This window comes from Streptomyces sp. NPDC006261 (assembly GCF_040613515.1).
Taxonomy (GTDB): domain Bacteria; phylum Actinomycetota; class Actinomycetes; order Streptomycetales; family Streptomycetaceae; genus Streptomyces.
Genome location: NZ_JBEXSI010000005.1, coordinates 1 through 185,371, shown reverse-complemented (window position 1 = coordinate 185,371; position 185,371 = coordinate 1). Strand labels below are relative to the sequence as shown.

The 185,371-nt window shown below is 71.4% G+C and carries 156 protein-coding genes, 2 tRNA genes, 1 rRNA gene, 1 other RNA gene, 8 pseudogenes and 2 riboswitches; of the genes and pseudogenes, 105 read left to right on the top strand and 63 right to left on the bottom strand.

Annotated features, from left to right (window positions below):
- The first annotated feature begins 152 nt into the window (after nucleotides 1–152).
- Nucleotides 153–269: ribosomal RNA gene (rrf, locus tag ABZ154_RS04970) — 5S ribosomal RNA — on the top strand.
- Nucleotides 270–409: 140 nt separating this feature from the next.
- On the opposite strand, the gene ABZ154_RS04965 is transcribed toward rrf, so the two are convergent.
- The 5 genes from ABZ154_RS04965 to ABZ154_RS04945 are packed head-to-tail and all read right to left on the bottom strand — an operon-like array spanning nucleotide 410 to nucleotide 5,878.
- Nucleotides 410–1,723: a DUF58 domain-containing protein gene (locus ABZ154_RS04965; protein ID WP_356829082.1), complete on the bottom strand. Its 1,314-nt coding sequence runs from the start codon at nucleotides 1,721–1,723 to the stop codon at nucleotides 410–412.
- 10 nt (nucleotides 1,724–1,733) lie between these two features.
- On the bottom strand, nucleotides 1,734–2,753 hold the full coding sequence (locus tag ABZ154_RS04960) for a MoxR family ATPase (RefSeq protein WP_356829080.1): 1,020 nt from the start codon (nucleotides 2,751–2,753) through the stop codon (nucleotides 1,734–1,736).
- Entirely contained in the window at nucleotides 2,750–3,976 is a 1,227-nt protein-coding gene (locus tag ABZ154_RS04955) for a DUF4350 domain-containing protein (protein ID WP_356829078.1), read from the bottom strand. Before ABZ154_RS04955 ends, ABZ154_RS04960 begins: the two co-directional genes overlap by 4 nt.
- Nucleotides 3,973–4,662: a DUF4129 domain-containing protein gene (locus tag ABZ154_RS04950; protein WP_356829076.1), complete on the bottom strand. Its 690-nt coding sequence runs from the start codon at nucleotides 4,660–4,662 to the stop codon at nucleotides 3,973–3,975. Before ABZ154_RS04950 ends, ABZ154_RS04955 begins: the two co-directional genes overlap by 4 nt.
- 4 nt (nucleotides 4,663–4,666) lie before the next feature.
- Nucleotides 4,667–5,878 carry a hypothetical protein gene (locus ABZ154_RS04945; protein ID WP_356829074.1) on the bottom strand — a complete coding sequence of 404 codons (1,212 nt, stop codon included), beginning with the start codon at nucleotides 5,876–5,878 and terminating at the stop codon, nucleotides 4,667–4,669.
- A gap of 140 nt (nucleotides 5,879–6,018) precedes the next feature.
- On the opposite strand from ABZ154_RS04945, the gene mtnA reads away from it, so the two are divergent.
- The 7 genes from mtnA (at nucleotide 6,019) to ABZ154_RS04910 (ending at nucleotide 14,503) form a co-directional block, all read left to right on the top strand.
- Nucleotides 6,019–7,161, top strand: a complete 1,143-nt coding sequence (gene mtnA / locus ABZ154_RS04940) for an S-methyl-5-thioribose-1-phosphate isomerase (protein WP_356829072.1) — start codon at nucleotides 6,019–6,021, stop codon at nucleotides 7,159–7,161.
- Nucleotides 7,162–7,165: 4 nt separating this feature from the next.
- Nucleotides 7,166–7,855 carry a two-component system response regulator MtrA gene (gene mtrA, locus ABZ154_RS04935; RefSeq protein ID WP_007448372.1) on the top strand — a complete coding sequence of 230 codons (690 nt, stop codon included), beginning with the start codon at nucleotides 7,166–7,168 and terminating at the stop codon, nucleotides 7,853–7,855.
- A 1-nt stretch (nucleotide 7,856) separates the two neighbouring features.
- Complete coding sequence (mtrB, locus tag ABZ154_RS04930; protein WP_356829070.1) at nucleotides 7,857–9,896, top strand: MtrAB system histidine kinase MtrB; 2,040 nt, start codon at nucleotides 7,857–7,859, stop codon at nucleotides 9,894–9,896.
- A gap of 34 nt (nucleotides 9,897–9,930) precedes the next feature.
- On the top strand, nucleotides 9,931–11,760 hold the full coding sequence (locus ABZ154_RS04925) for an LpqB family beta-propeller domain-containing protein (RefSeq protein ID WP_356829107.1): 1,830 nt from the start codon (nucleotides 9,931–9,933) through the stop codon (nucleotides 11,758–11,760).
- A gap of 56 nt (nucleotides 11,761–11,816) precedes the next feature.
- Nucleotides 11,817–12,545, top strand: a complete 729-nt coding sequence (locus ABZ154_RS04920; protein ID WP_356829068.1) for a ComF family protein — start codon at nucleotides 11,817–11,819, stop codon at nucleotides 12,543–12,545.
- A 330-nt stretch (nucleotides 12,546–12,875) separates the two neighbouring features.
- Nucleotides 12,876–13,565: a ribosome-associated translation inhibitor RaiA gene (gene raiA / locus ABZ154_RS04915; protein ID WP_018512285.1), complete on the top strand. Its 690-nt coding sequence runs from the start codon at nucleotides 12,876–12,878 to the stop codon at nucleotides 13,563–13,565.
- A gap of 185 nt (nucleotides 13,566–13,750) precedes the next feature.
- Nucleotides 13,751–14,503 carry a response regulator transcription factor gene (locus tag ABZ154_RS04910; protein WP_356829066.1) on the top strand — a complete coding sequence of 251 codons (753 nt, stop codon included), beginning with the start codon at nucleotides 13,751–13,753 and terminating at the stop codon, nucleotides 14,501–14,503.
- 24 nt (nucleotides 14,504–14,527) lie between these two features.
- Here the strand turns inward: ABZ154_RS04910 and ABZ154_RS04905 are convergent, their stop codons facing one another.
- The gene (locus ABZ154_RS04905; protein WP_356829064.1) at nucleotides 14,528–15,715 is read right to left on the bottom strand and encodes a crosslink repair DNA glycosylase YcaQ family protein; all 1,188 of its coding nucleotides are present in this window, start codon (nucleotides 15,713–15,715) and stop codon (nucleotides 14,528–14,530) included.
- Nucleotides 15,716–15,778: 63 nt separating this feature from the next.
- Nucleotides 15,779–16,390 carry a GNAT family N-acetyltransferase gene (locus ABZ154_RS04900; protein ID WP_356829062.1) on the bottom strand — a complete coding sequence of 204 codons (612 nt, stop codon included), beginning with the start codon at nucleotides 16,388–16,390 and terminating at the stop codon, nucleotides 15,779–15,781.
- 240 nt (nucleotides 16,391–16,630) lie between these two features.
- Here ABZ154_RS04900 and secA point away from each other — a divergent pair, with 240 nt between their 5' ends.
- A complete protein-coding gene (secA, locus tag ABZ154_RS04895; protein WP_356829060.1) occupies nucleotides 16,631–19,447 on the top strand; it encodes a preprotein translocase subunit SecA in 2,817 nt (938 codons plus the stop codon).
- Nucleotides 19,448–19,512: 65 nt separating this feature from the next.
- Here the strand turns inward: secA and ABZ154_RS04890 are convergent, their stop codons facing one another.
- Nucleotides 19,513–19,959 carry an Rv3235 family protein gene (locus ABZ154_RS04890; RefSeq protein WP_356829058.1) on the bottom strand — a complete coding sequence of 149 codons (447 nt, stop codon included), beginning with the start codon at nucleotides 19,957–19,959 and terminating at the stop codon, nucleotides 19,513–19,515.
- A gap of 275 nt (nucleotides 19,960–20,234) precedes the next feature.
- Between ABZ154_RS04890 and ABZ154_RS04885 the strand changes: the two genes are divergently transcribed.
- Nucleotides 20,235–20,741 (top strand): hypothetical protein, encoded by a 507-nt coding sequence (locus tag ABZ154_RS04885; protein WP_356829056.1) that lies wholly within the window; start codon nucleotides 20,235–20,237, stop codon nucleotides 20,739–20,741.
- A 57-nt stretch (nucleotides 20,742–20,798) separates the two neighbouring features.
- Nucleotides 20,799–21,476: an HAD family hydrolase gene (locus ABZ154_RS04880; protein ID WP_356829054.1), complete on the top strand. Its 678-nt coding sequence runs from the start codon at nucleotides 20,799–20,801 to the stop codon at nucleotides 21,474–21,476.
- Between the two features lie 84 nt (nucleotides 21,477–21,560).
- On the opposite strand, the gene ABZ154_RS04875 is transcribed toward ABZ154_RS04880, so the two are convergent.
- Entirely contained in the window at nucleotides 21,561–22,148 is a 588-nt protein-coding gene (locus tag ABZ154_RS04875; protein ID WP_356829052.1) for a DJ-1/PfpI family protein, read from the bottom strand.
- Nucleotides 22,149–22,609: 461 nt separating this feature from the next.
- Here ABZ154_RS04875 and ABZ154_RS04870 point away from each other — a divergent pair, with 461 nt between their 5' ends.
- On the top strand, nucleotides 22,610–27,622 hold the full coding sequence (locus ABZ154_RS04870) for an NAD-glutamate dehydrogenase (RefSeq protein WP_356829050.1): 5,013 nt from the start codon (nucleotides 22,610–22,612) through the stop codon (nucleotides 27,620–27,622).
- A 103-nt stretch (nucleotides 27,623–27,725) separates the two neighbouring features.
- Here the strand turns inward: ABZ154_RS04870 and ABZ154_RS04865 are convergent, their stop codons facing one another.
- Together ABZ154_RS04865 and ABZ154_RS04860 are read right to left on the bottom strand one after the other, a co-directional pair.
- On the bottom strand, nucleotides 27,726–28,541 hold the full coding sequence (locus tag ABZ154_RS04865) for an ABC transporter ATP-binding protein (protein WP_356829048.1): 816 nt from the start codon (nucleotides 28,539–28,541) through the stop codon (nucleotides 27,726–27,728).
- The gene (locus ABZ154_RS04860) at nucleotides 28,534–29,439 is read right to left on the bottom strand and encodes an ABC transporter permease (RefSeq protein ID WP_356829105.1); all 906 of its coding nucleotides are present in this window, start codon (nucleotides 29,437–29,439) and stop codon (nucleotides 28,534–28,536) included. The genes ABZ154_RS04865 and ABZ154_RS04860 overlap by 8 nt, the downstream gene beginning before the upstream one ends.
- Before the next feature lie 187 nt (nucleotides 29,440–29,626).
- On the opposite strand from ABZ154_RS04860, the gene ABZ154_RS04855 reads away from it, so the two are divergent.
- Nucleotides 29,627–30,238, top strand: coding sequence for a TetR/AcrR family transcriptional regulator (locus ABZ154_RS04855; RefSeq protein WP_356829046.1), 612 nt, complete (start codon nucleotides 29,627–29,629; stop codon nucleotides 30,236–30,238).
- Nucleotides 30,239–30,274: 36 nt separating this feature from the next.
- Here the strand turns inward: ABZ154_RS04855 and ABZ154_RS04850 are convergent, their stop codons facing one another.
- Complete coding sequence (locus ABZ154_RS04850) at nucleotides 30,275–31,507, bottom strand: hypothetical protein (protein ID WP_356829045.1); 1,233 nt, start codon at nucleotides 31,505–31,507, stop codon at nucleotides 30,275–30,277.
- Nucleotides 31,508–31,622: 115 nt separating this feature from the next.
- The gene (locus ABZ154_RS04845) at nucleotides 31,623–35,156 is read right to left on the bottom strand and encodes a CDP-glycerol glycerophosphotransferase family protein (protein ID WP_356829043.1); all 3,534 of its coding nucleotides are present in this window, start codon (nucleotides 35,154–35,156) and stop codon (nucleotides 31,623–31,625) included.
- A gap of 101 nt (nucleotides 35,157–35,257) precedes the next feature.
- Here ABZ154_RS04845 and ABZ154_RS04840 point away from each other — a divergent pair, with 101 nt between their 5' ends.
- The 6 genes from ABZ154_RS04840 to ABZ154_RS04815 all read left to right on the top strand — a co-directional run bounded on the left by ABZ154_RS04840 (nucleotide 35,258) and on the right by ABZ154_RS04815 (nucleotide 46,084).
- On the top strand, nucleotides 35,258–36,460 hold the full coding sequence (locus tag ABZ154_RS04840) for a CDP-glycerol glycerophosphotransferase family protein (RefSeq protein WP_356829041.1): 1,203 nt from the start codon (nucleotides 35,258–35,260) through the stop codon (nucleotides 36,458–36,460).
- A 106-nt stretch (nucleotides 36,461–36,566) separates the two neighbouring features.
- Nucleotides 36,567–37,355 (top strand): methyltransferase domain-containing protein, encoded by a 789-nt coding sequence (locus ABZ154_RS04835; protein ID WP_356829039.1) that lies wholly within the window; start codon nucleotides 36,567–36,569, stop codon nucleotides 37,353–37,355.
- A gap of 11 nt (nucleotides 37,356–37,366) precedes the next feature.
- Nucleotides 37,367–38,266 (top strand): TylF/MycF/NovP-related O-methyltransferase, encoded by a 900-nt coding sequence (locus tag ABZ154_RS04830; RefSeq protein WP_356829037.1) that lies wholly within the window; start codon nucleotides 37,367–37,369, stop codon nucleotides 38,264–38,266.
- Nucleotides 38,267–38,520: 254 nt separating this feature from the next.
- Nucleotides 38,521–42,042, top strand: a complete 3,522-nt coding sequence (locus ABZ154_RS04825) for a CDP-glycerol glycerophosphotransferase family protein (RefSeq protein WP_356829035.1) — start codon at nucleotides 38,521–38,523, stop codon at nucleotides 42,040–42,042.
- Nucleotides 42,039–44,945, top strand: a complete 2,907-nt coding sequence (locus tag ABZ154_RS04820; RefSeq protein ID WP_356829033.1) for a CDP-glycerol glycerophosphotransferase family protein — start codon at nucleotides 42,039–42,041, stop codon at nucleotides 44,943–44,945. Before ABZ154_RS04825 ends, ABZ154_RS04820 begins: the two co-directional genes overlap by 4 nt.
- Nucleotides 44,942–46,084, top strand: a complete 1,143-nt coding sequence (locus ABZ154_RS04815) for a glycosyltransferase (protein WP_356829031.1) — start codon at nucleotides 44,942–44,944, stop codon at nucleotides 46,082–46,084. Before ABZ154_RS04820 ends, ABZ154_RS04815 begins: the two co-directional genes overlap by 4 nt.
- A 15-nt stretch (nucleotides 46,085–46,099) precedes the next feature.
- Here the strand turns inward: ABZ154_RS04815 and ABZ154_RS04810 are convergent, their stop codons facing one another.
- The 5 genes from ABZ154_RS04810 to ABZ154_RS04790 form a co-directional block, all read right to left on the bottom strand.
- On the bottom strand, nucleotides 46,100–48,346 hold the full coding sequence (locus ABZ154_RS04810) for a bifunctional glycosyltransferase family 2 protein/CDP-glycerol:glycerophosphate glycerophosphotransferase (RefSeq protein WP_356829029.1): 2,247 nt from the start codon (nucleotides 48,344–48,346) through the stop codon (nucleotides 46,100–46,102).
- Between the two features lie 227 nt (nucleotides 48,347–48,573).
- Nucleotides 48,574–49,452, bottom strand: a complete 879-nt coding sequence (locus ABZ154_RS04805; protein ID WP_356829027.1) for a carbohydrate ABC transporter permease — start codon at nucleotides 49,450–49,452, stop codon at nucleotides 48,574–48,576.
- Between the two features lie 100 nt (nucleotides 49,453–49,552).
- A complete protein-coding gene (locus ABZ154_RS04800; protein WP_356829025.1) occupies nucleotides 49,553–50,839 on the bottom strand; it encodes a sugar ABC transporter permease in 1,287 nt (428 codons plus the stop codon).
- Nucleotides 50,840–50,930: 91 nt separating this feature from the next.
- Nucleotides 50,931–52,292, bottom strand: a complete 1,362-nt coding sequence (locus ABZ154_RS04795; RefSeq protein ID WP_356829023.1) for an ABC transporter substrate-binding protein — start codon at nucleotides 52,290–52,292, stop codon at nucleotides 50,931–50,933.
- Nucleotides 52,293–52,612: 320 nt separating this feature from the next.
- Nucleotides 52,613–56,626 carry an FHA domain-containing protein gene (locus tag ABZ154_RS04790; protein ID WP_356829021.1) on the bottom strand — a complete coding sequence of 1,338 codons (4,014 nt, stop codon included), beginning with the start codon at nucleotides 56,624–56,626 and terminating at the stop codon, nucleotides 52,613–52,615.
- 526 nt (nucleotides 56,627–57,152) lie between these two features.
- Here ABZ154_RS04790 and ABZ154_RS04785 point away from each other — a divergent pair.
- The 4 genes from ABZ154_RS04785 to ABZ154_RS04770 all read left to right on the top strand — a co-directional run bounded on the left by ABZ154_RS04785 (nucleotide 57,153) and on the right by ABZ154_RS04770 (nucleotide 62,736).
- A complete protein-coding gene (locus tag ABZ154_RS04785) occupies nucleotides 57,153–58,814 on the top strand; it encodes a serine/threonine-protein kinase (RefSeq protein ID WP_356829019.1) in 1,662 nt (553 codons plus the stop codon).
- Between the two features lie 188 nt (nucleotides 58,815–59,002).
- Nucleotides 59,003–60,253, top strand: coding sequence for a serine/threonine-protein kinase (locus ABZ154_RS04780; protein WP_356829017.1), 1,251 nt, complete (start codon nucleotides 59,003–59,005; stop codon nucleotides 60,251–60,253).
- Between the two features lie 81 nt (nucleotides 60,254–60,334).
- Nucleotides 60,335–61,441, top strand: a complete 1,107-nt coding sequence (prfB, locus tag ABZ154_RS04775; protein ID WP_356829015.1) for a peptide chain release factor 2 — start codon at nucleotides 60,335–60,337, stop codon at nucleotides 61,439–61,441.
- Between the two features lie 350 nt (nucleotides 61,442–61,791).
- Nucleotides 61,792–62,736 (top strand): LPXTG cell wall anchor domain-containing protein, encoded by a 945-nt coding sequence (locus ABZ154_RS04770; RefSeq protein WP_356829013.1) that lies wholly within the window; start codon nucleotides 61,792–61,794, stop codon nucleotides 62,734–62,736.
- A 232-nt stretch (nucleotides 62,737–62,968) separates the two neighbouring features.
- On the opposite strand, the gene ABZ154_RS04765 is transcribed toward ABZ154_RS04770, so the two are convergent.
- Entirely contained in the window at nucleotides 62,969–63,169 is a 201-nt protein-coding gene (locus ABZ154_RS04765) for a hypothetical protein (RefSeq protein WP_018512315.1), read from the bottom strand.
- 271 nt (nucleotides 63,170–63,440) lie between these two features.
- Between ABZ154_RS04765 and ftsE the strand changes: the two genes are divergently transcribed.
- The 5 genes from ftsE (at nucleotide 63,441) to ssrA (ending at nucleotide 67,378) form a co-directional block, all read left to right on the top strand.
- The gene (gene ftsE / locus ABZ154_RS04760) at nucleotides 63,441–64,130 is read left to right on the top strand and encodes a cell division ATP-binding protein FtsE (RefSeq protein WP_018512316.1); all 690 of its coding nucleotides are present in this window, start codon (nucleotides 63,441–63,443) and stop codon (nucleotides 64,128–64,130) included.
- 57 nt (nucleotides 64,131–64,187) lie between these two features.
- Nucleotides 64,188–65,108, top strand: coding sequence for a permease-like cell division protein FtsX (gene ftsX / locus ABZ154_RS04755; RefSeq protein WP_356829010.1), 921 nt, complete (start codon nucleotides 64,188–64,190; stop codon nucleotides 65,106–65,108).
- A 68-nt stretch (nucleotides 65,109–65,176) separates the two neighbouring features.
- Nucleotides 65,177–66,364: a S41 family peptidase gene (locus ABZ154_RS04750; RefSeq protein WP_356829008.1), complete on the top strand. Its 1,188-nt coding sequence runs from the start codon at nucleotides 65,177–65,179 to the stop codon at nucleotides 66,362–66,364.
- An 18-nt stretch (nucleotides 66,365–66,382) separates the two neighbouring features.
- Entirely contained in the window at nucleotides 66,383–66,871 is a 489-nt protein-coding gene (gene smpB / locus ABZ154_RS04745) for an SsrA-binding protein SmpB (RefSeq protein ID WP_356829006.1), read from the top strand.
- Between the two features lie 119 nt (nucleotides 66,872–66,990).
- Nucleotides 66,991–67,378, top strand: a transfer-messenger RNA (tmRNA) gene (gene ssrA, locus ABZ154_RS04740).
- 67 nt (nucleotides 67,379–67,445) lie between these two features.
- Here ssrA and ABZ154_RS04735 read toward each other — a convergent pair.
- Entirely contained in the window at nucleotides 67,446–67,949 is a 504-nt protein-coding gene (locus tag ABZ154_RS04735; RefSeq protein WP_356829004.1) for a GNAT family N-acetyltransferase, read from the bottom strand.
- Nucleotides 67,950–68,089: 140 nt separating this feature from the next.
- Between ABZ154_RS04735 and ABZ154_RS04730 the strand changes: the two genes are divergently transcribed.
- Nucleotides 68,090–68,437, top strand: coding sequence for a VOC family protein (locus ABZ154_RS04730; protein WP_356829002.1), 348 nt, complete (start codon nucleotides 68,090–68,092; stop codon nucleotides 68,435–68,437).
- Here the strand turns inward: ABZ154_RS04730 and ABZ154_RS04725 are convergent.
- Nucleotides 68,415–69,755: an MFS transporter gene (locus ABZ154_RS04725; RefSeq protein WP_356829000.1), complete on the bottom strand. Its 1,341-nt coding sequence runs from the start codon at nucleotides 69,753–69,755 to the stop codon at nucleotides 68,415–68,417. The genes ABZ154_RS04730 and ABZ154_RS04725 overlap by 23 nt on opposite strands.
- A 102-nt stretch (nucleotides 69,756–69,857) precedes the next feature.
- Between ABZ154_RS04725 and ABZ154_RS04720 the strand changes: the two genes are divergently transcribed.
- From ABZ154_RS04720 to ABZ154_RS04705, 4 genes and pseudogenes are all read left to right on the top strand, one after another.
- Nucleotides 69,858–70,829, top strand: a complete 972-nt coding sequence (locus tag ABZ154_RS04720; protein WP_356828998.1) for a LysR family transcriptional regulator — start codon at nucleotides 69,858–69,860, stop codon at nucleotides 70,827–70,829.
- 225 nt (nucleotides 70,830–71,054) lie between these two features.
- The gene (locus ABZ154_RS04715; RefSeq protein ID WP_356828996.1) at nucleotides 71,055–72,386 is read left to right on the top strand and encodes a nitrate/nitrite transporter; all 1,332 of its coding nucleotides are present in this window, start codon (nucleotides 71,055–71,057) and stop codon (nucleotides 72,384–72,386) included.
- A 144-nt stretch (nucleotides 72,387–72,530) separates the two neighbouring features.
- Nucleotides 72,531–73,673, top strand: a complete 1,143-nt coding sequence (locus tag ABZ154_RS04710; RefSeq protein ID WP_356829103.1) for a uroporphyrinogen-III synthase — start codon at nucleotides 72,531–72,533, stop codon at nucleotides 73,671–73,673.
- A 183-nt stretch (nucleotides 73,674–73,856) separates the two neighbouring features.
- A pseudogene (locus ABZ154_RS04705) lies at nucleotides 73,857–73,976 on the top strand (alanine acetyltransferase); the annotation flags it as partial.
- Here ABZ154_RS04705 and ABZ154_RS04700 read toward each other — a convergent pair.
- Nucleotides 73,927–74,511, bottom strand: coding sequence for a GNAT family N-acetyltransferase (locus tag ABZ154_RS04700; protein ID WP_356829101.1), 585 nt, complete (start codon nucleotides 74,509–74,511; stop codon nucleotides 73,927–73,929). The pseudogene ABZ154_RS04705 and the gene ABZ154_RS04700 sit on opposite strands and share 50 nt — an antisense overlap.
- A gap of 164 nt (nucleotides 74,512–74,675) precedes the next feature.
- On the opposite strand from ABZ154_RS04700, the gene ABZ154_RS04695 reads away from it, so the two are divergent.
- From ABZ154_RS04695 to ABZ154_RS04670, 6 genes are all read left to right on the top strand, one after another.
- Nucleotides 74,676–75,320: a CGNR zinc finger domain-containing protein gene (locus tag ABZ154_RS04695; RefSeq protein WP_356828994.1), complete on the top strand. Its 645-nt coding sequence runs from the start codon at nucleotides 74,676–74,678 to the stop codon at nucleotides 75,318–75,320.
- 80 nt (nucleotides 75,321–75,400) lie between these two features.
- A complete protein-coding gene (locus ABZ154_RS04690; RefSeq protein WP_356828992.1) occupies nucleotides 75,401–75,988 on the top strand; it encodes a sigma-70 family RNA polymerase sigma factor in 588 nt (195 codons plus the stop codon).
- On the top strand, nucleotides 75,985–76,932 hold the full coding sequence (locus tag ABZ154_RS04685; RefSeq protein WP_356828990.1) for a zf-HC2 domain-containing protein: 948 nt from the start codon (nucleotides 75,985–75,987) through the stop codon (nucleotides 76,930–76,932). The genes ABZ154_RS04690 and ABZ154_RS04685 overlap by 4 nt, the downstream gene beginning before the upstream one ends.
- A 146-nt stretch (nucleotides 76,933–77,078) precedes the next feature.
- Entirely contained in the window at nucleotides 77,079–79,505 is a 2,427-nt protein-coding gene (locus ABZ154_RS04680) for a UvrD-helicase domain-containing protein (RefSeq protein WP_356828988.1), read from the top strand.
- Nucleotides 79,506–79,946: 441 nt separating this feature from the next.
- The gene (locus ABZ154_RS04675) at nucleotides 79,947–81,383 is read left to right on the top strand and encodes an NAD-dependent malic enzyme (protein ID WP_356828986.1); all 1,437 of its coding nucleotides are present in this window, start codon (nucleotides 79,947–79,949) and stop codon (nucleotides 81,381–81,383) included.
- A gap of 384 nt (nucleotides 81,384–81,767) precedes the next feature.
- Complete coding sequence (locus tag ABZ154_RS04670) at nucleotides 81,768–82,049, top strand: HU family DNA-binding protein (RefSeq protein ID WP_003968811.1); 282 nt, start codon at nucleotides 81,768–81,770, stop codon at nucleotides 82,047–82,049.
- A gap of 114 nt (nucleotides 82,050–82,163) precedes the next feature.
- Here ABZ154_RS04670 and ABZ154_RS04665 read toward each other — a convergent pair whose 3' ends face one another.
- The gene (locus tag ABZ154_RS04665; protein WP_356828984.1) at nucleotides 82,164–82,613 is read right to left on the bottom strand and encodes a DUF2000 domain-containing protein; all 450 of its coding nucleotides are present in this window, start codon (nucleotides 82,611–82,613) and stop codon (nucleotides 82,164–82,166) included.
- Here ABZ154_RS04665 and ABZ154_RS04660 point away from each other — a divergent pair.
- Nucleotides 82,585–83,058 (top strand): annotated as a pseudogene (locus ABZ154_RS04660) (AraC family transcriptional regulator); the annotation flags it as partial. The gene ABZ154_RS04665 and the pseudogene ABZ154_RS04660 overlap by 29 nt on opposite strands.
- Before the next feature lie 94 nt (nucleotides 83,059–83,152).
- Here the strand turns inward: ABZ154_RS04660 and murA are convergent.
- The gene (murA, locus tag ABZ154_RS04655) at nucleotides 83,153–84,493 is read right to left on the bottom strand and encodes a UDP-N-acetylglucosamine 1-carboxyvinyltransferase (RefSeq protein ID WP_015608864.1); all 1,341 of its coding nucleotides are present in this window, start codon (nucleotides 84,491–84,493) and stop codon (nucleotides 83,153–83,155) included.
- A 287-nt stretch (nucleotides 84,494–84,780) separates the two neighbouring features.
- Between murA and ABZ154_RS04650 the strand changes: the two genes are divergently transcribed.
- Both ABZ154_RS04650 and ABZ154_RS04645 read left to right on the top strand, forming a co-directional pair.
- Nucleotides 84,781–85,341: a YqgE/AlgH family protein gene (locus ABZ154_RS04650; protein WP_015608863.1), complete on the top strand. Its 561-nt coding sequence runs from the start codon at nucleotides 84,781–84,783 to the stop codon at nucleotides 85,339–85,341.
- Nucleotides 85,342–85,529: 188 nt separating this feature from the next.
- Nucleotides 85,530–85,832: a DUF3039 domain-containing protein gene (locus tag ABZ154_RS04645; RefSeq protein WP_015608862.1), complete on the top strand. Its 303-nt coding sequence runs from the start codon at nucleotides 85,530–85,532 to the stop codon at nucleotides 85,830–85,832.
- A gap of 278 nt (nucleotides 85,833–86,110) precedes the next feature.
- Here the strand turns inward: ABZ154_RS04645 and ABZ154_RS04640 are convergent.
- Nucleotides 86,111–86,503 (bottom strand): annotated as a pseudogene (locus ABZ154_RS04640) (winged helix-turn-helix domain-containing protein); the annotation flags it as partial.
- A 253-nt stretch (nucleotides 86,504–86,756) separates the two neighbouring features.
- Between ABZ154_RS04640 and ABZ154_RS04635 the strand changes: the two are divergent.
- From ABZ154_RS04635 to ABZ154_RS04590, 10 genes are all read left to right on the top strand, one after another.
- Nucleotides 86,757–88,061, top strand: a complete 1,305-nt coding sequence (locus ABZ154_RS04635; protein ID WP_356828981.1) for an extracellular solute-binding protein — start codon at nucleotides 86,757–86,759, stop codon at nucleotides 88,059–88,061.
- 2 nt (nucleotides 88,062–88,063) lie between these two features.
- Nucleotides 88,064–89,050: a sugar ABC transporter permease gene (locus tag ABZ154_RS04630; RefSeq protein WP_356828979.1), complete on the top strand. Its 987-nt coding sequence runs from the start codon at nucleotides 88,064–88,066 to the stop codon at nucleotides 89,048–89,050.
- Nucleotides 89,047–89,895 (top strand): carbohydrate ABC transporter permease, encoded by an 849-nt coding sequence (locus ABZ154_RS04625; RefSeq protein ID WP_356828977.1) that lies wholly within the window; start codon nucleotides 89,047–89,049, stop codon nucleotides 89,893–89,895. The genes ABZ154_RS04630 and ABZ154_RS04625 overlap by 4 nt, the downstream gene beginning before the upstream one ends.
- A gap of 4 nt (nucleotides 89,896–89,899) precedes the next feature.
- Nucleotides 89,900–91,549 carry a beta-N-acetylhexosaminidase gene (locus ABZ154_RS04620; RefSeq protein ID WP_356828975.1) on the top strand — a complete coding sequence of 550 codons (1,650 nt, stop codon included), beginning with the start codon at nucleotides 89,900–89,902 and terminating at the stop codon, nucleotides 91,547–91,549.
- 283 nt (nucleotides 91,550–91,832) lie between these two features.
- Nucleotides 91,833–92,729: an FAD binding domain-containing protein gene (locus ABZ154_RS04615; RefSeq protein ID WP_356828973.1), complete on the top strand. Its 897-nt coding sequence runs from the start codon at nucleotides 91,833–91,835 to the stop codon at nucleotides 92,727–92,729.
- On the top strand, nucleotides 92,726–94,411 hold the full coding sequence (locus tag ABZ154_RS04610; protein ID WP_356828971.1) for a 2Fe-2S iron-sulfur cluster-binding protein: 1,686 nt from the start codon (nucleotides 92,726–92,728) through the stop codon (nucleotides 94,409–94,411). The genes ABZ154_RS04615 and ABZ154_RS04610 overlap by 4 nt, the downstream gene beginning before the upstream one ends.
- A gap of 97 nt (nucleotides 94,412–94,508) precedes the next feature.
- Nucleotides 94,509–96,860, top strand: coding sequence for a molybdopterin cofactor-binding domain-containing protein (locus tag ABZ154_RS04605; protein WP_356828969.1), 2,352 nt, complete (start codon nucleotides 94,509–94,511; stop codon nucleotides 96,858–96,860).
- Between the two features lie 117 nt (nucleotides 96,861–96,977).
- Nucleotides 96,978–98,651 (top strand): hypothetical protein, encoded by a 1,674-nt coding sequence (locus ABZ154_RS04600; protein WP_356828967.1) that lies wholly within the window; start codon nucleotides 96,978–96,980, stop codon nucleotides 98,649–98,651.
- Nucleotides 98,652–98,751: 100 nt separating this feature from the next.
- Entirely contained in the window at nucleotides 98,752–99,348 is a 597-nt protein-coding gene (locus ABZ154_RS04595; RefSeq protein ID WP_356828965.1) for a hypothetical protein, read from the top strand.
- A 36-nt stretch (nucleotides 99,349–99,384) separates the two neighbouring features.
- Nucleotides 99,385–100,062, top strand: coding sequence for a hypothetical protein (locus tag ABZ154_RS04590; RefSeq protein ID WP_356828964.1), 678 nt, complete (start codon nucleotides 99,385–99,387; stop codon nucleotides 100,060–100,062).
- 62 nt (nucleotides 100,063–100,124) lie between these two features.
- Here the strand turns inward: ABZ154_RS04590 and ABZ154_RS04585 are convergent.
- A tRNA-Cys gene (locus ABZ154_RS04585) sits at nucleotides 100,125–100,199 on the bottom strand.
- Between the two features lie 347 nt (nucleotides 100,200–100,546).
- On the opposite strand from ABZ154_RS04585, the gene ABZ154_RS04580 reads away from it, so the two are divergent.
- The 6 genes from ABZ154_RS04580 (at nucleotide 100,547) to ABZ154_RS04555 (ending at nucleotide 106,597) form a co-directional block, all read left to right on the top strand.
- Nucleotides 100,547–101,998, top strand: coding sequence for an MFS transporter (locus ABZ154_RS04580; RefSeq protein ID WP_356829099.1), 1,452 nt, complete (start codon nucleotides 100,547–100,549; stop codon nucleotides 101,996–101,998).
- 39 nt (nucleotides 101,999–102,037) lie between these two features.
- Nucleotides 102,038–102,238: a ribbon-helix-helix protein, CopG family gene (locus tag ABZ154_RS04575; RefSeq protein ID WP_026290595.1), complete on the top strand. Its 201-nt coding sequence runs from the start codon at nucleotides 102,038–102,040 to the stop codon at nucleotides 102,236–102,238.
- Entirely contained in the window at nucleotides 102,235–102,624 is a 390-nt protein-coding gene (locus ABZ154_RS04570) for a type II toxin-antitoxin system death-on-curing family toxin (protein WP_356828962.1), read from the top strand. The genes ABZ154_RS04575 and ABZ154_RS04570 overlap by 4 nt, the downstream gene beginning before the upstream one ends.
- Nucleotides 102,625–102,780: 156 nt before the next feature.
- On the top strand, nucleotides 102,781–104,565 hold the full coding sequence (locus ABZ154_RS04565) for a DEAD/DEAH box helicase (protein WP_356828960.1): 1,785 nt from the start codon (nucleotides 102,781–102,783) through the stop codon (nucleotides 104,563–104,565).
- Between the two features lie 462 nt (nucleotides 104,566–105,027).
- Complete coding sequence (locus ABZ154_RS04560; protein ID WP_018488589.1) at nucleotides 105,028–105,672, top strand: helix-turn-helix domain-containing protein; 645 nt, start codon at nucleotides 105,028–105,030, stop codon at nucleotides 105,670–105,672.
- 136 nt (nucleotides 105,673–105,808) lie between these two features.
- Nucleotides 105,809–106,597 (top strand): S16 family serine protease, encoded by a 789-nt coding sequence (locus ABZ154_RS04555; protein WP_356828958.1) that lies wholly within the window; start codon nucleotides 105,809–105,811, stop codon nucleotides 106,595–106,597.
- On the opposite strand, the gene ABZ154_RS04550 is transcribed toward ABZ154_RS04555, so the two are convergent.
- The 8 genes from ABZ154_RS04550 to ABZ154_RS04515 all read right to left on the bottom strand — a co-directional run bounded on the left by ABZ154_RS04550 (nucleotide 106,557) and on the right by ABZ154_RS04515 (nucleotide 113,155).
- Nucleotides 106,557–107,891, bottom strand: a complete 1,335-nt coding sequence (locus ABZ154_RS04550; protein ID WP_356828956.1) for an MFS transporter — start codon at nucleotides 107,889–107,891, stop codon at nucleotides 106,557–106,559. The two genes, ABZ154_RS04555 and ABZ154_RS04550, sit on opposite strands and share 41 nt — an antisense overlap.
- Before the next feature lie 28 nt (nucleotides 107,892–107,919).
- Entirely contained in the window at nucleotides 107,920–108,108 is a 189-nt protein-coding gene (locus ABZ154_RS04545) for a hypothetical protein (RefSeq protein ID WP_356829098.1), read from the bottom strand.
- Nucleotides 108,109–108,161: 53 nt separating this feature from the next.
- Nucleotides 108,162–108,800 carry a metalloregulator ArsR/SmtB family transcription factor gene (locus ABZ154_RS04540; RefSeq protein ID WP_356828954.1) on the bottom strand — a complete coding sequence of 213 codons (639 nt, stop codon included), beginning with the start codon at nucleotides 108,798–108,800 and terminating at the stop codon, nucleotides 108,162–108,164.
- A gap of 78 nt (nucleotides 108,801–108,878) precedes the next feature.
- Nucleotides 108,879–109,769 carry a glycine betaine ABC transporter substrate-binding protein gene (locus ABZ154_RS04535; RefSeq protein WP_356829096.1) on the bottom strand — a complete coding sequence of 297 codons (891 nt, stop codon included), beginning with the start codon at nucleotides 109,767–109,769 and terminating at the stop codon, nucleotides 108,879–108,881.
- Nucleotides 109,770–109,870: 101 nt separating this feature from the next.
- Nucleotides 109,871–110,740, bottom strand: coding sequence for an ABC transporter permease (locus tag ABZ154_RS04530; RefSeq protein WP_356828952.1), 870 nt, complete (start codon nucleotides 110,738–110,740; stop codon nucleotides 109,871–109,873).
- A complete protein-coding gene (locus tag ABZ154_RS04525; protein ID WP_356828950.1) occupies nucleotides 110,737–111,999 on the bottom strand; it encodes a betaine/proline/choline family ABC transporter ATP-binding protein in 1,263 nt (420 codons plus the stop codon). Before ABZ154_RS04525 ends, ABZ154_RS04530 begins: the two co-directional genes overlap by 4 nt.
- Nucleotides 111,992–112,639 carry an ABC transporter permease gene (locus ABZ154_RS04520; RefSeq protein WP_356828948.1) on the bottom strand — a complete coding sequence of 216 codons (648 nt, stop codon included), beginning with the start codon at nucleotides 112,637–112,639 and terminating at the stop codon, nucleotides 111,992–111,994. Before ABZ154_RS04520 ends, ABZ154_RS04525 begins: the two co-directional genes overlap by 8 nt.
- A gap of 42 nt (nucleotides 112,640–112,681) precedes the next feature.
- Nucleotides 112,682–113,155: an Lrp/AsnC family transcriptional regulator gene (locus tag ABZ154_RS04515; RefSeq protein ID WP_356828946.1), complete on the bottom strand. Its 474-nt coding sequence runs from the start codon at nucleotides 113,153–113,155 to the stop codon at nucleotides 112,682–112,684.
- A 122-nt stretch (nucleotides 113,156–113,277) separates the two neighbouring features.
- Here ABZ154_RS04515 and hppD point away from each other — a divergent pair, with 122 nt between their 5' ends.
- Entirely contained in the window at nucleotides 113,278–114,423 is a 1,146-nt protein-coding gene (gene hppD / locus ABZ154_RS04510; protein WP_356828944.1) for a 4-hydroxyphenylpyruvate dioxygenase, read from the top strand.
- Nucleotides 114,424–114,494: 71 nt separating this feature from the next.
- Here the strand turns inward: hppD and ABZ154_RS04505 are convergent, their stop codons facing one another.
- Nucleotides 114,495–116,168, bottom strand: coding sequence for a tetratricopeptide repeat protein (locus ABZ154_RS04505; protein ID WP_356828942.1), 1,674 nt, complete (start codon nucleotides 116,166–116,168; stop codon nucleotides 114,495–114,497).
- A 98-nt stretch (nucleotides 116,169–116,266) separates the two neighbouring features.
- On the opposite strand from ABZ154_RS04505, the gene ABZ154_RS04500 reads away from it, so the two are divergent.
- A complete protein-coding gene (locus tag ABZ154_RS04500) occupies nucleotides 116,267–117,634 on the top strand; it encodes an FAD-linked oxidase C-terminal domain-containing protein (RefSeq protein ID WP_356828940.1) in 1,368 nt (455 codons plus the stop codon).
- 22 nt (nucleotides 117,635–117,656) lie between these two features.
- Here ABZ154_RS04500 and ABZ154_RS04495 read toward each other — a convergent pair whose 3' ends face one another.
- The gene (locus tag ABZ154_RS04495; RefSeq protein ID WP_356828938.1) at nucleotides 117,657–118,139 is read right to left on the bottom strand and encodes an SsgA family sporulation/cell division regulator; all 483 of its coding nucleotides are present in this window, start codon (nucleotides 118,137–118,139) and stop codon (nucleotides 117,657–117,659) included.
- A 249-nt stretch (nucleotides 118,140–118,388) separates the two neighbouring features.
- Between ABZ154_RS04495 and ABZ154_RS04490 the strand changes: the two genes are divergently transcribed.
- Both ABZ154_RS04490 and ABZ154_RS04485 read left to right on the top strand, forming a co-directional pair.
- The gene (locus ABZ154_RS04490; RefSeq protein ID WP_356828936.1) at nucleotides 118,389–119,882 is read left to right on the top strand and encodes an RDD family protein; all 1,494 of its coding nucleotides are present in this window, start codon (nucleotides 118,389–118,391) and stop codon (nucleotides 119,880–119,882) included.
- Nucleotides 119,883–120,009: 127 nt separating this feature from the next.
- Entirely contained in the window at nucleotides 120,010–120,684 is a 675-nt protein-coding gene (locus ABZ154_RS04485; RefSeq protein WP_356828934.1) for an RDD family protein, read from the top strand.
- A gap of 60 nt (nucleotides 120,685–120,744) precedes the next feature.
- Here ABZ154_RS04485 and ABZ154_RS04480 read toward each other — a convergent pair whose 3' ends face one another.
- Complete coding sequence (locus tag ABZ154_RS04480) at nucleotides 120,745–121,071, bottom strand: hypothetical protein (RefSeq protein WP_356828932.1); 327 nt, start codon at nucleotides 121,069–121,071, stop codon at nucleotides 120,745–120,747.
- A 369-nt stretch (nucleotides 121,072–121,440) separates the two neighbouring features.
- Between ABZ154_RS04480 and ABZ154_RS04475 the strand changes: the two genes are divergently transcribed.
- Together ABZ154_RS04475 and ABZ154_RS04470 are read left to right on the top strand one after the other, a co-directional pair.
- Complete coding sequence (locus tag ABZ154_RS04475) at nucleotides 121,441–123,852, top strand: immune inhibitor A domain-containing protein (RefSeq protein WP_356828930.1); 2,412 nt, start codon at nucleotides 121,441–121,443, stop codon at nucleotides 123,850–123,852.
- Between the two features lie 124 nt (nucleotides 123,853–123,976).
- Complete coding sequence (locus tag ABZ154_RS04470) at nucleotides 123,977–124,348, top strand: hypothetical protein (RefSeq protein ID WP_356828928.1); 372 nt, start codon at nucleotides 123,977–123,979, stop codon at nucleotides 124,346–124,348.
- A 68-nt stretch (nucleotides 124,349–124,416) separates the two neighbouring features.
- Here ABZ154_RS04470 and ABZ154_RS04465 read toward each other — a convergent pair whose 3' ends face one another.
- Together ABZ154_RS04465 and ABZ154_RS04460 are read right to left on the bottom strand one after the other, a co-directional pair.
- Nucleotides 124,417–125,013 carry an isochorismatase family protein gene (locus ABZ154_RS04465; protein ID WP_151512628.1) on the bottom strand — a complete coding sequence of 199 codons (597 nt, stop codon included), beginning with the start codon at nucleotides 125,011–125,013 and terminating at the stop codon, nucleotides 124,417–124,419.
- Nucleotides 125,014–125,219: 206 nt separating this feature from the next.
- Nucleotides 125,220–126,551, bottom strand: a complete 1,332-nt coding sequence (locus tag ABZ154_RS04460; protein ID WP_356828926.1) for a nicotinate phosphoribosyltransferase — start codon at nucleotides 126,549–126,551, stop codon at nucleotides 125,220–125,222.
- A 79-nt stretch (nucleotides 126,552–126,630) separates the two neighbouring features.
- Between ABZ154_RS04460 and clpS the strand changes: the two genes are divergently transcribed.
- The 9 genes from clpS to ABZ154_RS04415 all read left to right on the top strand — a co-directional run bounded on the left by clpS (nucleotide 126,631) and on the right by ABZ154_RS04415 (nucleotide 132,854).
- On the top strand, nucleotides 126,631–126,948 hold the full coding sequence (clpS, locus tag ABZ154_RS04455; protein WP_030567742.1) for an ATP-dependent Clp protease adapter ClpS: 318 nt from the start codon (nucleotides 126,631–126,633) through the stop codon (nucleotides 126,946–126,948).
- Between the two features lie 56 nt (nucleotides 126,949–127,004).
- On the top strand, nucleotides 127,005–127,616 hold the full coding sequence (locus ABZ154_RS04450; RefSeq protein ID WP_356828924.1) for a DUF2017 domain-containing protein: 612 nt from the start codon (nucleotides 127,005–127,007) through the stop codon (nucleotides 127,614–127,616).
- 157 nt (nucleotides 127,617–127,773) lie between these two features.
- A complete protein-coding gene (locus ABZ154_RS04445; RefSeq protein ID WP_151512624.1) occupies nucleotides 127,774–128,196 on the top strand; it encodes a M67 family metallopeptidase in 423 nt (140 codons plus the stop codon).
- 82 nt (nucleotides 128,197–128,278) lie between these two features.
- A riboswitch (cobalamin riboswitch) is annotated at nucleotides 128,279–128,398 on the top strand.
- Between the two features lie 58 nt (nucleotides 128,399–128,456).
- Nucleotides 128,457–129,455, top strand: a complete 999-nt coding sequence (locus ABZ154_RS04440; protein ID WP_356828922.1) for an ABC transporter substrate-binding protein — start codon at nucleotides 128,457–128,459, stop codon at nucleotides 129,453–129,455.
- Complete coding sequence (locus tag ABZ154_RS04435; RefSeq protein ID WP_356828920.1) at nucleotides 129,452–130,492, top strand: iron ABC transporter permease; 1,041 nt, start codon at nucleotides 129,452–129,454, stop codon at nucleotides 130,490–130,492. Before ABZ154_RS04440 ends, ABZ154_RS04435 begins: the two co-directional genes overlap by 4 nt.
- A gap of 28 nt (nucleotides 130,493–130,520) precedes the next feature.
- The gene (locus ABZ154_RS04430) at nucleotides 130,521–131,318 is read left to right on the top strand and encodes an ABC transporter ATP-binding protein (RefSeq protein WP_356828918.1); all 798 of its coding nucleotides are present in this window, start codon (nucleotides 130,521–130,523) and stop codon (nucleotides 131,316–131,318) included.
- Nucleotides 131,319–131,387: 69 nt separating this feature from the next.
- Nucleotides 131,388–131,504, top strand: coding sequence for a putative leader peptide (locus ABZ154_RS04425; RefSeq protein WP_356828916.1), 117 nt, complete (start codon nucleotides 131,388–131,390; stop codon nucleotides 131,502–131,504).
- 112 nt (nucleotides 131,505–131,616) lie between these two features.
- The gene (locus tag ABZ154_RS04420) at nucleotides 131,617–131,904 is read left to right on the top strand and encodes a MoaD/ThiS family protein (RefSeq protein WP_356828914.1); all 288 of its coding nucleotides are present in this window, start codon (nucleotides 131,617–131,619) and stop codon (nucleotides 131,902–131,904) included.
- The gene (locus ABZ154_RS04415; protein WP_356828912.1) at nucleotides 131,904–132,854 is read left to right on the top strand and encodes a cysteine synthase; all 951 of its coding nucleotides are present in this window, start codon (nucleotides 131,904–131,906) and stop codon (nucleotides 132,852–132,854) included. Before ABZ154_RS04420 ends, ABZ154_RS04415 begins: the two co-directional genes overlap by 1 nt.
- A 118-nt stretch (nucleotides 132,855–132,972) precedes the next feature.
- Here the strand turns inward: ABZ154_RS04415 and ABZ154_RS04410 are convergent, their stop codons facing one another.
- The gene (locus ABZ154_RS04410) at nucleotides 132,973–133,476 is read right to left on the bottom strand and encodes a type II toxin-antitoxin system PemK/MazF family toxin (RefSeq protein ID WP_356828910.1); all 504 of its coding nucleotides are present in this window, start codon (nucleotides 133,474–133,476) and stop codon (nucleotides 132,973–132,975) included.
- A 248-nt stretch (nucleotides 133,477–133,724) separates the two neighbouring features.
- Between ABZ154_RS04410 and ABZ154_RS04405 the strand changes: the two genes are divergently transcribed.
- The gene (locus ABZ154_RS04405) at nucleotides 133,725–134,477 is read left to right on the top strand and encodes an MBL fold metallo-hydrolase (RefSeq protein ID WP_356828908.1); all 753 of its coding nucleotides are present in this window, start codon (nucleotides 133,725–133,727) and stop codon (nucleotides 134,475–134,477) included.
- Between the two features lie 89 nt (nucleotides 134,478–134,566).
- Here ABZ154_RS04405 and ABZ154_RS04400 read toward each other — a convergent pair whose 3' ends face one another.
- Both ABZ154_RS04400 and ABZ154_RS04395 read right to left on the bottom strand, forming a co-directional pair.
- Nucleotides 134,567–135,832, bottom strand: a complete 1,266-nt coding sequence (locus ABZ154_RS04400) for a PTS transporter subunit EIIC (RefSeq protein WP_356828906.1) — start codon at nucleotides 135,830–135,832, stop codon at nucleotides 134,567–134,569.
- Nucleotides 135,833–136,089: 257 nt separating this feature from the next.
- Nucleotides 136,090–137,349 (bottom strand): PTS transporter subunit EIIC, encoded by a 1,260-nt coding sequence (locus tag ABZ154_RS04395; protein WP_356828904.1) that lies wholly within the window; start codon nucleotides 137,347–137,349, stop codon nucleotides 136,090–136,092.
- Nucleotides 137,350–137,570: 221 nt separating this feature from the next.
- Here ABZ154_RS04395 and ABZ154_RS04390 point away from each other — a divergent pair, with 221 nt between their 5' ends.
- From ABZ154_RS04390 to rdgB, 4 genes are all read left to right on the top strand, one after another.
- Nucleotides 137,571–137,804, top strand: coding sequence for a PTS glucose/sucrose transporter subunit IIB (locus tag ABZ154_RS04390; RefSeq protein WP_015608814.1), 234 nt, complete (start codon nucleotides 137,571–137,573; stop codon nucleotides 137,802–137,804).
- Nucleotides 137,805–137,987: 183 nt separating this feature from the next.
- Nucleotides 137,988–138,725, top strand: coding sequence for a ribonuclease PH (gene rph / locus ABZ154_RS04385; RefSeq protein WP_015608813.1), 738 nt, complete (start codon nucleotides 137,988–137,990; stop codon nucleotides 138,723–138,725).
- A 123-nt stretch (nucleotides 138,726–138,848) separates the two neighbouring features.
- Nucleotides 138,849–139,238 (top strand): hypothetical protein, encoded by a 390-nt coding sequence (locus tag ABZ154_RS04380; RefSeq protein WP_356828902.1) that lies wholly within the window; start codon nucleotides 138,849–138,851, stop codon nucleotides 139,236–139,238.
- A 33-nt stretch (nucleotides 139,239–139,271) separates the two neighbouring features.
- Nucleotides 139,272–139,874, top strand: coding sequence for an RdgB/HAM1 family non-canonical purine NTP pyrophosphatase (rdgB, locus tag ABZ154_RS04375; protein ID WP_356828900.1), 603 nt, complete (start codon nucleotides 139,272–139,274; stop codon nucleotides 139,872–139,874).
- A 49-nt stretch (nucleotides 139,875–139,923) separates the two neighbouring features.
- Here the strand turns inward: rdgB and ABZ154_RS04370 are convergent.
- From ABZ154_RS04370 to bcp, 4 genes are all read right to left on the bottom strand, one after another.
- Nucleotides 139,924–140,007: transfer RNA gene (locus ABZ154_RS04370), tRNA-Leu, on the bottom strand.
- 111 nt (nucleotides 140,008–140,118) lie between these two features.
- Complete coding sequence (locus ABZ154_RS04365) at nucleotides 140,119–140,679, bottom strand: HNH endonuclease (RefSeq protein WP_356828898.1); 561 nt, start codon at nucleotides 140,677–140,679, stop codon at nucleotides 140,119–140,121.
- Nucleotides 140,680–140,790: 111 nt separating this feature from the next.
- Nucleotides 140,791–142,287, bottom strand: coding sequence for a glycine betaine/L-proline transporter ProP (gene proP, locus ABZ154_RS04360; RefSeq protein ID WP_356828896.1), 1,497 nt, complete (start codon nucleotides 142,285–142,287; stop codon nucleotides 140,791–140,793).
- A 316-nt stretch (nucleotides 142,288–142,603) separates the two neighbouring features.
- On the bottom strand, nucleotides 142,604–143,071 hold the full coding sequence (bcp, locus tag ABZ154_RS04355) for a thioredoxin-dependent thiol peroxidase (RefSeq protein WP_356828894.1): 468 nt from the start codon (nucleotides 143,069–143,071) through the stop codon (nucleotides 142,604–142,606).
- Between the two features lie 141 nt (nucleotides 143,072–143,212).
- Here bcp and ABZ154_RS04350 point away from each other — a divergent pair, with 141 nt between their 5' ends.
- The 3 genes from ABZ154_RS04350 (at nucleotide 143,213) to ABZ154_RS04340 (ending at nucleotide 144,469) form a co-directional block, all read left to right on the top strand.
- Nucleotides 143,213–143,530, top strand: a complete 318-nt coding sequence (locus ABZ154_RS04350; protein ID WP_356828892.1) for a DUF3618 domain-containing protein — start codon at nucleotides 143,213–143,215, stop codon at nucleotides 143,528–143,530.
- Nucleotides 143,531–143,618: 88 nt separating this feature from the next.
- A complete protein-coding gene (locus ABZ154_RS04345) occupies nucleotides 143,619–143,963 on the top strand; it encodes a co-chaperone GroES (protein ID WP_128847394.1) in 345 nt (114 codons plus the stop codon).
- 56 nt (nucleotides 143,964–144,019) lie between these two features.
- Nucleotides 144,020–144,090: riboswitch (guanidine-III (ykkC-III) riboswitch) on the top strand.
- Between the two features lie 58 nt (nucleotides 144,091–144,148).
- Nucleotides 144,149–144,469, top strand: coding sequence for a multidrug efflux SMR transporter (locus tag ABZ154_RS04340; RefSeq protein WP_018512395.1), 321 nt, complete (start codon nucleotides 144,149–144,151; stop codon nucleotides 144,467–144,469).
- Between the two features lie 3 nt (nucleotides 144,470–144,472).
- Here ABZ154_RS04340 and ABZ154_RS04335 read toward each other — a convergent pair whose 3' ends face one another.
- Nucleotides 144,473–146,884: a transglycosylase domain-containing protein gene (locus ABZ154_RS04335; RefSeq protein WP_356828890.1), complete on the bottom strand. Its 2,412-nt coding sequence runs from the start codon at nucleotides 146,882–146,884 to the stop codon at nucleotides 144,473–144,475.
- A gap of 218 nt (nucleotides 146,885–147,102) precedes the next feature.
- Here ABZ154_RS04335 and ABZ154_RS04330 point away from each other — a divergent pair, with 218 nt between their 5' ends.
- The 4 genes from ABZ154_RS04330 (at nucleotide 147,103) to ABZ154_RS04315 (ending at nucleotide 150,656) form a co-directional block, all read left to right on the top strand.
- Entirely contained in the window at nucleotides 147,103–147,903 is an 801-nt protein-coding gene (locus ABZ154_RS04330) for an ABC-2 family transporter protein (RefSeq protein ID WP_356828888.1), read from the top strand.
- Nucleotides 147,896–148,774, top strand: a complete 879-nt coding sequence (locus ABZ154_RS04325; protein ID WP_356828886.1) for an ABC transporter permease — start codon at nucleotides 147,896–147,898, stop codon at nucleotides 148,772–148,774. Before ABZ154_RS04330 ends, ABZ154_RS04325 begins: the two co-directional genes overlap by 8 nt.
- A 17-nt stretch (nucleotides 148,775–148,791) precedes the next feature.
- A complete protein-coding gene (locus tag ABZ154_RS04320; protein ID WP_356828884.1) occupies nucleotides 148,792–149,835 on the top strand; it encodes an ATP-binding cassette domain-containing protein in 1,044 nt (347 codons plus the stop codon).
- Nucleotides 149,836–149,939: 104 nt separating this feature from the next.
- The gene (locus tag ABZ154_RS04315; protein ID WP_356829094.1) at nucleotides 149,940–150,656 is read left to right on the top strand and encodes a DUF1707 domain-containing protein; all 717 of its coding nucleotides are present in this window, start codon (nucleotides 149,940–149,942) and stop codon (nucleotides 150,654–150,656) included.
- A 41-nt stretch (nucleotides 150,657–150,697) separates the two neighbouring features.
- Here the strand turns inward: ABZ154_RS04315 and ABZ154_RS04310 are convergent, their stop codons facing one another.
- Nucleotides 150,698–151,939 carry an SGNH/GDSL hydrolase family protein gene (locus ABZ154_RS04310; protein ID WP_356828883.1) on the bottom strand — a complete coding sequence of 414 codons (1,242 nt, stop codon included), beginning with the start codon at nucleotides 151,937–151,939 and terminating at the stop codon, nucleotides 150,698–150,700.
- A 97-nt stretch (nucleotides 151,940–152,036) separates the two neighbouring features.
- Between ABZ154_RS04310 and ABZ154_RS04305 the strand changes: the two genes are divergently transcribed.
- Entirely contained in the window at nucleotides 152,037–153,584 is a 1,548-nt protein-coding gene (locus ABZ154_RS04305) for a DUF445 domain-containing protein (protein ID WP_356828881.1), read from the top strand.
- Between the two features lie 152 nt (nucleotides 153,585–153,736).
- Here the strand turns inward: ABZ154_RS04305 and ABZ154_RS04300 are convergent, their stop codons facing one another.
- On the bottom strand, nucleotides 153,737–154,048 hold the full coding sequence (locus tag ABZ154_RS04300; RefSeq protein ID WP_356829092.1) for a hypothetical protein: 312 nt from the start codon (nucleotides 154,046–154,048) through the stop codon (nucleotides 153,737–153,739).
- A gap of 276 nt (nucleotides 154,049–154,324) precedes the next feature.
- On the opposite strand from ABZ154_RS04300, the gene ABZ154_RS04295 reads away from it, so the two are divergent.
- A complete protein-coding gene (locus ABZ154_RS04295) occupies nucleotides 154,325–154,900 on the top strand; it encodes a hypothetical protein (protein ID WP_356828879.1) in 576 nt (191 codons plus the stop codon).
- Nucleotides 154,901–154,965: 65 nt separating this feature from the next.
- Here ABZ154_RS04295 and ABZ154_RS04290 read toward each other — a convergent pair.
- Both ABZ154_RS04290 and ABZ154_RS04285 read right to left on the bottom strand, forming a co-directional pair.
- Nucleotides 154,966–155,167 (bottom strand): annotated as a pseudogene (locus ABZ154_RS04290) (hypothetical protein); the annotation flags it as partial.
- 74 nt (nucleotides 155,168–155,241) lie between these two features.
- Nucleotides 155,242–156,225: pseudogene (locus tag ABZ154_RS04285) on the bottom strand (MFS transporter); the annotation flags it as partial.
- A gap of 255 nt (nucleotides 156,226–156,480) precedes the next feature.
- Here ABZ154_RS04285 and ABZ154_RS04280 point away from each other — a divergent pair.
- Nucleotides 156,481–158,601, top strand: a complete 2,121-nt coding sequence (locus ABZ154_RS04280; protein ID WP_356829090.1) for a discoidin domain-containing protein — start codon at nucleotides 156,481–156,483, stop codon at nucleotides 158,599–158,601.
- A gap of 321 nt (nucleotides 158,602–158,922) precedes the next feature.
- The gene (locus tag ABZ154_RS04275) at nucleotides 158,923–161,073 is read left to right on the top strand and encodes a discoidin domain-containing protein (protein ID WP_356829088.1); all 2,151 of its coding nucleotides are present in this window, start codon (nucleotides 158,923–158,925) and stop codon (nucleotides 161,071–161,073) included.
- Nucleotides 161,074–161,214: 141 nt separating this feature from the next.
- On the opposite strand, the gene ABZ154_RS04270 is transcribed toward ABZ154_RS04275, so the two are convergent.
- Complete coding sequence (locus tag ABZ154_RS04270) at nucleotides 161,215–161,448, bottom strand: hypothetical protein (RefSeq protein WP_356828877.1); 234 nt, start codon at nucleotides 161,446–161,448, stop codon at nucleotides 161,215–161,217.
- A 168-nt stretch (nucleotides 161,449–161,616) separates the two neighbouring features.
- Here ABZ154_RS04270 and ABZ154_RS04265 point away from each other — a divergent pair, with 168 nt between their 5' ends.
- A complete protein-coding gene (locus ABZ154_RS04265) occupies nucleotides 161,617–161,772 on the top strand; it encodes a hypothetical protein (protein WP_356828875.1) in 156 nt (51 codons plus the stop codon).
- A 60-nt stretch (nucleotides 161,773–161,832) separates the two neighbouring features.
- Here the strand turns inward: ABZ154_RS04265 and ABZ154_RS04260 are convergent, their stop codons facing one another.
- Both ABZ154_RS04260 and ABZ154_RS04255 read right to left on the bottom strand, forming a co-directional pair.
- Complete coding sequence (locus tag ABZ154_RS04260; RefSeq protein WP_356828873.1) at nucleotides 161,833–162,096, bottom strand: hypothetical protein; 264 nt, start codon at nucleotides 162,094–162,096, stop codon at nucleotides 161,833–161,835.
- A 132-nt stretch (nucleotides 162,097–162,228) separates the two neighbouring features.
- On the bottom strand, nucleotides 162,229–162,615 hold the full coding sequence (locus ABZ154_RS04255; protein ID WP_356828871.1) for a TipAS antibiotic-recognition domain-containing protein: 387 nt from the start codon (nucleotides 162,613–162,615) through the stop codon (nucleotides 162,229–162,231).
- Between the two features lie 363 nt (nucleotides 162,616–162,978).
- Here ABZ154_RS04255 and ABZ154_RS04250 point away from each other — a divergent pair, with 363 nt between their 5' ends.
- A complete protein-coding gene (locus ABZ154_RS04250) occupies nucleotides 162,979–163,995 on the top strand; it encodes a hypothetical protein (RefSeq protein WP_356828869.1) in 1,017 nt (338 codons plus the stop codon).
- Here ABZ154_RS04250 and ABZ154_RS04245 read toward each other — a convergent pair.
- From ABZ154_RS04245 to ABZ154_RS04235, 3 genes are all read right to left on the bottom strand, one after another.
- Nucleotides 163,975–165,003, bottom strand: coding sequence for an endonuclease/exonuclease/phosphatase family protein (locus ABZ154_RS04245; RefSeq protein ID WP_356828867.1), 1,029 nt, complete (start codon nucleotides 165,001–165,003; stop codon nucleotides 163,975–163,977). The two genes, ABZ154_RS04250 and ABZ154_RS04245, sit on opposite strands and share 21 nt — an antisense overlap.
- A 688-nt stretch (nucleotides 165,004–165,691) precedes the next feature.
- Nucleotides 165,692–166,591, bottom strand: a complete 900-nt coding sequence (locus tag ABZ154_RS04240) for a cupin domain-containing protein (RefSeq protein ID WP_356828865.1) — start codon at nucleotides 166,589–166,591, stop codon at nucleotides 165,692–165,694.
- Nucleotides 166,592–166,634: 43 nt separating this feature from the next.
- A complete protein-coding gene (locus ABZ154_RS04235; RefSeq protein ID WP_356828863.1) occupies nucleotides 166,635–167,084 on the bottom strand; it encodes a hypothetical protein in 450 nt (149 codons plus the stop codon).
- A gap of 69 nt (nucleotides 167,085–167,153) precedes the next feature.
- Between ABZ154_RS04235 and ABZ154_RS04230 the strand changes: the two genes are divergently transcribed.
- Together ABZ154_RS04230 and ABZ154_RS04225 are read left to right on the top strand one after the other, a co-directional pair.
- A complete protein-coding gene (locus ABZ154_RS04230) occupies nucleotides 167,154–168,065 on the top strand; it encodes a helix-turn-helix transcriptional regulator (RefSeq protein ID WP_356828861.1) in 912 nt (303 codons plus the stop codon).
- Nucleotides 168,066–168,075: 10 nt separating this feature from the next.
- Nucleotides 168,076–168,282, top strand: a complete 207-nt coding sequence (locus tag ABZ154_RS04225) for a DUF397 domain-containing protein (RefSeq protein ID WP_356829086.1) — start codon at nucleotides 168,076–168,078, stop codon at nucleotides 168,280–168,282.
- 742 nt (nucleotides 168,283–169,024) lie between these two features.
- Here the strand turns inward: ABZ154_RS04225 and ABZ154_RS04220 are convergent.
- Together ABZ154_RS04220 and ABZ154_RS04215 are read right to left on the bottom strand one after the other, a co-directional pair.
- On the bottom strand, nucleotides 169,025–172,162 hold the full coding sequence (locus tag ABZ154_RS04220; protein WP_356828859.1) for a DUF3427 domain-containing protein: 3,138 nt from the start codon (nucleotides 172,160–172,162) through the stop codon (nucleotides 169,025–169,027).
- A 151-nt stretch (nucleotides 172,163–172,313) separates the two neighbouring features.
- Nucleotides 172,314–173,321 (bottom strand): SEC-C domain-containing protein, encoded by a 1,008-nt coding sequence (locus tag ABZ154_RS04215; RefSeq protein WP_356828858.1) that lies wholly within the window; start codon nucleotides 173,319–173,321, stop codon nucleotides 172,314–172,316.
- Nucleotides 173,322–173,552: 231 nt separating this feature from the next.
- On the opposite strand from ABZ154_RS04215, the gene ABZ154_RS04210 reads away from it, so the two are divergent.
- From ABZ154_RS04210 to ABZ154_RS04195, 4 genes are all read left to right on the top strand, one after another.
- Nucleotides 173,553–174,305 carry a class E sortase gene (locus ABZ154_RS04210; RefSeq protein ID WP_356828856.1) on the top strand — a complete coding sequence of 251 codons (753 nt, stop codon included), beginning with the start codon at nucleotides 173,553–173,555 and terminating at the stop codon, nucleotides 174,303–174,305.
- Nucleotides 174,306–174,401: 96 nt separating this feature from the next.
- Nucleotides 174,402–174,737 (top strand): DUF6412 domain-containing protein, encoded by a 336-nt coding sequence (locus ABZ154_RS04205; protein WP_356828855.1) that lies wholly within the window; start codon nucleotides 174,402–174,404, stop codon nucleotides 174,735–174,737.
- Nucleotides 174,738–174,844: 107 nt separating this feature from the next.
- On the top strand, nucleotides 174,845–175,615 hold the full coding sequence (locus ABZ154_RS04200; protein WP_356828853.1) for a YidC/Oxa1 family membrane protein insertase: 771 nt from the start codon (nucleotides 174,845–174,847) through the stop codon (nucleotides 175,613–175,615).
- A gap of 138 nt (nucleotides 175,616–175,753) precedes the next feature.
- The gene (locus tag ABZ154_RS04195) at nucleotides 175,754–176,614 is read left to right on the top strand and encodes a fumarylacetoacetate hydrolase family protein (RefSeq protein WP_356828851.1); all 861 of its coding nucleotides are present in this window, start codon (nucleotides 175,754–175,756) and stop codon (nucleotides 176,612–176,614) included.
- Nucleotides 176,615–176,682: 68 nt separating this feature from the next.
- Here ABZ154_RS04195 and ABZ154_RS04190 read toward each other — a convergent pair whose 3' ends face one another.
- Entirely contained in the window at nucleotides 176,683–177,162 is a 480-nt protein-coding gene (locus tag ABZ154_RS04190; protein ID WP_356828849.1) for a heme-degrading domain-containing protein, read from the bottom strand.
- Complete coding sequence (locus ABZ154_RS04185; RefSeq protein WP_356828847.1) at nucleotides 177,159–178,283, bottom strand: Gfo/Idh/MocA family oxidoreductase; 1,125 nt, start codon at nucleotides 178,281–178,283, stop codon at nucleotides 177,159–177,161. The genes ABZ154_RS04190 and ABZ154_RS04185 overlap by 4 nt, the downstream gene beginning before the upstream one ends.
- A gap of 74 nt (nucleotides 178,284–178,357) precedes the next feature.
- Here ABZ154_RS04185 and ABZ154_RS04180 point away from each other — a divergent pair, with 74 nt between their 5' ends.
- Both ABZ154_RS04180 and ABZ154_RS04175 read left to right on the top strand, forming a co-directional pair.
- Nucleotides 178,358–179,473: an ROK family transcriptional regulator gene (locus ABZ154_RS04180; protein ID WP_356828845.1), complete on the top strand. Its 1,116-nt coding sequence runs from the start codon at nucleotides 178,358–178,360 to the stop codon at nucleotides 179,471–179,473.
- Nucleotides 179,474–179,556: 83 nt separating this feature from the next.
- Nucleotides 179,557–179,685 (top strand): annotated as a pseudogene (locus tag ABZ154_RS04175) (TetR/AcrR family transcriptional regulator); the annotation flags it as partial.
- 60 nt (nucleotides 179,686–179,745) lie between these two features.
- Here ABZ154_RS04175 and ABZ154_RS04170 read toward each other — a convergent pair.
- Together ABZ154_RS04170 and ABZ154_RS04165 are read right to left on the bottom strand one after the other, a co-directional pair.
- On the bottom strand, nucleotides 179,746–180,468 hold the full coding sequence (locus ABZ154_RS04170; protein WP_356829084.1) for a cation transporter: 723 nt from the start codon (nucleotides 180,466–180,468) through the stop codon (nucleotides 179,746–179,748).
- A 2-nt stretch (nucleotides 180,469–180,470) separates the two neighbouring features.
- Nucleotides 180,471–180,806, bottom strand: coding sequence for a metalloregulator ArsR/SmtB family transcription factor (locus ABZ154_RS04165; protein ID WP_356828843.1), 336 nt, complete (start codon nucleotides 180,804–180,806; stop codon nucleotides 180,471–180,473).
- A gap of 279 nt (nucleotides 180,807–181,085) precedes the next feature.
- Here ABZ154_RS04165 and ABZ154_RS04160 point away from each other — a divergent pair, with 279 nt between their 5' ends.
- From ABZ154_RS04160 to ABZ154_RS04135, 6 genes and pseudogenes are all read left to right on the top strand, one after another.
- Complete coding sequence (locus ABZ154_RS04160) at nucleotides 181,086–182,210, top strand: peptidase (protein WP_356828841.1); 1,125 nt, start codon at nucleotides 181,086–181,088, stop codon at nucleotides 182,208–182,210.
- 41 nt (nucleotides 182,211–182,251) lie between these two features.
- Nucleotides 182,252–182,530 (top strand): annotated as a pseudogene (locus tag ABZ154_RS04155) (GntR family transcriptional regulator); the annotation flags it as partial.
- 76 nt (nucleotides 182,531–182,606) lie between these two features.
- A pseudogene (locus ABZ154_RS04150) lies at nucleotides 182,607–183,041 on the top strand (nucleotide pyrophosphatase); the annotation flags it as partial.
- 74 nt (nucleotides 183,042–183,115) lie between these two features.
- On the top strand, nucleotides 183,116–183,922 hold the full coding sequence (locus tag ABZ154_RS04145; RefSeq protein ID WP_356828839.1) for an HAD-IIA family hydrolase: 807 nt from the start codon (nucleotides 183,116–183,118) through the stop codon (nucleotides 183,920–183,922).
- 135 nt (nucleotides 183,923–184,057) lie between these two features.
- Nucleotides 184,058–184,624 (top strand): hypothetical protein, encoded by a 567-nt coding sequence (locus ABZ154_RS04140; RefSeq protein WP_356828837.1) that lies wholly within the window; start codon nucleotides 184,058–184,060, stop codon nucleotides 184,622–184,624.
- Nucleotide 184,625: 1 nt separating this feature from the next.
- On the top strand, nucleotides 184,626–185,288 hold the full coding sequence (locus ABZ154_RS04135; RefSeq protein WP_356828835.1) for a class F sortase: 663 nt from the start codon (nucleotides 184,626–184,628) through the stop codon (nucleotides 185,286–185,288).
- The last annotated feature ends 83 nt before the right edge of the window (nucleotides 185,289–185,371 follow it).

Below are 185,371 nucleotides of genomic sequence, written 5' to 3'. Positions count from 1 at the left end.
GTTGATAGGCCAGATGTGGAAGCCCTGTAAGGGGTGGAGCTGACTGGTACTAATAGGCCGAGGGCTTGTCCTCAGTTGCTCGCGTCCACTGTGTTAGTTCTGAAATAACGAACGGCCGTGTTGTTGTCCGGTGTTGGTTAATTTCATAGTGTTTCGGTGGTCATTGCGTTAGGGAAACGCCCGGTTACATTCCGAACCCGGAAGCTAAGCCTTTCAGCGCCGATGGTACTGCAGGGGGGACCCTGTGGGAGAGTAGGACGCCGCCGAACAATTTTTCCGGGAAAGCCCCGTGCCATTGGCACGGGGCTTTCCTGCGTTCTGAAGCCATCCGGAACTTGGCCTCTGGTGAGCGGTGTGACAACCACGACTGCCGATCCATCGCTCACCAGGGTGCGGGGCGGGGAGCACCTCAGAGGCGGCCTGCGGCCTTGAGGGCCAAATAGGCGTCGGCGAGTGCGGGAGCGATGGTGTCCGGGGAGGCGTCCACGACGACGACGCCATGGCGCTGGAGTTTCTCTGCCGTGTTACGCCGCTCAGCCTGGGCCTGGTTGCCGGCGGCGGCGTCGTACACCGCATCCACCGTTCCCCGGGCCTTCGCCATCTCCTCGATCCGTGGATCGGACACAGCTGCCAGCAGAACCGTGTGGCGCCGGGTGAGCTGAGGGAGCAGCGGGAGGAGGCCCTCCTCGATGGGGGCCGCCTCCAGAGATGTCAGCAGGACGATCAGCGAGCCGCAGGGGGCGGTGGAGAGCGCTGTGGTGCTGATCCCCCGGGCGTCCGTCTCGACGAGCTCGGGTTCCAGTGAGGCAAGGGTATCGACGACCGCCGCCAGGACGTCGCCCGCGGCGGTCCGGCCCTGTACACGGGCTCGGACGCGGCGGTCGTAGGCCAGGAGGTCCACGCGGTCGCCGGCGCGCGTCGCGAGCGCGGTGAGGAGAAGCGTGGCGTCCATCGCCGCATCGAGGCGGGGAACGTCGCCCACCCGGCCCGCGGAGGTGCGTCCGGTGTCCAGAACGATCAGGATGTGCCGGTCGCGCTCGGGGCGCCATGTCCGGACCGCGACGGCCGACTGGCGTGCCGTTGCCCGCCAGTCGATGGAACGGGTGTCATCTCCTGGCACGTACACCCGCAGGCTGTCGAACTCCGTACCCTCCCCTCGCGTCAGGACGCTGGTGCGGCCGTCGAGTGCACGGAGTCGGGCGAGCCTGGACGGCAGATGCTTCCGGCTGGTGAACGGGGGCAGCACCCGCACGGTCCATGGGACGTGGTGGTTGCCCTGACGCGCGGCGAGGCCGAGCGGGCCGTACGAGCGGACCGTGATGCGCTCGGCCTGGCGGTCGCCGCGGCGGGTGGGGCGCAGAACAGTTCCCAGGCGCCGCTGTTCACCGGGAGGAACCGTCAACGTATGGCGGGACGCGGCCCGTTCGGTGCCGGTGGGCCAGCTGCTCGGCGGCCAGGCATCGCGGATCTGGGCCCGGAGCCGCCTTCGGGAGCTGTTGGTCACGGTGAGTTGTACTTCGGCCTCGTCACCAAGTCGAACGGATGTGTCACCGGATCGAGTGAATCGGAGCGTTCGCACTGGCGCTGCCAGGGCGTAGTCGCACAGAATCGCTAGTGAGAGCGGTGCGTTGACCGCGAGCATTCCGGTCCAGCTCGGAGCGAGGATGCCTACGGGGAGTGATCCCAGCGCAGCCAGCAGTGCGGTACGTCCGGTGAGGGCCATGGTCACCGCCTCATCGGGGTACGGGGACGTGGGCGAGCACCGAGGTGATGACGGAGTCGGGGGTGACTCCCTCCATTTCCGCCTCGGGCCGCAGGTGGATGCGATGACGGAGAGTGGGGAGCGCCAAGGCCTTCACGTCGTCCGGGGTGACGTAGTCGCGGCCGGTGAGCCAGGCCCAGGCGCGTGCGGTCGAGAGCAGTGCGGTGGCGCCTCGGGGAGAGACGCCGAGAGCGAGCGAGGGGGATTCGCGCGTGGCACGACAGATATCCACCACATAGCCGGCGATCTCGGGGGAGACCGTGGTCTTGGCGACGGCCGAGCGGGCCGCCTCCAGATCGGCTGGGCCTGCGACGGGCCGTATACCTGCTGCCTTGAGGTCGCGGGGGTTGAAGCCGTCGGCGTGGCGGGTGAGGACGTTGATCTCGTCCTCCCGGGAGGGCAGAGGAACCGTCAGCTTGAGCAGGAAGCGGTCCAGCTGGGCTTCCGGCAGCGGATAGGTGCCCTCGTATTCGACGGGATTCTGGGTGGCGGCGACGAGGAAGGGGTCCGGCAGCGGGCGGGGGGTGCCGTCGACGGTGACCTGCCGCTCCTCCATCGCTTCGAGGAGGGAGGCCTGGGTCTTGGGAGGGGTGCGGTTGATCTCGTCGGCGAGCAGCACGTTGGTGAAGACCGGGCCGGGCTGGAAGGAGAACTCGGCGGTGCGGGCGTCGTAGACGAGTGAGCCCGTCACGTCGCTCGGCATGAGATCAGGGGTGAACTGGACGCGCTTGGTATCGAGTTCGAGCGAGGCGGCGAGAGCCCGGGCCAGCAGGGTCTTTGCGACGCCGGGGACGCCCTCGAGGAGTACGTGTCCGCGGCAGAGCAGCGCGACGACGAGTCCGGTGACAGCCGGGTCCTGGCCGACCACGGCCTTGGCGATCTCAAAGCGGAGGGCTTCCAGGGACGCGCGGGCGCCGTCGGCTGGCTCCGGAGCCGCAGGGGCCGCGGGGACCGCTGTGGGTTCGGCCGGCTCGGGGGTCGGGGCGCTCATGAAGTGCGTACCTCTCTTTCGAGGGCGTCGATGTGCTCGGCCAACAGGACAAGGGCCGCGTCATCGGCGGGGGCCGGGCCGAAGAGCAGAGTGCTCAGGTCGTCGCCTGTGATGGTGCGGGCGGACACGGCAGGGAGGAGAACGTCGGAGGTGTGCGCCTCGCGGGCGGGTACGCCGACGAGGCGGGCGATGCGGGTTCGGGAGGCGGCTCGAAGGGATTCGGCCGCCCAGTCACGGGCGTTGGCCTTGCGGTAGAGGCCGGCGCGGCCCTCTGCGGATTCCGAGGCGCGGATGGAGACCGGCAGCCGTTCCATGACGAGAGGGCCGAGTCGGCGGGCCCGCCAGATCGCGGCGAGGCATGCGGCGAGGGCGAGTTGGAGTGTTCCCCAGATCCAGCCCGAGGGGATCAGGTCGAGGAAGCTGCTCTCGTCGCCCGAGGTCTCCTCGTCGTTGCCTCCGTTGTCATCGGGGGAGCCGTCATCGCTGATGGCGGATGGATCAGTCAGAGAGGGGAGGTACCAGACGAGATGAGGTCGCGCACCGAGGAGTTGCAGGGCGAGAGAGGCGTTCCCCTGTTGGTCCAGACGCTCGTTGTGGAGGAAGTCGGGGGAGCCGAGAAGGACGGTGTCGCCGTCTCCGCGTTCCTTGAGGATCAGCAGGCTGGGGGCGCCGTCGCTGGGGTAGCAGGCGGTGGCGTCCGGCGCTCTGTAGCGGAGGCCGCCCATGTCCGCCGTGCCGGCGCTGCGGGCGGCGGGGAAGGCGCACGACGGGGGAAGCCCGGCCACCGGGCGGTGGGGCTCGGTGCGTACGCCGGGGGCCAGTCTGGATGCGGCTGCCGGGCCCGGGGCGATCAGGAGGGTGCGGCCGGTGGAGGCGGCGGTCGCCTCGTGGAGCCGGCGCTGTTGCGCGGGGGTGAGGAGATTGGGGCCGGTGACCAGGAGCGAGGTGTCTGGTCCCGCCGCGGTGGTCGCTTCCTCCAGGGTCGTCGCGACGGTCACGGATATCCCGCGCGCCTTGAGGAGCTCGGCCGCGGCGCGGCTGCCCTTGGGGTCGGCGGAGCGGGGGTCGAGGTCTCCGTGGTTGGTGCCGGAGCGGACTGCGGCGAACGTGACGCCTGCGATCACGAGGATGAGCAAGGCGATCAGCAGCCCTCGTGCGCGCTTCCAGACCTGCTGCGGGGTGGGTGCCGTCGAGGTGGGGGCAGGGGCGGTGGCCGTGGTCATCCGGTCGCCCCTCTGGAGTCTCCGGGCAGCAGGGGCTTCGCCTCGTCGAGTTCGGTGTCCAGGGCGCTCAGGGCCAGATATGTGGGTTGGCCCGCGGTGCGGCCCCCGTATGTGACGTCGTCGAAGTCGCGGGCGGCGGAGCGCAGTCGGGTGGCGTGGCCGGGCAGGGCCTGGCCTGCTTGCGTTGCGGCTTCGTCCGCCGTGCGGCCGGGGCGGGGGTCGAGCAGGGCGCGTTCCTCCAGCGACCGGACGATGGCACGCATGCGTTCCTGGACGGCTTCGGTCCAGCGGAGAGCGGCGGCGTGCGCGTCGGCAGCGGCACGGTGCTGGGCGGCACTGCGGGGGCCGTTGCCTTCGAAGAGGGCGTCCGGGGGCCGGGAGGAGCGTTGGGGGGTGCCGAGCCGCCACCAGAGGGCGACGGCGAGGCCGATGACGATGAGGGTCAGGACGGCGAGTCCGGCCGGGCCGCCGGGGGCGGTGCCCGCGGCGGCGTCGAACACGCCGGCGACCCAGTCCCAGAAGTGGTTCAGGCCGCGTTGGAGGACGTTCGGATCGCTCTCGTGGTACATCGGTTCGGACAGCTCGCTCTCGGCCGCCTCCCGGGCGGGAACACGTGGTGTGTCCACGGGTATGTCGCCCGCGCCGGTGGCCTGCCGCGCCGCTGTGGTGCCCCCCGCCCCCGGCACGGAATCAGCTCCGAGGGGTGTCGGCGTCGTGGCCGGGAAGGCCTGCGGCCCGTGCGAGGTCGAGGTCGAGCGCCTCACGGCGGATGCGCTGGTCCACGTAGAGCAGTGCCATCACGCCGGCGACGAAGGGGTAGAGCAGTGTGGAGACGATCACTTCGCCGATGCCCGTGATGATCAGGAAGGGCCAGCCGAGGGAGGGGCCGCCGCTTTCGAAGAACTCGCTGATGTCGGTTCCGTCGGCGATGACCGCGGCCACGCCGAAGGGGATGGAGACGAGGAAGCTCACCAGGAAGACGAGCAGGTAGGTCAGCGCGAGGATGCCGAAGGTGCGCCACCAGGCACCGCGGACCAGCTTCGCCGACCTGCGCAGCGCGGCGATGATGCTCTGTCGTTCGAGCATCAGGGCGGGGGCGGCGAGGGCGAAGCTGACCTGCAGCCAGAGGATGACGACGCAGGCGGCGGTGAAGCCGAGGAGCGCCAGCGCCGCGCCGGCCTCGGAGCCGATCAGGAGCCCGGGACCGACACCGACGGTCATGACCGTGGCGGTGATCAGGGCCACCAGCAGGGTCAGTCCGATGAGGGGGAGGATCCGCGGACGGGCTTCGGCCCAGGCGTCGGAGAGCGTGACGGGGCGGCCCAGTACCGAGCGGCTGATCACCACGGTGACGATGGACGCGGTGAAGAGCGTGGCGATCATCGTGAGGAGGGAGGCCGGGGCGAGGGAGAGCAGTGTCGTCCGGGCGGATTCGGAGGCCTGGCGAAGGGCTTCGGTGCCGGTGGCGTTCGGGTCGACGTTGGTCGGCTTGGGCAGGAGGTGGCGCTGCATGAGGGTGACGGCGACCTGGATGACCACGGAGACCGCGAGGCTGAAGCCGAGTGCGGTGCGCCAGTGGGCGCGCAGGGCCGAGACCGAGCCGTCGAGGATCTCGCCGAGGCCCAGGGGGCGCAGCGGGATGACGCCGGGCTTCGCCGCCGGTGGCTTCATGCCCCAGTCCGGTCGCTGCGGTCCGCCGCCCCAGCCGGGGGCGGGCGGGCGGGTGCCGGGGCCGCTGCCGGGGTTGCTCGGTGGGGACCACTGCCCGGGAGGCGGCTGCCCGGGGGACCACTGTCCTGTCGATGCGCCTCCGTCCTGGGGTGCGGAGGGACGGGGAATGGCCGCCTCCTGGCCGTCCGAGGGGGCAGATCCGGGCGTCGCCCAGCCCGGAGAGTCGTTCATTCTCGCTCCTTCACCGTCCTGTCCGCTCATCGGGGCGGCAGGTTGGCAGCCATCGTGCCACGGGCCGGTGCGGTGCGGGCCGGGAGCCTTCTCTCCTTCGTGCCTTCATTTGTGGGCGACTCACCGGGCAGACTGGGCGGATGGCTGATCAGGACGTGCAAACGCCGGTGGGCGGCGAGCCTCCCGCGCTTTCCGTGCTCCGTTGGGACGAGCTTCCGGAAGGTCCCGTACTGGTGCTCCTCGACCAGACGCGGCTGCCCGCGGAGGAGGTTGAGCTGGTGTGTACGGATGTGCCCGCCCTGGTGCGGGCGATCCGGACGCTCGCGGTTCGGGGGGCGCCGCTGCTCGGGATCGCCGGGGGGTACGGGGTGGCGCTCGCGGCAGCACGGGGCTACGACGTGGCGGAGGCCGCCGGGCTGCTGGTGCGGGCGCGGCCCACCGCGGTGAATCTTGGTTACGGGGTGCGACGGGTGGCCGCGGCTTACGGGGCGGCGGCCGCGAAGGGGGCGGGGACGGCGGAGGCCGCGGCTGTGGCCTTGGCCGAGGCTCAGGCCGTGCACCGGGAGGACGCCCGGGCCAGTGTGCGTATGGCGGAGTACGGGACGGCGCTGCTGGAGGAGCTGCTACCGGGTCGTGGCTATCAGCTGCTGACCCACTGCAACACCGGGGCGCTGGTCTCCGGGGGCGAGGGGACGGCGTTCGCGGTGGCTCTGAGGGTCCACCGGAAGGGGCGGCTGCGCCGGCTGTGGGTGGACGAGACCCGGCCGCTGCTCCAGGGGGCGAGGCTGACGGCGTACGAGGCGGCGCGCAGCGGGATGGCGTACAGCCTGCTGACGGACAGTGCGGCGGGCTCCCTGTTCGCCGCGGGGGAGGTGGATGCCGTACTCATTGGGGCGGACCGCATTGCCGCAGACGGCTCGGTGGCCAACAAAGTGGGGAGCTATCCGTTGGCTGTGCTCGCGAAGTACCACCATGTGCCGTTCATCGTGGTGGCGCCGACGACGACCGTGGACATGGAGACGGCCGAAGGCACATCGATCATCGTCGAGCAGCGTTCCGGGCAAGAAGTGACGGAGGTCACATCGCCGGGAGGCGGGTCGGTGGGCTCCGGGGGTGGGATGGTCGTCGCACCCCTCGGGGCCCCGGTGTACAACCCGGCTTTCGACGTCACGCCGTCCGAATTGATCACGGCGATCGTCACCGAGGAGGGCGTCATTTCCCCGGTCACGGGGGTCGGACTGGCAGAGCTGTGTGCCAGGTCATCGCAGGTAACGATTAGCTAATGGGATGATGTCGATTATGAAGGGACGCGTCCTTGTCGTCGACGACGACACCGCACTGGCCGAGATGCTCGGGATTGTGCTGCGTGGAGAAGGTTTCGAGCCGTCGTTCGTAGCGGACGGCGACAAGGCACTGGCCGCATTTCGTGAGGCCAAGCCGGACCTGGTGCTGCTCGACCTCATGCTGCCCGGAAGGGACGGCATCGAGGTGTGCAGGCTGATCAGGGCCGAGTCCGGTGTGCCGATCGTCATGCTCACTGCCAAGAGCGACACCGTCGATGTGGTGGTCGGCCTGGAATCAGGGGCCGACGACTACATCGTCAAGCCGTTCAAACCTAAGGAGTTGGTCGCCCGGATCAGGGCCCGCCTGCGGCGGTCCGAAGAGCCCGCGCCGGAGCAGTTGACCATCGGTGACCTCGTCATCGACGTGGCCGGTCACTCCGTGAAGCGGGAGGGGCAGTCCATCGCCCTGACGCCGCTGGAGTTCGACCTGCTGGTCGCTCTCGCCCGCAAGCCGTGGCAGGTCTTCACCCGTGAGGTCCTGCTGGAGCAGGTCTGGGGCTACCGGCACGCGGCCGACACCCGGCTGGTGAACGTGCACGTCCAGCGGCTGCGCTCCAAGGTCGAGAAGGACCCGGAGCGGCCGGAGATCGTCGTGACCGTCCGAGGGGTCGGTTACAAGGCCGGACCGAGCTGACATGGCCGAAGGCAGCGCTGCTCCGATCCCCGGGGAGCCGGGAGTCCGTGCGGAGCGGGCTGCCGGTCCGGGACGGAAGGCTTCTCGTATGAGCCGTTTCCCGCAGGGCGGCCGGTTGTTCCAGGACCGGACGCCCGGCGGGCCCGTACCGCGTCTGCTGATGCGGTGGGTCCGTCGTCCGTTGCTGCCCGCCGCGCGGTTGTGGCGGCGCAATCTGCAGCTCCGGGTCGTCGCGGGGACCCTGCTGATGTCGATGGGCGTCGTGCTGCTGCTCGGCTTCGTCGTGATCGGACAGGTCCGCAACGGTCTGCTCGACGCGAAGGGCAAGGCCGCCCAGACCCAGGCCGCCGGTGGTTTCGCCGCGGCGCAGGAGAAGGCGAATGCCTCCCTGGCGCCGGGCGGGCAGGGCACCGAGGGGCCCGACGGCATGACCGCCAACACCTCGTGGCGCACCGAGCTCGTCGACCAGCTGGCCAGTGGCGGCAAGAACGCCTTCAACGTGGTCGCGCTCAGCGCGGACTCGGTGAGCGAGGGCGCGGGCAACCGAGCCCCGCGTGGATCCGGCAGCGTCGAGGCCTCCAGCGTGCCCGAGCGCCTGCGCCAGGACGTGGGCAAGGGGCAGGGAGCGTTCCAGACGTACTCCTTGATCCGGTATTCCAACGGCAACGAGTCCCAGCCGGGCCTCGTCGTGGGCAAGCGGCTCTACGACATCGACCAGCAGGCCTACGAGCTCTACTACCTCTTCCCGCTCACGCAGGAGGAGAAGTCCCTGACGCTGGTCAAGACGACCCTGGCGACCGCCGGGCTGTTCGTGGTCGTGCTGCTCGGAGCCATCGCCTGGTTCGTGGTGCGGCAGGTCGTCACGCCGGTGCGGATGGCGGCCGGTATCGCCGAGCGGCTCTCCGCCGGGAAGCTCCAGGAACGGATGAAGGTCACCGGCGAGGACGACATCGCCCGGCTCGGTGAGGCCTTCAACAAGATGGCGCAGAACCTTCAGCTGAAGATTCAGCAGTTGGAGGAGCTCTCCCGGATGCAGCGGCGTTTCGTCTCCGACGTCTCGCACGAGCTGCGGACCCCGCTCACGACCGTGCGGATGGCCGCCGACGTCATCCATGAGGCGCGTGCCGACTTCGATCCGATCACCGCGCGCTCGGCCGAGCTGCTCGGCGATCAGCTCGACCGCTTCGAGTCGCTGCTGTCGGACCTGCTGGAGATCAGCCGGTTCGACGCGGGCGCCGCGGCGCTGGAGGCGGAGCCGATAGACCTGCGGACCGTGGTGCACCGGGTGATCGGCGGTGCCGAACCGCTCGCCGAGCGCAAGGGCAGCCGGATTCTCGTCATCGGCGACGACCAGCCGGTGATCGCCGAGGCCGATGCCCGGCGCGTCGAGCGGGTGCTGCGCAACCTTGTGGTCAACGCCGTCGAGCACGGTGAGGGCCGGGACGTCGTCGTGCGGATGGGCGTGGCCCAGGGCGCGGTCGCCGTGGCCGTACGGGATTACGGGGTCGGGCTCAAGCCGGGCGAGGCGACCCGCGTCTTCAACCGGTTTTGGCGCGCCGACCCGGCGCGGGCCCGGACGACCGGCGGGACCGGGCTCGGGCTCTCCATCGCCGTCGAGGACGCCCGGCTGCACGGCGGCTGGCTCCAGGCGTGGGGCGAGCCGGGAGGCGGGTCCCAGTTCCGGCTGACCCTGCCCCGTACGGCGGACGAGCCGCTGCGCGGTTCGCCGATACCGCTGGAGCCCGAGGACTCCCGGCGCAACCGGGAGAACCGGGAGCGCGAGGAGGCGCCGACGGGCGACAACCGGCTGGTGTCCGTACCGAACCAGCCCGGCGCGGCGAAGCGCTCGCCGCTGCCCGTGCCGGCCCGCGGCTCCACGGTGCCGCACCCGGCCCCCGCCTCGGTGCACCCGGCGGCGCTTCCCGGCAACGGGGCCCGCGTGGTGGCACGTCCGGCACCGGAGCGTTCCGGCGGTGCCGGTTCCCCGGCGGGTTCCCCAGCGCAGAATTCCGACCAGGAGGACACCACTCGTGGGTACTGACCGCCGTCGTGGTGGCCCCGGACGCGGCGCGCGGATGTCCGCGCTGCTCGGCTGCTCCGTCATCGTGCTCGCCGGCTGCGGGTCGATGCCGGTGACCGGTGACGTCAAGGCGGTCGACGCCTCCCAGCCGGGGGACTCCCAGGTGCAGGTGTACGCGGTGGAGCCCCGGGAGGGCGCGGCGCCCAGCGAGATCGTCGACGGGTTCCTGGAGTCGATGACCAGCGACGATCCCGGCTTCCGGACCACGCGCAAGTACCTGAGCGAGGACGCGGCCGAGACCTGGCAGCCGGGCGAGGGCACGACGGTGCTCACCCAGGCGCCCAACCGCAGCGGCCCCCTGCTCCACGACGAGGAGCGCCGGGACTCCGAGACCTCCTACACGCTGACCGGCGAGAAGGTCGCGGCGGTCGACGCCCAGAGCTCCTATCAGCCGCTCGCCCCCACCGAGTACTCCCAGGTGCTGCACCTGGTGCGGGAGAAGGTGGCGGACGGGAAGCTCGAGTGGCGCATCGACATCGTGCCGGACGGGCTGGTCCTCGGGCAGTCCGACTTCAAGCGGCTCTACCGGTCTGTGAACAAGTACTACTACGCCACCGGGCAGGCGAACGGAGAGCCGACGCTCGTCGCCGACCCCGTCTACGTACGCACCGGCACCGATCCGGTCACGCGGATGAGCACGGCGACACAGACGGTCAGAACACTGCTCGAGGGGCCGACGAACTGGCTGCGGCCCGTGGTCGACTCCCGGTTCCCCACCGGGACCGCCCTGCGGAAGGACGTCGTCGCGCTGGCCCCCGACGACCAGAACGTGCTGAAGGTGCCGCTCAACGGCAAGGCCGACAAGGCGGGCCGGGCGGCCTGCCGGATGATGGCCGCCCAGGTGCTCTTCACCCTGAGGGACCTGACCTCCGCGCGGGTCGAGCAGGTGGAGCTGGAGGGCGGGCGGGGCCGGCTCTGTGCGCTGGACGCGGACGAGGCGGCGAAGTTCTCCTCCGACAGCGGCTCCGACGGGCCTGACAGCCAGTACTTCATCGATGCCAAGGGAAGGGTCCAGCGGATCCCCAGCGCCTCCGAGGGCATCGGCACGCCCGAGGCGGTACAGGGACCCCTCGGTGTCGGCACGGTCGCGATGGGCGCCGTCGGAGTGGCCCGGGACGAACAGCGGGCCGCCGCGGTCTCGGCCACCGGGCAGAACCTCTACGTCGCTTCCCTGGACGTGGAGGATGAGCTGGCCGCTCCCGTGGTGACCAGCGCGGGGAAGAAGGCCGACGACCGGCTGTCGTCGCCGAGCTGGGACGGGCGCGGCGATCTGTGGGTCGCCGACCGCGACAAAGCGCGCCCGAGGCTGCTGCGGCTGGCCGAGGGAGAGGACGAGCCGCAGGAGGTCCGGGTCCCGGGCCTGGGCGGCGGGCGGATCGAGGAGCTGCGGCTGTCGGCGGACGGGGTGCGGATCGCCCTGCTGGTGACGGAGGACGGGCATACGACACTCAAGATCGGCCGGGTCGAGCGGCGCGGCACCGACGAGGCGCCCGAACTCTCGGTCGAGGACCTGCGCCAGGCCGCGCCGCAGCTCACGGATGTGACGGCCATCTCCTGGTCGGGCCGCAGCCGTCTCGTGGTGGTCGGCAAGGAGGCGGGCGGTGTCCAGCAGGTGCGGTACGTGCAGGCGGACGGTTCCACGCCCGCCTCCGGCGCTTCCGGGGTGCTGCCCGGTGTGAACCAGGTCCAGGCGGTCGCCGCGGCGGACGACGAGCTGCTTCCGCTGATGGCGGAGACCGAGGGCGACGGCATAGTGAAGCTCTCGCCGGGGGACAACTGGCAGACGGTGCTGGAGGAAGGCACCTCGCTGGTCTACCCGGGCTGACCCGGGGGTTTTCCACAGGGGTGGTCCGTTGCCCGGAGGCCGGGCACGGTGGATCCATGCTGGATTGGTGGCGGGAGTTGTCCGGACTGGTCCTGCCGGTGGCCTGTGCGGGCTGCGGCAGGCCGCGTACGGAGCTGTGCTCGGTGTGCGGGGCCGCTCTGAACGGCGTGCCGGCCCGCAGGGTGCGACCCTCGCCCCGGCCCCGGGGGCTTCCGGCGGTGCATGCGACGGCACCGTACGAGAACGCCGTACGCGCGGTGCTGCTGGCCCACAAGGAGCGCGGGGCACTCGGGCTCGCCGGACCGCTCGGGCAGGCCTTGGCGGCGGCCGTGCGGGCCGGGGCGGGGCAGGCGGGGCTCACGGGGCCCCTGCTGCTGGTGCCCGTACCCTCCGCGCGCTCCGCGACCGCGGCGCGCGGGCATGATCCGGTGCTCCGGATCGCCCGGGCGGCCGCCCGCGAGCTGCGGCGGACGGGCCGGTCGGCCCGGGTGCTCCCGGTGCTGCGGCAGCGCCGCGCGGTCGCCGACCAGTCGGGTCTCGGGGCGCGCCGGCGGCGGGCGAATCTCGCCGGGGCGCTGGGAGTGGCCGGAGGGGGGGAGCGGCTGCTCGCCCACGGGAGGGTGGTCCTGGTGGACGACCTGTTGACGACGGGATCGACGCTGGCCGAGGCGGCGCGGGCGGTCACCGAGGCGCTCGGGGGCGACGGGAGACGCTCCGGCCGGGGGGTGTGCGCGGCGGCGGTCGTCTCTGCTTCTCCGTCCGCCTTCGAAATAAACCGGAACTGACTGAGAACTTGCATCGTTGCAGGTAATGGCAGGGCAAAACCCCCTGAACGGAGGTAAGTACCGGTAGCGGGTGCCGTTACCCCGGTGTGCAGGCTATGTTCAGTTGTGAGGAACGGTGAAGGCCGAACCTCGATGAATGCACCATGAGGTTTCGGGCAGGTAACTCACCGAGAGACCGGAAGCGATCGAGCCGGTTGGGTAGTGACCTCTCCGACGGGGGAGGAGGAGGCGAAAGTCACCGAGTCCGAGGCTCCTGGGGATCACCGGGGGCTGGTGCAAAAGGGAGATGCCCCGCCGTTGAAGCGGGGCGATCCGGGAACGGAGTTCTGCGTGGACATCGTCGTCAAGGGCCGCAAGACCGAGGTGCCCGAGCGGTTCCGCAAGCACGTGGCCGAGAAGCTGAAGCTGGACAAGATCCAGAAGTTCGACGGCAAGGTGATCAGCCTCGACGTCGAGGTGTCCAAGGAGCCGAATCCCCGTCAGGCCGACCGTTCCGACCGGGTGGAGATCACACTCCGTTCGCGTGGCCCGGTCATCCGGGCGGAAGCGGCGGCGGGCGACCCCTACGCAGCGCTCGACCTGGCCACCGGAAAGCTGGAGGCCCGGCTGCGCAAGCAGCACGACAAGCGCTACAGCCGCCGGGGCAACGGCCGCCTGTCGGCCGCAGAGGTCGGGGACGTGGTGCCGGGTGTCGCCTCGTTCGACGAGGACGGCGAGCTGGTCGGCGAGCAGCCGTCGGAACCCGTACCGACCACGAAGGTCGGATCGATCGAGGTGCAGGGCGAAGGGCCTCTCGTGATGCGCGAGAAGACCCACACCGCCGCACCCATGGCGCTCGACCAAGCGCTCTACGAGATGGAACTGGTCGGGCACGACTTCTACTTGTTCGTCGACTCCGAGACGAAGGAGCCCAGTGTCGTCTACCGGCGACACGCCTACGACTACGGCGTCATCCACCTGAGGACCGACCCGCTCGCCGCTGACGAAGCAGGCGGCGCGGGTGGTGCGCTCGGCGGCTGACGACACTCCGCCACGGTGCCCCTGGAGCGTTTTCACGCCACCGGGGGCACCTGCGTGCGAGGACAGGATCACCGCTTCTGCGTCCCGGCATGGAATCATGGCGTCCCAAGCCAATCGGCGGCCGGTGAAACGCCGTTGGCGGACGACTGATGACTATCAGGCCGTGGCCTTCAGGGGGAGGAACGATGGCGGACACCTTCGGGCCCGTGCGCGACGCGAGTGGTTCCGGCGACGGTGGTGCCCATGCCGGCGGTGAGGCGGACGGCGCCTCGCGTAAGGAGCCCATCCGGGTTCTCGTGGTCGACGACCACGCGCTCTTCCGCAGGGGTCTGGAGATCGTCCTCGCTCAGGAGGAGGACATCCAGGTCGTCGGCGAGGCCGGTGACGGTTCGGAGGCGGTCGACAAGGCCGCCGACCTGCTGCCCGACATCATTCTGATGGATGTGCGGATGCCCAAGCGCGGGGGCATCGAAGCCTGTACCTCCATCAAGGAGGTGGCCCCCAGTGCGAAGATCATCATGCTGACGATCAGCGACGAAGAGGCCGACCTCTACGACGCGATCAAGGCGGGTGCCACCGGATACCTCCTCAAGGAGATCTCCACCGACGAGGTGGCGACGGCCATTCGCGCCGTCGCGGACGGGCAGTCCCAGATCAGCCCGTCCATGGCTTCCAAGTTGCTCACCGAGTTCAAATCGATGATCCAGCGCACCGACGAGCGCCGGCTTGTCCCCGCCCCCCGGCTCACCGAACGGGAACTGGAAGTCCTCAAACTCGTGGCGACCGGCATGAACAACCGGGATATCGCCAAGGAGTTGTTCATTTCTGAGAACACGGTGAAGAACCACGTGCGCAATATCCTGGAGAAGCTGCAGCTGCACTCCCGCATGGAAGCCGTGGTCTATGCCATGCGGGAGAAGATCCTGGAGATCAGGTAGGGGCCGTGGCGTCCGCTCGGCCCCTCAGCGGCAGGCCCGCTGCAGGGCCCGGCCGATCTCATCCCTGAGCGGGTCGCGCAGCTCCGGTGCGTCGGTCCGCTCCAGCCGGATGTCCGTACAGCCCACCCAGGCCGCCGCCTCCACCAGGGCCTCGGCCATCGGGACCACCGCCTTCGGGCCGGCCAAAGAAGCCTGCCGGGCGACCAGCGTGGTGCCCTCGCGCGCCGGGTCGACGCGGCCCTGGAGCTTCCCGCCCGCGAGCAACGGCATCGCGAAGTAGCCGTGGATCCGCTTCGGCTTGGGGACGTACGCCTCCAGCCGGTGCGTGAAACCGAAGATCCGCTCGGTACGCGCCCGCTCCCAGATCAGCGAGTCGAACGGCGACAGCAGCGTCGTACGGTGGCGGCCGCGCGGCTCCGTGGCCAGTGCCTCGGGGTCCGCCCAGGCCGGCTTGGCCCAGCCCTCCACCGCCACCGGGACCAGGCCCGAGTCCGCCACCACCGCGTCGAACTCCTCGCCCCGCAGCCGGTGGTAGTCCGCGATGTCGCTGCGGGTGCCGACCCCCAGGGACTTGCCCGCCAGCGCGACCAGCCGCCGCCGGCACTCGGTGTCGCTCAGGTCGTCGTGGAGCACGGCGTCAGGGATGGCGCGCTCGGCGAGGTCGTAGACCCGCTTCCAGCCGCGCCGCTCGGTGCAGACCACCTCGCCGTACATCAGGGCCCGTTCGACGGCGACCTTGGAGGCCGACCAGTCCCACCACTCCCCGCCGTTCTTCGCGCCACCGAGCTCGGTCGCCGTCAACGGGCCCTCGGTGCTCAGCTGCTTGACCACCGTGTCGTACACGCCGTCGGGCAGATCGTGGTGCCACTGCGGACGGGCGCGGTAGGCGCGGCGGCGGAACGCGAAGTGGGGCCACTCCTCGACGGGCAGGATGCAGGCGGCGTGCGACCAGTACTCGAAGGAGCGGCCGCCCGACCAGTACGCCTCCTCCACCGTGCGCCGGCCGACCGCGCCGAGCCGTGCGTAGGGGATCAGCTCGTGCGAGCGTGCCAGCACCGAGATGGTGTCCAGCTGGACGGCCCCGAGGTGGCGCAGCACCCCCGGCACCCCCGCCCTGCGGTCCGGCGCCCCCAGGAGGCCCTGGGCGCGCAGCGCTATGCGGCGGGCCTGGTCGGCGGAGAGTTCGACTGCGGGAGGAGGCACAGGCGTCATACGTCGAACCCTAGACCGCACCACTGACAGTGAGGTGGGGAATCAGGCCACCGCCTCACCGCCTCACCGTCCGGAGTCGGCGGTTCCGCCGGGCCGTTCGGCGTGCCGCTCGGGGAGATACGGGTGGGCGCCGGGAAGCCCCAGGTCGGACGGGAGCAGCGCCGCCGTCCAGGCGTCGCGCCGCACCCCCTTGTTGAGCAGCCCGGACCGCTGGTCGCCCTCCAGCCGGAATCCCGCCCGCAGGGCGACGGCACGGGAGGCCCGGTTGCCGATCTCGGCCCGCCACTCCAGCCGGTCCGCCCGGAGCGCGGTGAAGGCCCAGTGGGCGGAGCCGAGCACCGCCTCGGTGACGTACCCGTGACCGCGGTGCTCCTTGGTGGACCAGTAGCCCACCTCGTACGTCGCCGGCCGGCTGCGGCGGTCGATGCCGAGCGCCCCGACGAGCGTCCCGTTCTCCCGCAGCACCAGGGCGAAGCTGTACGCGGAGTCGTCCCGCCATCCCGTCGGGGCGAGCTTCGCGGTGAAGAGCTCCGCGTCGGTGAGCCGGTACGGGGAGGGGATCACCGTCCAGCGCTGGATGTCCGGGTCCTGACAGGCGGCGTGCACCCGGTAGGCGTCCTGCGGACCGAACGGCCGCAGAAGAAGTCGTCGCGTGGTGAGAGTGGTCGGCTCCATACGGTGATTCTCGTGAGCGGGCAGCCGCGATGCGAGCACTTTTGGGGCTTCCCGGCACCTTCCGCGCCTCTGGGCCGTTGTCCTTGGAGGGTGCGGCGAGGTCCACGCGGCAGCAGCCCTCCCGACGCGGTGGTGTCCTCGCTTACGATGGCCGTTGCGGTGGGGCCCACCTGCCGTGCCCGCGCCAGAGTCCATTACACGACCCAGTGCCAGGCCCGACCGGCAAGGAGACCAGCCTCAGTGTCCGTCTTCAACAAGCTCATGCGTGCAGGCGAAGGCAAGATCCTGCGCAAACTGCACCGCATCGCGGACCAGGTCAGCTCCATCGAAGAGGACTTCGTCAACCTCTCCGACGCCGAGCTGCGGGCGCTCACCGACGAGTACAAGGAACGGTACGCGGACGGCGAGAGCCTGGACGACCTGCTTCCCGAAGCGTTCGCCACGGTCCGTGAGGCCGCGAAGCGCGTCCTCGGACAGCGCCACTACGACGTACAGATGATGGGCGGAGCCGCGCTGCACCTCGGCTACGTGGCCGAGATGAAGACCGGTGAGGGCAAGACCCTCGTCGGCACCCTGCCCTCGTATCTCAACGCGCTCTCCGGCAAGGGCGTGCACCTGATCACGGTCAACGACTACCTCGCCGAGCGCGACTCCGAGATGATGGGCCGGGTCCACAAGTTCCTCGGCCTGACCGTCGGCTGCATCATCGCCAACATGACGCCGGCCCAGCGTCGCGAGCAGTACGCGTGCGACATCACGTACGGCACGAACAACGAGTTCGGTTTCGACTACCTCCGCGACAACATGGCGTGGTCCAAGGACGAGCTCGTCCAGCGCGGCCACAACTTCGCCGTGGTCGACGAGGTCGACTCGATCCTGGTCGACGAGGCCCGTACGCCGCTGATCATCTCCGGCCCGGCCGACCAGGCCACCAAGTGGTACGGCGACTTCGCCAAGCTGGTCACGCGCCTCACCAAGGGTGAGGCGGGCAACCAGCTCAAGGGCATCGAGGAGACCGGCGACTACGAGGTCGACGAGAAGAAGCGGACCGTGGCCATCCACGAGACCGGTGTCGCCAAGGTCGAGGACTGGCTCGGCATCGACAACCTCTACGAGTCGGTCAACACCCCGCTCGTCGGCTATCTGAACAACGCCATCAAGGCCAAGGAACTGTTCAAGAAGGACAAGGACTACGTCGTCATCGACGGCGAAGTCATGATCGTCGACGAGCACACCGGCCGTATCCTCGCCGGCCGCCGCTACAACGAGGGCATGCACCAGGCGATCGAGGCGAAGGAAGGGGTGGACATCAAGGACGAGAACCAGACCCTCGCCACGATCACCCTGCAGAACTTCTTCCGCCTCTACGACAAGCTCTCCGGCATGACCGGCACGGCGATGACCGAGGCCGCCGAGTTCCAGCAGATCTACAAGCTCGGCGTGGTGCCCATCCCGACGAACCGGCCGATGGTCCGGGCCGACCAGTCGGACCTGATCTACCGCACCGAGGTCGCCAAGTTCGCCGCGGTCGTCGACGACATCGCCGAGAAGCACGAGAAGGGCCAGCCGATCCTGGTCGGCACCACCTCGGTCGAGAAGTCCGAGTACCTCTCGCAGCAGCTCTCCAAGCGCGGTGTCCAGCACGAGGTCCTCAACGCCAAGCAGCACGACCGGGAGGCGACGATCGTCGCCCAGGCCGGCCGCAAGGGTGCCGTCACGGTCGCCACGAACATGGCCGGCCGAGGGACCGACATCAAGCTCGGCGGCAACCCGGACGACCTCGCCGAGGCGGAGCTGCGCCAGCGCGGTCTCGACCCGGTGGAGAACGTCGAGGAGTGGGCGGCCGCGCTGCCCGCCGCGCTGGAGTCGGCCGAGCTGGCCGTGAAGGCGGAGTTCGAAGAGGTCAAGGAGCTCGGCGGGCTGTACGTGCTCGGCACGGAGCGGCACGAGTCGCGCCGTATCGACAACCAGCTGCGCGGTCGTTCCGGCCGTCAGGGCGACCCGGGCGAGTCCCGCTTCTACCTGTCGCTGGGCGACGACCTGATGCGCCTGTTCAAGGCTCAGATGGTCGAGCGCGTCATGTCGATGGCGAACGTCCCGGACGACGTGCCGATCGAGAACAAGATGGTCACCCGTGCCATCGCCTCCGCCCAGTCGCAGGTCGAGCAGCAGAACTTCGAGACGCGTAAGAACGTCCTGAAGTACGACGAGGTGCTCAACCGGCAGCGCGAGGTCATCTATGGTGAGCGCCGCCGTGTTCTGGAGGGCGAGGACCTCCAGGACCAGATCCGGCACTTCATGGACGACACGATCGACGACTACATCGGCCAGGAGACCTCCGAGGGCTTCGCCGAGGAGTGGGATCTGGACCGGCTGTGGGGCGCCTTCAAGCAGCTCTACCCGGTGAAGGTCACCGTGGAGGAGCTGGAGGAGGCGGCCGGGGACCTGGCGGGCGTCACCGCCGAGTTCATCGCCGAGTCGGTCAAGAACGACATCCACGAGCAGTACGAGGAGCGCGAGAAGACCCTCGGCGCCGACATCATGCGTGAGCTTGAGCGGCGCGTGGTCCTCTCCGTGCTGGACCGCAAGTGGCGCGAGCACCTCTACGAGATGGACTATCTCCAGGAGGGCATCGGCCTGCGGGCCATGGCGCAGAAGGACCCGCTGGTCGAGTACCAGCGCGAGGGTTTCGACATGTTCAACGCCATGATGGAGGGCATCAAGGAGGAGTCCGTCGGCTACCTGTTCAACCTGGAGGTCCAGGTCGAGCAGCAGGTCGAAGAGGTTCCCGTGCAGGACGCGGCCGAGCGCACCTCGCTCGCCAAGGAGGGCGCGCCCGCCGCGCGTCCGGAGATCCGGGCCAAGGGCCTGGAGGCCCCGCAGCGTCCGGACCGGCTGCACTTCTCCGCTCCCACGGTGGATGGCGAGGGCGGCGTCGTCGAGGGCGACTTCGCCACCGACGGTGCGCAGTCCGGCTCCTCGGACGGCATGACGCGTGCAGAGCGCCGCAAGGCGCAGAAGAGCGGTGGCGGCGGCGGTCGCCGTCGTAAGAAGTAGCAGCAGCGCCGCATCGGCCGGGGCCGGACACCACAGGGTGTCCGGCCCCGGCCGCGTTGTGAGTGTCACCGCGGGCCCGGGCGGGCGGGGACGAGGCGTTCGCCGCCCAGTTCCACGGCCGCGCAGCGCCAGCGCTGGTCGGCGCCCTGTTCCAGGCGGAAGGCCATGGCCTGCACCCGGTCGCCCGCCGTGATGCTGGCGAAGGCCTCGACCACCCCGGTGGCGGGCTGGGCGCCGTGGCAGTGGCGCAGGACCGGGCGGTGTCCCCGGGTGGCCCCGAGCGGGGTGCTGGGGGCCAGTTCGGCGAGCTGGTCGTAGGCGTCGCCGATGGTGTGGCCGAGCATCCAGTGCACCGGGCGCTGGCCGCTGAGGACCGCGAGCAGCCGTTCGGCGAACCACTGGTGTGGCCGCGGCGGGCGGTGCGGCTGGAGCCGCCGGGACCGCTGGGGAGGTACGCCCCTGGGCCGGCGCTGGTCGCTACGGCCGACGGGCCTCGTGCTGTTCATGCTCATGTTCATCGCCCCCGTGAACCGGGCCCGGCGAATACCGGGCAGTAACTTGTGCTGGGGATCTTCTACGGGGACGGCCGGCAACACCGCAAGGGGCTCCCGCGCCCGGTCAGGGGCTCGGCGGCATTCACCTATCCGGGGCACGGGCCATGTGCCGCAAGGGCCGGAGTGGGGGTGACGGGGCGTCGCGGGTGGACGGGGCCCCCGGTTGCCGAAACCCGAAAGGGGACGGTCCCCACGTATCCTGAAGGCGTCTCCGACTACGAAAGCGGCCTGCCATGCGCGTGTACGTCCCCCTGACCCTCTCCGGTCTCGCAGCGGCACACGCGGCCGGCGAGGTCGGCCCGGGGCCGCTGACGGCCTACGCGGTCACCCCCGGGCTGCGCGAGTGGTACGTCTCCGACGACATCGAGGAGCTGGAGTACGCGGCGCTCAACCGGGCCGCCGCCGCCTCGCTCCGGCTGATCGCCGGGAACCCGGACGAGGCGCGGCGCCGCATCGTCGTCGCCGTCGACGTCCCCGATGGGGCCGCCACCGCAGACCCCGACCAGGGGTTGAGCGCGGTCTCGCTCGGCGAGGTGCGCCTCGCGGCCGCCCTGCCACTGGCCAAGGCGGCCGCGGTGCACGTGGACGCCGACGAGGCCGAGAAGGACGTGGCCGCGGCCGCGGCGGCCCTGGGGGCGGCGGACCTCGGCGACGACGACGCGCAGTTCACGGTGGACGGGGCGGAGGACCACGAGCTGCTCTGGTTCGGTGTCCAGGAGATTCCGCAGCTCATCGGCTGAGGCCCTTCGCGCGACCGGCGCTTCCGCGTTGTCGGACCCGGCAGGTACTTTTTTCTGATGACACCCGGGAAGACACGCACGCATCTGGTCTGGGACTGGAACGGCACGCTGCTCGACGACATCCACGCCGTCATCCACGCGACGAACGCCGCGTTCGCCGAGGTGGAGCTGGCGCCGCTCACGCTGGAGCAGTACCGGGAGATGTACTGCGTGCCCATACCCCGCTTCTACGAGCGGCTGCTGGGCCGGCTGCCCACGGAGGCCGAGTGGGAGCGGATGGACGACATCTTCCACCGGTACTACGCGGAGCGCCGGGTCGTCTGCGGGCTCACCGCCGGGGCGGAGGACCTGCTCGCGCAGTGGCAGCTGGCCGGGCACAGCCAGTCGCTGCTGAGCATGTACGGGCACGAGCACCTCGTGCCCGTCGTGCGCGGTTACGGGATCGAGTCGCACTTCGTCCGCGTGGACGGGCGCACGGGCCCGTCGGGCGGGAGCAAGGCGCTGCATATGGAGCGGCACTTCGAGGCGCTGGCGGGGGTGGGCGGGATATCCCCGGAGAACTCGGTGGTCATCGGGGACGCGGTGGACGACGCGGTGGCCGCGGCGCATGTGGGGGCGCGGGCCGTGCTGTACACCGGGGGGTCGCACAGCCGGAGCAGTCTGCTGGCCGCGGGGGTGCCGGTGGTGGACAGCCTGGGGGAGGCGGTCGCCTTGGCGGAGACGTTCTCCGCCTGACGGGGGCGGGTGCGGGGGGCCGTGCTGCGGGATTCGGGGCGTGCGGGATTCGGGGCGCTGCCCGGACCCCGGTCGGCCCCGGTCTCAAAGGCCCAACGGGCGGGATTCGGCCGGGCTCGACCGCGTTCGCAGCACCTTCAGGAACTCTCGCATCCATGCCGGGTGGTCCGGCCAGGCCCGCGACGAGATCAGCGGGCCGTCCACCACCGCTTCCGTGTCCTGGAAAGTCGCGCCCGCGCTCTGCATGTCGGGTTCCAGAGCGGGGTACGCGGTGACGCGGCGGCCGCTGAGGCTGCCGGTGGCGGCGGTGATCAGAGGGCCATGGCAGATCTGGGCGACCGGGCGGTCGGCGGAGAAGAAGGCGCCGATGATCTTGCGGAGTTCCGCGTTGTTCCGGAGGTACTCGGGGGCGCGGCCACCGGGGATCACCAGAGCGACGTACTCCCCGGGGTCCACCTCGGAGAACGCCAGGTCGGCGGGGAAGGTGTAGCCGGGCTTCTCCGTGTAGGTGTCGTAGCCGGGCTCGAAGTCGTGCACCACGAAGCGCAGCGTCTTGCGCTCGGGGGCCGCGATGTGGACCTCGTACCCCTCCTCCAGCAGCCGTTGGTAGGGGTAGAGCACTTCGAGGGACTCGGCGGCGTCGCCGGTGACGATGAGGATCTTCTCGGGCATGACGCGCTCCACGGGGCTCGGGCGGGGGCCGGGTCCGGCGCTCCCTGGACAGTCGGTCCGGTGCTGCTGGAACAGGTTGCCCCGGCTCCGCCGGTTCGCCAAGGCGAAACGTCAGTTCGGCAGGGCGAGGCGCCGCACTGTCCGAAGTGTCAAAGTTCGGTGTCTTCTTTTGTACACATGCGGCTCATGACGGGGTGGGGTGAAGGGGCGATAGCCTGGTGCCGTGATCAGCGCGATACGCCTCGGGGGCAGCGAAGCCCCCGGCCGCCGCCCGGAGTGCCACCGCACCCGGGCGATCCGCGATCTCCCGACCCCGGACCGGCCGTCACAAACGGCCCATGTGGTCCCGGGTAACTCTCGAAGCGGCATAGCGTCGACCCAGACCGGAAACCCCGTGTCGTGGCGGTACGTCGTTTTTCTCACCTACGTCACGCAACGGCGCGCGACAGGAGCCAGAGGACATGCAGACCAAGCTGGACGAAGCCAAGGCCGAGCTGCTCGCACGGGCTGCCCAGGTAGCTGACAACAGCCCGGGCGGTGGTGTCGGTGGCCCGGGCGGTACCCCCCGGGTGCGGGTCGCCGCCGCCGGGGCCGACGAGGACGCCCGTTCAGGTCAGGACGCGGCGCTCGCCTACCTTCAGCGCTACTACCTGCATACGGCTCCCGAGGACCTCGGCGGCCGGGACCCGGTCGATGTCTACGGCGCCGCCGCCTCGCACTACCGGCTGGCCGAGAACCGCCCGCAGGGCACCGCCAACGTCCGCGTGCACACACCGACCGTCGAGGAGAACGGCTGGACCTGCAGCCACTCCGTCGTCGAGGTCGTCACCGACGACATGCCGTTCCTGGTGGACTCCGTCACCAACGAGCTCTCCCGGCAGGGCCGCGGCATCCACGTCGTGATCCACCCGCAGGTCACCGTCCGCCGCGATGTCACCGGCAAGCTCATCGAGGTCCTCTCCGGCGGCCCCGGCACCCCGAAGACCTCCCAGGGCTCCAAGGACAAGGGCCGCAAGGACGCCACGGCCGAGCTGCCGCACGACGCGCTCGTCGAGTCCTGGATCCACGTCGAGATCGACCGCGAGACCGACCGCGCCGACCTCCAGCAGATCACCGCCGACCTGCTGCGCGTCCTGTCCGACGTACGGGAGACCGTCGAGGACTGGGGGAAGATGCGCGACGCCGCCCTCCGGATCGCCGACGACCTGCCAGGTGAGCCGCTGGACGACCTCGCCGACGAGGAGGTCGAGGAGGCCCGCGAGCTGCTGCGCTGGCTGGCCGCCGACCACTTCACCTTCCTCGGCTACCGCGAGTACGAGCTCAAGGACAGCGACGCGCTCGCCGCCGTACCCGGCACCGGGCTCGGCATCCTGCGCTCCGACCCGCAGCACAGCGAGAGCGAGGACCACCCGGTCAGCCCGTCCTTCGACCGGCTGCCCGCCGACGCCCGCGCCAAGGCCCGCGAGCACAAGCTCCTCGTCCTGACGAAGGCCAACAGCCGGGCCACCGTGCACCGCCCCAGCTACCTCGACTACGTCGGCGTGAAGAAGTTCGACGCCAAGGGCAACGTCGTCGGCGAGCGCCGCTTCCTCGGCCTCTTCTCCTCCGCCGCCTACACCGAGTCCGTGCGCCGGGTGCCCGTCATCCGCCGCAAGGTCGCCGAAGTGGTGGAGGGGGCGGGCTTCTCGTACAACAGCCACGACGGCCGCGACCTGCTCCAGATCCTGGAGACCTACCCGCGCGACGAGCTGTTCCAGACCCCCGTCGACCAGCTCCGCTCCATCGTCACCTCCGTCCTCTACCTCCAGGAGCGCCGCCGGCTGCGGCTCTACCTGCGCCAGGACGAGTACGGGCGCTACTACTCCGCGATCGTCTACCTCCCGCGCGACCGGTACACCACCAGCGTGCGCCTGCGGCTGATCGACATCCTCAAGGAGGAGCTCGGCGGCACCAACGTCGACTTCACCGCCTGGAACACCGAGTCGATCCTCTCCCGGCTGCACTTCGTCATCCGGGTCCCGCCGGGCACCGAGCTGGCGCACCTCACCGACGCCGACGCCGACCGCATCGAGGCCCGCCTCGTCGCGGCCGCCCGCTCCTGGGCCGACGGCTTCGGCGAGGCGCTCAACGCGGAGCTGGGCGAGGAGCGCGCCGCCGAACTCCAGCGCCAGTACGGCCACTCCTTCCCCGAGGGATACAAGGCCGACCACTCGCCGCGCGCCGCTGTCGCCGACCTGGTCCACCTGGAGACCCTCAAGGAGGGTGAGAAGGACTTCGCCCTCAGCCTGTACGAGCCGGTCGGCGCGGCCCTCGGCGAGCGCCGCTTCAAGATCTACCGGACCGGCGAGCAGGTCTCCCTCTCCGCCGTCCTCCCGGCCCTCCAGCAGCTCGGTGTCGAGGTCGTCGACGAGCGTCCGTACGAGCTGCGCTGCGCGGACCGCACGCACGCCTGGATCTACGACTTCGGGCTGCGGATGCCGCAGACCAACGGCCACACCGGCCACCTCGCCGATGACGCCCGCGCCCGCTTCCAGGAGGCGTTCGCCGCGGTCTGGAGGGGTGAGGCGGAGAACGACGGCTTCAACGCGCTGGTGCTGGGCGCCGGGCTGAACTGGCGCCAGGCCATGGTGCTGCGCGCCTACGCGAAGTACCTGCGGCAGGCCAAGTCCACCTTCAGCCAGGACTACATGGAGTCAACGCTCCGCAACAACGTCCACACCACCCGGCTGCTGGTCTCGCTCTTCGAGGCCCGGATGTCGCCAGGCCGCCAGAGCGCGGGCACGGAGCTGACCGACGGGCTCCTGGAGGAGCTGGACGGGGCCCTGGACCAGGTCGCCTCGCTGGACGAGGACCGGATCCTGCGGTCCTTCCTCACCGTCATCAAGGCGACCCTGCGCACCAACTTCTTCCAGAACGCGGACGACGGCACCCCGCACAGTTACGTCTCGATGAAGTTCGACCCGCAGGCCATCCCGGACCTGCCCGCGCCCCGCCCGGCGTACGAGATCTGGGTCTACTCGCCGCGCGTGGAGGGCGTCCACCTGCGCTTCGGCAAAGTCGCCCGCGGCGGTCTGCGCTGGTCGGACCGGCGCGAGGACTTCCGTACGGAGGTGCTCGGCCTGGTCAAGGCGCAGATGGTGAAGAACACCGTCATCGTGCCCGTCGGCGCCAAGGGCGGCTTCGTCGCCAAGCAGCTCCCGGACCCGTCCGTGGACCGGGACGCCTGGTTCGCCGAGGGCATCGCCGCCTACCGCACGTTCATCTCGGCGCTGCTCGACATCACCGACAACATGGTGGCCGGCGAGGTCGTGCCGCCCGCCGACGTCGTCCGACACGACGGGGACGACACCTACCTCGTCGTCGCCGCCGACAAGGGCACCGCGAGCTTCTCCGACATCGCCAACGAGGTCGCCGTCGCGTACGGCTTCTGGCTCGGTGACGCCTTCGCCTCCGGCGGTTCGGCCGGCTACGACCACAAGGGCATGGGCATCACCGCGCGCGGCGCCTGGGAGTCCGTCGAGCGGCACTTCCGGGAGCTGGGCCACGACACCCAGACCGAGGACTTCACCGTCGTCGGCGTCGGGGACATGTCCGGTGACGTGTTCGGCAACGGGATGCTGCTCTCCGAGCACATCCGCCTGGTCGCCGCCTTCGACCACCGGCACATCTTCATCGACCCGACTCCGGACGCTGCGACCTCGTACGCCGAGCGCCGCCGCCTCTTCGAGCTGCCCCGCAGCTCCTGGGCCGACTACGACACGGGCCTGCTCTCCGCGGGCGGCGGCATCCACTCCCGCAGCGCCAAGTCGATCCCGCTCAACACGCACATCCGTGAAGCGCTCGGCATCGACGCCTCGGTGAGCAAGATGACGCCCGCCGACCTGATGCAGACCATCCTCAAGGCCCCCGTCGACCTGGTGTGGAACGGCGGCATCGGCACGTACATCAAGGCCGCCTCGGAGTCGAACGCCGATGTCGGCGACAAGGCCAACGACGCGATCCGCGTCAACGGCGAGGACCTGCGGGCCAAGGTCGTCGGCGAGGGCGGCAACCTCGGCGCCACCCAGCTCGGCCGCATCGAGTTCGCCCGCAACGGCGGCCGGATCAACACCGACGCGATCGACAACAGCGCGGGTGTGGACACCTCCGACCACGAGGTGAACATCAAGATCCTGCTCAACGGTCTGGTCCGGGACGGCGACATGACCGTCAAGCAGCGCAACAAGCTGCTCGCCGACATGACCGACGAGGTCGGCGCGCTCGTCCTGCGCAACAACTACGCGCAGAACGTCGCCCTCTCCAACGCCTCGGCCCAGGCCCCCTCCCTGCTCCACGCCCAGCAGCGCTTCATGCGGCGGCTGGAGCGCGACGGGGCTCTCGACCGGGAGCTGGAGTTCCTCCCCGCCGACCGGCAGATCCGTGAACTGCTCAGCAACGACAAGGGTCTCAGCCAGCCAGAGCTGGCCGTGCTGATCGCCTACACCAAGATCACGTCGGCGGACGAGCTCATCTCCACCGTCCTGCCCGACGACCCGCACCTGCAGAAGCTCGTGCACGCCTACTTCCCGAGCCAGCTGCGCGAGCGGTACCCCGAAGCGATCGACGGGCACGCGCTGCGCCGCGAGATCATCACGACGGTGCTGGTCAACGACACGGTGAACACCGCGGGGTCGACCTTCCTGCACCGGCTGCGCGAGGAGACCGGGGCGTCGATCGAGGAGATCGTGCGGGCCCAGTTCACGGCCCGCGAGATCTTCGGCCTGTCGGGGGTGTGGGACGCGGTCGAGGCGCTCGACAACCAGGTCGCCGCCGACGTCCAGACCCGGATCCGGCTGCACTCGCGGCGCCTCGTCGAGCGCGGTTCGCGGTGGCTGCTGGGCAACCGGCCGCAGCCCGTCGCCATCGCGGAGACCATCGAGGGGTTCCGGGACGGGGTCGAGCAGGTCTGGAACGAGCTGCCCAAGCTGCTGCGGGGCGCGGACCTGGACTGGTACCACTCGATCCTCGACGAGCTGACCGCGGCGGGTGTCCCGAGCGAGCTGGCGGTCCGGGTCGCCGGGTTCTCCTCCGCCTTCCCGGCGCTGGACATCGTCGCCATCGCGGACCGGACGGGCAAGGACCCGCTGGAGGTCGCCGAGGTGTACTACGACCTCGCGGACCGGCTGCGGATCACCCAGCTGATGGACCGGATCATCGACCTGCCGCGGGGCGACCGCTGGCAGTCCATGGCCCGCGCCTCCATCCGCGAGGACCTGTACGCGGCGCACGCGGCGCTCACGTCGGACGTGCTGAGTGTGGGGGACGACACGGCCACTCCGGAGGAGCGGTTCCGGGCGTGGGAGGAGAAGAACGCGGCGATCCTGAGCAGGTCGCGGGCGACGCTGGAGGAGATCCAGGGGTCGGACGCGTTCGACCTGGCGAACCTGTCGGTGGCGATGCGGACGATGCGGACGTTGCTGCGTACGCACGCGTAGGCGTCGCCGTACGGCGGCGAGGGGGCCGGTGCCGTTGCTGGCGCCGGCCCCCTCCGCGTGGGGGTTCCGTCCTCGAACGACGGGCGGGCTGGAGTCGGCCGGGCTACTTGCGCTTCGTGAACGCCTCGTACTCCGCCACCACTTCCTTCGCCGGACCGTCCATCCTCAGCGTGCCCGCCTCCAGCCACAGCGCCCGGTCACAGGTCTCGGTGATGGACTTGTTGCTGTGGCTGACCAGGAAGACCGTGCCCGCCTCGGCCCGGAGTTCCTGGATGCGGTCCTTGCTTCGGCGCTGGAACTTCGCGTCGCCCGTGGACAGCGCCTCGTCGATCAGCAGGACGTCGTGGCTCTTGGCGGCCGCGATGGAGAAGCGGAGCCGGGCGCCCATGCCGGAGGAGTACGTGCGCATCGGCAGCGTGATGAAGTCGCCCTTCTCGTTGATGCCGGAGAAGTCGACGATGTCGTCGTAACGTTCGCGGATCTGCTCGCGCGTCATGCCCATCGCGAGTCCGCCCAGCACCACGTTGCGCTCGCCGGTCAGGTCGCTCATCAGGGCCGCGTTCACCCCGAGCAGCGACGGCTGGCCCTGGGTGTGGACCCGGCCCCGGGACGGCGGGAGCAGGCCCGCGATCGCCTTGAGCAGGGTCGACTTGCCGGAGCCGTTGGAGCCGATCAGGCCGATCGCCTCGCCCTTGTACGCGGCGAAGCTGACGCCCTTCACGGCGTGCACCTGGCGTGCGCCGGGGGTGCGGCGGCGCGAGGTGATCCGGCTGAGCGCCGAGGTCGCGCTGCCCTTGCCGGTACGGGCACCGTTGACCGTGTACGTGATGTGGACGTCGTCGACGACGACGGTCGGGACGCGCTGGTCAGCGGTGCCGGGGGAACCCTCGAGCTCGTCATGGTCCTTGGGATCAGCCACGTCCGTACGTCTCCTCGGCCTTCCAGAAGTACACGAATCCCGCCGCACCGCACAGCAGCGCCCAGCCGGCAGCTGCCGCCCACACGTGCGGCGGCAGCTGTGCAGCGCCGTAGCTGTCGATGAGCGCGTACCGCATGAGGTTGATGTAGATCGCCGCCGGGTTGTACTCCAGTACCACCAGGACCGCGTGCGGCACCCGCTCCCCCTGGAGCAGGTGCTCCAGGCTCCACATCACGCCGGACGAGTACATCCAGGTCCGCAGCACGAACGGCATCAGCTGCGCGATGTCCGGGGTCCTGGCCGTCAGCCGGGCCACGGCCATCGACACGCCGGTGTTGAACAGCGCCTGGAGGGCGAGCGCCGGGATCGCCAGCAGCCAGGACGGGCGGGGGAACTGGCCGAACACCAGCAGGATCAGGGTCAGCGCCCCCAGCGAGAACAGCAGCTGCTGCAACTGCTGGAGCGCCAGTGCCACCGGCAGCGAGGCGCGCGGGAAGTGCAGGGCCCGCACCAGCCCGATGTTGCCGCTGATGGCGCGCGTGCCCGCGGTGATCGAGCTGCTGGTGAAGGTCCAGATGAAGACCCCGGTGACCAGGAACGGAACGAAGTCGTCCACTCCGCGCTTGGTGTCCAGCAGGACGCCGAAGATGAAGTAGTAGACCGCCGCGTTCAGCAGCGGCGTCGCGATCTGCCAGATCTGGCCGAGCTTCGCCTGGCTGTACTGGGCCGTCAGCTTGGCCGTCGCGAACGCCGCGATGAAGTGCCGCCGCCCCCAGAGCTGCCGGAGGTAGGCGGGAAGCGACGGCCGGGCGCCGCTGACCTGCAGGCCGTGCCGGGCGGCGAGGGCGGCCAGCTCGCCGGGTGCGTAGGCGGGGGCGGCCGGGGCGGGGGCGCTCACCGGAGGTGGCGGGGCTGTTGTCTGGCTCACCACGAACGATCACTTTCGACGGATGCGGGAGTGGAGAACGGTACGGTCCCGTAGGGACGCCCTCGTTGGGACGGGACCGTACCGTCGTAACGCCGAGAGTAGGACGCTTGTACGTCGCAACGCAACCGTTCCGTCGTCGCCGACTATCATTCGGGCCATGACCACCGAACGGGGAACCCGCCGACGCGCCCCCGCAGGCGCCGCAGTCCTGCGCGAGGACGTCACCGACGCCATCCGCGCGGCCGTCTTCGAGGAGCTGGCCGCGGTGGGATTCGCCCGGATGTCCATCGAGGGCATCGCGCGGCGCGCCGGGGTCGGCAAGACCGCCGTCTACCGCCGCTGGAAGTCCAAGCTCGCCCTCGTCCTCGACCTGGTCGCGGCCGTCGCCTCGCAGGGGATGCCCGCGCCGGCCACCGGTTCGCTGTACGGGGACGTGCGCGCCGTCCTCGAACTCGCCGCCTACGCCCTGCGCCACCCGGTCGCCTCGCAGGTCATCCCGGACCTGCTGGTGGAGGCGGCCCGCAATCCGGAGATCTCCGAGGCGATCAAGGCCGCCCTCCTCGACCAGCAGCAGGGCGTGGCCGCCGTGGTGGTGCGGGAGGCGGTGGCCCGGGGGGAGCTGCCGGAAGGGAGCGATCCGGACCGGGCCCTCGATCTGATGGTGGGACCGCTGTACTGGCGCCTGGTCGTCGTCCGGGGCGAGCTGCCCGAGGGGTATCTCGACGACCTGGCCGCCTCGGCGGTCGCCGCGCTCCGGGCAGGCGGCTGAGGCGTGCTCCGCGACGGCTGGAGCAGGTAGAGATCCTCACCGCTCCGGTACGCGCGCCAGCACCTCGCCCGTACGCGGGCTGTACGCCAGCACCGACGCGTCCCCCGGCAGCTTCTGGAAGCGGGTCAGCAGCACCCACCGCACCCCGTACCGCTCGATGATCCGGTCCCGTTCCTCCTGCGCGGTCGCCGCGTCCAGGTAGGCGGCGACCGCCCGGCCCCGCTCGCCCCGCTCCGCCGCCGGAAGACCCACGTCCGGCAGCCCCTCCGCGAGGATGTACGCCCCGTGCCCGGCCAGTGCGTACATCGCCGGGCGGCTGTCCGTCAGCACCACCTCGCCGGGCGGGACGTGCGCCGTGGCCCAGGTGTACGGCTCCCCGGTCACCGGGGCCCCGCCGGTCTCCGGGCGGCTCGTGGCCCCGGCGGACGCCGGGGGCTGCGCGGCCGTGAGCCCGTTGTAATACGGCCACACCGCCGCCACGGCCACCGCGCACAGCCCGGCCAGCGCCCACCTCCGCAACGTCGGCCTGATCCGGGTCCGCTGCTTCACCGCGACCAGCGCCACCACGCCCAGCGCCGCACCCAGCGCCGTCGGGGGATGGACCAGCAGGACGAGCCCGAGCAGGGCGCCGATCCCGGCCGTCTCCGCCCACCGGGGTGCCCGGCCCGGCGGCCGCCCGGAGCCCGGGCGGAGGACACGGATGACCGCGTGACCGGTCCACGCCCACAGATGGAGGGTGACCGCGACGGCGAACGTGCTCGGCGCGCTCCACCGCCCCGGGTCCGCCCAGTGGATCAGGGCCGGGGGAACCAAGGCGAGGACCGGCACCCAGCGGTTCGGGGTGAGCAGCCGGGTCAGCCGGCCGATCCCGGTCAGCAGCAGCGCCAGGTTCACGGCGGCCGACAGCGCGAGCACGGTCTGGCCGGAGAGCCCGCTGGCCCGGGCGGCCGTGCCCTGGAGCACTGCGTACGGGGAGTAGTGCGCGCTGGCCACGGCGGGCAGGTCCGTCATCGGGAACGCCGGGTGCAGCAGACTGCTCCGCAGCCGTTCGACGACGGCCGCGTTGAGCCCGGCCTCGCAGCACATGGGAACCCGCCAGGCCGCCGCCGACAGCACGGCCCACAGCAGACCGCCCAGCAGGACGTACGGCGAGGGCAGCCACCGGGGCGCTACGACCAGTTCGTCGTCTTCGGCCGTCGTGGGACGAGAGGCGGAGGTAGCAGAGGCAGGGGTCTCGGACGGGGTGGGTGCGGGAGAGGAGAGGGACACACGTCATGGGTTCCGTGCGCGGGGCCGTTCCTCCCGGCCGCCACTCTTCCGGGGGACGGGCCGCGTTTCTTCCCGGGCCCGGAGGCCGGCTTGCTCCGGGGACGCGCGCAAAGCCCTACCCGAGGTCACCCAGCAGCCGGTCCGCCACCCTCCCAGCCGCGCCACCGTCGTCCAGGTCGCAGTAGTCGCGGCGGAAGCTCTCGTACGCGTCGGCGTGCCGGGCGGTGAGGGCCCCGATGCCGCGCAGCGCCTGCGCCACCTCGTCCGTCGTGACCAGCAGCGGACCGGGTGCCCGGGTCTCGAAGTCCAGGCAGAAGCCGCGCACGGTGTCGCGGTAGTGCTCCAGGTCGTACGTGTGGAAGAGCATCGGGCGGCCCGTCAGCGCGAAGTCGAACATCAGTCCCGCGTAGTCCGTGACCAGGACATCGGCGATGAGGAGCAGCCCGGCCGCGCCCGGGTGGCCCGAGACGTCCAGGACGCCGGGCCCGCTCCGGACCCCGCCCGTGACCCGGGGGTGCCGCCGCACCAGCACCGTGTGGCCGGGGCCCAGCGAGCGGGCGAGGGCGTGCGGGTCGAGCGCCGGATCCCAGCGGTACGGGCCGGGGGCCGTGCGGTCGCGGGGGCCGGGGGATGCGGACGGGGGGTGGGCCAGGTGGTCGCGGTAGGTCGGCGCGTACAGCACCACGCGGTGGTCCTCCGGCACGCCGAGCATGCGTCTGACCTCCTCGGCCGCCTTGTCCCGGCCCGGCGGGAACAGCACGTCGTTGGCCGGCGATCCGGCTTCCAGCACCTCACCCGCGTACGCCAGTGACGTGCGCAGCAACGGGGTGGCGAAGCGGCTCGGGGAGACCAGTACCGACCATTGGGCCGATCGGTGCGCCAGGGTGGCGAGATGCTGGTGGTCGGCGTAGAGGGTGTCCGTCAGGCCGGTGCCGAAGCGGCCGAGCGGGGTGCCGTGCCAGGTCTGGACGACGCTCTGCCCGGGGCGCCGCTCGAACCACGTGGGCAGCTGCTCGTCCGTGACGATCCGCCGGGAGCGGGCCAGCGCCTCGTACCAGGCGGCGCTGTGCACGGGGACGGCCCGCGCCCCGGGCGGGACGTGGGTCGTGCGGCCGGGGCCGGTCCCGGTCCCGGTGACCCACAGGTGCTCGGTCTCCGTGCCCCGGCGCACGAGCTCGGCGTGCACGGCGCGCGGGGAGTCGCCGCCCGCGTAGAGGACGGTGTCCCTGAGGGGGAGGGTGGTGCGCCGGGCGCGGTAGTGCGAGCCGCGCAGGAGCCGTCTGCTGTACGCGCTCCGCTCGGCGACCGGGAGGGCCGGCCCCGCCAGGACGGTCAGCCGGTCGCCGTACCGCCGCTCCAGGGCGAGGGCGAAGTCGCCGCAGGGGAGGCGCCCGGCGAGGGAGGTGAGGACGCGCACGGGGCGGCCGTCCAGGTGGAGACCCCAGCGGCCTTCGGGGAGGGGCGGGGCGATCCGTGCGGAGAAGCGGCCGGTGGGGTGGGCCTCGACGGTGACCTCCGCGACCGGGACTGTTTCGTGCAGGGTCTCGTGGCGGAGGAGGAGACGGGGGCCCGCGCAGGACGCCGTCCCCGTGTCGGAGGCGGCTGGCGGTGGGTACGCCCCCGGCCCCGAGGACGCCTGGGCGTACGCCCCCGCCCCCGAGGACGCCTGGGCGTACGCTCCCGAGATCCGCAGCGCCCCGTCCGCCAACCGCTCCACCCGGTCCACGACCGGCAGCCCTCGCAGGTCCACGACCAGGTTCCCCGCCGCGTCCGCACACGCGGGTGGCGGCAGGTCCGGGGCGGCGGGCAGCGGGGCGCGGGTCCCGTCGGCGAGCAGCAGGCGGGCCCGGCTGCGCGCGCCGGTCTCCGCCCCGACCTCACGGGGGGCCCGGTGCGGGGCGGGCGGTACGGCGGCGAGGCCGTCGAGCGGGACGCGTACCGTGAAGGCCGTCCCACGCCCTCCGCCCGCCCCGCGCTCCACCGGGAACGACAGCTCCTCCTCCCCGTCGCGCATCAGCAGAAGATCCGTAGGCGCAGGGCCTGCGAAGAACCGGCCCGACAGCTCCAGCGGGCCCCCCTCCACACCGCCGCTCGCCTCCACCAGCGCCGCCGGCCGCGTCACCCTCACCCGCAGCCGTCCGCCCCGGTGGTCGAGTACCGCCCGTCGCCCGTCGTCCAGGTCGTGCACCAGGGGCTGGTCCGCGCCCGCGTCCAGGGCGCGCACCGCCACCCGCCGGACCGTCCCGCGGGCCGCGACGACCAGGCCGACCAGCCAGCCGCCGTCGCCGCCATCACCCGTCGCGGGTAGCCGGTCCGGGTCGAGGACCATCTCGAAGCCGGCGTGGTCGTAGCCGTGCAGCTCCTGCCCGGAGTCCACCGTCGCTTCCGGCACCGGAACCGTCCGCACCGGAACCGCCCGCACCCGACGGCCCGCCTCCGCCCGGACCATCCCGACCTTCAGTTGCTGTCGCGCCGATCCGGCCGGAAGGTTGCGCAGATAGGCGTACCCGCGCAGCCGGAGCTTCCCGTCCGCGCCCCACCGCGCCTCCACCAGCCGTGCGACCGCCGGTACGTCGGTGCGCGCGAGCCGGGCGCTCGCGCCGCGCACGCCGGGGTACACCGCCCGCCGCCGCCCCGGCAGCCCCTCCACCGCGAACGTGCCCGCCCCGTTGGTCCGTTCGAAGGTGAGGACGGCCAGCAGCTCCTCCAGCCGCCGCTCCCGCACCAACCGCCACTTGATGCGCAGCTCCACCGGCAGCCCCTCCAGGACCCCGTTCCCCGCCCGCTCGACGAACGCCCCGGCACCCTCCAGGAACGCTGCCCGGTACGCGTCGCCGCCCATCGGCAGGCCGTCCAGGAAGTACCCGAAGTCGTCGCGCAGACAGGACGCGTCGTAGGCCCGCCGCTGCGCCGCGTCCCCGCGCTCGCCAAGGAACGCGCTCACCTGCTCGCACGCGGCGATCCGGTCCCGTACGCCGGTGACGTCCGTACGCCGCCGGGTGATCGAGCCCTCCCGTACCCGCCAGTAGTAGACGTGCTCGTGCAGGACGTCGACGGACGTGGCGAGATAGTGCGCGGGGATCATCACCGGGGTGTCCTCGTACAGCTTCCCCTCGGGGAACGCGAAGGCGTGCCCGTCCCAGAAGGAGCGCCGGAACACCTTGTTCCACGCCACCCGGTCGGCCAGCAGGCGCGGATCCCGGGTGATGTGGGTGCGGGGGCGCGTGGCGGTCAGCCAGCGGTACTGCCACGCCTGCTGCCGCCCCTGCCCGGTCAGCCGCCACACGTTGCCGGTCACCAGATCGGAGCCGGTCGACTCCAGCGAGGCCACCATCCGCTCGTACGCGTCGTGGACGACGAAGTCGTCGCTGTCCGCGAACGCCAGGTAGGGGACGGTCGCAGTGGCGTGCCGGACGCCGGTGTTGCGGGCCGCGCTCAGGCCGGCGTTCTTCTGCCGGATCAGCCGGAACCGGCTGTCCCGGGCGGCGAATTCAGCGGCGATCCGCCCGCTGCCGTCCGTCGAACCGTCGTCGACCATCACCACCTCGATCGCGTCGAGGGTCTGCTCCGCCACCGACCGCAGGCAGTCCTCAAGGTAGTCCTCGACGTTGTGGACGGGGACGATGACGCTGAGGAGGGGTGGCTTCATGTCCTGGTCAACAGAGGGCGGGTCCAGGGGTCACCGGGGCTGCCCCGAACGGGTGAACGCGGGCGGCCCGTCGGGCAGCGCCGCGACTACCCTCGGCTGCCATGCCCTCCAGGCCGACCAGAGCATCCGTGAAGCGGTTCGTCCGCCGGCAGGCCATGCGCGCCGCCTACCGTACCGACCTCCACCGCCCCCTCGACCCGAACCTCGCCGTCTACGGGGCCTACTGGAACAGGGGCGTCGCCTGCAACCCCGCCGCCATCCACGCCAAGGCCCGCGAGCTCGCCCCGCACATCAGGGGCCTGTGGGCCGTCTCCTCCCGGCACCGCCACCGGATGCCCCGGGGTGTGCCGTACGTCATCGAGGGGTCGCGCCCCTACTGGCGGGCGATGGCCACCGCCACGTACCTGGTCAACAACTCCAGCTTCCCCGGCGGCTTCACCAAGCGCCCCGGCCAGCGCTACCTCCAGACCCACCACGGCACCCCGCTCAAGACGATGGGCCTGGACCAGCGCTACTACCCCGCCCTGGCCCGGAAGGCGGACTTCGCCAAGGTCCTCGCCCACGTGGGCCAGTGGGACTTCAGCCTCTCAGCCAACCCGCACAGCACCGAGGTCTGGGACCGCGTCTATCCGGCCCCTTCGGACAGCCCGCCCTACGAACGGCTCGACCTCGGCTACCCCCGTAACGACGTCTACTTCACCGCCACCGCAGAGGACATCGGGAAGGTCCGCGCCGAGCTCGGCATCCGATCGGACCAGACCGCGCTCCTCTACGCCCCGACCCACCGCGACTACCGTGAGGGCTTCGTCCCCGACCTCGACCCCGAGCACCTCGCCCGCCAACTCGGGCCGTCGCACGTTGTGCTGGTGCGCGCCCACTACTTCTACGGCCGGTCCGCCGGAGTCGAGGGCGCATCGGCCGGCACCGGCCGGGTCCTGGACGTCACCACGCATCCCCGGGTCGAGGAACTCTGCCTGGCCGCCGACGCGTTGATCACGGACTACTCGTCCCTGACCTTCGACTACGCCTGCCTGGACCGCCCGATCGTCGTCCACGCCCCCGACTGGGACGCCTACCGGACCACCCGCGGCACCTACTTCGACCTGCTCTCCGGCCGGCCCGGCGACACCCCCGGCACCGTCACCACCACCCCCGGCGAGCTGGTCGAGGCGTTCCGGACGGGGGAGTGGTGCTCGCCCGCGTCGGCCGCTCTGCGCACCGCGTTCCGGGAGCGGTTCTGTCCCTACGACGACGGGCACGCGGCGGAACGGGTCGTACGACGGTTCTTCGGCACCCCGCACTGACGCGCGCCACCCGAATGGCCCAGGCCCGCTCCTCCGAGCGCTCCCTCTGCCCCGCCCGCTCGTTGATTCCAACAGCTCGCGCACACCGCCAGGTTGGGAGACGTCCATGCACCGGTCCGCCTACGAGCAGATGGAACTCTGCATCAAGGAGTATCTGCCCGTCGAAGGGCCAGTCGAAGGGTCCGTCGATGGGCCCGTCGCAGGGCCCGCGTCCGGCACCTACCGGGTCGTCGACCTCGGCTCCCGTGTCTCCGGCAAGCAGACCCGTACCCACCGGGCGCTCCTCGCCGGACACCCCGTCGACTACTTCGGGGTCGATGTGCAGGACGGTCCCAACGTGGACGCGGTCATGAAGAAGCCGTACCGCATCCCCGCCCGCTCCGACAGTGCAGATGTCGTGCTCTCCGGGCAGGCGTTCGAGCACATTCCGTTCTTCTGGGCCTCCATGCTGGAGATCGCACGTGTTCTGAAGCCGGGCGGCCACGCCTTCATCACCGCACCCTCGCGCGGCCATGTCCACGATGCCCAGGACTGCTGGCGCTACTACCCGGACGGGTTCCGCGCCCTTGCCGCTCACAGTCGGCTCGAACTCCGCGAGGCCTACACCGACTTCCCGCCGCGGAAGGGTATCTGGCACGACTACCGGGCCATCGACGGGAAGGCCGCCTACTGGGGCGACTCGGTCGGTGTCTTCCGCAAACCGCGGCGCTACCCCCGGCTGACCATGTTCGCCGTACGGGAGCTGGCGGTGTGGTGGGCGAACCGGGTCGGCGGTGTCGGCTCGGTCCCGCTGCCCCCGCCGCTGGACGGCCGCGAGCAGTGCGGACGCCCGAAGACCGTGCCCGCGCAGGCGCCCGCTCTCGAACAGGATCCGCCCCGATCAATGGCAGGTTGACGAAAGGTGACATGCGCCACAAAGCGCGCGTACTGTCCCGGGGCATGGCTTGGCGCAACGCCGTCAACGGCGTCCTTCAGCAGCTCACCGGGTACCAGCTCAGGCGCGTGACGGTGCCCGCCGCCCGCACGGCCCCGGCCGAATCCCTGGCCGCATCGACCCCGGCCCCGGCGCCCCCGGAGCCGGAGGTGAAGGAGCCCGCGGCGACGAAGTCCCCGGCGAAGAAGGCCTCCCCGGCCTTCCCGGAGGACTACGACGACGAGGCCAGGGACATCATCCGGGCGGTCAAGCCGTACTCGATGACCTCGCCGGAGCGGCTCAACGCCTTCATCCTCGCCACCCGGTACATCGCCCGGCACAGCATCCCGGGTGACATCGTCGAGTGCGGAGTCTGGCGCGGCGGCTCCATGCAGGCCTGCGCCAGGACCCTGCTCTCCGTCGGGGAGACCGAGCGCGAGCTGTACCTCTTCGACACGTACGAGGGCATGACCCCGCCCACCGCCGAGGACCTGCGGCGCGACGGCCGCCCGGCGCAGGAACTGCTGGACGCCCAGGGCAAGGACCGGCCGATCTGGGCGGTCGCCTCGCTGGAGGACGTCCAGGCCGGGTTCGGACACGTGCCGTACCCGAAGGAGCGCGTCCACTACGTGCGGGGGCGCGTCGAGGACACGGTCCCCGAGCAGGCGCCCGAGCAGATCGCCATCCTGCGGCTCGACACCGACTGGTACGCCTCCACCAAGCACGAGTTGGAGCACCTCTACTCCCGGCTGGTCAGCGGCGGAGTGCTGCTGATCGACGACTACGGCTACTGGCAGGGGTCGCGGCAGGCCGTCGACGAGTTTCTCGACAAGACCGGTGAGCGGCTGTTGCTGCTCCGCATGGACGAGGGCCGGATCGCCGTCAAGCCCTGACTCCGTCCCCTGGCACGCCCTCACACCCCCGCACCCCCCTCACACACGGCAGCAGCGAGCCCCGTGCCCTTTCCGGTACGGGGCTCGACCGCGTCGCGGGCGCGCCCCCGGACGCGTGAACCCGCCCCCCCGTCACCCGAATGGCTTCCCTCGGGTGACCGGTCCCCGTGGAGCGGGTTGTACCCCACGGCCCCCTCATCCCCCTTGACGGCCGTCCCCCCGATGTCGTCCGCCCGGAAGGATCGTGCGCTGCGATGGCACCCCGTCTCACCGTCGTCGTACCCCTCTACAACGTCGAGGAGTACCTCGGTGCCTGCTTGACCTCGCTCGCCGAACAGACCATGGCGGACCTGGAGGTGGTCCTCGTCGACGACGGCTCCACGGACAACGGTCCGGCGCTGGCACAGGAGTTCGCCGACCGCGATCCCCGCTTCCGGCTGATCCGGCAGGAGAACGCCGGGCTCGGCGCGGCCCGTAACGCCGGGGTCCGTGAGGCCGCCCCGAAGGGCGAGTTCCTCACCTTCGTCGACAGTGACGACGTCGTACCCCCCGGCGCGTACGAACGGATGCTCGCCGAACTCGACCGCTCCGGCTCCGACTTCGCGACCGGCAACGTGCTGCGGCTGCGGGCGAACGGGGTGCTCGAACAGTCCCCGATGTTCCGCAAACCGATGGAGAAGGCCCGCCCCGCCACCCACGTCACCCGGGACTGGATCCTGTTGGGCGACCGCATCGCCTGCAACAAGGTGTTCCGCCGCACCTTCTGGGACGAGCACGCCTTCACCTTCCCGACGGGCGTGCTGTACGAGGACATCGCCGTCGTCCTGCCCGCCCACTTCCTGGCCCGCTCGGTCGACGTCGTCGAGGAGCCCGTCTACCACTGGCGCGACCGCGACGGCTCGATCACCACCCGGCGGGCCGTCCCCCAGGGCATCCGCGACCGGGTCACCGCCGTCACCGCCGTCAGCAGCTTCCTCGCCGGCCGCCCCGACCTGGCCGAGGCCAGGCGCCGCTACGCCGCACACGCGCTCTCCGGCGACCTGTGGCTGTTCATCGAGGCCCTGCCGGACGGGGACGAGGAGTTCCACACGGCCTTCCTCGACCACGCCGGAGCCTTCGCCGCCACCGTCGAGCCCGCCGTCCTGGCCGGTCTGCCCCTGGACCTGCGCGTCAAGTGGCAGCTCGTCCGGGAGCGCCGGATCGCCGAACTCCTCGCTCTGCTGGCGGAGGAGAGGACGGACCGGGACGCCTTCCACGTACGCGGACTCCTCCGCCCCCGCGCCCACCACCCCGCCGTCCGCGAGCCGCTGCCGCCCGCCACCACCGCGCTCGCTCCCGCCGACCTCCCCGTCCACGCCCACCTCACCGAGGCCGTGTGGCGGGACGGGCTGCTGCGGCTGACCGGGTACGCCTACGTGCGCAACGCGCCGGGCGGGCCTCCGCGGCTCGGCTGGCTGCGGTCCGGGAAGCGGCTGATCCCGCTGCGCCTGCGGCCCACCGGCGGCGACGAGGCCACCGCCCGGTCCGGGCGCTCCCTGCACCGGTACGAGCGCGCCGGATTCGAGGCCTTCGTCGACCCGCGCACGATCGCCGCCAAAGCCAAACCCAAACCCAAAGCCAAGGTCAAGACCACCGCCGAAGCCGGGCGTACGTCCTGGAAGCTGGAGGTAGCCCTGTTCGGCGCGGGCCGCGTCCGCCGGGGCCCGATGCGGCTCACCGGCACCCCCGCCCCGCCCGCCGCCCTGTACACCGATGAGCGGACCCGGGTCGTCCCCGTCCTCTCCGGCAACAAACTGGAGCTGCGCACCGAACGCGTCGCCGCCGTCCTCTCCGGACAGTCGGCCGTCGACGACGACTCCGTGCGCCTCGAAGTCAGGGTCCTCGACGACGACGGGCCCGTCGCGCTGCGGCTGACCGAGTGGCGTACCAAGGAGACCCAGGAGTTCGCCCTGCGCGGTTCGCTGGGCTCCCGGGCCGCGGATATCCCGCTGAGCGCTTTCCGGGGCAGGGACGAGATCTGGGGCGTGCAACTGATCGGCGGGAGAAGCCGGTTGAACGTGGCCGCCCGGACCGACGCCGAGGACGGCCGCTACCCGCTCCCCGGCGGACGTGAGCTGTACGCGGCACCCAACCCGTCCGGCGACCTCGTCCTCACCGACCGGACCGTGCAGCCCGTCGTCACCTCCGTGCAGTGGGCCGAGGACGGGCAGCTGGTCCTCGAAGGCGCCTTCCCGGAGCCGTCCCGCACCATCGGCGAGCTGGTGCTGCGGCACAGCGGGCACCACGAAGAGGCGTCGGCAGAAGTGGAGGTGGCGGAGAGCGGCCACTTCCGGGCCGTGGTCCGCCCCGCCGCCGTCGACGGGCCGGGCGGGCCGCTGCCGCTCGCCGAGGGGCGCTGGTACCTCTTCCTCCGCGAGCCGGGCGAGCGCGACCCCGACGCGTACCGGCCGCTGCGCCTGGCCACGCCGCTCCACGCCACGCTCCCCCTCCGACGGGAGGCGGACGGAAGGTCCCTCACCCTCCAACGGCGCTACCACGACCGGCTCGTCCTGGAGTCGGGCAGCGCCCTGCCGGTCGCCGAGCAGGGGCCGTACGGGCAGCGCATCCAGCGCGAGCGGTACGCCGCACTCCGCGCCGTCGGCCGGGACCAGTTGCGCCGGGCTGTCCTCTACTCCAGCTTCGACGGCCGCCAGTTCTCCGACTCCCCCCGCGCGATCCACCGCGAACTGGCCCGCCGGGGAACGGACATCCAGCACCTCTGGGTCGTCCGTGACCAGCAGGCGGCCGTGCCCGAGGGGGTCCGCGCCATCGCCCTGCACAGCGCCGAGTGGTACGAGGCGCTCGCCCGGAGCCGCTGGGTCGTCACCAACACCCACCTGCCCGGGTGGTTCGAGCGGGCCGAGGGGCAGTGCGTCGTCCAGACCTGGCACGGCACCCCGCTCAAGCGCATCGGCCGCGACCTCGCGGGCACCCCGCACGCGGATGCCGCCTACATGGCCTCCATGGAGCGCCGGTCCGCCCAGTGGAGCGTGCTCGTCTCCCCGAACAGCTTCTCCACCCCCGTCCTGCGCCGCGCCTTCGGCTACCCGGGCGAGGTGCTGGAGTGCGGCTACCCGCGCAACGATCTGCTGTTCGCGCCCGACCGGGCGAAGGTCGCCACCGCCGTACGGGAGCGGCTCGCGATCCCCGAGGGGCGGCGGGTCGTCCTGTACGCCCCCACCTGGCGCGAGGACCGGCCCCGGCAGGGCGGGCGGTACGACCCGGACCTGCGGCTGGGCCTGGACCAGGCCCGCGAGGCCCTCGACGACGACCACGTACTCCTGGTGCGCCGCCACTACCTCGTCGGCGGCAGCGTCCCCGACACCGACTTCGTGCGGGACGTCTCGCGCCACCCGGATGCCGCCGAACTCCTGCTCATCAGCGATGTCCTGGTCACCGACTACTCCTCGATCATGTTCGACTTCGCGCAGACCGGCCGCCCGATGCTCTTCCACACCTACGATCTGGCCCACTACCGGGACACCCTGCGCGGCTTCTGCTTCGACTTCGAGCACCGGGCCCCCGGGCCCCTGATCTCCGACTCCGCGGGCATCGTGGCCGCCCTGCGCGACCCGGAGGCCGCCGTCGCGGGGCACCGGGAGGCGTACGAGCGGTTCCGGGAGGCGTTCTGCGATCTCGACGACGGGACCGCGTCCGCGCAGGTCGCCGACCGGATGCTCCAGGACGGCTCCGGGCCCGAGCGGAACGACTCGGGGCGGCAGGAGGCGCGGGCATGACCGACTTCAGCTGTGTGATCACCAGCGGCGGGGACACCGAAGGGGCCGGCGGAGCCGACGCCCTGCGCGCTTCCGTCGGGTCCGTCCTCGGCCAGTCGCTGCGTGCGGCCGAGGCCGTCGTCGTCCTCGCCGCCGGCGCCGACGCGCCCACCCGTACCGCCGCCCGCGCCCTGGCCGACGGCTCCCCCGACCGGGTCCGCCTGATCCGCGCCGACCCGGCCGCCCGCACCACCGGCGCCCTGCGCAACACGGGCCTGGACGCGGCGACCGGTCGGTACGTCCTGGTGCTCGCCCCCGGCGAGCGCCTCCACCGCCATGCCTGCCGCAACCTCTGGCAGGCGGGCGAGCGCAGCCGCGCCGACCTGGTGGCCGGGCGGTGGAGCCGGACCGTGGGGGAGGGCGGCAAGGAGGAGGAGCCGCCGGGGCAGGACGAGCTGTACGCCCGCTCCCGCACCGTCGCCCGGTTCGCCGACGCGCCCGGGCTCGTCGTCCGGGACACCCTGGTGACCGGCTTCTGCCTGCGCCGGGAAGCGGCCTCGCGCCACGGGCTGCGGTACGAGGAGGACCTGGCGCACGGCGAGATCCTCTTCGGCCCCCTCGCCGCCGCGGCCGTCGGCCGGATCGCCCTGGTGCGGCGGCTGATCGTGACCGGCCGGGCCGTACCCGACCGGGCCCGCGACCTCAGCGCCCTGGTGGAGGCCCACCGCCGGGTCGTGGGCGCCCTGGACGCCCTCGGGTTGCCCGCGCTGTGCGAGGAGCGGGAGCGCGCCTTCGTACGGGACCATCTGGTGCCGCTGGCCCGCTCCTTCCCCCGGCTCCCCGCCGCCCGCCGCGCCCGGGCCGCCGCCACGGCGGCCCGGGTCCTGACCGCCCCGGTACCGGGGGCGCTGCCACCGCTGGAGCGGGTCGCGGCCACCCTGCTGGCCCGGGGCGACGCGGAGGGCGTCCTGACGGCGGCGTACGCGCTGAGCCGGCCCGCCACCGTCTGCGCCCCGGTCGTCACGGGCAAGGGCGGGCGGGCGGAGTGGGACGACCGCTGTCCCGTCGACGTCACGGAACTCGGCCACCAGTACCGGGAGTTCGGCGAGGCCCGGCTGATGAACCGGCTCACCCGCTGCACCGCCGAGGAGGGCCGGCTGCTGCTGGAGGGCCGCCTCGTGGTGCCCCGGCACATGGCTCCCGATGCCGACCTCACCGCCACCCTGGAGTTCCGGGCCCGGGGCGGGGCGCGCGCCGTAGCGTTCCCGGTGGCGGACGTACGCCACGACGGGAACGGGATCACTTGGGGGGCGCGCGCCGACGTCACCCGCCTCCTGCGCCCCCTCGGCGTCCGCGACACCGCCTGGGACGCGCGGCTGATCGTGGAGGCGGACGGGGAGCACGGCCGCGCCCGGTCCGTCAGTGACCTCTTCGGCCCGCAGGACCTGGTGGACGGCGCGGTTCGGTTCACAGCCCGGCCCCGGCTCGGGCAGTTCGCCGGGGACACCTGGGAGCCCTACATCACCCTCAAGGACCACCTCGCCCTCCGCCTCACCGCCTGCCGCCGCCCGGCCCGGACCACCCGCCGCCTGGTGCGGTACGCCACCCACTTCCGCCCCGCCCGGAAGGCGAAGTCCCTCGTCCGCGCCCTGCGCAAGCGGCTGGACCGCTACCGCTCCCGGAGCTTCAAGGCGACCGCCTACAACACCTGGCTCCTCCGCCTCCCCGTGCGCCGGGGCTCCGTTGTCTTCGAGAGCCACATGGGCCGCTGCTACGGCGACAGTCCGCGCGCCCTCCACGAGGAGATCCGCCGCCAGGGGCTGAAGCTCCGCTCCACCTGGTCCTACGACACCTCCCCGGCCGGCTTCCCGGACGACGCCCGCCTCGTACGCCGCTGGTCCTGGCGGTACCTGTGGGCGCTGGCCCGCGCCGAGTTCTGGGTCGACAACCAGGGCTTCCCCCAACACCTGCGCAAGCCCGCCCGCACCACCTACCTCCAGACCTGGCACGGCTCCGCGTACAAGCGCATGGGCTTCGACGAGACCCGCGTACGGCTCCTGGCCGAGCCCCAGCGCGAACGGCTCCAGCAGGCCGTCCACCGCTTCGACCACTTCCTCGTCCGCTCCGAGCACGACGTGGCCACCCTCGCCCGCGCCTACCGCCTCCCCGATGACCGGCTGCTGCGCACCGGCTACCCGCGCAACGACGCCCTGGTCGCGGAGCGCACCCGCACCGAGACCGAGGGCCGGCTGCCGCGCCCGCCGCTGGCCGGGGCGCTGGGGATCGCCGACCACAAGAAGGTGGTCCTCTACGCGCCGACGTTCCGGGGCGGGCCGGCGGCGGGAGGGAAGCAGGCCAGGCGCCGACCGCTCCTGGACGTCAGGGAGTTCGCGATGCGCTTCGGGGACACGTACACCCTCCTCGTCCGGGCGCACTACCTGGAGACTGCCCGGCTTCCCGTCTGCCCGCCCGGCACGGTGATCGACGTCTCGCGCCACCACGACGTCAGCGAGATCCTCGCCCTGGCCGACGTCCTGGTCACCGACTACTCCTCGATCATGTTCGACTTCGCGCTGCTGGACCGGCCGGTCGTGCTGTACGCCCCCGACCTGGACGTATACGCCGCCGAGCGCGGCAGCTACTTCGACCTGCGGGGCAAGGCGCCGGGCCCGGTCACCGCGACCCAGGAGGAACTCTTCGCCGAACTGGCCGAGGTGAAGAAGTCAGACATCCGGTGGGCCCCGCAACGGGCCTCTTTCGCGCGGGAGTTCGGCCCCTACGACCGGGGCGACGCCGCCCGACGGGTCGTCGCCGCGGTGTTCTCCCGCCAAGGCGCCGACCAAGGCGGCCACCAAGCCGCCCACCAGGAAGCCCGTCAGGGAGTCCGCCACACCACCGACCACGACCGGGGGGCCGGCCGATGAGCCGCGACGTCTTCATCGTCTCCAACAGCACCGACGAACTCGGCGGAGTCACCGCCTGGATGCACCAGACCGCCCGCCTCTTCACCGAGCAGGGCCACCGCGTCCACACCATCGGCATCCACGCCTCCGACCGGAAGATGGCCCTTCCCGCACGGCCCGGCCACCCCGTCACCGCCCTCTACCCGGCCCACCCGCCGACTCCCTGGACGCCCCAGGGCATCCGGGACCGCTTCCGTATCCCCGCCCGCCGCCGGGAGGCGGCCCGGGTCGCGGAGAAGCGGCGGGCGGTCGCGCGGCTCTCGGCTCTCTTCGCCGCCGCCCGGCCCGGCGCGGTCGTCGTCGTCACCCAGGTCTGGGCGATGGAGTGGGTCGGGGAGGCCGACACCACCGGGCTGCGGACCATCGGGATGAGTCACGAGTCCTACGACTACTCCCGCGCGAGCCACCGCTACCGCTGGATCAAGAACCACTACAAGGACATCGACCACTGGCTCGTCCTCACCGAGGAGGACGCCGACCGGTGGGCGGGCGACGGCTTCGACAACGTCGGTTTCCTCCCCAACGCCCTCGCCCGCCTGCCCCACCTCCCCTCCCCACGCACCGCGAGGACCGTGGCGAGCATCGGCCGCCTCACCGACCAGAAGGGCATCGACCTCCTCCTCGACACCTGGGCCCTGGTCGCCCCCCAGCGCCCCGACTGGCGGCTGCGCGTGTACGGGACGGGCGAGGACGAGGCCGCGCTGAAGGCTCAGTGCTCGGACCTCGGGCTCGACGGGTCCGTGGAGTGGATGGGCCGTACGGACGACGTGGAGGCGGCCCTCGCGGGCGCCTCCGTCTTCGTCCAGTCCTCCCGGGGCGAGGGCTTCCCGCTGGCGCTCCTGGAGGCGATGGCCAGCGGGGTGCCGTGCGCAGCCTTCGACTGCGCGCCCGGCGTGCGCGAGATCGTCCGGGACGGCGAGGACGGGCTCCTCGCCCCGGCCGGGGACACCACCGCCCTCGCCGACCGGCTGCTCCGGCTGACCGGCAACCCCCGGCTGCGCGACGCGCTGGGAACCCGGGCACGGTCGGGCGCCCAGCGGTTCTCGGAGCCGGAGGTGGGGCGGCGCTGGGAGGAGCTGTTCGCGTTCCTGGAGCGGTGAGCGGGGTCTCCCGGCTCAGCCCCGCGCCACCCGCGCCCCCGCCGGGTGCTGCTGGGCCGGCACCACCGCCCGCCGGGCCGACGGCGGGAGGGGCAGCGGCAGCCCGTCCGTCTCCCCGAGGAAGACCCGCCGCACCACGCGCTCGGCCGCGTTCCCGTCGTCGTACGGACAGAAGCGGGCCCGGAACGCCGCCCGCAGCTGGGCCGAGCGCGAGCCCCGCCAGTGGTCGGTGGCGAAGATGTCGAACAGCTCGTCCTGACTGCGTGCGACGACGCCGGGAGGGAACGAGGTGATGTCGAAGTAGGTTCCCCGGGCCGCCTCGTACGCCTCGATGTCGTCCAGATGCAGGACCACCGGGCGGTCCAGGTTGACGTAGTCGAACATCAGTGACGAGTAGTCCGTGATCAGCGCGTCCGAGGCGAGCGCCAGCGTCTCCAGGGAGGGGTGGCCGGTGACGTCGATGATCCGGGGATGCGTCGCCGTACGCGTACCGCTGCCGCTGCCGTTCCGGGCGTGAGATGTGCGGGGCGCGCGCTCCAGGATCACGAACTGCGGGCCCAGCACCCGGATCAGCTGCTCCAGGTCCAGGGTGGGCCGCTGGACGCGCCGGTAGTCGCGGTGGGTCGGGGCGTGCAGGAGGGCCGTGGCGCCCGCCGGGATGCCGAGCGTCTTGCGCAGCCGGGCCACGTCGGCGGGTCCGGCGCGGTGGTAGACGTCGTTGCGCGGGGAGCCGTACTCCAGCGTCGTGTACGCGGACGGGTAGGCGCGCTCGCGTACGAGGGTGGAGTGCGGGTTGGCGGAGAGGGCGAAGTCCCACTTGTCGACGTCGCGCAGGACCTGCTCGAAGTCGGTGTCCCGGGCGGCGGCGGGCCGGTCCAGGAGATCCGTGCCGACGGTCTTGAGCGGGGTGCCGTGGTGGGTCTGGAGGAGGATCTGGCCGCGGCGCTTCACCAGTCGGCGGTCGAAGGCGACGTTGTTCACGAGGTACGTGGAACGGGCGAGGGCGCGCCAGTAGGCGAAGGTGCCGGGTGTGAGGGTGCGGGTGGCGGGCGGCACGGTGTGGGCGTGGGGCGGGTCGCAGATCCACGTGGTCCGCAGCCCCGGGACCAGGTCGCGCGCCTTCGCCTCGATCGCGGCCGGGCTGCCCGCGTACCCCCCGCCCCCGTAGGCGGCGAACACCGCGTCCCGGGGGCGCAGCGGCAGCCGGAGCTGGACGCGGTAGTGCGCTTGGAGCGCCGCGCCCCGCACCGCCCGGCGCAGGGCGGCCGCGCCCCGCCGCAGCCCGTCGCCGATCCGCCGGCCCGCTGCCAGGGCCCGGTAGGTGCGGCGCGCGCCCAGTCGCACCAGACCGTGGCGGAGCCGGGCGCGGCGGGGGGCCGGGGCGCCGGTGGTGCGGTAGCGCCGGCAGGAGGCGGCGGCCCGGCGGAAGAAGGCGGCACGGCTGAGGTGGGGCAGTCGGTCGCGGGAGGCGTGTACGGCGCAGAAGTGGTCGAGCATCCGGCGGTACAACACCGGCCGCCACACACTGAGTTCGGGGCGCGCGTCGAGGAACGCGAAGACCCGGTCGTACTGGTCGAAGATGTCGAAGTGCTTCTCGCTGGTGGTGGAGAGGATGTTGCCGCGCCGCCGCTGCCGGTAGGAGACGCAGACCGCGTCCAGGACCGCGATCGACCCGGCGGACATCAGCACCGGGTAGGTCCAGGGGGTGTCCTCGTAGTAGCCGGGCGGGAAGGTGAACCCCTCGGCCTCGACGAAGGAACGGCGGTACGCCTTGTTCCAGACCACCATGAGGAGGTGGAGCAGCTCGGGGCGGTCGGCCAGCCGGAAGGAGGCGGGGCCGCGCTCGTCGAGCCGGTCCGCGAGGACGTTGCGTACGCTCCGGCCCGACCAGTACGTCCGCGCGTAGTCGTACATCAGGACATCGGGGTCGCCGGTCGCCCCGATCCGGTCGGCGATGGCCTGGAGGGACTCCGGGAGGAGGGTGTCGTCGCCGTCCAGGAAGATCAGGTAGTCGCCGGTCGCGCGTTCCATACCCGCGTTGCGGGCCGGTCCGAGGCCGGAGTTGCGGGGGAGGTGGAGCGCGGTGACGCGGGGGTCGCGGCGGGCGTACTCGTCGGCGATCGGGCCGCAGGCGTCCGGGGAGCAGTCGTCGACCACGACGATCTCGAAGTCCTTGAAGGACTGGCTCAGCACGGAATCCAGACACGCGTGCAGATACGCCTGGACCCGGAATGCGGGCACGATGACGGTGAACCGGGGCACTACACATCCATGGGTCGTTCGCGGGAACCAGGTGGCCCGCAAACGTCGGATGGAATGACAGGGTTACGCAGGACGGGGCATTCGGGCGAAGTACGCGGCGAAGCGGCCCGGTTCCGGGGAACAGGGCCGCTTCCGGTTGACGTACGGCTGTACGTGCCGTCGTACGAACGGGTAGGTGCACGAGCCGCATGGACCGAGCTACCGGGCTGACGGACGGGGTTGCCTGGCTACTTGACCGCCCCCGCCATGACGCCCGAGACGAACTGCCGCTGGAAGGCGAAGAACACCGCCAGCGGGATCACCATCGACACGAAGGCGCCGGGCGCCAGGACGTCGATGTTGTTGCCGAACTGGCGTACCTGCTGTTGGAGGGCCACGGTGATCGGCGGCGAGTCGGAGCCCGCGAAGATCAGCGCCACCAGCATGTCGTTCCACACCCACAGGAACTGGAAGATCCCGAGCGAGGCGATCGCCGGACCGCCCAGCGGCATCACGACCCGGGTGAAGAGACGGATCTCGCCCGCCCCGTCGAGCCGTGCGGCCTCCAGCAGCTCGCGCGGGATCTCCGCGAAGAAGTTCCGCAGCAGGAAGATCGCGAACGGCAGCCCGAAGGCCGTGTGGAAGAGGACCACTCCGAGCGTCGTCTCGAAGATCCCGATGGTGCCGAAGAGTTCGGAGACCGGGATCAGGGCGACCTGGACCGGGACCACCAGCAACCCGACGACCAGCAGGAACCACCAGTCACGGCCGGGGAAGTCCATCCAGGCGAAGGCGTACCCGGCGAGTGAACCGATCACCACCACCAGGACGGTGGACGGCACGGTGATCATGATGGTGCTGAGAAGGGATCCGGTGATGGTCGAATTGTCCAGCAGGCGCTGGTAGTTGTCGAAGGTCAGCTCGGAGGGGGCGGTGAAGATCTTCCACCAGCCGGTCGCCGCGATGTCCTCGGATCCGCGGAGCGAGGAGAGGAACAGGCCGATCGTCGGCATGATCCAGAACAGGGCGACCAGGATCAGGAAGACCCGCATCACCCCGCCGCCGAGGCGCGCCGCGATCCGGGCGCCGAGGGACTGCTCGGCCTTGAGTCTCGTGGGCGTACTCATCGTCGTCCCTCCTTCCGCATCCGCCGGATGTTGCTGTTTTTTCCCGGGGGGCGACCCCCGGACCCCCGGCCGGAAGGTGCCACGGGGCGGGCCAGGTCCGTCATCGCCGCCCCTCCTTCCGCATCCGCCGGATGTTGAACAGCATCACCGGCAGCACCAGCAGCAGCAGAAGCACCGCGATGGCGCTGCCGATGCCCAGGTCGGCGTCCGTACCGAACGAGGACCGGTACAGCTGGAGGGCCAGGACGTTCGCGTCGTCCTGGCTGGAGCCCGGCGCGATGATGAAGACCAGGTCGAAGACCTTCAGCACGTTGATCATCAGCGTCACCAGCACCACCGCCAGGACCGGGGCCAGCATCGGCACGGTGATCCGGCGGAACACCTGCCACTCGTTGGCGCCGTCCACCCGGGCCGCCTCCAGGAGCTCGCGCGGCAGACCGGCCAGTCCGGCCGCGATCAGCACCATTGCGAACCCGGCCCACATCCACACGTAACTCCCGATGATCCCGGGGGTCACCAGGGACGGGCCGAGCCAGTCCACGCCGTTGTAGGGCTCGCGGAAGTTGTCCGCGGGCAGCCGCAGTTGGGCCCCGTCCGCCGACGCTGGCAGGGTGAACACCCCGTCGGCCCCGGCGGTCGCGGTGGCGACGACCTCGCCGTCCTTGACCGCCTCCACCTTGAGGCCCTTGAGACCGAGCTCCTCGGGGTCGACGACATTGGGTCTCCCGCCGCCTCCCCGGGTGAAGTCCAGCCAGGCCGTGCCGGTGATCTCGTCCCCGTCCGCCGCCGGAGCCGCCTTCGCCGGGCGGGCGTCGCCGGGCATCCTGGCCGGGGCGACGCCGACCAGCGGCACCTGGACGGCCTCCCCGGCCCGAACCGGATCCTTGGAGACGTACGCCCCGCCCTCACCCTTCTCCAGCGGGTGCACCGGCAGCGGGCGCGCCTTGGGGAAGCCGGCCGACTCGTTGAACGTGTCGTGCACGCTCACCGCGACGGCGTTGGCCACCCCGCGCTCGGGTGCCTGGTCGTAGACGAGGCGGAAGATGATGCCCGCCGCCAGCATGGAGATCGCCATCGGCATGAAGACGATCAGCTTGAACGCCGTGCCCCAGCGGATCCGCTCGGTGAGCACCGCGAAGATCAAACCGAGCGCGGTGGCGACGGTCGGGGCGAACACCACCCAGATCGCGTTGTTCTTCACCGCGGTCAGGATCGTGTCGTCGGTGAACAGCGCCTTGTAGTTGTCGGTCCCGGCGAAGCTCGTGCCCGCCTGGTCGAAGAACGACCGGTAGACCGAGTAGCCGATCGGATAGAGCACCAGGGCGCCGAGCAGCACCAGCGCGGGCAGCAGGAACGCCGCCGCGATGGCTTTGCGGGTGCCGGTCACGCTCTTGCTTCCGGGCTTTGATGACGGCCGCGGGTCCGTGTCTGCGGAGGACGCCGCACCGGCGCCCTCCGCGTTCGTGGTCGCCACCGCGTCAGCTCTTGTACGCCTTGGCCGCCTCGGACTCCAGCTTCTGCTGGGCCCCCGCGACATCCTTCGGGTTCTTCAGGAAGTCCTGGAGGATCTTCCACTCGCCCTTCCCGGGCGTCCCGCCGAACGACTGCGGGGCCTGGTCGGACATGTCGAAGCGGACGTCGTCACCGGCCGCGACGAGCGCCTCGGCCATCGTGCGCTGCACGTCGTTGGGGTACGCGGCCACATCCAGGCTCTTGTTCGGCGAGATGAACCCGCCCGCCTCGGCCCAGATCTTCGCCGCGTCCGCCGAGGCCAGCCAGGTCAGCAGGGCCTGGGCTCCCTTGCTGTCCTTCAGCGCCACGGCCGCGTCGCCACCGGTCACCACGGGGGAGTCCGCGCCGACCGCCGGGAACGGGAAGACCTTCGCGTCCGTACCGATCTTCGCTTCGGTCTGCGCGATGTTGATGGAGACGAAGTCGCCCTCGAAGACCATGGCGCCCTTGGGCTGGTCGCCGCCGGTGAACGTCTGGGTCACCGAGGTCGGGAACTCCGTCTGGAGCGCCCCGTCCGCGCCGCCCGCGATCAGATCCGGCTTGCCGAACAGCTCGGCGAGCGTGGTCAGCGCGTCCTTGACGGACGGGTCGGTCCACGGGATCTCGTGCTTCGCGAGCTGGTCGTACTTCTCCGGGCCCGCCTGGGAGAGGTAGACGTTCTCGAACCAGTCGGTGAGCGTCCAGCCGTCGGCGCCCGCGACGGAGACCGGGGTGACGCCGGAGGCGGAGATGGTCTCCGCGGTGGTGATGAAGTCCTTCCAGGTCTTCGGCTCGGCCGCGCCCGCGTTGTCGAAGGCCGCCGCGTTGTACCAGATCAGGGACTTGTTGGCGGCCTTGAAGTACACGCCGTACTGGGTGCCGTCCACCGCGCCGAGGTCCTGCCAGACCTTGGCGTAGTTCTTCGTCAGCTGGGCCTTCGCCTCGTCGCCGGCCGGCTTGGCCCACTTCTTGGCCACCGCCTGCTGGATGGCGCCCACCTGCGGGATCATCGCGACGTCCGGGGGCTGGCCGCCCGCGATCTTCGTACCGAGGAAGTTGACGATCGGGTCCTGGGCCGGGACGAAGGTGACCTTCGCGCCGGTACGCTTCTCGAACTCGCCCAGCACCTTGGTGAAGTTGGCCTGCTCGGGTCCTGTCCAGACCGCGGCGACGGAGATGTTCTCCCCGTCCAGCTTCGGCAGGGTGACGGTGGGGGCGCCGTCCGTGCCCTTGTCGGTCCCGTCGCCCGACCTCTTCGACTCGCCGCCGTCCCCGCAGCCTGCCAGCGCCAGAGCGCCGACCGCCGTGAAGACGAGTGCGGCCCTGCGTATGGAAAGGGTTGTACGCATTCCTGCCCCGTCTCTTCCGTACGCGCCCGACCACGTCGTCGTCGCCCGGGCTGCGTCGTCCGTGCGCACAGTCCTACGCCCGGTGCGCGGGCCCCGCAATACCACCGCCCGGCCCAACGCGCTGATCGTGATGGCCTCGTGACGTCGTATCAGGCGATGCCGGGGAATGCGGCGGAATGAGGTGAGGGACGGGCGGGCAGGGGCAGGAGTGTCAGGTCGGGCGCGTGCCACCGGGGGTGGGCCGGCGCGGTCCAGCGGCACGTCAGGTTCACGGCCTCACGGCGGGAAACGGGCCTCGGGGTCTCGTCAGGCCTGAGCCGTCACGTCGGGAACGGGATCAGCGGGGGCAGGCGCTCGGCGTTCACCGAGCGGGCCGCGCGTTCCAGGGCGCTGGCGAGCAGGGCCAGGTCCGTGGGCCCGTTGCCCAGCTCGCGGACCGGCCGACGGGTCGGCGGATCGCCCATCCGCTCCCACTCCAGCGGGACGACGGTGGGCCGCAGCGTCGCCGTGCGCGGGATGCGGCCCGTGACCCGGCCCCCCTGGAACGGGGTCACCCGGCCGTCCGGATGACCCAGCCGGCCCCGGCCCGGGGCCGGTTCGTCCGGCGAGGGCGGCAGGACCGGGGCGTCCAGCACGATGCGCAGCCTCGCCCCCCGGGCCAGCTCGGTGTCCTCCGTGCGGTCCGGGCGCGCCGAGGTGGCGACCAGGTGCACCCCGAGCCGGCCGCCGTCCCGGGCCACGGCCTCCAGCGCCCGCACCACGGAACCGGCGGCGGGACGGCCGGGGCTGCCGAGCCCCGGAGCGACCAGTGCGTCGAAGTCGTCGGCGAGCACGACCAGGCGCGGCAGGGGCGAGGGGCCCGGGTCCGACGCCCGTGCGGTGACCTGGCGCAGCCGCAGCGTGCCGCTGGCCGGGGAGTCCAGGTCGCCCCGGCGCTCGGCGCTGCTCGGCGGACGCTGGCCCACGATGCGCCGGGACTCCTCCTGCTGGGCCGCTTCCGCGTGCCGGGCGTGCCAGGCGGCGAAGTCCAGCGGACCGAGCAGCTCGGCGCGGCGCTTCAGCTCGCCGCCCAGGGCCTGCGCGAACTCCCGCATCCGGACCGGGTCGGAGGCGACGAGATGGGTGAAGACGTGCGGCAGCTCCGTACAGGGGAGCAGCCCCTCTCCGCGCTCCTCGGGCTTCCCGCCGGCGCCGTCGACCAGCAGGATGCCGAGCCGGTCGGGCCGGGCGGAGGCGGCGAGCGAGGCCGCGATGGCCCGCAGCAGCTCGGTGCGCCCGCTGCCGGCGGGGCCCTCGATGAGGAGGTGGGGGCCCTCGTCGGCGAGATCGACGCTGAGGGCGCCCCGGGGACCGGCCCCGAGCACCAGCACGGGCCGCCCGGCGTGCACGGCCTGCGGTGTCCGGCCCGCCTCGGCCTCGCCGCCCTGCGGGCCGACCCGGGGGGCGGTACGGGAGAGGTGGGGAGTGCGGCCGGAGGCCCTGCTGTCCGCCCCCGGGTAGGACGTGCGGCCGGAGTCGCGGGTGTCCGCGCCCGGGTACGGCGACCGGCCGGAGCCGTGTGCTCCGGCCGGGGGGCAGGGCGTACGGCCGGAGTCCTGGCGGTCCGAGCCGGGGTACGGAGTGCGGCTTGAGCCCCGGCTTTCAGCGGGCGGGTACGGGGTGTGCCGGTACTCCCGGTTCTCCGTGTCCGGGTACAGCGCGCGGCTGGAGTCCCGGCTGTCCGTGGCCGCGTACGGAGCGCGGCCGGGGCCCCCGCTCTCGGCCGAGGGGTACGGCGTACGGCCGGAGTTCCGGGCCTCGGCGCCTGGGTACGGCGTACGGCCGGAGTCCCGGTCGCCCGTCCCCGCGGACGGCGGACGGGCAGCGTCCCCGGCCCCCGGGTACCGCGTAGGGCCCGAGTCCCGGTCGCCCGCCGACGGGTACGGCGTGCGCCCCGAGGCCGGAGTGTCCTGGGAGCGGTGGTCGTCGTCCGCCGAGCGCTGGGGGCCGACGCGGGGGCCCGTGCTCAGCGTGCGGCCCGAGCCGGGGGTCTCCCGGTCCGCCCGGGACGGGGGGACGGCGGCGGCCCGGGGCACCGAGGCGCCCGGCTGGTCCTCCGCCGTGGAGGCCCAGCGGGCCATCAGCGACGCCGGGGTAGCGCGGGCCAGGCCCAGCTCGTCCAGCAGCCGGGCCGAGGGCGGCAGCGCCGCCGTCGTCGGGCGGCCCGCCAGTGCGGCCGAGCCCTCGTCGCGCAGGGGCGCCAGCGCCCGCCCGAGCCGCTCGGCCCAGGCCGCCGACACCGCGTCCACCGCGGCCACCGTGCCGTGGCCCGCCGCCTGACCGCCCGCCGTACGCAGCAGCCGCAGCGCGGTGGCGACATCGCCGCTGAGCATCGCGACCGCCCCGCACTCGCGGAAGGCGATGGAGGCCCGGCAGGCGGCGTCGTACGTCGCGGCCACCGGGGAGGTGGGCGAGGCGGCCGGGGTCTCGGCCAGGCAGATCAGGTGGATGCCCGCCGCCGCCCCCGCGCCGGCCAGCCGGGCCGTCGTCTCGCGCAGCGCCGCCGTGCCCGGGTCGCCGTCCAGGACGACCACCGTGTGCGGACCCGTGTGCGCGCGGGCGGCGTCGGCCACCGCGGTCCGGTCCAGGTTGGGCCAGCCGGGACCGAGCGGGCCCTCGTCCAGACGGCGGACCAGCTCGGCCGTCCGGGCGGCCGCCTGCTCACGGTCGTAGGCGAGGAGGAGCCGGCAGTCCTGGCCGTGCGTCGGGCGCAGATGCGGCAGCCACCCCAGCCAGGACCACTCGCGCCGGCGCTCCTCCAGGGAGCGGGCGCGGTCCGTGGCGATGAGCACGATCTCCAGGTCGAAGGGGGAGTGCAGCGCGGCGAGCTGAGCCACCGTCGCGCGGGCGAGCCCCGCCAGCCGGGCGCGCGGCCCGGCCAGTCCCAGCGAACCGGCCTCCCGCAGCCCCACCGTCACCGGCACCGACGGCACATCGGCCCGGTCGGTCGTCCCGAGCCGCACCACCAGCGCCTCCGGGTGCCCGTCGTGGCGCTCCCACAGCCGGGGTCCGGGGCCCAGCGCCGTCAGCAGCACGGCCGCCGGGTCCGGCCAGGTGCCCTCGGGCGCGGACGGCACGGCGGAGAAGGGGGATTGGGGCGAGGCGGGGGAGGCGAGGTGGCCCCCGGAGTCACCGAAGGAACCGCCGGAGGCGTACGGGTCGGGGCCCGGGGTCTCCGGGAAGTGAGCGTGACCGGACGGGGCGGGGGCGTGGGCGGAGGGGGAGCGAGCGTGGCCGGACGGAGTGGCCCCCGCCTCCGGCCATGTGCCCCGGCCCGGCTGCTCAGCGCCCTGCGTCTGCTCGCCCCTGCCGCCGCCCTTGAGCCGCCGGGCCCAGGCGCCTATGCCCCCGCGTCGGGGCGCCTCACCGGCACCGGACGGCTCCTGGCCGCCGCCACCGAACGACTCCCGGCTGCTCGCACTCGCGCCCGCCGGACCGAGCGGCTCCCCCCCACCCGCGGCGCCTTCCGGGAACTGCTCCCGGCCGCCATGCATGCGCTGCCGTGCGGCAGCCCCGGAGAAGCCGTGACCGGGGCCGGGGCGCCGGCCCTCGTACCCCACCGGCCCCTCGTGCCTCGTCGGCTCCGGGCGGGGGGCGTAGGACGCCGGCCCCCCGTACGCGGCGGCCGGCGCGTGCGGCTCCGTCTCCACGCGGCTCACCCGCAGGTGGCCCTCGCCGTCCGGGGCCGTAGGGAGCGTCACCGTACGCGAGCCGGCCGTGAGCCGGAGGGCCGATTCGCCGAGCCGCAGCAGGGCGCCGGACGGGAAGCGGACGGGCCGGTCGCCGACCTCCGCGCCGTCCAGGGAGGTGCCGTTCGTCGAGCCGAGGTCGGCGACCGAGACCCGGCCGTCCTCGGAGACCGTCACCGCGCAGTGCAGCCGGGACACGTCCGGGTCGTCCAGCGGGACATCGGCCTCGACGGAGCGGCCGATCCGGATCTGCCCGCCGTGCAGCAGGTGGACTCCGCCGGCGTCCGGCCCGGCGACCACGTGGAGCTGGGCCGGAACGCTGTCGTCGGTCGCCTCGTCCTCGCCGGGGACCTGGAGCGAGAGGACCGCCCCGTCCACCAGCGGCGGCTCACCGAGGGCGATGCGCTGGGAGTCCAGCCGCTCCCGCCCGGCGAAGAGCACCACGGCCCCGCCGCCCTGGGAGCCCTCGGGCCCGGAAACGGCCTGGGCCAGGCCGGAGGCGATGGCGGCCAGCGCCGTCCCTGCGGGGGCGGTGACGAGCACGTCGCAGGCGCGCGCCGGGGTCTGGCCGCTGCGCGGCGCGAGGACGGTCAGCCGGATCTGCATCGCCGTCGGCGGTCCCTTCTGCGCGGGGTGCCCGGCAGGGGAAACGCCCTGTGATTCCCCCCACCCGGCACGGACAGGTCGTCCGTACAGGTCGTCACGGACCCCGGGCTCCCGACCCGTCAGATCCGTCCTTGGAGGCATCCTCGCACCTGCCACTGACAACACGCCCGGCGGTCACCTTTAAATGATCTTGAATGGTCGGCTGTGGGCGCAAAAGTGCCGGCTTGCGTCCGGTTCCCGCAGCGCAGGAGGGCGCGACGAGCGCCGTCCGGCGCATTCCGGACGGACATACGGCACTGTTGTGCGAGTCCCGGATTTCCGGGCGTCGACCCCGCGCGGCAACCATCTGTCCGGTCTGCGCGTCTTCCCCCGAAACGCGACCCCCGGACCCCTTGTCCGACGACATCCCGGCCCCTTGTCCAGCGGCATTAGAGTGGGCCGGAACATGGGCCGGAGCGTAGGCCCGGAACACCCGGGCGGGCCGCGGGGGGACCGCAAGCACCACGATCAGCAGGGAGCGCATGACGTGCGGCCGGTAGGCAGCAAGTACCTGCTCGAGGAGCCGCTCGGACGCGGCGCCACGGGCACCGTCTGGCGAGCCCGCCAGCGGGAGACCGCGGGCGCCGAGGCAGCCGTCGCCGGTCAGCCCGGCGAGACCGTGGCGATCAAGGTCCTCAAGGAGGAGCTCGCCAACGACGCCGATGTCGTGATGCGGTTCCTGCGGGAGCGCTCCGTCCTGTTGCGGCTCACGCACCCGAACATCGTGCGCACCCGCGACCTGGTCGTCGAGGGCGATCTCCTCGCCCTGGTGATGGACCTGATCGACGGTCCCGACCTCCACCGCTACCTGCGGGCGAACGGCCCGCTCACCCCGGTCGCCGCCTCCCTGCTCACCGCGCAGATCGCCGACGCGCTCGCCGCCAGCCACGCCGACGGCGTCGTCCACCGCGACCTCAAGCCGGCCAACGTGCTGCTCGACGAGCGGGACGGCGGCATGACCCCGATGCTCACCGACTTCGGCATCGCGCGGCTCGCCGACTCCCCGGGGCTGACCCGGACGCACGAGTTCGTCGGTACCCCCGCCTATGTGGCGCCGGAGTCCGCCGAGGGCCGCCCGCAGACCTCCGCCGTGGACATCTACGGCGCGGGCATCCTGCTGTACGAGCTGGTCACCGGCCGCCCGCCGTTCGCCGGGGGCACCGCCCTCGAAGTCCTGCACCGGCACCTCAGCGAGGAGCCCCGCCGCCCCTCCACCGTCCCCGAACCGCTGTGGACGGTCATGGAGCGGTGCCTGCGCAAGGACCCGGACCAGCGGCCCAGCGCCGAGAACCTGGCCCGTGGTCTGCGTACGGTCGCCGCCGGCATCGGCGTCCACGCGAACTCGGCCCAGATCGCCGCCGCCGAAGGGGTGGGCGCCCTGCTCGCCCCCGACCCGGCGCCCGCGGCCGTCCCGGAGACGCCCGGTGCCGCCGACCCCACGCAGGTGCTGCCGGGCAACGCGGGCTCGTACGATCCCGGCGCCGCCACCAGCGTGCTCCCGCAGACCGGAGTCCCCGGCGGCAACCAGGGCCACGCCGACCCGACCGCCGTCATGCCGCCCGTACCGCAGCACCCCGGCGGGCCGCCGCAGCCGGACGGCCCGCACCCCTGGCAGTCGCAGCTCCAGGCGGCCCGCGACCGCAACGAGCAGACGCAGGTGCAGTACCTGGACCCGAGCCAGGACCCCCTGCGTCGCCGCCCCCAGCGCCAGCAGCCCCCGCAGCCTCCCCAGCGGCAGCAGCAACCTCCGCAGCACCGGCAGCAACCGCTCCAGCAGCAGTACCCCCAGCAACAGCAGCACCAGCCTCAGCGCTACCAGGCCCCGCAGCAGCCCCAGCGCCAGCAGTACGCGCCTCAGCCCCCGCAGCAGCCCGCCCCGCGCCCGCCGCGTGAGCCGCGTCCGCCGAGGCAGCGCAGCTCCAGCCCGATGCGCATCCCCGGTCTCGGCTGCCTCAAGGGGTGCCTGTTCACCGTGGTGCTGCTGGTCATCGCCGGCTGGCTGATCTGGGAGCTGACCCCGCTCCAGGACTGGGTGGCCCAGGGCAAGGGCTACTGGGAAGCGATCGGCGACGCGATCGGAACGGTCACCGACTGGGTCTCCAAGATCGGCGAGGCCACCGGGGAATCCGGGGGCACCGGCGGCGCCTGACGGCGGCGCCGGGCGTACGGTCGGGGGCTGGAGACCGCCAGCACCCCCGACTCTGTCCCTTTGTCGACTTCTCCGGACCGATTCGGTCCGGAGAAGTGCAGGTTGGCGCCATCCCGGGCACGCACCACCCCGAACGCCGCGTAACTTTGTCGACCGGGGGTCCACCGCCAGCCGCTGAGGGAGCAGTCTTGGCACGGAATATCGGCAGCCGGTACACGGCCCACCAGATCCTGGGGCGCGGCAGCGCCGGCACGGTGTGGCTCGGAGAGGGGCCCGAGGGCCCGGTCGCCATCAAGCTGCTCCGTGAGGACCTCGCGTCCGACCAGGAGCTCGTGGGCCGCTTCGTACAGGAGCGCACCGCCCTGCTCGGGCTCGACCACCCGCAGGTGGTCGCGGTCCGGGACCTCGTGGTGGACGGCAACGACCTCGCCCTGGTCATGACCCTCGTACGCGGCACCGACCTGCGCACCCGCCTGGACCGCGAACGCCGCCTCGCCCCCGAAGCGGCCGTCGCGATCATCGCGGACGTCGCCGACGGCCTGGCCGCCGCCCACAAGGCCGGGGTGGTCCACCGGGACGTCAAGCCCGAGAACATCCTGCTCGACATGGAGGGCCCGCTCGGCCCCGGCGGCGCCCACCCGGCCCTGCTCACCGACTTCGGCGTCGCCAAGCTCATCGACACCCCGCGCCGCACCAAGGCCACCAAGATCATCGGTACCCCGGACTACCTGGCCCCCGAGATCGTCGAGGGCCTCCCGCCGCGTGCCGCCGTCGACATCTACGCCCTGGCGACCGTGCTGTACGAGCTCCTCGCCGGGTTCACCCCCTTCGGTGGCGGCCATCCCGGCGCGGTCCTGCGCCGCCATGTCACCGAGACCGTCGTCCCGCTCCCCGGCATCCCCGAGGAGCTCTGGCAGCTCCTGGTGCAGTGCCTGGCCAAGGCCCCGGCCTCCCGCCTGCGCGCCTCCGAGCTGGCCGTACGGCTCCGGGACCTGCTCCCGCTCCTCGTCGGCATCCCGCCCCTGGACGTGGACGAGCCCGGCGGCGACGAGGCGGAGCAGCAGGCACCCGCGTACGACGAGCAGCAGTACACCCCGTCCGCAGAGGAGCCGCGCAGGCGCGGGGCGGTCCCGCTGGTGCCAGGCTCGTCCCCGGACTCCAACCGGGACACCCACACGAGCATGCGCGTCCCCGCCCCCGACGAACTGGCCGGCGGCCCACTCGGTACCGCCCGCGCCCCGCGCTCCCCCGGAAAGCCGCGCCCCGGCTCCGCCCGCAACAAGGCGGCGGCCGTCCGCAAGCGCCGCATCACCCTCGGCGCCCTGGCCCTTCTGTTGTGCGCGGCCGTCGCGGTGGGCGGCTGGTTGGCCGCGGGCGGCGGCGACGGGGAGCCGGCGGGGCCCCAGAACAGCGAGAACTCGGCTCCGGCGACCCCGTAGGCAGCCCTTCGGGCAGCCCGTTCCCCGGACCGGTTCCCGGGGGAGGACAAGCTTCACCCGCCATGCCGTTACGCTGGACCCGTGGCAGTCGTCGATATTTCCGAAGAGCTGAAGTCCCTCTCCTCGACCATGGGGTCGATCGAGGCCGTCCTGGACCTGGATGCGCTGAGGGAGGACATCGCCGCGCTCGAGGAGCAGGCAGCGGCGCCGTCCCTCTGGGACGACCCGGACGCGGCCCAGAAGATCACCAGCAAGCTGTCGCACCTCCAGGCCGAGGTCCGCAAGACCGAGACCCTGCGCGGTCGCATCGACGACCTCGCGGTCCTCTTCGAGCTCGCCGAGGACGAGGGCGACGCCGAGGCGCTCGCCGAGGCCGAGACCGAGCTGGAGTCGGTGCGCAAGGCGCTGGACGAGATGGAGGTCCGCACCCTCCTGTCCGGCGAGTACGACGCCCGCGAGGCGCTGGTGACCGTCCGCGCCGAGGCCGGTGGCGTGGACGCCGCCGACTTCGCGGAGAAGCTCCAGCGCATGTACCTCCGCTGGGCGGAGCGGCACAACTACAAGACCGAGGTCTACGAGACGGCGTACGCCGAAGAGGCCGGCATCAAGTCGACCACCTTCTCCGTCCAGGTCCCGTACGCCTACGGCACTCTCTCCGTCGAGCAGGGCACCCACCGCCTGGTCCGGATCTCGCCCTTCGACAACCAGGGCCGCCGCCAGACGTCCTTCGCGGGCGTCGAGGTGCTCCCGGTCGTCGAGCAGACCGACCACATCGAGATCGACGAGTCCGAGCTGCGCATCGACGTGTACCGCTCCTCGGGCCCCGGCGGACAGGGCGTCAACACCACGGACTCCGCGGTCCGTCTGACCCACCTGCCGACCGGCATCGTCGTCTCCTGCCAGAACGAGCGCTCGCAGATCCAGAACAAGGCGTCCGCGATGAACGTCCTCCAGGCCAAGCTCCTCGAGCGCCGTCGCCAGGAGGAGCAGGCCAAGATGAACGCGCTCAAGGGCGACGGCGGCAACTCCTGGGGCAACCAGATGCGTTCGTACGTCCTCCACCCGTACCAGATGGTCAAGGACCTGCGTACGGAGTTCGAGATGGGCAACCCCGAGGCGGTTTTCAACGGCGAGATCGACGGCTTCGTGGAGGCGGGCATCCGCTGGCGCAAGCAGCGCGAGAAGTAACCTCCGCCGTACGAGGGTTGGGCCCGGACAGGGATCTGTCCGGGCCCGTCTGCGTCGGGGGGCCGCCGTGGCGAGTTGGGGGGAAGCTGTGCCCGATGCGTCACAGTCGTGCTGCTGCATACCCGTCAACAACCCCTATAAGGGTGTGTACTGCACACAACGGCCTTGACGGAATCCTCAACTCTGGCCAGGGTGCTAGAGCAGCATGCGTATGTCTGGGACAGGTGTGAACCGGGGGGCTGGCGGGGTGACCACGACACGACGTGGCCTCGCCGAGGTGCTTCCCCGCAGGGCCGTGGCCCGCATATGGCTGCTCCAATGACGAGATCAGCTACTGGGGGTAGCAACAGATGACGAAGAAGACGCGCATTCGCGTCGCGCGGATAGCCGCTGGTGCGGTTATTGCCGCAGGTGCCTCGCTGACCGCCGCGGGTGCGGCGCAGGCGGTCGGCATCGGTATCGGTGTGGACGGCGGCGGCCTCGGCGCCGACGTGTCGATCCAGAACGAGGACAACCCGATCGGCGGCGCCGACCAGGGTGGTGCGTCCGGCGAGACAACGACCGGTGAGACCACCACGGGCGAGACGTCGACGACCGGTGAGACCACCACGGGTGAAACCACCGGCGAGACGTCGACGACCGGTGAGACCACGGGCGAGACGTCGACGACCGGTGAGACCACGACCGGTGAGACGTCCACCACGGGTGAGACCACCACGGGTGAGACCACCGGCGAGACGTCGACGACCGGTGAGACCACCACGGGCGAGACCACGTCCGGCTCGACGGGCACCACGGGCACGTCCGGCTCCACGGGCACGTCCGGCTCCACGGGGACCACCGGCTCCACGGGGACCACCGGCTCTACGGGGACCACCGGCTCTACGGGGACCACCGGCTCTACGGGGACCACCGGATCCACGGGGACCACCGGATCCACGGGGACCACCGGATCCACCGGATCCACCGGCTCGTCGGGCACCACCACCGGCGGCGACGACGGCGGCACCGGTACCACCGGCTCCGCCACCGCCGGCTCAGGCACCTCCGGTTCCGCGACCGGTGGCGACGACGCCTGCACCGTCGAGTCCGGTGTCGTCGAGTGCGCCGACAACACGGGCCCCAACAGCGTCGGCAACCAGCCGGTCGAGCAGAGCAAGGGCAAGGAAGAGCTTGCCGAGACCGGTGCGGCCGAGACCACCTTCCTGGTCATCGGTGCCGCGACGATGATCGCCGGCGGCATCGGCTTCCGTCTCCTGCCGCGTCTGGTCGGCGGCGGCCGTACGGTCGCCTAGGACCCGCTGAGGGCCGTGTACGGGTGCACCTGAGCCCCGCACACGGCCCGGCACGGTACACAGAAGGGGCCCGGGAGGCCGTACACAGCCTCCCGGGCCCCTCTGCGCGTTTGCGTGCTTCTACGTGCTCTGCGTCTGCCCCCGGCCCGCTCAGGCGGCCGTATGCGGACGTTCAGCGCCACTCGGGCGCGGCCGGACCCGGACAGAGCCCACTCGAAGGCTCCGGCGTGGGTCAGGCCGTTTGGTGGGCCACCAGCGCCAGCGCCGCCAGCAGCACGACCATCAGCGCGATCAGCATGGCCGGATTCATCCCGGCCAGCGGGCCCTGTCCCTGCTCCTCCAGCATCTGCTGCCGGACCGCACGGCAGACACGGCAGCGCCCCTCGCTCACGGGGGACGCGCAGTTCGCGCACACCAGTCGGTCATAGGTCATGCGCATTCCTCCTCCCGCGCGGCGGAGCCGCTGACTGCTTCTCTCTCCGCACAACGCTCCGGGAAACGCAACCGTTCCCCCACCCACTGTGCCAGCTTCCGTCGTTTTCGGCGCGGCCCGCCGGACAAGGGCCGGACAAGGGGTGGTCCGACCCGGTGTGCTCCAGGTGGCGATCCGCCATAAATCGCCCATTGCCGGACGCCGCCTGCGCGCGTGAGCCCGGTTCGCGTATGGTCACGCTCACCTACTCCCGGCCGACCGTGGTGCATCCGTGATCCGATTCGACAACGTCTCCAAGACCTACCCGAAGCAGACCCGACCGGCTCTGCGCGATGTCTCGCTGGACATCGAGAAGGGTGAGTTCGTCTTCCTGGTGGGCTCCTCCGGCTCCGGCAAGTCGACCTTCATGCGGCTGATCCTGCGCGAGGAGCGCGCCAGCACGGGCATGGTCCATGTGCTCGGCAAGGACCTCGCGCGGCTGTCCAACTGGAAGGTGCCGCAGATGCGCCGCCAGTTGGGGACGGTCTTCCAGGACTTCCGCCTGCTGCCCAACAAGACCGTCGCGCAGAACGTGGCCTTCGCCCAGGAGGTCATCGGCAAGCCGCGCGGTGAGATCCGCAAGGCCGTGCCCCAGGTGCTCGACCTCGTCGGCCTCGGCGGCAAGGAGGAGCGGATGCCCGGTGAGCTCTCCGGTGGTGAGCAGCAGCGGGTGGCGATCGCCCGGGCCTTCGTCAACCGCCCGATGCTGCTGATCGCGGACGAGCCGACCGGCAACCTCGACCCGCAGACCTCCGTCGGCATCATGAAGCTCCTGGACCGGATCAACCGGACCGGCACCACCGTGATCATGGCGACCCACGACCAGAACATCGTCGACCAGATGCGCAAGCGCGTCATCGAGCTCGAACAGGGCCGTCTCGTACGCGACCAGGCACGCGGCGTCTACGGCTACCAGCACTGACCGAGGGCGCCCCCGGGCCCCTCGTGCATGTCGAGCATCGAGTACTGAAAGGACGCCATGCGCGCCCAGTTCGTCCTGTCGGAGATCGGCGTCGGTCTCCGTCGCAACCTCACGATGACCTTCGCCGTCGTGGTCTCCGTCGCCCTCTCGCTCGCCCTGTTCGGGGGCGCGCTGCTGATGCGCGAACAGGTCAGCACGATGAAGGACTACTGGTACGACAAGGTCAACGTCTCGATCTTCCTCTGCAACAAGAACGACGCCAAGGACATGCCCAAGTGTGCGAAGGGCGCTGTCACGGCGGAGCAGAAGGACCAGATCAAGGCCGACCTCGAGAAGATGGAGGCGGTTCAGAAGCCGGTCCACTTCGAGACGGTCGACGAGGCGTACAAGCACTACCAGGAGCAGTTCGGCGACTCCCCGATGGCGGGCAACATCACGCCCGACCAGATGCAGGAGTCGTTCCGCGTCAAACTGAAGGACCCGCAGAAGTACAAGGTCGTCGCGACGGCCTTCGCGGGACGGGACGGGGTGCAGTCCGTCCAGGACCAGCGGTCCATCCTGGACAACCTCTTCGAGCTGATGAACGGGATGAACGTCGTCGCGATCTACGTGATGATCCTGATGCTCGTCATCGCGTTGATCCTGATCGTCAACACCGTGCGCGTCTCCGCCTTCAGCCGGAGACGTGAAACGGGCATCATGCGCCTGGTGGGAGCCTCCGGCTTCTACATCCAGGCCCCCTTCATCATGGAGGCGGCAGTCGCCGGCCTGATCGGCGGTCTGCTGGCCTGCGCGATGCTGCTCGGCGGCCGCTACTTCCTCATCGACGGCGGGCTCGCGCTCCAGGAGAAGCTGAACCTGATCAACTTCATCGGCTGGGACGCGGTCCTCACCAAGCTCCCGCTGGTGCTCGCGATCGGCCTCCTAATGCCGGCCGTCGCCGCTCTCTTCGCGCTGCGCAAGTATCTGAAGGTATGACTTATGCCTCCTGGGGCGCGCGGGCAACTGCCCGTGCGCCCCAGGAGGCTTGTCCTAGACTCGGCGCCATGTCGGGTAGTTCGCACCGCTTCCGGCCCCGCGGCCTCTGCCGCGGGGCAGCCCTGACATTGGTCTTCGGGTGTGTCCTGGCCACCGGCGCGGCCACCGGTTCGCTGCCGCAGGACCCCGACCCCCTCCCCGAGCTCCCGGCGCGTGCCGTCGCCTCCACCCTGGGCCCGGTCGACCGCGAGGAGATCGAGGACGCGGCGGCGAAGGCCGAGGCCGACGGGAAGTCCGTGAAGGACGCGGCCGGGGAGGTCGTCAGCCGCAGCGGGGACCGCTGGGGCGCGGTCTACGACGAGCAGGAGTACGAGGAGTTCGCGCAGGCCCTGGACGGCTCGTACCTGGGCGTCGGCCTCTCCGCCCGCCGCACCGCGAACGGGGGCGTCGCCGTCTCCCGGGTCCAGCCCGGGGGCCCCGCCGACCGGGCCGGCATCCGCGAGGGCGACCTGCTCCGCACGATCGACGGCCGCCGTGTCGACAAGCGCCCCGTCCCCGAGGTGGTCGCCTTACTCCGCGGTGACGGTACGGGGGCCGCGGAGGGCACCCGCGTCGTCCTCGGTCTCGTACGGGAGGGGAGGCCCTCCACACAGACACTGGAGCGCGCCCGGCTGACCCCGGACGCGGTCACCGTGAGCCGTCTGGGCACCGGCCGCACCCCGGCGCTCCTCGTCAAGGTCGCCGCCTTCACCAAGGGGGCCGGCCAGGAGGTACGGGACGCGGTCCGCGGAGCGCCCGGGGACGCCGGGATACTCCTCGACCTCCGTGCCAACTCCGGCGGCCTGGTCACCGAGGCCGTCACCGCCGCCTCCGCCTTCCTGAACGGCGGCCTGGTCGCCACGTACGACGTACGCGGGGAGCAGCAGGCGCTGTACGCCGACCCGGGCGGCGACACCGAGCGGCCCGTGGTGGTCCTGGTCGACGGCGGCACGATGAGCGCGGCCGAGCTGCTGACCGGCGCCCTGCAGGACCGAGGCCGTGCGGTGACCGTCGGTTCGCGCACCTTCGGCAAGGGCTCGGTGCAGATGCCCAGCGAGCTGCCGGGCGGTTCGGTGGCCGAGCTGACCGTGGGCCACTACCGGACTCCGGCCGGCCGCAGCGTCGAGGGCCGGGGCATCACGCCCGACCTGGTGGTGCGGGAGAGGGCCCAGCAGAGGGCCGAGACGGTATTGAGTGGCCTCGGGGGTGGGTCGTAGTGCGAAAATGACCGCACTATGGCTAAGGAAAAAGACACCGGGCGCAAGATGGTCGCGCAGAACAAGAAGGCGCGGCACGACTACACGATCCTCGACACCTACGAGTGCGGCCTCGTCCTCATGGGCACCGAGGTGAAGTCGCTGCGCATGGGCCGGGCCTCCCTGGTCGACGGCTTCGTCCAGATCGACGACCACGAGGCGTGGCTGCACAACATCCACGTACCCGAGTACGTCCAGGGCACCTGGACCAACCACGCGGCCAAGCGCAAGCGCAAGCTGCTCCTCCACCGGGCCGAGATCGACAAGCTCGCGTCGAAGTCCCAGGAGACGGGCCACACGATCGTGCCGCTCGCCCTGTACTTCACGAACGGACGGGTCAAGGTCGAGATCGCGCTGGCGAAGGGCAAGAAGGAGTACGACAAGCGCCAGACGCTCCGCGAGAAGCAGGACACGAGGGAGACGAACCGTGCCATCTCGGCGGCCCGCCGACGGCAGCGCAGTGCCTGACCGGGCCTCGCAGGGCCTGCCCGGGGCCCCGGGCAGGAATACGCTGGCATCGGCCCGCGTTGTTCACGTACGATGGGCCGTGCACCTCAGCGAAGGTGTGCGTTTTGAAAAATCAACATGGGGATGATCGGTTTCGACAGCGGATGTCGAAGCAGGGGAAGCGAGTCGAGGAAGCGGCAATGATCTCGTAAACCATATGTCGCAAACAATAATCGCCAATTCCAAGCGCGATTCCTCCGCCTTCGCCCTCGCTGCCTAATTAGCAGCTAAGCGAAGACTCTGCGGAGTGTCAGCCCGGGGGTGATCCCGACCCGGATCCTGGCATCAATTAGGGATCTAAACTTCTCGGCCCGGCCACGGGGCTGAGAAGGAAACCAAACAGTGGCTGGGCCTGTCGGAGGCTTGTTCGCGTGACCTCCGGGGCCGAGAAAAGCGCAGCGAACTGCACTCGGAGAAGCCCTGGTTCCGCACCGTTGGACGCGGGTTCGATTCCCGCCATCTCCACCACCCCATGTAAGCCTCTGCCCCGCGAGTCCGCTCGCGGGGCAGAGGCTTTTTGTTCCCGCAGAGCTTTTCACGGCAACGAACGGGTGAGCCACGCCACTTCTTTGGTGCCTTCCACGGAAACGCGGTTCCGCTCGAACCCGAGCTTCTCCAGGACACGGAGCGACGGCGTGTTCCAGGTGCCGACGGTGGACCAGAGCCTCTTCCGCCCGGTCGCGCCGGCGGCGTCGAGCACCGCGCGGGCCGCCTCGGTGGCGTAGCCGCGCCCGTGCGCGTGCCGGAACAGCTCGTAGGCGATCTCGGGCTCCTCCAGGGTGGAGCGGCCGATGATCAGGCCGCAGTAGCCGATGAAGTCGCCTTCGGCGCGGCGCTGGACGGGCAGCAGGGCGATTCCCGTGGTCTCCGTCGCGGCGAGCAGTTCCCCGATGCCTTTGCGGCCGCGTTCGACGGTGTACGTCTCCTCGCCGCGTTCGGAGAGGAGGGCGCTGAACTCGGCCGCGTCCGGCTCCGCCCACGGCCGCAGTATCAGCCGCTCGGTCTCCAGATGGAACGCCATGGTCTTGTAGGTCGACATGCCCCCACCCTGCCCCACGGGCCCTGCCCCACGGGCCCTGCCCCAACCGGGCCGGCCGGGTCACAGCGGTCACCCGTGAGGCCGGCCGTGCCATCGTAGGCAGCCATGGATCTCCGTCCGCACCCCACCGGGAGTCTTCGATGACTGTTCGTCGTGTCATGCCCCTCGTCCAGTCGGACGCCGTGCAGGAGAGCCGGGAGTTCTACGGCCTGCTCGGCTTCGAGGAGGTCATGAATCACGGCTGGATCATGACGCTCGCCCCTCCGGCCAGCCCGATGGCGCAGATCAGCATCATCACCAGTGACGCGACGGCCCCCGTCACCCCCGATCTGAGCGTGGAGGTCGACGACGTGGACGCGGCCTACGAGGTCGTGCGGGAGAGCGGGGCGGAGATCGTTCATCCCCTGCAGGACGAGGAGTGGGGCGTGCGGCGGTTCATGGTCCGCGACCCCAACGGCCGCGTGGTCAACGTGCTGAGCCACCGCTGACCATCGCCCGGCTCCCGGAGGTCCCCGTGCCCGCGACGACCAGGGCGAGGGCCGCCGCGCCCATCGGAGCGGCGTAGCCGGAGACCGTCCCCGCGTGCTCCACCAGCCAGCCGCCCGTGGCCGCACCGGCCGCCACTCCGCCCAGGAGCGCGGTGACCGACAGCGTCATGCCCTCGTTCAACTGGCCCGGCGGGGTGGCGCGCTGGACCAGCGTCATGCCCGTGACCATGGTGGGCGCGGTCGCCGCGCCCGCGAGCAGCAGGCAGAGTGCCAGGACCGGCAGGGAGGCGGTCGAGGTGGTGGCGAGCAGCGGCAGGGACATCAGCGCGGTCATCGCGGTCAGACAGAGCAGCAGCCTGCGGTGGACGTTCCGGGCGGGCCGCAGTGAGCCGTAGAGCAGCCCCGCCGCACAGGACCCCGCCGCCTGGAGCGCCAGGATCGCGCCTCCGGCATGGGCGATCGAGACGACCTCCAGCGCCCCGAACACCGCCCCCGTGGCGAGGAAGACCGCCAGCAGCGCGGGCATGCCCGGCGTACGGAGGGGGGAGGCGGCGGTCCGGGTGCGGGGGGTCGGCGGTGGTTCCGTCGCGCGCTGGGCGGCGAAGACCAGGACGCCGGTCATCAGCAGGAACGCGCCCACCAGCGTGCCCGCCTCCGGGAACAGCGCCCCGCAGAGCGTCGCCGCGAGGACCGGGCCCAGCATGAAGCAGAGTTCGTCGGCGGCCTGTTCGAAGGAGTTCGCGGTGTGCAGGGTCGCCGGGTCGCCCCGGTGGAGGTGGGCCCAGCGGGCCCGGGACATCCCGCCGGTGTTGGGGGTGGTCGCGGTGGCGGCGTACGCGGCGAAGAGCGTCCAGGCCGGGGCGTCCAGGTGGACGCAGAGCACCAGTGCGAGGGAGCCGAGCACGGCGAGCGCGGTCGCGGGCACCGCGATCCTGGCCTGCCCCGAGCGGTCCACCAGCCGGGCGGTGAAGGGCGCGACGACCGCCGTCGCGGCGAGCCCGGTCGCGGTGACGGCTCCGGCGAGGGCGTACGAGCCGCGGGACCCGGCGATCATGATGACCGCGCTGACGCTGAGCATCCCCATGGGGAGCCGGGCGATCAGATTGCCCGCGGTGAAGGCGCGGGCGCCGGGGGTGGCGAGCAGCCGGAGGTAGGGGTTGGCGGACGGACGTCGCAGCGCTCGCCGGCGTACGTGCTCCGGGGCCGCACGCCCCCCGTGCTCCCGCGTGTTGCGCGGGGTGGCGACCAGCTGGCCGCCGGCGACGGTGAGCAGCGCTGTGGAGGGAGGGGGCGTACGCGTGGCAGGGGATCTCGGCATGGGACCAGCCTCGCCGCGCCCCGCCGCCCGGGTCCAACACCTACTCCCCGCCCATTCACGCACCCCTGTTGTGAATGGTCCGCCGCGTTGTAGATTCGCCGCGTGCCCGCCCCCGACACCGCCCCCCGCCTCCTGCGCGCCTTTCTCGCCGTCGCCGAGGAGCTGCACTTCACCCGGGCCGCCGCCCGGCTCTTCGTCGCCCAGCAGGCGCTGAGCCGGGACATCCGCGGGCTGGAGCGCCAGCTCGGCGCGGAGCTGTTCGTCCGCACCACCCGGCAGGTCGAGCTCACCCCGGACGGCGAGCGTCTGATCCCGTACGCCCGCCGGGTGCTCGACGCGCACGACGGACTCGCCGCGGCCTTCAGCGGCGGGCCCGCCAGGCCCCTGCTGGTCGACCTGAACAGTGAGGGGACGACCGCCGCCCGGGTGCTGGACCGGGCGCGTGAACTCGCCCCGGAGTGCGAGCTGATGGCACGGTTCGAGTCCGGGCTGACCTGGGCCGCCTCCGAGATCCTGGCCGGCCGGCTGGACGTCTCCTTCGGCCGGGCCGCCGGGCTCGCCCCCGGGGTGCGCGCCGGCCTCTCCGTACAGCCGGTGCGGTACGAGCCGATGGCCCTGATGCTGCCGGCCTCCCACCCCCTCGCCGGGCGCGCGGCCATCCCGCTGTCCGAGCTGTCCGGGACGACCGTCTACGCGGGGGCGGGCAACGAGCGGACGAGGGAGTGGACGGAGCTCGCGGCGCTGCTGTTCGCCGCGTGGGGCATCGAACTGGCCCCGCCCGTTCCGCTCGCCGTGGGGGTGGCCGAATTTCAGCGCGTCATCGCCAAGGCAGGGCACCCGGTCCTGGCGGTGGTGGACTTCCCGCCGCTCCCGGGGGCCGTGGTCCGCCCTCTCGTCGATCCCATCCCGCTCTCGCCGCTGATGCTGGTCTGGCGCAAAGGTCTGAACCACCCCGGGGTGGACGCCCTGCGTACGGCATCAGCCCAGCTGGGTACTGCCCAGGGCTGGCTCGCACCCCCGCCAGGCGCCTGGCTGCCGGAAAGGGATCTGACACTGATGCGTAACCGTTCCTGATCAACTCCGTCCAGGCGGACTTCGGGCGTCGCTGCCGTGCGCCACATCCGTCCTCCGGGTGCATGCACCGCCGGTTCCGCATCTCACCGGTCCGCCCCCGGCCCGGTGAGAGCAAGGTTGCCCACCGGTCACCTCGCGGCACGGCACCGAAACGCGCGCTCCCTAGCGTCGGGACGACACCCCGCAGCGACGGGGACCACCCCGACCCCCCTGTGGAGGCGCGTGATGGCAGGCCGTTGGATCGAGACCTGGGAGCCGGAGGACGAGACGTTCTGGCGGGAGCGGGGCGAGCGCGTCGCCCGCCGCAATCTGTGGTTCTCCGTGCTCTCCGAGCACATCGGATTCTCCGTCTGGACCCTGTGGTCGGTGATGGTCCTGTTCATGGGACCGGAGTACGGCGTCGACCCGGCCGGGAAGTTCTTCCTGATCTCCACCGCCACCCTGGTCGGGGCGCTGGTGCGGGTGCCCTACACCTTCGCCGTCGCCCGGTTCGGCGGCCGCAACTGGACCATCTTCACGGCGGTGAGTCTGCTGGCCCCGACGCTCGCCGCCTTCTGGGTGATGGAACCGGGGACCTCGTACGGCACCTTCGTGGCGGTCGCCGCGCTCACCGGGATCGGCGGCGGCAACTTCGCCTCCTCGATGACCAACATCAACGCCTTCTTCCCGCTCCGCGAGAAGGGGTGGGCGCTCGGCCTCAACGCGGGCGGCGGCAACATCGGCGTCCCCGTCGTCCAGCTCATCGGCCTCCTCGTCATCGGCACACTGGGCGCGGCCCACCCCCGGCTCGTGCTCGGCGTCTACATCCCGCTGATCGTGGTGGCCGCCGTCTGCGCCGCCCTGTACATGGACAACCTCCGGCCCGTACGCAACGACACCGGGGCCGCCCGGGCGGCCGTCCGCGACCCGCACACCTGGATCATGTCGACGCTCTACATCGGCACGTTCGGCTCGTTCATCGGCTACAGCTTCGCCTTCGGCCTGGTCCTCCAGACCCAGTTCGGCCGCACCCCGCTCCAGGCCGCCTCGCTCACCTTCATGGGCCCGCTGCTGGGCTCCCTGATCCGTCCCTTCGGCGGCCGGCTCGCCGACCGGCACGGCGGCGCCCGGATCACGCTGGCCGCCTTCGCCGCGATGGGAGCCGCCACCACCGTCGTCATCTACGCCTCCGCCACCGCCTCCCTCCCCGTCTTCCTCGTCGGCTTCACCGCCCTGTTCGTCCTGACCGGGCTGGGCAACGGATCGACGTACAAGATGATCCCCGGCATCTTCCACGCCCAGGCGATCGAGAAGGGGCTCGACGGCGAGGCGGCCGCCGCCCACGGACGGCGGCTCTCCGGCGCCGCCATGGGCTTCATCGGGGCCGTCGGCGCCCTGGGCGGCCTCGCGATCAACCTCGCCTTTCGTCAGTCCTTCCAGGCCTCCGGCACCGGGACCGCGGCCTTCTGGTCCTTCCTCGCCTTCTACGCCGTCTGCTCCGCCCTGACCTGGGTGGTATACCTTCGCCGCACCGCGTCCGTGCCCGCGAAGGCGCAGGTCGGTTACGCGGAGGTGTAGCGACCATCCGGGAGGGCGACGATCCGGCGACCAGCGACGTAACGGCCGGGAAATACGGGGGAACCGAGCCTGTCACGCACCCTTGGCAGTCTCGTGCCTACGCACATCGCGTACCAGCAGGACCACGAGAGCCGGGAACACGCCATGCAGGACGACGAGACCACACACGGCCCCCTCGCGGGCTTCACGGTCGGAGTGACCGCGGCCCGCCGCGCCGAGGAGCTCGCCACCCTCCTCAAGCGGCGCGGCGCCGCCGTCCAGCACGCCCCCGCCCTGCGAATCGTTCCGCTCGCCGACGACAGCGAACTCCTCGACGCGACGAAGGAGTTGATCGACCACGCCCCCGACGTGGTGGTCGCCACCACCGCGATCGGCTTCCGGGGCTGGGTCGAGGCCGCCGACGGCTGGGGCATCGGCGACGCGCTCCTGGAACGGCTGCGCGGGGTCGAACTCCTCACCCGAGGCCCCAAGGTCAAGGGCGCGGTCCGGGCCGCCGGGCTGACCGAGGCCTGGTCACCCGGGTCCGAATCGATGGCCGAAGTCCTCGACCGGCTCCTCGGCGAGGGTGTCGAGGGCCGCCGCATCGCCCTCCAGCTGCACGGTGAACCGCTCCCCGGTTTCATCGAGTCCCTTGAGGAGGCGGGCGCCGAGGTCGTAGGCGTTCCCGTCTACCGCTGGATGCCGCCGCAGGACATCGCCCCGCTCGACCGGATGCTCGACGCCACCGCCGCCCGGGCCCTGGACGCCGTCACCTTCACCAGCGCCCCCGCCGCCGCCTCGTTCCTGGGCCGTGCCGAGGTCCGCGGGCTGCTCCCGGAGATCCTGGGGGCACTGCGCGACGACGTCCTGGCCGCCTGCGTCGGACCGGTCACCGCCCTCCCGCTCCAGGGCCGCGGTATCCCCACCGTCCAGCCCGAACGCTTCCGCCTCGGCCCCCTCGTCCAGCTGGTCTGCGCCCGACTCCCCACCACCGCCCGGGTCCTGCCCATCGCCGGCCACCGCGTCGAGATCCGCGGCCATGCCGTGCTGGTCGACGACGAACTGCGCGCGGTCCCGCCCGCCGGCATGGCCCTCCTGCACGCCCTGGCCCGCCGCCCGGGCTGGGTGGTGGCCCGCGCCGACCTGCTGCGGGTCCTGCCCGGCAGCGGCACCGACGAGCACGCGGTGGAGACGGCGATGGCCCGGCTGCGCTCCGCGCTGGGGGCGCCGAGGCTGATCCAGACCGTCGTCAAACGCGGCTACCGGCTGTCGCTGGACCCGGCGGGGGACACACTGGGCGGGCGGTGAGGACCGTGCGGTGTGCCCCTGCCCGGCGGAAACCCGGTGGTCCGAGGGGCCCGGCCCCGGACAGCTTGAGCGGAAACCCGGTGGTCCGAGGGGCCCGGCCCCGGACAGCTTGAGCGGATGATCGACCAGAGCCACGCCCGTACGCACACTCGCGTACTCGCCCCGGACGTGACCTTCCGGCCCGCCGACCGGGACGCCGGGCGGGCCATGCCCTGGGTGCTCGCCGACGGCGACGACGAGGTGATCGCCGCCTTCACGCTCTCCCAGATCGCGCTGGGTCCCTACCGCAGCGCCCTGCTCGGCCTTCTGCACGACGACCCGCCGCAACTCTGACTTCGGCCGCCGGTGCCTCGCGCACATGCAGGTGGCCGTCCAGCGGGAACTCCGGAGGCAGGGCGCTCAGCAGCTCAGCGAAGGCGTAGCCGGACTTCTCCGCCACCCGGCAGGAAGCCACGTTGTCCACCTGGTGCAGCAGCTCCAGCCGGACCAGTCCCCTTCCGGCGAAGGCCGTGAACGCCCAGTCGGTGAGCGCCTCAAGGGCCCGGGGCGCCACCCCCCGCCCGCGCGCCCGCGCCGCAGTCCAGTACCCGACCTCGGCCCGCTCGGGGCCGGGGCCCGGCCGCTTCAGCGCGAGGTTGCCGACCAGCTCCCCGCCCCGGCCCGTGTCCGTCACGGCGAAGCCGAACCGGGTGCCGGACTCCCACCCCTCGCGCTGCAACTCCAGCCAGCGGGCGGCCTCTTCGGTGGTGGACACGGGCAGCCGGACCCACTGCCGCATCACCGGATCGTCGTACGCCTCCAGCAGCGCCGGTAGGTCCTCCTCGCGCCAGGGGCGCATCAGCAGCGTGCCGGCGGTGAGCGTGCTGCCCGGCCCGTGGGTTCCCCCAGGCATTCCCCCGTGATCGTCCATGCCGTCACGGTAGCGGGGGTTACGGCGGAGCCCCTGCGGGGGCACTCTGGAGCGTGGCATCCGACCGGTGACCCCGAGGCGGTGACAGGCGCATGGCAGCGGACAGGGGCGCGTACGCGTGGCGGTTCGACTCCGGCCGGATCTGTCTCGACCTGGTGGCCACGGGGCCCGCGGGCGGAACACCCCGCGCCCGGGAACAGCTCGACGGGCCGGGGCGGCTCGCCGACTGGATGACCGCCGCCCGGCTCGTCCCGCCGGGCACGGCCCTGAGCGCGCTGGACGCCGGCTGGCTGACCCGGTTCCGCGCGCTGCGGGCGGACGTGGACCGGCTGATGTCGGCACAACTCGCCCTGGCTGACGGCCGCGTTGACCCGACGACAGCCCAACCCGGCCGCCCCGGCGACGGCAACGCCTTGGGCCGGGTCAACTCCCTTGCCGCGGAGGCCCCGCCGGGAGCGCGTGCGGTGCGCGGCGAGGGCGGGGCGCTGGTACGGACCCTGAGCGCCGAACCCGGCTGCGCGGGGCTCCTCGCGATCGTGGCGCGGGACGCGGTGGACCTGCTCACCGACCCGGTGGCGCGGGCCGCGCTGCGCCGCTGCGCGGGCGGGGCGTGCCACCGGCTCTACCTGGACACCTCGCGCGGGGGCCGGCGCCGCTGGTGCTCCGGCGAGGTCTGCGGCAACCGCGAACGGGTCGCCCGGCACCGGCGCCGTACCGCCTCCGCGAAAGAAATGTGAAGCGTCGTTGAATGATCCGGCGCCCGCCCCCGTATCCATGCCCGAAGAGCTCCATTCAGGGTCTCGACCAGGAGGTTCGGGTGCGCAAGGATGCGGCCGTGGCCGATGACCGTCCGCACAGGGCTCGACATCGCAGTGAGCCGCCCACGCCCCCTGCCGGGGTACCGGACGAGGAGCTGATGCGGGCGCTCTACCGCGAACATGCCGGGCCGCTGCTCGCGTATGTCCTCCGGCTCGTGGCGGGCGACCGCCAACGGGCCGAGGACGTGGTGCAGGAGACGCTCATCCGTGCCTGGAAGAACGCCGGCCGGCTCAACCGGGCCACCGGCTCCGTCCGACCCTGGCTGGTGACGGTCGCCCGGCGCATCGTCATCGACAACCACCGCAGCCGGCAGGCCCGGCCGCGCGAGGTCGATCCGTCGCCGCTGGAGGTCATTCCCGCGGAGGACGAGATCGACAAGGCGCTGTGGCTGATGACGCTCTCGGACGCGCTCGACGATTTGACGCCCGCGCACCGGGAAGCATTGGTCGAGACCTACTTCAGGGGACGTACGGTGAACGAGGCGGCCGAGGTACTCGGCATCCCCAGCGGCACCGTGCGGTCCCGGGTCTTCTACGCACTCCGTTCGATGAAGCTCGCACTCGAAGAGAGGGGGATCACGGCATGAGCGACCAGCAGTGGCAGCCGTTCGGGCCCCGGCCTCCGGGACCCCGTATGCCCACCGGTCCCTCGCACCCCCCGCACTCCCCCTGTCCCGCGGGTCCTGCACACCCCTCAGGGCCCGCGTACCTCTCCGCCCCCGGGCACCCCACCGGCCCCCAGCCGCCGTTCCGGGGGGAGCCCGAAGGGCCCGAGCACGACGCGGCCGCCGCCTATGTCCTGGGCATCCTGGACGACGCGCAGGCGAGCGCCTTCGAGGCCCATCTCGCGGGCTGCTCCCGGTGTTCCGCGCACCTGGACGAGTTCGCCGGGATGGAGCCCATGCTCGCGATGCTGGCCGAGGCGCCGGCGGCCTCGCCCGGGGCCCGTCCCGTACCGCACGTTCCCGAGCGGCCCGCGCCCAAGGTGCTCGGCGGGCTGATGGACGAGGTCGCGCACCGCAGGCACCGGCGTACGAAGCGGAGCAGGTATCTGATCGCCGCGGCGGCCGCCCTGATCATCGGCGGGCCGGTCGCGGCCGTCGCCGTCACGGCGGGCGACGAGGGCGGCGGCCGCTCCGTCGCCATCGGGGAACCGCACCCCACCAGCCCGGCCGAGGACGCCTTCTTCCAGCACATGACGGAGAAGGTGACGGCGACCGACCCCACCACCCGGGTCGGCGCGACGGTCGGGATGGAGGAGAAGGCGTGGGGCACCCACACGGTCCTGGAGCTGAAGAACGTCAAAGGGCCGCAGAAGTGCACGCTCGTCGCCGTCTCCAAGACGGGGGAGGAGGAGGTCGTCACCTCCTGGTCCGTCCCCCAGTGGGGGTACGGCATCGAGGACTCGACGCACGAGTCGGCGAAGAACCCGCTGTACGTGCACGGCGGCGCGGCGATGTCCCGCGAGGACATCGACCGCTTCGAGGTGCGCACGTTCGACGGGGAGCGGCTGGTGGAGATCGGCGCCTGAGCGGACCCCGGCCGCTGAGGCGCGTCACCCCTCGCACACGTTCCGACGCGCAATCGCAACACTCGCGAACGCGGACGACAGGTGCGCCCGGGCCCCCCTTCGCATAGGGTTGACGGCTGCCCGATGCACGTCAGAAGGGGGCCTCGGTGGCCGCGCAGGATGCCGCTGTCGATTCGCTGCGGGACCGGGAAATCGGTGTCGAACAGAATCATCTGGACCGCGTTTACCACCGTCTCGAAGAGAAGATCGACGAGGCGGAATTTCTCATGCACGACGCCGTCAAACGCGGGCAGGTCGGCACGCCCGGCGCCCTCGCCGAACGGGACGCCCAGGTCTTCCGGGCGGGCGTCCACCTCAACCGGCTGAACAACGAGTTCGAGGACTTCCTCTTCGGGCGGATCGACCTGCTCCTCGGCAAGGACGGTGAGCGCGGCCCGGACGGCGCGTTCACCTCCGTGGAGCCGGCCGACGACGCCGTACGGGATGACGCCACCGCCGACATCGCCGAGACGCTCCACATCGGCCGGATCGGAGTCCTGGACTCCGACTACGCGCCGCTGGTGATCGACTGGCGGGCCCCGGCCGCCGCCCCGTTCTACCGCTCCACCCCGAAGGAGCCCGGCCGCGTCGTACGCCGCCGGGTCATCCGCTCCAAGGGCCGCAAGGTCCTCGGGGTCGAGGACGACCTGATGCGCCCGGAGCTGACGGCGTACCTGGACGGCGAGAAGCTGCCGGTGATCGGCGACGGCGCCCTCATGGCCGCCCTCGGCCAGGCCCGCAGCCACACCATGCGGGACATCGTCGCCTCCATCCAGGCCGAGCAGGACGTGGTGATCCGGGCCCCCGCCGCCTCCGTCACCGAGGTCACCGGCGGCCCCGGCACCGGCAAGACGGCCGTCGCCCTGCACCGGGCCGCCTACCTCCTCTACCAGGACCGGCGGCGGTACGCGGGCGGCATCCTCGTCGTCTCCCCGACCCCGCTCCTGGTCGCGTACACGGAGGGCGTGCTGCCCTCGCTCGGTGAGGAGGGCCAGGTCGCGATCCGCGCGGTCGGCTCGCTCTCGGACGAGGCGGCGGGCGTCGAGGGCGCGTACGGAGGGGGCGGCCCGAAGGGCCTCGATGAGGGGCGGTGGTCAGGTGACGGGGGGGCGTACGACGAACCGGCCATCGCCCGGATCAAGGGCTCCTCGCGGATGCTCCATGTGCTGCGCAAGGCGGCCCGGGGCGCTCTGGAGGCGCCGAAGCCGCCCAACAGCGGTGGCCAGCTCTCCTTCGGCGAAGAGCCCGTGCAGAGCGCCGCCACCGCCACCCCGACCCGGCTGCGCGTCGTCGCCTTCGGCGCCCGGGTCGAGCTGGAGGCCGACGAGCTCCAGCGCATCCGGCACAACGTGCTCAGCGGCACCGCCCCCGTCAACCTGCTGCGCCCGCGCGCCCGCAAGCTGCTGCTGGACGCCCTGTGGAGCAGGAGTTCGGGGCGCGGCCGCTACACCGACCCGCAGCTGGTGGCGGAGCTCCGCTCGTCCTTCGACGAGGACGTCTCCACCGAGACGCCGTTCCTGGAGTTCCTGAACGCGTGGTGGCCCGAGCTGACCCCGCGCCGGGTGCTGGCCGCGATGGCCGACGAGAAGCGGCTGGCCCGCTGGTCCCGGCGCATCCTCAATCAGGGCGAGGTGCGCCGCCTGGCGCGCTCCCTGAAGCGGCTGGACGCGGACGGCAGCGGTCCGCTCTCCGTCCACGACGTGGCGCTCCTGGACGAGCTCCAGGCCCTGCTGGGGACGGTGGTCCGGCCGAAGCGGAAGCGCGAGAGGGACCCGCTGGACCAGCTCTCCGGCCTGGAGGAGCTGATGCCGCAGCGCGAGGAGACCCAGTGGGAGCGGGCCGAGCGGCTCGCGGCGGAGCGCACGGAGTACGCGCACGTCATCGTCGACGAGGCGCAGGACCTCACGCCCATGCAGTGGCGGATGGTGGGCCGCCGGGGCCGCCACGCCACCTGGACGATCGTCGGCGACCCGGCGCAGTCCTCCTGGTCCGACCCGGACGAGGCGGCCGCGGCCCGGGACGAGGCACTCGGCTCCCGGCCCCGCCGCCGCTTCACCCTCACCGTCAACTACCGCAACCCGGCCGAGATCGCGGAGCTGGCCGCGAAGGTGCTGGCGCTGGCCATGCCCGGCATGGAGTCACCGTCGGCGGTCCGCTCGACCGGGGTGGTGCCGCGCTTCGTGCCGGTCGAGGACGGCGACCTGGCCGCCACGGTCCGCGAGGAGGCGCGCCGGCTGCTGGCGGAGGTGGACGGCACGGTCGGCGTGGTCGTGGCGATGAACCGGCGCGCCCAGGCCCGCGAGTGGCTCGCGGAGCTGGGGGAGCGGGTGGTGGCGCTGGGCAGCCTGGAGGCGAAGGGCCTGGAGTACGACGCCACGGTGGTGGTCTCGCCCGCGGAGATCGCGGACGAGTCCCCGGCCGGGCTGCGGGTGCTGTACGTGGCGCTGACGCGGGCCACGCAGCAGCTCACGGTGGTGTCGGGGAAGCGGGACATGCCGGACGAGGACGGGGTTCCGGACCTGCTGCGGGAGTGACGGCGCGCGGGTCGGTCCGTCGCACGGGAATCACTTCTCCGGGGTCTTTGTTACCGTGGTACTGGCACCGGCTCGATCCAAGCCCCCGGGCCCAACCTTCGTCGCTTCGAGCGACCACTTGCCGCGAGGCGAGCATGGCGGGTCGGTGCCACCTAAGTGAAGAAGACAGACCCGCGTCACCTGATGGTGGCGCGGGTCTGTTCTCGTTTACGGGGCTTCACAGGGCGGTCAGCCGCAGGGCTTCACAGAGCGGTCAGCCGCGGTTCCCGTCCCTTGGGGGTTCCGCCGAACGGGTGACTTCTCGTATGGTGGAAAACAGTTTCCGAAAGAGGGTGCTCATTACCGGCTACCAGTCGGTAGGTGCGACGATCGGGAAGCGTGACCGGAACGAGGGTTCCGGATACGAAGCAATGAAGCTTGAGGAAAGCGAAGGACTCGGCCATGGCAACGGCGCCCAGCGTCTCGTACTCGATGACGGTCAGGCTGGAGGTGCCCGCGAGTGGCACCGCGGTCTCCCAGCTCACCACGGCCGTGGAGTCGTCGGGGGGTTCGGTCACCGGCCTCGACGTGACCGCATCCGGCCACGAGAAGCTCCGGATCGACGTCACGATCGCCGCTTCCTCCACCTCGCACGCGGACGAGATCGTCGAAGGTCTGCGCGACATCGAGGGCGTCGTGCTGGGCAAGGTCTCCGACCGTACGTTCCTCATGCACCTCGGCGGCAAGATCGAGATGGCGTCCAAGCACCCCATCCGCAACCGTGACGACCTCTCCATGATCTACACCCCCGGCGTCGCCCGGGTCTGCATGGCCATCGCCGAGAACCCCGAGGACGCGCGCCGCCTCACCATCAAGCGCAACTCCGTCGCAGTCGTGACCGACGGCTCCGCGGTGCTCGGCCTGGGCAACATCGGCCCGATGGCCGCGCTGCCCGTCATGGAGGGCAAGGCGGCCCTCTTCAAGCGCTTCGCCGGCATCGACGCCTGGCCGATCTGCCTGGACACCCAGGACACCGACGCGATCGTCGAGATCGTCAAGGCGATCGCCCCCGGCTTCGCCGGCATCAACCTGGAGGACATCTCCGCACCCCGCTGCTTCGAGATCGAGGCCCGGCTGCGCGAGGCCCTGGACATCCCCGTCTTCCACGACGACCAGCACGGCACCGCCATCGTCGTCCTGGCCTCGCTGACCAACGCCCTGCGCGTGGTGGGCAAGAGCATCGGAGACGTACGGGTCGTCATGTCCGGTGCCGGAGCCGCCGGTACGGCCATCCTCAAGCTCCTGATCGCCGCGGGCGTCAAGCACGCCGTCGTCGCCGACATCCACGGCGTCGTGCACGCCGGACGCGAGGACCTCGTCGCCGCCTCCCCCGACTCGCCGCTGCGCTGGATCGCCGACAACACCAACCCGGAGGGCGTCACCGGCACCCTCAAGGAGGCCGTCGTCGGCGCCGACGTCTTCATCGGCGTCTCCGCCCCGAACGTCCTGAACGGCGACGACGTCGCGGCGATGGCGGACGGTGCGATCGTGTTCGCGCTCGCGAACCCGGACCCCGAGGTCGACCCGACGATCGCCCGCGAGACGGCCGCCGTCGTCGCCACCGGACGCTCCGACTTCCCCAACCAGATCAACAACGTGCTGGTCTTCCCGGGTGTCTTCCGCGGCCTGCTGGACGCTCAGTCCCGCACCGTCAACACGGAGATGATGCTCGCCGCCGCCGGAGCCCTCGCCGACGTGGTCGCCGAGGACGAGGTCAACGCGAACTACATCATCCCCTCCGTCTTCAACGACAAGGTCGCCGGCGCGGTCGCCGGAGCCGTCCGCGCAGCCGCCAAGGCCGCGGCTGGCGCCGGAACGGAATCCTCCACCTCCGTCTGACCCGCTCACCCCCCTGTTTCGCCGGTCCCTCAAGGGGTAAGCGCGCAAGACCCCGGGCCGCACCCGCCCGTGCCGTACGGCGCGTCGCGGGTCGCGGCGCCCCAAACGCCCCTTTAGGGTGGGCGGGCAGTGGGCCCCGTAGGGCCCGGCATCCGCTGCGGACCGCTAAGGGAAGCCGACGGAACGTCACCACGAGCAGACAGTGGCGCTTTTCGTTGACCCTGAAGGGTTCCGGATTGGCTTTCCCGCCGCAGGTGGGGGCAGGATGCGTAATCGGGCGCGAGGGTCTGACATCAGACCCGGGTCCGGGGACTGTCAGAGGGCCCTGGCAGCATCGGCTTCGATCTCACGCCTCACAGGCAAGAAGAACACGGGAGTAACAACATGAACCGCAGTGAGCTGGTGGCCGCCCTGGCCGACCGCGCCGAGGTGACTCGCAAGGACGCCGACGCCGTGCTGGCCGCGCTCGCCGAGACCGTCGGTGAGATCGTCGCCAAGGGCGACGAGAAGGTCACCATCCCCGGCTTCCTGACCTTCGAGCGCACCCACCGTGCCGCTCGCACCGCTCGCAACCCGCAGACCGGCGACCCGATCAACATCCCCGCCGGCTACAGCGTGAAGGTCTCCGCGGGCTCGAAGCTCAAGGAAGCCGCCAAGGGTAAGTAACCCTCAAAGGCGCAAGGAGGGCGGTCACCCCCGACCAGGGGTGGCCGCCCTCGCGCATGCCACGGGCACATGCGCCCCGCTCAGGCGCTCGTACGCCGAGGGGCTCACCGGAGGTCAGGGATGCATCCGCGCGCCCTTGACGGCCTTGTCCACGGCGTTGCGGGGCCCGTACACGAGCAGCCCCACCAGATCCAGTGCCTCCCGCCCCACCGCCCGTACCGCCGCCCGCTTGTCCCGGTCGTTCCCCGTACCGAACAGGTCCGAGGTGAACACGGCCGTCGTCAGGGACCGGGAGAGCGCCTTGGTGTGGGCGGCGGTCAGCGTCTCCTTCGCCCCCTCGAAGACCAGCACGGGCTGCCGGATCATCGGCAGGTACGGGGTGGAGCCGGCGTCCTCGTAGGGCTCGCCGATCACTTCGGGCGCCACCGTCCCCAGGCCGCTGACCAGGAAGGCGGTCACGTTCAGGCGCTGCCAGGTCTCCAGGTCGTCGCGGAGCGGCACCGCGACCTTCGTGTCGAAGCGGACGGGAGCCTCGCTGCGCAGCCGCGTCGGCCGGCTCCACACGGCCCTGGCGGACCCGGACGGGGCCTTCGAGGCGGAGAGCCGCCTGGCGTTCGTCGGCGAGCGGCTACGGGGCCACCTGCGCCCCCGGACGGCCCCGGCGGGCCCTGTGCCCGGCCCAGGTGTCGCCCAGGACCTGCGCGACCTCCTGGACGAGCGGCTGGGCGGCGGCATCACCCTGGCCGAGGCCGCCCGGCTGGTCCACGCGCACCCCGCCCATCTCGTACGGGCGTTCAGCGCGGCGTACGCCATCGCGCCGCACCAGTACCTGACGTCCCGCCGGGTCGACCGGGCCCGCCGTCTGCTGCTCGACGGCGTGCCGACCGGTGAGGCGGCGGCCGCCGTGGGCTTCCACGACCAGTCCCACCTCATCCGGCACTTCGAGCGGATCGCGGGGACCACCCCGGGGCGGTACGCCCGCTCGCGAGGGGGCCGGGGCCCTTCCTGAAGCCCGCGAAGCCCGCCGCCCCGGTCCCATGAAGGGGCCGGGGCGGCGGGCTTCTCACGCGGTGCGCGGTGCTGTGTGCGGCAGCACTGTGCGGTCAGACCAGTGAACCGCCCGGCAGCTCCACCTTCGCGCCGAGCTTCTCGAGCTTGTCCATGAAGTTCTCGTAGCCACGGTTGATCAGGTCGATGCCGTGCACCCGGGAGGTGCCCTGCGCCGCCAGCGCCGCGATCAGGTACGAGAAGCCGCCGCGCAGGTCGGGGATGACCAGGTCGGCGCCCTGGAGCTTCGTCGGTCCCGAGACGACCGCCGAGTGCAGGAAGTTGCGCTGCCCGAAGCGGCAGTCCGAACCGCCCAGGCACTCCCGGTAGAGCTGGATGTGCGCACCCATCTGGTTGAGCGCGGAGGTGAAGCCGAGCCGCGACTCGTATACCGTCTCGTGGACGATGGACAGCCCCGCGGCCTGCGTCAGCGCCACCACCAGGGGCTGCTGCCAGTCGGTCTGGAAGCCGGGGTGGACGTCCGTCTCCAGCGCGATGGCGTTGAGCGCGCCGCCCGGGTGCCAGAAGCGGATGCCCTCGTCGTCGATCTCGAAGGCGCCGCCGACCCGGCGGAAGGTGTTCAGGAAGGTCATCATCGAACGCTGCTGGGCGCCGCGTACGTAGATGTTGCCCTCGGTCGCCAGCGCCGCCGACGCCCAGGAGGCCGCCTCCAGACGGTCCGGGATCGCCCGGTGGGTGTATCCGTCGAGCTTGTCGACACCGGTGATCCGGATGGTCCGGTCGGTGTCCATGGAGATGATCGCGCCCATCTTCTGCAGTACGCAGATGAGGTCCTCGATCTCCGGCTCGACGGCCGCGTTGGACAGCTCGGTGACGCCCTCGGCGAGGACGGCGGTGAGCAGCACCTGCTCGGTGGAGCCCACCGAGGGGTACGGCAGCCGGATCTTGGTGCCGCGCAGCCGCTGCGGGGCCTCCAGGTACTGGCCGTCGGCCCGCTTCTCGATGGTCGCGCCGAACTGGCGGAGCACCTCGAAGTGGAAGTCGATCGGCCGGCCGCCGATGTCGCAGCCGCCCAGGCCCGGGATGAAGGCGTGGCCGAGGCGGTGCAGCAGGGGACCGCAGAAGAGGATCGGGATGCGCGACGAACCCGCGTGGGCATCGATGTCGGCGACGTTCGCGGACTCGACGTGCGAGGGGTCGAGAATCAGTTCGCCCGGCTCGTCGCCGGGGCGGACGGTGACGCCGTGCAGCTGCAGCAGTCCCCGGACCACCCGTACGTCACGGATGTCGGGAACGTTGCGGAGACGGCTGGGCCCGCTGCCGAGCAGCGCGGCGACCATTGCCTTCGGCACCAGGTTCTTGGCGCCTCGGACGCGGATCTCGCCCTCCAGCGGGGTGCCGCCGTGGACAAGCAGGACATCGTCTGTGCCGGTCATGTATCTCGCGTTCCGGAGTGGTCGGGCGGGGGGCCAACGAAAAGGGTAATGGCCTCCTACCCCCCTTCCGTAAGGCGAAGGGGGGTGTACGAACGTCATGAATCCGCCACAACACCCTCCGCGCACCCGATCTTGCGGAGGGTCACCGTCCGGATGGCCCCCTGAACCCCCGCCGTCCGGTGCGCCTCCCGTGCCTCCGTGCGCCCTGAGCTGCGCTCGCTCTCCTGAGGTGGTCATCACGGTCACCGGGACCCCGCTGAGGGCGAAGATGCGGGATCATTTCTGCCATGACGGAGGTGTCCTCGCTCACAGGGCGACTGCTCGTGGCCACGCCCGCCCTCGCGGACCCGAATTTCGACCGCGCGGTGGTGCTCCTCCTCGACCACGACGAGGAGGGCTCCCTCGGCGTGGTCCTGAACCGCCCGACCCCGGTCGGCGTCGGTGACATCCTCGGCTCCTGGGCCGGCCTGACCGGAGAGCCGGACGTCGTCTTCCAGGGTGGCCCGGTCTCGCTCGACTCGGCGCTGGGCGTGGCGGTGATCCCCGGCGACGAGGGCCCGCTCGGCTGGCGCCGGGTGCACGGGGCGATCGGCCTGGTCGACCTGGAGACCCCGCCGGAGCTGCTCGGACCGGCCCTGGGATCGCTGCGGATCTTCGCCGGGTACGCGGGCTGGGGCCCGGGGCAACTGGAGGGCGAACTGGGCGAGGGCGCCTGGTACGTGGTCGAGTCCGAGCCCGGCGACGTCTCCTCCCCGCGCCCGGAGAACCTCTGGCGCGCGGTGCTCCGCCGCCAGCGCAGCGAGCTGGCGATGATCGCGACGTATCCGGACGACCCTTCGCTCAACTGAAGGCCCGCGTCGAGAGCGACCGGCGCACGGGGGGCGGCGTCGCGGGGGTCCGGCACCCGTATCTGCGGCGTTGTCGTCCATCACCATGGCTCCGCCGTGCCTCGGCCCTCGGCCTTGCGGCTGCACGCACCAGACCCCGCTCCCTGTCCCGCCCCCCATGTGCCGGTCGCTCTGTACCCTTGGCGGTTATGAGCACTCTTGAGCCCGATCGCGGGGCAGGTACGGGGACCCTCGTAGAGCCGACGCCGCAGGTGTCGAGGGGCGACGGCGACCACGAGCGCTACGCCCATTACGTCCAGAAGGACAAGATCATGGCGAGCGCCCTGGAGGGCACTCCCGTGGTGGCGCTGTGCGGCAAGGTCTGGGTGCCGGGGCGGGACCCCAAGAAGTACCCGGTCTGTCCCATGTGCAAGGAGATCTACGAGTCCATGGGCGCCGGCGGCGACAAGGACAAGGGCAAGGGCGGCGGCAAGGACAAGGGCAAGAAGTAGGGCCCCACAGGCCCACCGGGCTCCACGGCCGAGGCCCCCGGCACGCGCGGTGACGCGCGGGCCGGGGGCCTTCCGCGTCCCCGGGAACCGGGCGTCACAGCACCTCGGGGCACCCTCCTGGGCGGGAGCCCTGGATACCGGGTGATCCGGACCGCCGCTCGGGGTGGCGGCGCGCAGCGCCGCTTCGGCCCGGCGGTTGCCGGTCATGGACGCCGTGACGGCCGTCATCGTCAGGAGGAGGGCACCGGCGGCGTGGAGCGGGGTGCGGCTGACTGCGCCTCGGTGAGCCGCAGATGCGCCATCCGCACGTGCCGTTCGCCGTCCGCGGGCGCCGTCTCCAGGTCCGCCACCGCATGCCGCATCAGCACATCCGGCCCTCCCTCGCCCGGGTCCGGCAGCTCGATCGCCCGGGCGGCCATGGCGCAGTACCGCTCGGTGACGCCCCGGACCTTCCGCGTCCGCACCACCTTCACCAGGCCGGCTCGCTCCAGCAGGCGCACGTGGTAGCTGCAACTCCCTTTCGCGAGGCCCACCCGCTCGGCGATCTGCGTGATCGTCGCCGGCTCGAAGCGGAGCACGGCCATGATCCGGTGGCGCGTCGGACTGATGACGGCGCGGAGTTGCTCGTACGTGGTGACGTGAAACGTCTCGGGAAGATCGTCGGTAGGCACACGAGCGATGGTCAACGGTTCTTGACCATCGCGAAGGAGATTCGCGCGGACCCCCGAGGCGGTGTGCCGGGCCCTTCGCGATGCCGGTCACGGAGTGTGGCCGGGTGCTCGCGTTGCACGGGCTGCGTCGGCTGGTCACAGAGTGGTGGAGACCACTTGTCGGGCGCCGGAACCGGACTTACTCTCCTGCAAGTTGTGCAGAACGAAACGCACGTTGCACATGATGCAACGAATGACCGGTAGGGATTCCCGGATGAAGCTTTCTGCCCGAATTGCCGCCCCGGTAGCCGCGCTCGTGCTGGCGGGCCTCACGGCCACCGCCTGTGCGCCGCAGACCTCCGACACCAGTGCGAAGGGTGACGAGAAGAGCGGGACTCTCCGTGTCTGGCTCTTCCAGGAGGTCGGCAACAAGCCCAAGGAGAAGGTCGTCGACACGGCCGTCGCCGCGTTCGAGAAGAGCCACCAGGGCGCGAAGGTCGAGGTCGAGTACATACCCGTCGACACCCGCGCCCAGCGCATCAAGGCGGCCTTCAACGACCCCAAGAGCGCCCCCGACCTCATCGAGTACGGCAACAGCGACACCGCCGGATACGTCAAGGACGGCGGACTCGCGGACGTCACCGAGGAGTTCGGCGCCTGGGAGGAGGCGAAGGACACCGACCCGATCGCCAAGCAGTCCGTCACCGTCGGCGACAAGGTCTACGGCGCCCCGTTCTTCGTCGGCGTCCGGGCCCTCTACTACCGCACCGACGTCTTCGAGGACCTCGGCATCGAGCCCCCCAAGTCCCAGGCCGAGCTGATCTCCACCGCCAAGAAGATCCACAAGGCGAAGCCCGGCCTCTACGGCCTCGCGGTCGGCGGCGCCTACACCTACGGTGCGATGCCCTTCATCTGGTCCCACGGCGGCGAGATCGCGGGCGAGAGCGGGGGAACGTACAGAGCGGCCATCAACAGCGAGAAGGCGCGCAAGGGCATCGAGGCCTACACCTCCCTCTTCGGCGACGACAACTGTCCGGCCGCCAAGTGCGCCTCCATGGGCGGCAACGCCACCGTGACCGCCTTCGCCTCCGGCAAGGCGGCCATGGCGATCGGCGGCGACTTCAGCCACGCGGCCGTCGAGGCCGGCTCGGTCAAGGGCAAGTACTCCGTCGTCCCGCTGCCCGGCATCGCCCCGAACTCCATCGCCCCCGCCTTCGCGGGCGGTAACAACATCGGCGTGCTCAAGAGCAGCTCGCACCGCACCCTCGCCGTCGACCTGATGAAGTCGCTCACCGGCAAGAAGACCCAGGCCGAGATGTTCGACGCGATGGGCTTCCTGCCCACCTACACCGACGTCCTGGACAACGCCGCGAAGAAGCAGCCCTTCGTCGCCCCGTTCGTCCGGACGCTCGGCGCCGGCGCCAAGTTCGTCCCCGCCTCGCCCGCCTGGGGCCAGATCGACGCCTCGCTGGTCCTGCCGAACATGTTCCAGGAGATCGTCTCCGGCCGTAAGGACGTGGCGCAGGCCTCGGACGACGCGGCGAAGAAGATGGACGCGGCCTTCACCGACGCGGGCTGACGATGACCACGCACACCACACCCCTCAAGGCCCCGGCCGCCGCCGCGGCCGGGGCGGGCACCGGCGCTCCCGTCGGCCGCCCGCCCCGGCGCGGCCGCCCCGTGTCGCCCAGGGGGCACTCCGGCTGGACCCCCTGGCTCTATCTGCTGCCCGCCCTCGTCCTGCTCGCCGGGCTGCTCGTCTACCCGATCTACCAGCTCGGCCTGATCTCGTTCCTGGAGTACACCCAGGCCCAGGTCAGCGGCGGCGAACCCACCACCTTCAAGGGCTTCGGCAACTACGCCACCCTCTTCAACGACAGCCAGTTCTGGCAGGTCCTCCTCGCCACGGTCCTGTTCGCCGCGGCCTGCGTGGTCTCCACGCTGTTCGTCGGCTGTGCGCTCGCCGTCCTGCTCACCCGCATCCGCGCCCTGCCCCGGCTGCTGCTGATGATGGCCGCGCTCGGCGCCTGGGCCACCCCGGCGATCACCGGCTCCACGGTCTGGGTCTTCCTCTTCGACCCCGACTTCGGACCCGTGAACAGGGTGCTCGGCCTCGGCGACTTCTCCTGGACGTACGGCCGCTACAGCGCCTTCGCGCTCGTACTCCTCGAAGTCCTGTGGTGCTCGTTCCCGTTCGTCATGGTCACCGTGTACGCGGGCATCCGGGCCATCCCCACCGAAGTGCTGGAGGCCGCCTCACTGGACGGCGCCTCCCACTGGCGGATCTGGCGGACCATCATGGCGCCGATGCTCAAGCCCATCCTGATCGTCGTCACCATCCAGTCGATCATCTGGGACTTCAAGGTCTTCACCCAGATCTACGTCATGACCAACGGCGGCGGTATCGCCGGGCAGAACCTGGTGCTCAACGTGTACGCGTACCAGAAGGCGTTCGCGTCCTCGCAGTACAGCCTCGGCTCCGCGATCGGCGTCGTGATGCTGGTGATCCTGCTGGCCGTCACGCTCGTATATCTGCGCCTGGTGCGGCGCCAGGGGGAGGAACTGTGAGCGTACGAACGGTTCTGCGGGTCAAGCGGCCCGGCAGGCTGGCGGCCGAGGCCGCGGCCCTGCTGATCGCCGTGGCCGTCGCCTTCCCCCTCTACTGGATGGTGCTCTCCGCCTTCAAACCGGCCGGGGAGATCCAGTCGACCGAGCCCCGCCCCTGGACGCTCGCCCCCTCGCTCGACTCGTTCCGCCGGGTCTTCGAACAGCAGGACTTCGGCCGCTACTTCCTCAACAGCCTGCTGGTGGCGGGCACGGTCGTCATCGCCTCCGCGCTGATCGCCTTCCTGGCCGCCACCGCGGTGACCCGCTTCCGCTTCAAGTTCCGCACCACCCTGCTGATCATGTTCCTGGTCGCGCAGATGGTGCCGGTGGAGGCGCTGACCATCCCGCTGTTCTTCCTGATGCGGGACTTCGGCCAGCTCAACACGCTCGGCTCGCTGATCCTGCCGCACCTCGCCTTCTCACTGCCGTTCGCCATCTGGATGCTGCGCGGCTTCGTCAGGGCGGTCCCCGAGGCGCTGGAGGAGGCCGCCTACATCGACGGGGCGAGCCGCACCCGCTTCCTGTGGCAGATCCTCTTCCCGCTGGTCTTCCCGGGCCTCGTGGCGACCAGCGTCTTCTCCTTCATCACCACCTGGAACGACTTCCTGTTCGCGAAGTCGTTCATCATCAGCGACACCTCCCAGTCGACGCTGCCGATGGCGCTGCTGGTCTTCTTCAAGCCGGACGAGAACGACTGGGGCGGGATCATGGCAGCCTCGACGGTGATGACCCTTCCCGTCCTCGTCTTCTTCGTACTCGTACAGCGGCGCCTCGTCTCCGGACTGGGCGGAGCGGTTAAGGACTGACGTCATGACATCCGATGACACGGCGGCTCCGGGTCTGATCCCCGCGCCGCGCGAAGTGAGCTGGGCGGGGCCCGGGCGGGGGCTGTACCCGCTGGACGAGGAGACCGTGCTCAGAGCCGCGCCGGGCGCCGAGGGCGTCGGCCGCTGGCTGCGGGCCACGGTCGGCGCGGCCACCGGACTGCCCCTGACGGAGGGCACCGGCGACAACGGCATCGCCCTCTCGCTCGACGCGGCCCTGGCCCCCGAGGCGTACCGCCTCGTCGTCGAGGGCAACGCGGTCCGCATCCAGGGGGGCAGCGCGGCCGGCCTGTTCTGGGGAGCGCAGACCTTCCGTCAGCTCCTCGGCCCGGACGCCTTCCGCCGCGCACCGATCGCCCCGGGGCGCACCTGGGAGGTGCCGCCGGTGGTCATCGAGGACGCACCCCGCTTCTCCTGGCGCGGCCTGATGCTCGACGTCTCGCGGCACTTCCTGCCAAAGGACGACGTCCTGCGCTACCTGGACCTGCTGGCAGCCCACAAGCTGAACGTCTTCCACTTCCACCTCACCGACGACCAGGGCTGGCGTGTCGAGATCAAGCGCTACCCGCGCCTCACCGACGCCGGCGCCTGGCGCTCCCGTACCAAACACGGCCACCGGGCCTCCGAGCTGTGGGACGAGACCCCGCACGGTGGCTACTACACCCAGGACGACATCCGCGAGATCGTCGCCTACGCCGCCGAGCGGCATATCCGTGTCGTCCCCGAGATCGACATCCCGGGCCACTCGCAGGCCGCCATCAGCGCGTACCCCGAGCTGGGCAACACCGACGTCATCGACACCACCGCCCTCTCCGTCTGGGACACCTGGGGCATCAACCCGAACGTACTCGCCCCCACCGACAGCACCCTCCGCTTCTTCGAGGGCGTCTTCGAGGAGATCCTCGGCCTCTTCCCCGCCGCGACCTCCCCGTTCATCCACGTCGGCGGCGACGAGTGCCTCAAGGACCAGTGGAAGGAGTCCCCGACCGCCCAGGCCCGGATCGCCGAACTCGGCCTCAAGGACGAGGACGAACTCCAGTCGTGGTTCATCCGCCACTTCGACAGCTGGCTCACCGCACGCGGCCGCCGCCTCATCGGCTGGGACGAGATCCTCGAGGGCGGCCTCGCCGAGGGCGCCGCGGTCTCCTCCTGGCGCGGTTACGCGGGCGGCATCGCGGCCGCGGAGGCCGGGCACGACGTGGTGATGTGCCCGGAGCAGCAGGTGTACCTGGACCACCGTCAGGACGGCGGCCCCGACGAGCCGATGCCCATCGGGTATGTCCGCACCCTGGAGGACGTCTACCGCTTCGAACCCGTTCCGCCGGGCCTCTCCGAGGAGGCCGTACGCCACATCCTCGGCACCCAGGCCAACGTGTGGACCGAGGTCATGCAGAACAGCTCACGCGTCGACTACCAGGTCTTCCCCCGCCTCGCCGCCTTCGCCGAGGTCGCCTGGACAGCCCTGCCGGCCCCGGCCGAGCGGGACTTCACCGGCTTCGAGGAGCGCATGACGGACCATTACGCCCGGCTCGACGCCCTCGGCGTCGACTACCGCCGGCCGGGCGGCCCGTTGCCGTGGCAGCGGCGGCCCGGCATCCTCGGTCGCCCGATCGAGGGAGCGCCGCCGGTGGTGTGAGCCCCGGTTCGGCCCGCGCCGGACACGCTCCGGCGCGGGCCGAACCGGCCGCAGAACGAACGGAATAAGTCGTACAAGCATCGCTGAAGAGTGGCAATTCACCCTCCACTCCGAAGAGGTGCGAAACCGGATCATCCCCCAGGTCAGGGACGGATCCACCCTTCGCGGACCCTCGCGCCGGTCCCATCGGAAGATGTGCCAGAGTTGCCACGTCCGGCCTGTGAACACGTACCGTACGGCGCAACAGGCGGACCAGCCGGGAGACCGGGAAGGGGCAGCTGGGTTGACCACGCACGCACCGCAGGCGATGCAGTCGGTGACGCTGCCGGCCTCGCTCGACGAGGCCGTGGCGGCGCTGGAAGCCATGCCTGCCGCCGTACCCGTGGCGGGTGGGACGGACCTGATGGCGGCCGTGAACAGGGGGCTCCTGCGCCCCTCGGGACTGGTCGGCCTCGGCCGGATCAGCGAGCTGCGCGGCTGGCACTACCAGGACGGCCACGCCCTGCTCGGCACCGGCCTCACCCACGCCCGTATGGGACGGCCCGACTTCGCCGCCCTGATCCCCGCCCTCGCCGCCTCGGCGCGCGCCGCCGGCCCGCCCCAGATCCGTAACGCCGGAACCCTCGGCGGCAACATCGCCACCTCCGCGCCCACCGGCGACGCCCTGCCGGTGCTGGCCGCCCTGGAGGCCGAGCTGGTCGTCGCGGGACCAGGCGGCACCCGCCGCGAGATCCCCGTCTCCCACCTCCTGGCGGGCCGCGAGATGCTGGACCCGGCCGAGCTGATCGGCTTCGTCCGCGTACCGCTGCTGCACGCCCCGCAGGTGTTCCTGAAGGCCACCGGCCGCACCGGGCCCGGCCGTGCCACCGCCTCGGTCGCCATCGTGCTCGACCCGGCCCGGCGCGGGGTGCGCTGCGCGGTCGGTGCCATCGCCCCGATGCCGCTGCGCCCGCTGGAGGCGGAGCGCTGGATCGCCTCGCTGATCGACTGGGACGGCGAGCGGGGCCTGGCCGCCGACGCCCTGGCCGCCTTCGGCGAGTACGTCGCCGCCGCCTGCATCCCGGACCACGCGCCGCCGGCCGACGGGTCGGAAGCCCCGCCGCTGTCCCCGGCCGTACTCCACCTGCGGCGCACCGTCGCCGCGCTCGCCCGACGCGCACTGGGGAGGGCACTGTCGTGAGCAATGAGGAAACCTCCGACCGGTACGGGCAGGAGGGACAGCACGGGCACACCGACGGCCCCGACCCCCGGTACGGCGGCTGGGAGCCGACGCCGCAGAGCGGTGAGTACGACGCGGACGCCACCGCGTTCGTCCAGCTCCCGCCGGAGGACCTGGCCAACATCCCGCTGGCCGCGCCCGGCCACGGGTACGTACCGCCGATGATCGTCCCGCTGACCCCGGCCGCCGGTCTCGATCCGTCCGCGACGGGCAGCTGGGTCGTGCAGACGCAGAGCCAGCAGCAGGCGCAGGCCGAGCGGCGAGCCCAGGAGGCGCCCCCGGGCGCGGTGCACTGGCCGGACCCGAACGAGCAGGGCGGCTACGCGCAGCCGTACCAGGAGACCTCGCACTCCACGGCCCAGTGGAACTTCACCGAGGCGATCGGGGAGCAGACCGCGCCGTCGGGCACGGGGGCGGGGCCCGCGGACCACCCGGACCACACAGGCCCCGGCGGCCACAACGATCCGTCCCACTACGCGGACCACGCCGACCACGCGAGCCCCGGCGACCACTCGGGCCACACGGGCCACACCGGCCAGTGGACGATCCCGGTCGCGGACGGGGATCTTCCGGACGAGTCGGGCGAGTTCCTCGCCTCGGCGGCGGCCTCGCAGCAGTGGTACGCGGACGACACGCGCCCGGCCACGCTCCCGGGCGGCGCCCCCGCCCCCTGGGCCACTCAGCCGCAGTCCGAGGAATCCCCGGCGCCCGTGCGCCCCGGCCCGGACGAGGAGCACACGGCTGCGCGCCCCGCGGCCGGCCCCGAGACCGACGGTCATCCGCTTCCCGTTCCCGAAGCGGAGGAGTCGCCGGAGGATCCCCTCGCCGCAGCGGACGCGGAACCGGAAGCGGAGCCCTCGGCCGACCCGGCCCCGGAGGCCGCAGTCGGCCCCCAGCCCTCCGCCCCCGAGGACCTGGGAGCCGCCCCCGCCCCCGAGGAACCGGCAGCGGCCGGACCGGACCCCGCCCCCGAAGCGGAACCCGAGCCGGACCCGGCCCACGACCCCGCGCACGACCCGGCCACCGCCCCCGTCGACGTACCGAGCGAACACCCCTCCGCCTCCTACCTCCTGCACGTGAACGGCGTGGACCGCCCGGTCAGCGACGCCTGGATCGGCGAGTCCCTGCTCTACGTGCTCCGCGAGCGCCTCGGCCTCGCCGGCGCCAAGGACGGCTGCTCGCAGGGCGAGTGCGGGGCGTGCAACGTCCAGGTCGACGGCCGCCTGGTCGCCTCCTGCCTGGTGCCGGCCGCCACCACCGCGGGCAGCGAGGTCCGTACGGTCGAGGGGCTGGCCGTCGACGGCGAACCGTCCGACGTCCAGCGAGCGCTCTCCGACTGCGGAGCCGTCCAGTGCGGCTTCTGCATCCCGGGCATGGCGATGACCGTGCACGACCTCCTGGAGGGCAACCACGCCCCCAGCGAGCTGGAGACCCGCCAGGCCCTCTGCGGCAACCTCTGCCGCTGTTCCGGCTACCGGGGCGTGCTCGACGCGGTCGCGGACGTCGTGGCGGCCCGCGAGGCGAGCGCGGAGGCCTCCGCGGCCGTCCAGGACGAGGCCCGTATCCCGCACCAGGCCGAGCCCGGCGCCGGCGGCGTACAGCAGCAGCACCGGCACCAGCCGCACGAGGGAGGCGCGCAGTGATCGACGCGCGCAGACCCAGGCCATCGGGACAGCACCCCGCGACACCACAGGTCACCCCCCGCCGCCGTAGCGGCGGGGCGAACGACAAGGAGGCGGTGTGAGCGGCGACGCAGCCACCGCGGCCAACGCGACCAGCACCACCCTGCCCAGGATCGACGCGGCCGGCGGACCGGGCGACGGGCCCCGCCAGGAGCCGCCCCTGATGGGCCTGGGCGCCTCGCTGCCGCCCGCCGACGCCCGGGCGAAGACCGAGGGCACCTTCCCGTACGCCGCCGATCTCTGGGCCGAGGGGCTGCTCTGGGCCTCCGTGCTCCGCTCGCCGCACCCGCACGCCCGCATCCTGTCGATCGACACCTCGGCCGCCGCCGCGATGCCCGGGGTGCGCGCGGTCGTCACGCACGAGGACGTCCCCGGGGACAGCAACTACGGCCGCAGCGTCGTCGACCGCCCCGTCTTCGCCTCCGACCTCGTCCGCCACCACGGTGAGCCGATCGCCGCCGTCGCCGCCGACCACCCGGACACCGCACGGCTGGCCGCCGCCGCCGTCGCCGTCGAGTACGAGGTGCTGGAGCCGGTCACGGACCCGGAGAAGGCGTTCGCGGCGGAGCCCCTGCACCCCGACGGCAACCTGATCCGGCACATCCCCCTCCGCTACGGCGACGCCGAGGCGACCGGCGAGGTCATCGTCGAGGGCCTCTACCGCATCGGCCGCCAGGACCCGGCCCCGATCGGCGCGGAGGCCGGGCTCGCCGTGCCCCGCCCGGACGGAGGCGTGGAGATCTACACCGCCTCCACCGACCCGCACACCGACCGCGACCTGGCCGCCGCCTGCTTCGGCCTGGAGCCGGACCGCGTCAAGGTCGTCGTCACCGGCGTCCCCGGCGCGACCGGCGACCGCGAGGACCCGGGCTTCCAGATCCCGCTGGGCCTGCTCGCCCTGCGCACCGGCTGCCCGGTGAAGCTGGCCGCCACCCGCGAGGAGTCCTTCCTCGGCCACGCCCACCGCCACCCGACCCTGCTGCGCTACCGCCACCACGCGGACGCGGACGGCCGACTGGTCAAGGTGGAGGCCCAGATCCTGCTGGACGCCGGCGCGTACGCCGACGCGTCCTCGGAGTCGCTGGCCGCCGCGGTGGCGTTCGCCTGCGGCCCGTACGTCGTCCCGCACGCCTTCATCGAGGGCTGGGCGGTCCGCACGAACAACCCGCCCTCCGGTCACGTACGCGGCGAGGGCGCGATGCAGGTCTGCGCGGCCTACGAGGGCCAGATGGACAAGCTGGCGGCCAGGCTCGGCATCGACCCGGCCGAACTCCGCCTCCGCAACGCGCTGTCGACGGGCGACATCCTGCCCACCGGCCAGACGGTGACCTGCCCGGCCCCGGTGGCCGAGTTGATCCGCGCGGTCCGCGACCACCCCCTGCCCGCCCTCCCCAAGGACACCCCGGAGGACGACTGGCTGCTGCCCGGCGGCCCCGAGGGCGCGGGCGAACCCGGGGCGGTCCGCCGGGGCGTGGGCTACGGGGTCGGCATGGTCCACATGCTCGGCGCCGAGGGCACGGACGAGGTCTCCACGGCCACCGTCCGGGTCCACGACGGCGTGGCCACGGTGATCTGTGCGGCGGTCGAAACAGGCCAGGGCTTCACCACCCTCGCCCGCCAGATCGTCCAGGAGGTCCTGGGCGTGGACGAGGTCCATGTGGCCGCCGTCGACACCGACCAACCCCCGGCGGGCCCGGCGACGCACGGCCGCCACACCTGGGTCTCCGGCGGGGCGGTGGAGCGGGCGGCGAAGATGGTCCGCACCCAGCTCCTCCAGCCGCTGGCCCACAAGTTCGGCATGTCCACGGAGCTGCTCCAGATCGCCGACGGCAAGATCACCTCGTACGACGGTGTCCTGTCCACCACGGTCATGGAGGCGATGGAGGGCAAGGAGCTCTGGGCCACCGCCCAGTGCCGCCCCCACCCCACCGAGCCGCTGGACGGGTCCGGCCAGGGCGACGCCTTCGTCGGCCTCGCGTTCTGCGCCGTACGGGCGGTCGTCGACGTCGACATCGAGCTCGGCTCGATCCGCGTGGTCGAGATGGCGGTGGCCCAGGACGTGGGCCGCGTCCTGAACCCTGCCCAGCTGGCGACCCGGATCGAGGCGGGCATCACCCAGGGCATCGGCGCGGCCCTCACCGAGAACCTCCGCACCGCCCGCGGCCTGATCCGCCACCCCGACCTGACCGGCTACGCGCTCCCGACCTCGCTGGACGCCCCGGACATCCGCATCGTCAAGCTGGTCGAGGAGCGGGACGTCGTCGCCCCCTTCGGCGCCAAGCCGGCCTCCGCCGTCCCCGTCGTGACGGCCCCGGCCGCGGTCGCCTCGGCGGTCCGCTCGGCCACCGGCCGCCCGGTGAACCGCCTGCCGGTGCGCCCGCAGGCGGCCGTGGTGACCCCGAAGGCCTGAGGGGGCGCACGCGTTCGTCGGCCGCCAGGGGCCGCCGCGCTGGCCGTCAAGGGGCGCGACCTCACGCACACTCAACTCCAGTCGCTCAACGAACTGCTGAGGGACAACAGCAAGTCGGTGGAGTTCTCGAAGAACTTCTACGAGAAGCTCGGCCCGGAGAAGTCCCTGTCCTTCTTCGGGCAGCTCGCCACGGACACGTACCGGGGCATGAAGTTCGACAAGGAGCGGCTCAAGGACGTCCAGACGCTCCAGAAGAACCTCGGGCTCAACCTGGCCACCGCCTCGTACGACAAGGCGTTCTCCGCGGAGTGGGGGCCGGAATTGCGCAAGCTCGGGACGCAGCAGATCCCGCTCTCCAAGTACGACACCCCCGGCGACCCGTACGGGTACCAACTGCTCGGCGGCATCATGCGGTACGGCAAATACGACGCCAAGTTCCTCAACCCGATCGCCGAGCATGTCGCGCAACTGCACCAGAAGGATCCGTACAGGTTCGCCGACAACAAGCAGGTGCACAGCTTTCTGGGAAGCCCGTTCAACCCCTCGGGCAAGAACGGCTCCGGCTACGACCCGGTCACGGCCATGCTGGAGGCACTGGGGAACAGCCCGGACGCGGCGAAGCGCTTCTTCACCGACGACCCGACGGCCTACAACGAGGACGGCACGGTCGACAAGGGAGCCACCGCCGATCTCGGCAAGCAGGACGGCGAGGCCATCGGCAACTACCTCGACTTCTTCGGAAACGAGAAGTGGGAGTCGTTCCCGGACATGGGCTCCACCGACCCGAACAAGCTGGAGGCCACCCGGCAGTACATGCCGGACGCGCTCGGGCATGCGCTGGAGGCGGCGACGCTGGGCTATCCGGCGGGTCATCCGGACGCGGGTGTTGTGCGGGACGCCGACAACGCGGCTGTCATGCGCCAGGTCATGGAGAAGTACGGCGAGGACGCCGGGCTGCTCAAAAAGCAGGAGAGCATGGCCGACAGCCTCGGGGGGATGGGGGCCGGATACATCGACGACATCAACTGGTCGCTGGAGAAGAACGACCGGGAGAGCATCTTCGCGCCGAGCGGGAACACGGATGGGCATCTCGATTTCTCCGGTCCCGGCGGCGAGAGCGGGAACGGCCGGGATGTCGTGCGGCAGTTCCTCAGCACCATGGGCCAGCACGCGGACGCGTACGCCACCCTTTCCACGGCGGAGCAGGTCTACACGAGAAGTGTGCTCGAGGCACAGGCGGGACCCGGGGAGATCGACAGGGGCGGGGCCCGGATGGCCGTGCACGTCGGCGCGGAGGTGCAGGGCATGCTCGATCAGTCCCGGGCGGACCAGGTCGAGGCGGACAAGATGAAGAAGCACGAGGACTACGAGAAGGCCGTGGCCGCACGTTCGGGCTGGGTGGAGTTCGGTGCGGCGGCGGGAGTCGCGGCCGGCGTGGCGTTCCTGCCTGCGACGGCCGCCGTAGGTGCTGCCGCTGTGCTGATCCCCTTGGCGACCGATACCGCCAGCGGTGCCGCAGAGCAGTTCATCAGTCAAGTCATCGGGGATATCTCGGATAACTCGGTCGACAAGAGCAAGGAGAAAGCTGAGCAACTCACGCTCAAGGAGTGGAACAGGATCTACCGGTCCGGCGAAGCCATGGCCGAGGCGCCGATGGAGGAATTCCTTCGGCGTCACACGACAGAGGACGACAAGGCATTCCGGCAGGAGATGAAGGAGTCGATGAGGAGCGGCTACTCGACCGGCAACGACCGGGAGAACCAGCAGGGCAGGGCCCCGGAAACCGGCTGACGGCGGAACACGGGAACGGACGGAGAGGTGAGGGGTGTGGGGTCGCGGGCAGGCCGCATGGTTGCCGCTGTCGGGCTAGGGCTGGCCATGGGAGTCGGTGGTGGCGCGTGCGGATCGGACAGCGTCGAAGGAGGATCCGTTCGTCGGGGCGGCGGAGGTCTGCAATGGGCTGTTCGCGGGGCCCTTGGCGAAGAAGGTCGAGTCCGTGACGGGCGACACCGTTTTCTCCAGGTCGGGGTCCCGGAAAATGGAGGGGGTCGTCGACGCACTGAAACGCGGTCACGAGTCCGGACGCAGCTGGGCCACCGGGGCGGAACTCTGCCGATTGAGCCCGAAGGGCGGCGGGACGCGGGACCGGGGCGCGCTGAGTTTCTCCATGTACGCCCCGCAGGACGTGGGTGACCGTCGCCTGCCGGAGGGATGGCAGCTTTACACCATGGGAAAGCAGTCCGAGGTGGGGCCGGGAGGAGCATCGCTCTATTTCGAGTGCGTCAGCCCGCAACTGAAGGGCTCGGAGAATACCCCGCTGCGGATTCGCGGTGGCTTCGGGCGAGGGCGGAGCGATGCACCCGATACGCGTGAACTCCGTGATGCCAACCTGGAGATCCTCCATGCCGCATCGCTGGCCGTGGCAAAGGAACTCGACTGCAAGGGCAACGCCGGCCTCCCCGAGAAGCCGGACCTGCGACCGCGGTAGTGAGGCCGCTCCCCCCGGCGCGAGCAGAGGAAGAAGATGGCGATCAACCAGTGGGTCAGGCGCGGTGGACGCCTCGTTGTGGGGGTGGCGGGGGCACTCGTTCTCGGGGCCACCGGCTGCGGACGCGGGGGTGACGAGGCCGGGAAGCCGAGCGATACGGCAGTGGCGGGGACGCGGCTCTGCGGCGGCAGCGCCGTGACGGCCCACGCGGCCGAGGCACTCCGCGTGATCACGGGGGCGTCGCGGTTCGAGGATGAGAAGTACACGATCGCGCATGCCGGACAGGAACTGAGCGGGGGTTCCGGGGGCCCTGGCACCGTGGACGGGGATGTCTGCCGTATCTACACACCTGTCGGTAGGCCGGAGGTCGAGCTCAGGATCACCTGGCTGCGCTCCGACGGCACCCCGGCGGGCGACCCGGCCCCGAAGTTCACTGTGCTCCCGATGGGGGAACGTGCTCTGACCGCGACGGACGGCGCGGTCATCCGGTTTGCCTGCCGGAGCGGGAAGCTGACCGGTTCCGCGCCGGCCCACGTGGACATCGGCGTGGAGCGCGGAGGCATGCCCACGGAACCCGAGGGTGACCCCGATGAGCTGAAGGACGCCTACGCGACCGTGGCCCACTCCTTCTCCTTGGCCATGGCGAAGGAGCTGGGCTGCGAGACCGACGGAGGGCTGGAGCCTCGACCGTCGTCGGACCCGGCACCCCGGTGAAACAGCACGAAGCGGCGGATGCCCCGCACGATGGGGTGTCCGCCGCTCAGGCGTTGTCCTTCTGGAGGCCGTGACCGGAATCGAACCGGTGTAACTCGAGTTGCAGTCGAGCCCCTGAGCCTCTCGGGCACACGGCCATGCGTTTGCTGTTGTGTCCTCGACGTTAGGGGGCGCGGGGAGCGGACCACAAGGGAAGCGGCCGGTACGCAACGCGACTGCCATACGCCGTTCACGCCCGGCCCTGCGGCCTACGACCAAGGGACGACCCCGGGCGGACCCAGGGACAGGGCTCAAACCGCTCCACGCCCCTTACCCTGGGGCCATGACCGCCCCCGAACAGCGTGACGGCACCGATGCCGCGCGCCCCGCGCCGACCGACCTGCCGCACGACCTGCCGGGTGGCCCCACCGACCCGGCGACCGGGCTGCCGGCGGACCTCCCCACCGATCTGAAGACCGGCATACCCGGGGACCTGCGGCCGGGGATGCCGGACGCGCTGCCGGACGATCTGGCCGGGGCGGTCACCGAGGCGGCCGCCGAGGGGGTGCTCGGGCGCACCTTCCGGGCGCTCAGTATCGGCATCGTCTCCGTGGTGTTCCTCATCGCGTTCGAGGCGACGGCGGTCGGTACGGCGATGCCGGTGGCCGCCCGGGAGCTGCACGGCATCCCGCTCTACGCGTTCGCCTTCTCCGCGTACTTCACCACCAGCCTCTTCGCCATGGTGCTCTCCGGCCAGTGGGCCGACCGGCGCGGACCGCTCCAGCCGCTCGCCACCGGGATCACCGCCTTCGGCGCGGGGCTGCTGCTCTCCGGGGCGGCGGGCTCCATGTGGGTCTTCATCGCGGGCCGGGCGGTCCAGGGGCTCGGCGGCGGGCTGGTGATCGTCGCCCTGTACGTGGTCATCGGGCGGGCCTACCCCGAACGCATCCGGCCCGCCATCATGGCCGCCTTCGCCGCGAGCTGGGTGATCCCGTCCGTGGTCGGACCGCTGGCCGCCGGCACGGTGACGGAGCACCTCGGCTGGCGCTGGGTCTTCGTCGGCATCCCCGCTCTCATCGTGATCCCGCTGGCCCTGGCCCTTCCGCAGATCCGCCGGATGGCCTCGGGGCCCGCGGACCCGGACGCGCCGCCGCCACCGTACGACCGCCGCCGTATCCGCCTCGCGCTGGGGATCTCGGCGGGGGCCGGGCTGCTCCAGTACGCGGGCCAGGAGCTGAACTGGCTCGCCGTCCTGCCCGCCGCCGCGGGCGTCGCCCTGCTGGTGCCCGCCGTACGGGGCCTGCTGCCCACCGGCACCGTACGGGCGGCGCGCGGGCTGCCGTCGGTGATCCTGCTGCGCGGGGTCGCGGCCGGTTCGTTCATCGCCGCGGAGTCCTTCGTCCCGCTGATGCTGGTCACCCAGCGCGGCCTGACCCCGACCATGGCGGGCCTCTCCCTGGCGGTGGGCGGCGCGACCTGGGCGCTCGGTTCGTACGTCCAGTCCCGGCCGCGCCTGGAGCCGTACCGGGAGCGGCTGATGGTGAGCGGGATGGTGCTGGTGGCCGCGTCCATCGCCGTCGCCCCCACCGTGCTGATCCCCTCCGTCCCGGTCTGGATCGTCGCCGTGGCCTGGGCCTTCGGCTGCTTCGGCATGGGCATGGTGATCGCCTCCACCAGCGTGCTCCTGCTGAAGCTGTCGGCCCCCGAGGAGGCGGGCTCCAACTCCGCTGCCCTCCAGATCTCCGACGGCCTCTCCAACGTCCTGCTCCTGGCCCTCGGCGGCGCCGCCTTCGCGGCCCTCGGCGGCGAGGCCCTGGGCGCGGCGGCGCACGGCACGGTGAGCGGTGCGGCGGAGGGCTCGCACCCGATGGCCTTCGCGGCGGTGTTCGTGCCGATGGCGGTGGTGGCCGTGGTGGGGGCTTGGGTGGCTACGCGGGTCGTCGTACGGGAGAAGTAGCGGTACCACTCTAGCCCCACTGGGTGGTACCGTTCTGGTATGGCTATGAACCTGCGTCTTCGTGACGACCAGACCGAGGCTCTCAAGCAGCGTGCCGAGCAGGAGGGCACCAGCATGCACGCCATACTGCTCCAGGCCGTGGACGACTACCTCGCCAGGACGGCGCAGCAGGCCATCGTCCGCAAGACGGCGAAGGAGCAGGCAGCCAAGTGGAGCGAGCTCATGGAGCGGCTCAAGTGAACTGCGTCTACCTGAGCTCTGAGGACGTGCTCGTGATCGCCGAGCACGCCTGCGACGACATGCAGATCGTCGTCCGGGACGCCGGTCTCCTGGAGTCGGCCGTCCATCGCCCTTCGGCCGCCATGTTCGGGGAGGAGGCCTATCCCGACCTCATCGACAAGGCGGCGGCGCTCCTCCAGTCCCTGGCGGTCAACCATCCCTTCTTCGACGGCAACAAGCGGACGGCCTGGCTTTCCTGCGTCACGTTCCTCGCCATGAACGGCGTCGACCTTCGCCCGGACATCGACGCGGCGGAACGGCTGGTCATCGACGTGGCCACGGGTGAGACGGAGGAGATCAAGGTCATCTCCCAGGGGCTGCGGGCCCTGGTCGTCGACGAGCTGTGAGCACGGTCTCGTCGGCCGTCGGCGCGGCTCGTTCGTACCGGGTTTCAACCGGGCCCCCGGTAGGGTGGCCCGGTTGTCGTATCGCGGGCCGGGTCCTTCGGGCCGGGTGCGGTAGCGGCAGCGACCCACGTACCCGAGCGCCCCGAACCGGAGACCGTGACTACTACCACCGCCTCCCACCACCTCTCACCCGCCTTTCCCGGCCGCGCCCCCTGGGGCACCGCCGGCAAGCTGCGAGCCTGGCAGCAGGCGGCCATGGAGAGGTACATCCAGGAGCAGCCGCGCGACTTCCTCGCCGTCGCGACGCCCGGCGCGGGCAAGACCACGTTCGCGCTGACCCTCGCGTCGTGGCTGCTGCACCACCATGTCGTCCAGCAGATCACCGTGGTCGCCCCTACCGAGCACCTCAAGAAGCAGTGGGCGGAGGCGGCCGCCCGGATAGGGATCAAACTCGACCCGGAGTACAGCGCCGGTCCGCTGAGCAAGGAGTACCACGGCGTCGCCGTCACCTACGCGGGTGTCGGCGTCCGCCCGATGCTGCACCGCAACCGCTGCGAGCAGCGCAAGACCCTCGTGATCCTCGACGAGATCCACCACGCCGGTGACTCGAAGTCCTGGGGCGAGGCCTGCCAGGAGGCGTTCGACCCGGCGACCCGGCGGCTCGCGCTCACCGGCACGCCGTTCCGGTCGGACACCAACCCGATCCCCTTCGTCGCGTACGAGGAGGGGAACGACGGCATCCGCCGCTCCTCCGCCGACTACACCTACGGCTACGGCAACGCACTCGCCGACGGCGTCGTCCGCCCCGTGATCTTCCTCAGCTACAGCGGCAACATGCGCTGGCGCACCAAGGCCGGGGACGAGATCGCGGCCCGGCTCGGCGAGCCGATGACCAAGGACGCCATCGGCCAGGCCTGGCGCACCGCGCTCGCCCCCACCGGTGAGTGGATCCCCAACGTGCTGAGCGCCGCCGACAAGCGGCTCACCGAGGTCCGCAAGGGCATCCCCGACGCGGGCGGGCTCGTCATCGCGACGGACCAGGACTCGGCACGCGCGTACGCCAAGATCCTGAAGAAGGTCACCGGCGAGACCCCGACCGTCGTCCTCTCCGACGAGAAGGCGGCCTCGAAGAAGATCGACAAGTTCAGCGCGGACGAGTCGCGCTGGATGGTCGCGGTCCGCATGGTGTCCGAGGGCGTCGACGTGCCGCGGCTCGCCGTCGGCGTGTACGCGACCACCATCTCGACGCCCCTCTTCTTCGCCCAGGCCGTCGGCCGCTTCGTGCGCTCCCGCAGGCGCGGGGAGACGGCCTCCGTCTTCGTGCCGACGATCCCGATGCTCCTCGACTTCGCCAACGAGATGGAGGTCGAGAGGGACCACGTCCTCGACAAGCCGAAGAAGGGCAGCGACGAGGAGAACCCGTTCGCGGAGGAGGACCAGCTCCTCGCCGACGCCGAGAAGCTGGAGGACGAGGAGACCGAGGAGCAACTGCCCTTCGAAGCGCTGGAGTCCGACGCCGTCTTCGACCGGGTGCTGTACGACGGCGCCGAGTTCGGCATGCAGGCGCACCCCGGTTCCGAGGAGGAGCAGGACTACCTCGGCATCCCCGGCCTCCTGGAGCCGGACCAGGTGCAGCTCCTCCTCCAGAAGCGCCAGAGCCGTCAGATCGCTCACAGCCGCCAGAAGCCGGCCGAGGAGGCCGACCTCCTGGAGAAGCCCGCCGAGGCACGGCCCGTCGTCACCCACAAGCAGCTGCTGAGCCTGCGCAAGCAGCTCAACACGATGGTCTCCGCCTACACCCACCAGAGCGGCAAGCCCCACGGCGTGCTCCACAACGAACTGCGCCGCGTCTGCGGCGGCCCCCCGACCGCCGAGGCGACCGCCCACCAGATCCAGCAGCGGATCGCCAAGGTCCAGGAGTGGGCCACCCGCATGACGTGACGGGCGCCGTACCGCGCTCCGTGCGGCTCGTTCCGGACCCACCCGGGACGGGCCGCGCGCCTGTTTCCGGCCACCCTGCACCGCCCGGCCAAAAAGTTGTGCAGGCTTCAATTCACGGTGGGTCAACGCCGGTTCACGCGAGGCGCACGAAGGGTCACGATCACGTCTGTCCTCCTGGACGCGCGTAGATGTTCGCGTTTCGGACGCCACCGCGCTGACCGGCGGTTATGCCGCACGGTCGGGGCCCGCTTCGGCGAAGCGCCCGGATTCTGGACGAGGGCTTCCGCTGAGCGGACTGGCTCGCTACTGTCCCCGCCATATGAACGCCCCGTGGCAGAGCCGCCGCGGAGCGCAGCCGGTGCCTTGGCCAGACCGGCGGCCTCTCCGTGCGTCGCCGCTGGGACCGGCGTCGCAACCCCCGGAGCAGGGCCGTCGTCGCTCACCCGAAGAGGAGAGGGCGTCGTGACAGCGGAGACTTCCCAGACGCTCGACCGAGGACTGCGGGTCCTCAAACTGCTCGCCGATACCGACCACGGTCTGACCGTCACCGAGTTGTCCAACAAACTCGGCGTCAACCGGACCGTCGTCTACCGGCTGCTCGCCACCCTGGAGCAGCACGCCCTGGTCCGTCGCGACCTGGGCGGCCGCGCCCGGGTCGGACTCGGCGTGCTGCGCCTGGGCCGTCAGGTGCATCCCCTCGTCCGGGAGGCCGCGCTGCCCGCGCTGCGTTCCCTGGCCGAGGACATAGGGGCCACCGCCCACCTCACGCTCGTCGACGGCAGCGACGCCCTCGCGGTCGCCGTCGTCGAGCCGACCTGGACCGACTACCACGTGGCCTACCGGGCCGGCTTCCGGCACCCGCTGGACCGCGGTGCCGCCGGGCGGGCCATCCTCTCCGCCCGCCAGCACACCACGGCCGGACACCCCGGCTACACCCTCACCCACGGCGAGCTCGAAGCCGGTGCCAGCGGGGCGGCCGCGCCGCTGGTCGGGGTGTCGGGGGTGGAGGGAAGCGTCGGCGTGGTCATGCTCGCCGACGCCGTACCGGAACGGGTCGGGCCCCGGGTCCTCGACGCCGCCCGGGAAGTGGCGGACGCCCTGCGGTAGCGCGCGGGGCGCGGCGCGGGAGGGTGGCCGGGGGGCCGGGTGCCGGCCGTCGCACCGGCGGCGCCCCGCGGCAGTGGCACGGCGGGGGCGTACGCCTGGCGCGTTCCCGCTCCCGCGCGGCGGTTAGATTGGACGGGTGCTCACTCGTCTCTCGCGTCCCCGCGCACTCGCCCTCTGCGCGCTGCCCGTCCTCGCCCTCTTCGGCACGGCGGCCCTCGCACCGCTGCCGTTCACCCTGGCGCAGCCCGGGGTGACCGCCGACGTGCTCGGCAAGGACCGCGGCAAGCCGGTGATCACCGTCACCGGCGCGGAGACCCGGCCCACCGACGGGCAGCTGCGGATGACCACCATCGTCGCCACCGGGCCCACGGCGGACATCCGGATCGGCAACGTGCTGGACGGCTGGTTCCGTACGGACCGGGCGGTCATGCCCCGGGACTCCGTCTACCCGACGGGCGGCTCCGAGCGGGAGATCGAGCAGCACAACCTGAACGACATGAAGCAGTCCCAGAACGTCGCCGTCGACGCGGCCCTGAACCACCTGGACCGCAAGCCCGGCTCGATGCGGGTGACCGTGGACCTCGGCGACATCGGCGGGCCCAGCGCCGGCCTCTTCCTCTCCCTCGGCATCATCGACAAGCTCGACGGCGACGGCAGGGGCGGCGACCTCACCGGCGGCCGCACCATCGCCGGTACGGGGACGATCAGCGCGGACGGCAAGGTCGGCGCGGTCGGCGGGGTCTCCATGAAGACCCAGGCAGCCCACCGCGACGGGGCCACCGTCTTCCTCGTCCCGAAGGCCGAGTGCCGCGAGGCGGAGGCCGAGCGGCCCGACGGGCTGCGGCTGATCCCCGTCACGACCCTGGGCGGCGCGGTGGACGCGCTCAAGGCGCTGGAGCAGGGCGGGAAGGTGCCGAGCTGCTGATCTCCTGCGACGGTACGGCGGTCTCCTGGCCCGTCTCCGCTTCCTCCCGGATCGCCTCCCCTCCCGCCGCCGGCCCCTCCATCGTCCGCCACGACGGGAACACCAACGGGCTCAACGTCGCCACGAAGTACACCCCGCCCATCGCCAGGAGCGCCCCCGACGCGCCCAGGCCCTCCACCAGCAGCCCGGCGGCCAGCCCGCCCAGCGGCATCGCGAACTCGCAGCCGGCGGTCAGCGCCCCCGAGACGCGGCTGCGCAGCCGGTCCGGCACGCGCTCGTAGATCACCGTTGTCAGGATCGGGTTCAGCACCCCGCCCGCGATCCCGCCCAGCAGCATGGTCACCGCCAGCGGCAGCGTCGTCCCGGTCACCGCCGCGACCAGGAAGCGCGGTGCGCCGCACAGGATCACGCACACCGTGAACACCGCCCGCCGCGAGAAGCGGTGCCCCACCGCCCCGTACAGCAGCGCCCCCGTCAGTCCGCCCGCCCCGAACAGCGCGGTGAGCAGCCCGATGGCCTTCGCTCCGCCCAGCTCGGCCTCGGCGTGCACCGGGAGCAGGGCGGCGTTCCAGCCCTGGTCGGTGCCGTTCATGAACATCACCATCACCACGACGGACAGCAGCAGCCGGTTGCCCAGCAAGTGCGCGTAGCCCTCGCGGAGTTCGGTGCCGTACGTGTGCAGGGAGACGGGCGCCCCTCCCCTGCGCGGCTCGGCCGGGCCCACCCCCCGTACGCCGACGGCGATCAGCAGGGCGGAGAGCCCGAACGTCGCAGCGTCCAGGAGCAGTACGGTCTCCGAGCCGGCGAAGGCGATGAGCACCCCGGCCAGTGCCGCGCCGACCATCCTGGCCCCGCGCGAGACCGCGTCGAAGAGGCTGGCGGCACGGGGGAGCGTGGTGCCCGCGTGTTCCGCGAGGTCGGGGATGAGTACGTACCGGGCGGTGTTGCCCGGGGTGTGGGCGAACCCGTTCAGCGCCATCAGCGCGCAGAGCATCCAGAACTCGAGGGCGCCCACCTGGTGCAGCAGCGGAATCGCGGCGATGGCGAGGCCGCACACCGCGTCCGAGGCGATGGCGACCCGGCGGCGGCCGATGCGGTCGATGAGCGGGCCGCCGATCAGCGCGGCGAGGACGATCGGCAGGGTGGCGCAGAAGGCGACGACGCCCGCGCGGCCCGCGCTTCCGGTGGTCTCCAGGACGAACCAGGGGACACCGATCAGGGTGAGCGAAGTCCCGGCGGTGGAGATGGAGTTGGCCGCGAGCGTGGCGACGAGCGGTGTGCGGTAGTGGCGCATGGCCGTGCTTCCCCCGGGAGGCGGTCGGCTAGGCGGTACGGAACGTGTGGGCGCCGGTCGCCGTCGGTCCGCTCCGGGCCAGTCGGAGGCCGACCTCGACCATCGTCCAGCCGATCCGGGTGCGCAGGCTGGTCCGGGGGAGGGGGAACTGCCGTGCCTCGTGCCGCAGTTCGGCGGCCCGGTCGGCGTGCAGAGCGAGGTGGATGTCGGCGTGCATGTCGGCGTGCATGAGTAATTCCCTTCGGATCGTCGGCTGTCGGGGTGCGCTGATCATTCGGAGGGGCGGGGGAAGGTGTGCAGGTGGGTCCGTACGACCGCCGAGCCCTCGGCGTCCTCCGGGACGCGGTCCCGGTAGCTCTCCACGACGGCGTGGAGCTTCTCGGACAGCTCCTGGGCCAGCTCGGGAGTGAGGCGGATCTTGAAGTCGCTGATATCCCAGCTCCGTTGCCACTCCTGCGGCCACTCGTCCATCGTGCCGAGCCAGGTGTTCATCTCCTGGGCGTGGGTCGTGGCCGTCTCGTGCAGGACGACGTCGATGGCTCCGCGCACCTCCGGGTCGGCGTGCGTCCGGAAGTCGGCGGTCTCGAACATCGTTCCGTCGTGCACCGCCCGCCACCAGCGCTCCCGGCCCTTGCCCAGCTCCGGGGCGTCCTCGACGAGACCGCTCTCCGCCAGTTGGCGCAGGTGGTAGCTGGTCGCGCCACTGGACTCGCCCAGCCGCTCGCCGAGCCCGGAGGCGGTGGCGGGGCCGAACTCCCGCAGGGCGTTGAGCAGTCGGATCCGCAGGGGGTGCGCGAGGGTGCGCAGCGTACGGGCGTTGATGTTGTGGATGTTCCGGTCGCCGACGGGGACGGGGACGGGGGCGGCGGTGGGAGCGTGGGTGGGCCGGGCGGGCTCGTTTTCCGTCATGCTCCGACCGTAGACTTGCAAAGGAAGCTTTGCAAGGGGTTCTTTGCAACGGACTCTTTGTAAGCGGCTCCCGCCTCCTCACCCCTCCTCGATGAACCCCTCAGCCACCAGCCACTCCTTCGCCACCTCGTGCGGGTCCTCCCCGTCCACGTCCACCTTCGCGTTCAGCGTCTGCGCGACCTCGGTCGTCAGCTTCTCGGCGAGCGGGGCCAGCAGCTCCGCGATCACCGGGTACTTCTCGAAGGTCGCCAGGTGGATGACCGGGGACGCGTTGTAGTTGGGGAAGAAGTTCTTGTCGTCCTCCAGCACGTCCAGATCCATCGCCTTGATCCGGCCGTCGGTGGTGAACACCTCGCCCAGCAGGCAGGAGTCGGACGACGAGATCTGGGTGTAGATGATCCCGGCGTCCATCTTCTGGATGCCGGCGGCCGGGATCTTCATCCCGTACCGCTTCTCCATGCCGGGCAGCCCGTCGTCGCGGGAGGCGAACTCGTTCTCGACGCAGATCGTCACCGCGCCCGGGTCCTTCTTCGCGAGGGCGGCCACGTCGGAGAGGGTCTTCAGCTCGTACCGGGCGTTGTTCTTCTTGCTGATGGCCAGCGCGTACGTGTTGTCGAGCGGGGCCGGCGGCAGCCAGACCACCCCGTTGCCCCTGTCCTCGTCGCGGACCGCCTCGTACTGCTCCTGCGGGTCGACGACGGGGTCCGCGTGGCCGAGGAAGGTGATCCAGCCGGTGCCGGTGTAGTCCCACTGCGCGTCGGCGTCGCCGTTGATGATGGCCTCGCGGGCGCTGATCGACCCCGGCAGGTTCGTGCGGTCCAGGACCTCCGCCCCGGCCGCCTTGAAGACCAGGCCGGTCATCTGGCCGAGGATGATGTTCTCGCTGAAGTTCTTCGAGGTCACCGTCAGCGTGGCGCCCTTGAGCGGTTCGCCCTGCCCTACCGACCCCGGCGACACGTCGTCCACCATCGGCGAACCGCTCTTGAGCCCGCAGCCGCCCAGGAGGAGGGCCAGGGACAGGCAACAGGACAGGGCTGCCCGGGCCTTGAAGGACCTGCCGTACGTCACCCTCACCGCTCCTCCAGCCCGCGCGGCGTCAGCACCAGTTCGGCCAGCGAGGCCAGCCAGTCCACCAGCAGCGCCAGCACCACCGTCAGCACCGACCCGATGATCAGCACCGGCATCCGCTGCGTCTGGATCCCCGAGGTGATCAGGTCGCCGAGCCCGCCGCCCCCGCCGAACGTGGCCAGCGTCGCCGTACCGACGTTCAGGACGAGTGCCGTACGCACCCCCGCCAGGATCAGCGGCACCGCGAGCGGCAGCTCCACCTTCATCAGGACACCCCGCCCGGACATCCCCATCCCGCGTGCCGCCTCGATCATGTTCGGCTCGATCGCGCGCAGACCCGCCACCGTGTTGGAGAGCACCGGCAGCACCGCGTAGATCACGATGCCGATGATCGCGGTCCGCGGCCCGATGCCCAGCCAGATCACCAGCAGCGCCAGCAGGCCGATCGCCGGGGTCGCCTGCCCGATGTTGGCCAGCGCCGTGAACGCGGGGGCGGCCTTCCGCAGCCGCCGCCGGGTCAGCGCGATGCCCAGCGGGATCGCGATGATCAGCACCCAGAAGGTGGAGATCGCCGTCAGCCGTACGTGCTGCCACCAGCGCAGCTGCACATTGCCGCCGGAGAGAGAGTTCTCCGCGATCGAGTCCAGGTGGATGCTGGTGATCCACACGTATGTGATGACCAGGATGACCGCCAGCACCACCGGCAGGACCACCAGCTTCCGCCAGGTGATCCGGCGCGCCGGGGCGGCCGGGGCGGGGGAGGGGTCGCTCTCCTCGTCGTGGAACGCGTGACCCTTGACGTCGTGCTCGCCGGGCGGCCGGGTGGGGGTGGCCGGGCCCTTGCCGGAGCCTGACTGGTGGCTGGGGCTCATACTCCGCCGCCACCCCCCTCCAGCTCCTGCTCCGTCTGGTGCACGCGCTGCTCCTCCAGCTCGTGCTGGTGCTCCATCGCGGTCAGCCGGTCGGCCTCCAGCAGCTCCTGCACGTTGTCCATCAGCGTCTTCATGTCGACGACCCCGATGAACTCGCCGCGCCGCCCGGTCACCGCGACCCGCCCCCCGCTGTCGGTCAGCACCGCCTCCAGCGCGTCGTGCAGCGTCGCGTCCCGGGTCACGGTGTCGTGGACCAGCTGCCCGGCCCGCGCCAGCGAACCGCGCGCCCGCATCAGGTCGCCGCGCCGCAGCCACTTGTACGGGCGGTTGCGGCGGTCCAGCATCAGCAGCTCGTTGTGCGGGCCGTTGCGCAGCTTGTTGAAGATCGTCTGGAGCGGGTCCTCGACCGTCACCGTCGGGAAGTCCGCGATGCCCACATCCCGTACGCGGGTGAGGTTGAGCCGCTTCAGGGCCGCGCCCGCGCCGACGAAACCGGAGACGAAGTCGTCCGTCGGGTTGGTCAGGATCGCCTCGGGGGTGTCGAACTGCGCGATGTGCGACCGCTCCCGCAGTACGGCGATCCGGTCGCCGAGCTTGATCGCCTCGTCGAAGTCGTGGGTGACGAACACGATCGTCTTGTGCAGCTCGTGCTGGAGCCGGATCAGCTCGTCCTGGAGGTGGTCGCGGGTGATCGGGTCGACCGCCCCGAACGGCTCGTCCATCAGCAGCACCGGCGGATCGGCGGCCAGCGCCCGCGCCACGCCCACGCGCTGCTGCTGCCCGCCGGAGAGCTGGCGCGGATAGCGGCCGTGGAACTCGCGCGGGTCCAGGCCCACCAGGTCGAGCATCTCCTCCACCCGGTCCCTGACCCGGGACTTGGACCAGCCGATCATCTTCGGGACCAGGGCGATGTTGTCGGCGACCGTCATGTGCGGGAAGAGGCCGGAGGACTGGATCGCGTACCCGATCTTGCGGCGCAGCTTCACCGGGTCGATGTCGGTGACGTCCTCGTCGCCGATCCTGATCCGGCCCGAGGTGGGCTCGATCAGCCGGTTGATCATCTTCAGCGTGGTGGACTTCCCGCAGCCGGACGGGCCGACGAAGATCACGGTCTCGCCGGCCTTGATCTCCATCGAGACGTTCTCGACGGCCGGGTACGGGTTGCCCGGGTACTTCTTGGTCAGGTTCTCCAGCTGGATCGTGGCCCCGGAGGTGGCGGTTCCGTCCGTCGCGACGGCCTCGGTCTCGGTCTCAGGCACGGATCCCCCTCGGGATGGTCAGCCGCCCCAGAAGGACGTACGCGGCGTCGAAGAGCAGGGCGAGCACGACGATGCCGAGCGTGCCCGCGAGGACCTGGTTGATCGCGTTGGCGCTGCCCAGCGAGGCGATGCCCCGGAAGATCTCGTTGCCGAGGCCGGGCCCGGAGGCGTACGCGGCGATGGCGGCGATACCCATCAGCATCTGGGTGGAGACCCGGATCCCGGTCAGGATCGGCGGCCAGGCCAGCGGCAGTTCCACCCGGCACAGCCGCGCCGCCCGCGACATCCCGATGCCCGTCGCCGCGTCGACCAGCGCCGGGTCGACGCCCCGCAGCCCCACGATGGAGTTCCGGACGATGGGCAGCAGCCCGTACAGCGTCAGCGTGATCACGGTCGGCGTGACCCCGAGCCCGACCAGCGGGATCAGCAGACCGATCGCCGCGAGCGAGGGGATGGTGAGGATCGTCGCCGTGGAGGTGATCGCGAGGGAGCCGCCCCAGCCGCTGCGGTAGCTCACCACCCCGATCACCACACCGAGCACGGTGGCGATGACCATGCACTGGAAGACCGCGCTGACGTGCTGGAGCGCGTCCGTGAGGAGCTGCTGGTGGCGGGTGTTCAGGTACTCCCAGAAGCTCACACGGCACTCCCTCAAGCTCAGTGGGCGTTCCGGGCCCTCGGCTCAGTCGGTGTCCTGGGCCGCCTGTTCCACCAGCGGGATGACCCGCAGCGGAACCGGGTTCTCCATGACGATCGCCGTGGAGGCCCGGACGATGCCATCAAATCCGACAACCCGGTCGATCACCCGCTGAAGATCGGCGTTGGAACGGGCCACCAGCCGGCAGAACATGTCGCCGTGCCCGGTGGTGGTGTGCAGCTCCAGCACCTCCGGTACGCCGCCCAAATGGGCCCGCACGTCGGCCCCTTGCCCCTGCTTGATCTCCAGCGTCGCGAACGCGGTGACCGGGTAGCCGAGTGCCGCCGGGTCCACGTCGGGGCCGAACCCCCGGATGACGCCATTCGACTGAAGGCGGTCCAGCCGCGCCTGTACGGTCCCGCGCGCCACGCCGAGCCGCCGGGATGCTTCGAGGACGCCGATGCGCGGCTCCCGCGCGAGCAGCACGATGAGCCGGCCGTCCAGATGATCGATCGCCATGAGCCCTCCTCCGGTGGTCACCCTGTACAGATGGTCCGGCCATCATGGCGAGCGACTGCACACATTGACCAGTGAATGTGCGAACTATTGCGCACCTTGCGATGCGGGGAGAGCCTTCGAACATGACTGAGACTCTGCACACCAGCCCTGACACCGCCGCGCAGGCCGACCGCTTCCCGGTCAAGGGAATGGACGCGGTCGTCTTCGCCGTGGGCAACGCCAAGCAGGCCGCGCACTACTACTCGACCGCTTTCGGGATGAAGCTCGTGGCGTACTCCGGACCGGAGAACGGCAGCCGCGAGACCGCGAGTTACGTCCTGGCCAACGGCGGCGCCCGCTTCGTCTTCACCTCCGTGATCCGGGCGACCACCGAGTGGGGCACCTTCCTCGCCGACCACGTCGCCGAGCACGGCGACGGTGTCGTCGACCTCGCCATCGAGGTCCCGGACGCGCGCGCCGCCTACGCGTACGCCGTCGAGCACGGCGCCCGCGGCCTCACCGAGCCGCACGAGGTCAAGGACGAGCACGGCACCGTCGTCCTCGCCGCCATCGCCACCTACGGCAAGACCCGCCACACCCTGGTGGAGCGCTCCGGCTACGACGGCCCGTACCTCCCCGGCTTCGCCGCCGCCAAGCCGATCGTCGAGCCGCCGGCCAAGCGGACCTTCCAGGCCATCGACCACTGCGTCGGCAACGTCGAGCTCGGCCGGATGAACGAGTGGGTCGGCTTCTACAACGAGGTGATGGGCTTCACCAACATGAAGGAGTTCGTGGGCGACGACATCGCCACCGAGTACTCCGCCCTGATGTCGAAGGTCGTCGCCGACGGCACGCTGAAGGTGAAGTTCCCGATCAACGAGCCGGCGATCGCGAAGAAGAAGTCGCAGATCGACGAGTACCTGGAGTTCTACGGCGGCGCCGGCGTCCAGCACATCGCGCTCGCCACCAACGACATCGTCTCCACGGTCCGCTCGATGCGCGCGGCCGGTGTGCAGTTCCTGGACACGCCCGACTCGTACTACGACACCCTCGGCGAGTGGGCCGGTGAGACCCGGGTGCCGGTCGAGACGCTGCGCGAGCTGAAGATCCTGGTCGACCGCGACGAGGACGGCTACCTGCTGCAGATCTTCACCAAGCCGGTCCAGGACCGCCCGACCGTCTTCTTCGAGATGATCGAGCGCCACGGCTCCATGGGCTTCGGCAAGGGCAACTTCAAGGCCCTCTTCGAGGCGATCGAGCGCGAGCAGGAGAAGCGCGGCAACCTCTGAGCCCTCCACGTACGCCACTGCGGTCCGGGGCAGCACCCCGGACCGCAGTGGCGTACGCCGTTCTCGAGAAGCTACGGAGACTTCGAGGCGTCGGCCTCCACCGCCGCCGGGCTGCTCGGGGCCGGCTTCGACGGGGCAGGGGCCGTCTTCGAGGGGGCCGGGGCCGGGGCCTCCGCCTTGGGGGACTCGCGCGTCGGCTCGGGCTTCGGCTCCGGCTTCGATTCCCGCTTCGGCTCAGGGGCCGGCGGAGGCGGCGGCTGCATGTCCCCCGGCCCGCCCGGCGGCGGCTCACCCAGCGCCTCCAGCGCCTCCCGGGCCTTCGGCGCGTCCAGCGGCGAGAAGGCCGGGTTGGTGCGCAGCGCCTGCTCCAGGTGGCGACGGGCGGGACCGTACTGCGCCAGCTCCCGTTCGATCACGCCCAGGTGGTACGCGTACGAGGCGTTGCGCACGCCCGTGGCCACCGCCTGCCGCGCGTACTCCAGGCCCTCCTTCGACGTGCCCGCCCGGTGCAGCGCCCAGCCCAGCGCGTCCGCCACCGCCGCACTGCGGTGCTGCTTCTTCCACTGGCCGCGCAGCAGCTCCACCGCCACCGCCGGGTCCCCGTGGTCACTCTCGTAGCGGGCCTGGATCAGCGACTCGTCGACCCCGGCCGCCTTGGCCTGGTCCAGCAGCTGGGCCAGCTTCTTGTACTGGCTCTGGGCGTCGCCGTCGAGCCCCAGGGACGCGTACAGCTCGCCCAGTTCGAGGACGTAGGCCGGGCGCGGGAGCTCGGTGACCGCGCTCTGGTACGCGGCCAGCGCCTCGTCCGTCCGGTCCAGCGCCACCAGGGCCCGGGCCTTGCCCGCCAGGGACGCGTGGTGGCCGGATTCCGTGCGCAGCGCCGCGTCGAACTGCGCCACCGCCTCCTCCGGCTCGCCCCGCTCCCAGGCCAGCTCGCCGAGGCGGTGCAGCGCCTCGGCCTTCTCGGCGGGCGCCACCGCCCGGTCCGCGGCCTCCCGGGCGGTGGCCAGGGCGTCCTCGCGCCAGCCCTGGCTCCGGTAGAGGTCGGCGGTGCGGGCCAGCGCCGGGACGCCCTTGCGCAGCTCGCCGAACTTCTCCGTCGCCTCGGTCGCCGCCCTCTGATCGCCGAGACCGGTGTAGGCGTCGATGAGGACCGGGTACACACTCCAGGCCTTCGGGTCCTGCTCGCGTACCGTCTCGCCCCACCGCCTCGCCGCCAGGAAGTCGTGCCGGGCGTTGGCCAGCGCCGCCATCCCCACCCACGCCTCCCCGTTCCCGTCCTCACCCGGCCGGGCCTCCAGCGACCGCTTCAGGGCCTCCTCGGCGCGCCCGAGATACGCCGCGTCCGCCGAGCGCCGCCCCCACTCCACGTACGCCGAACCGAGCGTCGCCCACGACGGCGCGTCGCCCGGGTGGGACTCCACCCACTTCTGCCGGTCCCCGATCAGCGCGGTCAGGTCCGAGAGGGAGGCGGGGGAGCCCGCCGTCGCCGCCGCCTCGGCCCGCTCCACCGGGCCCGGCTCCTTCGGGCGGTCGTCCTTCCCGTCCGGTACGGCCACCAGCGCCCCGGCCAGCAGCACACCCGCCGCCACCGCCCCGAACGCGGCCCGGCGCAGGGTCGTCCGGAGAGTGGGCGGGGGAGGCGGTACGGCCGTGGCGCCTTCGGCGGGCATCGCGTAGGGGCCGTGCGGGGACGGCTCGGGCGGCCGGCGGGACTCGGGATCCTGCTGGGGCATGACATCCATGGCCATCACTGTGCGTCAGTCATACGAGCACACCGCGCCTTGGGATCGCTCCCGCCGACGGGTTCACACCATTGGCCCCCGGGTGCCACGCTGGAACCATGAGCGATCTTCTCGAACGCCTGCGCACCGGGCTCCCCGCCGAGGCCCTGATCACCGATCCGGACGTCACCGCGTCCTACGCCCACGACATGGCGAGCTTCTGCGAGGCCGGCACCCCGGCCGTCGTCGTGCTCCCGCGCACGGTCGAGCAGGTCCAGCACGTGATGCGCGCCGCCACCGACCTGCGCGTCCCGGTCGTCCCGCAGGGCGCCCGTACCGGCCTGTCCGGCGCGGCCAACGCCTCGGACGGCTGCATCGTGCTGTCCCTGGTGAAGATGGACCGGATCCTGGAGGTCAGCCCGGTCGACCGGATCGCCGTCGTCGAGCCGGGCGTCATCAACGCGGTGCTCTCACGCGTGGTGAACGAACACGGCCTCTACTACCCGCCGGACCCCTCCAGCTGGGAGACCTGCACCATCGGCGGCAACATCGGCACGGCCTCCGGCGGCCTGTGCTGCGTGAAGTACGGGGTCACCGCCGAGTACGTCCTCGGTCTGGACGTCGTCCTGGCCGACGGGCGGCTCCTGACCACCGGCCGCCGGACGGCGAAGGGGGTCGCCGGATACGACCTCACCCGGCTCTTCGTCGGCTCCGAGGGCAGCCTCGGGATCGTCGTCAAGGCCGTCCTCGCGCTCAAGCCGCAGCCGCCGCAGCAGCTCGTCCTCGCCGCCGAGTTCCTCTCGGCGGCCGCCGCCTGTGACGCTGTGTGCCGGATCATGGAACGCGGTCACACCCCGTCACTCCTCGAACTGATGGACCGGACGACCGTGCGTGCCGTCAACGAGCTGGCTTCCATGGGGCTGCCGGAGACCACCGAGGCGCTCCTCCTCTGCGCCTTCGACACCCCCGACCCGGCGGCCGACCTCGCCGCCGTCGGAGCGCTCTGCACCGCGGCCGGCGCCACCGACGTGGTCCCGGCGGACGACCCCGCCGAGTCCGAACTCCTCCTCCAGGCCCGCCGGATGTCGCTCACCGCACTGGAGACCGTCAGGTCCGCCACGATGATCGACGATGTCTGCGTACCGCGCTCGCAGCTCGGCGCCATGCTGGAGGGCACCGCCGCCATCGCGGAGCGGTACGACCTGACCATCGGCGTCTGCTCCCATGCGGGCGACGGCAACACCCACCCCGTCGTCTGCTTCGACCACACCGACCCCGACGAGTCCCGCCGGGCCCGCGAGTCCTTCGACGCGATCATGGCGCTCGGTCTGGAGCTGGGCGGAACCATCACCGGCGAACACGGCGTCGGCGTCCTCAAGAAGGAGTGGCTCGCCCGCGAACTGGGCGAGACCGGTATCGAGCTGCAGCGCGGCATCAAGGCCGCCTTCGACCCGCTCGGCCTTCTCAACCCGGGCAAGCTCTTCTGACACCCGCTCCCCACGGGGGCTCTCACATTTCACCTTCCTGGGACGGCGACTCGTCCGCCGACCACGGGTCGCTCAGCCACAGGTCGTCCGCCGGCAGCGGGGCCAGCAGCTCCGCCAGCGCCTCGTCGATCCCGAGCCGGTCGCTCTCCGTGCCCGGCGGCACCACGCGCAGCGTCCGCTCCACCCAGGCGGCCACGGCGGCCGAGGGCACCTCGAGGAGGGCGTTGCCGTCCGGGGAGGTGAGGGCCACGCAGATCACGCTGCAGTGGTCGATCTTCGTCGGCCAGATCCGTACGTCCCCGTGCCCGCACGGCCGGAACACCCCTTCCACCAGCAGTTCCCGGGCGAACGTCCAGTGCACGGGGGACTCGGAGCCGATGTGGAAGGCGATGTGCACGGCGTACGGGTCGTCCGTGCGGTACGTCAGCCGGGCGGGGACCGGGATGGACCGCTCGGGGGACAGGACGAGCTTCAGTTCCAGCTCACGTTCCACGATGTTCATCATGAGAATGCACGACCTTCCGGTGCTCATGGGCCGGTCCCACTGACCGTCCCGCACAAGGAGAGAGCGCCCTCCCCGCCACCTATTACGCGACTTCTCAAAAAAACTTCGATCGGTTGCGAAAGTTGTCCCAAACAGGCGGACCGGCCCGGGGGAACGTGGCGGTCTGATAGATGTGGACCCTTGTATTGAGGCCGTCCGCCCTCCCGGCGCCGAACGGCCTGAGGCCTCGAAGAGATACGGGACCCGCTGATGAGCGCGCCAACTCCGGCACCCGGTGACGACAGCCCCCGTGAGGGCTACTACCCCGACCCCTCCATCCCCGGCTACGTCCGGTACTGGAACGGCGCGTCCTGGGTGCCCGGTACGAGCCGGCCCGCGCCGCAGCAGGCCGCACCGGTGGAGGAGACCGGGCCGATCTTCTTCGACGAGGAGGACGGCCTCCCGGACGGCACGGGCGGTACGGACTCCTCGGGCGGATCCGTCGGCGCCGACCGCTACGAGTCCGACGCCGAGGCAGGGTCCGTCTGGCAGGCGGACTCCGCGCGCCAGACCGGCTTCGGCGGGGAGCGGGACCGCCGGATCTCCTGGGGCGGTCCGGCACCGGAGCCCGCCGCGGCCCCGGCAGACCCGCGCACGCCCCTGGCGCAGGACCCGACCCGCGGCGCGCTGCCGGGGATGCGGCACGAAGCCGGGGCGGCGGAGGGGGCCGGGCCGCGTCCGCCGACGGAGGGCACGGTCACGATCCGCGCGGTGGGCCCGCAGGCCGGTGCCCTACAGCCGAACGCCGTAGGGGGAAGTGCCCCGCGCCCCGACTCCGTACAGCCGAACGCCGTTGCGCCGCAGGGGCCGCAGGGGCCGCAGAACGTCAGCGTGGCACCGAACGTGGGCCCCGTGCGGGCCCCCGGGCCCCAGGCGCTCCCGGCGCCGGCGCCCGCCTCCCAGGAGGCGCGCCAGGGACCGGTCCAGGCCTCCGCCGCCCCCGCCGTACCCACGCCGCTCACGCCGGGCCCCGGCGGCGGTTCGGCGTCCTGGGCACAGCAGGTCCACCGACTGGCCCAGCCCGAGCCGCAGCAACAGACCCCCCAGCCCCAGCCCCAGCAGCAGCAACCGCAGCACCATCAGCAGCCCCACCCCCTGCCCCACCAGCAACAACAGCCCGCCTTCGCGCAGTCCGGGTCCGGGGCGGCGGATCAGCCCGTCGTGCCCTGGAAGCCTCCGGCGGCCGACGACCCCTTCCAGCAGCTCGTCCGCGCCCAGGCGGCGGCCCGGCCCGCCGGGCTCGGCAAGCGGTTCGCCGCCCGGCTGGTCGACAACCTGGTGCTCGGCACGGTCGTCGGCGCGGTGGCCATCCCCCTGGGCACCCAGGCGATGGACCACATCGACCGCAAGATCACCGCGGCGAAGCAGACCGGCGAGACCGTCACCGTCTGGCTGCTGGACTCCACCACCGGGACGCTGCTGGGGGCTCTGGTCGCGGCCTTCCTCGTCCTCGGCTTCCTCCTGGAGGCGCTGCCCACCGCGAAGTGGGGCCGGACGCTCGGCAAGAAGCTCTTCGGCCTCGACGTACGGGACATCGAGTCCCGCGACGCGCCCACCCTGGGAGCGGCCCTGCGCCGCTGGCTCGTCTACGGGGTGCTGGGGCTCCTGGTCATCGGCGTGGTCAACGTGCTCTGGTGCCTGATCGACCGACCCTGGCGCCAGTGCTGGCACGACAAGGCGGCCCGCACGTTCGTGGCGGGCTGAGCGAGGCCGGGGGAACACGGCCGGCGGGCAGGTCCTGGAGGCCCGCCGTAGACTCGTATGCCGCCCCGCGTCCCCCGAACGCACCTGAGCCGTTGCGGGTCCCGGTGGCTCGGGATGCACTGCCCCCATGAGCAACGACCAGCCGACGCCCGGCCAGCCGCCAGAGGACGACGATCCGTTCCTCAAGAAGCCGCAGGAGCCCCCGCCGCCGTCAGACGGTCAGCCGCCGTACGGTCAGCCGCCGTACGGGAGCGCGCCGCCCCCTCCGCCGCCCCCGCCCCCGCCGAACGACCCGTACGGAGGCGGCGGGGGTTTCGGGGCGCCGGACCCGCTGGCCGGGATGCCGCCGCTGGCCGAGCCGGGCAAGCGGATCCTGGCCCGGCTGATCGACTTCCTCGTCATCTCGATCCCGCTGTACCTGATCTCGCTCCCGTGGGGCGGGGCGATCGATGTCGACGGGGACGGCGGCGACGGGTTCGACGGCGCCTACAGCGGCCACCAGTTCCTGTGGTCGTTCATCGGCCTGGTCGTCTACGTCGCGTACGACACGTACTTCACGCACAAGGACGGCCGGACCCTGGGCAAGCGGCTGCTGAAGCTGCGCGTGGCCATGCTCAACGACGGCCGGGTGCCCGACACCGGGGCTGCGCTGATGCGGGCCGTCGTCCTGTGGGCTCCGGCGCTGCTGTGCTGCCCGTGTCTGTGGTGGCTGATCAACATCGTGATGATGTTCACGGACAAGCCCTACCGGCAGGGGCTCCAGGACAAGGCGGCCAAGACCGTGGTGGTGGCGGCCCGGTAGGCGCAGCCCGGCAGCCTGGCGGGTACGTCGTTCCGCCCGGCTGCCGAAGGCGCAGGTCGCTCAGCGGCGCAGCGAGTGCTGCCGGTTCGCCTGCTGGGACGAGCGGGCGGCCGGCACCCGCTCCCGGGCGCCGAGGCCGTCCAGAGCGTGGTGCGTACGGGCGGCGGAGGCGTGGGCGGTCCGCTGCGGTCGCACCGTCCGGCTCGGGGCGGCCTGCCGGGGCTGGGGCAGGCGTACGGCCACCAGCAGGCCGAGCGCGAGCGCGGTGACGGCGGCGAGGGCCACGCCGATGCCCGATTCCGTACCGGAGAGCAGCAGCAGGGCGAGGGTCGTACAGATGACGGTGGCCGAACCGTAGACGAGCTGTGCGGCAGTCGGACGCAGCATGACGGTTTCCGTCCTCGGGACGTCGGATGGGCGGGCGGTAGGCACGTGCACAGGCGCCTTCCGACCCTACGACGGTGGATGCCCGACAAGGACCGATAGTAAGCGTGACCTAACCCACGGTACCGGTGCACAGGGGGCGCACGGAGTCACGGCTCTCACCAACCGGACGGCGTGGCGCGCCCGTTGACGGTGATCCTGTCCGCATACCGGAAGAGCGCTCCTGCATAGTGCACTTGGTCTGTTCAAGTCAAGGTCTGTCTTTTCTCTCGCAACTCCGATCGAATGTCGTCACTTGTGACGCGTTTACGCGCGCGGCCCTCTCCACACCCCCCTGGCCGCTGCGCGGACGCCCGGGGAGGACTGCATCAAGTGACCAATCAGAGACGCGCGCTTCGCGCCGCTGCTGTTGTCGTGGCCATGGCCGCGACCGCGGCGACGGCGTCGACCTTCGCCACCGCCCAGGCGCATGACACCACGTCAGGTTCCGCCGCTTCCGCCGCACCCACCGTCGACCGCCATGACCCGGCGCCCGGCAAGGGACACGTGGAGCACAACCTCGAAGGCCCCTTCAGCGAGCAGCAGGCAGCGCAGCGGGAGGCCGCGCTGGAGCAGGTGCTGTCCGGGGACAAGAAGGTGACCAACCGGAGCGGCTCCAAGGTCGTCAAGCTCGGCGACAAGAAGTACGTGGAGCTCGGCCGGGAGAAGACCGACAAGATCTTCACCATCCTGCTGGAGTTCGGCGACAAGGTCGACGACACCACGATGTTCGACCCGGACGGCGACGGCCCCAAGCCCCCGGTCAAGAAGTACGGCGGCACGCCCGGCCCGGCGCACAACGAGATCGCCAAGCCGGACCCGAAGAAGGACAACAGCACCGCCTGGAAGGCCGACTACAACCAGGCGCACTTCGAGAAGCTGTACTTCGGCGAGGGCAAGAACGTCCACTCGCTCAAGACCTACTACGAGAAGACCTCCTCGGGCCGTTACTCGGTCGAGGGCGCGGTCTCCGACTGGGTGAAGGTCGACTACAACGAGGCCCGTTACGGCTCCAACTACTGCGGCCAGTCCAACTGCGCCAACGTCTGGGACGCGGTCCGCGACGGCGTCAACGCCTGGGTCGCCGACCAGAAGGCCAAGGGCCGTAACGACGCGCAGATCAAGGCGGACCTGGCCGAGTACGACCAGTGGGACCGCTACGACTTCGACGGCGACGGCAACTTCAACGAGCCGGACGGCTACATCGACCACTTCCAGCTGGTCCACGCCGGCGAGGACGAGTCCGCGGGCGGCGGCGCCGAGGGCCCCAACGCCATCTGGGCGCACCGCTGGTACGCGTACGGCACCAACGCGGGCGCGACCGGCCCGGCCGACAACAAGGCCGGCGGCGCGCAGATCGGTGACACGGGCATCTGGGTCGGCGACTACACCGTCCAGCCGGAGAACGGCGGTCTGGGCGTCTTCGCCCACGAGTACGCCCATGACCTCGGCCTCCCGGACCTGTACGACACCTCCGGCGGCGGCGAGAACTCGGTCGGCTTCTGGTCCCTGATGTCGGCGGGCTCCTGGCTCGGCACCGGCAAGGGCGAGATCGGCAACCTGCCGGGCGACATGACCTCGTGGGACAAGCTCCAGCTGGGCTGGCTCGACTACGACACGGCCAAGGCGGGCAAGACCTCGCTGCACAAGCTGGGCGTCTCGGCTTACAACACCAAGGACCCGCAGGCACTCGTCGTCGAGCTGCCGGCCAAGCCCGTCACCACCACCGTCGTCAAGCCCGCCGAGGGCACGAAGCAGTGGTGGAGCGACCGGGGCGACAACCTGTCGAACACCCTGACCCGCTCGGTCGACCTGACCGGCACGTCGTCGGCGAAGCTGGACCTCTCGGGCTGGTACGACATCGAGGCCGACTACGACTACCTCTACACCGAGGTGTCCGACAACGGCGGCACGAGCTGGACCGCGCTCGACGGCACCGCCGACGGCAAGGCCATCCCGCGCGACGCCAGCGACAAGCCGGCCCTGACCGACGTCTCGGGCGCGTACCAGAAGCTCTCCTTCTCCCTCGACGCCTACGCGGGCAAGAAGGTCGACCTCCGCTTCCGCTACCAGACGGACGGCGGCGCGGGCGGCAAGGGCTTCGCGGCCGACGAGATCACCATCACCGCCGACGGCGCCACCCTCTTCTCGGACAACGCCGAGGGCGACGACAGCGGCTGGACGGTGAAGGGCTTCTCGCGGATCGGCGAGTCGTTCACGCAGGACTACCCGCAGTACTACATCGCGGAGAACCGCCAGTACGTGTCGTACGACGAGACCCTCAAGGTCGGCCCGTACAACTTCGGCTTCTCCACCACCCGCCCCGACTGGGTCGAGCACTACGCGTACCAGACGGGTCTGCTCGTCTGGCTCTGGGACACCTCCCAGAAGGACAACAACACCTCCGCCCACCCGGGCGAGGGTCTGATCCTGCCGGTCGACGCGCACGCCAAGCCGCTCAAGTGGAAGGACGGCTCGCTCCTGCGCAACAAGATCCAGCCGTTCGACGCCCCGTTCAGCTGGTACCCGAACAAGGGCTTCACGCTCCACAACGCGGACGTGCCGCTGAGGATCCAGCCCTCGCTGGGCAACCCGGTCTTCGACGACCGCAAGGGCACCTACTGGTACAAGGAGAACCCGACGGGCAGTGTCAGGGTCTCTGACACCAACACCCGCATCTCCGTCCTCCTGGAGCCGCTCAACGGCTCCTCGATGACCGTGATGGTCGGCCCCTCGGGCCGATAGTTCCGTAACGCCGCAGGTAAGAGCATGATCGGCCGTAGCCCTCTAGCGGGCGGCGGCCGATCGTGTTTAGGTGCGTCTTGTTCACATCCTTATTGACACGACGTCTCACGGGGGAGTGCGAAGCATGGCAGGCGGAGGTTTCTGCAGGTTGCCGAACGGCACGGTGGTGGTGGCCCTCACCCTCACCAGACCGACGGAGGGCGCACCGTCGTGCGCCGCCGGTACGGGGGCGGGCCCCGGGGCCCCGGTACGGGTGCTGGTCCACGCCGCGAACCGGGCGCGCGCCCTGACCAGGCTGCGCAACCTCGGGCTGCGGGCGGTGTACCTGCGCGGCAACGACCGGCCGCCCACACCGGACGAGATCACGGCGGTGCTGCACCACCCGGACGGCCTGCTGTGGCGGGCGGCGCCCCAGGCGGGCCAGGAGCTGTGGCACCCGATCAGGGCCCTGCTGGGCCCGGCGGGGTATGCCGGACCCGCCCGCCCAGCGGCATAGGGGCGCCGCTCTCCGAGGGGCTGCGGCGGGGCTGCGGAGCCTCGGGGGGCCTGCAGGGCCTCGGGGACTTACAGGGCCTCGGCCACGACCGGCTTCCCGGAGAGCTTCACGCCCGCCGTCCGGAGCTCGTCCAGGGCCTTCTCGGTGGTCGCCGGCGAGACCCCGGCGGTCAGGTCGAGCAGCACCTGGGTGACGAATCCCTCACGGGCCGCGTCCAGGGCGGTGGCCCGTACGCAGTGGTCGGTGGCGATGCCGACCACGTCGACCTCGGTGACGGACCGCTCGCGCAGCCACTGGGCGAGGCCGGTCCCGTTCTCGTCGGAGCCCTCGAAACCGCTGTACGCGGCCGAGTAGGCGCCCTTGTCGAAGACGGTGTCGATGGCCCCGGAGGCGACGGCGGGCGCGAAGTTCGGGTGGAACCCGACCCCCTCGGTCCCGGCGACGCAGTGCACCGGCCAGGAGTCCACGAAGTCCGGGGTCTCGGAGAAGTGGTCACCGGGGTCGACGTGGTGGTCCCGGGTGGCCACCACGTGCCGGTAGCCGGGCTGGGCCTCACCGATGAGGTCGGTGATGGCGGCGGCGACGTCGGCACCACCCGCCACCGCGAGGCTGCCGCCCTCGCAGAAGTCGTTCTGAACGTCGACGACGATCAATGCGCGGTGCATGGCGGGTGTCCTTTGGTGGGGAGAGGGAGAGCGGTGTATTCCAACGTTCACGGGGATGCCAACGAGCGTAGAGACTAGAAGCCCACAATCAACCCCTACCCACTAGGGCTTCTCCACCCCGCCGACACACCGATCCACCCCGCCGGGTCACCATCCGGTCCGTCCGGCGCTCGAGGGCGAAGCGGCCCAGCCGGACGCCCCCGGCCTCACACGTACTCCGTCCCCAGCACCGGCTCCCCCCGCGACAACTGCATCGCCGACATCGGCAGCCCGGCCCGAGCCGAGACGTGCCGCTCCCGAGGAGCCTCCAACGGCTCCCGGGCCACCACCTGACCGCCCCGCACCAGCTCCACCTGCAGCTCCCGCCCCGCCAGCTCCTCCGGCACCGCCCCGGTGCCGATCACCTCGGCCTCGGCGACCCCGTGCCCGTCGACCCGGCGCGCCGCCCACTTCCTGCCCCCCACCGACGACTTCGCACCCAGCGACTTCTTCGCCACCGGCACCAGCGGAGCACCCGCGTCCCCCGACCCGCCTGCCCGGGCCACCAGCTTGTAGACCATCGAGCACGTGGGGTGCCCGCTCCCGGTCACCAGCTGCGTGCCGACCCCGTACGCGTCCACCGGTGCGGCCGCCAGCGAGGCGATGGCGTACTCGTCCAGGTCCGAGGTCACCACGATCTTCGTGCCCGTCGCCCCCAGCTCGTCCAGCTGCTGCCGCACCCGGTGCGCGACCAGCAGCAGGTCCCCGGAGTCGATCCGTACGGCCCCGAGCTCGGGGCCCGCGATCTCCACCGCCGCCCGCACCGCCTCGGACACGTCGTACGTGTCGACCAGCAGCGTCGTGCCCCGCCCCAGCGAGTCCACCTGCGCCCGGAACGCGTCCCGCTCGGTGTCGTGCAGCAGGGTGAAGGCGTGCGCGCTGGTGCCCACGGTCGGGATCCCGTAGCGGAACCCGGCCGCCAGGTCGGAGGTGGCGTCGAATCCGCCGACGTACGCCGCTCGCGCCGAGGCCACGGCCGACAGCTCGTGCGTCCGCCGCGCCCCCATCTCGATCAGCCGGCGCCCCCCGGCGGCGGCCGACATGCGCGAGGCGGCGGCCGCGATCGCGGAGTCGTGGTTGAGGATGGAGAGGATCACCGTCTCCAGCAGCACGCACTCGGCGAAGGAACTCTCCACCCTCAGGATCGGCGAGCCCGGGAAGTACACCTCGCCCTCCGGGTAGCCCCAGATGTCGCCGCTGAAGCGGTAGCCCGCCAGCCATTCGAGGGTCGGCTCGTCGACGATGTCCTGCTGGCGCAGGAAGCCGATGATCTCGTCGTCGAAGTGGAAGTTCTCCACCGCGTCCAGCACCCGGCCGGTGCCCGCGACGACCCCGTACCGCCGCCCCTCGGGCAGTCTGCGGGTGAACGCCTCGAAGACGGAGTGCCGGCCGGCGGTGCCCGCCTTGAGGGCCGCCTGCACCATGGTCAGCTCGTACTGGTCGGTGAAGAGCGCGGTCGACGGAACGCCGACCCGTCGCCCGAGGTCCGCTGAGTTCATGGCTGGGATGCTACCCCCTATTCGTCAAAGTGACGAGATGTGGGGCCGGTTTGTGCGCCCGGGCCGCTCGGGTGGCAGCATGGGACAGGTGAGCGTTGCTACCCCCGTAGAGATCGAACGTCCTGATTCGGCCGAGGAGACCTTCGCGGTCCCCGAGCCGGACGTCCCGTGGGTGACGCTCGTCCACAACGACCCGGTCAATCTCATGAGTTATGTGACCTATGTCTTCCAGGCCTACTTCGGCTACTCCAAGGACAAGGCGCACAAACTCATGCTCGACGTGCACCAGAAGGGCCGCGCCGTCGTCTCCAGCGGGAGCCGCGAGGAGATGGAGCGCGACGTCCAGGCCATGCACGGCTACGGGCTGTGGGCCACCCTCACCCAGGACCGCAACTAGCGTCCTCGCCGCCGTACGCACCCCCTGCCCCGTTTCGACCCACCATCGGAGAATCCATGGCCGGCCACTTCGAGGCCACCCCGGGCGGCGGCGCGGCCGTCGCGCTCGACGAGGTCGAGATCTCGATCCTGCGCTCCCTCGCCGTGCAGCTGCTCGAACTGATCGGCCCGGGCGACACGCCCGCCGACGGCGAGGACCCGCTCGCCGCGCTCTTCGCCGAGGGGCCCAGCAAGCCGCCCTCGGACCCGGCCCTGGCCCGGCTCTTCCCCGACGCGTACGGGGGTCCCGACGGGCCCACCCCCGAGGGCAGGTCGCAGGAGGAGCTGCGGGAGCTGTCCGCCGAGTTCCGCCGCTTCACCGAGACCGACCTGCGCTCCCGCAAGCGCGAGGACGCCCTCGCCGTCGTCCGGACGCTGGACGCGCTGTCGCCCGCCGGGGGCGGCGGAGCCGTACTCACCCTCACCGCCGAGGAGTGCCGCGCCTGGCTCGGCTCGCTCAACGACCTGCGCCTGACCATCGGCACCCGGCTGGAGGTCTCCGACGAGGGCGAGGGTGAGGAGGCCTCGCTCTACCGGCTCCCCGACAGCGACCCGCGCAAGCCCATGGTGATGGCCTATCTCTGGCTCGGCGCGCTGCAGGAAACGCTCGTCGAGACACTGATGCCGTAGTCGTTCCGCGCCGCCCCCCCGGGCGTACTCCGTTCGCTCGGCGGAGGCTCGGATCCGACCGCCCCGGACCATCCCCCCGTGGCCCCCGGTGTCCACCATGCGGTCCCTCCCGTACCACCCACCGGTACGCGAGGGCCCGCATGCCTATCCTGGCGCCATGCTGACCATCACCCAGGCGCTCCACGACCAGATCGTCGCCCACTCCCGCGCCGACCACCCCGACGAGGCGTGCGGCGTGGTGGCGGGCCCGGCCGGAACGGGGCGCCCCGAGCGCTTCATCCCGATGCTCAACGCCGCCCGCTCGCCCACGTTCTACGAGTTCGACTCCGGCGACCTCCTCAAGCTCTACCGCGACATGGACGACCGCGACGAGGAGCCCGTGGTCATCTACCACTCGCACACGGCGACCGAGGCCTACCCCTCCCGCACCGACGTGACGTACGCCAACGAGCCCGGCGCCCACTACGTCCTGGTCTCCACCGCCGACACCGACGGCGCCGGCCCCTTCCAGTTCCGCTCGTACCGGATCGTGGACGGCGAGATCACCGAGGAGGACGTGCAGGTCGTCGAGGCGTACTGAGGCCTGCCGATTCCCCCGGGCCCGCGTAGCCGCCGCACGGGTCTGGCACACTGCACCCGAGACCCGACCACAGGGCAGCAGGAACCAGGAAGCCGGTGCGAATCCGGCACGGTCCCGCCACTGTGACCGGGCCCCCTCCCGTACGGACGACTCCCCAGCGGACGACTCCGTACCGGAGGGCGCGCCCGGAAGCCAGGAACTGGCCCGCTGCCTTCTCGCATCGACCAGGGGACGCGGAAATCCCCCGGAGAGGCCCCGCCATGTCCTGGCGCACCCCCGCGCTCATAGCCGCCGCCGTGCTGCTCCCGCTCGCCCTCACCGCCTGCTCCACCCCGGACGGCGACAACGCCGGCACCGGGAACGGCGCCACGGCGAAGAGCGACGGCTTCCCGTACACCGTCACCAACTGCGGTGTCACCACCACGTACAAGGCCCCGCCGAAGCGCGTGGTCACCATGAACCAGCACGTCACCGAGATCATGCTGGAACTGGGCCTGACCGAGTCCCTCGCCGGCACCGCCTACCTCGACGACAAGGTCCTGCCGAAGTACGCGAAGGACTACGCGTCCGTCCCGGTCATCGCCAAGGAGTACCCCTCCTACGAGCAGGTCCTCGCCACCGGCCCCGACTTCGTCTACGGCGGCTACAGCAGCGCCTTCACCGCGGGCGACGGCCGCAGCCGCGAGGCGTTCGAGAAGTCCGGCATCGGGACCCGGCTCAACACCGAGAGCTGCGCCAAGACCGACACCCCGATGGAGACCCTCTACGAGGAGATCCGCGAGGTCGGCCGCACCTTCGGCGTCCCCGACCGCGCCGAGGCCTGGATCAAGCAGGCGAAGGCCGACAACGCGGCGACCGCCGAGAAGCTGGCGGACCTGAAGCCGCTCCCCGTCTTCGTCTACGACAGCGGCGACAAGACCGCGTTCACCGCGGGCGGCAAGGGCATCGGCAACGAGCTGATCGAGCGGGCCGGCGGCACCAACATCTTCGCCGACCTCGACAAGTCCTTCGGGGACGCCTCCTGGGAGAACGTCGTCGCCCGCAGGCCCGAGGCGATCGTGATCTACGACTACGGCGCCACCACCGTCGAACAGAAGAAGAAGCGCCTCCTCACCGACCCGGCCCTCGCCGACGTCCCCGCCATCAAGAACAAGCGCTTCGCGGTCATGCCGCTCTCCGACGCGGTCCTCGGCGTCCGCGTCCCCGCCGCCGTCGGGAAACTCGCGGCCCAGCTCCACCCGGCGGCCACCACCTCGTGACCTGCCGCACCCCCGCACCGCGGCGGCTGCTGCGCTACACCCTGGTCGTCGGCGTCCTCGCCGGCCTCCTCGCAGCCGCCGTGGTCGCCGCCCTCGCCCTCGGCTCCGTCCGCATCCCGCCCGGCCAGGTGATCGACATCCTGACCGGCCGGGCGGACGCGAGCCCCTTCCGCACGATCGTCCTGGACGTCCGGCTGCCCCGGGTCCTGCTCGGCATCGTCGTCGGCGCCGGACTCGCCGTCATCGGCACCGTCCTCCAGGCCCTAGTACGCAACCAGCTGGCCGACCCGTTCCTCCTCGGCGTCTCCTCCGGCGCCTCCACCGGCGCGGTCCTGGTGATCGTCCTCGGCATCGGCGCCACCCTCGCCACCACCGTCACGATCCCCGCCGCCGCCTTCGCCGGCGCCCTGCTCTCGCTGCTGCTCGTCTACACCCTGGCGCGCGGCGGGGGAGGCCTCACCACCAACCGGCTCGTCCTCGCCGGGGTCGCCGTCTCCTACATACTCTCCGCCTTCACCAGCCTGATCCTGGTCACCTCCGCCCGCGCCGACCACCTCCAGGAAGTCCTCTACTGGACCCTCGGCGGCCTCGGCGCGGCCCGCTGGGACATGCTCGCGCTCCCCACGGTCACCCTGGTCGCCGGTACGGCCGTACTCCTCACCCTGGCCCGCCCGCTCGACCTGCTCCTGGTGGGGGAGGAGGGCGCGACCGTCCTCGGCCTGGACACCGCCCGCTTCCGGGCCGCCGTCTTCGTCCTCGCCTCGCTGATGACCGGGGCGCTCGTCGCGTACAGCGGGGCGATCGGCTTCGTCGGCCTGATGGTCCCGCACATGGCCCGGATGGCGGTCGGCGCCTCGCACCGCGCGCTGCTCCCGGTCGTGGCGCTCGGCGGGGCGGTGTTCCTGGTACTCGCCGACCTGGCCGCCCGGACGCTCGCGGCCCCGCAGGACATCCCGGTGGGCGTGCTCACGGCGCTGACCGGGGGCCCGTTCTTCCTGTGGATGCTGCGCCGCCGCCCCGAGGGAGCACCCGCATGAGGCTGTCACTTCCCGAGGGAGCCCGCCCGTGACCACCCTGCGCACCGAGGGCCTCTCGTACGGCATCGGCGAAGGCCGCCACCTCGTCGACGCCGTCGACCTCACGGCCGCCGACGGCGAGACCGTCGGCCTGGTCGGCCCCAACGGCAGCGGCAAGACCACGCTCCTGCGCTGCGTCTACGGCACCCTGCGCCCCACCCACGGCCGCGTCCTCCTCGACGGCGACGACCTCGCCGCACTCCCCGTGAAGGCCCGCGCCCAGCGCATCGCCACCGTCCCGCAGGACGGCCACGCCGGGTTCGAGCTCACCGTCGGCCAGGTCGTCGCGATGGGCCGCGCCCCGCACAAGCGGTTCTGGGAGCCGGACAACGCCGCCGACACCGCACTCGTCACCGAGGCACTGGAGCGGGTGGGGGTCGCCGCACTCGGACCCCGTACGTTCGCCTCCCTCTCCGGCGGCGAACGCCAGCGCGCCCTGGTCGCCCGCGCCCTGGTCCAGCAGCCCTCGCTCGTCGTCCTGGACGAGCCGACCAACCACCTGGACATCCGCTACCAGCTGGAGATCCTCTCCCTGGTCCGCGACCTGGGCACCACCAACCTCCTGGCGCTGCACGACCTGAACCTCGCCGCGTACTACTGCGATCGCCTGTACGTCCTCAAGGGCGGCCTGGTCGTCGCCTCCGGCATCCCGGAGGAGGTCCTCACGGCCGAACTGCTGGGCGACGTCTACGGCGTCGCGGCCGAGGTCACCACCCACCCGAAGACGGGCGCCCCCACGGTCGTCTACCTCCCGGAGGACCACACCAGGCGACCCGAGTCCATATAGTGGTCGCTCAGCATCCATCATGTGGGATCACACTCGGGTTTCCGGACCGGGAATCGATACGATGCCCGCATGGTTCCCCATGACGTGAGCAACAGGACGCCGGGCACGCTGCTCGTCGCGCGGCTGCACGTCGACCTGTGCAGGCTCAAGAGCGCGATCTGTCCGCGGCCCGCAGCCTGCCCGTGAGCCGCACGGCCTGAGCCACGATCCGCGCGAGCCCCACCCGTACACACCCCCTGCGCGGGGGAAGAAACGCGCGCCCCACGCCACCTCCCCGCTTTCGACAGGAGCCCACGCCATGGCCATCGAGGTCCGCATCCCGACCATCCTCCGCACCTACACCGACGGCGCCAAGGCCGTCGAAGGCAACGGGGACACCATCGCCGACCTCTTCGCCGACCTGGAGAGCCGCCACACCGGCATCCGTGAGCGACTCGTCGACGGCGCGAACGGCGAACAGCTCCGCCGCTTCGTGAACGTCTACCTCAACGACGAGGACGTCCGCTTCCTCGACGGCATCTCCACCAAGCTCAGCGACGGCGACAACGTCACCATCCTCCCGGCCGTCGCCGGCGGCATGCGCTGATGCGGTACGACTCCCCGCTGGCGGCCGTGGGGAACACCCCCCTCGTCCGCCTCCCGCGGCTGTCCCCCTCCGAGGACGTCCGCATCTGGGCCAAGCTGGAGGACCGCAACCCCACCGGCTCGATCAAGGACCGCCCCGCGCTCCACATGGTCGAACAGGCGGAGAAGGACGGCCGGCTGACACCGGGCTGCACCATCCTGGAGCCCACCAGCGGCAACACCGGCATCTCGCTCGCCATGGCGGCCAAGCTCAAGGGCTACCGCATCGTCTGCGTCATGCCGGAGAACACCTCGCAGGAGCGGCGCGACCTGCTCGCCATGTGGGGCGCCGAGATCATCGCCTCCCCGGCCGCGGGCGGCTCCAACACCGCTGTCCGCGTCGCGAAGGAGCTCAGCGCCGAGCACCCGGACTGGGTGATGCTCTACCAGTACGGCAACCCGGACAACGCGGGCGCCCACTACGCCACCACCGGCCCGGAGATCCTCACCGACCTCCCGTCCATCACGCACTTCGTGGCAGGCCTCGGCACCACCGGCACCCTCATGGGCGTCGGCCGCTACCTCCGCGAGAACCGCCCGGGCATCCAGATCGTCGCCGCCGAACCGCGCTACGACGACCTGGTCTACGGCCTCCGCAACCTCGAAGAGGGCTTCGTCCCCGAGCTCTACGACGCCTCGGTCCTCACCACCCGCTTCTCCGTCGGCTCCGCCGACGCGGTCACCCGCACCCGCGAACTCCTCCAGCAGGAGGGCATCTTCGCGGGCGTCTCCACCGGCGCCGCACTCCACGCGGCGATCGGCGTGGGCAACAAGGCGGTCAAGGCGGGGAAGAGCGCCGACATCGCCTTCGTGGTGGCGGACGGCGGCTGGAAGTACCTGTCGACCGGCGTCTACACGGCAGAGACGACGGAGGCGGCGATCGAGACACTGCAGGGCCAGCTCTGGGCGTAGGCGTCCTTCGTCCCGCCCGGGCACCACTCCAGCCCGCCCGGCGTTCGAGGACGTCTCTGCAGCCCGCCCGGCGATCGAGGGGCGGGGCCCGGGGCAGTGCCCCGAAAGGCCCCGCCCCTCACCCGGTCCCCAACCCCCGCACCCGCTCCCACAGCTCCGCATCCACGGCCCCCACCCGCCGCCGGAACCCCGTCAGCCGGACCTCCCGCAGCTCATCCGTCTCCAGGAAGCTCTGCCGCCCCCGCTGATCCCCCACCGCCCCCGCGGGCAGCGCGATCACCCCGGGCCGCTCCTCGTGGTGCTTGCTGGTGATCTTGGCGACGAGCGCCGTGCGCCCCCGGCCCCGCCCCCGTACGGAGAGGACCAGGCACGGCCGGTCCTTGGACCCGGGCCCGTCCTCGTACGGCACATCGGCCCACCACACCTCACCCGCCCGCGGCGTACGCCCGTCCCCGCGCCCCGCCGGACCCGAAGGCCGCGACGGCGGCCGGGTCGACCCCACCGGCTGCCGCGGCCGCCGCGACCGGGGCCCCCGGTCCGAGCGCCCCCGCCCGTCCACCACCGCGGCGACGAGAGCCAGCAGAACCACGGCGACCAGCGCCACCCACCAGAACGTGTCCATCCCCCGACCGTACCGGCGGCCGACGGGCGCCCCTCCCGCGCCGGACGCCGCGCCCGGGCCCCACCGTGGACGCGCTTCCATCGAACCGGTGACAGAGCAGGTGAGTTCCCCCACAACGGCAGGCGGCAGAGGAGCGACGCGGAGTTTTGCGCCTTACGCTCGACAAACCGCAAAACGTTCCGGCAGGAATTGCACGACCCCTTCCGCACGAACCCTCCCCGTTCCCACGTCTCGGAGGTTCACGCTCCATGAAGCTCACCGTCGTCGGCTGCTCCGGCTCGTTCCCGTCCCCGGGTTCGGCATGCTCGAGCTACCTCGTAGAGGCCGACGGCTTCCGGCTGCTCCTCGACATGGGCAACGGCGCCCTCGGCGAGCTGCAGCGCCACGTCGGTCTCTACGACCTCGACGCGATCTTCCTCAGCCACCTCCACGCCGATCACTGCATCGACATGTGCGCGTACTTCGTCGTGCGCTACTACCGCCACGACGGCGCCCGCCCCATCCCCCTCCCGGTCTACGGACCCGAAGGCACCGAGCAGCGCCTGACCACCGCCCATGCCGACACCCCCTCCGACCGGGCGATGAGCGAGGTCTTCGACTTCCACACGCTCAAGGCGGACTCCTTCGAGATCGGCCCCTTCTCGGTCGTGACGGAGAAGCTCCGCCACCCCGTCGACACCTTCGGCATCCGGATCGAGCACGGCGGCTCCACCCTCGCCTACTCCGGCGACACGGGGACCTGCGACGCCCTGGAGGAGCTGGCCCGGGACGCGGACCTGTTCCTGTGCGAGGCGTCGTTCGTCGACGGCAAGGAAGACATCCCCGACCTGCACCTCAACGGCCGGGAGGCCGGCGAGGCCGCCGCCCGCGCGGGCGCCCGCCGACTCGTCCTCACCCACATCCCGCCGTGGACGGACGCTGACCGCAACCTCGCCGACGCGCAGACGGTCTACCCGGGGCCGGTGGAACTGGCCGCGCCGGGAGCGGTGTACGAGTTCTGAGTACGGGTCCGGTCCCGGATACGACGCAACCCCCGCCTTCCGAGAGGGAAGGCGGGGGTTCCGTGTGTACGGGCTACGGCGGCTGAGGGCTACTTCGCCTCGGCCTTCTGCAGCTCGGCCAGCTCCTCGTCCGACTCCCGGCCCGGGGTCGGGAGGTTGAACTTGGTGATCGCGAAGCGGAAGACCACGTAGTAGACCACCGCGAAGCAGAGGCCGACCAGAACCAGCAGCCAGGGCTTCGACGCGATGCCGAGGTTCAGCAGGAAGTCGACCAGGCCCGCGGAGAAGCCGAAGCCGTCCTTCATGCCGAGCGCCCAGGTCAGGGCCATCGACACACCGGTCAGCACCGCGTGGATCGCGTACAGCACCGGGGCGATGAACATGAACGTGAACTCGATCGGCTCGGTCACACCGGTGACGAACGAGGTCAGCGCGAGGGAGAACATCATGCCGCCGACGACCTTGCGGCGCTCCGGACGGGCACAGTGGACGATCGCGAGGCAGGCCGCGGGCAGCGCGAACATCATGATCGGGAAGAAGCCGGTCATGAACTGTCCGGCGTTCGGGTCACCGGCCAGGAAGCGGGCGATGTCACCGTGGGCGCCGTTGTACTCGCCCGCCTGGAACCACGGGAAGGAGTTGAGCAGGTGGTGCATGCCGACCGGGATCAGCGCACGGTTGGCGACACCGAAGATGCCCGCGCCGACCGCTCCCGAGCCGACGAGCCACTCACCGAAGTTGTGCAGACCGGCGCCGAGCACCGGCCAGATCAGACCGAAGACGATACCGATGAGCAGACCCGCGAAGGCGGAGAGGATCGGGACCAGACGGCGGCCGCTGAAGAAGCCGGCCCAGTCGGGCAGCTTCGTCCGGTAGAACTTCTGGTACAGCAGGGCCACGACTATGCCCATCACGACACCACCGAGGACACCGGCGTTGACGGGGGCGTCGCTCATCACGATCTTGCCGTCGGCCACGCTCGCGACCTGGGGCAGGTTGCCGTCCGTGAAGGTGGCGAGCACCTTCTGGAAGACCAGGTAACCGGTGACGGCGGCCAGGGCGGTCGAGCCGTCCGACTTCTTCGCGAAGCCGATGGCGATACCGACGGCGAACAGCAGCGGCATGTTGTCGAGAATGGCGCCACCGCCCGCGGCCATGTAGCTCGCGAGCTTCGTGATGAAGGTCGGGAACGAATCGCGCCCCAGCATGTCGCCGTTGCCGAGGCGGACCAGGAGCGCGGCGGCCGGCAGCACGGCGACCGGCAGCATGAGGCTGCGGCCGATGCGCTGCATGACGGCCATCGCGCCGGCGCCCTTCTTCTTCTCGGCCGCGGGTGCGGTCTCAGCCGTGGTCATCAACATCCTCCATGGGGCACGGTGCCGCCCGGGTCATTGATGCGGGGAGGCGGCGACTCGACAGACGCGGCAGACAGCCGTGGTCTGGACCACTCAGTGGTGTAGACCAGTTTTAGCACGGTGAGGGTTAGATAAGGAACCTGCAATTCCCTGTTGATTCGCGGTAGCAGACCCAGCACGTTCGGTGACACGCAGAAGGCCCCCGGACCAGGCGGTCCGAGGGCCTTGCGCGACCGGGCTGGAACCCGGGCGGCCTGCTACTTCGTCAGATCCTTCTCGATCTCCTTCTCGATCTCCTCCGGTTCCCGGCCCGGAGTCTTGAGGTCGAACTTGGTGATCGCGAAGCGGAAGACGATGTAGTAGATCACGGCGAAGCACGCGCCGATCGGGATGATCAGCCACGGTCTTGTATCCAGATGCCAGTTGACGACGTAGTCGATCAACCCCGCCGAGAAGCTGAACCCGGCATGCACCCCCAGCAGCCAGGTGATGCCCATCGAGGCCCCGGTGAGCACCGCGTGCACGCCGTACAGCAGCGGCGCGACGAACATGAACGAGAACTCGATCGGCTCGGTCACGCCCGTGACGAACGACGTCAGCGCCACCGACACCATCAGACCGCCCACCTCCTTGCGGCGCTCGGGCCGCGCGGTGTGGGTGATCGCCAGGGCCGCGGCGGGCAGGCCGAACATCATGATCGGGAAGAAGCCCGAGGTGAACTGGCCGGCCGACGGGTCCTCGGCGAAGAACCGGGAGATGTCGCCCTGGACGGTCGCGCCGTCCGCCCCGGTGAACTCGCCCGCCTGGAACCAGAAGAACGTGTTCAGGAACTGGTGCATGCCGATCGGGATCAGCAGCCGGTTCGCGAAGCCGAAGATCGCCGCGCCCCACGAGCCGAGGTCGATGAGCTGCTTGGAGAACCAGGTCAGCCCGTCACCCACCGGCTGCCACAGAAGCCCGAACAGCACGCCCAGAATCACGCAGAGGAACGCCATCAGGATCGGCACCAGGCGCCGGCCGTTGAAGAAGCCGAGCCAGTCCACCAGCTTGGTGCGGTGGTAGCGCTGCCAGACCACGGCGGTCAGCAGGCCGATCAGGATGCCGCCGAGGACGCCGGGGTTCTGCGGCTCGCCGTCGGGCAGCTCGTCCGTCACCGTGCCGTCCATGGGGAAGGCCGCGAGGACGCCCCGGTAGACCAGGAAGCCGACGACGGCCGCGAGCGCGGTGGAGCCGTCCGCCTTCTTGGCGAAGCCGATGGCCACACCGATGCAGAAGAGGAGCGGCAGGCCGACCTGGCCGTCGAGAATCGCGGTCCCGCCGTTGAGCAGGACCTTGGAGGTCTTGTCCCAGAAGGCGCCGTGCAGATAGGAGGCGGACAGGTTGCCGAGGCTGACGAGCAGACCCGCCGCAGGGAGGACGGCCACCGGGAGCTGGAGGCTGCGGCCGACCTTCTGCAAGCCCTGCACCGGCCCGTTCCACCATTTTGGCTGCGGTGCCGCAGCGGCGCTCGAACTCATCGGCATCCTTCCGGAACAGGCCACGTTTGGCGGTCGTCGGAAACTGGTGTAGACCAGTCGCGTCACGGTCCGGGGCCCGCCCCGAAGTCAGGGCACCGGTGATCGTTATCTTTGGCGATAGTCCGGTTACCCGCCCGCGAAGTTGGGCCAACCGTGCGTTACCGTGACGAAACGGACCCGCAGCGGGCGTTCCGTCTGCACGCGAAAACCAGGGAGAAGGCATGGCCACCAAGGCTGAGAAGATCGTCGCCGGGCTCGGCGGCATCGAGAACATCGACGAGATCGAAGGCTGCATCACCCGCCTCCGTACCGAGGTCCACGACGCCAGCAAGGTCGACGAGGCCGCCCTGAAGGCCGCCGGCGCCCACGGCGTCGTCAAGATGGGCACCGCGATCCAGGTCGTCATCGGCACCGACGCCGACCCCATCGCCGCCGACATCGAAGACATGATGTGACCGGCTGACACCCCGCCGGACACCGCGGGCCCCCGGGGCCCGCACCCGCAGGCCCTTGAGGCCCGCACCCACAGGCCTCGCACCTCACCGGTGGCGGGGCCTGTGCCGTACCCGGACCCACGCTCCGCCCGGGTCCACCGCACCCGAACGGACCCACTGCCGCCAACGGATAAAGTCGGCCCCATGTCTCGCATCGACGGCCGAACCCCCGAACAGCTCCGCCCCGTCACCATCGAACGCGGCTGGAGCAAGCACGCCGAGGGCTCAGTCCTCATCTCCTTCGGCGACACCAAAGTCTTCTGCACCGCCTCCGTCACCGAAGGCGTCCCGCGCTGGCGCAAGGGCAGCGGCGAGGGCTGGGTCACCGCCGAGTACTCCATGCTGCCCCGCTCCACCAACACCCGCGGCGACCGCGAAGCCGTACGCGGCAAGATCGGCGGACGCACCCACGAGATCAGCCGCCTGATCGGCCGATCGCTCCGCGCGGTCATCGACTACAAGGCGCTCGGCGAGAACACCATCGTCCTGGACTGCGACGTCCTCCAGGCCGACGGCGGCACCCGCACGGCCGCCATCACCGGCGCGTACGTCGCCCTCGCCGACGCCGTCGCCTGGGCTCAGGGCAAGAAGATCGTCAAGGCCGGCCGCAAGCCGCTCACCGACACCGTCGCCGCCATCAGCGTCGGCATCGTCGACGGCACCCCGCTCCTCGACCTCTGCTACGAGGAGGACGTCCGCGCCGAGACCGACATGAACGTCGTCTGCACCGGCGACGGCCGCTTCGTCGAGGTCCAGGGCACCGCCGAGGGCGCCCCGTTCGACCGCAAGGAACTGGGCTCGCTCCTGGACCTGGCCACCGCGGGCTGCGTCGACCTGGCAGCACTCCAGCGTGACGCACTCGCAACCACGCAGAACGCGTAACGACTCACCCTCCCCGGGTAAAGAAGCAACCAAATAAGCACGCCACAGCGTCGTTACGAGCACGGGCGCACGGGTCGAACCGTGCGCCCGTCCGCGTACCGATCCCCGGGGAGGGACCGCACCATGGCTTCGCGCCGCCACCAACGCCTCGCACTCGCCACCGCCGCCACCTTGCTCACGCTGACCACGGCCGCCGGCTGCGCCGGCCTCGACAAGGCCCTCGACTGCGTCCGCACCGCCGACGCCGTCGCCACCAGTGTCGGCAACCTCCAGAGGGCCGTCTCCAGCGCCTCCGAGGACATCACCCAGGCATCGGAAGCGCTCGACGACATCGACCGCGAGCTCAAGAACCTCGACGACACCACGGACAACGCCGACCTCTCCAAGGCGGTCGACGACCTCCAGGCGGGCGTCAAGAGCGTGCGCCAGTCCATCGAGAGCGGCGACGCCACCCCGGACATCACCCCGGTGACGAACGCGGCGACGGAGATCGGCAAGGTCTGCTCGCCGTAGGGTCCACCGGCGCGGCCCCGCCATAATCGGTGCATGACGCGCCTGATCCTCGCCACCCGCAACGCCGGGAAAATCACCGAACTGCACGCCATCCTCGCCGACGCGGGACTCGACCACGACCTCGTCGGCGCGGACGCGTACCCGGACATCCCCGACGTCAAGGAGACCGGCGTCACCTTCGCCGAGAACGCGCTCCTCAAAGCCCACGCCCTGGCCCGGGCCACCGGTCACCCGGCGATCGCCGACGACTCGGGCCTCTGCGTCGACGTCCTCGGCGGCGCCCCCGGCATCTTCTCGGCCCGCTGGTCCGGCACCCACGGCGACGACAAGGCCAACCTCGACCTGCTCCTGGCCCAGCTCGGCGACATCGCCGACGCCCACCGCGGCGCGTACTTCACCTGCGCCGCCGCGCTGGCCCTCCCCGACGGCACCGAACGCGTCGTCGAGGGCCGCCTGAACGGCACCCTGCGCCACACCCCGTCCGGCGGATACGGCTTCGGCTACGACCCGATCCTCCAGCCCGAGGGCGAGACCCGCACGTGCGCGGAGCTGACCCCGGCGGAGAAGAACGCCATCAGCCACCGCGGCAAGGCGTTCCGGGCGTTGGTGCCGGTGGTGCGGGAGTTGGTGGGGTGAAGCGTGGATAAGGGGCCGTCCCGCTCGGGACGGCCCCTTATCGTGGGCGTGCGGCCGGTGGGATTCGAACCCACACAGGATTTCTCCCAGATGCCCCTAAAACACCCGCCGATACCAGTTTGGCCACGGCCGCGCAGCAGAACTCAGCTTACTGCCCTCTGCGGAGTGAGTGCGGCGGATATCAGGGAGAGGTCCTCAGGGCAGGCCTCGGCCAGCCGCTCCCGTATGTAGCCGTTGCGGGCGCTCACCGGGCCTCACCTTGTGCCGGGGTGCGGAGCCCTCTGCCCCGACCGCGATACGTGTCGGTCGTCGAACGGCAGTTGGGGCAGCGGAGTCGGAGGTTCTCCGGCCGGTTGTTCCGCCAGTCACCGTCGATGTGATCGACCTCAAGTGGCAGAGGCCTTTCCCGCCACGTCAGGCCCGTGCCGCAGAGGGCGCACCTTTCTGCGGCGCCCAGAGCGATCATGGCCCGCTTGAGTCGCTGCGACGTATCGATCCCCAGAGCCTTCACACGGCGGCTGATGTGAGTGTGCTGACCTCCGACCACTTCTAGGCCGAGCCGCCGCAGCACTTCGCACATGGTGGTCGAGGAGACCACCGCCGCCTGAAGCACTTCCTTCGTCCAGCGCACACCTTCGCTCTCGAAGTGGCGGGTGTCCACGCCGGGCTTCCGCATGCGGTCACGGACGTACCGCCGCGTCGGACTCCTCGGATCGACCCCGAGCTTCCTCAACGCCTCCGAAAGCGTCCGCGAGGACGCTGCCGCCTCCGCCAGCCGCTCGCGCGTGTACGGGCTGTTCCCCACGTCCCTGCCCCCTCCGCTTCCGGCCGCACGTTCGCGGCCTCGTACGGAGTAACGAACCGTTTATCGGATGGTTACGTCCGGAATGCGGAGGGGGCACTCAAGGGGAAGGCCTCAGAACTTCGGCTCCGGCGACTGCGCGTGGACCAGTTCCGCCGCTTCCTCGTCCGTCTCCACCGACGGCGGGGAGCCGATCAGGGGCTTCTGGGCCGTCTCCTTCATGCACGCGACGGCGATCACGCCGACGAGGGCCGCCGCCATCGCGTAGTACGCGGGCATCAGGTTGGAGCCGGTCCAGCTGATCAGGGCCGTGATCACCAGCGGGGTCGTGCCGCCGAAGATCGACGCGGAGAGGTTGTAGCCCACGGACAGGGACCCGTAGCGGACGTTCGTCGGGAACAGGGCGGGCAGGGCCGCCGACATCGTGCCGAGCATGCAGACCAGGGAGAGGCCCAGCAGCAGCATGCCGGCCGTGATGGGGAGGATGCCGTCGATCCGGATCAGGAGGAACGCGGGGAGGGAGAGGAAGAGGAAGCCCAGCATGCCGGTCATCAGCAGCGGCTTGCGGCCGAAATGGTCGGAGAGCTTGCCGATCTGGGCGATGAACGTCATCAGGAACAGCATCACCGCCAACAGGATCAGCAGCCCGTGCGTCTCGCTGTAGCCGAGCTCGTCGGAGAGGTACGTCGGCATGTACGACAGCAGCATGTAGTCGGTGATGTTGTACGCGCCCACCAGGCAGATGCAGAGGATCAGCGTCGGCCAGTAATGCCGGAAGATCTTGGCCAGATCCCCCTTGGCCGTGGACTCCACGCCGTCCGCCGCCTCGCTGGCGTGCGCCGTGCCGCCCTCCAGTTTCTGGAAGGCCGGGGTCTCGTCCAGGCGCAGTCGCAGGTAGAGGCCGACCAGGCCCAGCGGGCCCGCGACGAGAAAGGGGATCCTCCATCCCCAGGCCTCCATCTGGGCGTCGTTCAGGAGGGCGTACAGGGCCGTCACGAGGCCTGCCGCGCCGACGTAGCCGGCCAGGGTGCCGAACTCCAGGAAGCTGCCGAAGAAGCCGCGGCGCTTGTCGGGGGCGTACTCGGCGATGAACGTGGACGCGCCCCCGTACTCACCGCCCGTCGAGAAGCCCTGGAGCATCCGGAAGAAGATCAGCAGGACCGCGGCCCAGATCCCGATCGTCTCGTGCGAGGGGATCAGGCCGATGGCGAACGTGCCGATCGCCATCAGGATCATCGTCAGCGCGAGGACCTTCTTGCGGCCGATCTTGTCACCCATCGGGCCGAAGAACATGCCGCCGAGCGGCCGTACGAGGAAGGCCACCGCGAAGGTCGCGAAGGAGGAGAGGAGCTGGGTGGTTTCGTTCCCGGACGGGAAGAACACGTGTCCGATGGTGACGGCCAGATAGGAGTAGATGCCGAAGTCGAACCACTCCATGGCGTTTCCCAGTGACGCCGCTTTCACCGCGCGCTTCACCGCGGCGTCGTCCGTGACGGTGATGTCCGTCCGGCGCAGCCGGGGGTTCTTGCGCTTCCGGGCGGCCCGGAAGAGTGCGGGGTGGCGTTTGACCGCTTGGGGGTCGGCCGCCTGGTGGGGGTCGGGGGCCGCCATGGCCGGGTCCTTTCCTAGCAGGGTGTTCCAGGAAAGGCTTCTGCGCGGTCGTGGCGGTCGCAAACCGACTTCATGGTTCGATGCGATGTCCCTCACATGATCGCGCCATCGTTTCGGGGCAGACGTGAGGGCTGACGCGGTCCGGCACGGGCCGGAAACGGTCGTGGAGGGGCTTGGGAGCGTTCCGGGGGCCGGATCCCCGTTCCTGTCCCGTTCCCGTCCCGGCGCGCAGGGGGCGGCGCCCGGTTCGCCCACCCCGGATGGCCCATCCGGGGTGGGTTGGGTGGGGCGGCGGACCGGGCGGTGGGCCCGGAGGTCAGATGCCCAGGTCCCTGATGATCTTGGCCACGTGGCCGGTGGCCTTGACGTTGTAGAAGGCGTGCTCGACCTTGCCGTCCTCGTCGACGACGACGGTGGAGCGGATCACGCCCGTCACCACTTTGCCGTAGAGCTTCTTCTCGCCGAAGGCGCCGTACGCCTCCAGGGTCTCCTTGGACGGGTCGCCGACCAGCGTGACCTTCAGGTTCTCCTGCTCGCGGAACTTCGCGAGCTTCTCCGGCTTGTCGGGGGAGACGCCGATGACGTCGTATCCGGCGCCCGCCAGGACGTCGAGGTTGTCCGTGAAGTCGCAGGCCTGCTTGGTGCAACCGGGGGTAAGAGCAGCCGGGTAGAAGTAGACGATGACCTTGCGGCCCTTGTGGTCCGCGAGCGAGACCTCGTTGCCGTCGGCGTCGGGAAGGGTGAAGGCGGGAGCGGGGTCGCCGGGCTTGAGTCGCTCGCTCATGTGGTTCTCCTCGGGTGGTGCACGGGTCGGACGGGACCGAGCGTAATAGGGGTGCCGCCGGGTGTGCGGGGGTTCGAGCTGACAGACTGTCGACGAAGGTTCAGACGAAGGTTTACCGGACACGACCACGGAGGCGGCGCAGTGTCGGATGCCAGGACCCCTGCGCAGATCGAGGCGGACATCATCAGCAGGCGCGAGCAGCTCGCTGTGGTGCTCGACGAGATCGGGGTGCGGGTACACCCGAAGACGATCATCGGTGACGCGAAGGCCAGGGCGGCTCAGACCGTGGACCGCACGGCCGGCCGCGCGTTCGTCACGGTGAATCGCTCGGTGTCACAGGTGAAGGCGCAGTTCGTCGCGGCGGACGGCTCGCCGCGGCTGGAGCGGGTGATTCCCGCCGCGCTGCTGGTGGTGGGTGTGGTGGGGCTGCTCACCGTCTCCAAGCGCCGCCGCGGATGACCGGTCTCCTCCGGGAGGCGCACGGGACGCACGGGCCGCACGGCCCCCTCGGGCGTGCGCGCCGGTGCGGTGACGGTAGGTTGCGGGCGTGAGCGAGAAGACCCACGACGATGACAAGCTGCCCATCCGCATGCTGCACGACCGTGTCCTGGTGCGGAACGACACCGCCGAGGGCGAGCGGCGCTCCGGCGGCGGCATCCTGATCCCGGCGACGGCCGCGGTGGGCCGGCGGCTCGCCTGGGCCGTGGTCGTCGCGGTCGGCCAGAACGTGCGGACGGTGGAGCCCGGGGACCGGGTGCTGTACGACCCCGAGGACCGTGCCGAGGTCGAGGTGCGGGGTGTGGCGTACGTGCTGATGCGCGAGCGCGACCTGCACGCGGTGGCGGCGGACCGGTTCGAGGGTTCGGTGGACTCGACCGGGTTGTATCTGTAGGACGAAATCCGCAGGACGAAGGGCGGAGGCCTGGTGACCATGGTCACCAGGCCTCCCTGCCGTTCCTTGCTACGGTGGAACCACCCCGACGAGACGCGCCGTACCGGGCAGGCAAAGACGACGCACCCGTGTTGGTTCGCGTGTTCGCGTTATCACGCGCTCGCGTGTTGTCGTCGGAGGTTCTCGTGGCCTGGGTTCTGTTGATCGTCGCCGGTCTGCTCGAAGTGGGCTGGTCGATCGGGATGAAGTACACCGAGGGGTTCACCCGGCTCTGGCCGAGCGTGTTCACCGGCCTCGGGATCGTGGCGAGCATGGTGCTGCTGTCGCATGCGGCGAAGACGCTGCCGATCGGTACGGCGTACGGGGTGTGGGTCGGCATCGGCGCGGCCGGTGCGGCGATCCTGGGCATGGTCGTGCTGAACGAGCCGGTGACCGCCGCCCGGATCTTCTTCGTCTGTCTGCTGCTGGTCGCGGTGGTGGGGCTGAAGGCGACCTCCGGGCACTGAGGGTCACTCGCCCGGGTCGCGGGCGCCGCGGACCCCTTCGATGAAGCTGCCGCCGAGGGCTCCCGTATCGCCGTCGCCGTTGTCTCCGTCGGTGCCGCCCTCGGTGCCGGTGCCGGTTCCGCCGTCGCCGGTGTCCCCGGTCGTTCCGCCCCCGTCCGTACCTCCTGTCGCGCCGCCGGTGGTTCCGGTGCCGTCGCCGTTGCCCGGCGGGGCGGGCGAGGCGGGGGCCGAGGGGGCGGTGGTGCCGGCCGTGGTGTCGGCCGGGGCGCTGGGGGAGGTGCTGGACGGCTCGCCGTCCGGGGTGTCCGGTCCGGTGATGGTGTCGGTTCCGTCCTCGCCCGGCTCCTGGGGTTCGTCGGAGCCGGGGGCCGTCTGGAGGTCGAACTCCCGGGCCGGGGAGGAGCGCAGGGCCGCTTCCGTGTAGGCGGCCCAGGTCTCGGCGGGGACGCCGCCGCCGTTGACGCGGTTCAGGCCGAGGGCTCCGTACAGGGGGGTCTGGGTGCCGGAGTCGGGGTCCTGGCCCATCACGGCGACGACGGTCGCGAGGTCGGGGGTGTACCCGGCGAACCAGGCGGCCTTGTCCTCCTCGGCGGTGCCCGTCTTGCCGACGGCGGGGCGTCCCGCGGCCTGGGCTGCGGAGCCGGTGCCGCCCTCGACGACGGAGCGGAGGAGGGCGGTGGTGGTGTCGGCGGCCTCGCGGGTGACGGCCTGTTCGGTCTTCCGGTCGGGCAGCTCGATCTCGGTGCCGTCCTTGGTGACCTTGTCGACGAGGGTGTACGGGCCGTGCCGGCCGTGGTTGGCGAGCGTCGCGTAGGCCTCGGTGAGGTCCAGGACGCTGGCGGTGGCGGGGCCGAGCGCGATGGAGGGGGAGGCGGTGAGGTCGGGGGTGGTCTTCGGGATGCCGAGGGCGACCGCGGTCTCCCGGACCTTCTCGGGGCCGACGTCCTGGGCCATCTGCGCGTAGACGGCGTTGACGGACTTGTCGGTGGCGGTGCGGACGGTGATCTGGCCGTAGTCGACGTCGTCCTCGTTGGCGGGGTCGTATCCGGTGGAGCCCTGGGGGCCCTGGACGGTGCGCTTGTTGGTGCCGTCGTAGTACGTCTCCGGGGTGATGCGCCGGCCGTCCTGGGTGGTGGAGTCGTTGGCGATGGCGGAGGTGAAGACGAACGGCTTGAAGGTGGAGCCGACCTGGTAGTCGCGGCGGGTGGCGTTGTTGACGTACTGCTGGGTGTAGTCGATGCCGCCGTACATCGCGACGACCTCGCCGGTCTCCGGGACGATGGAGGCGCCGCCGACGCGCACGTATCTGTCGGCCTCGCGGTCGCCGCTCCGCTTCTTCGTCACGTTGTCCTTGACCGCCGCGACGAAGGCGTCCTGCTTCTTCTTGTCGAGGGTGGTGGTGATGCGGTGGCCGCCGGTCGCGAGGGTCTTCTCGTCGATGATCCCGTTGCCGGTGAGGTACTGCTCGACGGCCTGCACCAGGTAGCCGCGCTGGCCGGAGAGGCTGGTGGGGGGCTTGGCCTCGCCGGGTACGGGGAACTCGGTCGTCGACCGTTCGCCGGAGTCGAGCCAGTCCTCCTTGACCATGCCGTCCAGGACGTAGTTCCAGCGGTTCAGGGCGGCGGGCTTGCTGTCGGGGTGGGCGACGACGTCGTACGCGCTGGGGGCGTTCAGCAGGGAGGCGAGGTAGGCGGCCTCGGCGGTGGTGAGGTCCTCGACGTTCTTGCCGTAGTACGCCTGGGCGGCGGCCTGGATGCCGTAGGCGTTGCGCCCGAAGTAGCTGGTGTTGAGGTAGCCCTCGAAGATCTGGTCCTTGCTCTGCTCGCGGTTGAGCTTGATCGCGATGAAGAACTCCTTGGCCTTGCGGACGACGGTCCGTTCCTGGCCGAGGTAGTAGTTCTTGACGTACTGCTGGGTGATGGTGGAGCCGCCCTGCTTGCCCTTGCCGGTCGCGGTGTTCCAGCCGGCCCGGAACATGGCCCGTACGTCGACGGCGGGCTGGTTGTAGAAGTCGCGGTCCTCGGCGGCGAGTACGGCCCGCTGGACGGTGGCGGGCACCTGGGAGAGCTTGACCTTCTCCCGGTTCACCTCGCCGTCGCGGGCCAGGACGGTGCCGTCCTTGTAGAGGTAGACGTTGGACTGGGCGTCGGCGCCGGCGTTGGCGGCCGGGATGTCGACGAGCTGGTACCCGGCGAAGAACCCGCCGACGAGCAGCAGGCCGGCCACCAGGACCGACCCGAGGACCATCCGCCAGGTCGGGAGGAGGCGGCGCCAGCCGGTCCGTTGGGGGCGCTTTTCGCGCCCCTTCTTTCCTGGGGCGTTCCCCCGCGCTCCCTGCGCGCCCTCGTCGTCCCCGGGGCTCGCGGAGGCGGCTGAGGGGTCCCGGGGGGCCCAGGTCTGGTGCTCGTCGCTCATGTCGGTGCGGGCTCCTCGGGTGCGGTCGGTGCACCCATAGTGCCCGTTTCGCCGGGAAACCCTCGTATCATCCTCCGATCTCCCCCGTTCTTCCGTACCCGTCGCCCCTCGAAAAGCGGTCGCGGTGGTCTCCGCCGGTGCACTATGGTCGGCCGCTTTGGTGTCCGGAGCGGGGGGCGCGGCTTCCGGCACGGCGGCGGCGGGGGAGAGGGGACGGCGTGCGGCTGTACGCAGTGGTGGCGGCGGGCGGGTTCCGGCGCTACGCCACGTACCGGACGGCGACGGCCGCGGGGGTGTTCACCAACACCGTCTTCGGCTTCATCCTGGCGTACACCTACACAGCCCTGTGGGACGCGCGCCCGCAGCTCGGCGGGTACGACATGTCCCAGGCGCTGGCGTACGTCTGGATCGGGCAGGGCCTGCTGGCGGCCTGCGCCATGATGGGCGGCGGTTTCGAGGACGAGCTGATGGAGCGGATCCGTACGGGGGACATCGCCGTGGACCTGTACCGTCCGGCCGACCTCCAGCTCTGGTGGCTGGCCGGGGACCTGGGCCGGGCGGCGTTCCAGCTGATCGGGCGCGGGGTGGTACCGATGCTCGCGGGGGCGCTCGCCTTCGACATCGCGCTCCCCGGCTCGGCGTGGATCTGGCCGGCGTTCCTCCTCTCCGTCCTGCTGGGCATCGTCGTGAGCTTCGCCGTGCGCTACCTGGTCGCGTTGTCGGCGTTCTGGCTGCTGGACGGGGCGGGGGCGACCCAGATGGCCTGGCTGCTGGGGCTGTTCTTCTTCGGGATGCTGCTGCCGCTGCCGCTCTTCCCCGGGCTGCTGGGCGAGGTGGCCCGGATCCTGCCGTGGTCCTCGCTGCTCCAGATCCCGGCCGATGTGTTCCTCGGCACCTACACGGGGTGCGGGCTGGTGGAGGCGTACGCGTTCCAGGGCGGCTGGGCGGTGGCGCTGCTGCTGGCGGGGCGGCTGCTCCAGACCGTGGCGACGAGGAGGGTGGTGGTGCAGGGTGGCTGAGACGGTGGCGGTGCGGCCCGGCGAGAGCCGGGGAGCGGGCGGCTTCGCGTACGAGGACCGGCCCCGGCTGCTCGAGGGGCTGCGCGCCTACGGGCTGATCGTGGCGATGTGGGTGCGCTCGACGATGGCGTACCGGGCCTCGTTCGTCATGACGACGTGCGGGAACCTCGCGGTGACGGCGTTCGACTTCCTCACGATCGTGCTGATGTTCACGCACGTCGACGCGCTGGGCGGCTACACGCTCCCGGAGATCGCCCTGTTGTACGGGGTGTCGGCGACGGCGTTCGGGCTCTGCGACCTGCTGCTGGGGTCGATGGAGCGGCTGGGCCGCCGGGTACGGGACGGGACGCTGGACACCCTGCTGGTACGGCCGGTCCCGGTGCTGGCACAGGTGGCGGCGGACCGGTTCGCGCTGCGCCGCATCGGGCGGATCCTCCAGGGCCTCGCCGTGCTGGTCTATGCGCTGGCCACCCTGGACATCGCGTGGACGCCGCTGAAGGCGGCGATGCTGCCGGTGATGGTGATCAGTGGGGCGGCGGTCTTCGGGGCGGTCTTCGTGGCCGGGGCGGCGTTCCAGTTCGTCGCGCAGGACGCCTCGCAGGTGCAGAGCGCCTTCACGTACGGCGGGGCGACGCTGCTCCAGTACCCGCCGACGATCTTCGCGAAGGACCTGGTGCGCGGGGTGACGTTCGTGGTGCCGCTGGCCTTCGTCAGCTGGCTGCCCACGCTGTACGTGCTGGACCGGGAGTATCCGCTGGATCTCCCGCAGTGGGTGGCGTTCCTGCCGCCGGTGGTGGCCGTGGGGTTCGGGGCGCTGGCCGGGCTCGCGTGGCGGGCGGCGCTGCGGACGTACCGGAGTACGGGCAGCTGAGGGAAGAGGAGTCGAACATGTTGGACACATCGGTCGGAGCCACGGGGGAGGGCAGGGGGCTGCGTGACGACGGCTTCATCACCCTCGACGGCGTCGAGAAGGTCTTCCAGGTCCGCCGGAAGGCCGGTCTGCTGCGCCGGGAGCGGTATGAGGTGCGGGCCGTGGACGGCATCAGCTTCCAGGTCGCGCGCGGCGAGATGGTCGGCTACATCGGGCCCAACGGGGCCGGCAAGTCGACCACGATCAAGATGCTGACGGGCATCCTCACCCCGAGCGGCGGCCGGCTGCGCGTGGCGGGCATCGACCCGTCCCGGGAGCGTACGAGGCTTGCGCACCGCATCGGTGTGGTCTTCGGCCAGCGGACCACCCTCTGGTGGGACCTGCCGCTGCGCGACTCGTACCGGCTGATGCACCGCATGTACCGCATCCCGGACCGCCGTTACCGGGAGAATCTGGACCGGTGCGTCGAACTTCTCGAGCTGGGCGAGCTGTTGGAGGTTCCCGTACGGCAACTGTCCCTGGGGCAGCGGATGCGGGGCGACATCGCGGCGGCGCTGCTGCACGATCCGGAGGTGCTCTACCTGGACGAGCCGACGATCGGACTCGATGTGATCTCGAAGGCCAGAGTGCGGCAGTTCCTCAAGGAGCTGAACGCGGAGCGCGGGACCACGGTGCTGCTGACGACGCACGACCTGACCGACATCGAGCAGCTGTGCCGCCGGGTGATGGTGATCGACCACGGCCGTCTGATGTACGACGGTTCGCTCGCCGGTCTCCACGAGGTGGGGGAGAGCGAGCGGATACTGGTGGTGGACCTGGAGCGTGAACTCCCGCCGATCGAGCTGACGTCCGGCGGGCCAGGGCCGGGTGCGGGGGCCGGGCCGCTTCTGCGGGTGGTCAAGGTGGAGGGCCCGCGCCAGTGGCTGGCCTTCCCCGCCTCGGCCTCGGCCGCCCCGCTGGTGGCGCGGATCGCGGCGGAGTACCCGCTGATGGACCTGTCGGTGCGGGAGCCGGACATCGAAGCCGTGATCGCGAGGATGTACGAGGCGGCGGCGCCGTGAGGCGTTCCGCGTGAGCCGACGCGTGCGGGTCCTGGTCCTGTACGTCTGTGCCGGGACCGGTTGCGTTCAATAGGGTGCGTGGCATGACAAGTGAACGTCCGGACATGCGTGCCTCCGATGCGGAACGTGAGCGGATCGCCGAGCTGCTGAGGGAGGCCGTGGCCGAGGGCCGGCTGGAGATGGACGAGTTCGAGCAGCGCCTCGAAACGGCCTACACGGCCCGTACGCACGGGGAGTTGGAGCCGCTCGTCCGGGACCTTCCGGCACCCGGCACGGTGGTGGCCCCGGTGGGCTACTCCGCGCCCGCTCCGCTGCGGGGCTCCGCCGCGAACTGGCCCGCGCGGATCGGTGGCACGGCCACCTCCAGGGGCGGGTTCGCCCTGTGGGGCGGCTTCAACCGGAAGGGCCGCTGGACGGTGGGCCGGAAGTTCACCGCGTTCGCGATGTGGGGCGGCGGCGAGATCGACCTGCGCGAGGCGGACTTCGAGGACCGCGACGTCGTCATCCGCTGCGTCGCGATCATGGGCGGCATCCATGTGACGGCCCCGCCGGAGCTGAACGTGGACGTCCGGGGCGTCGGCATCATGGGCGGTTTCGGCGAGGGCCCGAACGAGGAAGGCGAGACGGTGCCGGAGGCCCCGCGCGTACGGATCACGGGTCTGGCGCTGATGGGCGGCGTCGGGGTGGAGCGCAAGCGGACGAAGGCGGAGCGCCGCCGCCTGAGGGAGGCGGCGGAGGCCGAGCGGGAGGTCCGCGAACGGCAGGGGCTGGACGGCCCGGAGAAGGGGCCGGGGGGCGGCGGCCGCAAGGGACTGGGCTGAGCTACCGGCCTCCGTACGTCACGCTTCCCGTCCCCCTCCCGCTACAGCTCGTCGGACTCCGGCGTACCGGCCTGCTCCAGGGACAGCAGGTCGATCCGCTCGCCCAGCGCCCGGTACCCGGCGTCGTTGAAGTGCACGCGGTCGCCGGAGTCGTAGGCCGCGAGCAGCCGGTTCGGGGCGGCGGGGTCGCGGACGGTCTCGTCGAAGTCGACGTACGCGTCGAAGACGGTGCCCGTCCGGATCTGCTCGTTGACCGCGAGCCGTACGGCGTTGCGCTCCGGCGTCCAGGTGCGGTAGCCCTCGAACGGGGTGAGGGTCACGCCGACGACCGTGAGACCGCGGGCCCGTGCCTGGTCGGCGAGGGCACGCAGGCCGGCCACGATGCGCCCGGCGTCGGTCTCCTGCGGGGCCTGCTGGATGTCGTTGATGCCGAGGGCCACGATCACGGTGCGCACCCCGGCGACCGAGAGCGCGTCCCGCTCGAACCGGACGATGCCGGCCTGGCCCGACGAGCCCTGGATGAGGAGCCGGTTGCCCGCGATGCCCGCGTTGGCGACCCCGTACCGGCCGCCCAGCCGGTCCGCGAGGACGTCGGGCCAGCGGGCGTTGGCGTCGGTGGTGGAGCCGCTGCCCGCGGTGAGGGAGTCCCCGATGACGACGACGGTGCCGGGTACGGCTTCGTTGCGGACGTCCACGGCGGTCAGGTAGCGCCAGGTGGTGGTGGACCAGGTGCCGCGGCTGTCGGCCCGGTAGGACGTCTGGTGGCTGTTCGGGTGGTGGGTGACCGGGCCGCCCGGGCGCGGGGTGCGGAGGCTGACCTCGAGGTCGGAGTCGGGCGCGACCGGCACGACGACCGGGTCGCTGACGACCTGCCCGCCCGCCGCGACGGTGATGGTGGTGGCGCCGTCGAAGGTCACCGGGCGGGTGTTGACGGTGGCCTGGTCGACGAGGAGCGGGACGGTGCCGAAGAGGTTGGAGAGCGTGATGCGGGCGGCGTCCCCGCCGACGCTGGTGTGAACGACGTTACGGATGGTGCTGCCGGGGAAGCCGTTGTCGGTGTTCGGCTCCGGGCCGACGGGTGCCGTGGTCCAGGTGGCGATCCAGTTCCCGCCGACGTTGGCGGGCGCGACGGGGTTGCGGGCCGCCGCGTGCGTCTCGGCGGGCGGGGGCGGGGCCTGCCGTTGGCCGGAGAGGAGCGTCGTGCCGAACACGGTGGCTGCGGCGAGTACGGCGGTGCCCGCCAGTAGGGCGATGAGCAGGGCGTACCCCTGGCGCCTGGGCATGTGCGGTGGTTCTCCTTGTGATGATCGTGCTGGTCCCATGATGCGACAGGCCGCGGGGAACTCGACGTGCGGCCCGGGAGTAGGGGAAGTAGGGACAATGCGTACGTCGCGGGGGCGAGGCGTCCGCGGACGGCTGGATCGGCTGGAACGGGCTGGACGGGTGGGACGGGTGGAGCGCATGGGACCGACCGGTTCCGGAGAGCAGGACGCGGTGCAGCAGCCAGGGCAGGACCCGGACCCCGGGGGAGGCGGGTCCGGCACGCGGACCGGGGCCCGTAAGGAGCTGGACCCGGGGGCGTCGGGCGGCCCCGGTGCCGGGACGGCGGGCGGCCCCGGACCCAGCACCGGGAAGGGCGCTGCGCCCGGCCCCGGCCCGCTGGCCTCGTTCGCATACACCGCCGCCGACGAGGAGAAACAGCGCGGCGTCCGGCGCATGAAGCTCACGGCCACCGGCCTCCTTCTGCTCGTCGCTCTGGTCTATGTCCTGGCCACCTGGGCGGAACACTCAGGTGTGAAGGGCTGGCCGGGCTACGTCGCGGCGGCTGCCGAGGCGGGGATGGTGGGCGCTCTGGCGGACTGGTTCGCCGTTACGGCGCTGTTCCGGCGCCCGCTCGGCCTGCCCATCCCCCACACGGCCATCATCCCCACCAAGAAGGATCAGCTAGGACAGTCCCTCGGTTCCTTCGTTGGTGAGAACTTTCTCTCCGGAGACGTCATTCGTGACCGAATTCACGCGCTGGGGGTCGGTCGGAGGGCCGGTGCGTGGCTTGCCGAGCCCGCCCACGCCGACCGGGTCACCGCCGAGTTGGCGACGGCGCTGCGCGGCGCGCTGACGGTTCTGCGGGATTCCGACGTCCAGGCGGTCGTCGGCGAGGCCATCACCCGGCGGGCCAACGCGGCGGAGGTCGGCCCCGGCCTCGGCAAGATGCTGGAGCGGATCGTGGAGGACGGCGGCCACCGCAAGGTCGTCGACCTCGTCTGCGTACGGGCGCACGACTGGCTGGTCGAGCACGGCGACTCGGTGATGGACGCGGTGCAGGGCGGGGCGCCGGGCTGGACCCCGCGCTTCGTGGACAAGCGGGTGGGTGAGCGGGTCTACAAGGAACTGCTGCGGTTCGTCACGGAGATGCGGGACATGCCGGGCCACCCGGCACGCGGTTCCATCGACACGTTCCTCGCCGACTTCGCGGCCGACCTCCGGAGCGACTCCGACACCCGGGCCCGGGTGGAGCGGCTGAAGTCGGAGATCCTGGGCCGCGGCGAGGTGCAGGACGTCATCGCGTCGGCCTGGTCCTCCGTCCGTACGATGCTCCTCGCGGCGGCCGAGGACGAGCGCAGCGAACTGCGGCTGCGGGCCCGCGCGTCCCTGATGTCGCTGGGCGCCAAGCTGGCGGGCGACGAGCGGCTCCAGGGCAAGCTGGACGGCTGGCTGGAGGACGCGGCGGTTTACGTGGTCACGACGTACCGGGCCGAGATCACCTCGCTGATCAGCGAGACGGTGTCGAGCTGGGACGCGGACCAGACGTCGAAGAAGATCGAGGCGCACATCGGCCGTGACCTGCAGTTCATCCGCATCAACGGCACGGTGGTGGGCGCGCTGGCGGGCCTGGCGATCCACACGGTGTCGCGGGCGCTGGGCGGCTGATCCCGCCTCCCGGCCGAGGGTTCCGGGTGCGTACCCGTCCTGTCGTACGGGCACGCACCCGGCTTACACGGGGGAGTTGCCCGGTGGTACGGGCGCGGCGCGGCGGGTGTTCAACGCGGCGCGGACTTCTTCCGGGCCCCGGGGGAGAGGGCCTACGCGCGGCGGGTGACGGCCCAGGAGGCGGCGGCCACGCCACCGGCGACGGCGAAGACGGCGGGCCAGGCGCCGACCTTCCTGGCGAGCGGATGCGACCCGGCGAAGGCGGCGACGTACGCGACGGTCAGCGCGGTGGCCGCACGCGGTCCGGCCTGACGGTTCCATTCGTACGCGGCGAGGGACCCGGCGGCGGCGAGCGCCACCCCGCCGAGCGGACGCTTCCTGGTCCACCGGGCGACGCCGTACCCCCCGACGAGCCCGCTCGCCGCCACCGCCGCTGCCGGAACCTTCGCCATCGCCGCCACCATCGCTTCCATGTCTGTGTACGTGTCTGCGTCTGTGTACGTACGTGTCCCTGCCGAGGCTAACCTCTGGTCCGGCCGTGCCGACGGGGGCCGGCGGGACAGCGGTACGAAGGGGCGGGGCGTCCTATGGGGACGATCACGGTGACCGGCGAGGGCGCGCGCCGGGCACGACGTCCACCTGGACGACCCGGCGGCGGTGTACGGGGAGGTGGCGGCGTTCCTCGCGGAGGTGGGCCCGGCGGCGGTATAAGGTCTGGACCCATTACACGAGGGGGCCTCATGACTGTACGTACGACTGCCCGCAGCGGCATACGCGCAACCACCACCACCGCAACCGGGCTACGCGCCACGGCAGTTGCGATCCTCGCGGTGGCCGCCCTGGTCTCCTGCACCCAGGAGAAGACCGACAGCGGCCTCGGCGCCGAACCGTCCGCAGCGTCCGCCACGGCGTCGCCGTCGGCCGACCCGGTGGAGAACGCCGACCAGGCCGAGCAGGCGGCCGGCGAGGCCACGGAGGAGCCGACCGCGCCCGCCGAGCCGGCCCCCGAGCTCGTACGCGACGCCTTCGCGACACTCCAGGCCACACTGAACGACACCTGTACGCCGGGCGCGGGGGACTGCGCCTACTTCCTCGGCCGGGTCACCCAGGAACTCACGGAGCTGGACGAGGCGATGCGGGCGGACCCGAAGGGGCCCGGCCACTTCAGGCAGCCGCTCGCGGACATGAAGGTCCTGTTCGGCAAGCTGGGCGAGGACCGGTCGACGCCGCACCTGGAGAAGCACTTCTCCGAGATCGTCGGCACCCGCGACGGCATCAACACATGGATGCAGGACCACCCGGACGACTACCGCTGAGGCAGCCGCCGAGCGGCTCTCCGGGGTGCCGCACGCGCACGCACCCCGGAGAGAGAGCCCCTCCTTCACCCCTCCCGCAGGCTCGTGGTCAGTTCGCGCGGCAGCCCGTGGGTGTCGTGGAGGTAGTGGAAGTCCGCCGAACCGGTCCTCCTCCTCGCGCAGCATCCGGAGAACGTAGTCCGGGCACATTTCCTGCGTGTCCTGCCGGAAGTGGTCCAGCGTGTGCCGCACCAGCTCCTCCGGCAGGTCTCCGACACTGCGCGAGGGGGACCGAGATGCCCATGACACAGCGTCTGGGCCGCCGGGCGACGCAGACTGAGCCATCGCCTGGTCGGACCCCGTCACGCCTTCGACGGGCGTCGGCGCGAGCCCGGAAGTTCGGCCCTCCGCACCGTCCTGCACGCCAGCGCGACGACCACCCCCACGCTCCCGAACACCCCGCACCCGACGAAGACCGGCGCGGCCCCCCACACCCCGATGGCCGCCCCGACCAGCGGGTAGCTCATCGGCGCCAGGCCCACCGAGGTGAGCATCACGAGCGAGGTGACCCGCCCCAGGTACGCGGGGTCCGCGGCGGTCTGGACGAGGGCGTTGGCCAGTGTGCCGCAGATGCCCATGGCCAGGCCCACCGCGCCGGCCAGCGCCACGGCGGGCGGCAGTGTGGGGAGCAGGGCGATGGCGGCCGCGCCCGCGCACCCGACGGACAGGGTCCCGGCCAGGGGCAGCCCGGCCCGGGGGAGCCGTCCGGCGACGGTGAGCAGGACGGCCCCCACGGTGGCCCCCGTGCCGAACCCGCTGATGATCCAGCCGTACCCCGAAGGGCCCCAGCCGCGCTCGCCGCTGAGCAGGACCATGCCCACGTTGAGGGTCCCGGTCAGCCCGAGCTCGCTGATGGCGATGACCGCGATGAGCGGGCCGATGAGGCGGTGGCGGCGGAGGTGGCGCAGGCCGCCGAGGAGGTCCTGCCAGGCGCTGGCGGGGGCGGGTGCCTCACTCCGCACGTCCGCCCCCTCACCCCGTACATCCGCCGCATCGGCCACTTCGCTTGTATCCGGCACGTCCAACGGCCGCAGCCGCACGGTCAGCAGGAGCGGGAGCGACCCGGCGAACAGCACCCCCGCCACGGCGAACGCGGCCGGCGCGCCGCCGAGCCCCATGGCCAGGCCGCCGAGCGGCGGGCCGCTGATCTGGCTGACCCGCATCGACAACGTACGCATGCCGGTCACGCGCGCCAGCTGGTCCGGGGCGGTGATGCGCGGCGGGAGCGCCCCGACGGCGGGGACGAACAGCGCGTCGACCGCGCCGAACGCGAGGTGGGCGACCGCGCTTGTCCTGACTACGCGTCAGCTCCCGCGTGGGGGCGCCGACTTAATCCAAACCGAAAGAAAAGTCGCGTCGGGATTCTTGACCGCGACCATCGCGACGGGCAAGGTTCCGGGAGAGCGCTCTCCCATCGCAGTTCCATCTCGAGGAGCCCCCGCATGCCCGCAGTCGGCATATCCCCAGCGGCCCCGGTGTCCCACGGCACCGGCCGCCGTACCCCCGGATCGAGACCAGTGACCCGCGGCGTCGTCGCCGCGATGGCCACCGCTCTGGCCGCCACCCTTCTCGCCTTCGTCCCCGCCGCGAAGGCCGAGGCCGCACCCGTACTGCTCTCCCAGGGCAAGCCGGTCACCGCGTCCAGCGAGGAGAACTACGGCACCCCGGCCACCGCGGCCGTCGACGGCAACGCCAACACCCGTTGGTCCAGCGCCGCTTCCGACCCGCAGTGGATCCGCGTCGACCTCGGCGCGAGCACGAGGATCAGTCAGGTCGTCCTGGACTGGGAGGCGGCCTACGGCAAGGGCTACCGCGTCGAACTCTCGGCCAACGGCTCCGACTGGTCGACCGCCTACCGGACCACCGAAGGCGACGGCGGCACGGACACCCTGAGCATCAACGGTGAAGCCCGTTACGTACAGGTGTACGGCACCGCCCGTGGCACCGGATACGGCTTCTCCCTCTGGGAGTTCAAGGTCTACGGCGAGTCCGGCGGCACCGACGGCCCGCAGCTGCCCGGCGGCGGCGACCTCGGTCCGAACGTGCACGTCTTCGACCCCTCCACGCCCAACATCCAGGCCAAGCTGGACCAGGTGTTCGACCAGCAGGAGTCCTCGCACTTCGGCAACGGGCGGCACCAGTTCCTCTTCAAGCCCGGCACCTACAACAACCTCAACGCCGAGATCGGCTTCTACACCTCGATCTCCGGCCTCGGCCTCAAGCCCGACGACACCACCATCAACGGTGACGTGACCGTCGACGCCGGCTGGTTCAACGGCAACGCGACGCAGAACTTCTGGCGTTCGGCCGAGAACCTGGCCATCAACCCGGTCAGCGGCACCAACCGCTGGGCCGTCTCGCAGGCCGCCTCCTTCCGCCGCATGCACGTCAAGGGCGGCCTCAACCTGGCCCCGAGCGGCTACGGCTGGGCCAGCGGCGGCTACATCGCCGACTCCAAGGTGGACGGTGAGGTCGGCAACTACTCGCAGCAGCAGTGGTACACCCGCGACAGCGCGATCGGCGGATGGTCCAACTCCGTCTGGAACCAGACCTTCTCGGGCGTCGAGGGCGCACCCGCCACCTCGTTCCCCGAGCCCCGCTACACCACGCTCCAGACCACCCCGATCTCCCGTGAGAAGCCGTTCCTCTACCTGGACGGCACCACGTACAAGGTCTTCGTGCCCGAAAAGCGCACCAACGCCCGTGGCGTCTCCTGGAACGGCACCCCGCGGGGCGCCTCGATCGGCCTGGACGAGTTCTACGTCGTCAAGGAGGGCGCGACCGCGGCCACCGTCAACCAGGCGCTGGCCCAGGGTCTCAACCTGCTGTTCACGCCCGGCATCTACCACGTCGACCAGACCATCAACGTCAACCGCGCGGACACGGTCGTCCTCGGCCTCGGCCTCGCGACGATCATCCCGGACAACGGGGTCACCGCGATGAAGGTCGCCGACGTCGACGGCGTCAAGCTCGCCGGCTTCCTGATCGACGCCGGTACGGTCAACTCACCGACCCTGCTGGAGGTCGGCCCGCAGAACTCCTCCGCGGACCACGCCGCCAACCCCACCACCGTCCAGGACGTCTACATCCGCATCGGCGGCGCGGGTGCCGGCAAGGCCACCACCTCCATCGCCGTGCACAGCGACGACGTGATCATCGACCACACCTGGGTGTGGCGCGCCGACCACGGTGAGGGCGTCGGCTGGGAGACCAACCGCGCCGACTACGGGGTCCGGGTGTACGGCGACGACGTGCTCGCCACCGGCCTCTTCGTGGAGCACTTCAACAAGTACGACGTCGAGTGGTACGGCGAGCGCGGCCGGACGATCTTCTACCAGAACGAGAAGGCGTACGACGCACCCAACCAGGCCGCCATCCAGAACGGCGACACGAAGGGCTTCGCCGCCTACCGGGTCGACGACTCGGTCGACGTCCACGAGGGCTGGGGGATGGGCAGCTACTGCAACTACAACGTCGATTCCACCATCCGCCAGGACCACGGCTTCAAGGCCCCGGTGAAGCCGGGCGTGAAGTTCCACAGCCTGCTCGTGGTGTCGCTCGGCGGGATGGGCCACTACAACCACGTCATCAACAACACCGGAGCCTCCACGGTCCCGGCCGGCACCACCACTGTGCCGTCCACCCTGGTCTCCTTCCCCTGATCCGCCCCTGCGGCGAACCCCTGCGGCGAACCCTGCGGCAAACCCTCGCGGTGAGCTGACCCACGGGGGAGGGCTCCCCGGGCCGGCCCGACCGTCGGCCCGGGCGACGACTCCCCGGGCCGGGCCTGACCCCGGCCCGGGGCAGCTCCCCGCTCACTCCTCCCGGCTCTCTCCCCACGGACGGCCGCCGTCCTCCCCGACGGCGGCCGCCCGCGTTCCCGCACCCAGCCCACCCCTCTCCCTCTCCGTGTCATCGACCCACCCCCTCACCCCCTTCAGGAGCCGCAAGTGCCTTCCTTGCCCCACCTCCGCAGAGCCTCCTTGCCCTCCCTCCGCCGACCCGCGCTCACCCTGACCCTCGCCGCCCTCCTCGCCTCCTCCCTCACCGTCATCACCACCCCCACCGAGGCACGGGCCGCCGACCCCCTGATCTCCCAGGGCAAGACCGCCACCGCCTCCTCACAGGAGGGCGACGGGCTCTCCGCCGCACAGGCCGTCGACGGCGACCTCACCGGCACCCGCTGGGCCAGCCAGTGGTCCGACCCGCAGTGGATCCGGATCGACCTCGGCAAGAGGTCCGACCTGAGCCGGGCCGTGCTCACCTGGGAGGGTGCCTACGGCAAGGCGTACGAGATCCAGGTCAGCGACGACGGCAATGACTGGACCACCATCCGGAAGGTCACCGACGGCGACGGCGGCACCGACGACCTCGCCCTCACCGGCTCCGGCCGCTACGTCCGGATGCTCGGCACCGCCCGCCCCGGCGGATACGGCTACTCCCTCTGGGAGTTCCAGGTCTACGGCACCCAGGGCGACACCCCGCCCCCGGCCGGCGGCGCCGTCAAGGTCACCGGCAGCCAGGGCGCGTGGCAGCTCACCGTCGGCGGACAGCCGTACACCGTCAAGGGCCTGACCTGGGGCCCGTCGATGGCAGACGCTCCGCGCTACATGCCCGACCTGAAGTCGATGGGCGTCAACACCGTCCGCACCTGGGGTACGGACGCGAGCACCAAGCCGCTCCTCGACGCGGCCGCAGCCAACGGCCTGCGCGTCATGAACGGCTTCTGGCTCCAGCCCGGCGGCGGCCCCGGCAGCGGCGGCTGCGCCAACTACGTCACCGACACCACGTACAAGTCGACGATGCTCACCGAGATCGCCAAGTGGGTCGAGACGTACAGGAACCACCCGGCGACCCTCATGTGGAACGTCGGCAACGAGTCGGTCCTCGGTCTACAGAACTGCTACAGCGGCGCGGAGTTGGAGGCCCAGCGCAACGCCTACACGACCTTCGTCAACGACGCGGCCAAGAGGATCCACTCCATCGACGCCGACCACCCGGTGACCTCCACCGACGCGTGGACGGGCGCCTGGCCGTACTACAAGCGCAACGCCCCGGACCTCGACCTCTACTCGATGAACGCGTACGGCGACATCTGCGGCGTCCGCAAGGACTGGGTGGACGGCGGCTACACCAAGCCCTACATCATCACCGAGGCCGGCCCGGCGGGTGAGTGGGAGGTGCCGGACGACGCCAACGGCGTACCCGACGAGCCCACCGACGTACAGAAGCGCGACGGCTACACCAAGGCATGGGACTGCACCGTGGGCCACCAGGGTGTGGCGCTGGGCGCGACCCTCTTCCACTACGGCCTCGAGCACGACTTCGGCGGGGTGTGGTTCAACCTGCTCCCCAGCGGCCTGAAGCGGCTGTCGTACTACTCGGTGAAGAAGGCGTTCACGGGCTCCAACGCCGGTGACAACCTGCCGCCGGTCATCAGCGGCATGACGGTGACGCCGGCCGGATCGGCTCCGGCGGGCGGGGAGTTCACGGTCCACGCGGACATCCGCGACCCCGAGAACGACCCGCTGACGAACAAGATCTTCCTCAGCGGCAACTACGCCAACGGCGACAAGGGACTGATCCCCGCGCAGTTCCGGTCCACGGGCAACGGTACGTTCGCGGTCACCGCGCCCGAGAAGCTCGGCGTGTGGAAGGTCTACATCCGGTCGGAGGACGGAAAGGGCAACGCGGGCATCGAGACGAAGTCGGTCAAGGTCGTCGCCCCGCCCGTGACCGGCACCAACGTGGCTCTCGGCAAGCGCACCACGGCCTCCAGCTCGCAGGCCTCGTACGGCGACTGTCCCTGCCCGCCGGAGCGCGCCACGGACGGCCGGCCCGACACCCGCTGGGCGAGCGACTGGAGCGACCCGCAGTGGATAGCGGTCGACCTCGGCGCACGGACGCCCGTCCGCTCCCTGCAGCTGGTGTGGGACCCGGCGTACGCCAAGTCGTACGAGGTCCAGGTCTCGGACGACGGCACGTCCTGGCGTACGGTCCACACCACGACGACCGGCAACGGTGACATCGACACCATCGCCCTGACCGAAACGGCCCGACACGTGCGGCTCCACCTGACGGGCCGCGGCACGGGCTGGGGCTACTCACTGCACGAGTTCGGCGTCTACAGCTGATCGGGTCCAGCCCTTGATCAGGCCCACCCTCTGACCAGCCTCATCTCCGGGGGCCGTTCCCTTATGGAGCGGCCCCCGTCCCGTACGCCGGACAGGGCGAGCGCGGACGCGGCCCGCACCGGACGTGGACCGTCGGTGGCGCTACATCGGCAGGGCCCGTACCCGCCCGTCGTCGTCACCGGAGCGGCCGAACGCGGAGAACGCACGCTCCTCCCGCTGGGCGGCAGCGATGCGCACGCTGCTCCAGTCCAGCATCTGCCGCGCCGTGTCCTGGGTCTGGTGGGCGGCGGTGCGGGCCTCGGCCAGGGCGTCCCCGCGCTCCTGGACGAGAAGGTCGTAGATCGGCGTGCTCGTTGATATCGCAGAAGTGCTCACGAGAGGACCTCCTGCCCGTTCTCCACGGTTTCACCGGTTCTCGTGTGCCGACAGGGTCGAAGCGCACGCGCATGCCTCGCGCCCCGGCGTGAGTTTCCTCCGGCCACGAGCGGCGCAACGGGAGGGGGCGCGGCTCAGCTTCACGGAGCCGGCCGCGGGTTCCGCGACATGGGCTACGTGCAGCAGACCGCGGCCTTCACCACGCTCCTCCAGACGTCCGCGACGCTGACCTTCGCCAGTACGACGCCCGGCTACGCGGGCCCCGTCATCGATGACGTCGTGATCCAGAGCTGTCTTCCGGTGCTCTGCCCGCCCACGGGCTGACGCATCCGTGGACGGGGGCGTGGGCGTGGGCGTGGGCGGGGGCGTGGGCAGGGCTTGGCACTACACGTCGTGACCCTGGGCTGCGAGCCATCGGTGTACCGCCGCCTTGTCCGCGACGCTGATGCGTACCGCCCCACCGGTGTCCGGTCCCTCGTCCTCGTTGAACGCGGTGTCGGTGACCCGCGCGGTGACCCAGTCGGTCAGCTCACGGGCGGCCGCGGCGGACAGGCGGCGCTGTTCCCAGTCGCGTCCGGCCTCTTCGGCCGTGGGCGAGCCGTTTCGCGCCGCTTCGTCCAGCCACGCGGGCACGAGACGTTCGGTCACTTCCTCGTCGGAGGGTGACGACGAGGAAGAGGAAGAGGAAGAAGACTGCGGAGAGGACGTCATGGGGAGAGGGTGACCAGCTCCCCGGCTTCCCATGCATGGCTTCGGCCATCCGGTCGCGGTGCCCGCGGTTCACCTCGACCAGACGTCGGCGTAGAGGGCCATCGCATCCCGCTGGTACGCGGCCAGACCGCCCGCGATCCGGTCGCAGGTGCGCAGGAAGCGGGGATCGTCGAGGTAGGCCTGGCCAAGTCGTCTGTACGCGGCCGCGTTGGGGGTCCAGAACCGGCAGATGCTCGCGTAGTGGATGTCCAGTTCGGCCTGGACCTCGGGGGCGTCCACCGGCATACCGGCCGCCATGTACCCCGCAAGGCGGGCCATCCGGGCCGTCGTCTCGCGCTGCCACCACTTCTGGTCCTCGGCGGTCATCGCCTCCGAGGCTTCACGGGAGGCCTCCTCGCACTCGTCGAACAGATTCTCCGCCCTGTCGACCTGCACCATCTCGTTCTCGCTCGTCACCTCTGCCTTCCACCGTTCCGGGAGCCCCTCCGGCAGCCCGGGGCCGTGGCCGCGACCTTAGGGGCTGACGCAGTGACAACCTCAAGTGCGAGTGCGAGCGGGGCGGGGCGGCGCAGGGACGGCGCGGGGGTACCAGGCGAACGCATGTGCGCGTGGTGGTAGAGGGTTAGACCGAGCTAGCGTGACAGCGCCATCACCCTAGGTGCGCACCCGCGCACATAGGGCGGCCCCCGGAGGTGCGACAACACCCACCGAGGGCCTTACACCCCTAGTGGACAGGACCCACCAGAAATGCTGCGTCATGTTATCGCGCCCCCTTCGGGCTGGACCAAGGCTCCGCACACCGTCGTACGCTCGCGGCGGATGAACAGCGACGCCAAGGTGCTCCTCCTGTACGTCCAGGGCCTCCCGCAATCCACCACCGACCGCCCGCTCGGCGAACTGGCCCGGAAGCTCGACATGAAGGGCCGCTCGTACCAGCAGGCCAAGAAGCAGCTGACCGAGCACGGCTACCTCCACGAGTGGCGGTCCCAGGGCGACGGCGGCCGCTGGATGACGGAACAGCTCCTCAGCAGTACGCCGCTGACGCGGGACGAGGCCGGGGCGGTACGCGCCAAGCTGTCGCCGGAGGCGGGGCAGTTGGCGCGGCCCGAGCAGCAGCCCTGCCCACCGCCTCCGAGTGCGCGGTACCCGACGGTCGGTGAACCGACTCCCCCGCCGGTCGGTGGCTATGAACCCGAGGAAGAACACGATGAGGAGAACTCTCCACCCCACCCACCCTCCGAACCGGAGCCGCATCCGGAGCCGCGTCCTGAGCCGGAATCGGCTTCGGTATCGGCGTCGGAGGGCGGTCCGGACCAGGAAGCCACTCCTTCCTCCCCGCAACTGTTCCGGGCGGAGCGGGTGTTGCTCTCCCTGCGCCACTCCCGCCGTGAGCTGCTCCTGGGGGTGGGCGAGGCGCGCGCCCTGGCGGGGAAGGCGGCCATGTGGCTGGAGCGCGGCGTGACGGAGTCGGATCTGCGGCACGCCCTCCTGGCCGGACCCCCGAAGGAGGGCGTGCGCTCGGCGTTCGGCTTTCTGGGCCACCGGCTGACCCACAAGTGCCCGGTGCCTCCCGCCCCCGCAGCGCCCCCGGAGCCGCCGCCCCCGCCGGTCCGCGCCCTGATCGTGTGCACGGGTACGGGTACGGACGCCGAGGAGCACCTCTTCCGGCCGCTGGGCGACGAGACGGAGTGCGCGGAGTGCCGCCGGGCGACGGCGTACGCGAGCTGGGTGGTCGACACGGACGCGGACGCGTACGACTTCCCGGCCGACATGACCTGGCGCCAACGCTTCGTGGCGGTGGCGAAGGCGGACGCGCTACGGGGCAGGACGGCCTGAGGGCTGGAGCGGGTCCAGGGTGACGCGGGCGGCGACGGGCAGGTGGTCGCTGCCGGTGGCGGGCAGCGTACGGATATGGCTGACGCGGGCGGAACGGGCCAGGACCTGGTCGATCCGGGCCAGCGGGAGGGCGGCGGGATAGCTGAAGGCGAACCCGCGCTCGGCCACGTTCAACTGCGAGGTCAGCGGATCGAGTCCGCGATCGTCGACGGTGCTGTTCAGATCCCCCATGAGGATCACGGTCCCGGCCGTATCGCCCCGGATGAGGTCCCCCAGCCTCCGGGCGCTCTCGTCCCGCGGCGAGGAGGTGAGCCCGCCGGCTCCGACCCGTACGGAGGGCAGGTGGGCGACGTAAGCGGCGACGTCCCCGTACGGCGTCCGCACGACGGCGCGCAGCCCGCGACTCCACCCTTCTGCGAACTCCCGAGGCCGGATGTCCGCCAACCGGTCTTCCGCGACCGGGTACTTGGACCAGAGCCCGACGGTGCCATGGACGACATGATGCGGATAGTCGGCCCCGAGGACGTCCTCGTACACGGCCAGCGCGGGCGCCACAACCTCCTCCAGCGCGATGAGATCGCCCCCGGCCGCGACGAGCGCCCGGGCGGTCCCCTTCGGATCCGGGTTCTCATCACTGACGTTGTGCTGCACGACGACCAGCTCCCGCGAACCGGGATCGGCACCGGTCCCGGGCTCGGGCAGGAGCAGCCCCCCAAAGCCCTGCACCCAGACACCCACGGGCAGCAGCAGAGCCACAAGGCCGACACCGGACCGCCGCACGAGGGCGACGACGAACAACAGGACGACAACGATCCCGCCCCACGGCAGAAAGGACTCGACCAGGCTCGCCACCCGCCCTGGATGGTTGGGGATCACCCGATGAAGACCCACCACCCCGGCCACGCCGACGGCGAGCCCGGCCACCACCGCCCCCCGCCGCCCCTCACCACCCGGGAGGTCCCGCTTCGCCGCTCCCGCGGTCACACCACCGTCTGCCCGCTCCACCATGTCTTCCCGTCCACTCGGCCTTGCCTCACAGGACGAGCGGCCGAGGGAATCAGTTTCCGATCTCCGGGAGAGCGGCTGGGGCGGAACCCGGCAAGCTGGTGCGAGCCGTACCCGGCTCAGCAGCGCGCCGACTTCCGGGCGCTGGCGCAGAAGGCCGAGGTGCACCCGAGGGGCACCGGCCATCTCCTCTCCGACGTGCGGTTGCGCCGCCGGATCCAGGGGGACGCACGGGGACGCGACTTCACCGAGGACGAACAGCGCCTGCTGGACGGCATGAGGGCGGCCCACCACTTCCCGGACATGCGCGTCGTACACCGCCTTGCCGATGCCGGCCGTCGCGCAGCCGTCCGCGCGGGATGTCCCTGATCCCGTGGGGCCTGAGGACCACGACCTGCTCCAGGTCTTCTGGTGCCCGTTCGAGGCCATGGGCCCGACCGCACGATCGATGTCGTGCTCAAGTGGCGACGCTCGGCCGATGTCGGGGCCGTACTCACGCCACATCCCGAACCACACCTGTCCGACCGAGCCGTTCCATCCGCACCGGCTGAGCTTCCAGCAGGCGGTCCCCGCCGGGGATGATCTCGGTGGCCACCACGCCATGCCCGGACCTGGCGCCTCGGGCGGGGTGTCGGAGCTGACGATCGCCGGCATCGAGCAGGCGGCGGCCCCGGGCTGCCGACCGGCGGGTTCAGGTGGCGTACTCCTTCTCCGAGACGGCGGCTCGGTGGAGAGCCTGCGCGAAGTCGTCGACGTCGAGACCGGCCAAGTGATCGACAAGGGCCTGTCTGACGTCCCGTACGTGCTGCGAAAGCCGATGTCCTCCGAGGTCACCGGGAACGATGACCCGCCGGAAGGTGTCCTTCTCGATCACTTGGCCGATGAGCTTCTCCGCCACCCAGACCGGCGTACGTTCCCGGATCGCGAACGTCAGGTGGATGCTGCGGACTTCGGAGTCGAGAGCGTGGGGATTGTGTACCCACCCCCTCGGCAGGAGCAGGGACTGACCCGGCCCGAGGTCGACCTCCAGGTCGGGGCCCATGGCTTCCCACCGGGGGATGAAGCCGGGGTCCCAGACCCGGAAGGATTCCTGGTACTCCCGCATCGGGGAGGGGAACATCGGGCGCCAGAGCTGCCACCGCTTGCTGCCCGCGATCTGCACGATGACAGCCATCTGCTGGTCCCAGTGGTGGAGCGGGCCCTGACGGCCGGGTGGGGTCACGAAGGCGTGCAGGTAGTTGCTGTAGCCGGTCTCCTGCTGAATGCCGCGGGAGACGTCCGCCAGGAAGGGGACGACCCGCTGGAGGTTGCCGAGCCGGATCGTGTGGCCGTCCTCGTAGAGGCTCCGTAGCTTCGCCGGGTCGGTGCGGCCCGCCGTTCGGTGGCGGTCCGGGTGCAGCGCGACACCATCGCTCACGACGGCGATCTCGTCGGCGGGTACGCCCCCGGTCTCCAGGTAGTGGTCGATGCTCTCCGGGCTGATCACACGGTCGAGCTCGCCGGCCTCGCGCTCGTACACGCGTGGCTCGTCCGGCCACGAGGTCAGGAGCGCCGTCACGCCTGGGGCGGGCAGTAAGAGGCTGAGGGACATAGGCGTACTTCCTCGCTTCGGTTCGCTTTGCGTTCCCGCTCGGTCAGGAGGGCGGGAGGGGGCACGGAAGGCCCGGATGGTGGTGGTTGAGGCAGCACACCACCGAGAAGGAGATCAGGCTCTGGGACTTCGTGTAGTGCACCCAGCAGACGTCGACGCCTCGGGGAAGGGCGTCCATCGCGTACGCGATCTTGTGTTCGAGGGTGACGTAGGCGCGACCGCCGTCATCCCTCTCGCCAGGGGGATTCGCCTCGTACGTGCTCTTCAGCCAGGTGACGGCGCCCACGACCCGGGTCCAGGTGCGCTCCGCCGCGGTCTGGTTCTGCCGCATGAGCCAGTGCCCGGTCATGAGGGGCGGCAGCGTCGAAGCGACGAACGCGCGGGTCTGTTCGGAGTTCAGTTCTGCACCCGGACGGCGTAGGGCCTCCTGGCCGTACGCGTCCCTGCTGCCGGTCCACGGACCGTATCCATGCCAGTGCCCTGACCAGGTCATCTGCGCCCTTCGATAGGGGAGGCGGGCCGGCCCGGAGGGTGTCCGGTCCGGCCCACTGCGTGGTGCTTCGTGCTCAGGAAGGGGCCCAGGTTAGAGCGTCAGGCCCCTGGTCCTGACCCACCCGGTGGCGAAGTCGTCGAGCTCGGGAAGAGGCTCGGGTCTGAACTACGCCGGCTCCGGGAGGAGTCCGGCATCAGCCTTCAGCAGGCCGGTGAGACCATCGACGGCGACAAGACGAAGATGAGTCGTATCGAGAACGGCCGGCAGGGGCTGCGGCCCCTGGAGCTCAAGACTCTGCTCGACATGTACCAGGTTGATCCGCCCATGAGGGAAGCGTTGCTCGCCCTTCAGCGGCAGAGCAAGCAGAAGGGCTGGTGGTCGCAGCACTCAGACAAGCTCAAGCCAGATTTCCAAGAGCGGCTCACGCTTGAGTCGGACGCCGTCCGGATCTATGCGTACCAAAGTGTGGTGGTTCCAGGCTTGCTTCAGATCGATGCGTATGCCGAGGCAGTCATCCGCGGTACCGGGAGCAAGCGGATGAGCGACGACGAAGTGCGGGCGCTCGTCGACCTTCGCCTCGCCCGACAGGCGATCTTCGATCGAGACGATGCACCTCAGTACCTCTGCATACTGGACGAGTCGGTGCTTCATCGTCAGGTAGGGGGTCCTGCTGTGACCGCTGCGCAACTACGCAACCTCACAGAAGTGTCGGACCGCCCAGGCATCGCAGTACAGGTGATTCCCTACGCGCAGGGCGCCTACGTAGGCATGGACGGTCCGTTCACCGTGTACTCGTATCCGGACCCGATGGAGCTGGACGTGGTCGGCCTCGACAACCTCGATGGCGGCCTGTACCTCGAAGAGACTGGGGCTGTAGAGAACTACCGCAGTGCCTTTGACCAGCTACGTGCAGCCGCTCTATCTTCGCGACAGTCCATGGATGTGATCTCACGCGTTGCGCGGGATCTTGAGAATGAGTAAGAGGCTCACGATGATGCGGCACGATCTTTCGACCGAAGCATGGATCAAGTCGTCCTACAGCGGCGACACCCAGGGCCAGTGTGTCGAGTTCCAGGCAGTATCGGACGGAGCTATCGCAGTTGGTGACTCCAAGGACCGAGACCGTGGAGCCTTCGTTTTCCCGTCTGCTGCGTGGCGGGCGTTTGTGGCCGGAGTGAAAAGCGGCAGCGGCATCTGACACCCGCTTCCCTAGCGGTCGCCGCGAGCGCCAGGGCCCGCACGTAGTCGAGCAAGGCTGCAAGCTTGCTGCCTCAGCTCTCCCTGTGTGGCGCCGCCTAGGTGGATGCGATCCTGTGGAGCTGGGTCGACAGGAGAGCCCTCGGGATCGGTAGCGCGTGAAGCTTGCCGTTCCTGGGCGAGTCCTTTTTCGGTGCCTGATGTGGCGGAGATACGGTCTCCGCACCGTCGTGCTCTTGGCCCCGCCTGGCTGCCGACCGCCCGTGGAGGCAGCCGGGCGGGAGCCTGAAGGGCGGGCCGTCTTAGCCGGACATCGGCCTGAGGTGTGCCCGACGCGACTCCCCTGTCGGTCGCGCCGCTTCACGCCCGAACAGGGAGGCGTCACCGGTCGCTCGGGAAGTGTGGGCGTGCCGAGCCACCGGACTGCGGTCGTCGATCGATCGCGTCGAAGAACCACAAGTCGCCAAGGCCGAAGCGGTGCTGGGCCTGGTGGGGCTCGCTTCGCGGTCCGAAGGGGGCTCGCAGGGGCCGCTGAGCGTGGCCCGGGCGGAGGAGGCTGCCATCGACGTGATCGCCGACCTCCTCCACTGCGGGCCCACGGCTGTGATCCGGACGGTGCTCTTGAGCGTGCGCAGATGCACTTCGAGGCCGAGCTGCCCGAAGTCGTATGACCGTGTGTTCGTGATCAGGGACTGCGCATGCCGTTGCAGAGATCAAGGCGCGTGCCTTCGGGCTTGAGAGGGTCAGCCGGCGGCGATTGCCGAGTAGGTCAGTACATCGGCCGGAATCTGATGGAAGAGCTTCCACTCAATCGCCATAGGGTTGCTGCCCGTGTGCTTGACGTACTCCGCCGGTCCCATGAGCATCCATGGCTGTGGGCCACCGATATCCGTCTGCTTGTATCGGCGCACAAAGAGCAGGACGTGAGTGCCCTTCTCCTTGTGGGTCCGGTAGCGGACGCCTGTGGGTGAGCGCTCCGATGTCTGGTTCTGTGACTCCCAGTGGAACAAGGAGTCATTGAGGGCGTAGTCCCTGTAGCGAGTCTCAGGCGAAAAGTCTTTCTCGTCCTTCTCCAAAGTGACGAACAGAGCATCGGTTTGGATGCTCTCGCACCACCTCACACCCTCGCGGAAGTGCCCCGGCTTTCGACCGTCCACGGAGGCCTGGCGCAACGCGGGAAGAATCTCTTCACGGCTGTACGAAGCGTGGATGGTCAGAGAGATGGCGGCGTGGGTCCCGAGGAGCGGCACTGGCACGTGATCGGCCTGCTGCAGGACGTGGGCGAGCACTTGACGCAGTTCGTCGCGGAAGGCGTGCTGATGGCGGAGTGAGTACAGCCCTGCTTGGTAGCTGGAGAAGCCCTCTGCCAACGGCCAGAGCGAGAAGAAGAGCATGCGGGCGTAGCCCTGTTCCTGCTCGCTGAGTTCGTCGTAGGCGGGGGCATCATCGGCTAGCAGCTTGCTGTATGCCGCAACGCGCAGCGGGTCATCGACATGCAGGAAGGCCGAAACCCGCTTGAGGAGGGGCAACTCGCCCTCAGGGCCGACCGCGTCCAGAAGCTTCGCGCGACGCAGCAGTCCCGTCCACGAGTTTCCGCTGCCGCGGTAGAGCTCCTTGAGCTCTCGACCGCTCTCCTTGAGGAACTGTGCAAGACGCGGGTTCGCGTAGGACGCGACCTCACGGGCCAACTGCGTGACGTTGACCGCGATCTGGGCGCGAATGTTGTCGATGATCAGCTCCTTGGCCTTCGTCTCCAGGATGATCTGGCAGCCAGAGGGAAGTTGCGGGAATTCCTGCTCGATGTTGTCGAGGAGGCGGTTGCGCGTCAGGTTCGTCAGGGCGCGGAACTGCTCCTCGAAGCGGAACTCCTTGCGGTGCTGACCGATGAAGTCCAAGACGGTGAGGACCGCCTTGTCCTCGGTGCGACGCAACCCGCGCCCCAACTGCTGAAGGAAGACCGTGGCGCTGGAGGTGGGGCGCAGCAGGAGCAAGGTGTCGACGTCGGGGATGTCGAGGCCTTCGTTGAACAGGTCGACCGAGAAGATGACTTGGAGCGCCCCGGAGCGCAGATCCTCAAGTGCGGTCTTGCGGTCAAGCGACGGAGTCTCGCCGGACAGCGCTACGGCGTTGAGGCCCGCCTGTCGGAAGTAGTCAGCCATGAAGTGCGCGTGCGCGACTGATACACAGAACCCCAGGGCACGCATGGAGCCAGGGTCGGTGACCTTGTCCTTCACCGCTTGCACGACAAGCCGAGCTCGTGCCTTGTTGCCCGTGAACAGATTGCTCAGCGCTGTCGAGTCGTAGGCTCCACGCTTCCACGTGATAGCGCTCATGTCCGTGTTGTCGGTGACGCCGAAATAGTGGAAGGGGCTCAGGAGCTCGTTCTCCAGTGCCTCCCAGAGCCGCATCTCCGCCGCGATTCGACCATCGAAGAACTCGTCCTGGATGTTCAAGCCGTCCATGCGTTCAGGGGTCGCCGTCAGGCCCAAGAGCTCCCGGGGCTGGAAGTGGTCCACGATTTTGCGGTACGTAAGCGACGTGCCGTGGTGGAACTCGTCGATCACGATGACGTCGAAGTGGTCCGGGGCGATCCGGCCCAGGGCCTGCGCTGTGAGTGACTGGACGCTGGCGAACACGTGGTTCCAGCGGTTGGGGATCTCGCCACTCAGCAGCAGCTCACCGAAGTTCGCATCGATGAGGACGTTCTGGTAGACGCGCAAGGACTGTTCCAGGATCTCCTTTCGATGCGCGACGAAGAGGAGGCGCGGGTCGCGGCCGAGCGTCTGGCGCAGGCGCTTGTAGTCCAGGGCCGCCATGACGGTCTTCCCGGTTCCCGTTGCTGCAACGAGGAGATTCCGGTGCCGGTCATGGACCGTCCGTTCGACTTCGAGGCGCTCCAGCATGTCTCGCTGGTGAGGGTAGGGGCGGACCTCTAGACCGGAAAGAGTGATGCCTGTCGTTCGGGGGCGGCTGCTACCGCCAGCGCGGGACAAGGCTTCGTCCAGTCGCTCCGCGTCCACGTCGGGGTCGTACGACTCGAAAGCGGCCTCACTCCAGTAGGCGTCGAAGGTCGCCTCGAACTTGCGGATCACCGAGGGCGTTGCGACGGAGGAGAGGCGGACGTTCCATTCGAGCCCGTCCAGGAGCGCGGCCTTGGAGAGGTTCGAGCTGCCGACATATGCGGTGTCGAAGCCACTGGCACGTCGGAAGAGCCACGCCTTGGCGTGCAGACGTGTGGAGCGGAGCTCGTAGTTGACCTTGACCTCGGCGCCGAAGTCACGCACCAGGCGGTCCAGGGCGCGGCGTTCGGTGGCACCGATGTAGGTCGTCGTGAGTACACGGATGGGAATACCGCGCTCGCGCGCCGACGACAAGGACTTCTCCAGGACGCGGAGTCCGTGCCACTTCACGAATGCGCAGAGGAGGTCGACTCGGTCGGCGGTGGCCAACTCGGCGCGCAGCTCGAAGCCGAGACTGGGGTCCTCAGGGGAGTTCGTCATGAGCGCCGTCTCGGACAACGGCGTTGCTGGGCGTATGGCGTAGACGCCCGGCGCCTCCTGTTCCGCAACGGACAACAGCTGTCGCGGCCCATCGGTGACGAGATCGACCCACTCGGTCGCACCCTCGATCGTATTAAGCGATTCCAGGATGTGATTGGCCGCAATCACCTGCTCGGCAGGGGAGAGGCCCTGGAGCACCCGCCGCACTGTGGCGCCGATATGGCGGGAGAGCACGTGAGGTGCTGATTCCTTGCCGACCGAAGCGTCGATGGAGTGCCAGCCCGTGGAGTCGAACTGCTTCATCCGCTCGGCGAGCCGATGCGTGATGAGCGATTCGTAGAGCCCAGCAACGGGTGCGTCGTTCGAAATGTCGTTGGGCATGCCCCGAGTCCCCCTCGTTTGGCTGCGTACTGCATGTGCAGTTGTATCAAGGAGGGCTGACAGCCGGGGAGTAGCTGCTGAGACCAGCAGGAGCCGCCACCGCGAAATTTCGCGGCCAGCGGCCCCCGCCATGGTGGACGTGCAGTAGGCGTCACCCGCCCCCGTGGCACCCCCCATAAGCCTCCCCCGACCCGCACCAGCAAGCAGCCGTGCGGGACGGGGGCCACGGGGTGGCGCGGCCTCGGGCGGCGAGGGTGGTGGCGTATTGGGGGAGCAGGCCCGGGTCGGTGGGGGAGGCGGCTTCGGAGGCGGCGAAGGCCTCGTACGAGGGGACCGTGCCCGTGACGATGCCCAGGTTCGGGGTGCCCGTCGCGTGGAGGTCGCGCAGGGACGCCTCCAGGCGGGACAGGTGGGTGGCGCGGTCCACGTACTCCTCGGTCAACTCAGGGTACGTAGCCAGCAGTTCGCGGAGTTCCTGATCGGGCCAGTGCAGCACCGCCACCGGGAACGGGCGTGACAGTGCCGTACGGTACGTGCCCAGCTCCGCGCGCAGGCGGGTGATCTCGGCCTTCAGCTCCACGGGGTCCGAGGAGCCCAGCGACCACACGCGCTTCGGGTCGTGTAGTTCGTCCAGGGGGACCGGGGCCGTGTGCAGCGCGCCGGCCAGCTCATCCCACGTGTCGTGGTCCAGGCCCATCAGGCGGCGTACCCGGTGCCTGCCGGTGAGCAGGGACTGCGTCGCGTACGGGACCTCCTCGCCGGGGGCCAGCAGCAGCGTCAGCGCGGTCGAGAAGAAGTCGTGCGCCGACTCCAGCTCGTCGTGCGCCTCCAGGGTCTCGGCGGCGACCTGCCAGGGCGCCGCGTCCAGCGGGCCCGCGGCGCGGATGCCCTCGATGATCGCGCGGGCCTCGGCCTCGTGCCCGTACTCCCAGAGGTTCGACGCCTTCAGGGCCTTGATCAGGTGCGGGTTCTCGACGGTGGACTCGGGGGCGGTCAGCAGGTCGTCGTAGAGCGTGCTCGCGCGGGCACGGTCACCGGCGAGTTCCAGATGGGCCGCGGCCTGGAGGACCAGCGGTTCCTGGTCCTCGGGGTACTGCGCCGCGGTGCGCAGCAGGCGCTCGGCTTCGGTGGTGTGGTCGGCAGGCGTGTCGGGGCGCATGGATCACACGGTACTGCCGGACAGCGGCCGTCGGGAGGAGAGGCCGGAAGCCGGTCCGGGAGCGGGGTCGGAAGGGGGGCGGAAGGGGGGTCGTCAGCGGGGGCCGTCCGGTGGGGGAGTGGAATCGGGCGGTAGGTATGGAGAGTTCCGGGGGTTCGCCCTATCGTGCCCGCCGTGTGGGGACGGGAGCGCGGTCGCGGGCGGGCGCCGGTACGTGTCCCGGTGCGGCGGGTGCGAAAGCCGTGGCGTGGTGGGCGGGGGTGGGGCCTTCTCGCGCGCGGGCTCTGGGTCTCCGCGGAGCTCGTCGTCACCCTCGGTCTGGTGCTCCTTCTTCTTGTCGTCCATCAGCTGTGGTGGACGAACCGGGAGGCCCGCCAGGAGGCCGGACGTACCGTCCAGGCCCTTCAGCGGGAGTGGGGCCCGCCTCCTCCGGTCGCCCCGAGCGGCGACCCCGTGGTGCCCGACCCCCTGCCCTCCGCCACCGGGTCCGAGGCGCCGACCGCCCCGCCCGCCCCCGCCCCCACCCCCCGCTGGGACCAGGCCTACGCCGTCCTGCGCATCCCCCGCATCGGGCTCACCGCCCCCGTCGCCGAGGGCACCGGCAAGGGCGGGGTGCTGGACCGGGGGCACGTCGGGCACTACACGCGTACGGCACAGGCCGGGCGGGCCGGGAACTTCGCGCTCGCCGGGCACCGCAACACCCACGGTGAGCCCTTCCGGCGCCTCGACCGGCTGCGGCGTGGTGACCGGATCACCGTCGAGACCCGGGACGCCGTCTACACGTACACCGCCGACAGGAGCCTCGCCCGGACCGCGCCCTCCGACAGCGGGGTCATCGCCGCCGTGCCCCGCAGCAACATCACGCCCTCCGCCGGCTACAGCGAGCCCGGGTACTACCTGACCCTCACCACCTGCACCCCCGAGTTCAGCTCCCGCTACCGGCTCGTCGTCTGGGGGAAGCTCACCGCCATGCGTCCCCGGTGATCGGGCCCCCACGGCCGCAACCGGGCCCGTCCGATCACCGTGTATAACGAAAGGAGTGCCAGGACCCACCGGTACGGAGTGCGGAAGGAGACGCCCATGCGTGACGCCAACCGGCTGCGCGGCGCCTTCGCCCGGTTCCTCCGGCCCGTCGGCCTCCTGGTCCTCCTCCTCGCCGAGGTCGTCCTCGCCGAGGGCAGCGGCCTCTCCGCCGCCGTCGCGCTCGCCGCCACCGCCGCGGCCGGCTCCGCTCTCCTCGCCTGTTCCGTCATCAGCGCCCGCTGCGCGCCCCCGGTGCCCCGCACCCGGGTCCGTACGGCGATCAGGGACCGGGAGAAGCGCACCGCCTTCCTGCCCCAGCGCGACCCCGACGCCCGTGGCCGGACCAGGCCCCGAGCGCCCGGGCACGCCCTCCTGACGGCCGCCGCCGCGTAGGGCTCTCCCGCACACCGAACCCGTAGCGCCCTCGCACCGGCCGTCCTGCCGCGTACCGCACGCGTACGTCTTTCCCCGGCACGACGAGACCCCCGGAGGGCTCACCCATGTCCGCCTTCATGTCCGCTTTCGCGAACCTGGTCGGCTCCCTCGCCGATCTGCTCCAGCCGCTGTTCCACGGCGCGTCCACCGCCGCCGCGATCATCCTCTTCACCGCCCTCGTCCGGCTCGCCGTCCACCCCCTCTCGCGGGCCGCCGCGCGCGGGCAGAAGGCCCGTACCCGGCTCCAGCCGCAGATCGCCGAGCTCCGCCGGAAGCACGGGAAGAACCCCGAGCGGATGCAGAAGGCGATCATGGAGCTGCACGCCGCCGAGAAGGTCTCGCCGCTCTCCGGCTGCCTGCCGAGCCTGCTCCAGATGCCCGCGTTCTTCCTGCTCTACCACCTGTTCTCCAGCGGCTCCATCGGCGGCGAGCCCAACGCCCTCCTCAGCCACGACCTCCTCGGCGCCCCGCTCGGCGGGCGCTGGCACGACGCCCTCGCGAACGGGGGGATGTTCGGCGGACACGGGTGGGTCTACCTGGGGCTGTTCGCGCTCGTCGCCGCCGTGGCCACCTTCAGCTACGGACGCACCAAACGGCAGATGGCCGCCAATCCGGTGGTCCCCGCCACCGGGCCCGACGGGCAGGCCGTGCCCGGCATCGGCGCGATGACGAAGATGATGCCGCTGCTCTCGTTCGCCACCCTGATCACCGTCGCCGTCGTCCCGCTCGCCGCCGCCCTGTACGTCGTCACCACGACCACCTGGACCGCCGTCGAGCGGGCCTGGCTCTACCGGGACGTGCCCGTGACCGGCGGCGCCATGGCCAAGGCGGCGTAGTCGGGACCGGCGAGTGCGCCGGTCCAGTGTGTGAACGAGGTCTTGCGGAGTGATCGCAACTCTTGGAGGATCAGCCAAGCCCTTTCGCCGGCCGCAACCCGCCGAGGGGCCCCACCTCGAACAAGAGGAGTTGGACCGTTGAAGCTGCTTCGAGTCGGTACGGCGGGCGCGGAGCGCCCCGCGCTTCTCGACCGCGACGGGACTCTGCGTGATCTGTCGGGAATCGTCCCCGACATCGACGGCGATCTGCTCGCCGACGCCTCCGCCCTCGCCCGGGTACGGGCGGCCGCCGACACGCCCGGCGTGCTGCCCGCCCTCGACCCGGCGGGGCTGCGCGTCGGGCCGCCGCTGGGGCGCATCGGCAAGATCGTGTGCATCGGGCTGAACTACCACGACCACGCCACCGAGACCGGGGCGGCGATCCCGGAGGAGCCGATCCTGTTCTTCAAGGCCCCCGACACCGTCGTCGGGCCCGGGGACACCGTGCTCGTGCCGCGCGGCAGCCGCAAGACGGACTGGGAGGTCGAGCTCGCCGTCGTCATCGGGCGCACCGCCCGGTACCTGGGCTCCGCCGAGGAGGGGCTCGCCCATGTCGCGGGTTACGCGACGGCGCACGACGTCTCGGAGCGCGAGTTCCAGATCGAGCGCGGCGGCACCTGGGACAAGGGCAAGAACTGCGAGACGTTCAACCCGCTGGGCCCCTGGCTCGTGACCGCCGACGAGGTGCCCGACCCGCAGGCCCTGCCCCTGCGCCTCTGGGTCAACGGCGAGCTGAAGCAGAACGGCTCCACCGCCGACCAGATCTTCCCGGTGGGTGAAGTCGTCCGCTACCTCAGCCACTTCATGACGCTCTACCCGGGCGACGTGATCAACACCGGTACGCCCGCCGGCGTCGCGATGGGGCAGCCCGAACCGAAGCCGTATCTGAAGGCGGGGGACGTGGTGGAACTGGAGGTGGAGGGGCTCGGCCGGCAGCGGCAGGAGCTGAAGGGGGCGTAAGCCGGAGCGTACGGGGCCGGGGGCGCTGCGACCGCGTTCCCGGCCTCGTACGCGGTACCTGCGCCCCCTCAGCTCCCCAGCGTCGCCGCGAACTGCTCCAGGGCCTCGACCACCATCGCGTGGTCCTCCGCCTGCGGCAGCCCGGAGACGGTGACCGTGCCGATCACGCCCGCCCCCTCCACCGCGAGGGGGAACGAACCGCCGTGCGCCGCGTACGCGTCCGGGTCCAGGCGGGACGACTCCTCGAAGGTGGTGCCCTTCGAACGGAACCGGGTCCCGACCAGGTACGAACTCTCCCCGTACCGCTCGACCACCGCGCGCTTGCGGTCGATCCACGCGTCGTTGTCCGCACTCGAACCCGGCAGCGCCGCGTGGAACAGCTGCTGCGCCCCGCGCCGGATGTCGATCGCGACGGGCGCGTGCCGCTCCCGGGCCAGTGCGACCAGCAGGCTGCCGAGCGCGAACGCGTCGTCGTAGCTGAAGTGCGGGAGCGTGAGCCGGCGCTCCTGGGCGATCAGCTCGGAGATCGTGGGGGAGGTGGTCGTCATGCGCGGTGCTCCTCTTCTTCGTCGTGGTGGGGGAGGAGGGTGACGGAGACGCCTTCGCGGGCCGAGCGGCGCGCCGCTTCCAGGACGTCGAGGGCCGCCGCGGCCTGGAGCGCGGTGACCGGGTTCTCGCCCGTGCCGCGCACGGCGGCGGTGACGGCGGCGTAGTACGCGGGGTAGTCGCCGGGCAGCGTACGGACCGGGGTACCGCCGCCGGTGAGCGGGGACTCGCCGGAACCGATCCGGCCCCACAGCTCCTCGGCCTCCTCCCCCCACGGCTCTCCACCGGACCCGGGGAGCCTGCCCTCGCGCAGGGCGGCCTCCTGGGGGTCCAGGCCGTACTTCACATAGCCCGCCGTCGAGCCGAGCACGCGGAAGCGCGGTCCGAGCTGGGCCGTGGTGGCGCTGACGTACAGGTGCGAGCGGACCCCGTTCGCGTGCGTGACCGCGATAAACGTGTCGTCGTCGGCGGCCGCGCCCGGACGCCGTACGTCGGACTCGGCGTACACCTGCACCGCTGCTCCGAACAGGACCAGCGCCTGGTCGACGACGTGGCTGCCCAGGTCGTACAGCAGGCCGCCGATCTCCTCCGGGTCGCCCGACTCGCGCCAGCCGCCCTTCGGCTGCGGGCGCCAGCGCTCGAACCGGGACTCGAAGCGCTGGACCTCGCCCAGCTCACCGTCGGCGATCAGCGCGGCGAGCGTGCGGAAGTCGTTGTCCCAGCGGCGGTTCTGGAAGACGGAGAGCAGCAGCCCGCGCGCCTCGGCGAGGGCCGCCAGCTCGCGCGCCTCGGCGGCGGTCCCGGCGATCGGCTTGTCCACGACCACGGGGAGACCGGCCTTGAGGGCGGCCGTCGCGAGGGAGACGTGCGTCTTGTTCGGGGAGGCGATCACGACCAGGTCCAGCTCGTCCGCGCGCTCCCACAGCTCGTCCGGCGAGGCGGCGAACCGGAGGTCCGGGTACGCGGCGCGGGCCTCGGCCCGGCGCTCCTCGTTCGACGTGACGACCGTGTCGAGGACCAGGCCATCGGTCGCGGCGATCAACGGGGCGTGGAAGACGGAGCCGGCCAGGCCGTAGCCGACGAGGGCGACGCGGAGAGGTGCGCCGGAGGCTTTGGGGGTCATGCATTCCACTTAAGCAACGCTGTTGCCAAAGTGCAAGCGACCGGCACAATGGGCGGGTGAAGGGGAGTGGAACCGTGAACGGGAGCCGTACGAAGAGCCAGGCCGGGGTGAACCTGCCGGCCCTGCGCCACCACAACGCGGCGCTGGTCCTGGACCTGCTGCGGGCGGCCGGGGCGGAGGGCATCAGCCGGCTGGAGCTCGCCGAGCGCACCGGCCTCACCCCGCAGGCCGTCAGCAAGATCACCGCCCGGCTGCGGGCGGAGGGCCTGGCGGTCGGCGCGGGCCTGCGCCCCTCCACCGGAGGCAAGCCGCGTACGGTGCTCAGGCTCGTCCCCGACGCCCAGTTCGCCGTCGGCCTCCACCTGGACCGCGACGGGCTCACCGCCGTCCTCGTCGACCTCGCCGGTCGCCCGGTCGCCGTCACCACCGCCCCGCTCGACTTCGGCGCCCCGGCGGAGCGAGTGCTCGCCGACGCGGCCGATGCCGTACGGGACCTGAGCGCGGCCGAGCCGCACAAGCCGGTGCTGGGGCTGGGGGTCGCCGTGCCCGGGCCGCTCGACCACCGGGACGGCGTACTGCACCGGGTCACCGGCTTCCCGCAGTGGGACGGCTTCCCGCTGCGCGACGCGCTCGCCGAGCGGACCGGGCTGCCGGTCACCGTCGACAAGGACACCAACGCCGCCGCCCTCGCCCTGGCGCTTTCGTTGAGGGAGCCGCGCGGTGACTTCGCCTACCTCCACCTCGGTACGGGGCTCGGCGCCGGGCTCGTCCTCGGCGGCGAGGTGCACCGGGGTGCGCGGACGGGGGCGGGCGAGTTCGGCCACCAGACACTCCAGCTGGACGGGCCCCTGTGCGAGTGCGGCGGGCGCGGCTGCATCGAGGCGTTGTGCCTGGCCGCCGAAGCCCGCGGCGACCGGGCGGAGGCTGCCCGGGTCCTGGGCGCGGGCGCGGCGAACCTGGTCGGGCTCCTCGACATCGACCGGGTGGTGCTGGGCGGCCGCACGGTGGCGGCCGACGAGGACGCGTACGTACGGGGCGTCCGGGCCGTGATCGAGGAGCGGGCCGCCCGGGGCGGGGGAGGGGGCACGGTGACCGTCACCGTCGCGGGGGGCGGGGACCGGCCTGTAGCGGAGGGCGCGGCCCAGCTGGTGCTCGCGCCGGTGTTCGGGCGGGTGGGGGAGCCGGCGTAGGGGCCCAGGCCGCGTGGTTACCTGCGGAGGCGGGGGGAGCCCGGGGGCCCGGTCAGGCTGCGGAGGTGTGTCCGCACCGCCGGACCACCGCGCTGAGGGCCGTGCTCATCGGCCTCAGCCAGGGCGTCGTGCTCGGCCTCGCCCCGGGCGCCGACGAGCGATTCTTCGCCGGCACCGCCCGCGCCCTGGTGCCCGGCGCGACCCTCCTCGAAGAAGGAGGGCGCGGGCCACGAGCAAGCCGTCCTTGCCCTCGCGCGGCGCCGCCGAGGCGGTCAGTCGCAGCAGTCGCATCCGGAGCGGCAGCCGCACGCATCGGGCTCGGCGCCGGCTGACGGCACAGGTGCCGCGGCGGGGGCCGCACAGCAGCCCTTGCCCTGCCAGGCGTCGCGGCCTTCCTTGACGGCGACGGCGGCGATGACGAGGGCGGCGATGGGGTCGGCCCAGGACCAGCCGAGGGTGGCGTTGAGGACAAGGCCGAGCAGCAGCACGGCGGACAGATAGGTGCACAGGAGCGTCTGCTTGGAGTCGGCGACCGCGCTGGCGGAGCCGAGTTCGCGGCCGGCCTTGCGCTGGGCGGCGGACAGGAACGGCATGATCGCGAGCGACAGGGCGGCGATGACGATGCCGGGGACCGACCGTTCCGCCTCTCCCGGGCCGGCCAGCGCGCGGACGGCGTCGACGGTCACGTACGCGGCGAGCGCGACGAACGACACGGCGATGATCCGCAGGGTCCGCTGCTCCCGTGCCTCGCGGACGGCGTGGTCCCGGGCGGAGAACTGCCAGGCCACCGCGGCGGCAGAGGAGACCTCGACGATCGAGTCGAGCCCGAAGCCGATCAGCGCGGTGGAGGAGGCGATCGTGCCGGCGGTGATGGCGGCGATCGCCTCGATGACGTTGTAGGCGATGGTCGCGGCGACCAGCAGGCGTACCCGCTGGGCGAGCGCTTCGCGGCGGGCCGGGGAGGGGCCGAGGGGTATGGGTATCTCGGCGGCCATGGTCAGCAGCAGCCCTTCGTCTCGGCGTCGGTGCACGTGCGGTCGGCCTCGACGGCCACCACGGTGGCGCTCAGGTCGTCCAGGGCATGGCCGAGACGTTCGTCAGCGAGCTCGTAGCGCGTGCGGCGACCGTCCGGGACGGTGACGACCAGGCCGCAGTCCCGCAGGCACGCCAGGTGGTTCGACAGCCGGGTCCGCGAGACGCCGAGCGCGTCGGCGAGGTCGGCCGGGTAGGCGGGGGCATCGCGCAGGGCGAGCAGGATGCGGCAGCGGATCGGGTCGGCGAGCGCGCGGCCGAACCGGGCCAGCACCTCGATGTCGGAAGCGATGGTCAGCACACCATGAGAGTACACAGAATCCTGAATTCAGGAAATCGTGGATCGTCTGGCGGATTGGCATCGGGGTGCGGGAGTTGGCCTGCGTCTGCTGTCTGCGCCCGCCGTCGGCGGCACTCTCAGGCGGTCCGACGGTCCGACGGTCCGACGGTCCGACGGTCGGGTGATCCTATGAGCGGTGTCGGCATGTCGACTCTCTGCGTCCGCGCACGCGTGCTTGCGTCGAAGACCACAACCGGTGGCCCCCGCCCCGGTCGTTCGCGAGCAGCGAAGGGTGTCACCATGTCCCCCACCTCCTGCGCGCGGCTGCGTGACGCCCGAGCGCTCGCCGCCCTCGGGCTGGCCGCCGGAATCGCGGTGCCCGCCGCGCTCCTCGGCGGTCCGCAGGCCGTCGCCCACCCGGCCCCCGCCTCCTTAACGGCCGGGACAGCGGCCGAGGCCGCCGAGGAGCAACCCTCCTGCGGTGATCCGGGCGCCAAGGAGTTCCCCATCGAGGCCCGGATCCAGGACGCCCCGAAGACGTACGCCTCCGGCGGGGGCTACGGCACCTGGTTCCTCGACCTCACCAACACCACCGACACCGCCTGTCGCGCCCTGCACCCGGTGCTCGTGCTCAACGACGAGGACCGCAAGCTGACCACCGAGCAGATCCAGCTGAAGTTCTCCGAGCCCGGCCGCCCGGGCACCGAACACCGCGTGACCTGGGAGACCACCGACCGCCACGAACAGATCGGCGTCTTCGACGGCGACCCCGGGTCGGCCTCCGCCGCCGGCTCCGAGGAGTCCGAAGACGGCTTCCTCGGGTTCACCGTGCCCGCCGGCGCCACCATCGGCGTCCGGGTCCGGATGGCCTTCACCTCCGACGCCGCACCCGGCCGGGTCACCGCCCACGCCGCCGTCGTCCAGCGCCGCCACCAGGACAAGGCCAAGGGGGGCGGCCGTGAGGACGGCGAGTGGGTGGGGGAGTCGGAGGCGTACCGGTTCGTGATCGTCGACGGTGCCACGGGCGAGGTGCCCCGGCCGGAGCGCTCCGAGGAGGACGGCGGCGACCGTACGGACGTTCCCGCGGAGCCCCGCCCCCGTACGGACGCGTCCTCCGCCGCGCCCACCCCCACCCCTACTCGCACCCCCACCCCCATTCCCACCCACACCGGCCCCGGCAAGGAGCCCGCTCCGGACCCCAGCTCCCTATCCCGGCCGGACGGGCCCACGGCCCCCCGGGAAGCCGGCGGCGGCAAGGAGCGGCCCACGCGCCCGCCCCACTACGCGACCGGGCGCCCGCTCCCCGAACTCGCCCGCACCGGACCGGAACTGCTGCCCTGGGCCGGAGCGAGTGCCGCGGCGCTCGTCCTCTGCGGCGGCGTCCTCGTGATGAAGGGCCGCCGGATGCGCCGGCCCACCCGCTGACCGCGACCAGGCCGTTCACCTGGATCTGCCAGCATCGGGCGGTGGACTACCCGAACGACCAGGCACCTGGCGCACCCATCCGCTCCGGCATCCCGGAGCACGGCCGCATCCCCAAGTTCTACGCGGTCAAGGCCCAGATCTCGCTGCTCCTCGACGCGTTGGGCGAGGGCGGGCTCCTGCCCACCGAGCGGGATCACGCCCTGCGCCACGAGGTGTCGCGCGAGACCGTCCGGCAGGCGCTGCGCGAGCTCCTGCTGGAGGGGCGGCTGCGCCGGCAGGGGCGCGGGACCGTCGTCGCCGGGCCCAAGCTGGAGCAGCCGTGATCCTGGCGACCGGCGCCCGGCTCGGCGGGCTGGTCCGTGAACTGGCCGGGCCCGAGCTGCCCGTGCGCCGCGTATCCAGGAGCGCTCCACCGACCCCTTCGAGGCCCTGTACCCGGCGCTCGCCGGACGCGTCGACGAGACCGGCATCCCGGCCGGCGTCCTCGGCTGGACCCACACCGCGCCCAGCGGCTGGTCGGTCATCAACTCCGCGATGGGCACCGGGGAGTGGCCGAGTGGCGCGGCTGGTCCTTCGCCACCGACGAGTTCTGGAGCCGCACCCAGCGCGACCAGTCCCGTGAGCTGAACGTGCGCTCGCGCGGGATCTTCGCGGTGGCCGACTCCGACGAGTGGGACGACAAGGCATCCTCCGGCCCGTACGGCTCCACGCTGGTCACCCCGGCGTACGCGGTCGGCGGCAAGTCCACCGCAAGGCTGGACTTCACCCCGCTACACCGGCGCCGACAACTGGTACTGGGTGATCGACGGGGTCAAGATCACGGCGGGCTAATTATGCTGGGGGTGCCGGGACGGCGTGGTCCGGGCGCCCCCAGCGTGCAGTACGTACGGCAGGAGTCCCCGCACATGGCAGACCGCAAGCCGATCACTTCCTGGCTCACCGACATGGACGGCGTCCTCATCCACGAGGGCACCCCCATCCCCGGCGCCGACGCCTTCATCAAGCGGCTGCGGGATTCCGGGCTCCCCTTCCTCGTCCTCACCAACAACTCCATCTACACCGCCCGCGACCTGCACGCCCGCCTCGCCCGCATGGGCCTGGACGTGCCCGTGCAGAACATCTGGACCTCCGCTCTGGCCACCGCCCAGTTCCTGGACGACCAGCGCCCCGGCGGCACGGCGTACGTCATCGGCGAGGCCGGGCTCACCACCGCGCTGCACGACATCGGGTACGTCCTGACCGACCACGCCCCGGACTACGTGGTGCTCGGCGAGACCCGTACGTACAGCTTCGAGGCGCTCACCAAGGCGATCCGGCTGATCAACGCGGGCGCCCGCTTCATCTGCACCAACCCGGACGAGACCGGGCCGTCCGCCGAGGGCCCGCTGCCCGCCACCGGTGCGGTCGCCGCGCTGATCACCAAGGCCACCGGCAAGCAGCCGTACTTCGCGGGCAAGCCCAACCCGCTGATGATGCGGACCGGGCTGAACGCCATCGGTGCCCACTCCGAGACCAGCGCCATGATCGGCGACCGCATGGACACCGACGTCCTGGCGGGTCTGGAGGCGGGGATGCAGACGTTCCTGGTCCTCACCGGCCTGACGGGTGTCGCGGACGTCGACCGCTACCCGTTCCGGCCGTCCCACGTCGTCGACTCCATCGCGGACCTGGTCGACCTCATCGACCTGCCGGACCAGGCGGACCGCCCCTGACCTGGTATCCCCCTGACCCGGCACCTCATCCGACCTGCGTGAACCGCATCCGCGGTCCCTTGCTTATCGCTCGAATGGAGGACTGCGGATGCGGGCCGCGGGCCCAGGCGTGAACCTTTCCCTAGGAGGTTCACGATGCGTTCCACGCCCATCACGTTCTGTGCCGCAGCGGCGGCCGCGCTCATAGCCCTGCCCGTGTCCGCCGCCCAGGCATCGCCGGCCGCCCGGGCCGGCGACGACGACCGGAGAACCGGCACCGTTTCGGTCACCCCGTCCACGATCGCCCCGGGCGGGCAGGTGGAACTCTGGGTCGACGTCTGCGGCAAGGGCCGTCAGGCCAAGGGCAACTCCGACGCCTTCGTCTCGGAAGCCCGCTTCGCCCCCGCCGACGGGAAGGGCCTCTTCGCCGAGGCCACCATCCGCTCCGACGCCGAGCCCCGCTCCTACGACGTCTGGGTGACGTGCAAGGACGGCAAGGGCAAGGCGACCGGCACCCTCACCGTCATCCACCACACCCGCCCCTCGCCCGTGGCCCCCGTCAAGGCGGGCGGCGGAGGCACCGCCACCCTGGCCGAGCGGGCCGCCGAGTCCGAGGGCCCCGGCACCCGGCACGCGGTGATCGGCCTCGTCCTCGCCGCCGTCGCCTCCGTGGCCTTCGCCCTGCGCACCTCGCGCCGCCGCCGCGACCCGGCCGCGGACTGACATGTCCGCCCCGGACCGCCCGGCAGGCACCGGGCGACTGCTCACCGGTGTGGCCTGGGCCGTGCTGCTGCTCGGCCTCTGGCTCTGGGGGCGCGACGCGTCCGGCGGGATGTCGGCCCCGACCACCGGGGACGTCGCCGCGGTCGGCCGCCCGCTCGGGGCCCCGCTGCCCCCGGCGCACGAACCGGTCGAGGGCGCCGCCCCGCGCAGCGTCGAGGTCCCGTCGGTCGGGATCGACGCCCCGGTCGTCCGGCGCGGGCTCGACGAGGACGGGGCCATCGACCCGCCCCCGTACGACCTGCCGCAGACAGCCGGCTGGTACGGCAAGGGCACCCAGCCCGGCGCCGAGGGGGCGGCCCTGCTCGTCGGCCACGTCGACACCGAGACCAAGCCCGCCGTCTTCTACGGGCTCAGCGCTGTGCGGCCCGGCGAGAAGGTCCGGGTGACCCGGGACGACGGCAGCGTCGCCGAGTTCACCGTGGACGACGTCCAGGTCGTCACCCGGGAACGCTTCGACGCCGAGAAGGCGTACGGGCCCCGCGTGGACGGCCGGGCGGAGCTGCGGCTGATCACCTGCGGCGGGACGTACGACCAGAAGTCCCGCTCGTACACGGCGAACGTGGTGGTCTCCGCCTACCTCACGGGTGCGCGGAACGCGTCGTGAGGGAGTGAAGGACACCCGGCCCGGTCGGCGCGCCCCTCGACGCCTGATTGGTTGTCGCACGAATCCCTAGTACTGCACACTTC

Bases quoted from the DNA above. Each gene is read 5' to 3' on its own strand.
- ABZ154_RS04790 (WP_356829021.1), bottom strand. From the start codon at position 56,626: ATGCAGATCCGGCTGACCGTCCTCGCGCCGCGCAGCGGCCAGACCCCG.
- ABZ154_RS04215 (WP_356828858.1), bottom strand. From the start codon at position 173,321: ATGCGCCCCGACACGCCTGCCGACCACACCACCGAAGCCGAGCGCCTG.
- ABZ154_RS04420 (WP_356828914.1), top strand. From the start codon at position 131,617: ATGGCCATCGAGGTCCGCATCCCGACCATCCTCCGCACCTACACCGAC.
- ABZ154_RS04440 (WP_356828922.1), top strand. From the start codon at position 128,457: ATGTCCTGGCGCACCCCCGCGCTCATAGCCGCCGCCGTGCTGCTCCCG.
- ABZ154_RS04335 (WP_356828890.1), bottom strand. From the start codon at position 146,884: ATGAGCGACGAGCACCAGACCTGGGCCCCCCGGGACCCCTCAGCCGCC.
- ABZ154_RS04515 (WP_356828946.1), bottom strand. From the start codon at position 113,155: ATGGCGATCGATCATCTGGACGGCCGGCTCATCGTGCTGCTCGCGCGG.
- clpS (WP_030567742.1), top strand. From the start codon at position 126,631: ATGGGACAGGTGAGCGTTGCTACCCCCGTAGAGATCGAACGTCCTGAT.
- ABZ154_RS04715 (WP_356828996.1), top strand. From the start codon at position 71,055: ATGGCAGGCCGTTGGATCGAGACCTGGGAGCCGGAGGACGAGACGTTC.
- ABZ154_RS04145 (WP_356828839.1), top strand. From the start codon at position 183,116: ATGGCAGACCGCAAGCCGATCACTTCCTGGCTCACCGACATGGACGGC.
- mtrA (WP_007448372.1), top strand. From the start codon at position 7,166: ATGATGTCGATTATGAAGGGACGCGTCCTTGTCGTCGACGACGACACC.
- mtrB (WP_356829070.1), top strand. From the start codon at position 7,857: ATGGCCGAAGGCAGCGCTGCTCCGATCCCCGGGGAGCCGGGAGTCCGT.
- ABZ154_RS04205 (WP_356828855.1), top strand. From the start codon at position 174,402: ATGCGTGACGCCAACCGGCTGCGCGGCGCCTTCGCCCGGTTCCTCCGG.
- ABZ154_RS04645 (WP_015608862.1), top strand. From the start codon at position 85,530: ATGAGCACTCTTGAGCCCGATCGCGGGGCAGGTACGGGGACCCTCGTA.
- ABZ154_RS04465 (WP_151512628.1), bottom strand. From the start codon at position 125,013: ATGCACCGCGCATTGATCGTCGTCGACGTTCAGAACGACTTCTGCGAG.
- ABZ154_RS04485 (WP_356828934.1), top strand. From the start codon at position 120,010: ATGAGCAACGACCAGCCGACGCCCGGCCAGCCGCCAGAGGACGACGAT.
- ABZ154_RS04795 (WP_356829023.1), bottom strand. From the start codon at position 52,292: ATGCGTACAACCCTTTCCATACGCAGGGCCGCACTCGTCTTCACGGCG.
- ABZ154_RS04380 (WP_356828902.1), top strand. From the start codon at position 138,849: ATGGCTTCGCGCCGCCACCAACGCCTCGCACTCGCCACCGCCGCCACC.
- ABZ154_RS04545 (WP_356829098.1), bottom strand. From the start codon at position 108,108: ATGCACGCCGACATCCACCTCGCTCTGCACGCCGACCGGGCCGCCGAA.
- ABZ154_RS04310 (WP_356828883.1), bottom strand. From the start codon at position 151,939: ATGCCCAGGCGCCAGGGGTACGCCCTGCTCATCGCCCTACTGGCGGGC.
- ABZ154_RS04920 (WP_356829068.1), top strand. From the start codon at position 11,817: ATGCTGGATTGGTGGCGGGAGTTGTCCGGACTGGTCCTGCCGGTGGCC.
- ABZ154_RS04805 (WP_356829027.1), bottom strand. From the start codon at position 49,452: ATGAGTACGCCCACGAGACTCAAGGCCGAGCAGTCCCTCGGCGCCCGG.
- ABZ154_RS04315 (WP_356829094.1), top strand. From the start codon at position 149,940: ATGCGTGCCTCCGATGCGGAACGTGAGCGGATCGCCGAGCTGCTGAGG.
- ABZ154_RS04265 (WP_356828875.1), top strand. From the start codon at position 161,617: ATGGGCTACGTGCAGCAGACCGCGGCCTTCACCACGCTCCTCCAGACG.
- ABZ154_RS04960 (WP_356829080.1), bottom strand. From the start codon at position 2,753: ATGAGCGCCCCGACCCCCGAGCCGGCCGAACCCACAGCGGTCCCCGCG.
- ABZ154_RS04725 (WP_356829000.1), bottom strand. From the start codon at position 69,755: ATGCCGAGATCCCCTGCCACGCGTACGCCCCCTCCCTCCACAGCGCTG.
- ABZ154_RS04880 (WP_356829054.1), top strand. From the start codon at position 20,799: ATGACACCCGGGAAGACACGCACGCATCTGGTCTGGGACTGGAACGGC.
- ABZ154_RS04390 (WP_015608814.1), top strand. From the start codon at position 137,571: ATGGCCACCAAGGCTGAGAAGATCGTCGCCGGGCTCGGCGGCATCGAG.
- ABZ154_RS04450 (WP_356828924.1), top strand. From the start codon at position 127,005: ATGGCCGGCCACTTCGAGGCCACCCCGGGCGGCGGCGCGGCCGTCGCG.
- ABZ154_RS04750 (WP_356829008.1), top strand. From the start codon at position 65,177: ATGTCGGGTAGTTCGCACCGCTTCCGGCCCCGCGGCCTCTGCCGCGGG.
- ABZ154_RS04220 (WP_356828859.1), bottom strand. From the start codon at position 172,162: ATGCCCAACGACATTTCGAACGACGCACCCGTTGCTGGGCTCTACGAA.
- ABZ154_RS04765 (WP_018512315.1), bottom strand. From the start codon at position 63,169: ATGACCTATGACCGACTGGTGTGCGCGAACTGCGCGTCCCCCGTGAGC.
- ABZ154_RS04400 (WP_356828906.1), bottom strand. From the start codon at position 135,832: ATGACCACGGCTGAGACCGCACCCGCGGCCGAGAAGAAGAAGGGCGCC.
- ABZ154_RS04250 (WP_356828869.1), top strand. From the start codon at position 162,979: ATGAACAGCGACGCCAAGGTGCTCCTCCTGTACGTCCAGGGCCTCCCG.
- ABZ154_RS04245 (WP_356828867.1), bottom strand. From the start codon at position 165,003: ATGGTGGAGCGGGCAGACGGTGGTGTGACCGCGGGAGCGGCGAAGCGG.
- ABZ154_RS04945 (WP_356829074.1), bottom strand. From the start codon at position 5,878: ATGAACGACTCTCCGGGCTGGGCGACGCCCGGATCTGCCCCCTCGGAC.
- ABZ154_RS04480 (WP_356828932.1), bottom strand. From the start codon at position 121,071: ATGCTGCGTCCGACTGCCGCACAGCTCGTCTACGGTTCGGCCACCGTC.
- mtnA (WP_356829072.1), top strand. From the start codon at position 6,019: ATGGCTGATCAGGACGTGCAAACGCCGGTGGGCGGCGAGCCTCCCGCG.
- ABZ154_RS04320 (WP_356828884.1), top strand. From the start codon at position 148,792: ATGTTGGACACATCGGTCGGAGCCACGGGGGAGGGCAGGGGGCTGCGT.
- ABZ154_RS04910 (WP_356829066.1), top strand. From the start codon at position 13,751: ATGGCGGACACCTTCGGGCCCGTGCGCGACGCGAGTGGTTCCGGCGAC.
- ABZ154_RS04695 (WP_356828994.1), top strand. From the start codon at position 74,676: ATGGCAGCGGACAGGGGCGCGTACGCGTGGCGGTTCGACTCCGGCCGG.
- ABZ154_RS04410 (WP_356828910.1), bottom strand. From the start codon at position 133,476: ATGGACACGTTCTGGTGGGTGGCGCTGGTCGCCGTGGTTCTGCTGGCT.
- ABZ154_RS04835 (WP_356829039.1), top strand. From the start codon at position 36,567: ATGCACCGGTCCGCCTACGAGCAGATGGAACTCTGCATCAAGGAGTAT.
- ABZ154_RS04650 (WP_015608863.1), top strand. From the start codon at position 84,781: ATGACGGAGGTGTCCTCGCTCACAGGGCGACTGCTCGTGGCCACGCCC.
- ABZ154_RS04900 (WP_356829062.1), bottom strand. From the start codon at position 16,390: ATGGAGCCGACCACTCTCACCACGCGACGACTTCTTCTGCGGCCGTTC.
- ABZ154_RS04620 (WP_356828975.1), top strand. From the start codon at position 89,900: ATGACATCCGATGACACGGCGGCTCCGGGTCTGATCCCCGCGCCGCGC.
- ABZ154_RS04855 (WP_356829046.1), top strand. From the start codon at position 29,627: ATGACCACCGAACGGGGAACCCGCCGACGCGCCCCCGCAGGCGCCGCA.
- ABZ154_RS04170 (WP_356829084.1), bottom strand. From the start codon at position 180,468: ATGGCCGCCGAGATACCCATACCCCTCGGCCCCTCCCCGGCCCGCCGC.
- bcp (WP_356828894.1), bottom strand. From the start codon at position 143,071: ATGAGCGAGCGACTCAAGCCCGGCGACCCCGCTCCCGCCTTCACCCTT.
- ABZ154_RS04535 (WP_356829096.1), bottom strand. From the start codon at position 109,769: ATGGTGGACGACGTGTCGCCGGGGTCGGTAGGGCAGGGCGAACCGCTC.
- ABZ154_RS04160 (WP_356828841.1), top strand. From the start codon at position 181,086: ATGTCCCCCACCTCCTGCGCGCGGCTGCGTGACGCCCGAGCGCTCGCC.
- murA (WP_015608864.1), bottom strand. From the start codon at position 84,493: ATGACCGGCACAGACGATGTCCTGCTTGTCCACGGCGGCACCCCGCTG.
- ABZ154_RS04590 (WP_356828964.1), top strand. From the start codon at position 99,385: ATGGCGATCAACCAGTGGGTCAGGCGCGGTGGACGCCTCGTTGTGGGG.
- ABZ154_RS04870 (WP_356829050.1), top strand. From the start codon at position 22,610: ATGCAGACCAAGCTGGACGAAGCCAAGGCCGAGCTGCTCGCACGGGCT.
- ABZ154_RS04925 (WP_356829107.1), top strand. From the start codon at position 9,931: ATGTCCGCGCTGCTCGGCTGCTCCGTCATCGTGCTCGCCGGCTGCGGG.
- ABZ154_RS04280 (WP_356829090.1), top strand. From the start codon at position 156,481: ATGGCCACCGCTCTGGCCGCCACCCTTCTCGCCTTCGTCCCCGCCGCG.
- ABZ154_RS04300 (WP_356829092.1), bottom strand. From the start codon at position 154,048: ATGGTGGCGGCGATGGCGAAGGTTCCGGCAGCGGCGGTGGCGGCGAGC.
- ABZ154_RS04495 (WP_356828938.1), bottom strand. From the start codon at position 118,139: ATGATGAACATCGTGGAACGTGAGCTGGAACTGAAGCTCGTCCTGTCC.
- ABZ154_RS04460 (WP_356828926.1), bottom strand. From the start codon at position 126,551: ATGAACTCAGCGGACCTCGGGCGACGGGTCGGCGTTCCGTCGACCGCG.
- ABZ154_RS04875 (WP_356829052.1), bottom strand. From the start codon at position 22,148: ATGCCCGAGAAGATCCTCATCGTCACCGGCGACGCCGCCGAGTCCCTC.
- ABZ154_RS04185 (WP_356828847.1), bottom strand. From the start codon at position 178,283: ATGACCCCCAAAGCCTCCGGCGCACCTCTCCGCGTCGCCCTCGTCGGC.
- ABZ154_RS04490 (WP_356828936.1), top strand. From the start codon at position 118,389: ATGAGCGCGCCAACTCCGGCACCCGGTGACGACAGCCCCCGTGAGGGC.
- ABZ154_RS04550 (WP_356828956.1), bottom strand. From the start codon at position 107,891: ATGCGCCACTACCGCACACCGCTCGTCGCCACGCTCGCGGCCAACTCC.
- ABZ154_RS04295 (WP_356828879.1), top strand. From the start codon at position 154,325: ATGACTGTACGTACGACTGCCCGCAGCGGCATACGCGCAACCACCACC.
- ABZ154_RS04820 (WP_356829033.1), top strand. From the start codon at position 42,039: ATGACCGACTTCAGCTGTGTGATCACCAGCGGCGGGGACACCGAAGGG.
- ABZ154_RS04500 (WP_356828940.1), top strand. From the start codon at position 116,267: ATGAGCGATCTTCTCGAACGCCTGCGCACCGGGCTCCCCGCCGAGGCC.
- ABZ154_RS04415 (WP_356828912.1), top strand. From the start codon at position 131,904: ATGCGGTACGACTCCCCGCTGGCGGCCGTGGGGAACACCCCCCTCGTC.
- ABZ154_RS04135 (WP_356828835.1), top strand. From the start codon at position 184,626: ATGTCCGCCCCGGACCGCCCGGCAGGCACCGGGCGACTGCTCACCGGT.
- ABZ154_RS04575 (WP_026290595.1), top strand. From the start codon at position 102,038: ATGGCTATGAACCTGCGTCTTCGTGACGACCAGACCGAGGCTCTCAAG.
- ABZ154_RS04225 (WP_356829086.1), top strand. From the start codon at position 168,076: ATGATGCGGCACGATCTTTCGACCGAAGCATGGATCAAGTCGTCCTAC.
- ABZ154_RS04700 (WP_356829101.1), bottom strand. From the start codon at position 74,511: ATGCGCCCCTGGCGCGAGGAGGACCTACCGGCGCTGCTGGAGGCGTAC.
- ABZ154_RS04955 (WP_356829078.1), bottom strand. From the start codon at position 3,976: ATGACCACGGCCACCGCCCCTGCCCCCACCTCGACGGCACCCACCCCG.
- ABZ154_RS04635 (WP_356828981.1), top strand. From the start codon at position 86,757: ATGAAGCTTTCTGCCCGAATTGCCGCCCCGGTAGCCGCGCTCGTGCTG.
- ABZ154_RS04505 (WP_356828942.1), bottom strand. From the start codon at position 116,168: ATGGATGTCATGCCCCAGCAGGATCCCGAGTCCCGCCGGCCGCCCGAG.
- ABZ154_RS04685 (WP_356828990.1), top strand. From the start codon at position 75,985: ATGAGCGACCAGCAGTGGCAGCCGTTCGGGCCCCGGCCTCCGGGACCC.
- ABZ154_RS04670 (WP_003968811.1), top strand. From the start codon at position 81,768: ATGAACCGCAGTGAGCTGGTGGCCGCCCTGGCCGACCGCGCCGAGGTG.
- ABZ154_RS04200 (WP_356828853.1), top strand. From the start codon at position 174,845: ATGTCCGCCTTCATGTCCGCTTTCGCGAACCTGGTCGGCTCCCTCGCC.
- ABZ154_RS04580 (WP_356829099.1), top strand. From the start codon at position 100,547: ATGCCGGACGCGCTGCCGGACGATCTGGCCGGGGCGGTCACCGAGGCG.
- ABZ154_RS04965 (WP_356829082.1), bottom strand. From the start codon at position 1,723: ATGGCCCTCACCGGACGTACCGCACTGCTGGCTGCGCTGGGATCACTC.
- ABZ154_RS04675 (WP_356828986.1), top strand. From the start codon at position 79,947: ATGGCAACGGCGCCCAGCGTCTCGTACTCGATGACGGTCAGGCTGGAG.
- ABZ154_RS04470 (WP_356828928.1), top strand. From the start codon at position 123,977: ATGGCAGGCGGAGGTTTCTGCAGGTTGCCGAACGGCACGGTGGTGGTG.
- ABZ154_RS04445 (WP_151512624.1), top strand. From the start codon at position 127,774: ATGCTGACCATCACCCAGGCGCTCCACGACCAGATCGTCGCCCACTCC.
- rdgB (WP_356828900.1), top strand. From the start codon at position 139,272: ATGACGCGCCTGATCCTCGCCACCCGCAACGCCGGGAAAATCACCGAA.
- ABZ154_RS04840 (WP_356829041.1), top strand. From the start codon at position 35,258: ATGCCCTCCAGGCCGACCAGAGCATCCGTGAAGCGGTTCGTCCGCCGG.
- proP (WP_356828896.1), bottom strand. From the start codon at position 142,287: ATGGCGGCCCCCGACCCCCACCAGGCGGCCGACCCCCAAGCGGTCAAA.
- ABZ154_RS04830 (WP_356829037.1), top strand. From the start codon at position 37,367: ATGCGCCACAAAGCGCGCGTACTGTCCCGGGGCATGGCTTGGCGCAAC.
- ABZ154_RS04190 (WP_356828849.1), bottom strand. From the start codon at position 177,162: ATGACGACCACCTCCCCCACGATCTCCGAGCTGATCGCCCAGGAGCGC.
- ABZ154_RS04905 (WP_356829064.1), bottom strand. From the start codon at position 15,715: ATGACGCCTGTGCCTCCTCCCGCAGTCGAACTCTCCGCCGACCAGGCC.
- ABZ154_RS04405 (WP_356828908.1), top strand. From the start codon at position 133,725: ATGAAGCTCACCGTCGTCGGCTGCTCCGGCTCGTTCCCGTCCCCGGGT.
- hppD (WP_356828944.1), top strand. From the start codon at position 113,278: ATGACTGAGACTCTGCACACCAGCCCTGACACCGCCGCGCAGGCCGAC.
- ABZ154_RS04770 (WP_356829013.1), top strand. From the start codon at position 61,792: ATGACGAAGAAGACGCGCATTCGCGTCGCGCGGATAGCCGCTGGTGCG.
- ABZ154_RS04395 (WP_356828904.1), bottom strand. From the start codon at position 137,349: ATGAGTTCGAGCGCCGCTGCGGCACCGCAGCCAAAATGGTGGAACGGG.
- ABZ154_RS04530 (WP_356828952.1), bottom strand. From the start codon at position 110,740: ATGAGCCCCAGCCACCAGTCAGGCTCCGGCAAGGGCCCGGCCACCCCC.
- ABZ154_RS04630 (WP_356828979.1), top strand. From the start codon at position 88,064: ATGACCACGCACACCACACCCCTCAAGGCCCCGGCCGCCGCCGCGGCC.
- ABZ154_RS04240 (WP_356828865.1), bottom strand. From the start codon at position 166,591: ATGTCCCTCAGCCTCTTACTGCCCGCCCCAGGCGTGACGGCGCTCCTG.
- ABZ154_RS04890 (WP_356829058.1), bottom strand. From the start codon at position 19,959: ATGAGCATGAACAGCACGAGGCCCGTCGGCCGTAGCGACCAGCGCCGG.
- ABZ154_RS04425 (WP_356828916.1), top strand. From the start codon at position 131,388: ATGGTTCCCCATGACGTGAGCAACAGGACGCCGGGCACGCTGCTCGTC.
- ABZ154_RS04235 (WP_356828863.1), bottom strand. From the start codon at position 167,084: ATGACCTGGTCAGGGCACTGGCATGGATACGGTCCGTGGACCGGCAGC.
- ABZ154_RS04140 (WP_356828837.1), top strand. From the start codon at position 184,058: ATGCGTTCCACGCCCATCACGTTCTGTGCCGCAGCGGCGGCCGCGCTC.
- ABZ154_RS04730 (WP_356829002.1), top strand. From the start codon at position 68,090: ATGACTGTTCGTCGTGTCATGCCCCTCGTCCAGTCGGACGCCGTGCAG.
- ftsX (WP_356829010.1), top strand. From the start codon at position 64,188: ATGCGCGCCCAGTTCGTCCTGTCGGAGATCGGCGTCGGTCTCCGTCGC.
- ABZ154_RS04710 (WP_356829103.1), top strand. From the start codon at position 72,531: ATGCAGGACGACGAGACCACACACGGCCCCCTCGCGGGCTTCACGGTC.
- rph (WP_015608813.1), top strand. From the start codon at position 137,988: ATGTCTCGCATCGACGGCCGAACCCCCGAACAGCTCCGCCCCGTCACC.
- ABZ154_RS04735 (WP_356829004.1), bottom strand. From the start codon at position 67,949: ATGTCGACCTACAAGACCATGGCGTTCCATCTGGAGACCGAGCGGCTG.
- ABZ154_RS04845 (WP_356829043.1), bottom strand. From the start codon at position 35,156: ATGAAGCCACCCCTCCTCAGCGTCATCGTCCCCGTCCACAACGTCGAG.
- ABZ154_RS04815 (WP_356829031.1), top strand. From the start codon at position 44,942: ATGAGCCGCGACGTCTTCATCGTCTCCAACAGCACCGACGAACTCGGC.
- ABZ154_RS04305 (WP_356828881.1), top strand. From the start codon at position 152,037: ATGCGTACGTCGCGGGGGCGAGGCGTCCGCGGACGGCTGGATCGGCTG.
- ABZ154_RS04885 (WP_356829056.1), top strand. From the start codon at position 20,235: ATGCGCGTGTACGTCCCCCTGACCCTCTCCGGTCTCGCAGCGGCACAC.
- smpB (WP_356829006.1), top strand. From the start codon at position 66,383: ATGGCTAAGGAAAAAGACACCGGGCGCAAGATGGTCGCGCAGAACAAG.
- ABZ154_RS04540 (WP_356828954.1), bottom strand. From the start codon at position 108,800: ATGACGGAAAACGAGCCCGCCCGGCCCACCCACGCTCCCACCGCCGCC.
- ABZ154_RS04825 (WP_356829035.1), top strand. From the start codon at position 38,521: ATGGCACCCCGTCTCACCGTCGTCGTACCCCTCTACAACGTCGAGGAG.